General features: G+C 60.4%; 181 protein-coding genes, 25 pseudogenes, 1 riboswitch and 1 other annotated feature (1 of these 208 running past the window's edge). Of the genes and pseudogenes, 80 read left to right on the forward strand and 126 right to left on the reverse strand.

Going from position 1 to position 230,686, the window contains the following annotated elements; translation table 11 throughout:
* A protein-coding gene (locus A7X65_RS25085) for a hypothetical protein (protein WP_063690112.1) crosses the window boundary here: on the forward strand, positions 1–97 show its 3' end. Its footprint begins 290 nt before the window's first position; only the last 97 of its 387 coding nucleotides appear in the window; its start codon lies off the left edge, out of view; the stop codon is at positions 95–97.
* Here A7X65_RS25085 and A7X65_RS25090 read toward each other — a convergent pair whose 3' ends face one another.
* The gene (locus A7X65_RS25090; RefSeq protein ID WP_063690114.1) at positions 98–1,543 is read right to left on the reverse strand and encodes an MATE family efflux transporter; all 1,446 of its coding nucleotides are present in this window, start codon (positions 1,541–1,543) and stop codon (positions 98–100) included. It lies immediately after the preceding gene.
* Between the two features lie 148 nt (positions 1,544–1,691).
* Here A7X65_RS25090 and A7X65_RS25095 point away from each other — a divergent pair, with 148 nt between their 5' ends.
* Positions 1,692–2,270: a TetR family transcriptional regulator gene (locus A7X65_RS25095; protein WP_063690801.1), complete on the forward strand. Its 579-nt coding sequence runs from the start codon at positions 1,692–1,694 to the stop codon at positions 2,268–2,270.
* 240 nt (positions 2,271–2,510) lie between these two features.
* Here A7X65_RS25095 and A7X65_RS25100 read toward each other — a convergent pair whose 3' ends face one another.
* Positions 2,511–3,698, reverse strand: a complete 1,188-nt coding sequence (locus A7X65_RS25100; RefSeq protein ID WP_063690116.1) for a CaiB/BaiF CoA transferase family protein — start codon at positions 3,696–3,698, stop codon at positions 2,511–2,513.
* 170 nt (positions 3,699–3,868) lie between these two features.
* Between A7X65_RS25100 and A7X65_RS25105 the strand changes: the two genes are divergently transcribed.
* Complete coding sequence (locus A7X65_RS25105; protein WP_063690119.1) at positions 3,869–4,753, forward strand: hypothetical protein; 885 nt, start codon at positions 3,869–3,871, stop codon at positions 4,751–4,753.
* A 34-nt stretch (positions 4,754–4,787) separates the two neighbouring features.
* On the opposite strand, the gene A7X65_RS25110 is transcribed toward A7X65_RS25105, so the two are convergent.
* From A7X65_RS25110 to A7X65_RS25120, 3 genes are all read right to left on the reverse strand, one after another.
* Positions 4,788–5,858, reverse strand: coding sequence for a HoxN/HupN/NixA family nickel/cobalt transporter (locus tag A7X65_RS25110; protein WP_063690121.1), 1,071 nt, complete (start codon positions 5,856–5,858; stop codon positions 4,788–4,790).
* 211 nt (positions 5,859–6,069) lie between these two features.
* Complete coding sequence (locus A7X65_RS25115; protein ID WP_063690123.1) at positions 6,070–7,140, reverse strand: Gfo/Idh/MocA family protein; 1,071 nt, start codon at positions 7,138–7,140, stop codon at positions 6,070–6,072.
* 1 nt (position 7,141) lies between these two features.
* On the reverse strand, positions 7,142–8,002 hold the full coding sequence (locus A7X65_RS25120) for a sugar phosphate isomerase/epimerase family protein (RefSeq protein WP_063690125.1): 861 nt from the start codon (positions 8,000–8,002) through the stop codon (positions 7,142–7,144).
* Between the two features lie 123 nt (positions 8,003–8,125).
* On the opposite strand from A7X65_RS25120, the gene A7X65_RS25125 reads away from it, so the two are divergent.
* Both A7X65_RS25125 and A7X65_RS25130 read left to right on the forward strand, forming a co-directional pair.
* Positions 8,126–8,827 (forward strand): TetR/AcrR family transcriptional regulator, encoded by a 702-nt coding sequence (locus A7X65_RS25125; RefSeq protein ID WP_063690127.1) that lies wholly within the window; start codon positions 8,126–8,128, stop codon positions 8,825–8,827.
* A gap of 149 nt (positions 8,828–8,976) precedes the next feature.
* Positions 8,977–10,764: a peptide ABC transporter substrate-binding protein gene (locus tag A7X65_RS25130; RefSeq protein ID WP_063690803.1), complete on the forward strand. Its 1,788-nt coding sequence runs from the start codon at positions 8,977–8,979 to the stop codon at positions 10,762–10,764.
* Positions 10,765–10,831: 67 nt separating this feature from the next.
* Here A7X65_RS25130 and A7X65_RS25135 read toward each other — a convergent pair whose 3' ends face one another.
* Positions 10,832–11,086: a hypothetical protein gene (locus A7X65_RS25135; RefSeq protein ID WP_063690131.1), complete on the reverse strand. Its 255-nt coding sequence runs from the start codon at positions 11,084–11,086 to the stop codon at positions 10,832–10,834.
* On the reverse strand, positions 11,083–11,937 hold the full coding sequence (locus A7X65_RS25140; RefSeq protein WP_063690134.1) for a helix-turn-helix domain-containing protein: 855 nt from the start codon (positions 11,935–11,937) through the stop codon (positions 11,083–11,085). Before A7X65_RS25140 ends, A7X65_RS25135 begins: the two co-directional genes overlap by 4 nt.
* A 439-nt stretch (positions 11,938–12,376) precedes the next feature.
* On the opposite strand from A7X65_RS25140, the gene A7X65_RS25145 reads away from it, so the two are divergent.
* The 7 genes from A7X65_RS25145 (at position 12,377) to A7X65_RS25175 (ending at position 20,250) form a co-directional block, all read left to right on the forward strand.
* Positions 12,377–14,284, forward strand: coding sequence for a PAS domain-containing sensor histidine kinase (locus A7X65_RS25145; protein ID WP_063690137.1), 1,908 nt, complete (start codon positions 12,377–12,379; stop codon positions 14,282–14,284).
* A complete protein-coding gene (locus A7X65_RS25150; RefSeq protein WP_063690140.1) occupies positions 14,281–14,952 on the forward strand; it encodes a response regulator transcription factor in 672 nt (223 codons plus the stop codon). Before A7X65_RS25145 ends, A7X65_RS25150 begins: the two co-directional genes overlap by 4 nt.
* Before the next feature lie 107 nt (positions 14,953–15,059).
* Positions 15,060–15,440 (forward strand): response regulator transcription factor, encoded by a 381-nt coding sequence (locus tag A7X65_RS25155; protein WP_063690143.1) that lies wholly within the window; start codon positions 15,060–15,062, stop codon positions 15,438–15,440.
* Between the two features lie 167 nt (positions 15,441–15,607).
* Positions 15,608–17,464 (forward strand): FUSC family protein, encoded by a 1,857-nt coding sequence (locus A7X65_RS25160; RefSeq protein WP_063690146.1) that lies wholly within the window; start codon positions 15,608–15,610, stop codon positions 17,462–17,464.
* Entirely contained in the window at positions 17,461–17,664 is a 204-nt protein-coding gene (locus A7X65_RS25165) for a DUF1656 domain-containing protein (protein WP_063690149.1), read from the forward strand. Before A7X65_RS25160 ends, A7X65_RS25165 begins: the two co-directional genes overlap by 4 nt.
* Positions 17,665–17,677: 13 nt before the next feature.
* Entirely contained in the window at positions 17,678–18,970 is a 1,293-nt protein-coding gene (locus tag A7X65_RS25170) for an HlyD family secretion protein (RefSeq protein ID WP_063690152.1), read from the forward strand.
* 263 nt (positions 18,971–19,233) lie between these two features.
* Positions 19,234–20,250, forward strand: a complete 1,017-nt coding sequence (locus A7X65_RS25175) for a helix-turn-helix domain-containing protein (protein ID WP_063690154.1) — start codon at positions 19,234–19,236, stop codon at positions 20,248–20,250.
* Between the two features lie 221 nt (positions 20,251–20,471).
* Here A7X65_RS25175 and A7X65_RS25180 read toward each other — a convergent pair whose 3' ends face one another.
* From A7X65_RS25180 to A7X65_RS25225, 10 genes are all read right to left on the reverse strand, one after another.
* Positions 20,472–21,407: an acyltransferase domain-containing protein gene (locus A7X65_RS25180; protein ID WP_063690158.1), complete on the reverse strand. Its 936-nt coding sequence runs from the start codon at positions 21,405–21,407 to the stop codon at positions 20,472–20,474.
* Between the two features lie 9 nt (positions 21,408–21,416).
* Positions 21,417–22,367, reverse strand: a complete 951-nt coding sequence (locus A7X65_RS25185) for an AEC family transporter (protein ID WP_063690161.1) — start codon at positions 22,365–22,367, stop codon at positions 21,417–21,419.
* Complete coding sequence (gene mdcB, locus A7X65_RS25190) at positions 22,364–23,245, reverse strand: triphosphoribosyl-dephospho-CoA synthase MdcB (RefSeq protein ID WP_063690164.1); 882 nt, start codon at positions 23,243–23,245, stop codon at positions 22,364–22,366. The genes A7X65_RS25185 and mdcB overlap by 4 nt, the downstream gene beginning before the upstream one ends.
* Positions 23,242–23,922: a malonate decarboxylase holo-[acyl-carrier-protein] synthase gene (mdcG, locus tag A7X65_RS25195; protein ID WP_063690167.1), complete on the reverse strand. Its 681-nt coding sequence runs from the start codon at positions 23,920–23,922 to the stop codon at positions 23,242–23,244. Before mdcG ends, mdcB begins: the two co-directional genes overlap by 4 nt.
* Complete coding sequence (gene mdcE / locus A7X65_RS25200; RefSeq protein ID WP_063690169.1) at positions 23,897–24,619, reverse strand: biotin-independent malonate decarboxylase subunit gamma; 723 nt, start codon at positions 24,617–24,619, stop codon at positions 23,897–23,899. The genes mdcG and mdcE overlap by 26 nt, the downstream gene beginning before the upstream one ends.
* Positions 24,606–25,544, reverse strand: a complete 939-nt coding sequence (locus A7X65_RS25205) for a biotin-independent malonate decarboxylase subunit beta (protein ID WP_063690171.1) — start codon at positions 25,542–25,544, stop codon at positions 24,606–24,608. The genes mdcE and A7X65_RS25205 overlap by 14 nt, the downstream gene beginning before the upstream one ends.
* Positions 25,541–25,858: a malonate decarboxylase acyl carrier protein gene (gene mdcC, locus A7X65_RS25210; protein ID WP_063690174.1), complete on the reverse strand. Its 318-nt coding sequence runs from the start codon at positions 25,856–25,858 to the stop codon at positions 25,541–25,543. The genes A7X65_RS25205 and mdcC overlap by 4 nt, the downstream gene beginning before the upstream one ends.
* A gap of 9 nt (positions 25,859–25,867) precedes the next feature.
* Positions 25,868–27,514 carry a malonate decarboxylase subunit alpha gene (mdcA, locus tag A7X65_RS25215; RefSeq protein WP_063690177.1) on the reverse strand — a complete coding sequence of 549 codons (1,647 nt, stop codon included), beginning with the start codon at positions 27,512–27,514 and terminating at the stop codon, positions 25,868–25,870.
* Positions 27,511–28,377 carry an MBL fold metallo-hydrolase gene (locus A7X65_RS25220; protein ID WP_063690181.1) on the reverse strand — a complete coding sequence of 289 codons (867 nt, stop codon included), beginning with the start codon at positions 28,375–28,377 and terminating at the stop codon, positions 27,511–27,513. The genes mdcA and A7X65_RS25220 overlap by 4 nt, the downstream gene beginning before the upstream one ends.
* A gap of 97 nt (positions 28,378–28,474) precedes the next feature.
* Positions 28,475–29,260 carry an alpha/beta hydrolase gene (locus tag A7X65_RS25225; RefSeq protein WP_063690184.1) on the reverse strand — a complete coding sequence of 262 codons (786 nt, stop codon included), beginning with the start codon at positions 29,258–29,260 and terminating at the stop codon, positions 28,475–28,477.
* 50 nt (positions 29,261–29,310) lie between these two features.
* Between A7X65_RS25225 and A7X65_RS43195 the strand changes: the two genes are divergently transcribed.
* The 6 genes from A7X65_RS43195 (at position 29,311) to A7X65_RS25255 (ending at position 36,849) form a co-directional block, all read left to right on the forward strand.
* Positions 29,311–29,877: a hypothetical protein gene (locus A7X65_RS43195; protein ID WP_245323804.1), complete on the forward strand. Its 567-nt coding sequence runs from the start codon at positions 29,311–29,313 to the stop codon at positions 29,875–29,877.
* A 110-nt stretch (positions 29,878–29,987) separates the two neighbouring features.
* The gene (locus tag A7X65_RS25235) at positions 29,988–30,527 is read left to right on the forward strand and encodes a hypothetical protein (protein ID WP_156528050.1); all 540 of its coding nucleotides are present in this window, start codon (positions 29,988–29,990) and stop codon (positions 30,525–30,527) included.
* Between the two features lie 20 nt (positions 30,528–30,547).
* Entirely contained in the window at positions 30,548–31,720 is a 1,173-nt protein-coding gene (locus A7X65_RS25240) for an efflux RND transporter periplasmic adaptor subunit (protein ID WP_063690189.1), read from the forward strand.
* Positions 31,717–34,857, forward strand: coding sequence for an efflux RND transporter permease subunit (locus tag A7X65_RS25245; protein WP_063690192.1), 3,141 nt, complete (start codon positions 31,717–31,719; stop codon positions 34,855–34,857). The genes A7X65_RS25240 and A7X65_RS25245 overlap by 4 nt, the downstream gene beginning before the upstream one ends.
* Positions 34,844–35,260, forward strand: a complete 417-nt coding sequence (locus A7X65_RS25250; RefSeq protein WP_063690195.1) for a thioesterase family protein — start codon at positions 34,844–34,846, stop codon at positions 35,258–35,260. The genes A7X65_RS25245 and A7X65_RS25250 overlap by 14 nt, the downstream gene beginning before the upstream one ends.
* 95 nt (positions 35,261–35,355) lie before the next feature.
* Positions 35,356–36,849 (forward strand): sensor histidine kinase, encoded by a 1,494-nt coding sequence (locus A7X65_RS25255; protein WP_063690198.1) that lies wholly within the window; start codon positions 35,356–35,358, stop codon positions 36,847–36,849.
* Positions 36,850–36,866: 17 nt separating this feature from the next.
* Here A7X65_RS25255 and A7X65_RS25260 read toward each other — a convergent pair whose 3' ends face one another.
* Positions 36,867–39,164: an FdhF/YdeP family oxidoreductase gene (locus A7X65_RS25260; protein ID WP_063690201.1), complete on the reverse strand. Its 2,298-nt coding sequence runs from the start codon at positions 39,162–39,164 to the stop codon at positions 36,867–36,869.
* 242 nt (positions 39,165–39,406) lie between these two features.
* On the opposite strand from A7X65_RS25260, the gene A7X65_RS25265 reads away from it, so the two are divergent.
* Entirely contained in the window at positions 39,407–40,654 is a 1,248-nt protein-coding gene (locus A7X65_RS25265) for an oxalate decarboxylase family bicupin (protein WP_063690204.1), read from the forward strand.
* A 92-nt stretch (positions 40,655–40,746) separates the two neighbouring features.
* Here the strand turns inward: A7X65_RS25265 and cydB are convergent, their stop codons facing one another.
* The 14 genes and pseudogenes from cydB to A7X65_RS25335 form a co-directional block, all read right to left on the reverse strand.
* A complete protein-coding gene (cydB, locus tag A7X65_RS25270; RefSeq protein WP_063690208.1) occupies positions 40,747–41,733 on the reverse strand; it encodes a cytochrome d ubiquinol oxidase subunit II in 987 nt (328 codons plus the stop codon).
* Between the two features lie 2 nt (positions 41,734–41,735).
* On the reverse strand, positions 41,736–43,136 hold the full coding sequence (locus A7X65_RS25275; RefSeq protein WP_063690211.1) for a cytochrome ubiquinol oxidase subunit I: 1,401 nt from the start codon (positions 43,134–43,136) through the stop codon (positions 41,736–41,738).
* 18 nt (positions 43,137–43,154) lie between these two features.
* Positions 43,155–44,693, reverse strand: a pseudogene (gene mqo, locus A7X65_RS25280) (malate dehydrogenase (quinone)); the annotation flags it as partial.
* Between the two features lie 48 nt (positions 44,694–44,741).
* Complete coding sequence (locus A7X65_RS25285; protein WP_063690215.1) at positions 44,742–45,146, reverse strand: cupin domain-containing protein; 405 nt, start codon at positions 45,144–45,146, stop codon at positions 44,742–44,744.
* 40 nt (positions 45,147–45,186) lie between these two features.
* Positions 45,187–46,623, reverse strand: coding sequence for a class II fumarate hydratase (gene fumC, locus A7X65_RS25290; RefSeq protein ID WP_063690218.1), 1,437 nt, complete (start codon positions 46,621–46,623; stop codon positions 45,187–45,189).
* A 147-nt stretch (positions 46,624–46,770) separates the two neighbouring features.
* Positions 46,771–47,445 (reverse strand): YoaK family protein, encoded by a 675-nt coding sequence (locus A7X65_RS25295; RefSeq protein WP_245323807.1) that lies wholly within the window; start codon positions 47,443–47,445, stop codon positions 46,771–46,773.
* 20 nt (positions 47,446–47,465) lie between these two features.
* Positions 47,466–48,302: a formate dehydrogenase accessory sulfurtransferase FdhD gene (gene fdhD / locus A7X65_RS25300; RefSeq protein WP_063690224.1), complete on the reverse strand. Its 837-nt coding sequence runs from the start codon at positions 48,300–48,302 to the stop codon at positions 47,466–47,468.
* 3 nt (positions 48,303–48,305) lie between these two features.
* Positions 48,306–48,905: an HdeD family acid-resistance protein gene (locus A7X65_RS25305; protein WP_063690807.1), complete on the reverse strand. Its 600-nt coding sequence runs from the start codon at positions 48,903–48,905 to the stop codon at positions 48,306–48,308.
* A 192-nt stretch (positions 48,906–49,097) separates the two neighbouring features.
* Entirely contained in the window at positions 49,098–49,721 is a 624-nt protein-coding gene (locus A7X65_RS25310; RefSeq protein ID WP_063690227.1) for a sensor histidine kinase family protein, read from the reverse strand.
* Positions 49,722–49,758: 37 nt separating this feature from the next.
* Positions 49,759–50,259 (reverse strand): Dps family protein, encoded by a 501-nt coding sequence (locus A7X65_RS25315; protein WP_063690230.1) that lies wholly within the window; start codon positions 50,257–50,259, stop codon positions 49,759–49,761.
* 105 nt (positions 50,260–50,364) lie between these two features.
* The gene (locus A7X65_RS25320) at positions 50,365–50,928 is read right to left on the reverse strand and encodes a cytochrome b (protein WP_063690233.1); all 564 of its coding nucleotides are present in this window, start codon (positions 50,926–50,928) and stop codon (positions 50,365–50,367) included.
* Positions 50,925–51,977, reverse strand: coding sequence for a catalase family peroxidase (locus tag A7X65_RS25325; RefSeq protein WP_063690236.1), 1,053 nt, complete (start codon positions 51,975–51,977; stop codon positions 50,925–50,927). The genes A7X65_RS25320 and A7X65_RS25325 overlap by 4 nt, the downstream gene beginning before the upstream one ends.
* 381 nt (positions 51,978–52,358) lie before the next feature.
* A complete protein-coding gene (locus tag A7X65_RS25330) occupies positions 52,359–55,115 on the reverse strand; it encodes an ATP-binding protein (protein WP_245323811.1) in 2,757 nt (918 codons plus the stop codon).
* 223 nt (positions 55,116–55,338) lie between these two features.
* A complete protein-coding gene (locus tag A7X65_RS25335; protein WP_063690242.1) occupies positions 55,339–55,620 on the reverse strand; it encodes a hypothetical protein in 282 nt (93 codons plus the stop codon).
* A gap of 315 nt (positions 55,621–55,935) precedes the next feature.
* On the opposite strand from A7X65_RS25335, the gene A7X65_RS25340 reads away from it, so the two are divergent.
* A complete protein-coding gene (locus tag A7X65_RS25340) occupies positions 55,936–56,178 on the forward strand; it encodes a hypothetical protein (protein WP_063690245.1) in 243 nt (80 codons plus the stop codon).
* 225 nt (positions 56,179–56,403) lie between these two features.
* Complete coding sequence (locus A7X65_RS25345; protein WP_063690249.1) at positions 56,404–56,637, forward strand: hypothetical protein; 234 nt, start codon at positions 56,404–56,406, stop codon at positions 56,635–56,637.
* A 200-nt stretch (positions 56,638–56,837) separates the two neighbouring features.
* On the opposite strand, the gene A7X65_RS25350 is transcribed toward A7X65_RS25345, so the two are convergent.
* Entirely contained in the window at positions 56,838–57,758 is a 921-nt protein-coding gene (locus tag A7X65_RS25350) for a helix-turn-helix transcriptional regulator (protein ID WP_245323813.1), read from the reverse strand.
* Positions 57,759–58,049: 291 nt separating this feature from the next.
* Positions 58,050–58,775: an IclR family transcriptional regulator gene (locus tag A7X65_RS25355; protein ID WP_430643467.1), complete on the reverse strand. Its 726-nt coding sequence runs from the start codon at positions 58,773–58,775 to the stop codon at positions 58,050–58,052.
* Here A7X65_RS25355 and A7X65_RS43200 point away from each other — a divergent pair.
* The 5 genes from A7X65_RS43200 to A7X65_RS25375 all read left to right on the forward strand — a co-directional run bounded on the left by A7X65_RS43200 (position 58,671) and on the right by A7X65_RS25375 (position 64,681).
* Positions 58,671–58,943, forward strand: a complete 273-nt coding sequence (locus A7X65_RS43200) for a hypothetical protein (RefSeq protein WP_245323816.1) — start codon at positions 58,671–58,673, stop codon at positions 58,941–58,943. The genes A7X65_RS25355 and A7X65_RS43200 overlap by 105 nt on opposite strands.
* Before the next feature lie 165 nt (positions 58,944–59,108).
* Complete coding sequence (locus A7X65_RS25360; protein ID WP_063690258.1) at positions 59,109–62,009, forward strand: ATP-binding protein; 2,901 nt, start codon at positions 59,109–59,111, stop codon at positions 62,007–62,009.
* Between the two features lie 106 nt (positions 62,010–62,115).
* Entirely contained in the window at positions 62,116–63,324 is a 1,209-nt protein-coding gene (locus tag A7X65_RS25365; protein WP_063690261.1) for an ABC transporter substrate-binding protein, read from the forward strand.
* Positions 63,325–63,442: 118 nt separating this feature from the next.
* A complete protein-coding gene (locus A7X65_RS25370) occupies positions 63,443–63,913 on the forward strand; it encodes a helix-turn-helix transcriptional regulator (protein WP_063690265.1) in 471 nt (156 codons plus the stop codon).
* 84 nt (positions 63,914–63,997) lie between these two features.
* Complete coding sequence (locus A7X65_RS25375; RefSeq protein ID WP_063690268.1) at positions 63,998–64,681, forward strand: hypothetical protein; 684 nt, start codon at positions 63,998–64,000, stop codon at positions 64,679–64,681.
* Here the strand turns inward: A7X65_RS25375 and A7X65_RS25380 are convergent.
* The 6 genes from A7X65_RS25380 to A7X65_RS42000 form a co-directional block, all read right to left on the reverse strand.
* Positions 64,638–65,924, reverse strand: a complete 1,287-nt coding sequence (locus A7X65_RS25380; protein WP_063690271.1) for an efflux RND transporter periplasmic adaptor subunit — start codon at positions 65,922–65,924, stop codon at positions 64,638–64,640. The genes A7X65_RS25375 and A7X65_RS25380 overlap by 44 nt on opposite strands.
* Positions 65,921–69,103, reverse strand: coding sequence for an efflux RND transporter permease subunit (locus A7X65_RS25385; RefSeq protein WP_063690274.1), 3,183 nt, complete (start codon positions 69,101–69,103; stop codon positions 65,921–65,923). Before A7X65_RS25385 ends, A7X65_RS25380 begins: the two co-directional genes overlap by 4 nt.
* 64 nt (positions 69,104–69,167) lie before the next feature.
* Positions 69,168–70,154 (reverse strand): RNA polymerase sigma factor RpoH, encoded by a 987-nt coding sequence (gene rpoH / locus A7X65_RS25390; RefSeq protein ID WP_082885036.1) that lies wholly within the window; start codon positions 70,152–70,154, stop codon positions 69,168–69,170.
* A 147-nt stretch (positions 70,155–70,301) separates the two neighbouring features.
* Positions 70,302–71,726: a sensor histidine kinase gene (locus tag A7X65_RS25395; RefSeq protein ID WP_063690277.1), complete on the reverse strand. Its 1,425-nt coding sequence runs from the start codon at positions 71,724–71,726 to the stop codon at positions 70,302–70,304.
* Between the two features lie 18 nt (positions 71,727–71,744).
* Entirely contained in the window at positions 71,745–72,422 is a 678-nt protein-coding gene (locus A7X65_RS25400) for a response regulator transcription factor (RefSeq protein WP_063690280.1), read from the reverse strand.
* A gap of 74 nt (positions 72,423–72,496) precedes the next feature.
* The gene (locus A7X65_RS42000; protein WP_156528052.1) at positions 72,497–72,676 is read right to left on the reverse strand and encodes a hypothetical protein; all 180 of its coding nucleotides are present in this window, start codon (positions 72,674–72,676) and stop codon (positions 72,497–72,499) included.
* 231 nt (positions 72,677–72,907) lie between these two features.
* On the opposite strand from A7X65_RS42000, the gene A7X65_RS25405 reads away from it, so the two are divergent.
* Positions 72,908–73,153, forward strand: a complete 246-nt coding sequence (locus A7X65_RS25405) for a hypothetical protein (RefSeq protein ID WP_063690283.1) — start codon at positions 72,908–72,910, stop codon at positions 73,151–73,153.
* Between the two features lie 271 nt (positions 73,154–73,424).
* A complete protein-coding gene (locus A7X65_RS25410) occupies positions 73,425–73,814 on the forward strand; it encodes a hypothetical protein (protein WP_063690286.1) in 390 nt (129 codons plus the stop codon).
* A gap of 821 nt (positions 73,815–74,635) precedes the next feature.
* Here the strand turns inward: A7X65_RS25410 and A7X65_RS25415 are convergent.
* Positions 74,636–75,805, reverse strand: coding sequence for a M14 family metallopeptidase (locus A7X65_RS25415; RefSeq protein ID WP_063690289.1), 1,170 nt, complete (start codon positions 75,803–75,805; stop codon positions 74,636–74,638).
* A gap of 617 nt (positions 75,806–76,422) precedes the next feature.
* Entirely contained in the window at positions 76,423–77,310 is an 888-nt protein-coding gene (locus A7X65_RS25420; RefSeq protein WP_063690292.1) for a LysR family transcriptional regulator, read from the reverse strand.
* A 148-nt stretch (positions 77,311–77,458) separates the two neighbouring features.
* Here A7X65_RS25420 and A7X65_RS25425 point away from each other — a divergent pair, with 148 nt between their 5' ends.
* The 6 genes from A7X65_RS25425 to A7X65_RS25450 all read left to right on the forward strand — a co-directional run bounded on the left by A7X65_RS25425 (position 77,459) and on the right by A7X65_RS25450 (position 86,611).
* Complete coding sequence (locus A7X65_RS25425) at positions 77,459–77,851, forward strand: tautomerase family protein (protein WP_063690296.1); 393 nt, start codon at positions 77,459–77,461, stop codon at positions 77,849–77,851.
* 958 nt (positions 77,852–78,809) lie between these two features.
* The gene (locus A7X65_RS25435) at positions 78,810–79,169 is read left to right on the forward strand and encodes a hypothetical protein (RefSeq protein WP_063690301.1); all 360 of its coding nucleotides are present in this window, start codon (positions 78,810–78,812) and stop codon (positions 79,167–79,169) included.
* A gap of 1,068 nt (positions 79,170–80,237) precedes the next feature.
* Positions 80,238–80,906 carry a hypothetical protein gene (locus A7X65_RS42005; RefSeq protein WP_156528054.1) on the forward strand — a complete coding sequence of 223 codons (669 nt, stop codon included), beginning with the start codon at positions 80,238–80,240 and terminating at the stop codon, positions 80,904–80,906.
* Positions 80,907–80,924: 18 nt separating this feature from the next.
* Positions 80,925–81,138, forward strand: a riboswitch (cobalamin riboswitch).
* A gap of 122 nt (positions 81,139–81,260) precedes the next feature.
* Positions 81,261–84,164: a ribonucleoside-diphosphate reductase subunit alpha gene (locus A7X65_RS25440; protein ID WP_063690304.1), complete on the forward strand. Its 2,904-nt coding sequence runs from the start codon at positions 81,261–81,263 to the stop codon at positions 84,162–84,164.
* 10 nt (positions 84,165–84,174) lie between these two features.
* Entirely contained in the window at positions 84,175–85,329 is a 1,155-nt protein-coding gene (locus A7X65_RS25445; RefSeq protein WP_082885075.1) for a ribonucleotide-diphosphate reductase subunit beta, read from the forward strand.
* A 775-nt stretch (positions 85,330–86,104) separates the two neighbouring features.
* Complete coding sequence (locus tag A7X65_RS25450) at positions 86,105–86,611, forward strand: avidin/streptavidin family protein (protein ID WP_245323818.1); 507 nt, start codon at positions 86,105–86,107, stop codon at positions 86,609–86,611.
* A gap of 621 nt (positions 86,612–87,232) precedes the next feature.
* Here the strand turns inward: A7X65_RS25450 and A7X65_RS43205 are convergent.
* The 4 genes and pseudogenes from A7X65_RS43205 to A7X65_RS25470 form a co-directional block, all read right to left on the reverse strand.
* Positions 87,233–87,913, reverse strand: coding sequence for an MFS transporter (locus A7X65_RS43205; RefSeq protein WP_347336395.1), 681 nt, complete (start codon positions 87,911–87,913; stop codon positions 87,233–87,235).
* 429 nt (positions 87,914–88,342) lie between these two features.
* A pseudogene (locus A7X65_RS43210) lies at positions 88,343–88,994 on the reverse strand (beta-keto acid cleavage family enzyme).
* 358 nt (positions 88,995–89,352) lie between these two features.
* On the reverse strand, positions 89,353–89,961 hold the full coding sequence (locus A7X65_RS42010) for a hypothetical protein (RefSeq protein ID WP_145665404.1): 609 nt from the start codon (positions 89,959–89,961) through the stop codon (positions 89,353–89,355).
* A 463-nt stretch (positions 89,962–90,424) separates the two neighbouring features.
* A pseudogene (locus tag A7X65_RS25470) lies at positions 90,425–91,225 on the reverse strand (outer membrane protein).
* 1,448 nt (positions 91,226–92,673) lie between these two features.
* On the opposite strand from A7X65_RS25470, the gene A7X65_RS25475 reads away from it, so the two are divergent.
* Positions 92,674–93,138 (forward strand): hypothetical protein, encoded by a 465-nt coding sequence (locus A7X65_RS25475; RefSeq protein ID WP_063690314.1) that lies wholly within the window; start codon positions 92,674–92,676, stop codon positions 93,136–93,138.
* A gap of 520 nt (positions 93,139–93,658) precedes the next feature.
* Here A7X65_RS25475 and A7X65_RS40765 read toward each other — a convergent pair.
* The 13 genes and pseudogenes from A7X65_RS40765 to A7X65_RS25545 all read right to left on the reverse strand — a co-directional run.
* Positions 93,659–94,638: pseudogene (locus tag A7X65_RS40765) on the reverse strand (IS110 family RNA-guided transposase); the annotation flags it as partial.
* A gap of 630 nt (positions 94,639–95,268) precedes the next feature.
* A pseudogene (locus A7X65_RS43715) lies at positions 95,269–96,593 on the reverse strand (DUF3422 family protein).
* 71 nt (positions 96,594–96,664) lie between these two features.
* A complete protein-coding gene (locus tag A7X65_RS42025) occupies positions 96,665–96,877 on the reverse strand; it encodes a hypothetical protein (protein WP_145665408.1) in 213 nt (70 codons plus the stop codon).
* Positions 96,878–97,907: 1,030 nt separating this feature from the next.
* Positions 97,908–98,459, reverse strand: a complete 552-nt coding sequence (locus tag A7X65_RS25495) for a hypothetical protein (RefSeq protein ID WP_145665411.1) — start codon at positions 98,457–98,459, stop codon at positions 97,908–97,910.
* 273 nt (positions 98,460–98,732) lie between these two features.
* On the reverse strand, positions 98,733–98,972 hold the full coding sequence (locus A7X65_RS40780; RefSeq protein WP_082885040.1) for a hypothetical protein: 240 nt from the start codon (positions 98,970–98,972) through the stop codon (positions 98,733–98,735).
* A gap of 755 nt (positions 98,973–99,727) precedes the next feature.
* Entirely contained in the window at positions 99,728–99,910 is a 183-nt protein-coding gene (locus A7X65_RS42750) for a methyltransferase domain-containing protein (RefSeq protein WP_063690327.1), read from the reverse strand.
* 168 nt (positions 99,911–100,078) lie between these two features.
* A complete protein-coding gene (locus A7X65_RS25510) occupies positions 100,079–100,375 on the reverse strand; it encodes a ferredoxin family protein (protein WP_063690329.1) in 297 nt (98 codons plus the stop codon).
* 35 nt (positions 100,376–100,410) lie between these two features.
* Positions 100,411–101,718 (reverse strand): FAD-dependent oxidoreductase, encoded by a 1,308-nt coding sequence (locus tag A7X65_RS25515; protein WP_063690331.1) that lies wholly within the window; start codon positions 101,716–101,718, stop codon positions 100,411–100,413.
* A gap of 12 nt (positions 101,719–101,730) precedes the next feature.
* Entirely contained in the window at positions 101,731–102,843 is a 1,113-nt protein-coding gene (locus A7X65_RS25520; RefSeq protein WP_063690333.1) for an electron transfer flavoprotein subunit alpha/FixB family protein, read from the reverse strand.
* Positions 102,844–104,730: 1,887 nt separating this feature from the next.
* Entirely contained in the window at positions 104,731–105,060 is a 330-nt protein-coding gene (gene nifW / locus A7X65_RS25530) for a nitrogenase stabilizing/protective protein NifW (protein ID WP_063690810.1), read from the reverse strand.
* A gap of 135 nt (positions 105,061–105,195) precedes the next feature.
* On the reverse strand, positions 105,196–106,371 hold the full coding sequence (gene nifV, locus A7X65_RS25535; protein ID WP_063690339.1) for a homocitrate synthase: 1,176 nt from the start codon (positions 106,369–106,371) through the stop codon (positions 105,196–105,198).
* A gap of 137 nt (positions 106,372–106,508) precedes the next feature.
* Positions 106,509–107,003 (reverse strand): iron response transcriptional regulator IrrA, encoded by a 495-nt coding sequence (gene irrA / locus A7X65_RS25540; RefSeq protein ID WP_063690342.1) that lies wholly within the window; start codon positions 107,001–107,003, stop codon positions 106,509–106,511.
* A 5-nt stretch (positions 107,004–107,008) separates the two neighbouring features.
* Positions 107,009–107,704, reverse strand: a complete 696-nt coding sequence (locus A7X65_RS25545; protein WP_245323880.1) for a nitrogen fixation protein NifQ — start codon at positions 107,702–107,704, stop codon at positions 107,009–107,011.
* A gap of 709 nt (positions 107,705–108,413) precedes the next feature.
* Here A7X65_RS25545 and A7X65_RS25550 point away from each other — a divergent pair.
* A complete protein-coding gene (locus A7X65_RS25550) occupies positions 108,414–108,827 on the forward strand; it encodes a thioredoxin domain-containing protein (protein ID WP_063690348.1) in 414 nt (137 codons plus the stop codon).
* A 139-nt stretch (positions 108,828–108,966) separates the two neighbouring features.
* Here the strand turns inward: A7X65_RS25550 and A7X65_RS25555 are convergent, their stop codons facing one another.
* The 13 genes and pseudogenes from A7X65_RS25555 to A7X65_RS25620 form a co-directional block, all read right to left on the reverse strand.
* Positions 108,967–109,305, reverse strand: a complete 339-nt coding sequence (locus A7X65_RS25555; protein WP_145665422.1) for a (2Fe-2S) ferredoxin domain-containing protein — start codon at positions 109,303–109,305, stop codon at positions 108,967–108,969.
* Between the two features lie 202 nt (positions 109,306–109,507).
* The gene (locus A7X65_RS25565) at positions 109,508–109,765 is read right to left on the reverse strand and encodes a BolA/IbaG family iron-sulfur metabolism protein (RefSeq protein WP_063690354.1); all 258 of its coding nucleotides are present in this window, start codon (positions 109,763–109,765) and stop codon (positions 109,508–109,510) included.
* A 561-nt stretch (positions 109,766–110,326) separates the two neighbouring features.
* A pseudogene (locus tag A7X65_RS43220) lies at positions 110,327–110,678 on the reverse strand (DUF3024 domain-containing protein).
* Positions 110,679–110,863: 185 nt separating this feature from the next.
* Entirely contained in the window at positions 110,864–111,232 is a 369-nt protein-coding gene (locus A7X65_RS25570) for a nitrogen fixation protein NifZ (protein WP_082885042.1), read from the reverse strand.
* Positions 111,229–112,002, reverse strand: a complete 774-nt coding sequence (locus A7X65_RS25575; protein WP_063690356.1) for a 4Fe4S-binding leucine-rich repeat protein — start codon at positions 112,000–112,002, stop codon at positions 111,229–111,231. Before A7X65_RS25575 ends, A7X65_RS25570 begins: the two co-directional genes overlap by 4 nt.
* Positions 111,992–112,525 carry a tetratricopeptide repeat protein gene (locus A7X65_RS25580; RefSeq protein WP_186467576.1) on the reverse strand — a complete coding sequence of 178 codons (534 nt, stop codon included), beginning with the start codon at positions 112,523–112,525 and terminating at the stop codon, positions 111,992–111,994. The genes A7X65_RS25575 and A7X65_RS25580 overlap by 11 nt, the downstream gene beginning before the upstream one ends.
* A gap of 339 nt (positions 112,526–112,864) precedes the next feature.
* The gene (locus A7X65_RS25590) at positions 112,865–113,089 is read right to left on the reverse strand and encodes a 4Fe-4S binding protein (RefSeq protein ID WP_063690364.1); all 225 of its coding nucleotides are present in this window, start codon (positions 113,087–113,089) and stop codon (positions 112,865–112,867) included.
* A gap of 40 nt (positions 113,090–113,129) precedes the next feature.
* On the reverse strand, positions 113,130–114,659 hold the full coding sequence (nifB, locus tag A7X65_RS25595; protein ID WP_063690367.1) for a nitrogenase cofactor biosynthesis protein NifB: 1,530 nt from the start codon (positions 114,657–114,659) through the stop codon (positions 113,130–113,132).
* Positions 114,660–114,976: 317 nt separating this feature from the next.
* A complete protein-coding gene (locus tag A7X65_RS25600) occupies positions 114,977–115,843 on the reverse strand; it encodes an SIR2 family NAD-dependent protein deacylase (protein WP_063690370.1) in 867 nt (288 codons plus the stop codon).
* Positions 115,840–116,064 (reverse strand): putative nitrogen fixation protein NifT, encoded by a 225-nt coding sequence (nifT, locus tag A7X65_RS25605; RefSeq protein ID WP_063690373.1) that lies wholly within the window; start codon positions 116,062–116,064, stop codon positions 115,840–115,842. The genes A7X65_RS25600 and nifT overlap by 4 nt, the downstream gene beginning before the upstream one ends.
* Positions 116,036–117,259 carry a cysteine desulfurase NifS gene (nifS, locus tag A7X65_RS25610; RefSeq protein ID WP_063690376.1) on the reverse strand — a complete coding sequence of 408 codons (1,224 nt, stop codon included), beginning with the start codon at positions 117,257–117,259 and terminating at the stop codon, positions 116,036–116,038. Before nifS ends, nifT begins: the two co-directional genes overlap by 29 nt.
* 12 nt (positions 117,260–117,271) lie before the next feature.
* On the reverse strand, positions 117,272–117,565 hold the full coding sequence (locus A7X65_RS25615) for a NifU family protein (RefSeq protein ID WP_063690378.1): 294 nt from the start codon (positions 117,563–117,565) through the stop codon (positions 117,272–117,274).
* Between the two features lie 36 nt (positions 117,566–117,601).
* Entirely contained in the window at positions 117,602–117,922 is a 321-nt protein-coding gene (locus A7X65_RS25620) for a HesB/IscA family protein (protein ID WP_063690381.1), read from the reverse strand.
* 348 nt (positions 117,923–118,270) lie between these two features.
* Here A7X65_RS25620 and A7X65_RS25625 point away from each other — a divergent pair, with 348 nt between their 5' ends.
* On the forward strand, positions 118,271–118,861 hold the full coding sequence (locus tag A7X65_RS25625; RefSeq protein ID WP_063690384.1) for a hypothetical protein: 591 nt from the start codon (positions 118,271–118,273) through the stop codon (positions 118,859–118,861).
* Between the two features lie 436 nt (positions 118,862–119,297).
* A complete protein-coding gene (locus tag A7X65_RS25630; protein WP_063690387.1) occupies positions 119,298–119,612 on the forward strand; it encodes a hypothetical protein in 315 nt (104 codons plus the stop codon).
* Between the two features lie 234 nt (positions 119,613–119,846).
* On the opposite strand, the gene fdxB is transcribed toward A7X65_RS25630, so the two are convergent.
* The 9 genes from fdxB to nifH all read right to left on the reverse strand — a co-directional run bounded on the left by fdxB (position 119,847) and on the right by nifH (position 128,488).
* Positions 119,847–120,131 (reverse strand): ferredoxin III, nif-specific, encoded by a 285-nt coding sequence (fdxB, locus tag A7X65_RS25635; RefSeq protein ID WP_063690390.1) that lies wholly within the window; start codon positions 120,129–120,131, stop codon positions 119,847–119,849.
* A 16-nt stretch (positions 120,132–120,147) separates the two neighbouring features.
* Complete coding sequence (locus A7X65_RS25640; protein WP_063690393.1) at positions 120,148–120,342, reverse strand: CCE_0567 family metalloprotein; 195 nt, start codon at positions 120,340–120,342, stop codon at positions 120,148–120,150.
* Positions 120,343–120,350: 8 nt separating this feature from the next.
* Entirely contained in the window at positions 120,351–120,821 is a 471-nt protein-coding gene (locus A7X65_RS25645; protein WP_063690397.1) for a NifX-associated nitrogen fixation protein, read from the reverse strand.
* A 12-nt stretch (positions 120,822–120,833) separates the two neighbouring features.
* On the reverse strand, positions 120,834–121,229 hold the full coding sequence (nifX, locus tag A7X65_RS25650; protein ID WP_063690400.1) for a nitrogen fixation protein NifX: 396 nt from the start codon (positions 121,227–121,229) through the stop codon (positions 120,834–120,836).
* A 12-nt stretch (positions 121,230–121,241) separates the two neighbouring features.
* Positions 121,242–122,630, reverse strand: a complete 1,389-nt coding sequence (gene nifN / locus A7X65_RS25655) for a nitrogenase iron-molybdenum cofactor biosynthesis protein NifN (protein WP_063690403.1) — start codon at positions 122,628–122,630, stop codon at positions 121,242–121,244.
* A gap of 22 nt (positions 122,631–122,652) precedes the next feature.
* Positions 122,653–124,311, reverse strand: coding sequence for a nitrogenase iron-molybdenum cofactor biosynthesis protein NifE (gene nifE, locus A7X65_RS25660; protein WP_063690812.1), 1,659 nt, complete (start codon positions 124,309–124,311; stop codon positions 122,653–122,655).
* A gap of 108 nt (positions 124,312–124,419) precedes the next feature.
* Positions 124,420–125,979: a nitrogenase molybdenum-iron protein subunit beta gene (gene nifK, locus A7X65_RS25665; RefSeq protein ID WP_063690814.1), complete on the reverse strand. Its 1,560-nt coding sequence runs from the start codon at positions 125,977–125,979 to the stop codon at positions 124,420–124,422.
* A gap of 47 nt (positions 125,980–126,026) precedes the next feature.
* A complete protein-coding gene (gene nifD, locus A7X65_RS25670; protein WP_063690406.1) occupies positions 126,027–127,529 on the reverse strand; it encodes a nitrogenase molybdenum-iron protein alpha chain in 1,503 nt (500 codons plus the stop codon).
* Positions 127,530–127,597: 68 nt separating this feature from the next.
* On the reverse strand, positions 127,598–128,488 hold the full coding sequence (nifH, locus tag A7X65_RS25675) for a nitrogenase iron protein (RefSeq protein WP_063690816.1): 891 nt from the start codon (positions 128,486–128,488) through the stop codon (positions 127,598–127,600).
* Between the two features lie 372 nt (positions 128,489–128,860).
* Between nifH and A7X65_RS43860 the strand changes: the two genes are divergently transcribed.
* Positions 128,861–129,298 (forward strand): response regulator, encoded by a 438-nt coding sequence (locus A7X65_RS43860; RefSeq protein ID WP_167358285.1) that lies wholly within the window; start codon positions 128,861–128,863, stop codon positions 129,296–129,298.
* A 652-nt stretch (positions 129,299–129,950) separates the two neighbouring features.
* Here A7X65_RS43860 and A7X65_RS25685 read toward each other — a convergent pair.
* The 4 genes from A7X65_RS25685 to A7X65_RS43230 form a co-directional block, all read right to left on the reverse strand.
* Positions 129,951–130,145, reverse strand: a complete 195-nt coding sequence (locus A7X65_RS25685) for a 4Fe-4S binding protein (RefSeq protein WP_063690411.1) — start codon at positions 130,143–130,145, stop codon at positions 129,951–129,953.
* A gap of 222 nt (positions 130,146–130,367) precedes the next feature.
* On the reverse strand, positions 130,368–131,159 hold the full coding sequence (locus tag A7X65_RS25690; protein WP_063690413.1) for an SDR family NAD(P)-dependent oxidoreductase: 792 nt from the start codon (positions 131,157–131,159) through the stop codon (positions 130,368–130,370).
* A gap of 1,160 nt (positions 131,160–132,319) precedes the next feature.
* Positions 132,320–132,577 (reverse strand): type 1 periplasmic-binding domain-containing protein, encoded by a 258-nt coding sequence (locus A7X65_RS43225; protein ID WP_245323824.1) that lies wholly within the window; start codon positions 132,575–132,577, stop codon positions 132,320–132,322.
* Between the two features lie 189 nt (positions 132,578–132,766).
* Entirely contained in the window at positions 132,767–132,907 is a 141-nt protein-coding gene (locus tag A7X65_RS43230) for a LacI family DNA-binding transcriptional regulator (protein WP_245323826.1), read from the reverse strand.
* A 152-nt stretch (positions 132,908–133,059) separates the two neighbouring features.
* Between A7X65_RS43230 and tnpA (A7X65_RS43865) the strand changes: the two genes are divergently transcribed.
* From tnpA (A7X65_RS43865) to tnpC, 3 genes and pseudogenes are all read left to right on the forward strand, one after another.
* On the forward strand, positions 133,060–133,470 hold the full coding sequence (gene tnpA / locus A7X65_RS43865; protein ID WP_063690415.1) for an IS66-like element accessory protein TnpA: 411 nt from the start codon (positions 133,060–133,062) through the stop codon (positions 133,468–133,470).
* On the forward strand, positions 133,467–133,793 hold the full coding sequence (gene tnpB, locus A7X65_RS25705; RefSeq protein ID WP_063690417.1) for an IS66 family insertion sequence element accessory protein TnpB: 327 nt from the start codon (positions 133,467–133,469) through the stop codon (positions 133,791–133,793). The genes tnpA (A7X65_RS43865) and tnpB overlap by 4 nt, the downstream gene beginning before the upstream one ends.
* A gap of 99 nt (positions 133,794–133,892) precedes the next feature.
* Positions 133,893–135,462: pseudogene (tnpC, locus tag A7X65_RS25710) on the forward strand (IS66 family transposase).
* A gap of 951 nt (positions 135,463–136,413) precedes the next feature.
* Here the strand turns inward: tnpC and A7X65_RS43240 are convergent.
* A pseudogene (locus A7X65_RS43240) lies at positions 136,414–136,767 on the reverse strand (6-pyruvoyl trahydropterin synthase family protein).
* A gap of 85 nt (positions 136,768–136,852) precedes the next feature.
* Entirely contained in the window at positions 136,853–138,166 is a 1,314-nt protein-coding gene (locus A7X65_RS25715) for an LLM class flavin-dependent oxidoreductase (RefSeq protein ID WP_063690419.1), read from the reverse strand.
* A 629-nt stretch (positions 138,167–138,795) separates the two neighbouring features.
* Here A7X65_RS25715 and A7X65_RS25720 point away from each other — a divergent pair.
* The gene (locus tag A7X65_RS25720; RefSeq protein WP_063690819.1) at positions 138,796–139,779 is read left to right on the forward strand and encodes a pectinesterase family protein; all 984 of its coding nucleotides are present in this window, start codon (positions 138,796–138,798) and stop codon (positions 139,777–139,779) included.
* A 222-nt stretch (positions 139,780–140,001) separates the two neighbouring features.
* On the opposite strand, the gene A7X65_RS25725 is transcribed toward A7X65_RS25720, so the two are convergent.
* Positions 140,002–141,312 carry a glycoside hydrolase family 28 protein gene (locus A7X65_RS25725; protein WP_063690421.1) on the reverse strand — a complete coding sequence of 437 codons (1,311 nt, stop codon included), beginning with the start codon at positions 141,310–141,312 and terminating at the stop codon, positions 140,002–140,004.
* Between the two features lie 145 nt (positions 141,313–141,457).
* Positions 141,458–143,284, reverse strand: coding sequence for a glutamine--fructose-6-phosphate transaminase (isomerizing) (gene glmS / locus A7X65_RS25730; protein ID WP_063690423.1), 1,827 nt, complete (start codon positions 143,282–143,284; stop codon positions 141,458–141,460).
* Positions 143,285–144,803: 1,519 nt separating this feature from the next.
* Here glmS and nolL point away from each other — a divergent pair.
* The 3 genes and pseudogenes from nolL to A7X65_RS42030 all read left to right on the forward strand — a co-directional run bounded on the left by nolL (position 144,804) and on the right by A7X65_RS42030 (position 148,830).
* The gene (nolL, locus tag A7X65_RS25735) at positions 144,804–145,943 is read left to right on the forward strand and encodes a nodulation factor fucose acetyltransferase NolL (RefSeq protein ID WP_063690820.1); all 1,140 of its coding nucleotides are present in this window, start codon (positions 144,804–144,806) and stop codon (positions 145,941–145,943) included.
* Positions 145,944–146,096: 153 nt separating this feature from the next.
* Positions 146,097–147,186: pseudogene (locus A7X65_RS25745) on the forward strand (IS3 family transposase).
* A 1,002-nt stretch (positions 147,187–148,188) separates the two neighbouring features.
* Positions 148,189–148,830 (forward strand): hypothetical protein, encoded by a 642-nt coding sequence (locus A7X65_RS42030; RefSeq protein ID WP_145665426.1) that lies wholly within the window; start codon positions 148,189–148,191, stop codon positions 148,828–148,830.
* 371 nt (positions 148,831–149,201) lie between these two features.
* On the opposite strand, the gene A7X65_RS25755 is transcribed toward A7X65_RS42030, so the two are convergent.
* Complete coding sequence (locus A7X65_RS25755) at positions 149,202–149,570, reverse strand: hypothetical protein (RefSeq protein ID WP_063690425.1); 369 nt, start codon at positions 149,568–149,570, stop codon at positions 149,202–149,204.
* 1,447 nt (positions 149,571–151,017) lie between these two features.
* On the opposite strand from A7X65_RS25755, the gene A7X65_RS25760 reads away from it, so the two are divergent.
* Genes A7X65_RS25760 through A7X65_RS25770 form a run of 3 tightly spaced genes read left to right on the forward strand, consistent with a single transcriptional unit; the run spans position 151,018 to position 154,607 of the window.
* Complete coding sequence (locus A7X65_RS25760; RefSeq protein ID WP_063690427.1) at positions 151,018–152,493, forward strand: acetyl-CoA carboxylase biotin carboxylase subunit; 1,476 nt, start codon at positions 151,018–151,020, stop codon at positions 152,491–152,493.
* Position 152,494: 1 nt separating this feature from the next.
* The gene (locus A7X65_RS25765) at positions 152,495–152,998 is read left to right on the forward strand and encodes an acyl-CoA carboxylase biotin carboxyl carrier protein subunit (RefSeq protein WP_063690429.1); all 504 of its coding nucleotides are present in this window, start codon (positions 152,495–152,497) and stop codon (positions 152,996–152,998) included.
* A 1-nt stretch (position 152,999) separates the two neighbouring features.
* Positions 153,000–154,607 (forward strand): acyl-CoA carboxylase subunit beta, encoded by a 1,608-nt coding sequence (locus A7X65_RS25770; protein WP_063690431.1) that lies wholly within the window; start codon positions 153,000–153,002, stop codon positions 154,605–154,607.
* 236 nt (positions 154,608–154,843) lie between these two features.
* On the opposite strand, the gene A7X65_RS25775 is transcribed toward A7X65_RS25770, so the two are convergent.
* The gene (locus A7X65_RS25775) at positions 154,844–155,125 is read right to left on the reverse strand and encodes a hypothetical protein (RefSeq protein WP_063690433.1); all 282 of its coding nucleotides are present in this window, start codon (positions 155,123–155,125) and stop codon (positions 154,844–154,846) included.
* A 259-nt stretch (positions 155,126–155,384) separates the two neighbouring features.
* Between A7X65_RS25775 and A7X65_RS25780 the strand changes: the two genes are divergently transcribed.
* From A7X65_RS25780 to A7X65_RS42035, 6 genes are all read left to right on the forward strand, one after another.
* Entirely contained in the window at positions 155,385–156,134 is a 750-nt protein-coding gene (locus A7X65_RS25780) for a P-loop NTPase family protein (protein ID WP_063690435.1), read from the forward strand.
* Positions 156,135–156,148: 14 nt separating this feature from the next.
* Entirely contained in the window at positions 156,149–156,838 is a 690-nt protein-coding gene (locus A7X65_RS25785; protein ID WP_430643442.1) for a hypothetical protein, read from the forward strand.
* 275 nt (positions 156,839–157,113) lie between these two features.
* A complete protein-coding gene (locus A7X65_RS25790) occupies positions 157,114–158,649 on the forward strand; it encodes a class I adenylate-forming enzyme family protein (RefSeq protein WP_063690437.1) in 1,536 nt (511 codons plus the stop codon).
* Between the two features lie 1,227 nt (positions 158,650–159,876).
* The gene (locus tag A7X65_RS43870) at positions 159,877–160,140 is read left to right on the forward strand and encodes a transglycosylase domain-containing protein (protein ID WP_430643468.1); all 264 of its coding nucleotides are present in this window, start codon (positions 159,877–159,879) and stop codon (positions 160,138–160,140) included.
* Positions 160,141–160,962: 822 nt separating this feature from the next.
* Positions 160,963–161,085 (forward strand): hypothetical protein, encoded by a 123-nt coding sequence (locus tag A7X65_RS43615; RefSeq protein WP_283806173.1) that lies wholly within the window; start codon positions 160,963–160,965, stop codon positions 161,083–161,085.
* Positions 161,086–161,398: 313 nt separating this feature from the next.
* Positions 161,399–161,938, forward strand: a complete 540-nt coding sequence (locus A7X65_RS42035; RefSeq protein WP_145665429.1) for a DEAD/DEAH box helicase family protein — start codon at positions 161,399–161,401, stop codon at positions 161,936–161,938.
* 888 nt (positions 161,939–162,826) lie between these two features.
* On the opposite strand, the gene A7X65_RS43250 is transcribed toward A7X65_RS42035, so the two are convergent.
* The 3 genes and pseudogenes from A7X65_RS43250 to A7X65_RS40815 all read right to left on the reverse strand — a co-directional run.
* On the reverse strand, positions 162,827–163,036 hold the full coding sequence (locus A7X65_RS43250; RefSeq protein WP_245323828.1) for a ParA family protein: 210 nt from the start codon (positions 163,034–163,036) through the stop codon (positions 162,827–162,829).
* A gap of 85 nt (positions 163,037–163,121) precedes the next feature.
* Positions 163,122–163,745, reverse strand: coding sequence for a hypothetical protein (locus A7X65_RS25805; protein ID WP_145665432.1), 624 nt, complete (start codon positions 163,743–163,745; stop codon positions 163,122–163,124).
* A 337-nt stretch (positions 163,746–164,082) separates the two neighbouring features.
* Positions 164,083–164,253, reverse strand: a pseudogene (locus A7X65_RS40815) (transposase); the annotation flags it as partial.
* Positions 164,254–164,296: 43 nt separating this feature from the next.
* Here A7X65_RS40815 and A7X65_RS43255 point away from each other — a divergent pair.
* A pseudogene (locus A7X65_RS43255) lies at positions 164,297–164,694 on the forward strand (IS481 family transposase); the annotation flags it as partial.
* Between the two features lie 1,204 nt (positions 164,695–165,898).
* On the opposite strand, the gene A7X65_RS43260 reads toward A7X65_RS43255, so the two are convergent.
* Entirely contained in the window at positions 165,899–166,093 is a 195-nt protein-coding gene (locus A7X65_RS43260; protein WP_245323831.1) for a hypothetical protein, read from the reverse strand.
* Between the two features lie 1,301 nt (positions 166,094–167,394).
* Between A7X65_RS43260 and A7X65_RS25820 the strand changes: the two genes are divergently transcribed.
* Positions 167,395–168,408, forward strand: a complete 1,014-nt coding sequence (locus A7X65_RS25820; RefSeq protein ID WP_145665435.1) for a glycoside hydrolase family 12 protein — start codon at positions 167,395–167,397, stop codon at positions 168,406–168,408.
* A gap of 1,109 nt (positions 168,409–169,517) precedes the next feature.
* Here the strand turns inward: A7X65_RS25820 and A7X65_RS25825 are convergent.
* The 5 genes from A7X65_RS25825 to A7X65_RS42040 all read right to left on the reverse strand — a co-directional run bounded on the left by A7X65_RS25825 (position 169,518) and on the right by A7X65_RS42040 (position 174,821).
* The gene (locus tag A7X65_RS25825) at positions 169,518–171,281 is read right to left on the reverse strand and encodes an oleate hydratase (RefSeq protein WP_063690447.1); all 1,764 of its coding nucleotides are present in this window, start codon (positions 171,279–171,281) and stop codon (positions 169,518–169,520) included.
* Between the two features lie 36 nt (positions 171,282–171,317).
* Positions 171,318–172,079: a glucose 1-dehydrogenase gene (locus tag A7X65_RS25830; protein ID WP_063690450.1), complete on the reverse strand. Its 762-nt coding sequence runs from the start codon at positions 172,077–172,079 to the stop codon at positions 171,318–171,320.
* A gap of 735 nt (positions 172,080–172,814) precedes the next feature.
* A complete protein-coding gene (locus A7X65_RS25835) occupies positions 172,815–173,573 on the reverse strand; it encodes an acetoacetate decarboxylase family protein (RefSeq protein WP_063690452.1) in 759 nt (252 codons plus the stop codon).
* A 133-nt stretch (positions 173,574–173,706) separates the two neighbouring features.
* The gene (locus A7X65_RS40820) at positions 173,707–174,009 is read right to left on the reverse strand and encodes a cold-shock protein (RefSeq protein WP_082885047.1); all 303 of its coding nucleotides are present in this window, start codon (positions 174,007–174,009) and stop codon (positions 173,707–173,709) included.
* A gap of 548 nt (positions 174,010–174,557) precedes the next feature.
* A complete protein-coding gene (locus tag A7X65_RS42040; RefSeq protein ID WP_145665439.1) occupies positions 174,558–174,821 on the reverse strand; it encodes a hypothetical protein in 264 nt (87 codons plus the stop codon).
* 436 nt (positions 174,822–175,257) lie between these two features.
* On the opposite strand from A7X65_RS42040, the gene A7X65_RS25845 reads away from it, so the two are divergent.
* Both A7X65_RS25845 and A7X65_RS25850 read left to right on the forward strand, forming a co-directional pair.
* A complete protein-coding gene (locus A7X65_RS25845; RefSeq protein WP_063690825.1) occupies positions 175,258–176,661 on the forward strand; it encodes a GGDEF domain-containing protein in 1,404 nt (467 codons plus the stop codon).
* Positions 176,662–177,681: 1,020 nt separating this feature from the next.
* Entirely contained in the window at positions 177,682–179,283 is a 1,602-nt protein-coding gene (locus A7X65_RS25850) for a putative bifunctional diguanylate cyclase/phosphodiesterase (protein WP_063690456.1), read from the forward strand.
* Between the two features lie 1,003 nt (positions 179,284–180,286).
* Here A7X65_RS25850 and A7X65_RS25855 read toward each other — a convergent pair.
* Positions 180,287–180,745, reverse strand: coding sequence for a hypothetical protein (locus A7X65_RS25855; RefSeq protein ID WP_063690458.1), 459 nt, complete (start codon positions 180,743–180,745; stop codon positions 180,287–180,289).
* Between the two features lie 41 nt (positions 180,746–180,786).
* On the opposite strand from A7X65_RS25855, the gene A7X65_RS42045 reads away from it, so the two are divergent.
* From A7X65_RS42045 to A7X65_RS43265, 5 genes are all read left to right on the forward strand, one after another.
* Positions 180,787–181,224 (forward strand): hypothetical protein, encoded by a 438-nt coding sequence (locus tag A7X65_RS42045; protein ID WP_145665441.1) that lies wholly within the window; start codon positions 180,787–180,789, stop codon positions 181,222–181,224.
* A 73-nt stretch (positions 181,225–181,297) separates the two neighbouring features.
* Complete coding sequence (locus A7X65_RS25860; protein WP_063690460.1) at positions 181,298–182,503, forward strand: HlyD family secretion protein; 1,206 nt, start codon at positions 181,298–181,300, stop codon at positions 182,501–182,503.
* Positions 182,503–184,473 carry a glycosyltransferase gene (locus tag A7X65_RS25865; RefSeq protein ID WP_063690461.1) on the forward strand — a complete coding sequence of 657 codons (1,971 nt, stop codon included), beginning with the start codon at positions 182,503–182,505 and terminating at the stop codon, positions 184,471–184,473. The genes A7X65_RS25860 and A7X65_RS25865 overlap by 1 nt, the downstream gene beginning before the upstream one ends.
* Positions 184,474–184,482: 9 nt before the next feature.
* Positions 184,483–185,568 (forward strand): cache domain-containing protein, encoded by a 1,086-nt coding sequence (locus A7X65_RS25870; protein WP_063690462.1) that lies wholly within the window; start codon positions 184,483–184,485, stop codon positions 185,566–185,568.
* Between the two features lie 1,879 nt (positions 185,569–187,447).
* On the forward strand, positions 187,448–187,771 hold the full coding sequence (locus tag A7X65_RS43265; protein ID WP_245323833.1) for a hypothetical protein: 324 nt from the start codon (positions 187,448–187,450) through the stop codon (positions 187,769–187,771).
* Positions 187,772–189,041: 1,270 nt separating this feature from the next.
* Here A7X65_RS43265 and A7X65_RS25880 read toward each other — a convergent pair.
* The 7 genes from A7X65_RS25880 to A7X65_RS25905 all read right to left on the reverse strand — a co-directional run bounded on the left by A7X65_RS25880 (position 189,042) and on the right by A7X65_RS25905 (position 195,227).
* A complete protein-coding gene (locus A7X65_RS25880; RefSeq protein WP_063690463.1) occupies positions 189,042–189,590 on the reverse strand; it encodes a cysteine hydrolase family protein in 549 nt (182 codons plus the stop codon).
* 207 nt (positions 189,591–189,797) lie between these two features.
* A complete protein-coding gene (locus A7X65_RS25885; protein ID WP_145665444.1) occupies positions 189,798–190,379 on the reverse strand; it encodes a hypothetical protein in 582 nt (193 codons plus the stop codon).
* 17 nt (positions 190,380–190,396) lie between these two features.
* A complete protein-coding gene (locus A7X65_RS25890) occupies positions 190,397–190,816 on the reverse strand; it encodes a hypothetical protein (protein WP_145665447.1) in 420 nt (139 codons plus the stop codon).
* Positions 190,813–191,610 carry a hypothetical protein gene (locus tag A7X65_RS25895; protein ID WP_063690468.1) on the reverse strand — a complete coding sequence of 266 codons (798 nt, stop codon included), beginning with the start codon at positions 191,608–191,610 and terminating at the stop codon, positions 190,813–190,815. The genes A7X65_RS25890 and A7X65_RS25895 overlap by 4 nt, the downstream gene beginning before the upstream one ends.
* Positions 191,611–191,614: 4 nt before the next feature.
* A complete protein-coding gene (locus A7X65_RS42050; protein WP_145665450.1) occupies positions 191,615–192,094 on the reverse strand; it encodes a hypothetical protein in 480 nt (159 codons plus the stop codon).
* Positions 192,095–192,129: 35 nt separating this feature from the next.
* Complete coding sequence (locus A7X65_RS25900; protein ID WP_063690470.1) at positions 192,130–193,662, reverse strand: phenylacetate--CoA ligase family protein; 1,533 nt, start codon at positions 193,660–193,662, stop codon at positions 192,130–192,132.
* 2 nt (positions 193,663–193,664) lie between these two features.
* Positions 193,665–195,227: a pyridoxal phosphate-dependent decarboxylase family protein gene (locus tag A7X65_RS25905; protein ID WP_063690472.1), complete on the reverse strand. Its 1,563-nt coding sequence runs from the start codon at positions 195,225–195,227 to the stop codon at positions 193,665–193,667.
* Positions 195,228–195,840: 613 nt separating this feature from the next.
* On the opposite strand from A7X65_RS25905, the gene A7X65_RS25910 reads away from it, so the two are divergent.
* Positions 195,841–196,455: a sll1863 family stress response protein gene (locus A7X65_RS25910; RefSeq protein WP_063690474.1), complete on the forward strand. Its 615-nt coding sequence runs from the start codon at positions 195,841–195,843 to the stop codon at positions 196,453–196,455.
* A 202-nt stretch (positions 196,456–196,657) separates the two neighbouring features.
* Here the strand turns inward: A7X65_RS25910 and trbD are convergent.
* Both trbD and A7X65_RS43275 read right to left on the reverse strand, forming a co-directional pair.
* Positions 196,658–196,919, reverse strand: a pseudogene (gene trbD, locus A7X65_RS43270) (conjugal transfer protein TrbD).
* Positions 196,920–197,331: 412 nt separating this feature from the next.
* Positions 197,332–197,582 (reverse strand): annotated as a pseudogene (locus tag A7X65_RS43275) (IS110 family transposase); the annotation flags it as partial.
* A gap of 107 nt (positions 197,583–197,689) precedes the next feature.
* Here A7X65_RS43275 and A7X65_RS25925 point away from each other — a divergent pair.
* From A7X65_RS25925 to A7X65_RS25930, 3 genes and pseudogenes are all read left to right on the forward strand, one after another.
* On the forward strand, positions 197,690–197,974 hold the full coding sequence (locus A7X65_RS25925; protein ID WP_063690478.1) for a DUF3892 domain-containing protein: 285 nt from the start codon (positions 197,690–197,692) through the stop codon (positions 197,972–197,974).
* 1,794 nt (positions 197,975–199,768) lie between these two features.
* Positions 199,769–199,906: pseudogene (locus A7X65_RS43280) on the forward strand (IS5/IS1182 family transposase); the annotation flags it as partial.
* Between the two features lie 467 nt (positions 199,907–200,373).
* Positions 200,374–200,949: a hypothetical protein gene (locus tag A7X65_RS25930; protein ID WP_245323835.1), complete on the forward strand. Its 576-nt coding sequence runs from the start codon at positions 200,374–200,376 to the stop codon at positions 200,947–200,949.
* 956 nt (positions 200,950–201,905) lie between these two features.
* Here A7X65_RS25930 and A7X65_RS25935 read toward each other — a convergent pair.
* Together A7X65_RS25935 and A7X65_RS25945 are read right to left on the reverse strand one after the other, a co-directional pair.
* Positions 201,906–203,341, reverse strand: a pseudogene (locus A7X65_RS25935) (ISNCY family transposase).
* A 2,264-nt stretch (positions 203,342–205,605) separates the two neighbouring features.
* Positions 205,606–206,985, reverse strand: a complete 1,380-nt coding sequence (locus A7X65_RS25945) for an aspartate aminotransferase family protein (RefSeq protein ID WP_063690482.1) — start codon at positions 206,983–206,985, stop codon at positions 205,606–205,608.
* 596 nt (positions 206,986–207,581) lie between these two features.
* Between A7X65_RS25945 and A7X65_RS42775 the strand changes: the two genes are divergently transcribed.
* Positions 207,582–207,734, forward strand: a complete 153-nt coding sequence (locus A7X65_RS42775) for a hypothetical protein (protein ID WP_167358273.1) — start codon at positions 207,582–207,584, stop codon at positions 207,732–207,734.
* Here A7X65_RS42775 and A7X65_RS43875 read toward each other — a convergent pair.
* The gene (locus tag A7X65_RS43875) at positions 207,671–208,084 is read right to left on the reverse strand and encodes a transposase (protein WP_145665455.1); all 414 of its coding nucleotides are present in this window, start codon (positions 208,082–208,084) and stop codon (positions 207,671–207,673) included. The two genes, A7X65_RS42775 and A7X65_RS43875, sit on opposite strands and share 64 nt — an antisense overlap.
* Between A7X65_RS43875 and A7X65_RS43295 the strand changes: the two are divergent.
* From A7X65_RS43295 to A7X65_RS25955, 3 pseudogenes are all read left to right on the forward strand, one after another.
* Positions 208,074–208,225, forward strand: a pseudogene (locus tag A7X65_RS43295) (IS3 family transposase); the annotation flags it as partial. The gene A7X65_RS43875 and the pseudogene A7X65_RS43295 overlap by 11 nt on opposite strands.
* A gap of 161 nt (positions 208,226–208,386) precedes the next feature.
* Positions 208,387–208,600 (forward strand): annotated as a pseudogene (locus A7X65_RS42785) (transposase); the annotation flags it as partial.
* Positions 208,601–209,020: pseudogene (locus tag A7X65_RS25955) on the forward strand (transposase); the annotation flags it as partial. It lies immediately after the preceding pseudogene.
* A gap of 588 nt (positions 209,021–209,608) precedes the next feature.
* Here the strand turns inward: A7X65_RS25955 and A7X65_RS40830 are convergent.
* The 10 genes and pseudogenes from A7X65_RS40830 to istA all read right to left on the reverse strand — a co-directional run.
* Positions 209,609–210,648 (reverse strand): annotated as a pseudogene (locus tag A7X65_RS40830) (IS3 family transposase); the annotation flags it as partial.
* Positions 210,252–210,364: a sequence feature (AL1L pseudoknot), on the reverse strand. (Overlaps the previous pseudogene by 113 nt.)
* 790 nt (positions 210,649–211,438) lie before the next feature.
* Positions 211,439–211,691, reverse strand: a pseudogene (locus A7X65_RS40835) (IS3 family transposase); the annotation flags it as partial.
* On the reverse strand, positions 211,673–212,587 hold the full coding sequence (locus A7X65_RS25970; RefSeq protein WP_063690490.1) for a class I SAM-dependent methyltransferase: 915 nt from the start codon (positions 212,585–212,587) through the stop codon (positions 211,673–211,675). The pseudogene A7X65_RS40835 and the gene A7X65_RS25970, both read right to left, overlap by 19 nt.
* Before the next feature lie 671 nt (positions 212,588–213,258).
* Positions 213,259–213,564 (reverse strand): hypothetical protein, encoded by a 306-nt coding sequence (locus A7X65_RS25975; RefSeq protein ID WP_063690492.1) that lies wholly within the window; start codon positions 213,562–213,564, stop codon positions 213,259–213,261.
* A 151-nt stretch (positions 213,565–213,715) separates the two neighbouring features.
* The gene (locus A7X65_RS25980) at positions 213,716–214,138 is read right to left on the reverse strand and encodes a hypothetical protein (protein WP_145665458.1); all 423 of its coding nucleotides are present in this window, start codon (positions 214,136–214,138) and stop codon (positions 213,716–213,718) included.
* Positions 214,139–214,274: 136 nt separating this feature from the next.
* Positions 214,275–214,910, reverse strand: coding sequence for a NodA family N-acyltransferase (locus A7X65_RS40840; RefSeq protein ID WP_082885049.1), 636 nt, complete (start codon positions 214,908–214,910; stop codon positions 214,275–214,277).
* 963 nt (positions 214,911–215,873) lie between these two features.
* Positions 215,874–216,942: pseudogene (locus tag A7X65_RS25990) on the reverse strand (IS5 family transposase).
* 311 nt (positions 216,943–217,253) lie between these two features.
* Positions 217,254–217,457 carry a cold-shock protein gene (locus A7X65_RS25995; protein ID WP_063690500.1) on the reverse strand — a complete coding sequence of 68 codons (204 nt, stop codon included), beginning with the start codon at positions 217,455–217,457 and terminating at the stop codon, positions 217,254–217,256.
* A gap of 90 nt (positions 217,458–217,547) precedes the next feature.
* Positions 217,548–217,754, reverse strand: coding sequence for a hypothetical protein (locus A7X65_RS42060; RefSeq protein WP_245323838.1), 207 nt, complete (start codon positions 217,752–217,754; stop codon positions 217,548–217,550).
* Positions 217,754–219,057: pseudogene (gene istA, locus A7X65_RS43880) on the reverse strand (IS21 family transposase). Before istA ends, A7X65_RS42060 begins: the two are co-directional and overlap by 1 nt.
* A gap of 40 nt (positions 219,058–219,097) precedes the next feature.
* On the opposite strand from istA, the gene A7X65_RS43885 reads away from it, so the two are divergent.
* The 4 genes from A7X65_RS43885 to A7X65_RS43900 all read left to right on the forward strand — a co-directional run bounded on the left by A7X65_RS43885 (position 219,098) and on the right by A7X65_RS43900 (position 220,607).
* Positions 219,098–219,331, forward strand: a complete 234-nt coding sequence (locus A7X65_RS43885; RefSeq protein ID WP_145665464.1) for a hypothetical protein — start codon at positions 219,098–219,100, stop codon at positions 219,329–219,331.
* A 325-nt stretch (positions 219,332–219,656) separates the two neighbouring features.
* Positions 219,657–219,830 carry a hypothetical protein gene (locus A7X65_RS43890; RefSeq protein WP_430643452.1) on the forward strand — a complete coding sequence of 58 codons (174 nt, stop codon included), beginning with the start codon at positions 219,657–219,659 and terminating at the stop codon, positions 219,828–219,830.
* Positions 219,831–220,005: 175 nt separating this feature from the next.
* On the forward strand, positions 220,006–220,320 hold the full coding sequence (locus tag A7X65_RS43895; RefSeq protein WP_430643453.1) for a DDE-type integrase/transposase/recombinase: 315 nt from the start codon (positions 220,006–220,008) through the stop codon (positions 220,318–220,320).
* Positions 220,302–220,607 (forward strand): integrase core domain-containing protein, encoded by a 306-nt coding sequence (locus A7X65_RS43900; protein ID WP_063690502.1) that lies wholly within the window; start codon positions 220,302–220,304, stop codon positions 220,605–220,607. Before A7X65_RS43895 ends, A7X65_RS43900 begins: the two co-directional genes overlap by 19 nt.
* Before the next feature lie 271 nt (positions 220,608–220,878).
* Here A7X65_RS43900 and tnpA (A7X65_RS26025) read toward each other — a convergent pair.
* Positions 220,879–221,353, reverse strand: a pseudogene (gene tnpA / locus A7X65_RS26025) (IS66-like element accessory protein TnpA).
* Positions 221,354–221,434: 81 nt separating this feature from the next.
* Here tnpA (A7X65_RS26025) and A7X65_RS43045 point away from each other — a divergent pair.
* Positions 221,435–221,955 (forward strand): annotated as a pseudogene (locus A7X65_RS43045) (integrase core domain-containing protein); the annotation flags it as partial.
* Between the two features lie 83 nt (positions 221,956–222,038).
* On the opposite strand, the gene A7X65_RS26035 reads toward A7X65_RS43045, so the two are convergent.
* Positions 222,039–223,781 carry an ABC transporter ATP-binding protein gene (locus A7X65_RS26035; protein ID WP_082885050.1) on the reverse strand — a complete coding sequence of 581 codons (1,743 nt, stop codon included), beginning with the start codon at positions 223,779–223,781 and terminating at the stop codon, positions 222,039–222,041.
* Positions 223,782–224,198: 417 nt separating this feature from the next.
* Here A7X65_RS26035 and A7X65_RS43315 point away from each other — a divergent pair, with 417 nt between their 5' ends.
* The 3 genes and pseudogenes from A7X65_RS43315 to A7X65_RS26050 all read left to right on the forward strand — a co-directional run bounded on the left by A7X65_RS43315 (position 224,199) and on the right by A7X65_RS26050 (position 227,331).
* Entirely contained in the window at positions 224,199–225,785 is a 1,587-nt protein-coding gene (locus tag A7X65_RS43315; protein ID WP_245323846.1) for an asparagine synthetase B family protein, read from the forward strand.
* 559 nt (positions 225,786–226,344) lie between these two features.
* A pseudogene (locus A7X65_RS26045) lies at positions 226,345–226,700 on the forward strand (transposase); the annotation flags it as partial.
* 385 nt (positions 226,701–227,085) lie between these two features.
* Positions 227,086–227,331: a hypothetical protein gene (locus A7X65_RS26050; protein WP_063690827.1), complete on the forward strand. Its 246-nt coding sequence runs from the start codon at positions 227,086–227,088 to the stop codon at positions 227,329–227,331.
* 341 nt (positions 227,332–227,672) lie between these two features.
* Here the strand turns inward: A7X65_RS26050 and nifA are convergent, their stop codons facing one another.
* Entirely contained in the window at positions 227,673–229,490 is a 1,818-nt protein-coding gene (nifA, locus tag A7X65_RS26055) for a nif-specific transcriptional activator NifA (protein ID WP_082885051.1), read from the reverse strand.
* Between the last annotated feature and the right edge of the window lie 1,196 nt (positions 229,491–230,686).

The following is a 230,686-nucleotide window of genomic DNA, read 5'->3' on the forward strand; positions in this document are numbered from 1 at the left end:
CTCGCGCTGGCTGGCTGAGCCGAAGACGGCGGTGGAGCTGCTGACGAATGTGATGCTGATGTCGGTGCTGGCGATCGGCGTCGCCAGCATCAGGTGATCACTCGGTCCGCCAGGTCGACGGCGACAGCATGATCAGGACGCAGATCGCGGCATAGGCGGCCAGGGACAGCGTGACCATCGTGGCGAGCCCCGCCATGCCCGCGCCGAAGCTCGCCACCGCGATCCAGCCACCGCCGGCCGCGATCAGGATGCGTACGAAGGAGGACGCGAGCGGGCCCATGGCGCGGCCGGTGCCTTGCACGGCGAAAGAAGAGACAAAACCGAAGCCGAGCGCAGCGTAGGCCGGCGCGACGATGCGCAAATAGGTCATGCCCTCGCCCACCACCTCGACATCGTGGCTGAACAGATTGAGCCAGGCGGTCGGAAAGATCGCGACGAAGAGCCCGATCGCCCCGGTCATGACCATGCCGGCGACACCGCTGATCCAGCCGATTTTCCGCGCCCGCGCCGTCTGCCCGGCGCCCATGTTGACGCCGACCATGGTCAGCGTCGCCGTGCTGATGCCGAACAGCAAGGGGATCATGATGTAGTCGAGCCGTGAGGCGATGCCGTAGCCGGCAAGCGCGGCGGTGCCGAACAGGCCGACCGCGCCGGTGACGAGGATGACGGTGAGATTGGTGAGGACCGCGTTGAGCGCGGTGGGAATGCCGACCTTGAGCATGTCTGCGAAGATCTTGGCGCGGAGCGGCACGAGATGCAGCTTCAGCCCGGTCGCGCCCGACGCCATGTAGCGCAGCAGGAACAGCATCGCCGCGCCGTAATAGAGGCCGAAGGCGACACCGGCGCCGCCGATGCCAAGCCGCGGGATCGGCCCGAACCCGAAGATCAGCGCGGGCGAGACCGGGATGGTCACGATCGCGCCGACCAGCGTCACCAGCGCGGGCACCCTGACATTGCCGGAGCCGCGCAGCGCCGCGGCCTGGAGGTTGACGATCCACACCGGAATGGCGCCGGCGAACAAATAGTTCGAATAGGTGGTCGCGGCCGCGAGCGCGCCGTCGGTGCCGCCGAGGGCGCGATAGAGATGCGGGCCGCCGAAAATCACGCCCAGGGTAAAGACGCCGCCGGCGATGATCGCCAGCACCACGGCGTGAAGCAGCGCCGCCTCGGCATCGTCCCGGCGGCCGGCCCCCACCGCGCGCGCCACCGAGGATGCAACGCCGGAGCCGAACCCGCCATTCGACATCATCGTCATCAGCATGAAGATCGGGAAGACCAGCGCGGCGCCCGCCAGAGCATCGGTGCCGAGAAAGCCGACGTAATAGGCCTCGGCGATGTTGACCGCGGTTTGCGCCACCAGGACCGTGACCGTCGGGGCCGCGAGCCGAAGCAATGTCGGCAGGATCGGTGCGGTCAGCAGCGCAGCCCGCCTCTGTTCGGCCGCGCTCGGGGCCGCCGGCGCCGCCGGGCGGTGTGGCGCGGCCGGGCGGGCCATGATCGGCGCGGCGGACGGAGCCGGTGCGGTAGCATCTTCGACTGACATGGGTGCGGTCCTGTGGTTCCCCGAAGGCATTGCCCAAAGACCGCCCTCTTTGTATTATGACCATAATGTATTATTATGATCGTAATGCAATAGGCCCCTGCTCACGATTTTGTTGGGGGGCCGCGGACCGAGCGGCACGGAGGCGGAATTGGCGCGCTACGACAAGGGACACCGGGACACGACGCGGCGGCAGATTCTCGACGTCGCCTCCGCGCAGTTCCGCGAGAGCGGCATCGCCGCCGTCGGCCTTGCCGGCATCATGTCGGCGGCCGGCCTGACCAACGGCGCCTTCTACACGCATTTCGAATCCAAGGAGGATCTGGTGCGCGCGGTGCTGCTGGATGCGCTGGAACGGCGCGAGCAGCGGCACAAGGACAATCTCAAGAACGGCGTCGCGCTGGAGACCACGATCCGCGACTATCTCTCGCCGCGTCATCGCGACCATGCGGCGACCGGCTGCCCGACCGCAGCGCTGGCGTCCGAGATCGCGCGGCATCCCAAATGGACGCGCGAGGCCTTCACCGGAAAGATGTCCGACATTCTCGCGCTGATGGCGGCGCAGATGCCGAACGGATCGGCTGCGGAACGCCGGCGGCGCGCGCTGTCCGCCTATGCGACCATGGTCGGCGCGCTGCAATTGTCGCGCGCGGTGAGCGACAGGCAATTGTCGGAGGAGATTCTGGAGAACGCGGTCGAGGCCGCGCTCACGCTTGCGAAGGGGGCGTGATGCGTGCGGGCTCAACGGCCCCAAACATCTCGAGGCTACCCAGGCCGCGGCCATTTCAAGTGTGGCCATTTCCAGGCCACGGCAACGAAACTGTCGTCGGAGCAACACCAGGAAACTTGAAGCGTTCGCGCCGGCCGGGCTAGCGTTGCGTCGCGGCCTTACAACTTCCCCAAGTTCGTCTAGATCGCACTGGACCGCCGTCTGAAGATCTCGGCCGGCGGTCCAGTCCAGCCGTCTCCGCTACACAATGCCGTTCTGCCGAAGCGCTGCGATCGCGGCGCCGTCATAGCCGAGTTCGGCGAGGACGCGATCGGTATGCTCGCCGAGCGTCGGCGGGCGCGATGCGATTTCACCCGGCGTTTCCGACAGCCGCACGGCGGCGCGCGTCACCGGCGCAGGCTTGGGCAGGCCCGGATAGTCGATGTCCTGCATGAAGCCGGCGGAGCGGATATGCGGATGATCGAGCGCCTGTTGCGGGCTCAGCACGGGCCCGGTCGGGATCATCGCCTTGCCCAGCGTATCGACGGCCTCCTGCGTGGTGCGCTCGGCACACCAGCGCGCCATCCGTTCGCTGATGACGGGGCCGTTGTTGCCGCGACTGATGTCGTCGGCAAAGCGCGGATCGTTCAGCCACTTGTCTTCTTCACCCATCAGCCTGGCCCAGCGCTTGAACAGCGGATGGCCAGTGACCTGGCACAGCACCCAGCCGTCCTTGGTGCGGTAGATGTCGGCGGGCGCCGCCGTCTGGCCGAGATTGCCGGTCGGCACGCGGTTGACGTTGATGACGGCCTGCTCGATCAGCGTGGCATTGGTGAAGGACAAAGCGGTTGCAAGCAGCGCGCCCTCGACGATCTGTCCGCGGCCGGACTTGCCACGCTCGATCAGCGCGGCGAGCGTTCCGAACGCGCAGTGCAGCGCCGTTCCGAAGTCGACCCAGTTCACGGCGGCGCGGTAAGGCGGGTCGCCGGCGCCGGTCATGTAGACCGAGCCCGACATGACCTGGCCGACGCCGTCGAAGCCGACGCGGTCGGACCAGGGCCCGGGCCCGCCGAATGCGGTTGCCGTCGTCAGGATGATGTCCGGCTTGATCGCCTTCAGGGAGTCATAGTCGAGCTTCATCGCCCGAAGGGTCTGCGGCGGCAGATTGGCGACGACGACGTCCGCGGTCGCGATCAGCCGGCGCATCACTTCCTGGCCTTCCGGTGTCATCGGATCGAGCGTGATGCACTTCTTGTTGCGGTTGACCTGGAGGAACAGCGCGCCTTCGCCGCCCTCACCCACCGGCGCCACGAACCGGTCCTCGCTGCCGTCGCGCTTCTCCACGCGAATGACCTCGGCGCCGAATTCGGCCAGCAGGGTCGCGCAATAGGGCCCCGCGATGTAGCGCCCGAAATCGAGGACGCGCACGCCTTCCAGAACTCCCCCCATAGGTCCTTCCCTTGATGTCTTTGGCCCAGATTACAGGGACTGGTTGCCGCGGCAAGGTGGCGATAAGGCGTCATGCCCGCCCTCAAGATGTGATTGCGAACTTGTTTCGGCGGACGGAAATTCTGCTCTAGTATGGCTCGTCCGTCCCCCCAAGCGAGAAGCGCACAGCCATGCCGCAACAATTCGATCGATCCGCAGAAGATCTCGGCAACGCGATTCATTTCGAGCACGTCAACATCCAGGTCCCGGACCAGCGCCTGGCGACGTTATTCTACGTCACGGGACTTGGGCTCACCCGCGATCCCTACCTGATGGTGTCCGACACCAACATGTGGATCAACGCCGGACGGAGCCAGTTTCACCTGCCGAGCGGCAGGCCGCAGGTGCTGCGCGGCCATACCGGCCTCGTCATCGAAGGGCGCGAGGCGCTGCTGACGCGGCTGGCATCGGTCGCGAAGAAGCTCGAAGGCACGGCCTTCACCTTCGCCGAGCACAACGACCATGTCGAAGCCGTCTGCCCGTGGGGCAACCGCATGCGCGTCTACGAGCCGGACGCGGCGCGCTTCGGCCGCATCACGCTCGGCATTCCCTATGTCGAGTTCGACGTGCCCATGGGAACGGCACCCGCGATCTGCGCCTTCTATCCGGAGATCATGGGCATGCCTTCAGGCATGCAGAACGGCGACGGCACCGTCGCGGCGGTGCAGACGGGCCGCGACCAGCACCTGCTGTTCCGCGAAACCGACCGGCCGCCGGGCGACTATGACGGGCACCACGTGCAGATGTACATCACCGATTTCTCCGGCCCGTACCGCAAGCTGCTCGCGCGCAATCTGGTCTCGCGCGAGGACAATCAATATCAGTACCGGTTCTGCGACATCGTCGATCTCGACAGCGGCAAACCGCTGTTCACGGTCGAGCACGAGGTGCGCAGCGCGACCCATCCGATGTTCATGCGGCCGATGATCAACCGCAATCCCGTCGTCAACAACCGCAACTATGCGTATGGCCACGATCAGACATCGTGGGCGATGGGGCCGGATCAGTACGACTGATAGCGCGCCTGCGGAATTCCGCCCCGGCCGCAGCTCACGGAACATCACCGGTTGCTTGCAGCGCACCCGGCACGCGCCGCGCCTCGCGGGGCGCCATGCGGCGATGGACCACGACCGAGACCAGCCACGCGATCACGAACAGCGCGATCACGGCGAAGCCGACATGGGCGAGCGAGTCGTTGAGGGCCTCGACCAGCGACCACGGCCCGCCCGTCAGGCCGAGCCGGTCCGCGATCAGGCCGAGCGCCTCGATACCGCCGATCAGCAGCGCGACCGCGACGGAGGCGCCGGTGATGGTGAGGTTGTACCAGAGCTTGCGATAGGGATCGACGAAGGCCCAGCGATAGGCGCTGACCATCAGCGCGGAATCGGCGGTGTCGACCAGCGCCATGCCGGCGGCGAACAGCGCGGGGAAGACCAGCACATGCAGAAGCGAGACGCCGCGCGCGGCTTCGGTGGCGGAAATGCCGAGCAGGCCGATCTCGGTCGCGGTGTCGAAGCCGAGCCCGAACAGCAGCCCGAGCGGATACATGTGCCAGGGTTTTGTGACCAGGCGAAACATCGGACCTAGCAGGCGCGCCATGAATCCACGCGAAGCGAGCAGCGCCTCGAGCTGCGCGGCATCATGGATGCCTTGCTCGCGCACCTCGCGCAGGATCCGCCACAGGCCGACGAAGATGGCGAGGTTGATGGCCGCGATCACCAGTAGGAACAGCGCCGACACCGAGGTGCCGATCAGGGAGCCGATCTCCTTGAGCAGGCTGTCGCCGCCGAGGGTGACGACACCGAGCGCGAGCAGCATGGTCGCGACCAGCACGACGGTGGAATGTCCCAGCGCGAAATAGAGGCCGACGCTGCGCGGCGTATCGCCCGCCTGCATCAGCTTGCGCACGACATTGTCGATTGCGGCGATGTGGTCGGCATCGACGGCGTGGCGCAGGCCGAACACCCAGGCCAGCAGCGCCGTCGCCATCACGGTCGGCCGATCGCCGAACGCTGCGAAGGCGAAGGCCCATGCCGCGACGTTGGCGGCGATCAGCCCCCCGAACAGCACGACCGAGCCGGGCTCGAACGCCTGCCCTTCGACTTCACCTGACCGAACCACGCCACCTCTCCAAGTATGAGGATCATAACAATCCATCATACTGGCGGGCAAGAGCCGGGCCATGTTCGCCGGACGCAGCCGGTGGGGCGGAAACGCGCATCTCGTGGAACGGGACGTCCATTGCGTAAAGTCGCGCCGTGGCTCCATTCCTGTCCGCCGGGCAGCGGCGAATTGTCTGCGCTCAGGAAGCTCCTTGCTTCTGTTGCGCCGTCTACTTGACCGGACTTGCGAGCGTGTCGTAGCGATCGCGCAGCTCGACGCGCCGGTTGCCGGAAGCGGCCTCGGCGACGGCGAGGGTCGCGATCAGGCTGCGTGCGCCGTCCTCGACCGGCTGCAGGGACTGCGCCTTGCCGCGGATGATGTCGCGGAAATGATCGAGCTGGGCGAAATAGGGATCGAGCGAATTGGCATGAATGCGCTGCGCCTGGATCGGCTCGTTCCAGCTCTGCGCATCGCCGGATTGCGACCATTGCACGAGCGCCGGAAACTCGATCGAACCGCGGCGGCCGAGGAAGCGGTAATTGCTCTCGCCGCTGAACGGAAATTCGGGGGCTTCGCCGAGCCCCTGCTCGGACGTCCAGGGCGAGACGGCGCTGTCGCTGATGAAGAAGGTGCCGAGCGCGCCGCTGTCGAACTCGATCAGCGCCGCGGCGGTGTCCTCGACCGCAAAGCCGCGCTGACGGTTCGACGCGATCGCTTCCACCGCGACGATCTCGCCCACGGTGAAGCGCAGGAAATCGATCTCATGGATCAGGTTGATCAGGATCGGACCGCCGCCGGCCTGCGAGCGCCATGGCGCAATCTCGAAATAGGCGGCCGGCTTGTGCGTGGCCCAGATCGCCGACACCCCCACGATATCGCCGATCCGCCGTTCTCCCAGCACCGCGCGGAGCGTCCTGACCTGCTGATGGTGGCGGCGGTGATGGCCGACCAGCGACTGGATGCCCGCCTTGCACACTTCGCCGATCAGGTCTGCCGCGGTGTCGAGCGTATCGGTGACCGGCTTCTCGATCAGGATGTGAATGCCGCGCCTGGCGCAGGCGATGCCCTGTTCGGCATGAAGCTGGTTGGGCGAGGCGATGATCACCGCTTCCGGCCGCGCCTCGTCGAGCAGCTTCCGGTAGTCGGCGACGACAGGGGTCTTGGGATAATCGGCGGCCGCCCGCTCGACGTTCACGTCCGCGATGCCCACGAGGTCATAGTCGGTTCGCCCGGCCAGCTTGGCGAGATGCTTTCGCCCGATCAGTCCCGCGCCGATGACGCCGATGGTGATGTTCTTCATCTCAGGCATTCCGTGTCTGGATTGCGCCGCCGCCCTGGCGGCCATGATGTGACCTTGACGAACCTCGCGGCCGATCATCGAGCAGCCGTCTTGCTGCATCGAACGCCGTGGCGAGCCGGGTTCGCACCGGCAATGCCGGTCGCGGCATCTCGACGCTGATCGTCGCGTCCGCCGGCAGCGCGTCCAGGAACGCGCCGAGCGGCAAAGCACCCTCGCCCGGCGGCAACCGGCCTTCGCGCGCCTCGGCGATGATTGCCGCATCGTCCACGGGCGCCCGCGCAACTGCGTCGCAGATCTGCGCGGCCCGCAGGTGATGCGCGGGGATCCGGATCAGATCGTCCGGTTGGCCGCCGGAGCGATGGAGATGCAGCGCATCGACGAGAATGGCGCCATTGGCCCTTCCGGCGTCGCTCACGATCGCTTCGGCACGCTGCAGCGAGCCGATCGCGCGCCAGCGCATGAATTCCAGATCGACACGCAGACCGAATTGCCGTGCGAGGTCACAGAGCTCGGCGAAATTCGCAGTCAAACGGCCGGAATCATCGTCGTCTCCCGATGCCGTGACCGCCACCGCGCCGAGATCGGCCGCGGCCCCGAAGATCCCCGCGAGCGCCGGAATATCCACGCCGGGCGTAAGCTGGACGAACTCGATCTCGTTCAGTCGCATCCCCTCGTCGGCGAGCAGTCGCTTGAGAGAGCGGTGCGCATCGGTTCCCACCCGCGTCGGATAGGCCGGCCCGCCGACGATCGCCGGAATCACGCGCAGGCCGATGAAGCTGAAGCCAGCGCGCGCCGCCTCGGGCACGAGCGTTTCGGGCGCAAGGTCCAATGCCGTCAGATGAGCAAGGCCGAGGTCAATCACGATATAATTATCCCGTTGGATAATTATAATTAACCTATGGGATAATTGCTGTCAAGCGCCGCCGATTGCGCTATGGATGAGGGACCAGCAGGCCTGGCCGGACGCAGAGGACCGAACCGCCGGATGACAACCAAGGAAAAGCGAGCCGCCGAGGATACGAAGCAGCCGCCGGTGCGGCGACGCGACAAGGAGCGCACCAGGCGGGAGATCCTGGAGATCGCATTCGCGGAATTCGCCGAGAACGGCCTCGCTGGCGGCAATACCGATGCCATCGCCGCGCGTGCCAACGTCACCAAGCGGCTGATCTTCTATTACTTCAATACCAAGGAGGAGCTGTTCACGGCCGTGCTCGAAATGGCCTATGCGAAGATGCGCATCGCCGAGCAGGACCTCCACCTCGAAGCGCTCGAGCCGGAGGCCGCGATCCGCAGGCTGGCCGAGTTCACCTTCGATTTCGACCAGGCCAACCCGGAATATGTCCGGCTGGTCACGATCGAGAACATCCATCGCGGACGGCATATCCGCGCCAGCAAGAAGCTCAAGGAGATGACGCGGCCGATCGTCAGCCAGATCGCCGCGGTGTTGGACAGGGGCGTTGGCGCCGGTGTGATCAGGCCCGGCATCGATCCGGTCGAGCTGCACATGTCGCTGAACGCACTATGTTTCTTCTCGGTCGCGAACCGGCATACGTTCGAAGCTCAATTCGCGGCTGACATGTCCTCGCAGAAGGCCAAGGCACAGCGGCGGGTCGAGATCGCGGACCTGCTCTGGCGCTACGTGCGGAACGACCAGGGGGCGGCAAAGAGCGCCGCCTCGAAGTCTTGACCGGCGGCGGCGGCCGGCATCGTGAACCGCGGCCTTCGCCATTTCGCCGCAGGCTTCCTCCTTGACACCACGACATCAGACGTCCTGAGCTAGGGTGCACGCAACTTGCATGCTGGTGACGACGTTTTCGTGTGAAGGTGGAGGTCCCGATGAACGAGCACGACATCCGCAACCTGGTGGCGGAGGTGAAGGACGGCACGCTGTCGCGGCGCGCGTTCATCCGAACCATGGCCGCGGTCGGGATCGCTGGCCCGGTCGCGAGCCAGATTCTGCTCTGGAACGACGTGGCCATGGCGGACGCCACGCTTGCCTACAAGCCGACCAAGGCCGGTGGCGGCGGCACGCTCAAGATGCTGCTCTGGCAGGCGCCCACGCTGCTCAATCCGCATTTCGCACTCGGTACCAAGGACCAGATCGCCTCGCGCATGTTCTTCGAGCCGCTCGCCGGCTGGGACAAGGAGGGCAACCTCATCCCGTGCCTTGCCGCAGAGGTTCCAACCAAGGCGAACGGCGGCCTCGCGGCCGACGGCATGAGCGTGATCTGGAAGCTGAAGCAGGGTGTCAGGTGGCACGACGGCAAGCCCTTCACCGCCGACGACGTCGTCTTCACCTGGCAGTACGCCGCGGATCTCGCAACGGCGGCCTACACAACAGGCTCCTACAAGGACCTCCAGGTCGAGAAGATCGACGATCACGCCGTCAAGGTGATCTTCAAGGCGCCGACGCCGTTCTGGGCCGACCCGTTCGTCGGCTCGGTCGGCCAGATCCTGCCGAAGCATCATTTCGGCGACTATGTCGGCGCAAAGTCACGCGAAGCTCCCGGCAACCTGAAGCCGGTCGGCACCGGCCCCTACAAATTCGTCGAGTTCAAGCCGGGCGATTTGATCAAGGCCGAACGCAACATTGACTACCACATCAAGAACCAGCCGCATTTCGACATGATCGAGGTCAAGGGCGGCGGCGACGCGGTCTCTGCGGCGCGCGCCGTGCTGCAGACCGGCGAATACGACTTCGCCTGGAACATGCAGGTGGAAGAAGAGGTCCTCAAGCGCATGGAGGCGGGCGGCAAAGGCAAGCTCGACATCACGCCTTCGGGAAATGTCGAGTTCATCATCCTCAACACGACGGACCCCTGGACCGAGGTCGACGGCGAGCGTTCGAGCGTCAAGACCAAGCACCCGACGCTGTCCGATCCCGCCGTTCGCCGCGCGATCAATCTCCTGATCGACCGCGATTCGATCCAGAAGTTCATCTACGGACGCGGCGCCATCGCAACCGCGAGCTTCGTCAACGCGCCGAAACAGTTCAAGTCCCCCAAGCTGAAATACGAGTTCGACATCGACAAGGCCAACAAGATCCTCGACGAGGCCGGCTGGACCAGGAATGGGGAGGGCTTCCGCGAGAAGGACGGCAAGAAGCTCAAATACGTGTTCCAGACCTCGACCAACGCCCCGCGGCAGAAGACGCAGGCGATCATCAAGCAGGCCTGCCAGAAGGCCGGCATCGACATCGAGATCAAGGCGGTCACCGCATCGGTGTTCTTCTCCTCCGACGTCGGCAATCCCGACACCTATTCGAAGTTCTACGCCGACATGGAGATGTACAACACGACGCAGCCGCAGCCCGATCCGGAGCGTCTATTGAACCAGTGCGTGTCCTGGGAGATCGCGACCAAGGACAACAAATGGCTCGGCCGCAACAATTCGCGCTATTCCGATCCCGAGGCCGACAAGGCCTACAAGGCCGCCCAGAACGAGCTCGACCCGGTCAAGCGCGCCGCGCTGCTGATCAAGGTCGACGAAACCTTCTGCGGGGCCAACGTGTTCCTGCCGCTGCTCTCGCGCCACATCGTCAACGCGAGCGTCAACAACCTGATGATCGATATCTCGGGCTGGGACACCATCACGTGGAATCTGGCGAGCTGGTATCGGGTCTGAGGAGCGGCGCGATCAACGCTTGCTCATCATTGATCCCGAAGGGCGGACGGCGGCCGTCCGGTCCCTTTCAAGTCTGCGAGACCGTTTCCCCTGGGAAGCGGTCAATCGATGCATAATGCGCTGCGCCTGCGGCGACGATCCGGCAGAAATTCAGGGTGAAGCGGCCGTAGAGGGCGCCTGACCCGGGTTCCGAGGATGCGAAGCGGTAGGAGGTGCCGAGACCGCGGGCGATCTCGAACACGCCCATGACCTCGTAGTGCGTCAGTGCCGAGTGTATGCCGAGCAGCGACAGCAGCAGGGCTGGAATTCCGACGCTGGTCACGACGCCCTCGCCTCGGGGCGCGGCAGCGGCAGGAACTGCGCGAGATGGGCGCTCCTCCACTGATAGGGAGTGTCGCCGGCGAAGCGCTTGAACACCGTCGTGAAGTGAGCCTGGGTCTGGAATCCGACGGTCAGGGCGACGTCGACGAGCGAGGCGTCGGCCCGCTGCAGCAGTTCCTGCGCACGCTCGATCCGCCGCTTCAGCAGATAGTCGTGCGGCCGCATGCCGACGGCGGCCCGGAACTGGGCTGCGAAGTGCATCCGGCTGAGGCCGGCGACGGCGGCCAGATGCTGCAGGGTGACCTTAGCGTCGAGATTGTCGTCGATGTACTGCATGACGCGCTTGAGGCGCCATTTCTGCAGCGACCGCACCGTCCGGCCGGTCTGCCCTTCGCGATCGCCATCGACCGGCTCAAACTCATCCGGGCCGGCCACCGCCCGCCGGCTGGCCTTGCGGGTCAGCATGGCCAGACGCAGCGCGTCGACAAGGATGGCGGAATGGGGATGGTGCATGGCCTTGGTGGCCGCGAGCGCATCCGAGAGGCGCCGCATCACGGGGTCCGTGACCTCCTCGGCATCCGACGCCTGGTCGGACTTGGCGGACGCGCAGGCAAGACGCTTCGCGGACACCCTGAAGCTCGGCTCGATATCGGCAGATCCGCGCACGTCCCGCGCGGGCGGCTCGATCGCCAGCGCGACATCCAGATGCACCAGGGAGACCGTGACGGCCTCCTCGCCGGAGCGCGGCGATCGTCGCGATGACCGCAGCTGCGGGCCGTCGATCGACGAGGCGTCGATTGCGGCGGCGACATGATCGTTGACGTTTTGCGGGTATGACATCAGCAGCGACATCGTCGAACCTCCTTGTCCCAGTTCGCACCGGCTGTGCCTGATCGGCTTGTCCGAATGCGATGGGATCAGAGTAATTCGGCGGTCCGTACGCTCCATTCTACGCGCGGGTGCGCGCATAAGGTCTCGGGTTAACCGCGTCATACCTAGGTATTATCGCAGCGCCGCCGCCGGTCCGGAGCGTGAGCGGGACGCCTTGCCCGCGCGCACGAAGGCGTGAGTACGACGTCACGGCAGCCTGCGGTAAGTTGACGCGCCCGAGAGCGGCGAAATCACCGAATTGCCCCGTTCGGCCGGAGAATCCAGTGGTCGGCCTCGCGCCGAATTCAACTTCCCACGAGTTCTTCCACGAGAGCACGAAAATCACCGGGGCGCATATTGTGGACGCGATGAAATCGCGGCATCAACGCCGCTGCGATGAGACGAAACACCGCCTGCGACGATGACTAATCTTGATCGGCCCACGGGCTCATCCATGGGCCGCGCCGGCTTGCGGTTCTGGTCCGCCGTCCTCGCCCTCGCGGTCTTCATGGTCGACGTGCTGACGCCGCTCGAGGGCGCGGTCGCGGTGCTCTATGTCGTCGCGATCCTGCTTGCGGCGAGGACGAACCGGCGCAACGACATCGTGGTTGCCGCAACCGGCTGCATCGTCCTGACCGTCGTCGCCTATCTGACGTCGCACGATCTGCAGACGATCGCCTCGCCTGCCCTTCGCGCACTGGTGAGCCTTGCGGCCATCGGAATCACGACGCTGCTGGTACTGCAGAACCACGCGGCGACGACGCGTCTTGCGGCGCAGGCGCGCCTGCTCAACCTCTCGCATGACATGATCTTCGTCAGGGATCGCGGCGGCGTGATCACGTTCTGGAACAAGACCGCGGAACAGACCTATGGCTGGTCGGCCGACGAGGCCGTCGGGCAACTCGCCGACAAGCTGCTGCGAACCAGCTATGCCGCACGGCGCGAGACCATCGAAGCCGGCCTGCTCGAAACCGGGCGATGGGAAGGCAGGGTCGAGCAGCGGACGAAGGCCGGCGCCATGCTCACCGTGGATGCCCGGTGGGCCCTGCAGCACAACCATCTCGGCAAGCCGGTCGGGGTGCTCGAAACGCACACCGACGTCACCGATCGCGTCGCGGCACACAACGCGCTAGTGCAGAGCGAGCAGCGATACCGCCGCATGTTCGACGCCAGCCGGATCGGCGTCGTCGAGGAAGACTGGAGCGGACTGCGGGCGGCGCTGGATGCGCTACCGGCACAAGGGGCGGAGCTGCGCGATTACATGGCGCGGAATCCCGATTTCGTCCGCCAGGCCCGCGGCCTCGCCAGGATCACCGACGTCAACCCGGCGCTGCAGAAGATGGCGGGAGCAGCAAGCGCTGCGGCCTTCATCGAGAACGTGGACAAGCTGCTGGGCGAGAACGACCGCAGTTTCGTCGACGCGCTGGTCGCATTCGCGCAAGGCGAGCGCTTCCACGAAGGCGAGACCGAACTCGTGCGCCTCGACGGACGCAAGGTGCCCGTGCTGTTCACGATCACCTTTTCGCCGCGGTCCGACGAAGATCATGATGTGCTCGTCTTCGTCATCGACATCACCGAGCGCCGGCAGGCGCAGGACGCGCTGCTCGCGGCGCAGGCCGAACTCGCCCATGCGGCGCGCGTGGCGACCCTCGGCGAGCTCAGCGCGTCCATCGCGCACGAGGTGAACCAGCCGCTGGCCGCGATCGTCACCAGCGGCGAAGCCGGCCTGCGCTGGCTGCGGCGCGACATCCCAGATCTCAAGGAGGTTGCGACGACGATCGGCCATGTCGTTGCCCAGGGCCGCCGCGCCAGCGAGATCGTGACCCGCATCCGCACCTTCCTGAAGAAGGCCCCGCCCGAGCAGGGTGTGCTGCATGTCGGCGAGATCATCGAGGAGGCAACCGAACTGGTGGCGCGCGAGCTCGCCAGGGACGACGTCGCCCTCGTCGTCGAGACGGCGCCCGACCTGCCGCCGGTTCGCGGCGACCGGGTTCAGCTGCAGCAGGTGCTGGTCAATCTTCTGATCAATGCCGGCCAGGCCATGTCGGGCCGGCCCGGCTCCCGCACCATCACGCTGCGCGCCACCGTGGACGGCGAAATGCTTGGGATCACGGTGCAGGACAGCGGCCCGGGTATCCAGGCGGATGACCTGCCGCGCCTGTTCGACCCCTTCTTCACGACGAAGGATGGCGGAATGGGCATGGGACTTGCGATCTGCCGAACGACGGTGGAAGCTCACGGCGGCCGGTTGTCGGTGGCGAGCACCCCGGGCTCGGGAGCGACATTCCACCTGACACTGCCACACAGCCAAGAACACGCTTTGCCATGACACGACCAAACCAGGCCCAACCGCCGGCCCAATCCTCCAGCGCGACCGTCATCATCGTCGATGACGATGCCGGCATCCGCACCTCGCTCGACAGCCTGTTCCGGTCCGTCGGCCTCGAGACGCGGCTGTTCGGCTCGCCGGCCGAGCTGCTCGGCGGCCCGCTGCCCGACGGCCCCGGCTGCATCGTGCTGGACGTCCGCCTTCCGGGCGTGAGCGGGCTCGATCTGCAGGGCCAGCTCGTCCGGCAGGGCATCAGCTATCCGATCATCTTCATGACCGGCCACGGCGACATTCCGATGTCGGTGCGCGCCATGAAGGCCGGCGCCGTCGATTTCCTCTCCAAGCCGTTCCGCGACCAAGACATGCTCGATGCCGTCACCGCGGCGCTCGAGCGCGATACGCTGCACCGCGCCGAAGCCGCGACCAAGGACGACATCCGTGCCCAGTACGAGACCCTGACCGCGCGCGAGCGCGAGGTGATGGGCCATGTCACCGCCGGGCTGATGAACAAGCAGGTCGCCGCCCTGATCGGCCTTAGCGAAATCACGGTCAAGATCCACCGGGGGAACGTCATGCGCAAGATGGGGGTCCGGTCGCTGGCCGACCTCGTTCGCAAGGCCGAGGCGCTCGGGGTCTCCCAAACCCGAAGGACTACGGACCAAACCTGAGTATAATTTCGGCGGGCCCACCCCCGGGTGCATATGGCATCATCGGCCGCGCAAACGGGAGATGTCCTCCCTGCCTTGCGGAACACCGCGGTCAGGATTGTGCGCGAATGGCCCAGAACCCCGTGATTGCGATCGTGGACGACGACGAAGGCGTTCGCACCTCGCTTGCGAGCCTGGTCCGCTCCCTCGGCTACGAGGCCCAGGCCTACGAGTCCGGCGTCGACTTCCTGCAGCATGCGCCGGGCGACGATCCGGCATGCATGATCGCCGACATCCAGATGCCCGTAATCACCGGCGATGAATTGCAGGCACAGCTGATCGCCTCCGGCCGCCGCTTCCCGATCATCTTCATGACCGCATTTCCAAGCGAAATCGTGCGCCAGCGCGTGATGGCGGCCGGTGCACAGTGCTATCTCGGCAAGCCCTCCAGCGGCGACGAGATCATCCGCTATCTCGAGGCCGCGCTGGCCGGCCACGGCCCATCCTGATCCCTCCTCCCCGCCGCTCGCGCGGCGACTTCGTGCCCAACCAGCCGTGCATTCCGGCAACGGGGTTGGTGGACCGGAAATACCGGCACCCCAGGCCAACCTCATAGTCGGCGTCGATTTTATCGACATCGGGGGCGGCACGCCCTGCCGAAACGGATGAGGCACGATTGCCAGTGAACGCCGCCAGTACCGCCGCGCCGCGCCCGCTGGTCTTTGCCGGATTCCCCGCGAGCTCCTGGGCCTTCGCGTTGCGCATATGGCTGGCGATGCTTCTCGCGCTCTATGTCAGCTTCTGGCTCGAGCTGGATTCACCGTCGTCGTCCGCCCTCACCGTGGGTGTCCTTGCACTCCCGACACGCGCCCAGGGCATGGAGAAGGCCGGCTACCGGCTGCTGGCGACCGTCATCGGCGTTATGGCATCCATCGCGATCGCGGGCACGTTTTCCCAGACCGACGGTCTCCTGCTCGCCGTGCTCGGCATCTGTGTCGGGCTTTGCACCTATGTCGCCGGGATGCTGGACGGCAACCGCGCCTATGCGGCGGCACTGTGCTGCATCACCGTCGCCCTGGTCGCCATCGAGCAGATCGACACGCCGCTGCAGGTGTTCCAGACCGGCGTCGCGCGCGGCGCGGCTATCGGCATCGGCGTCATTGCCGTGGCGCTCGTGAACGAGGTTCTGGCCGCGCCGAACTACCATCCGGTGCTCGCAAATCGCATCGAGACGCTGCACCGCCGGGTCACGGACCTCGCACAAGGTGCCGAGCCTGCCTCGGCGCCGGCTGCCGCGAGCCTTTTGCACGATATCGCGGCACTGCGTCCGGAGATTCGCACCCTGGCGACGGAAGCGAGCATCGGGGCGGCAAGAACCGAGGCTGCGCGCTCCGCGCTGGTCGAGATCGTCAATGCACTCTCACTCGGCCGCATGCTTGCCGCACTCCCCGCCGTCTCCCCGGCTACAGCCGGGCTGGTCGCGACGGCTCGATCCTGGCTTCGTACTGAAATCGGCCGAACGAACGCGGCGGTCCGCGACAGCCTCGATGCGCTCCACGAAGGGACGCGGCCGTCTCATGCGTGGCATGCGCCGCTCTATCGTTCGCGCCGCATCGCGACGGAAGCCGCCGTACGGGCCGCGATCTCGTTCACGCTGATCGCGCTCTTCTTCGTGCTGACGGGCTGGCCGGCCACCGACCTATGCCTGTCGCTGGTCGCGGTGATCCTCGCCCTGGGCTCGACGACGCCCGCGCCACGCAGCTTCACGCTGGTGGCAGTGATGGCATTGCCGATCGCCTCCGTGTTGGCGGGCATCCTGAAATATGTCGTGTTCAACGGTGTGTCCGAGTTCCAGCTGCTGGCGATCGGCCTTGCGCCCGTCGTCATCGGCCTCGCGCTGCTGATCACGCTGCCGAACCCGATGCTGTCGTCGCTCGGCCGCCTCGTCCTGGTGTTCACGATCGCCGTCCTCGCACCGACCAATCCGCAGAGCTACGACCCCGAGGTCTTTCTGGTGACGAGCTTCTTCGCCTGCCTGTCGGCGGTGCTGTCCTTCGCAGCGCAGATGCTGCTGCCGCCGCTCCCGGGCGACCGAAAGATTCGGTTCCTGCTGGGGGAGGCTCGGCGCGAGCTGGACCACCTCGGGCGCGGACGAACCCGACACCTCGCGCCGGAAGAAGCTGCGTTTCGCGACGCGGCGCGGATCGAGCAGGTCCTGACCGCAAATGGCGCCGCGCCTCTCGATGGCAAGATCTCGGCCGAAGCGATGCGTTATTTCGACCAGGCTGAAGCCTTGCGGCGTTGCCACGCCGAGCTGGACCGGCTGCAACGCGGTCCGCTCGCCGGAGCAGCGCAGCAGGCTGAAAACGCTCTCGCGCAGCGGAACGGCGGCGCCATCCTGGCGGCCGCCGAGGCGCTGCGCCTGGCGGCCGCGCGAAGCAGATTGTCCGCCGATGCGGCGATCGCCATGCTGATTCCGGCGAGCAGCGCATTCGCACCGTCACAGGCGTCGGGCCGGGGCGAACGGCCATGACGAACACCTATCGGGAGCTCGTCATTGGCGGCGTGCTCATCGCTCCCATCGTCGCCTACGCGGCAATTGCGCTGCTTGCATTCCTGCTGCTCCGCCCGCTGCTGCGCTTCATCGGATTCGCAAGATTGTTCAGCAACCCGTCGCTGGCCGAGCTCAGTCTCTACGTCGCGATGTTCGGCCTGCTCGCATTGTTGGTCTAGGGAGAAAAAAATCATGGACGCCGCCCTGCCCCGGGACGCCGCCCTCCGCAGCGAACCGTCGACCGAAGTCCAGGCCGATACCGCCGATGGCGAGAACGGCCAGGGCATGCCCGAGTCCGTGGCGCGCGACACCGASAATCGCGTGACGGACAACGCCAGGCCCCAGGGACCGGCCACATATTCCTCAAGGCCGCGGCGCGAGGTGCTCACCCATTTCATCGGCGCGGCCGGCAAGCATCTTGCGACCCTCGGCATCGCCCTGATCGCGGTACTGATCGCGGTTGCGACCTGGCAACATTACGTCACCGCGCCCTGGACGCGGAACGGCAGCGTACGTGTGCAGGTCGCCAACGTCGCGCCGCAGGTTGCGGGCAAGATCGTGGAGCTGCGCGTGGCCGACAACCAGTTCGTCCACAAGGGCGACGTCCTCTACGTGATCGATCCGTTCGACTTCGAGGTCGCCGTCCGCGTCGACAAGGCGCAGGTCGAGCAGCGGGCCGCAGACGTCGTGGTGAAGCAGGCCGAGTTCGACCGGCGCCAGCACCTGTCCGATCTTGCGACGACACCCGAAGAGCAGCAGATCTTTGCGGGCAATGCGGCGCAGGCGAAGGCCGCCTATGAGGCGGCGACGCATCAGCTCGCGCAGGCGGAACTCAACCTGAAGCGCACCAGCGTGGTCAGTCCGGTGGACGGCTACGTCACCAACCTGCTGCTGCGCGCGGGCGACTATGCCGTCACCGGCGTCAGCAACCTCTCCGTCATCGACTCCAACAGCTTCTGGATCGACGGCTATTTCGAGGAGACCAAGATGGCACGGGTCTGCGTCGGCGATCGTGCCGAAGCGCAGCTGGTCGGTTATCCCAGGCCGATCCTCGGACACGTGAAGACCGTGACGCGCGGCATCAGCGTATCGAACGCTGCGGCCGGCACGCAGGGCCTGCCCAATGTCGATCCGATCTACACCTGGGTGCGGCTGGCGCAGCGCGTGCCGGTGCGCCTCGCCATCGACACCGTGCCGCCCGATGTGCCGCTCGTCTCCGGCATGACCGCGACGGTGACGATCCGGCAGCCGTCCGTGGTGGGTGGCCAGACCTTGTTCGACCGGTTCCGCGCCATCTTCGTCGATCCCGTCTCCGATCTGTTCGGTGTGGGACGTCCGCCCCGTCCGGATTGCCTGCAGGCGTCGTCGCAACAGCGCCCGGAAGTTGAAACGCTTCCCTATACACGCGAGCCCACGGTTCCGCCGGCAGAGAAGATCGCACCCGGCATCACGCCCGGCATCGATGCCTCGCCGCGTCTTCCCTGAAGCGGGCCGATCCACCTGACCGGGGCGAGACGCATCTCGCGTCTCGCCACACTGCGTCGCCCGCTTGCTCCAAGTGCTTGATCGCCTTGGTCCAATCGAAGATTTTGCGACACCCGGTCGCACCATGTTGCGCTTGCAACATCTAACACCCTTTAAGCATCCGTAACGAGCCTTGCGGCGGCTTCAGACTTATCGTTCGAGCATCAGCCAATTGCATTCTGCACGCCAATGACGGCAGCAGAATCCAGGATACGGGACGAACGATGTTCACTGATCTGCAAGCGGCCGGCGCCTGGTCGCCCTCTCAACCCACCCGTCACGAAGTCGACGCCCCGAGGGAAGCGCGCGTACTCCCCTGCGAGCGGAGATGGCGCCAGCCCGGCCAGATTGCCGGCACTGCCGCCGAGGACATCACGATGTCGCGCTGGATCTGCACGCAAACGGGCATACGGCAGGACGAAGCGACGACACCTGCCGACCGGTACTTCCTCGCCATCGCCTTGACCACGACCCGCCTCAAGCTGAGCAGAGGCCGGCGTATCATCTTCGACGGCATCATGCCGGCAGGAACGCTGTATGTCGGTGCGCCGTCGCAGCAGCTCAGTGCGCGGTTCTGCGCGCCTTACGATTTCCTGCACTTCCACCCCTCCGCAAGCATCTATTTTCCATGCGCGCGGCCCGAAGCTGATCCTGCCGCGTCCGAGTTCCTCAACGACCTCATCCTGCTCCGCGATCCCTTCGCCGAGCAGCTCGCGAAAGCGCTCACCGAGCACGGCCAACTCGCCGATCGGGAATTTGCCCACTGCATCGGCCGGACGCTGGCGATGCACGTCGCCCGGCACGAGCGTCCGCACACGAAGGTCAACGCCCTGGCGAAATGGCGACTGCGGCGCGTCGAGGACTATGTCGAGTCACATTTCGAGCGCTGCATCAGCCTGTCCCAACTGGCCAAGGTCGCGGGACTGTCGCGGATGCACTTCGCAGCGCAGTTTCGCGTCGCGACGGGCTACCGGCCGCGCGAGTACCTGCTGCATGAGCGTGTCGAGCGCGCGAAATCGCTGCTGGCGGGCTCGGACACGCCGCTGGCCGAGGTGGCGCTGGCCGTCGGCTTCTGCACGCAGGCGCATTTCTCGACCGTCTTCAAGCGGGTGACCGGCGAAACGCCCGCGCGCTGGCGGAGCGCCATGCGGAACGCGTCAGCTTCGTCCGGCGTCGCCGACGGCGATCCCCACGTCGAGACGCAAGGCCTGTCCCGCGTGTTGGGCGCGGACCTCTCGTGAATCATGCGAAATGAGAAACAGCAGGGCTTCGTGAAATACTCCTGCTGCGGGATCGGCGATGGTGTGCGTGTTACGTGACTGAGTCCCCCAAGTCACGGCTCGAGCCTTCCTCCTCCCTGGGCATACGAGCATTTCAGGGGCCGTCCTTCCCCAAGGGACGGCCCCTTTTTTTCGCCACCACAAACGCAATCGACTGTATCGTCCGTCGAGGCCCGTCGATGCTAGGAGCTGAGGTGCCCCCTGAGCCAGGCGCGGACGCCCTGAAGACTTCTGAAATCGTCCAGGGAGTGCGCCGGAAGCTTGGGCGCGACGTGGGCGGCCATGCCGCTCAGTGCAGGGCCCGGACCAAGCTCGAGAAACCCGGTTGCATCCGCTTCGACACAGGCTTGCAGGCAATCGGCCCATTGCACGGTCTGTGAGATCTGTGCGGCAAGCTTGTCGAGACCGGTCTCGCGCGAGAGGACAGGAGCCGCATCGATTCCACTCAGAATGCGCGCGCCGGTCCGCGGCGGGAGCGACACCGGCACCTGGTTCAAGACTTCGCGAAATGCGACAGACGCTGCAGCGAGCCGCGGCGTGTGCGAGGCAACCTCGACCGGCAGGGCGACGATCCTTGCCGCGTGCATCGCGCGCACGTCTGCTGCGATCCTGTCCAGCGCCTCACGGCCACCACCGACGACGAAGGCATCGCCGGGATTGACGATGGCGATCGCAGCACCGTAGCGCTCGCAAAGGCGCGTCACCTGTTCCCGCACAAGGCCGCGGACGAAGATCAGCCCGTCGCCGGCATGCGTGGCCGCGTCCATGATCTCCGCGCGGCGCGCCACGAGGTCGAGCGCGGCGATTGCGTCGAACAGGCCGCCGACGCCCCAGGCCGCGACCTCGCCAACGCTGTAGCCGGCAACGATGACACCGCGCGGAATAACATCGCCGAGCGCGGCCGCAGCAGTGAGCGCCTGAAGCGTGCACAGGATCTGGCCGGCGCGGTTACGATGCAGGTCCTCGTCCGGTTCTGTGCGGACGAACTCGCGCGGATCCTTGCCGAGCAATGTCGCAGCATGCGCAAACAGGGGCGCGGCTTCCGGGGCATCGCCGGTGAGCGCGAACATCTCCCGGTGCTGCCTGCCCTGCCCCGAGCACAGAATCGCAAGCGTCATGGTCGCGGCCTAATGGGGAAAGAGCGTCGCGATCGCAATCGCGAGCGGCACGATGCTGAAGCCGGTGCTGGCGATGACCATGGAGCCGATCGTCGCCGAGTCCAGCCGGTAGTTGACGGCAAACAGGATGCCGAAGAAGCCCGAGGGCAAGGCCGCGAGGAGGATAGCCGTCCTCGCGACATCGGGCGTGAGGTGCAAGGCGTAGACGATCGCGACGGCGAGCAGCGGACGAATGACGTCGGCGGCTGCCGTTGCGGCAACCACCCGCCAATCGAGGCGAAGCGACTGGGCCGACAGGACGAGACCGGTCAGGAACAGCGCGACGCCCGCAGCCGCGTTCCCGATCAGGGTGAGACAGGCATGGACAAGCGCATTGAGGTGCAGGTCGAACAGCGAGAAGGCGACGCCGAGCGCGGGCGCCCACACCACCGGCTTGACGAGCGCGCGCCGCACCGCCGTCAGAACCGGCTGCGACGGCGCATCGGCGCCGCTGAGCTTGGCGATGCTCATCTCCACAATCACGAGGGTCAGGGGGCTGACCAGGATCGAGCCGGTGGCGAGCGCGACGGCGACCGGGACGACGCCGGCCGGCCCGAGCACGGTCGACAGGATCGGCAGCCCGACGCCGGCAAGATTTGGGAAACCGACCGTCAGCGCCTGCACCGACGCGTCGGACCGCGTCACCGCAAAGAAGCTGCGCTCGAACCAGTACCAGCCCAGATAGATGACCAGCATCGTCACGCCGAACACCAGGAACACGGGCGCCTGCCCGGTGATCCCCTCGCGCGGGGCCGATGCAGTCGCGGCGAACAGCGAGGCCGGCAGCGCGAAATCCATCACGAGGGCATTGAGACCTTCGACGTGATTGTTGTCGACGATGCGGGCCTTGCCCGCCACGAATCCCAGCAGCAGCACGAAGAACACCGGCACCAGCGCCATCAGGATCACGCCGGACGTCATGGGCCCGGACTTTCACAGGCATCGACGAAGAGCGTCATCGCCAGCAAATCGGCCGATCCGCCCGGACTGAGACGACGGGCGACGAAGCCGTCATGGATCGCCTGCGCGCGGGCGCGCCAGCCGGATGCGCGGACACCGCCCGCAGCGATGAAGCCGCGCGCCGCATCACGCGCAAAGCAAAGTCCGWCGAGCCCACCGCGATGCAGGAGGTTGGTGTCTTCGACGGAGGCGATCAGGGCGAAGCACGCCTCGACCCGTGCGGCTTCCGCATCTTCCGGCACCACGGACGCCGCTCGCTGCAAGGCCGGCAGACCGATCCGGTAGACGCTGGGAAATCCGCTCGCGGCCTCGAGGCGCGCGCCGCCGGCACGAAACCGCCGACGGGCCGCGCTGCCATGGCTGTGCAGCAGCACCGGACCGTCGAGGATGCTCTCGCCCCACAGGCGCATCACGACACCGCCGAGGGAAAGTCTGGGATCGGCGAGCCCGCCGGCTCTCGCCCCCGCCGCCGCACACAGCAGGCCGAGCCCGAAGATCGCGCCGCGATGCGTGTTGACGCCCGAGGTCGCCGCGAGCATCGCGCGCTCCGCCTCGAGGCCAATGATCCGCAGCCGCCCCATGCCGCAGCCGAGCGCGCCCGCATCCGCGAGACCTTGGAGATAAGGGGCGATGGAAGCGGCGCTGCGGCGAAACGTGCCGGCATCCATGTCGTCGTGACTGCCATTGTCGATATGGCTTACGAGCCCCGGCTTGGGCCAGGTTTCCAGCTCCTCGACGAGGCAGCCGGCGGCGACGGCGCCGATCGCGGAGACGTCTCGCGCAATGCCCGGCCGGCGCTGAACGGGCCGTTCGAACCTTCGTGCAACCGCGGCGGTCATGATCCCTTCGCTCCCGCAATGAATCGATCCCGGTCGAGCAGGACCACGCACTCGATGCTCTTGACCAGCAGCTCGCTCGCGCCGCCGTGGAATTCGCGCCAGTTCACCGCGGCACCGTCGGCACCCATCAGCTCGCCATCGAGCCGCATCGGCGCATCGCTCTCGATCGCGGCAAGGTCGATGACGAGACGATCCAGATCGGTTTCGGGGCGGGTCTCGAACAGCAGGTCGAGATCCGAGCCCGCAGTGACGTAGCCAAGCCCGGTCAGCGCCTCCCATGCGAGGCTGCCGAACACGCGCACATGCACCGAGTGGCGAAGCGCGAGCTCGTCGATCCGGTCGAGCGTCGGCCGCCAGGACGGCGGAGCAGACGCACGCGCCTGTCTCAACGACGGCGGCCGCGCAACCCTGACGATGTCGTCGAGGCCGGCGAGAAGCGAGAGCCGCTTCTTGCCGGCAGAGGGAGGCAACGGCAGGCCCAGCGCGAGGCCGGTTGCCTCGGATGGCAGTGCGCGCCGCCTGACCGTCGGCCAACCCAGCTCCGCCCAGTGCAGCACGAGGGGATCGCAGGCAAGATCGCCATGCGGATCGAGCATCGCGCGCCATCCTTCCGGACGGACAAAGACGAGATCGTGACGGCCGGCGAGCCGCTCAGCGTGCTTGCAGGGCGAGGTCACGAACGCGCTCCGCGATATCGGCGGCCTTCAGCCGGCCACCACGCGCCTTGCCGAGCGCATCCCGCCCGTCACGCACGGCCGGCATGTCGGCCAATAGCGCCTCGAGCTGATCGGCGAGTGAGCCGTCCTGGCTCCATGTCATGTGGACCGCGCCCATCTGCGCGAGATTGGACAGGCCCGGCGCGAACACCGGCGTCGACTTCGCCTTCTCTTCCAGAGCTTCCATCGACAGCTTGGTGACCTTCGCCATCGACGGCAGGTCCATCACCGCGGGATCGGCGCCGGGCAGTCCGACCAGGACGCGGGTCGCAAGCCCCGTCGCCAGCAGCGCGCCCGCGGCCGAGTGACCGTAGAGCAGGCCGATGGTCGGACGACCGTTCGTGTCCGCGTGGATCAGCACCTTGGCCAGATGCGCGAGGAATTCGTTGAGCCCGAGCAGCTCGTCGCGCTTGCTCATGCGCTGGCTGTCGCTGTCGACCAGCACCAGGATCGGGCCGCTGTCGCGGCCGATCGACCTCAGGACATGGCCGGACAACCGGATCGCCTCGTCGACGCCCAGCGCAGTGCGGCCCGCGACACCGAGGACGAGCATGTTGGCACCGGATCGCAGCGTCGTCGAGCCGAGCAGGACGCCCTTGTCGTTCCTGACCTCATGCCCGTCGGGGAAGAGCGAAGAAAGAATCTCATCGAGCGTCACGGCTGGTCCTCCCGATCCTGTCGGCGAGCGCAATGAACTGATCGGCCGGCAGTTCCGGAACCGTCTCGGCATGCGCGATGCCTTCCGCCGTCCAGATGTCGACGGCATCCTGACAGGCGCCGTAACGGCGCAACCGGTCGGCAAGCCGCTCCTGCTCGGCCGTGAGCTTGTCGAGGCCGAAAGTTCCGACCAGACCGATCAGCTCCAGCGCGGCTTCGCGGAAATCCTGCACATTGTCATCGGCAAAGACGTCGGCGGCGCCGAGCAGCCGGCGATGCTTGCCGCCCATGGTGCGCCAGACCAGCGCGCGGTCGCGGGAGTCGAACTCCTCGACACCGCGATTGGTCTCGATCACTTCGGGGCCCGACACTGCGATGCGCCCGGGCTCGGAAACGGCGAGTGCCGAGCAGCAGCCTGCAATCAGGCCGCCGCCGCCATAACATCCGGACCGGCCGCCGATCAGGCCGATCACCTTGACGCCGGCGGCGCGTGCTTCCATCACCGCCCGCATGATCTCGGCGATGGCGAGCTCGCCGGCATTGGCTTCCTGCAGCCGGACGCCGCCGGTGTCGAACAGGATCAGGACGGGGATCGTGCCAATCTCGCGCGCGGCGCGGAGCAGCCCGGTCAGCTTGGCGCCGTGCACCTCGCCGAAGGCGCCGCCCATGAAGCGGCCCTCCTGCGCGGCGACGAACACCGGCGATTCGTCGAGACGGCCGTGACCGACGACGATGCCGTCGTCGAACTGCTCGGGCAGATCGAAAATCTTCAGATGAGGACTGACCTCGCGCTGCTCCGGGCCGATGAACTCGACGAAGCTGCCGGCATCGAGCAGCAGTTCCAGCCGCGTGCGGGCCGACGCCTCGTAGAAGCTGGTGCTGCGGGCGCGCTCGGCCGGTGTGATGTCCTTGAGCGGCGCGGTCATTGGCCGTTCTCCGCGATCAATCGCACCGCCTGCGCCAGCCGCAGCGAAACCGTATCCGGGCGCGCGCCGCCGTCATTGATCGAGAATCTCAGCCCGCCCGGCGAATGGCGCTCGACGAAATCGCCGATCACCGCGGTCCACACCTCTCCGAAGCCGATCGCCGCGGTCTTGATGTCGATGGCGCATTCGGTATCCGGCAGGACGCGCTCGACCAGGACTTCCAGATTGCCCGAGGCGACCACGCCGACGATCGCGCTCGTCCTGCTGCCGCCAGCCCGCGCGCTGACGCTGTGCTCAAACCTGAGATCTTCCATGGCCCGTCCTCACCAGTTCCTGAATTTCGACGGCGGCGAATAGAGTCCGCCCGACCAGCGCACCAGATCCTTGATCGAGCGCGCCGCCAGCATGCTGCGGTCCGCATCGAGCGGATTGATGCCGAGATCCTCGGGGCGACGGATCACGCCGCGCTCACGCAGTCGCGCGACCATGCCGTGGTCCCGCCGGCGGCCGACATCGGTGTAGCCGGCGACGCCGCGGATGGCCTGCTCGCGCTCCTGCGCCGTGCGGCACAGCAGCAGGTTGGCCACGCCCTCCTCGGTGACGATGTGCGTGACGTCGTCGCCATAGATCATGATCGGCGCGAGATCGAGGTTCAGCTTCTCCGCAAGCTCGATGGCGTCGAGCTTCTCGACGAACAGCGGCACGTTCTTGTCCCCGAACGTCTCGCCGATCTGCACGACCAGCTTGCGGCCGCGGCGCATCAAGGCAGAGCCGTCGGGATCGGCCTCGGCTCCCGCCTTCAGCCAGGGCTCGCTCGGATGACGCCGCCCGCGGGCATCCGCTCCCATGTTCGGCGCGCCGCCAAACCCGGCGATACGGGACGCCGTGACGGTGGACGAATTCCCCTGCAGATCGATCTGCAAGGTGGAGCCGATGAACATGTCGCAGGCATAGAGACCGGCGGTCTGGCAGAACGCGCGATTGGAGCGCAGCGAGCCGTCGGGGCCTGTGAAATACACGTCGGATCTGGCGCGGATGTAGTCATCCATGCCGACCTCCGAGCCGAACGAATGGATCTGCCGCACCCAGCCGGACTCGATCGCCGGGATCAGCGCCGGATGCGGGTTCAATGCGAAATGGGTCGCGATCTGGCCCTTCAGCCCCAACCGCTCGCCGAAGGTCGGCAGCAGAAGCTCGATCGCGGCCGTGCTGAAGCCGATGCCGTGATTGAGCCGCTGCACGGCGTAGGGCGCATAGATCCCCTTGATCGCGAGCATCGCGGTCAGGATCTGGCCCTCGGTGATCGCGGCCGGATCGCGCGTGAACAGCGGCTCGACGAAGAAGGGCTTGTCGGACTTGACGATGAAATGGACGCGGTCCGCCGGGATATCGACGCGCGGCACCGCGTCGACGATCTCGTTGACCTGGGCGATCACGACGCCGTCCTTGAACGCCGTCGCCTCCACCACGGTCGGCGTGTCCTCGGTGTTCGGGCCGGTGTAGAGATTGCCTTCACGGTCGGCGCTGACGGCGGCGATCAAGGCGACGTGCGGCGTCAGGTCGATGAAGTAGCGGGCGAACAGTTCGAGATAGGTGTGGACCGCGCCGAGCTCGATCTTGCCGCCGAACAGCATGCGGGCGATGCGCGCCGATTGCGGCCCGGAATAGGCATAGTCGAGGCGCTTGGCAACGCCGCGGTCGAACAGGTCCAGGTGCTCGGGAAGCACGACGCCCGACTGCACCATGTGGAGATCGCTGACCTTCGCGAGATCGACGGCGAGAAGCGCGCGGCTGAGCAGATCGGCCTGCTTCTGGTTATCGCCCTCGAGGCAAACCCGGTCGCCCGGCCTGATAACGGCCTCCAGCAGATGCGTGGCGTCCTGCGCCTCCACGAGCTTGCCGCGCGCGAAGCCGGCGCCGGCCGCGATCCGCGCATCGCGCGCGGCACGGTTGTTCTGCCAGCCGGTCATGGCTTCCGCTCCTTCGCGGCGTTGGCTCCGCTCCAGAGCGACCCGGGATTGGCACGATCGGGATAGAGCGCCAGCATGGCCTCATAGAGCTCGCGCGGCGATGCGGTGGCCTGGTCGAGGCGGTTGAAGTCGAGCAGATATTGCCGGGTTTCCGCAATGTTGCGCGGATCGTCGTCGTTGTCCGGCTTCTTGTGCCCGGCGATCACGAAGCGCGGCTTCAGCGCCTCGAGCCGGTCGAGCGCGGCGATCCACTCCAGCCGGCTCGCGGTATCGGTCTCGGCAAGATAGGGATGAATGCCGTTGTAGACGGTATCGCCGGCAACGATCAGGTCGAGAGACGGAACGTGCAGCGCTGTGGACCTGGCCGTATCGGTCCGGCCCATGTCGATGACGGCGAGCTTGTGTCCTTCCAGCGTGAGCTCTCCGGCCAGTGGCTCGGCCGCGACCAGACGCTCTGCGATCTCGCCCGGGAAACGCTTGCGCCAGAAGCCATCGAGCGAGGCCGGCGAAAGCTGGGCCTTCATCTCGCGGACGACGTCGGGAGCGGCTACCGCCCTGGCATTCGGAAAGCGGTCGAGCAGCGGCACGAGACCGAAGAAATGATCGCCGTGGCCATGCGTGACATAGATCGTCGTGAGATTACGCCCGTGCGAAACGACCCAGTCCAGCAGCGTCTTCGACTGGCTTGCGGTGAGGAACGTGTCGACGAGGATCGCATCCCGCTCGCCGTAGATCAGCGTCGACGAATTGGCGACCCACATCAGGTCCGGATTGCCGGACGGCAGCTCGCGGCTCAGTCCGGCCCGCTTCACCGTCATCACCTTCCAGGTCAGGACGGCACTGGTGGTCTCGATCACGCTCATGGAATGCTCCGGGGTGGGCGGTCAGGTCGGCGGGAGTGCTGTCTCTCCCGCCGACCGTCCTTCTGCCGGCCGTGCGTCAGGACCGGCAGAAGGGATTTCAGCGCGTGGCCGGCTGCTGGATGCTGCGGGCGGCGCGGGTGATCACGGCCGCCACTTCCTTCGGATGCGACTCGTAGACGGAATGGCTGGCGCCCGGGATTACGGTCGTCTGGCTCTTGGCGCGCTCGTAGTACCAGCGCTCGAGATCGGGATTGATGATCTGGTCGCTGCCGGCAACGACGCCCCAGCTCGGCTTGGTCTTCCACGCCGCCGCGGTGAGCGGCGTGCTGAACACCTGCGTCGCGGCCAGGACCTGGGAGCGCGCAACGAACTCGGCCCGCTCGCGCGGCAGATCGGGCGCGAACAGTTTCGGGAATTGCACGGGATCGAGATAGGTGAACTTGTCGGGCGTGACCTTGATGACGCCTTCAGTCTTGCCGAGCACGCTCGGGGTTTTCTTGCCCAGCGCCGATTCATCCTCGCCGACGTCGGGGGCGTGTGCGGCGACATAGACGAGGCCGACGACGTTCGGGTGGACGCCGGCTTCGGTGATGATCGAGCCGCCATAGCTGTGACCGACGAGGAGCGTCGGGCCGTCCTGGAGATCGAGGATCCGCTTCGCCGCCGTGACGTCGTCGGCAAACGAGGTCTCGGGCTCCTGCACCATCGTCACGCGGAAGCCTTCCTTGGTCAGGATCTCGTAGACGGGCTTCCAGCCCGACGCATCGACCCAGGCGCCGTGCACGAGGACGATATTCTTCAGCGGTTCGGCGCGCGCCGGGGTGACGGTCGCGAACAGGGAAAGAGCGGCAGCGAAGGCGAGGCCAGCGTTGAGGGGTTTCATGTCGGGATCACTCCGGGTTGGAATGACGCGACACTAGGTTCGACGCTTCATTGCGTATTTCGGCAAACAACGGCCATTGCCACTTCGCACGCCGGCGGGTGCCGGCCCGCAAATTCTACTCCAGCTCGCGCTCGCTTTGTCTGATGGCACGCCTCCGTGCGCATGCCGGGCAGCCGGCGTTCGTAAGCGAAAGACGGCTCGTGCTGGCGCTGTCATGTCGCAACAGACGTTCAATCACCGACAGGAGAGGATCGACAATGACATCGAATTCACTCATCCGGATTGCCGCGGCCACTATAATCCTCGTGAGTGCGGCATCCCCGGTTGATGCAGCGTCCTGCAAGGCTTCGATCTGGCGTGTCCAGGCAAAGCTGGACGCTGCGATCGAAAAGAATGCCGGCGCACATGGCTGGGGCACCGAAAGCCTCGCCGCACTACGCAATCATCAGCCCACGCCGCGATCGCTGGCGCGGGCGGAAGGTGCGAGCGGTGCGCAGTTTCTGCTGGCGCTCGATGCTCTCGATCGCGCGCGCGCCGCGAACCGTTCCAGCGACATCGCCGGATGCCGCCGGGAGCTGTCCGAGGCCACAACGCTGCTTCAGAAGCATCCGCAATGAGGGGATGCCGTTCCGATCGTGCGGCCAGACAGCGGGACGTGCGTTCAGGGAATACCGCCTCGCCGGCCGCTCCCTATCGTCCCGCGCAAATGAAGACTCCGGAGCGAGCCATGCGAGAACAGCTCTCATCGAACAAATCTGGATCCCGCCGGTTCGCACCGGTGCATCTGCGCGCGGCATTCGCGGCCGGCCTGATGTGCCTGATACCGGCCGTGGCACATGCGCAAATGGCGCTACCGACGACCCAGCTCCCCGCGCAGGCCCCCGTCGGCATGACCGCGACTTCGCCGCTCAATCTCGGCTCGACGCGACCTGAAGGCATTCCGCTGGGCTCGACCGAGATCGCAACGCCCGGCGTATCCCCGATCAATCCCGTGCAAGACATGACCAACTGCCCCACATCGGGGAATGCCGGATCATCGGGCGCCCTGTTCGACGGCGGCGGCCTCTCCGGAAGCTCGTCGTCTGGCTGCCCTAACGGCACGACGACGTCCTCGGCCCTGCTTCCCCAGACATCGACGGTCGGGCGCGTCGGCATTCCGCTCGGATCCACCGAAATCGGCGGCGCAGGCATCAGCCCGTCCGTGCCGGTGCCCGGTCCCATGTCCCTGAGCGGCACGACGCCCATCGACGGCTCCGGCAATCCCTGAGATCAACAAGGACCCTCACCGTGAAGCGGAACCTCACCATTGCATGCGCGGCGCTCGCCGCAATCCTGATCGGCGGAAGTCTCTGGTTCTTCGGCACCGACCGCAAGCCGGCCGTCGCGGCCGCGCCGGTGCCGGTCGTCGTGCCTGTGGTCGCCGCCACCGTCACCGGCAAGGACGTCCCGATCTATCTGCGCGGCATCGGCACGGTGATCGCCTACAACACCGACGTCGTGCGCAGCCAGATCCAGGGCCAGATCGTCAAGATCGCCTTCACCGAAGGACAGACCGTCAAGACCGGAGACCTGCTCGCCCAGATCGATCCGCGGCCTTACGAAGCACAGATCGAGCAGCTGACCGCCAATCGCGACCGCGACCAGGCGCAGCTCGCGAATGCCGAGGCCAATCTTGCGCGCTACAATCAGCTGGGCGACAAGGGTTATGCGACCCCGCAACTGATCGAGACGCAGACGGCGCAGGTGGCGCAGCTCAAGGCCGCCGTGAAGGCGGACCAGGCCCAGATCGACGAGGCCAACGTCCAGCTCAGCTACACGCGCCTGACATCGGCGATCCCCGGCATCACCGGCGTGCGCCAGATCGACGTCGGCAACGTGATCCATCCGACCGACCCTAACGGTCTCGTCGTCGTCACCCAGATCGAGCCGATCTCGATGCTGTTCACGCTGCCGCAGACCGACCTGCCGGTGATCCAGGAGCACGCGGCGAAAGGCCCACTGAAGGTCATCGCCTACAGCCAGGACAACAAGGTGAAGCTCGACGAGGGTACGCTGCTGCTGGTCAACAACGAGATCGCGGGCACCACCGGCACCGTCCAGCTCAAGGCGGTGTTCCCGAACCATGAGCACCGGCTGTGGCCGGGCCAGCTGGTGAACGCGCGCCTGCTACTCCAGGTTCAGAAGGGCGCGCTCACCGTCGCCGGCTCGGCCGTGCAGCAGGGGCCGAACGGCAGCTATGTCTATGTCGTGACCGATGGCCAGACGGCGGCCTTGCGTCCCGTGCACGTCGCGCAGATCAGCGACGGCCAGGCCCTGATCGACCAGGGGCTGAAATCCGGTGAGGTCGTCGTGGTGGACGGCCAGTACCGGCTGACGGAAGGCAGCCGTGTCCGCGAGCTGCATGGCAAGGCCGCACAGGAAGCGGATTTGCAGAGCGCCGTGCAGGATGCTATCCCGTGAACCTCTCCGCTCCCTTCATCCTGCGGCCGATCGCAACCGCGCTGCTGATGGCCGGCCTGTTGCTGTGCGGTCTTGCGGCCTATCCGCTGCTGCCGGTCGGCGCGCTGCCGAACGTCAATTACCCGACGATCCAGATCTCGGCGCAATTGCCCGGCGCCGATCCCGGCACCATCGCCTCGTCCCTCGCCACGCCGCTCGAGCAGCAGCTCAGCCAGATTCCAGGCGTCACGCAGCTCACCTCGTCCAGCGCGCTCGGCGTCGCCCAGCTCACGGTGCAGTTCGAGCTGTCGCGCACGGTGGACAGCGCAGCGGTGGACGTGCTGGCCGCGATCAATGCCGCGAGCCCGTTCCTGCCGCCGAACATCCCCTACCCGCCGACGATCAGGAAGGTGAATCCGGCGGAGACGCCGATCATGCTGATCGCGCTGACGTCGGACTCGCTGCCGCTGACCACGGTGGACGCCTATGCCGAGAACATCCTGCTGCCGAAGATCTCGCAGGTGCCCGGCGTCGGCCTCGTCGGCATCGGCGGCCAGCAGAAGCCGGCGATCCGTGTCCGCGTCAATCCACAGGCGCTCGCCGCACGCGGCATCGGCCTCGAGGACGTCCGCAACGTCATCGCAGGCGCCAATGTCGACCTGCCCAAGGGCACGCTCAACAGCCCGCGCGTCACCTACACGCTGAACACCAACGACCAGCTGCTCAAGCCTTCCGCCTATGACGACCTCATCATCGCCTATCGCAACGGCTCGCCGGTGCGGATACGCGACGTCGGCATGGCGATCGAGGGGCCCGAGAACGATCTCCTGGCCGGCTGGTACGGCAAGGATCCCGCCATCATCCTGGCGGTCCAGCGCGTTCCCGGCGCCAACGTGATCGAGACCGTCGACCGCATCAAGACGCTGCTGCCCCAGCTCCAGGCCTCGGTCCCGCCGGCGATCAAGGTGACGATCGCCGCCGATCGCACCGCCACCATCCGCGCCGCGGTCTCCGACGTTCAATTCACGCTGATGCTGACGGTCGCCCTGGTGGTGATGGTCATCTTCCTGTTCCTGCGAAATTTCTGGGCCACCATCATTCCGGCGATCACAGTTCCGCTGGCGCTGGTCGGCACGTTCGCGGTGCTCTATGTGCTCGGCTACAGCCTGGACAATCTCTCGCTGATGGCGCTGTCGATCGCGGTCGGGTTCGTGGTCGACGATGCCGTCGTCGTGATCGAGAACATCGTGCGCCATCTCGAACAGGGCATGACGCCCATGGAGGCCGCGCTCAAGGGCTCCAGCGAAATCGGCTTCACCATCGTCTCCATCACGCTGTCGCTGATCGCGGTGTTCATCCCGCTGTTCCTGATGGGCGGCTATGTCGGCAAGCTGTTCCAGGAATTCGCCGTCACGATCACCGCCTCGCTGCTGCTGTCGCTGATCATCTCGCTCACGCTGACGCCGATGATGTGCGCGCGGCTGCTGAAGGACGATTCGCACAAGAAGCACGGCCGCCTCTATCTCGCCTTCGAACGCGGCTTCGATGGCCTGCTGGCGGTCTATGCAAAGGGCCTTCACGTCGTGCTGCGCCATCGCTTCGTGACGCTGCTCGTGATGCTCTCGACCGTCGCGCTGACCGGCTATCTCTATGTGATCATTCCCAAGGGCTTCTTCCCGCAGCAGGACACCGGGCAGATCGTCGGCATCACTGAGGCCGCGCAGGACATCTCCTTCCCCGCCATGTCCGAGCGTCAGCAGGCCATCGTTGACATCCTCTCGAAGGACCCGGCGGTGCAGTCGGTGGCGAGCTATATCGGACCCGGCGGCCCGACCGCGACGCTCAATCAGGGACGCATCTTCATCGTTCTGAAGCCGAAGCCCGAGCGCAAGGCCAGCGCCGATCAGGTGATTGAGCGGCTGGGGCCCCGGCTCGCCCATATCCAGGGCATCAGGCTCTATATGCAGGCCGCGCAGGACATCACGATCGGCGCACGCCTGTCGAAGACGCAGTATCAGTACACGCTGACGGATGCCGATTCCAACGAGCTCACGCATTGGTCGGCGATCTTCCTGGAGAAGCTCCGCGCGCTCGACCTCATCACCGACGTCGCCAGCGACCAGGCCAATGCCGGCCCGCGGCTGGAGGTCACGGTCAACCGCGAGGTCGCTTCCAGCTTCGGCATCCTGCCGACGACGATCGACAATGCCCTCGACGACGCGTTCGGCCAGCGCATCGTCTCGACCATGTTCACCTCGCTGAACCAGTACCATGTCGTGATGGAGGTCGACCCGCGCTTCCAGTACGGGCCCGAGGCGCTCAAGGACATCTATCTGAACTCGTCGACCGGCCAGCAGGTCCCTCTCAGCACGCTGGTCCACGCCGTCATCAAGCCTGCGCCCATCCTGATCAATCACCAGAGCCTGTTTCCCTCGGTCACGATCTCGTTCAACCTGCGTCCCGGCGTTGCGCTCGGCAATGCGGTCGAGGCGATCCAGAAGATCGAGAAGGACACCGGCAAGCCCGCCTCGCTCACGGCCTCGTTCCAGGGCAATGCGCAGGCGTTCCAATCCTCCCTGCGCGGCACACCGCTGCTGATCGGGGCGGCGCTGATCGTGATCTACATCATCCTCGGCGTGCTCTATGAGAGCCTGATCCACCCCATCACGATCCTGTCGACGCTGCCGTCGGCCGGCATCGGCGCGCTGCTGCTGCTGCTGGCGGTCCACATGGATCTCAGCGTGATCGCGATCATCGGCATCATCCTGCTGATCGGCATCGTCAAGAAGAACGGCATCATGCTGGTCGACTTCGCCCTCGAGGTGGAGCGCCAGCACGGGCTCAGCCCGGAAGAGGCGATCTACCAGGCCTGTACGCTGCGCTTCCGCCCGATCCTGATGACGACGATGGCCGCGCTGCTCGGCGGCGTGCCGCTGATGATCGGCTCCGGCACCGGCGCCGAGCTGCGCCAGCCGCTCGGCTATACGATCGTCGGCGGCCTGATGCTGTCGCAGGTCCTGACGCTCTACACCACGCCCGTCGTCTATCTCTATCTCGACCGGCTCGGCAACTGGCTCACCGGGCGCAAGCCGCGGGCCGAGACATCCACCCCACCCACGACCGAGGCAGAGACGGGACTGAGCCATGAATCCACTTGAGCAGGTGACCGCGGGCATGACGGCGGAGAAGCTGGTCACCGTCACACCGGAGATGACGGTCGGCCATGTGGTGCCGGGCATGCCCGAAGTCTACGGCACGCCGATGATGATCCTGCACATGGAGATGGCCGCGGGATCGGCGGTTCAGCCGTTCCTGCCGAAGGGCCATGTCAGCGTCGGGATGATGGTCAATATCCGTCATCTGGCGGCAACCCCGGTCGGCCGCACGGTCCGGGCGATCGCCCGGGTCGTCGCAGTCGAGGCCCGGAGCATTCTGTTCGAGGTCGAGGCCTGGGACGGCGGCCGCAAGATCGGCGACGGCACCCATCGGCGCGGCGTGGTCGATGTCGCCGAGTTCGAGCGGCGCTTCGGCGTGACGAGGCCCGTGGCCGAGATGGCCTAAAGTCGCAGGCGGCCCGGCCGCGGCTTCGTGCATTTTGGCAAGACCCCTGCGAAAACGCAAAAGACCGCCTTTCGGCGGTGCGGTAGACCTTCCGCATGACAGTCGAACGCCTGGATGGCTCCAACCCAGTACAGCCCCGGCGATGGTGGCACCGCGTGCGGCCGATCCAGACGATTAGGGATCGCATTCTGCTGTGGGCCTGGGGCAGCCTGGTTTTGACCCTGCTGTCCTTTGGCTGCTCCCTGCTCGGGGACAATTTCACGACAATCGCCTTCGCCGCCTTCCTGGCCTCTTCGCTGACGCTCGTCGGCGCGATCATGGATATCACGGCCCTGAAGAGGGCCCACGTCGAGCTGGAGCGGAGCGAGCAGCGTTACCGCCATCTGTTCACCCGCATGCCGATCGCGCTCCGGCAGCTCGACGCCAGCAGGCTCCTCGTGCTTTTTCGAAAATTGAAAGCCGAGGGCGTCAAGGATCTCGGCCCCTATTTCGACAGCCATCCCGAGTTCCTCCGGACCTGCATGGACGCGCTCTCGTTCGAGGAGGCCAACGAGCGGGCCGTCCAGATGTTCGGAGGCGGGCCAAACGGCTATGTCGGACGTGCCATGGCCGACACCTGGAGGGAGCGGCCCGATACGTTCCGGCGGGCGATGGAGTCCCGCTATCGCGGCGAGACGAATTTCGAGGAAGAGACCAGGATGGTCACCTGGGACGGCCGCATCGTCGACGTCCTGTTCACGACCGCCCGTGTCGGCCCTATCAACGATCTCGAGATCAGCCTGGTCGGAACCATCGACATCTCACCGCGGCTTCGCGCCCAGCAGGAGCTGCAGCGGGTCCAGGCCGAGTTCGCGCATGCCGCACGCGTCTCGATGCTCGGCGAGCTCACCGCCTCGATCGCGCACGAAGTCAACCAGCCCCTCGCCGCCATCGCCACCAACGGCGCCGCCGGGCTGCGCTGGCTGAACAGGCCGGTGCCCGACATCGGTGAGATCCGCAAGACCATCGAAAACATCGTTGTCGATACCCAACGCGCGGCCAGGATCGTGGCGCGTGTTCGCGGCATGGCCTCGCGGAAGGTCCCCGAGCACGCATCCCTATGCTTTGACGAAATCGTTCGCGAAGCGCTCCTGTTCCTGCGGCACGAGCTCGAATCCCGCGGCGTGGCGATCCTGCACCGGCCTTGCCCGGCTACGCCGCAAGTGGTCGGCGACCGCACCCAGCTGCAGCAGATCATCGTCAATCTCGCCATCAACGCCGCGCAGGCGATGACGCAGGCGGCGCACGACGACCGCAGGATCGTCATCAGCACGGTCACGCAGGACGCATCCACGCTGTGCTGCTCCGTCGAGGACAACGGCCCCGGCATCGCCGCCGAACATGCCGGCCGGCTGTTTGAAAGCTTCTTCACGACCAAGGAGAGCGGCATGGGCATGGGTCTCCCCATCTGCCGCTCGATCGTCGAGGCACATGGAGGCCGGATCGGCGCCGAGTGCAGCGCCGCGCATGGCGGCGCCCGCTTCTGGTTCACCTTGCCGAAGTCCGTGGCGGCGGAATCGCCACGGCCGGATCTCGGTGTCGAGGCCTGACCGCGTCCTCTGTGCGGCTACGCCAATGGCTCCGGGCCGGCCGAACGCACCAGGCGGATCGGCACGCCCTTGTATGAGGGCGTGAAGCTGAGGGGATCTCGGGCATAGAGCGGCACCAGCGGATTGGTCTCCGGATAGTATGCCGCACAGCAGCCGGTCGGGAAGGAATAGGCCACCACGCGAAAATTGCGCACGATCCGCTCGGCGCCGTCGGTCGAGGCGGTGACGAGGTCGACGCGATCGCCGTCGGCAAGTCCCCGCCGCTTCAGCTCGTAGTCGTTGAGGAACACCACGTCGCGCTGGCCGAACACGCCGCGATAGCGGTCGGACATCGAGTAGAGCGTGGTGTTGTACTGGTCGTGACTGCGGATCGTGGTGAGCCACAGGAAATCGTCATCGCTCTGCGGCGGATCCTCGCCGCAGCCGGGGAAGACCAGGAAGTTGGCCTTGCCCGACGGCGTCGCCCAGATCCGTTCGCGCGCCGTCGAGGTGAGATGGAAGCCGCCGGGAACGCGGATGCGGGCATTGTAGCCCTGGAAGATCGGGAAGACGGCCTCGATGGCGTCGCGGATGCGGTCGTAATCGGCAACGAAGCCGTTCCAGTCGACCACCGTGCGCGCGCCCAGCGTCGCTTTGGCGACGCCGGCAATGATCGCGACCTCGCTGAGCAGATGCTCCGATGCCGGCTTGTTGCGGCCGCCGGAGGCATGCACCATCGACATCGAGTCCTCCACCGTGACCGACTGCGGCCCCGAGGCCTGCACGTCGATCTCGGTGCGGCCGAGACACGGCAGGATCAGCGCGGCGCGGCCGTGGATCAGGTGGCTGCGGTTGAGCTTGGTCGAGACGTGGACAGTCAGGTCGAGCTTGGCGAGGGCCGCCTGCGTCGCCTGCCAGTCCGGAATGGCGGCGGCGAAATTGCCGCCCATCGCGAAGAAGGCTTTCACCTCGCCGCGGATCATGGCTTCGAGCGCGGTCACCACGTTGTGCCCGGGCGCGGACGGAGGCTTGAAGCCGAAGTGCTGCTCCAGGCGCTCGAGGAAATCCGCCTTGGGAACCTCCGTGATCCCGACGGTGCGATCGCCCTGCACGTTGGAATGACCGCGAACCGGGCAGACGCCGGCGCCTTCGCGCCCGACATTGCCCCGCAACAGCGCGAGGTTGGCGATCTGCTGCACGTTATTGGCGCCGCGCCAGTGCTGGGTGATGCCCATGCCGTAGACGAGGATGGCGCGCTCGGCCTTCATATAGGCACCGGCGGCATATTCCATGTCCTCGCGCGTCAGGCCCGACTGGCGTTCGATATCGGGCCATTGCGTGCGCTTGAGATCGTCGATCAACGCCTCGATGCCGGCCGTGTGTCCGCGAATGAAGTCCCAGTCCAGGATCTCCGGCTGCTCGGCGGCACGGGCGGCCTCGTCGGCCTCCACCAGGACCTTCATGATTCCCTTGAGGACGGCGACGTCGCCGCCGACCCGAACCTGGAAGAGTTTCGAGCTGATCGTCGTCGACGACAGCGTGATCATCTCGACCGGGCTCTGCGGCGCCTGGAAACGCTCCAGCGCGCGCTCGCGGAACGGGTTGAAGGAGAGGATGGAAGCGCCGCGGCGCGCCGCATTGCGCAGGCTCGTCATCATCCGCGGGCTGTTGGTGCCCGGGTTCTGGCCGAAGATGAAGATGCAATCGGCCTTGTCGAAATCCTCCAGCAGCACGGTGCCCTTGCCGACCCCGAGCGACTGCGGCAGGCCGACGCTGGTCGCCTCGTGGCACATGTTCGAGCAGTCGGGGAAATTGTTGGTGCCGTATTCGCGCACGAACAGCTGGTAGAGGAACGCCGCCTCGTTCGACGTGCGTCCGGACGTGTAGAACTCCGCCATATCGGGATTCGGCAGCGCCGCAAGCTCGCGCCCGATCATGTCGAACGCCTCGCTCCATTGCACCGGGAGATAGCGGTCGGATGCGGCATCATAGGCCATCGGGTGCGTGAGCCGCCCGACCATTTCGAGATCGTAGTCGCTCCAGCTCGCAAGCTCGGTGACGGTATGCTGGGCGAAGAATTCGGGCGTGCAGCGCTTCGACGTCGCCTCCCAGGCGATCGCCTTGCCGCCGTTCTCGCAGAACTCGAACGAGGAGGTGTGCTTTGGATCGGGCCAGGCACAGCCGGGGCAATCGAAGCCCTCCGGCTGGTTCATCCGGCGCAGCGTCGCCGCGCCCTTCAGCGGCACCCGCTGCACCAACAGCGCCTCGCTAAGCGCCTTGAGCGCACCCCAGCCGCCGGCCGGCTCACGGTAGGGACGAACCGATTTCGTGGTCATCTGATATCTCTCGATATTGCAACCCTCCCAGTTAAGGATCGCGCCGACGAGCCGTCTTCCCAAAACGAAGCGCGATTTCTCAATTGCACTCGCCCGGTCCCTTTGCCCTGCCCTAGCAGCCAGTGCATTCCGGCAAAAAGAGCGCTGTTCCCGGAAGCTGAAACCCCAGCCGGAAACTAGGTTTGGAGGTTGGAGCCCCATTACAATGGAGGGCTTTCGACCATTTTCAGGAGCGACCCAAGATGTTTTCAAGACGTGATCTGCTGGCCATGTCCGCGGCAGGGGCCGCCATGGTCGGCTCCAGTGCGCAAGCCGCAACCTTCGGCAATCCGGACGAGCCGCCGCAGGGCGCCGTGAATGCCAAAAGCCCAAGCAGCCTGAGCGATCCCGGTCCGCAGAACCCGGCGCTGGCCAAGCAATTCCCCTCCGCGCAAACGCCGCCGGCGACCGATGTCGGCGGACTGCCGATGGATTGGGCCTCGTTCAACAACGCCCCGCGGCGCATCCAGGACGGCGGCTGGGCGCGCCAGGTCACCGTCGAGGACTTCGCCATCTCGAAGGAAATCTCCGGCGTCAACATGCGCCTGTCCGCGGGCGGCATCCGCGAGCTGCATTGGCACCAGGCCGCCGAATGGGCGATCATGACCTACGGAAGCTGCCGCATCACGGTGCTCGACGCGCAGGGACGCCCCTATGTCGGCGACCTCAAGGCCGGCGACCTCTGGTATTTCCCGGCGGGCGCGCCGCACTCGCTGCAGGGCCTCGGTCCCGACGGCTGCGAATTCGTGATCTGCTTCGACGACGGCCACGCCAACGAGTTCAACACGCTGCTGGTGACGGACTGGCTCGCCCATACGCCGCCCGAGGTGCTGGCCAAGAACTTCGGTGTGCCGGTCGACGCCTTCGCCAAGATCCCGCTGCACAATCGCTGGATCTTCCAGGGCACCCTGCCCGGCGATCTCGCCGCCGACCGTGCCGCCGTGGCAAAGCACGCGGAGGCTCCGCCCTATCCGTTCATCCATTCGCTCGGCAGCTCGACCCCGGTCAAGGAGAGCGCCGCCGGCAGCATCCGCGTTGCCGACAGCAGCAACTTCAAGGTCGCCACCACCGTCGCGGCGGCCCTGGTGACGATGCCGCCGGGCGCGGTGCGCGAGATGCACTGGCATCCGAACGCCGACGAGTGGCAGTACTACATCAAGGGCAAGGCGCGGATGACGGTGTTCGACACCGGTCCCAACGCGCTGACGACGGATTTCTCGGCCGGCGACATCGGCTATGTCCGGCGCAATCTCGGCCACTATGTCGAGAATACCGGCGACACCGAGCTGCAGTTCATCGGCGTGTTCCGTGCGCCGCACTACGAGGAGGTCTCGCTCTCCAACTGGCTGACGCACACCCCGCCGAAGCTGGTCGCCCAGCACTTCAACATCGACGAGAAGGTGATCGCGCAATGGCCGGACAACGGTCCCGGGATCATGCCGAAATCCTGACCCAAGCACTCTGAACGAAAAAGGCGCCGGAAACGGCGCCTTTTCTCTTGCTTGTCTGCAGGGCCTGCGGCCCAGGTCGAACCGCGCGGCCTTTAGTAGTGATCGGCAGCCGGCTCCGCCTTGCCACGGAAGACGCGATAGCCGACCGCGACATAGAGCAGCATCAGCGGGAAGACGAACAGGCCGGCGCCCCAGAACATGAAAGCGAGGCTTGCATGCGGCGCCGCGGCCTCGTCGATCGTGACGACGAACGGGATCATGTAGGGCCAGAACGACAGGGCGAGCGTGCAGAACGCCGCGGCGAAGATCAGCGACACCATGTTGAACGGCCAGTAATCGTCGTGGTGCAGGATGCTCGTGGCGAGCCTCGCCGCCGCGCCCGCGCCGATGAGGGGAAACACGAGCAGATAGGGCCGCTCGATCCATCGGCGCAGGATCGGCAGATGCTCGATCAAGGCATGCGCGAAGACGACGACGAGGAAGGCCAGCACGGCAACCGCAAGAAACGGGATCTGCCGCCGCGTGGCGTGGCGGACCGGGTCTTGGCACTTCCTCACGAGCCAGCAGGCGCCGAGCAGCGCGTAGCCGAAGCACAGGCCGATCCCGCACAGGACCGAAAATGTCGTCAGCCAGCCGAAGGTGCCTCCGACATATTCGCCGTTCGAGAACTGAAGTCCCTCGACCAGCGCGCCGACCATGACGCCCTGCATGAAGCTCGCGGCAAACGATCCCGCGGAGAAGCTGACGTCCCAGATCCAGCGCGAGCGCGAGGCCTTGCCGCGAAACTCGAACGCGACGCCGCGCAGGATCAGCCCGAGAAGCATGACCACGACCGGAATGTAGAGCGCGGACAGCAGCATGGAATAGACCACGGGAAACGCGCCCCACATGATCACGCCGGTGACGATCAGCCAGGTCTCGTTGCCGTCCCAGACCGGAGCGATCGTGCGCAACATCGCCTGCCGCCTCGCCTCGCTGCCGGCCAGGCCGAACAGCATGCCGACGCCGAGATCGAACCCGTCCAGAAGGAGATAGATCAGGATGCTGATGGCAAGCAGGGCAACCCAGTACGTCACCATGGCTATTCTCCCGCTTCGGCGATGGCCGGCATTTTGTCGGCGAGCGACATCGGCCGGTTGGGCACGGGAACATGCAGCGGCTTGCCGCCGAGTCCCGCAGGGCCGGCGCGCAGCAGCCGATAGATGTAATAGGTCCCGAACGAGAAGATGAAGGCGTAGACGGCGACGAACAGAATCAGCGATGTCAGCGCGGCGGACGCCGTTAGGAACGGCGTCACGGCGTCGGCGGTCCGCAACACGCCGTAGATGGTCCAGGGCTGGCGGCCGACTTCCGCGGTGTACCAGCCGGTGAGGATCGCGATCCACGGCAGCGGAAAGCTGAGGAAGATTCCCCACAGCAGCAGGCGGCTGCGCTCGAGCCGATGCTTGAGGCCGAGCCAGGACCCGAACCAGGCCAGCCCCAGCATCACGAAGCCGCAGCCGACCATGATGCGGAAGGCAAAGAACGGGATCGCCACCGGCGGCCGGTCCTGCGGCGGAAAGCTGATGAGACCGACCTCTTTCGAGGTCAGGCTCATGCTTCCGATGATACTGCCGAGCACCGGAATCGAGATCGCGTATTTGTTCGACTCCGTGCTCGAATCCGGAATCGCGATCAGCACCTCGGAAGCCGGCTGCTCGTCATGCCAGCGCGCCTCGATCGCGGCGAACTTGGCCGGCTGGAAGTCGTGGACGTAGTCGCCGACGAGATGCCCGATGAAGAGCTGGACCGGAAGCAGCACCGCCGCGAGCGCCAGACCCATGCGCAGCATCACATGCGCCTCGGCCCGATAGGTCCGCCGCAGCAGATACCACGCGCCGGTCGCCGCCACGCAGAAGGCGCCGGTGAGATAGGAAGCGAGCAGCATGTGCGGAAAGCGGACCCAGACCACCCGGTTGAAGATGATCTGCGCCCAGTCGTTCGGCACGAACTGGCCGTTCTCCAGCACGTAGCCGGTCGGCACCTGCATCCAGCTGTTGTTGACCATGATCCAGAACGCCGACAGCGTCGTTCCGAGCGCGACCATTGCCGTGGAGAACAGGTAGAACCAGGGCGGCACCCGCGGCCGGCCGAAGATGAGGATGCCGAAGAAGCCCGCCTCGAGCATGAAGGCGGTGAACGTCTCATAGGACAGCAGCGGCCCCTGGATCGGCCCCGACATCTTCGAGAGCACGCTCCAGTTCGTGCCGAACTGGAACGCCATCACCACGCCGGAGACGACGCCCATGCCGAAGGCGACACCGAAGATCTTCAGCCAGAACTCGAACAGCGTCCGGTAGACGGGCCTGCCGGTGTACTGGTGCATCGCTTCGAGAACGGTGAGCCAGGCGGCAAGCCCGATGGTGAACGCCGGGAAGATGATGTGGAACGAGATGGTGAAGGCGAACTGCAGCCGCGAGAGAAGAAGCGCTGTCGGGTCCATGGCAAGCCCCTTTTCTTCTCACGCCCGTTTCGCGATCGCCGGCGCGCGCGCGGCCGGTTGCGGGATGTTGTCGACCTTGAGCACCTCCGCCGTGGCGGCGCGGATCTGGCGGCAGAAATCCGCATCCTCGATCAGCGAGACGCCATAGGACGGGATGATCTGCTTCAGCTTCGGCAGCCAGGCGCTCGCCGTCAGCTCGCCGGCAAAGCACTTCTCCAGCACGCTGATGGCGATGAACGCCGCGGTCGAGGCGCCCGGCGAAGCGCCGAGAAGCGCGACGAGGGAATGATCGTCGGCGCCGACGAGCTCGGTGCCGAACTCGAGCAATCCGCCGCGCTTGACGTCGGGCTTGATGATCTGGACGCGCTGGCCCGCGACCTGCAATCGCCAATCCTTCGGATCGGCTTTCGGGAAATACTCGTCGAGTGCCGCCAGACGGTGGCTCTCGGACTGCAGCACTTGCTCGACCAGATACTCGGTGAGATCGAAATTGTCGCGTGCCACCGCAAGCAGCGGCTTGACGTTGGCGGGACGAACGGACTCGAACAAATCGAGCAGCGAGCCGTGCTTGAGGAACTTGCTCGAGAAGCCGGCATAGGGGCCGAACAACAGCGAGTGCTTGCCGCCGATCACGCGCGTGTCGAGGTGAGGCACCGACATCGGCGGCGATCCGACCGCGGCCTTGCCGTAGACCTTGGCATGATGGCGTTTGTTGATCTCCGGATCGTCGCAGCGTAGCCAGATCCCGCTGACCGGGAAGCCGCCATAGCCACGTCCTTCGGGAATGCCCGACTTCTCCAGCAACGGCAGCGCACCGCCGCCGGCGCCGATGAACACGAACTTGGCACGGACCGACCGCGTCTCGCCGCTGTCGGTGTCGCGCACCTCGATGCGCCAGCGACCGTCCTGCTCACGGGTGAGAGCGGTGACGCAGCTCTTATAGTGCGTCGCGCAGCCCGGCTGGCCGACGAGATGATGAACCAGGAGATGGGTCAGCGAGCCGTAATCGACATCGGTCCCCGTGATGATCCGCGTGGCGGCAACGGGATCGCCACCGTCGCGGCCTTCCATCACCAGCGGCGCCCACTCGGCGATTTTGGCCGGTTCCTCGGTATATTCCATGCCTTCATAGCAATGATGGGCCGACATCGCCTTGAACCGCTTCCTGAGGAAGTCGACGTTGTCAGTACCGTGCACAAAGCTCATGTGGGGCACGGGATGAATGAAGGACCGGGGATCGGCGATCGCGCCGCGCCCGACGAGATAGGACCAGAACTGCCGCGACAGGTCGAACTCGACATTGACCTGGAGCGCCTTCGAGATATCGACGCTGCCGTCGGGCCGCTGCGGCGTGTAGTTCATCTCGCAATTGGCCGCATGGCCGGTGCCCGCATTGTTCCACGCATCCGAGCTTTCGAGCGCGCAATCCTCGAGAACCTCGAGCATCTGGATCGAGAGCGACGGCTCCAGCTCCTTGAGAAGGACACCGAGGGTGGCGCTCATGATCCCTGCGCCGATGAGGACGACGTCGGATTCGGAAGTTCCTTGCATGGCGGTTCTCTTCGTTTGGCTTGAGGGGGACGAGAGGTGCTTGGGATGGCTCGGTCAGGCCCGCGCCGGCTGGCGTGCCTTGGCGCGGTACGGCACGGCGGCGCCGGGCCGCAGCACCACATAGGCGCGGCGCCAGGACGAATCGTCCGTCAGCTTCCAGCTGTGGCCGGAGCCCGCGGTGTCCTCGGCCAGCAGGATGTTGCCGGGATGAATGAGGAAGTGGTGGCCGTCACGCGTCTGGAAATCGAGCGTTCCGCTGAGCGTGATCACGAGCTGGCGGACCGGCGCGGTGTGCCAGGAGAAGGCGCCGCCGGACTCGGTCTCCTGGAAGGAGACGCTGACGGCATCGATCTTGCCGGTGAGGAAGTCGCCGCGCTGGCCGGGCTCCAGCTCGATGACGCCTTCCTCGAAATGGGAGTTGTTGTCCTCCCCGGTCCACAGACGCACGCAACGGATCATCGTTCTCTCCTTTCAGCCGGGCTGCTTCAGACGGCCTTGTTCAAACGGCTTTGGCGCCGATCGCGAGCGGCACCTTGATCTCGGCGACGTAGGGCTTGACCATCTTGGCGGGATCGACGATGCGGTCGAACTCCGGCTCGGTCACGAAGCCGAGCTTCAGCGCGGCCGATTTCAGCGTGAGATCGTTGTCCATCGCGTAATGCGCGATCCGCGATGCCTTGTCGTAGCCGATCACCGGCGCCAGCGCGGTCACCAGCATCAACGACCTCTCGACATATTCCTGGATCTTCTTGTGGTTCGGCTCGGTACCTTCGACGAGGAAGGTGCGGAAGTTCGTGCAGCCGTCGGAAAGGATCGTGACGGATTGCGCGATGTTGTGGATGATCAGCGGTTTGTAGACATTCATTTCGAGATAGCCGCCGGCGCCGCCGAAGCCGACGGCAACGTCGTACGCCATCACCTGCACGGCGATCATCGTCAGCGCCTCGGCCTGCGTCGGGTTCACCTTGCCCGGCATGATCGACGAGCCCGGCTCGTTCTCCGGGATCAGCAATTCGGCAAAGCCCGCGCGCGGGCCGCAGGACATCAGGCGGATGTCGTTGGCGATCTTGTAGAGCGAGCCGGCAAGCGTGCGCAGCGTGCCCGACAGCTGCACCAGCGCATCATGCGCGCCCTGCACCGCGAACTTGTTGGGCGCGCTGACGAAAGGCAGGCCGGTCAACCGCGCGATCTCGGCCGCGACGGCCTCCGCGAAGCCCGGTGCCGCATTGATCCCGGTGCCGACGGCCGTGCCGCCGAGCGCGAGCCGGTAGACGCCCTTGAGCGCGTCGTCGATGCGCGTCAGATCGTCCGCGAGCATGCCGGCGTAGCCGGACCATTCCTGCCCGAGCGTCAGCGGCGTTGCATCCTGCATGTGGGTGCGGCCGATCTTGACGACGTGATCCCACTTGTCCGACTTCTTGGCGATCGCGTCATGCAGCGCCTCGACGGCGGGAACGAGGCGCTCGGTTACGTTCGTTGCCGCCGCGATGTACATGGCCGACGGGAAGCTGTCGTTCGACGACTGCGACATGTTGACGTGATCGTTCGGATGAACCGGATGCTTGCTGCCGAGCGGCGTGCCCGCGATCTGGCAGCACCGGTTCGAGATCACCTCGTTCACGTTCATGTTGAATTGCGTGCCGCTTCCGGTCATCCAGACGTGAAGCGGGAACATGTCGTGGTGCTGACCGGCAAGGATCTCGTCGCAGACCTGGACGATCAGCTTGTAAGGCCCGTCCTCGAGACGGCCGCCGGCATGGTTCGTGATCGCCGCGGCCTTTTTCAGCACCGCATAGGAGTGGATCATCTCGCGCGGCATGAGGTCCTTGCCGATGCTGAAATGTTCGAGAGAGCGCTGCGTCTGCGCGCCCCAGAGCTTGTCCGCGGGAACGGACACTTCACCGAGGCTGTCTGTCTCTTTGCGGAACTCGTTCATCCTGGCCTCTCGCGGCGGTTGATGTCTGAAAGCGCCATCCCGGCACTCGCGGAGGACGATACGTCGCGCACCGTGCACCTGCTTCCGCGAACGAACGTCGCTTTGCCGAATGGCATGGCGTGACGGCGCGCGGCCGCGAGAGATCGCTCAACCGTGATCGTGGCCGGTCCGGTTCAGACGGCACCACAGCAGCGCGCACGCCGACAACGCGATCGGCACCGCAAGACTGGCCGCGCCGAGCCGCGTCGTCGCAAAGCCGCCGATGGCGGCGCCGCACAGGAACATCAGGCAGAGCACGAGCATGACGACGCCGCCACGCGAGCCATCGCGATCGGTGACCGACACGAACTGATCGATCGCGCGCAGCATGTTGCCGGTGACGGTGACCGAGAGATAGTTCCAGCGCTCGACGCGCCTGAAGCTCGCCGACTGCAGCGCGACACCGAAGGAGATCCCGAGAATGGCGAGCGGCTCAGAGATCCGGTGTACCAGCAGCATCACCACCGCAAGACAGACGATCTGCGCCATGAGACAGCGCAGCGGCGCCTGGATGCGGATCGCCACCCATGCGCCGAGAAGGAAGACGGCGAACGGGAGCAGGTGGTGCGCCGCGCTCTGCCATTGTCCCGAGAAGACGTCGATGCCGAGGAAGACGACATTGCCGGTCTGCGAGCTCGCGAACACACCGCCGAGCGAGAGCCAGGTGAAGGCATCGATGAAGCCGCCCGACAAGGTCAGCAGGGCCGCGACCGGCAGCGACCGTTCCGGTGCAAAGGCGGCGGCTCGCAGCTCGGCTGCGGGCTCCGGGGATGCGGCCTGCATCGCCATGCGATCGGCCGGGGTCAACACCCCGCGCGCGGCGCAGCCTCGTCGGGCAGCAGCACGCGTCGCGGATGCGTGAACACGCCGTATCCGTCATCCCTGGCAATCGCCACCAGCGTGATGCCCGCCTCCTTCGCGGTCTGGATAGCGAGCGCGGTCGGGGCGGACACGGCCACGACGACCGGCACGCCCATCATCGCCGCCTTCTGCACCATCTCGACCGAGACGCGGCTCGTCAGCAGCACGGCGCCGTCACAGGCCGGGCTGCCGTCGCGCATGATCGCACCGGCAAGCTTGTCCAGCGCATTGTGGCGGCCGACATCCTCCCTGACCGGGCCGATGCCGGTGCGGGGACTCCAGAACGCCGCCGCGTGAACGGATCGTGTTTGCTGGTTCAATGTCTGCAGGGGCGACAGCGCCCGCATCGCGCTCAACAGGTCCTCGGCCTGAAAGGCAACGGCACGGCCTTCCACCCGCGAGGGCGTGCGGCGTGCCTGTTCGAGGCTTTCGATGCCGCAGAGCCCGCACCCGACCGGACCGCTGATGGCGCGGCGGCGGGCGGCCATGGACGCCGCGCGGTCACCCTCGAGCCACATCCTCACCTCGATGCCGAGCTCGTTCGGGATCAGATCGATGCTCCTGATCTCGTTCCGCCGTTCGACGATGGCTTCCGTGAGGCTGAAGCCGATGCCGAAATCCTCGAGATCAGCCGGCGTCCCCATCATCACGGCATGGGTCGAGCCGTTATAGGTGAGCGCGATGGCGGTTTCCTCGGCGATCAGCCGTGAGGTGGACCGTGTCTGTCCGCCGCGCCAGGCAATCTCCCAATGCCGCGTGAATGTCGAACCCGTCATCATGGTTCACACCGCCGCCGGCTGGGCCGAATGGCGCGAGGCCCGGCTTCTGAGGGCGAGGCCGAATGCAATGAAGCCCCAGCCCTGGAAGATCAGGTCGACGACCAGCATCGCACCCAGCAGCCACAGGCCGATCGCCGGCCAGGCCGCCACCAGCAGGACGCCGACGCAGAATGTCAGAACGCCGGCAGCGACGATCCAGCGCCAGCCCGGAGCCGGCCGCATATGAAAGCCCGCCCATATCCGGATCGCACCGGCGACGACCAGGAACGCGCACGCGACAAGAGACAGCGTGAACGAGGCCAGGACGGGATCGCGGAGTATGATGATCCCAGCAGCGCCATAGACGATGCCCGCCAGCAGCCAGAACAGGAATCCCCGCATGCCGCGCACCGAGAAGGCATGCACGATCTGGAAGATGCCCGCGGCGGCCATGGTGGCGCCGATCACCAGCACGGAGGCGAGACTGGCGGCCATCAGGTTTGCGGATGCGATGCCGCCGAGGATCAGTTCACCTGCGCCCAGCGCGACGAACCAGCCCCATTTTCCGCTAATCGCATGGATGGCTCTTCCAAGCGACGCCTTCGAGTTCGAGATATCCGTCATGGCTTGACCCTTGCGCGTGTGACCGGTCCTCCGGTCATGGATGGCGCAAGCGTACACGCGGGTGCGCGCCCCATCTTTCGCAGAGGCGACCGTATTCTTGATCTGCACGATGCGGCGCGCCACGCTCGATGAGCTTGGCGGCACGGACGGGAAGCTCTGCGATGGCACACCATCGCCGCGCGCCTGCGCCAGTCAGGCCCGGCGCGGGATCTCCACGACGGTTCTCGTTGCGCCGGGTCCTACGCGGACGTCCATCGACCCGTTCAGACGTGCGACGAGCATCTCGACCGTGGAATGCGCGCCCCGGGTCCGCGCTTCGTCCGGTGGCCCATTGTCAATGGCACAGCACGTCACCGAATTGGCCGTCCCCCGGACCTCGAGCCGGATGCTGCCGGTGCCGGAGCGGACATGACGCGCCGATGCGGTGATCAATTCGAAGACGATCCTCCCGAGCAGCCAGCAGCGCTCGGAGCTCATCGTCAACGGCTGTAGCCGGAGGGACAGCGCGATGCCTTCGGGCTCGAGCCGTGAGCGACTGATCGACCTGCCCAATTGCTGGAGATAGGCCGCCAGATCCACGGTCGTGGCAAATTGCGGCATCTGCAGCGCGTGGTGAAGCCGCATATGGTTTTCCAGCCGGTCCTGCACCGATGCGAGGGCCGCCCTCGCCTCCGTGCCATCGCAGCTGCTCGCGGCTTCCGACACCATGTCGATCACGGACACCAGCTCGTCGTCGATCTGCTGCGCGAGCTCGCGCAGCAGCATCCGCTCGGCGCTGGCGCCGTCATGCGGCAGGAGCTCCGGGAGACCGCTCATCTTTCGCCAGCCTCCGGCCGCACGGCTCGCCCCGCACTTACGAATTCGGGCCGCCGCGCCCGGTTTCGTAGAGGAACCAGATCCGCCGCTCGGTCTCGTCGATCCAGTTTTCCAGCAGGCTCGCGGTGGCGACATCGCCATATTCGTCGCAGAGCTCGTGGACCCGGCGCATTTCACGCGTGAGCTGCTGGTTGTCGCTGCGCAGCTCGGCGAGCATGTCCAGCGGATCGACATAGTCCGCGTCGTTGTCGAGAATGCGCTGCTCGCGCGCGATCTGGCCGATCGAGCGCAACGTCGTGCCGCCGATCTTGCGCGCGCGCTCGGCGATGTCGTCGGTCATGGCGAAGATCTGTTCGGCCTGCTCATCGAGCAGGAGGTGGTAGTCGCGGAAGTGACGACCCGACACATGCCAATGGAAGTTCTTCGTCTTGAGATACAGCGCGAAGACGTCGGCCAGCAATGCGCGGAGCGCGGCGGGAACGTCCCGGTTCGCATTGGCTCCGAGATCCGTCGGGACTTGCAGGTCGGCTTTGGTCATGGTCGGTATCCTTGTTGGAGGTGGGAACATTTCTAGCGAGGTGGCGGACGACCGGTCTTTCCGTCCCGTCAGGATCATTCCCGGATCGCACGCCTGCCTGCGCGCTCATTCGGCGGGGTTCATCCGCTCCTCTTGCGGCAGCGGCGAGATCGTCGCGAACACATCGTCGCGACGGACCAGGGCGTGGAACAGCGCCGCCGCCACATGCAGCAGCACGAGCGCGAAGAACGCGAGGCCCAGATAGACATGGGCGTTCCAGAGCAGCGTATGCGCGCGGTCGCTCTGCGGCAGCAACGCCGGAATTTCGATCCCGCCGAACAGGACGACCGGATAGGCCGCCGCCCAGAGCATGCCGAGACCCAACAACGGCATGACGATCATGAAGCCGTAGAGCAACAGATGCGACAATCTCGCGCCGAGCTTGATCGCCGGCGGAAGATCGGCCGGCAATGGTGGCGCACCGAGGCGAAGCCGCAGCGCCAGCCTCGCAAGGACGAGGATGAGGAGCGCAACGCCGAGCGTCTTGTGGATCAGGATGAGCGGCAAGTATTTCGGCGCCACGGTGGAGACCATGCCGACGCCGATGAAGAGCATGGCGATGATGCAGAATGCCATCAGCCAGTGCAGCAGCCGCTGGATCGGGGCGAAGCGATGGGGAGCACCGGTCATGGCTTGGCGGCCCCGCTTCTCGGATAGTCCGCGGCTTCGGACGCGCGCAGGTCGTAGGATTTGCGGTAGACCGACGAGCGCGCGGCCGGGAAGGGATCGTCGGAGACGCTAACTCCCTGCGGCAGCACGGTCGGATCGAAATTGATGTCGCGGCAAGGTCCATCCCGCTCCGGTTCGATACGCTGCACGACCAGTGTTCCGACCTGCACCTTGCGCCGGCTCTCCGGCCAGGCCCTGCTCGGATCCGCAGTCGGATCGCCGGGATCGGCGACGGTGGTGACCATGGTCCATCGTTGCGGCGCGGACTTCACCCGCTCCGTAATGTCCTGCTCGAGGAAATCCGGGCCGCGCTTGTCCAGCTCCGCCTGCGTGATGGGAACAGGCGTTGCCGCGGGAACGAGCGACCAGCGCACGGCGTGCTCATCGCCCTTCGCATTCGTGAAGACGAAGCTGTTGAGACTGTTGTAGGGCTCCTCCGCGTAGCTCGCGGTCCACGGCGCCGACTTGGCCCAGGCCGCGAAGGCGGCGAACTCCGGGTTGGCGCGGATGAATGCCGCCATCGCCTCCGGATCCTTCTTGCCGGCCGCAACCAGCAGGTCGTGAAACGCATCTGGCGTGGAGACTGCAAAGACCGGCGGATTGATCATCGCCATCCGCCACGTCTCGCCGTCCGCCGCCGATATCTGCAGCCCGAGGCCGCGCACGCGCACGGTCGCATCCACCGCGTTCGGATCGGCGGTGCCGAGATTGAAGCGGCCGAGAGCGGGATAGCGGCCCTGCACGAACACCTTGGCGCGGGACAGCTCCACACCGTTTCCGTTCGCTTCGAAGGTGCCGGTGAAGCAGATCCCCTTGGCATGATTGCGGCGGTGTCCGAGCGGCGGGCCGCTCGGCGGCGTCAACGCTGCGATCATCCGATCCGGAGTAAGACGCCCCGGCGAGAGCCACCCCGCGGTAAAGGCGAAGGCTGCGGCGCTACAGCCAAGGACGGCCGCAATCAGGATGAGCGCTCCGAGGCTGGATCGCTCCGGTCTACCCGGCAGTTTCATCAGGTCTCCTTGCGACGCGAAGGGCGCCTCGCGATCGAACGCGCAGCTTTCCGCTCGAATGACATCTGATGTTTAGCGGGGTCACGCACGCGCGATCTTCCGAAACGCACCGTGAATTTCGCGAAGGCACGCCTGACCGCGTCGTTGCCGGCGGCGGTCGAAGCTGGTCGGGCATTTTGACAAGGTTTTGCGCCGCCGCCGCGGCCGCGTGCAATCCGGATACAAGCGCGCGGAACCGGAAGATCGCCTCGATCCGCCAGGGCATTCTGATCCCGCAACAGGTTGTGGAATGTTCTGGAGCACGGGGGATGCGGCGCTCACCGAGGCTGCAACGCGTCCGATCGATGGATCGGACGGCGCCCCCGGGTGTCCCCTAAGGTTTTAGGTAGCCAGGAGTTCGGCCATCATTGCCTGCGCGAGCTTCATGTCCGAGGTCTCGAAGCCTTCGGTGAATTTGCCGCAGACTTCGGCAAGAACGCCATGCGCATCCGCGGCACGGTTCTGACTCATCCGGAGCCTCGCGACGCTGATCGCCGTTCGCAGCTCCCAGGATAGCGCACCCTGCTCCTGTGCCACCAGGAACGCCTCGTCGAAGGCCTGTTCGGCCGCGGCCACCGAACGGCACTGGCCCGGATGCAGCAATAATTCGCCCTTGATCCGCCAGAGCTCGGCTGCATACCAGCGCTCGTCCCTCGCCTCGCACCTGGCGAGCGCCTGGTCGGCGGTCGCAAGGCCCTCCGACACTTCGCCGGCCGCACCGAGGCATGCCGCCAGCTCGCCGAGCGGAAGCAGGAAGCGCGGCAGGAAGCGCGCCTCGCCCGCCAGCTCGAGCGCTTTCTGAAGCAGCGGCAGTCCGGTGGCGATGTCGCCGTTCTTGGCCATCACCACGCCCCGGAAGGCACGTGCCCATACGTTCCACAGGCGGATCGGATGGCGCTCGGTGTGCTCGATCAGCATCGTGCAATAGCGCTCGGCCGCACCGAGATCGCCGGCGAGGAAGGCGACCGGGCAAGCGCCCTGGCCGAGGATGCTGCAGAACGTCAGGGCGTGGCCGCTCTCGCGCCCCTCCTCGACATTACGCGAGACCACACGCAATGCCTGGTCCGGCAGACCGAGCAGCCACAGAATCCGCGCCTGGAAATACTGCGCCGAGGCTCTGAGGTCGAAGCGGAAGCGGATGACCTGCGGCCTCGCGGCGAGATCCGAGAGGCGGGACAAGGTCCGCTGAATGTGGTCATGCGCCAGTCGCTGGTCACCAAGATAGTGCAGCGAAGTGGCGAGCAGCCGGTCGGCCATCATCCGGTCGACGGTGTTGCTGCAATCGGCCGCGACCTCGGCGAAGCGGTGTGCGAATTCTAGCGCCTTGCGAAACTCGCCGTTGTTGAACTGATCGATGGACAGACCCCAAAGCGCCCGCAGCAGGTAATCCCTGTCGCCGAGCTGTTCGGCAAGCTGCAGGGCCGCGGCCCAGGCAGGCCCGGCCTCCCGTGCTCTTCCGACGCCGTACATCAATGCCCAGCCACGCGCGGCCGACAATTGCATGCGGAGCCGGGGCGCGTTGGCGGCGCTCTCGTCGAGGCTGGCGAGGGCCAGTTCAGTCCGCTCGCGGCATTCTGACAGGAGCGACAATTGCACCCACAGCGGAATCGCTGCCGCGGTCAGCGCCGCGCCGATCTGCGCGTCTCCGCCGGACGAGAAGGCCCAGTCGAGGCACGCTCGCACGTTGTCGATGTGGCGGCCATAGGAGGCGAGCCATTCCGATTGCGGCTTCACCTCGCTGTCGCTCTCCGCACTCGCGAAGAAGCCGCAATAGTATTTCGCCTGGCGGCGGGCCGCGTCGGCGGCTTCTCCGGCGGCATGCAGCTTCTCCATCGCGTAGGCGCGCGTGGTATCCAGCAGGCGATAGTAGGGGCGGTCGCCGCGAATGTCGGCGAGGACGAGCGACTTCGCCACCAGATTGGCGAGATGCGCGGTGACATCACCGATGCTCTTGCAGGCGACCGCGATCACCGCCTCGAGCAGGAACTCTCCGGCGAATATGCCGAGCTGCCGCAGCAGGCGGGCTTCGGTCTCCGGCAGCAGGTCGTAACTCCAGTCGAGCGTCGCGCGCAGCGTCTGCTGCCGCGGCAGCGCCGTACGCCGGCCGGTCGTCAGGAATCGAAACCTGTCATCGAGAAGCGCGGCGATCTTCGGCGGGCTGAGCATCGCCGCCCGCGCCGCCGCGAACTCGATCGCAAGCGGAATGCCATCGAGCCGCCGGCAGATCGCCGCGACGGCGTCGAGGTTCTCGTCGTCGGACGCGAAGCTGGAGCCCAGCGCCCGGGCGCGCGTCGTAAACAGCTCCATGGCGGCATAGGCCGATGCCGCGCCGCGATCGAGCCGGGTTTGCGGCGGCACGCCGAGGGGCGTGACGCGATAGACATGCTCGCCGTCGATGCGCAGCGCTTCACGGCTCGTCGTCATGATCGTGGTGCCGGGACAACGGCTGACGATCGTCTCCGCGACCTGGGCCACGGTGTCGACCACATGCTCGCAATTGTCGAGGACCAGCAGCAATTTCCTGGCGCCGATCGCGCGTGCGATGGACTCAGGCGAAATTTCCTCGCCCTCGAGCTTGATGCCGAGCACGCTCGCTACCGCGGAGCAGACGAGCCTGGGATCGGACAGCGCGGCCAGCTCGACCAGCAATCGATCCGCGGCAAAACCGGCCGGCGGCCGTCTAGCGGCGTCCAGTGCAAGCGCCGTCTTGCCGATGCCGCCGGGTCCGACGAGGCTCACGACACGATAGGCCGAGAGCAGCTCCCACAGATGCGTGGTCGCAGTCGTGCGGCCGATGAGATCGAATGAGGCGTTGGGGATATTGGTCGACGGCAACACCGCAGGTGCGGCCGATCGTAGCGGGGCCTCGGCCTGCCGGATTTGCCAGACGCCGGCCAGGCGATAGCCGCGGCCGACGGTGGTGACGAGCATGTCGCGCTGCGACCCAAGGGCCTTGCGGATCGCCGCGATGTGCACGCGAAGTGCGCTGTCCTCGACGAAGACGCCCTGCCAGACCCGTTCCGTCAGATCGTTCCTGGTAACCAGTTCGCCCTGCGCCTGCGCCAATTCGGCAAGAATCTCAAAGGCGCGTCCTCCCAACGGAACAAGCTCGCCCGTCGAGCGCAACTCGCGTCGGGCAAGATCGACTTCCCATTCCCCGCACACATACACGGGTCGCTGGCCTGGCTCCGCCATCCTCGACAGCCCCGAGCGGTTTCTGGATCTCTTGTTCAGCCTACCACCAACCTTTCCGAAAAACACAGCTCGCCCGGCAGCCAATTCCGGCTTCGGAGCACCCTCATCACACTTCGATCCGGACGTCTCAGCAGCCGCGGCAGACCGATCCCTCGAGCATCTTCTCGAGGCGCGCGTCCTCCTTGGCGATGGCCTGGTCCGTGCCGAGCAATGGTCCGCCCATCGCATGACCGCCGCTCTCCGACGACGGAAGCGCGGTGCCGAGCGAGTTCGTCCCGGGCCTGCCGGCACTCGTGCCGAGCGCACCGCCGCTCGCCATCGACATCGAGGAGCCGGCGCCGCCGCGGGCATACGCTACGCCCGCGAGCGCAAGGCTGGTGACAACGCAGAGAAGCAGGATCGCCTTCATGGCTGCACTCCAAATATACTTTACGACCTGAATCCAGAACTGGGCGCCGCGCGCGATTTGACCATGCACGAACGCGCGATGGTTTCTGACATCGCTGACAGGATTCCCTGCGACACCGCACAAGGTATTCGTCGATAGCCGGGGCTCCATGTCCTGCACTCGGCCATCTTCGCGCGAGCGTGATGCACACGCACGGGCTTTGCGGGCCAAGCGACCTATATATCCCTGCATAGAAGACGATTTCGGAAACGCCACTAGCCGAGCAGCGATCATCGCCAAGCGACTCTCCGCACAAGGCAACAATGGAGATTCGCCATGACTGCATTCAAGATTCTGATCGCCACCGCACTGATCTCAGCAGCGACAGTGTCGTCGGCTTCCGCCGCCTGGTCCTTCGCCGACCAGGAGCCCGCAACCTATGCCTCGATGTATCCCAACCGCGACGTGCTAAACGGCGGCGCGTTGACACCGGCAGGACGCATCGGATTAGAGCGCGCCGGCGGCGCCGCTCCCGTGTTTGGCGCCGGCCACATTCACGGCTATCACTGGCGCCGATGACCGGGTGCAGTGAGCACATGATGCCAGCCGCAGGTACAAACGACCATCGTACGCGAGATCAAACAGAGCGACATGCGCGCGCAATCACCGTGGACATCGCGCGCATGACTCCGTGCAATGACGAAAATGATCGTTCGTTTGGCACTGCAGATCCGGTACGCGCATGCACATGTCTGGCAAGCGAGCCGAGGTGTTCCCGGCGTCGCTTTGTCAAGGAGACGTACGATGACTACACTGAAGCTGTTCTCGGCCGGACTGATCGCCGCGGCGATGGTTGCTTCCCCGGCGATGGCGCGCGAAGCCAATACGAATGCGCGCAAGATGAATGCCGACGCCTACGCATCGGCGCAGCGCGTTCCGGTCACGTCCAAGCGCAGCTGCGCGCGGGCTCCGGACGTCGGTGCTTATGCGACCGCCCCCTGGCGCCGTCCGCCCTGCGAGCCGACCTCCGGCTATTGATCGATCGAGCCGACGAGGCTCCTTCGGCGCGACGTCATTGCGTGCGCCGGGCCGAAGCGGACCGTCACATGGTCTCGAGGCTCTCGTCAGGAAAGAGGAATGGCAGCTTCTCGTGACGCTGTCATTCCTCCGATTCCGATCGGGCAATGACGGACCGGCCGCTCCGTCGCCGTCACCGCGCGGACGACCGAGACCTCCCGTCAGGAAAGAGTGTCGCCGCGAGGCAGGACGATATCGTAGGGCAATGTCCCCGTTCTCTCGAAACCCGCCGCAGCCGCGTTTCGCCATCGGCTCGGCGTGTCGCCGGTGAAGCGGCGGAACGTCGTCGTGAAGTGGGCCTGGCTCTGAAACCCCACCGCGAGCGCAATTTCAACAATCGACATCTCACAGTCGCGCAGCAGGTCCTTGGCCCGTCGTATCCGATGGCGCAGGATGAACTCGTGCGGCCTGCAGCCCGTCGCCGCCCGGAACTGCGCCGCGAAATGCATGCGACTCAAGCCGGCGGCCGCCGCCAGATCGGCAAGCACGATCTTCCGGCCGAAATGATTGTCGATGTAATCGATCACGCGCTTCAGGCGCCATTTCTGCAGTCCCTGGATCGGCTTCTCTCGTTGCTCGCCGGATTTCGACTGCTCCTCGGAGCGCAATGCGAACAGTCTGGCGAGCACCGCGAGCCGCAGCGCATCGGCACAGAGGGCCGTGTGATCTTCCTGCATGCTCTCGACGGCAAGGAGAGCTTCGGACAGGCCTTGAAGCACGGGATCGTCGGAAGCCGTAGCGCGATGACCGACCTCTGCTCCGTGATCCTGGATGAGCGCCAGCTTCGCCGAACTCGATCTGATCCCGGATCCGGACTGCGGCGGAATTTCAACCCGCAGCCGGCCGGCATCTTGGGCGGCCTCGCGCGGCGGCAGCCCGGGATGGCGCTGCGGGCGCGCCTCGATGGCAACGACCAAGGCGAGCTGCTCGAAGGCTATTGCGCTGGCGTCCCGAACCGGCACACCATGATCGCGCTCATGGGCAGCATCACCGACCGCATCCGAAAGCGATGCGAACGCTGCCGGCATGATGGCCGGCGATAGCCCAGCCCCTTCTTCATCCGCGATGGTCGTTGCAGGCACGTATCCATCATTCGATCGTCGCAATAGTTGAGGCATGGTCACGACTCTTGCTGTGATACTGAGGGGCACAGTCTTGCGAGGAAGGTAGCAAGGTAGGCAGCACTCGCCAGTTAAGAGACGCAAAATCAGGAATCTTCAGGTGCTCCAATCCGAGCCACCACCGCGCAAATCGAGGATGGGCGCGGCAAGGCGCGCCGGCTGATCAACTCGCCCAATCGATCCATTGGCAATCCCGATCGTCTCGCGATGCGCGCGAATGCGTGATCGGACAGTGTCGGAGGTGACGGCGCTCTAGAATGCGCCACTATGGAGCTGGGCGGCAAAGGCCCTGAGCTCCTCCTCGGCGATCTCCCATCCTGATCCGGACAGGATCGCCGGGCCCGAGCAGGCCAAGGCGGCCGGACGAACTCCGAAGCAGCCGGCCGGAAGCGGAATCGCGATGCTGCGCAGGCCTTCGGCATATTCGGAGAGAGTGCCGACGAAGCGGCTCTCGCGGGCAGCCGCGATGTCGCGCATCAAGGACGACATCGTCGTGCGGGTGTTTGATGCCAGAGCGACCAGCTTGCCGCGGCACAGCTCCTCCACTTCGCCATCGTCAAGCTGCGACAGGATCGCCTTTCCGCCCGCGGTCGCGTGAAGCGGCACCTTCTCGCCCAGCATGCACCGCGAGGTCAGCGGCGTCGACCCTTGCCTGCTGGCAATGACGACCATCGCGCCGCATTGTAATGCAGCGATATCCGCAGTGAGGCACGTCGCAGCGCTGAGCTCTTCGATCTTCCGGATCACGACACCCCGAAGCCGGCTGCCCGCGACGTAGACCGACGCAAGCTGTACCGCGAGCACACCGATGCGGTAGCGATCATCGCTGGTCCGCTCGAGCATGCCGATTTCGGTCAGGGAGACCAGGAAGCGATGCGTCGTCCCGTCGTCCCAATCGAGATGGCGCGCGATATCCTGCAGCTTGCAGATGCTGCAAGCGCTTTCATCGACGGCGTCCGGAATGAAGAGCTGAAGCAGGCTGCCGAGCTTCTGTACGGTTGGAACACGAAATCCCCTGCCCTGCGCTCCTTTCCGATCGCGCTTTCCGCTTCCTTCCGCCGCCCCACCCACTTTCGTCATCTCCGCTCGCCGTCACGAATTCGTGTAGCAAACGATCAGTACGTCGATGCGTCCATCACGCAATGATGGTTCATCGGCTACTGAGAAGGTCTTCTTGACACGGCAACGAGCTTCCCTGTACGACACCCGAGCAAATTTGCGCTTTCAAATTCTTGCCAGGGTCGGTGATTTCCGGGTCGGTTCATTGCCTCTCCCCGGGTCACGGCAGTGAAGCTGATCCACGGACCCCCTATGTCGCCTTTGCAGGCTGGTCGAACCTACTCTTTCAAAAACTGGCTCATCGATTGCCAGCGCAGGGAACTGAGGTACGACAGCGTCGCCGTACCGATCGGAAGCCGCGCGTTCGAGATCCTCGAGAGGTTGGCAAGTTCCGCCGGACATCTGGTGACGAAGGATGATCTGATCGGATGCGTCTGGTCGGGCCTCTCCGTCGAAGAGAACACGCTGCAGGTTCACATTTCCGCAGTCCGCAAGGCGCTCGGCAAGGATCGCGATCTGCTCAAGACGGTCTCCGGCCGCGGTTACACGCTTGCAGGAGCCTGGCAAAGCGGGCAACCGGAGCGCTTCACGGCCGCGCCGGTGTCCGAGCCGACAGACTCCGCGTTCGCAACCAACCTGCCGAACACGCACGCGCCGCTCATCGGCCGCGAGGATAGTCTGAACGAGCTGGTCGACGTGCTGTCCGCATTCCGGGCAGTGACCCTGGTCGGCCCCGGCGGCATCGGCAAGACGAAGCTTGCTGTCGAACTCGCGCACCGTGTCGCGTCCTCGTTCGACGAGTCCGTTGCGCTGGTCGAGTTCGCGACCTTGCAGGATCCGGCACTTGCAACATCGGCGACGGCCCGCGCCTTGAAGCTCGCCTTGAACGACAAGGAGGTCTCGGCTGCGGGTGTCGCTCAGGCCATCGGCTCGCGCCATCTGCTTCTCGTCCTCGACAATTGCGAACACGTCATCGACGTCGCCGCGCAGATCGCGAGCGCCGCACTTCGTTACTGTCCGAACGTCACCGTTCTCGCAACCAGCCGCGAGGCGCTCCGCATCGAGGGCGAATACGTCGCGGCGATCCCGCCATTGTCGGTCCCCCGTCCGGACGTGTGCGAGCCGGACTTGCTTCTGCAGGAAAGCGCCGTGCAACTGTTCGTCGCTCGCACGCGGGCGCTGCGCACGAGCTTCGCGCCTGACGCGGGGGACCTCGCCAAGATCGCCGCGATCTGCCGCCGGCTCGACGGAATTCCGCTCGCGCTTGAATTTGCGGCCGCCCGGGCCGCCAATCTCGGGGTGGATACCGTACTGCTTCGCCTCGACAAGCGCTTCGAGCTCCTGAGCGGCGGGCGCCGCGACCAGTTGCCACGGCACCAGACGCTGCGCGCGACGCTGGACTGGAGCTACGATCTGTTGCCGCCGGAAGAGCAGAGACTGCTTTGCCGGCTTGCGATGTTCCCCGCCGGCTTCACGCTCGATGCGGCCATCGCAATGATGGATGACGACGCATCGCGGCCGGACGTCATCGAGACCCTGTCCAATCTGGTCGGCAAGTCCCTCGTCTCCCTGGACCTGTCCTTCGACGGGCGATGGCGCCTGCTGGAGAGCACCCGCGCCTACGCACTGGAGAAGCTGGCGGAGGCAGGGCTCGTCGAGCAGGCCGCCCGGCAGCAAGCGGACTTTCTCATACAGCTCATCCAGCGGCCCGGCAGCAGCCCCACGACCTCCGACGATTTCTCCCGGCTCGCCCAGGAGATCGGAAACGTGCATGCGGCGCTGGATTGGGCGTTCTCGCCCAACGGAGATGCCGCGCTCGGGATCGCGTTGACCGCGGGATTCGTCCCGGTATGGATGCAGCTGCTGTCCTTCGCGGAATGCTCGACCCGGATCGAGCACGCCCTTGCACATTTCAGCTCCGAACTGGAATGCGATCCCGGGCTCAAGGCGCAACTCTTCGTCGCCCTGGGCTTTGCGCTTCTCAACACGACGGGCTCGGCGGATCGCATGAAGGCGGCGCTGAGCATCGGGCTCGTGCTCGCCGAGGAACTGCGCGACCTCGAGCTTCAGCTCAAGGCCGTCTGGACGCTGTGGAGCTACAACCTCAATTCCGGCCAGTACGGCACGGCCAAGGACGTCGGCGAGCGATACCTCGAGATCGCGCTGCGCACCGGGAATTCCGCCAGCGAGACCGTAGGCCGGCGCCTGATCGGCGCGGCGACGCACTTCTGCGGAGCGCAGGAGGATGCGCGACGTGAGCTGACCCTGTCTCTGGATCGCTCGGCGCATGGCTTGAAGGACGGCACCAACCAGATGTGGTTCCTGCTGAACCAGAGCGTTCTGGCCAAGGCCATGCTGGCGCGCGTCCTGCTGCTGCAGGGAAAGATCGCCCAGAGCAGATCCCTCGCCGCCGAATGCCTCCAGGAGGCGGAGAGCGAGAACGACAGGCTTGCGATGGCCTACGCCCTGCGCAACGCCGTCTGTCCGATCGCATTGATGACGCACGATCTCGACGCTGCCGACCGCGCGATAGCGTCGCTCTCAAAGCTCGTCACGCGCGAGGGGATCGCATTCTGGGCGAGCTGGACATCGTGCCTGAAGGGGCAGTTGCTTGTCCTGCAGGGCGAGCATCGCGACGGGATCGCGCTGCTTCGCGATGGATTGAAGGCGCGCGCCGAGAACGGATGGCTGATGCGCAATCCCGAGTTTCTCGGATCGCTGGCCGAGGGCCTGTTCGCGATCGGCGAGAACGCAGAGGCCTTGGCCGCCATCGAGGACGCGCTGAGCATGTCCCGGCAAGGCCGGCAGCTGTGGTGCGTGGCGGATCTGCTGAGGATCAAGGGCGAGCTTCTGCTGGCCGACGGCACATCCGACACCTCCCGCGCGGAACTGCTGTTCTCGGAAGGCCTATCCGTTGCCAGAGAGCAGCAATGCCGCTTCTACGAGCTGAAGGTTGCGGCCACCTGGGCAAGGATCATGGCGGGATCGAAGCGCCGCCAGGCCGCACTCGATCTCGTCGGTCCGCTCAGCGCGCTGTTCGATCCGGAAGTCGATCTTCCCGCCCTCGCCTTCGCGCGCGGCCTCGCCGCAAGACCGGGCATCCAGGCCTCGGCTTCGCCCGGCGAGCACCCCGGCTCTCCCACCTGCCACTAGATCTTGCGGCGGCTCGGCCAAGGCGACGTGTCAAGGCGACGTGCCAAGGCAGCCTGCCCCGCAAAATCGGCAGCATCCCTTCGTTCAACTCTCCGGACCACACTTGATGAGCATCTCCAGACGACAGGTTTTGGGCGCCGCCGGCGCGTCATTGTTTTCGCCGGCCATTGTCCGGGCACAGGGCACGCGACCGATCAGGATCGGCGAAATCAACTCCTACAGCAGCGCGCCTGCGTTCACGCTGCCTTACCGGCGCGGCTGGCAGCTGGCGGTCGAGCAGGTGAACGCCAGTGGAGGCCTTCTCGGCCGCGAGCTGCAGGTCATCAGCCGGGACGATGAAGGCAAGCCGAGCGTCGCCATTCGTGCCGCCGAGGAGCTCGTGCGGCGGAATGGCGTCGATCTCCTGGCGGGGACCTATCTGTCGAATGTCGGATTGGCGATCAGCGACTTCGCGCGGCAGAACCGGACCCTGTTCGTGGCGAGCGAGCCGCTCACGGACGCACTCGTATGGGATCGCGGACACCGATATTGTTACCGGCTGCGCCCCTCGACCTACATGCTGGCAGCCATGCTGGTGGAAGAGGCGGCGAAGCTGAAGGCGACACGATGGGTGACGATCGCGCCCAACTACGAGTATGGGCATTCGGCCGTCAAATGGTTCACCGAGCTTCTCAGCCGCCGGCGTCCCGACGTCCAGTTCATCGCCAACCAATGGCCGCCGCTTGGCGCGATCGATGCGGGGGCGGTCGTGAACGCGCTCGCCCAGCAGAACCCCGAGGCGATCCTCAACGCGACCTTCGGACCCGACCTCGCGAGATTCGTCCGTCAGGGCAATGATCGCGGCCTGTTCGAGGGGCGGGACGTGGTGTCCTTCACCACCGGCGAGCCCGAATATCTGCATCCGCTCGGAGCGGACGCGCCGAAGGGATGGATCGTCACCGGCTATCCCGTGACCGAGTCTCTCGGCGAGACCAACAATGACTTCGTTGCAGCCTATTCGACGCGGTATGGCGAGGCTCCGACGATGGGCTCCGTGGTGGGCCACGCCATGATCAGCTCGATGAAGGCGCCGATCGAGAAGCTCGGAAGCGTCGACACCGAAACGATGGCCGACGGCTTTGGCAATGTCGGCTTCGCGACGCCGTTCGGACCCGCAAGCTGGCGTTCCATCGATCACCAGAGCACGATGGGCACGTTCGTTGGCCGCACCGCCGTCAGGGGTGACAAGGGTGTCATGGTCGACTGGACGTACCGGGACGGCGGAACCATGCTCCCATCGGACGCCGAGGTTCGCAAATTGCGTCCGTCGACCTGAAGGAATTGGCGGTCCCCGCACCTTTCGCGCCGCTTCAGGAATCTTCACGACGACGCCAAGGAAATGCGCAGCCGTTTGGATCATAGTGCCGCCCTGACCATGATGGTGGGCAACGCAGATGATTCCCGAGCCGGATTCACATGATCAAGCGCCTGACAAGGCGCGCCACGAGCCAGGCGTGCGCGCCCTGATCCGGCCGGGTCTTGAAGAGTGGCAGATGCGGCGCATCCGGGCGGCGATCGAATCCACCGAGACGTCATGGACGCTGGACGCCCTGGCGGCGCTGGTCGGCATGAGCCCGGATCGCTTCTGCAAGCGCTTTCGCGCCGCAACCGGATGTCCGCCGCACCGCTGGCAGATGCTGCAGCGGATCGAACGGGCCAAGCAGCTATTGGGCGATCGGACTCTCACATTGACCGACATCGCCTATGCCTGCGGCTATGCAAGTTCCGCGCACTTCTCGACCAGCTTCGGACGCGCGACCGGCTCGACCCCGAGCGAATATCGGCGGCTGCACGTATCGTCCCTGCGGAACTCTGGAGCGGCACAGGCCGAAGCGCCGTCTGCGGATATGCCCGCGGCCCGATGAGGCCATTGCGCCGCACGGCTTGCTCCTCAGCAGCCCGGCGGCAAGACCGGCGAGACGCCGGGTGTTGACGCCGCGCCTGTTGCGTTGGCCGGCATCACTGTCGCAGGCGACGCCAGGTTCATCGTCACGCTTTCCGCGCAGGCCGACGTGTTGGGGGTCGGCGCGACCGCGGCGTTCGGATCGATGCCGGTGCCCCCGCCATCGGTGATGACCTGCGGAATCGTACCGAGCGAGGACGCGGCCGGCACGTCCCCGATCGAGAGCGGCAAGGTTGCAGCGCTCGGCGCCAAGCCGCCCGGCGTTGAACTGCACGCCGTGGTCGCCGCCGTTCCGGCCGGCGCAGCTGCGGGAACGGTCCCGATCGAGCTGGTGTTCTGCCCGATCGGCGGCGTGATCGCGGACACACTTCCTGAAGCTGTCGAACCCATGCTCGATACGATCGGGGTCGCCGGCATCGGCGTCGGAGACGTCAATGGCGGCGCGCAGACGACGACCGTACCCGGCGTCGTCGGATTGAGGGCGAGTGGAACAGGCGCCAGTGTGGTATCGGGCGCCCCCGGCACAGTCGTTGCGGAAAACGGTCCCGGGCTGTTGAGCGGTGACGTGACGATCGCGCCCGGCACGGTCGGAAGATCCATCGCTGTGCTGCCCATCGTCGCCACCTGGGCATTGCTCGCAGAGCAGCCGAGCAATAGGGCAGCGAACGCCGCACACGCGATCCGGATCATGTCTGGCTCCCCGGCCCCGCATCCTGCTTGCGGATGGTGACCTTGCTCCCCTCGACCAGATTGACCGGCGGATTGAGCACGACCTGGTCACCGGGCTGCACACCTTCGCGAACCTCGATCGACGTGCCGAAATCCCGCGCGATCGAGACTTGCTGCAAATGAACGACGCCGTTGCGCACGACGTCGACATGAAGGCCATGCTGGTTGAAGACCAGCGCATCCGCCGGAACCGAAACCGACGGCGTCTTGCGCGGGATCGACAGCTCGACCGTGCAGTAGATGCCGGGATTCAGGAGGCCGTCAGGATTGGGGACGTCGATCTCGGTCAGCAGCGTCCGGCTTCCCGGCTGCAGCGCGGTGGCGATGCGCGTGACCTTCCCTGGAAAGGTCCGGCCCGGGATCTCGGGAACGCGGATATCGGCATCCACGCCCGGCGCAACGCCGAAGGCCTCGTCCTGCGGCACGAAGACCTGCGTTCGGATCACGTTCGAATGCATCAGCGTGAACATGAAGGTCGATCCGGCCGAGACCAGGCTGCCATTATCCACGTTTCGTTGCGTGATCACGCCGTCGAACGGCGCCACCACGCGCTGATAGGCCTTCTCCTGCTGCAGCACGCGGATCTGAGCTTCCTGCGCCGTGATGTTCGACTGCGCCACGTTCACGGCCGCCTGCTGGGCACGCAGGGTGAGGCGATCGTTGTCGCCCTGCTGGGCCGTCAACCAGCCCTGCTTGACCAGGTTGCTGTCCCGCGAATTGGTGACGTCGGCAAGCTCCTTGCTCGCCTGTGCCTGCTGCAACGCGGCCTGGTTCTGCGCCAGCGTCGCCTGCGCCTGCGCGATCTGCTGGTCGAGCTCGGGCGCGGTGATGTCCGCAAGCAGATCGCCTTTCTTCACGCGATCGCCGATGTCGACATAACGCTTCTCGATGTAGCCGCTGGCCCGCGCGAAGATGTTCGCCGCTTCGAATGCCGTCGTGGTCGCCGGCAGGGTGACCTTGATGATGTCGCTGCTGGGATGGACCGTCGCCACCCGGACCTCCGGAATGGCGGTCCTGATCTCTTCCGCCGTTGCGGCCAGGTCGCGGGCGGCCTGATAGTGCCGCCAGACGCCGATGCCGAGCCCGCCGGCCAGGATCAGGAGCACAGCGCCGCCGAGCCAGGCGCCGCCATGCCGGCGCCGCGGCCGCGCGTCCTTGCCGGGCAGCTCGACGATGCGGCAGCTTTCCGCATCGGGCGGATCGCTGACGCCGTCGCTGTTGGTCCGCACGCGAACATCGCTCATTCCGGTTGCTCCTCGAATACGCCGTGGTGAGCCTTGCCGTCATTGCCCTTGCGCAGCCAGGCGAACAGATAAGGCACGATCAGCAATGTCGTCGGCGTCGCGAACAGCAGCCCGCCGATGACGGCGCGGGCGAGCGCCGCGTTCTGCTCCTCGCCCGGGCCTCCGATCGCCATCGGGATCATGCCGACGATCATCGCTGCAGCCGTCATCAGCACGGGACGGATGCGCGTGCGGCCTGCGTTCAGCGCAGCCTCGAAGGCGGACTGTCCCTTCAGTTGCGCCTCGCGTGCGAAGGTCACAAGCAGGATGGAATTGGCCGACGCAACGCCCACCGCCATGATCGCGCCCATCAGTGAAGGCACGTTCAGCGTCGTCCCGGTGATGAACAGCATCGTCACGATGCCGCAGAAGGTCGCCGGCAGCGCCATGATGACGACGAAGGGGTCGCCGAAGTTCTGGTAGTTCACGACCATCAGCATGTAGACCAGGATGGCGGCAAACAGCAGCCCGATCCCGAGGTCGCGGAACGATTGATGCATGCTCTGGATCTGTCCCAGGACCTGAATCGAATTACCCGGCTGCAGTTGCTTCTGAAGCGTCGAGGTCACCTTCTCGATATCGGCCGCGACGCTGCCGAGATCGCGCCCCTGAACGCTCGCATAGACGTCATATACCGGCTGGACATTGGCCTGGTTCAGATTGGTCGGCACGGTCCCGCGCTTGAAGGTCGCGACATTGCTGAGCAGGCCGGGCACCGTCTGTCCGCTTGCGGCCAACGAAGCCGACACCGGCGTGTTCCCCAGCGCGTTGAGCGAATTGGCGCGGTACTCCGGCGTCTGCACGGCGAGGTAATAGGGAATGCCCGACGTCGGATCGGTCCAGAAGTTCGGCGAGACCTGGGCGGACGAGCTGAGGCTGACATTGATGTTGGTCGCGACCGTGCTGGCATTGAGTCCGAGTTGCGCGGCCCGGGTCCGGTCGATGTCGGCATAGAAGGCCGGCGCGTCGACCTCCTGCTGGAGATGCGCATCGACCACCCCGGGAATGGCCGCCAGTTTCGTCTGCAGCTCCTTCGCCACCGACAGATTGTTGGTGCCGTAGCCGACGGTCCGGACGTCGATCTGCGCCGGCAGGCCGAAATTCAGGATCTGGGTGACGATATCGGCCGCCTGGAAGTAGAAGGTATCCTCGGGGAATGCCTTCGGCAGGACCTCGCGCAGCTTCTTGACGTAGTCCGCGGTCGGCTTGTGGCCGTCCTTGAGCGAGACGAGGATCGTGCCGTCGTTCACGCCGATCGTCGAACCGTCGGTGAACGCCAGATTGTAGGGGCGCGCGGGCAATCCAATATTGTCGACGATCAGCCCGCGATCGCGGTCCGGAATGACCTCGCGGATCTTGTCCTCGACCGCCTGGAAGATCGCCTCGGTGCGCTCGATGCGGGTGCCGGCGGGCGCGCGGACATGAAGCTGGATCTCACCGCCGTCGATCAGGGGATAGAAGTCCCGGCCCACATAGTGGAACATGACGCCGCCGAGAGCCAGCACCAGCACGGCCACGACCGGCACGATGCTGCGCCGCCGGAGCAGAAGCACCAGGAGCCCGGAATAGCCGTTGCGCAGCCGCTCGAAGGCGCGCTCGAACGCGGCGGAGGCACGCGAAAACACGCCGGTCGGGGCCCCGCCCTCGCCATGGCGCCGCTCGCTCTTCAGCAACAGGCCGATCGTGATCGGCGTAAGGGTTCGCGACAGCACGTAAGAGGCCAGCATCGCGAACACCACGGCGAGGCCAAGCGGCGTGAACAGGTATTTGGCCGGACCTTGCAGGAATACGACGGAAGTGAAGACGCAGCTGATTGCGAGCGTGGAGACCAGCGTCGGCACCGCGATCTCGGCCGCGCCGTGCAGCGTCGCCTCCGACAGCGGCATCCCCTCCTCGGTCCATAGCCGATGCGTGTTCTCGATCGTCACCGTGGAATCGTCGACCAGGATGCCGACCGCGAGCGCGAGCCCGCCCAGCGTCATGGTGTTGAGGGTCTCGCCGAGGAAATGCAGGACGATGAGCGAAGACAGCATCGCGAGCGGGATGGAGATCAGGACCACGAGCGTCGAGCGCCACGATCCCAGGAAGACCAGGATCATCAGCGCCGTGAGGCCCGCCGCGATCGCGCCCTCGCGCAGCACGCCGTCGACCGAATGGGTGACGAAGACCGACTGGTCGAACAGCTCGCTGATCTTCAAGCCCGCCGGGGCCGACGCCCGGATCGACGCCAGGGCATGCTTGACGCCGTTGACGACGGCGAGCGTCGAGGCGTTGCCGTTCTTGATCACGCTGAGCAGGACCGCGCGGTGGCCGTCCTCGCGCACGATGTTCTGCTGGACCTGCGATCCGTCGCGCACCTGGGCGACATCCTTCAGCTGGATGGTCGCGCCGTTGGCGAACTTGACCGGGATATCGTTGAGATCCTTGATCGTGGCCGGCGTCGCGTTGGTCCGGATGGTGTACTGGGTGTCGCCGATTTTCGCCGTGCCGGTCGGCAGCGTCAGGTTCTGGGTGTTCACGGCATTGACGATGTCGAGCGGCGTCAATCCGCGCGACAGCAGCTTGTTGGGATCGATGTCCACCATGATCTGCCGGTACTTGCCGCCCGCGGGCGTCGGCAACGTCACGCCCGGAACGGGGGCCAGCTGCTGCCGGATCCGGTAGATGCCGAAATCGTACAATTGCTGCTCGTTCAGCTTGTTGGACTCGAGGCTGAGCTGCAGCACCGGCACGCTCGAGGCATTGAACTGCACGATGACGGGCGGCTGGATGCCCGGCGGCATCAGTGCGCGGATGGCATTCGTTGCCGAGACGATCTGCGAGATCGCGAGATCGAGATTGACGTCCGGCTGGAAGTAGATCTTCTGCACCGACAGGCCGTTGAGCGTCTGCGCCTCGATGTTCTTGATGCCGCTGACATTGGCGCTGATCGAGTACTGGCTGTACGTGCTGACGCGCTGCTCCATCTCCGGCGTCGACAGGCCGGTATAGCTCCAGATCACCGTGACGACGGGGATGCGGATCTCGGGAAAGATGTCCGTGGGCATCGACCAGACCGCGATGCCGCCGAGAAACATGACCAGCGCCGCGAGCACATAGAACGTGTGCGGAAAGCGGAGCGCGAAACGGACAATTCCCATGATGACGACTGCCTGAAGCAGGTTGCGCGAGATCTGTGGTCAGGTGGCGGTGCTGCGCGAGCGTTCAACTGAAAACGAGTTCAGCATCGCTGCGAGCCGGCCGCTCGCCTCGCAACGGCGGCGAGAGGCGCCGCTGTTCATCGGAAGCTATTGCGCGCTCCTGCGTGGCCCGGATGGCGGCCCGGCGGACCTTCGCGAAGGCGCGGATCTCGATCTGCCGGACGCGCTCGCTCGAGATCGACAGTTCGCGGGCGAGCTGGTCGAGTGTCGGCGGGTGCTCCGCGAGCCGCCTTGCCTCCAGCACGCGCCGCTCGCGCCCCGTGAGGACCTCGAGTGCGGCGCGCAGGGCGCCGCTCCGGCGTTCCGTCTGGTCCTGATCCGCAAGGACGGTTTCGGCGTCGCTGGACTCGTCCACGAGCAGCGCCTCCCACTCGGCGCCCTGCTCGTCGCCGCCAACCCGCGCATTCAGCGACAGGTCGCCGCGCAGGCGGCAATCCATCTCGAGCACGTCGCGTGTGGAGACTTCGAGCCTGACGGCAATCGCCTCGGCAGTCTCGGGCGTCAGCGCCGCCGCCGCGCCGCCGGCAGTCTTTCTCATCTCGCCGCGGAGGCGGAAAAACAGCTTCTTCTGGGCTGCGGTCGTACCGATCCGGACCAGCGACCAGGAGCGCAGGATGTATTCGTGAATGGCGGCCTTGATCCACCAGGTCGCATAGGTGGAGAACCGCGAATTGTGGCCGGGCTCGAACCGCGAGGCGGCGATCACGAGCCCGAGATTGGCCTCGGCCATGAGATCGGCGAACGGCAGGCCGTATCCCCGGTAGCTGCGCGCGACCTTGGCGGCGAGGCGGAGATGGCTCGTGACCAGCGTGTTCGCGGCCTCGCCGTCGCGCGTCTCCTGCCAGCGGCGCGCCAGCTGCTGCTCCTGCTCGCGCTCGAGCATGTCGTAGCGGCCGATGATCGAGGAATATGCACTCACTGCACCGACAGCCGTCCGGCTGGCCGGCACGGCGATATCGGTCCTGGTCACACTTGCGTGGCGCGTTGACATCTCTTGCTCCCACATTCGAACCGGCGAACGGAGCGTAAGAGGCCTCCGACTGACGGCGCCAGTAAATTGCACTTAACAAGCCTGAAATAGCTTTCAGAGATCGCGGCCTTATTTCCGCTTCGCACGCAGCGCGCACGCCGCTCGCGGTCACAGCGGCGCGAGGGATTCGTGACGCTCGCGCGCGGGATCGGATGGCGCGGCGTTGCACGCGACCGCTCGCGCGGGGGCGAGGATCTCCACGCGCCCGCCGGGCCCGGGGCAAATGGTCAGGCGGAAGCCATGCAGCTTGACGATGGCGGCGACGAGGCTCAGCCCCAGTCCCACGCCCGGCGTATTGCGCATCTTGTCGGAGCGATAGAAGCGCCGCAGCACTGCCTCGCGCTCGCTCTCGCCGATGCCGGGCCCGGTATCGCTCACGCGCACGCGGACAGCCTTGCCGTCCGACATCAGCTCGAGCGTCACCCGTCCGCCGCGCGGGGTGAACTTGACGGCGTTGTCGACGAGATTGGCGATCGCCTCGAACAGCAGGTCGCGGTCGCCCCGTACCTCCGCCTTGCGGTCGATGGCGACGCGAAGCGCGACGTCCTTGTCCTCGGCGATCGGCTCATAGACGTCGCACACCTGCCGCAGGATCTCGTCGAGCGCGACGTCGCCGAAACCGGCGGTGCGGCTGTTGCTCTCGATTTCGGCGAGGCGCAGCAGCGCGGTGATGATCGCGAGCGCCTGGTCGATGCCGCCGATGGCCTTGTCCGCGACCTCCTGAAGGTCCTCCAGCGTGGCCGCGTGCGTGCGCCCGCGCTCCAGCGCCAGGCGAACCCGCGTCAGCGGCGTCCTGAGATCATGGGCGATGTCGTTGCCGACACCGGCGAGCGCATTGATCGTGGTCTCCATCTCGTCGAGCATGCCGTTGACGATGCCGGCCAGCCGCGCGAACGGATCGTCCGCATCGCTCTGCGGCAATCGCTCGCGCAGATCCCCGGCCACGATGCGCTGAACGCGCTGGTTCACCTGCTCGACGCGCCGCTCCGCGCGGATGCTGAGCCAGGCTCCGGCCAGCAGGCAGAGGCAGAATGCCGGCAGCAGGCCGAGCAGCAGCGCCTGCCCGACGACCGTGGATATCTCGCGCGTCTCGTCGACGTGCCTGCCCATCACGAGGATATGGCCGTCGCCGAGGCGCCTCGCCGCGGCCTTGACGGTCGCCTCGTGAACCGTGGGCGCCGCGACCCGGGCGAGCCGCACGCTCCGCACCGGCCCGCCCGGATCGAGCTGCGGCGGCAACCGCGCGATGTTGCCGGCGAGCCGGGAGCCTGCGGCATCGAACAGGCCGGCATATTGCACGCCTCGGGAATCCTGCTTGAGATGATCGGAGATCGCGTCATTGAGGCGCCCGGGCGGCAGCTCGGCCAGGAAGTTGAGCTGCGTTGCGATCATGCGGTCGGACCGCATGATCAGATAGTCGTCGATCTTCCAGTAGATGAAGGCGAACAGGCCGGCGACGAACAACGCCAGCGTGGCCGCCACCGCGGCGGTCCACAGGAACGTGTTCGAACGAATGAACTCGATCTGGCGCATCGGTCCGCCGGGCTTTGTTCAGCGCACGCGCAGGATGAATCCCGAGCCGCGAACGTTGTGGATGAGCTGGGTCTCGCCGGGACCGTCGACCTTGTGCCGGAGGCGGCCCATGTGCACGTCGATGAGATTGGTGGTCGCCGGCACGAATTTGTAGTTCCAGACCTCCTCGAGCAGCATCGCGCGCGTCAGCAGCTGGTCGCTCCGGCGCATCATGTATTCGAGCAGGCGGAATTCGCGCGGCAAGAGGTCGATCTCGCGCTCGCCGCGCCGCGCGGTACGCTCGATCAGGTCGAGCTCCAGCGGGCCGGCCTGCAGCGTGGTCTCGCGGCTGTCGAACGGACGGCGCAGCAGCGCCTCCACCCGCGCGACGAGCTCGACCAGCGCGAACGGTTTTGTGAGATAGTCGTCGCCGCCGACGCGCAAGCCGCGCACCCGGTCATCGACCGCGCCGAGCGCACTCAGCACCAGCACCGGCGTTCTGACCTGGTCCTTGCGCAGGGCCTCGATGACGGTGAGCCCGTCCATGCCGGGCAGCATGCGATCGACGATCAGGGCATCGGGCGAAGACTCGCGCGCGCGGTCGAGGCCGCCGATGCCGTCGGGCGCCCATCGCACCTCGAAGCCGCGCTCGGTGAGCTCGGACACGATCGCGTCCGCGGTCTCGGTATCGTCCTCGATCAGGAGAATGCGCGTCATGGTGCTGGTCCCACGTGCTGCGAGACGTTGGGGCCGACGGCGCGACATGGGGTCACTGGTCCGCGACGACATGTTCAATGCCCGTCCGGACCGAACATGCGGGGCAGCACCGCCATACGACGCGCCGCCGGCTCTCCACGGAGATAATCCCGCGGCGAACCGATCACCATTAAATAGCGTGTCAGGGAATCCATGCGCACGGCCACGGCCGGCGACGGCGCGCGGGAAATCGAATGGGCTGTCGCCGGGGTCATCTCTCATCTCCATGCAGCAGGACGCTCCCGCATATATGCCCCGGGACACGCTGTCGTTACGCGCCGGCCTCGCATGCGTTGCCTGATTGCACGATCGTGCTTGCCGGCAACGCCGGCATCACGCGCCGTTGAAGGCGGGTGAGCGTTTCGTGCGTTTTGTTCCTGCAGGGTCGTCCGCACTTGTCGCGCAGGCCGGCCTGGACTGGCTGCTGTCACACAAGGAGACTTCCAATGACCACTCTCAAGGTGTTGTCGACCGGACTGATCGCTGTCGCCATGCTCGGGGGACCCGTCATGGCGCGCACCAGCCATGCCGTTACGCATTCGTCCACCATGCAGGCCGAACCGGCCGCATCCGAGGGCTTCGGCTATCAGGGCGAGCGCGCCTGCGTTCCGGCCCCGCGTGTCGGCGCGTTCGCGACGGCACCGTGGACCGGCAACAACGTTCCCTGCGAGCCGGGCACCGGCAGCTTCTGATCCCGATGACGTCGCGGCCGGTGCCTCACCCGGTCGCTGCCATTCAATGATGCAGGCGGGCCCGTTTGTTCGGGCCCGCTTGCGTTTGGGGACGTGCATCGGCGCGCGGCCGGATCATGTCGCCGATGCGCCGGGCCCTCGCGCCTGACATCGAATTCAGTGGGAGCGATGCGCGCGCTTCCTATCTGTTTTCACGATAGGGCTTGCCGGCAGCACGAGACGCAAGCGAACGCATCGGCCGCCGCGCATCCGGACACGAAAGGAGTCCCTCATGAAACGAGCATTGATCATTCTGGCGACAGCGGCGCTGGCTTCCACACTGGCTGTCGGAACGGCCGAAGCACATGGCGGCGGTGGCGGCGGCCACGGCGGCGGCTTCGGCGGTGGCGGCCATATGGGCTTTGGCGGCGGCGGGCATTTCGGCGGCATGGGCCATGCCGGCGGGTTCGGCGGCGGGCACTTCGGTGGCGGGCATTTTGGCGGCGAGCACTTCGGCGGCGAGCATCTCGGGTTCGGCGGTCATGTCGGCGGCCTGCGCCAGCACGCGTTTCACAGCTTCGGCCACCACCACGCCGGATATGGACTCTACGGCGCCTATCCGGATTGCTACGACTGGTACGCCTATCATCCCTACCAGCCGCTGCCGCTGAGCTGCAGCTAGACGAGCATGCACGGTGTCGATCGGTCCGGGCCACACCTCCAGGGTCGGCCGATCGCACCGCGCTGGTTCGCATGCGCGGCTTTCGCGATACATTGCGTGGCAACACGGCTTCGCATTCTCGCGGCCCAATTCGCCCGAGCTTTGCCTCGTCACTCCACCCTCAAAGCCAAGAGGGCGCAGGGAAGGCCGGGTGCCGACCTCGCACCCACGGTCCGCTGCGCGAAAGGTAGCGCAAAAGAACCGCACAGCAGCATACAGGTGGTGCCAATCACTCGGCCTTCCCTGCGCGATGGTCGGACGGCTTATGCCGCGCTCTCCCGGGAGCCGAGTTCCCTCTGGCCTCCCTCGCCCCCACGGAATTCACCGGCGCCGCGCCGGTTGACGCGATCACCGCCTCCGCAAGAGCTTGACCGTAGCAACGACGGCCAGGACCACACGGTTTTGCCGCACGCGCGGCCCGCCTTTTTCGCCGCGGGATTCGACGACGTTGTGCACGTTGCCGCCGCTCCCTTGGCGAGACGAGCCTGTCAGCGTCGTTCGTCCGCGCGATACCGAGGGCTCACGGAGAGCAATCCGCCCTGCCCCAGACCACTCGCGCCCGACACTGCCGCGTCCACCGCAAGCCCGGCTCGCGAAAACGACGACCTCATGATCGCCCCTCAAGGATGAGCCGGGATGGGCGACACATACGACAAATCCGAATTTCGGTAAAGTGGAATATTTTTGTGGGGAGGGGTTGACGGGCGCGCGGGTGTTTTGCCCGACGGGAAAGACGGCCCGGTCATAGGCGTTACATTCGTTCTGAAACGTATTCGAGCGAACTACTCGGGATAAGACTCCATGCCCTCCCGCGTCGGCTTCTCGAAAAGAATAAACAGCAGAGGATTGCCGGGCTCGGATGTCACGTCAGTACGCAGTGCAAAGACCTCCCCCGTGACGCTGCTCGTGTATTCGGCAACAATCTCGCCAAAGCTGTTGCGCTGTACAGCGACCTTCTGCCCAGGGCTGACCCTGTCGTGAAGCTTAACCAGAGGTTCGACGAAGCCGGCTTCGGTCGCAATAATCGGGAAGCCGCTGTTGCCAATGAAAACCGTCACGTCCTTGCCGGTTTTGCCCATCGGGCCGGATACGATACCGTGGTGTTTGAGTACGTTCATCGTACCCTCAACGAACAGATCGATCATATCAGGAGAGAGTACCCGAGCGGGGCCAATCTCTGTGCAGATCGCAGGAATTCCCACGTCGATCAGAGCATTATGGAGAACAACCGGATACACCGGATTATTGAAGATCTGGGCAACGGGAAAGAGTTCCAGCATCGCCTTGACCTCCGGAATATTCATATCGCCGAGATTGAAGGCACTGGCACTAAAGCCGGTTGCTCCGGTGTGGAAATCGATGGCGAAGTCGGCGTTCGGCCGCAACAGACGATTGAACAGCAACCCCGCATGTCGGCTGGTCGGGGTGGGGCCGTTTTCGTCTCCCGGCCATACTCGGTTGATGTCTACGAGGTCGGCACCCAACCCCACGTTGGGCCATCGCCGCTGCATGCTTTCCAGGGCGGGGCGAGACACATCGGTGACCGCCATCACCGTACCCGACATACTTTTGGGGTCGAGCTGGTTCATCACGGTCATGACCGTATGGATCGAGCTCATCTCGTCGCCGTGCACACCACTGGTCAGAAGGGCACGCTTGCCTGGCCTTACCCCCTTCGCGACCACCACCGACACATTCCAGTGTTTGCCCGTAGGCATCTGCACGCCCTGAAAATAGAAGAGATGCTTCTGCCCGGGCTCAAGGTCGTTGACGTCCAGCGCGCTGATGACCTTCTTCCCCTGGATCACATCGCCGGTATAGACGGTCCTCCCCGGCGTAGCCGGCGCAGCAGCGTTAGCGTTGACAGCGAAGGCGGCCGAGGCGCCAGCGGTGGCGATAGATGCAATCAAGAAGTTGCGGCGATCGGGACCTTTTTCGGAATTGTCCGGCATGTGTCGATTCTCCTATGACCGTCCGATCAGAGAATGAGACGCATAATGGTCGCGACATCCCGCGACTGCAGCGCACCGAGTCTGCTACTGATCTCATCAGGGTGCAAGATTGTTGCGCGAGCTATGTTGGAATTGGCTCGGACCAGGGACTTTGCAGCGCTGTTCGCCAAGCTCCAGGATGCGCGATTTCTGTGACAGCGGCGGGACATCGGTCCGCAGGAGGGTAGAGCGCGAGCGAAACCCGCCGGAAGACATCATTTTCCACTGTGTGTTTCAGATCACAGCAGAATCATATGCCCTCGCCTACAAAGACCAGGCATGGCCGCAAACAAGGTAACGGCGGTACGCACGAGGCTGCGGAGACCATCAACAGCTACGGACTCTTTCGGAGCCGCTGGGGTGAAGAACCCGGCGGCTTTTTTCTGTATTGCGGGGAAGCGAACGGGCGATGCCATCGATGCCCTTGCGCCGGTTGCGTTTGCCGCACCACATCGCTCTCCCCGAACGACGGTGCCCTCGTAGGATGGGTAGAGCGAAGCGAAACCCATCAATACTACCCGACGTGAAGCATGATGGGTTTCGCAAGTGCTCTACCCATCCTACGGAACCCCAAACCCTCACCCCAGCTCGAACGCGCCGCGCGCCGCCTTCACCGACGACGCGATGAACCGGTGCACTTCCTGCACTCTTCGCGTTCCGTGCGTGTCGGGGTGTGACGTCAGCCAGTAGCTCCGCACGAAACGCACCTCGGGCAGCAGGCGGCGGAGTTCGGGGTAACGGCTGGCGGCGTAGTCATGCAGGATGCCGATGCCGTGTCCGGCGCGGACCGCCTCGATCTGCGCGACGATGCTGCCGCATTCGTAGCGGCGGGACATCAGGCGGCCGAGGGCGGCCGCATAATCGAGCGCGCGGCTGTAGGCGAAGTCCTCGATGTGGGTGACGAACAGGCGGCCGGCGAGATCGGCCTGCGCCTCGATTCCGCCCTCGCGCTCCAGATAATCCTGCGAGGCGTAGACGCTGAGGCTGTAGTCGGTGAGCTTGGACAGGATGAGCCGGCCCTGCTTCGGCCGGTCCAAGGTGATCGCGATATCCGCCTCGCGGCGCGACAGCGAGAAGGTGCGCGGCAGCGGGATGAGCTGGATGATCAGGCCCGGATGGCGCGCGGCCAAGGCGCCGAGATGCTCGGCGAGAAAGAAATTGCCAAGGCCGTCAGGCGCGCCGACGCGCACCGTGCCGCTGATGGTGTCCGCGCTGCCGCCGATGCTGGCGCCGACTTTCAGAAACTCGCTTTCCGCGCGCTCGGCCGCCTGGACCAGGGACTCGCCGGCGGCGGTCAGCGTGCAGCCGGCGGTGTGCCGCTCGAGCAGCTTGGCCTTCAGGCTCTTCTCCAGCGCGGTCACCTGACGCGCAACCGTGGTGTGGTTCAGGCGGAGGTTCTTCGACGCCTTGAGGATCTGCCCGGCGCGCGCGACCTCCAGAAATATCCTGACCCGCTCCCAATCCATCGACGGCACCCTTTCGGACCACGTTTTCCAGAGCGACACTTCATGCACAATGGAGGCTAATTGTCGTTCATTGATGTGCAATTTTATGAGCCATAGATGATGCGGGTCAAGCCTGCAGATCGCGCGCAACCAGAGAAAGGACAACCAGATGCCGCTGCTCCGATTCAACATGTTCGAAGGCCGCACCGATGCCGAGATCAAGACACTGCTCGACGCGGCGCATGAAGCGGTGGTCGCCGCGTTCCACGTGCCCGAGGGCGACCGCTACCAGCTCGTCTCGGAATATCGTCCGGGCCGGATGATCGCCCTCGATACCGGCCTCGGCATCGCGCGCACCGGCAAGGTCGTGCTGGTCGAGGTCCGCTCACGGACCAGGCGCGAGGACGACAAGCTGCGGTTCTACGAGCTGCTGTGCCGGAAGCTGAAGGACGCCTGCGGTCTCGACAGCTCGGACATCATCGTGTCGTTCGTCGAGAACGGCGATGCCGACTGGTCGTTCGGCCTTGGCCGCGCGCAATTCGTGACGGGCGAGCTCGCGTGAGGCTGCGCGCAAATTGGACCGCTCGGCGCAATTAAGCGTGCGGTTGGCGATGGCGACACCGTTGTCGCTCGCCGAAATCAACCGCCGCCCAGCCTCGAAGGGTCATTGGGCGACGGCGGGTCGTCGTGATCGGTCCGAAAGCCCCCTGGAGCGGATGGGTCGCGATAGATCCTTTCCCCTCCCGGCGCGATGTAGACTGGGCTCGCCGCCGCGTTGGGCGAGCCCGCAAGGGCGCGCGGATCGAAATGGCGTCCTCTTTGGGCCGCGTTCGCCGAAGCCCCGAGAGCGAGCAAGAGCGATAGTGCAACAATGGAGCGCATTGGTTCTTCTCCAATCACAAGCGACCGGTCAGGTTTGCGCGGCCCGGGTCCCGGCAGCGCCGATTGGCGGTCGCGTTCCCGGTCGAGCTATGAACGGGCCTCGCGCTCCGCGATCCCCTGGGTTTCGTGTTCGCACGACCGCTTGGCCGGACGGTCTTCCATTTCGGCAAGCGCATTCAAATCTAGGCAGTACCACTCACGAGCGTATTCGGCGGGGACGCTCATCGTCGTGCCAACGTCCACGCCACCAGGGAGCCAGCACGATGCCAAGACCAGCGCTTCTCCTCGCATCGCTCGCGATCAATGCGATATCGCTTCCGGCTCTCGCCTCGGATTGCGTCTCGACATCGGACATCGCAGCATCGCGCGCGCACTGGGCAACCGTCCGCAATCACCCGGCAGGCGCCTCCGAAAACGAGAAAGCCTGCCGCGCATTCGCCGCTTCTTTCTATGAATCCGTGACGACGCGCCAGGCAGCCGCGGGCTGCATTCGCAGCAACGACCGCCAGCGCGACCTTGCCGCGCTCGATTCCGAAATTGAGGCGTTCAATACCGCTATCGCCAGCAGATGCGGCGGCTGAGAGCGGCGGCAATGGCTGGTCAAATATCGACCCCGCTCGAGCTTTGAGGAGATGAGCATGAAGATCGTCAGCCTGAGTGCCATCGCCATCGGCAGCATGATCGCTCTGGCGCCGCCGGCGCAAGCCCGATCGCCCTACGATGGCTGGTGGGATCTCGTCTTCGTCACGCAGGCTGGAGGATGCGACGCATCCTATAATTTTACGGTCAACGTCGCGAATGGCGTCGTGACCCACCCGAACCTCGTCAGGTTCAGGGGCTACGTTGCGAAGTCCGGAGCAGTTCGCGCCTCCGTCACCGTCCAGGACAAATACGCATCCGGCTCCGGCCGATTGTTCGGCACGAAAGGCCGGGGAAAGTGGAGCGGCTATTCCGGCTCGTCGCGTTGCTCCGGGTATTGGACTGCCCAGCGAAACTGATCGTCTACGCCCAGGCCTTCACTCCGTCAGGCCGCCGCACGGGCGACGAAGCAGATGAGCGATCATCCCGCAACGACACCCCAAGCTCGCCTTTGACTGCAAAAGCGGGAGTTGCCGCCGCGAGCTTCCGCGCGAATTTGCTCCACCGAGAACATCACATAGAGAGCTCGTTCGCGCGCAGGGGCGAACAGGCGAGACGAGTATTTTCATGGATTTATCGGGAATTTGGTAGCGGGAGAGCGCTACCGCCTTTCCCCACACGACCCAATCCTACTTTATTTCCTTCGATCTTTCGCATGAGGCAGGTCACTCGCCTCGCGACAAACGTCACCCAGACACGCTTATCCAAAAACGCAGTCTCCCAACAAGCACCGAAGCCAACCGAAGAACCTAATCTCAATTTAGGCGCCAACAGTTGGCGCCGGAGACATTGGGAACAGCGGAATCAAAATCAGCTTGAATATCCAACGATTTCAAAGCGCATTGGGAAAAAATAGCCGAATTCACCTCTAGCAATATCAATTACTTAGCTAGCATTTCCAAAGACTGAGGCGCCTGGTCTCCAGTAGAGAACGTACGACAATACAGGGTAGCGTCGAGGGTTCGCCGCCTGACGATCGCTTTGCAGAGCTCAACCAGAAGCGACCGTCCCACAGGGTAGCGCTCCTCACATGTTCCTATCGCCTTAGCGCCCAGCCGGTACATGTGGAGCCTGACGGCCGCAGTAAGGAATGGTTTTAACTGTCTAATACTTCGCGCTATAGTTGCACTACAGTTGGTTTTTGAGCCAATCTGAAATCGCCCGAACTTAGGGTGATCGGGAAGCGTTTTTGGCCAATGGGTTCGAATTCTGCCACGCACCAGTCAAACGGCTCGCTCTAGCATTAGCGGGGGACACGAGATCCGCCGCGCTGTGCTTGCCGTATCTTGTGCCCTGTTGATTGCCGTCTGTAGCACAACGCCATTGCTCGCCCGATCGGGCGTACCCGATGTGACCGAAGACCGGTTCGTTGCCGGCATAGTAAGGCTGTTGTCCGCTCCGATCTGTCTCCCAACGTACTCGGGGTATTGGCAACCAAGCGCGCCGAAATCTTAGAGCCGGGAGACGATTTCTGCCCGAAAACCATCGATGCGATCATGTCGAGGAAAGAAGTGCAAGATGCGCTCGAGAAGCGCGTCCGATCGAATTTTTCCGACAATCGCGATCTATATACCCGACTACCCAACAGTTGCCGGCGCTCGCCGATACGCTGGCGAAGTCTCCGCTTCGACGTGGTCGATGGCAAGCCCATCGACGAAGTTCTGCGCCGAATGCGCGTTGCGCCAGCGACCGCGCGGCGTGCTCTGATCGCAACGGCGATCGAACCTGCGAACGGCTCGAGCGACGAATTGGTCGAGCGTATTGCATCGCCTCCCGAAATCACCGCGGACCTGTACGTGAACACATCGTCTGACGATCTTAAGCAAGCGTCGTACCACTGCATAAACAAAGTGACTCGTCCCATCTCACCGGTCATCACCGGAAAAACACGACAGTCTTGTGAAGCGGCATTGCTCACAACTCGTCGAAGTCGCAACACATTGTCTGGATTGCGACATCTAACGCGGCTGCGCAAGCCTGGCCGCTCTCTCGGTGTCGATGACAACGAGCGGAATCAAGAGAGGTCAGAAGCAGAAGCCAATGAAATTTCAGCACTCCACATGCAAATCCGCGCCGGTACGTTCATCAGCTGTTGACAGCCCGTCCCGAACGTCACTACATATTGGCATCGCGGTCCACTTGATTGCAAGATCCAGTGGCTAAGAGGGAAGCCGGTGAACTGCGCCTTGCGCGCGGAATTCCGGCGCTGCCCCCGCAACTGTCAGCAGCGAGCTGCTTCCGAACGACGTCACTGGGGCGACTGCACCGGGAAGACAGGAAGTGCAACGACCTGCGAGCCAGGAGACCTGCCGTGATGATCAGAACGTCCACGGGCGGGGTGTCCCGGCGGTCGCTTGCATGCACTGTTCGGCACCTCCAGTGCCGGCGTTTTTTGCAGCGCCCTTGCCTACAGCCCCGTTCAAACACAACACGCATCACGGGGCCTATTGATGTCACTGAACCTACATGACGCGGACACCGCATCCGCACCCATCATCCACTTCCGTCCACAGTCACTTGCGGCTGCTTCCAGCGAGCCGTCCATGCAGATCATCCGCCGCAACGGCAAGGTCTCGCCATTCGATTCCGCAAAGATCGCGGTGGCCATGACCAAGGCCTTCCTGGCCGTGGAAGGCACCAGCGCGGTCGCCTCGCGCCGCGTCCATGAGAGCGTCGAGCAGCTCACGTCCGAAGTCGTCACCGCGCTGATGCGCCGGGCAGGCGAGGGACGCACCTTCCATATCGAGGATGTGCAGGACCAGGTCGAGCTCGCTTTGATGCGCAGCGAGCACCACAAGGTCGCGCGCGCCTACGTGCTCTACCGCGAGGAACGCTCGCGCCAGCGTGCGGAGGAGGTCGCTGCGGAAGCCAAGACGGCCACCGCACCCGAGCTCCACGTCACGCTCGCCGACGGCTCCCGCGTCGGCCTCGACAACAAGCGTCTCGCCTTGATCATCGGCGAAGCTTGTGCCGGCCTCGACGGTGTCTCCGCCGCGCCCGTGCTGACTGAGACCACCCGCAATCTCTACGACGGCATCAGCCAGGACGAACTGGCGCTGGCCTCGATCATGGCCGCGCGCACGCTGGTCGAGCAGGAGCCGAACTACGCCTATGTCAGCGCACGCCTGCTGCTCGACAAGCTCCGCGGCGAAGTGCTGTCGCATGTCCACGGCGTTCCAACCTCGGCCTCGCAGGCCGACATGGCAACCCGCTATGCCGAATATTTTCCGGCCTACGTGAAGGTGGGCATCGCCGCCGAGCTGCTCGATCCCGAGCTGTCCCGTTTCGATCTGTCGCGCATCGCTGCCGCGCTGAAGCCCGAGCGCGATTTGAACTTCCAGTTCCTCGGGCTCCAGACGCTCTACGACCGCTACTTCCTGCACGAGCACGGCAAGCGCATCGAGCTGCCGCAGGCGTTCTTCATGCGCGTTGCGATGGGTCTCGCCGTCCGCGAGATCGACCGCGAAGCCAAGGCGATCGAGTTCTACGATTTGCTGTCGTCGTTCGACTTCATGGCCTCGACGCCGACCCTGTTCAATTCGGGCACGCTGCGCCCGCAGCTCTCGTCCTGCTTCCTCACCACGGTGTCGGACGATCTCGACGGCATCTTCAAGTCGGTCAAGGACAACGCGCTGCTCGCCAAATATTCCGGCGGCCTCGGCAACGATTGGACCCCTGTGCGCGGCCTCGGCGCCCACATCAAGGGCACCAATGGCGAGAGCCAGGGCATCATCCCGTTCCTGAAAGTCGCCAACGACACCGCGATCGCCGTTAACCAGGGCGGCAAGCGCAAGGGCGCGGTTTGCGCTTACCTTGAGACTTGGCACGTCGACATCGAGGAGTTCCTCGATCTGCGCAAGAACACCGGCGACGACCGCCGCCGCACACATGACATGAACACCGCCAACTGGGTTCCCGACCTGTTTATGCAGCGCGTCGACGCCGACGGCGAATGGACGCTGTTCTCGCCGGACGAGACGCCCGATCTGCACGATCTTTACGGCACGGCCTTCAAGACCGCCTACGAGGCGTATGAGGCCAAAGCGAAGGCCGGCACCATCCGCGTGTTCAAGACCGTGCGTGCGACCGACCTCTGGCGCCGCATGCTGACTATGCTGTTCGAGACCGGCCATCCCTGGATCACCTTCAAGGATCCCTGCAATCTGCGCTCGCCGCAGCGGCACATGGGCGTGATCCATTCCTCGAACCTCTGCACCGAGATCACGCTGAACACCTCGGCCGACGAGGTCGCGGTCTGCAATCTCGGCTCGATCAACATGCTCGCGCATGTCGGTGCCAATGGCATCGATCAGGCCAAGCTGAAGCGGACGGTCAAGACCGCCGTGCGGATGCTCGACAACGTCATCGACATCAATTTCTACACCATCCCGGAGGCGCGCCGTTCCAACATGCGCCACCGCCCCGTCGGCCTTGGCCTGATGGGCTTCCAGGAGGCGCTTCAGGTCCAGCGCATTCAGATCGCCTCGGATGCCGCCGTCACCTTCGCCGACGTCAGCATGGAGGCGATCTCCTATCACGCCATCGAGGCGTCTTCGGATCTCGCAACCGAACGCGGACGCTATCTGAGCTTCGAGGGCTCGCTCTGGTCGAAAGGTATTTTGCCGCTCGACTCCATCCAACTTCTTAAGGATGCCCGCGGCGGACTCGATGTCGATCGCTCCTCGACCCTGGACTGGGATCGCCTGCGCAAGAAGGTCGTCGCTGGCGGCATGCGCAACTCCAATGTGATAGCAATTGCGCCAACGGCAACGATCTCCAACATCTGCGGCGTGTCGCAGTCGATCGAGCCACACTATCAAAACCTCTTCGTCAAATCGAACATGTCGGGGGACTTCACGGTCGTGAACGAGATGCTGGTCCGCGATCTCAAGGCTCGCGGTCTGTGGGATGACGTGATGATCTCCGACCTAAAATATTTCGACGGCAGCGTCGGCCAGATCGATCGGGTGCCCAATGATCTCAAGCATCTCTATGCGACAGCCTTCGAGGTCGACAGTTCCTGGCTGATTGAAGCGGCTGCGCGGCGGCAAAAATGGATCGACCAGTCGCAGTCGCTCAACCTCTACATCGCCAATCCATCTGGCAAGTCACTAGACGCACTTTACCGCTTGGCGTGGCGCCGTGGATTGAAAACCACGTACTATCTGCGATCCCACAGTGCCACCCATGTCGAGAAATCGACCCTGAAGGGCACTGATGGCAAGCTCAACGCCGTGTCCGCCTCGGCTGCGATTTCGTACGCGCCGGTTGTCGTCCCCGCCATTGCGGCGCCGGACTTGGACGGCATGAACGCCTGCCATATCAACGATCCCGAATGCGACGCCTGCCAGTAAGGAGATGACGATGCTCGATTGGTCCAATAGCGAAACGATCGTTGCGGCGCCTCCCGCCGTCCCAAGCCTCACCACCCTACCTCCGAAGTCCCGGCTCACGCTTGAGGCGGCCGATCCAACTGGCCTCGGTGCGATCGATCGTGCTGGCGGCCGCGTCTCGGTCGATGAGAAGCAGATGATCAACTGCCGCGCCGACGTCAACCAGCTCCTGCCGCTGAAGTACAAATGGGCTTGGGAGAAGTATCTCTCTGCTTGTAACAATCACTGGATGCCGACCGAAGTCTCGATGCAGTCTGATATCGCTTTGTGGAAGGCGCGCAACGGGCTGACGGAGGACGAGCGGCACACGATAAAGCGCAATCTCGGCTTCTTCGCCGCTTCGGAATCGCTTGTCGCCAACAACATCGTGATGGCGATCTATCGCCACCTCACCAACCCTGAGTGCCGGCAGTACCTCTTGCGGCAGGCGTTCGAGGAGGCAGTCCACACCCATACCTTCCAGTACATCGTCGAAAGCCTTGGGCTGGATGAGGGTGAGCTGTTCAACATGTACCGCGAGGTGCCCTCGATCACCGACAAGGCGGCTTGGGCGCTCAAACACACGCAGCACCTCGCCAATCCGTCGTTCGAGACCGGCACGCCGGACGATGGCCGCGCCTTCCTGCGCGATCTCGTTGCCTTCTACGTCGTTTTCGAAGGCATGTGGTTCTACACCGGGTTCGCTCAGATACTATCGCTCGGCCGCCGCAACAAGATGGTCGGCATCGCCGAACAGTATCAGTACATCCTGCGCGATGAGAGCATTCACCTGAATTTCGGCATCGATGTCATCAACCAGATCAAGATCGAAAACCCGCACCTGTGGACATCCGCGTTACAGGATGAGGTTCGCGGCATGCTTCGTGACGCAACAGAGCTCGAAGCCGCTTACGGCCGCGATACCATGCCGCGGGGGTTCCTCGGCCTGAATGCGGTTCTGTGCGAGCAGTACATGCACTTCATCGCTAACCGGCGCTGCGCGCAGATCGGACTCGCGCCTGTATTCGCCGAGGTCGATAACCCGTTCCCCTGGATGTCGGAGACGATGGACCTGAAGAAGGAGAAAAACTTCTTCGAAACCCGCGTCATCGAATATCAGAACGGAGGCGCACTGACTTGGGAATAACCTGATGCAGAGCGATCGCCAGATGACCTCGCAACAGTTTGCGAGGTCGTTCGGCACTTGATACGCGCCATTGCGAAGCGAAAGCTTGCAAACGAACGTCATCTAAACGATCCCTGCTATGAGACTTCGTGACTTGTCGCTCGGCCGATATGTCTCACTCCGCCGTGCTGGTTGATACATCGGCAGCACGGCACATGAGTGAGTGCACGCCTTTCTGCCCCAGCAATTCGCGATCGATAGCGACCTCGAGACACGGTCGATGCTCATGATTCGCTGCCCGCACGATTGCGACCACCTTTAGGCATTGGCCAAGTAATTACAAGAAAATTGAAAGTCGGCTCGAATTGACGTTGGCCAGTACATTGGCACCTATGCCGTTTACAAGGCGTCGTCTAGATCCCGCATTGCACGAGCAACTGCGGTGCGTTGGTTCCCCGCTGGAAGTCGATCACGCGATCAGCCTCTTATTTTTCTCATCCGCAGATCGCGACCGGGCCGATGACGGAGCACGGGTTGGTTTCATGCTCCCGCGCGTTACCTTAGCGGATGCCCTACAATTCGCACGTTCCCGAGAGCTAACAACGGCTCAAGCAATACCGGTGCGAATCGCCTGCTCGCGTCTGAATGACCGCACCACCCTGCCGTACGGAGCTGAAATTTAGCATCGATCACATTCAATCTGATAGCGCTATCAGCCAAAATAACTCGTTTAAATTGCTTAGATGAGTCCTATAACGAAGTCCCTCTCAGCTACTGGAGTGATATGGAGTCGTAAATGTCCGAAGCAAAGTGGAAGTTGGCGAGGTGTATGGGTTCGGCCTGCCTAGGCCTACTCCTCACGGCGCCGGCAAAGGCGCAAGCGATCTGGACCTGGACCAACCAATACGGATCAAGCCTAGCGGTAGACAATTATAATCCAAACACAGGCGCAATTTCCGGCGCGTATACGAACAATGCGAGCAATAGCTGCGATGAAGGTACTCCTCGAGCGTTGACGGGCTGGCTCGCGCAGACCAGTAGCGGCGCGGCGATCAGCTTTTCGGTGAATTTTGTAGGCTGCGGATCGACGACGGTGTGGACTGGGCAGCTGAACGCTGCATCGGGATTTCAGGGACTCTGGCTACTTTCGCTCGCCGAACCGGTGGCATGGAATGGCATCAGCGCCGGCGCGGACACTTTCACCTTTGCAAGCGGCGACAAAGCGAAACTGCCTTCCGCTAGCGGAGAGGTGGCCAAGAGCGGTGCAGGCGAGAAGCTCTCGAATACAAAGAACCGCAAATGACATGGCCTGCCTGCGGCAAGAGAAAGAACGTCATCATGCTAATTTCTGATCCCGCCTTTATCAAGCGCCGACGCTCGCTCTAAAGCTGATTTGATATCGAACTCGAGATCGATCCCTGCCGAGCCTGAATCGCCCACCTGTTCAGGCTCGGTCTTGTCGTTGGACTTCTAGGGAGGCTGACGTATCCATTGGCCAAGGTTCGAACGCGCGCGCCTGGCCCTTTTGCGCACACCGTCGGGATCAAGTTACGCCTTAAGCCGATTTGGCGCGATGTCCATTAGCAGGTCCGCTCCGAGAGTCGCCCACGCTGCGGACAGACCTTAAAGCCGAACGTTCTCTACTTCGGCGCTCAGACAGGAATGTCATCATTATGCATAGCCAGGAGTTTGAGATTACCGGCGGTGCACGTTGCAACAACTAGAATGATTGCCATTCCGATCAGGCCAGCTTCAAACGATCCTGTTCTGTCCTTAAGAAAGCCGACCATGTAAGGGCCGACGAAGGCGCCAAAGGCACCGATGGAATTGATAAATGCGATGCCTCCGGCGGCAGCGGGACCGGTAATGCGCCGATCAGATTAGAGATCTTTTGCCTCTTGCAATCAACAAGGCGCGCCCAGAGCTACATGCCTATTGTCACGAAGAAATAGGCCATGGCTGAGAGCCAGCCAACCTGCATGTTGTTCAAGTTGCGGCTCTTTAAAATCAGAGGGAGCCAGATACCGATCCCATAGGAGCTGATCGTGAAGGCGAAAGTGATGCCCGTCAACATTACCACGCGAACGTCCTCCATCGCAGCCCAGAAATCCTTTCTGAGTCTATCGTGCTTTTCTCCAGCGAGCTCGTCCAGCAGCGCTTCCCGCTCGCGGGGCGTCAGCCGCGCTGCTTTGTCTGGTGTGTCGGCTAGCAGAACGAGACATAGGAGGCCGAGCAGGCAGGCCGGAAGATCTTCGATGAGAAACCTCCATTGCCAGCCGGCCAGCCGCCACCCTCCATCCATCCCTAACAACGAAGCCGATAGCGGATTGCCGATCAAAGAAGACATCGGTGTTGTAGCCATGAACCAGGCGAGGACGCCGGCTCGCGATCGCGCCGGAAACCAGATCGAGATGTACCAGATGCCCCCGGGAACACGCCTGATTCGAAAACACCCAAAGGAAAACGGATCGCGTAGAAGCTGTATGGTCCGACGGCGAACGCCGTCGCCGCGGCCGCAAGGCCCCAGGTTATCATGACAAGAGCCAGCCAGCGGCGCGCACCGAAGCGATACATCATCATATTGCTGGGCACTTCCAGCAGGCAGTAACTAAAGAAGAGGCTCCCGGCGCCCAGCCGAATTGTTCGGCTCTTAGGCCAATGTCGTCGTTCATCTGTAACGCGGCGATGCCGACACTAGTACGGTCGAGGTTGTTGAAGAAACAAGCGAGGCCCAAAAGCGGCACGAGCCGCCGCGTATTCTTGGCGACAGCGCTCCCGACCAATCCAGATATCACTTTGTCCTCGGCATGACACTGGTCACCAACCAACTCCAACAATTCGTTACGCTCCTAAAACAAGTCGCGGCTCACCACACATTTCGCCCAAGTTTTGGGGCTGCACTGCGACACCGGGCTGATATTATCGAACCCATGGCCGGAGTGTCCGATCGAAGATCGACAACACTTCCACGGGCGGCGCCCGCGCTCAGGATTTAACCTAGCGACGCACCGAATGGATGGGCGGCGACTATCCCTCATATGCGAGGCGTCAGCCCGAGCGTCGCCCGAGCCTCTACTGCGGTGGCGGCCTCGTACCTAAGTTCACGGATAATCCTTACCGTCTTTTCGACCAGTCGCACGTTAGTGGCTAGTGTACCCTGCTCGAGGTAGAGATTGTCCTCTAGCCCGACACGAACATGGCCACCGGCGAGCACCGGTTCAGTCGTTGCGGGTAGCTGCGGGCGGCTTATCGAAACCTTTATTGATGAGGCGTATCGGATCTTGGACGAGGTGGGAAAGTGAGAAACATTGCCATTCAAGTTTGATGCCCGCCTTTTGGAACCGTTTCGCCATAATGTCGCAGCGGGTCGGCGAGGTGTTAACGACAATCTCGCGTCCGCCAAAGCTGGCCAGAACAGTGTGAGCGTCAAACGTCGCCATGTCGGCGCCGGCCTCGAGTCCTTTTAAGCGCTCTTCGAATATAACCTCGTCAAGCCCGGGCTCTAGGGATCGCACCATGTCTCCATCAACGCCCCCTCCGGTGCTGTTGTTGATGATGATGCAGCACTTTTTCAGGATCCGAGAATTGATGACTTGGTAGATTTTCGGATTACAGGTTGCGCCGTCGTTTGTCCTGCGCGCATGCAGCGCCACGATAGAGGCACCTGTATCGTAGCACCGGTACACATCCTCGGCGATCTCGCTGGGCTAGGTCGGTAGGTGTGGGTTTTGCGGTTTTTTCACCACACCTCCCGTCGGAGCAATCGTGACAATCACTTTGCTCTCAAACTTCATGCTACGTCTCCTGTCATCGACCGCTTAGCTCATTCAAGAGCGGATTTAGTCTGCTCCGGACGAGTCGTTTGGCATGGGCGCCGCCGCATACTGCCTCAACGCATGTTTTTGGCTTCTGCAGGGCGTCATCCGCGACGATCTGCGCTCTGCTGCTCGCAAACGGAGCTGTCCAGCTCGTGCGATAAGTGGGCGGCGAAGACGCCACTTCGTCGCAACCGGCGTGTTCCGGTCATTTCATTCCTTCGGCGGGTCAGATTTCTGCATACGCAATGTCCGTGAAGTTGCCCTGGGACCAGAGGAGATTGTGCTTGTTCTTTCCACCAAGGTCGGTGGAATAGATCGAACCGGCGAGTTCCGTAACGAACATCTGATTGCCGGGAACGTCGAGTGCGATGCCGATTCCCTCCATCAGGTGCGTGATGAGAATTTCCGGCTCCGTCTTTAGATCGACGCGCGCGCGATTGACCGTGTTGCCGCGCGGAGGGTCACCGCGGTCGGTCCGATAGAGGACGCGGTTAGCGAGGTCTAACTCAGGGTGAATCGGCTCCGGCAAGCCATCGAATAGCACCTCGATGTCGAAGCGATTTGCCGGGCGTCGCCGTCCGGAATGTCGATGTTGGCGCGAAAGATTTGGCCTAGACCGGCATTGTCCGGACCTTTTTGCGTCCAGTAGAGCTGGTGGCGCATGGGGTCCGGTGTCGCCGTCAACGATGGCTCGATCGAGCGCGACGATATCGATGGAACAGCTCGAAGAGTCATCGTTACCTGCGGTGCCACTTTCACGTCGAAGCAGATCCAGCCCGATCGCAGATGCGGCAAGCTGTACTGGTCTGACCGCGAAGGGATGCGGGTTATGCATGCAATCTCGACGGCTCGAAGATTGAGACGCTCATCGAGGCAGGCCTCGATGAGGTGGACCGCCGTGACCCGACAAGGTGGTGCATTGGCGTCACCATCGACATTGATTATGACTAGCGTGGACATCGATTGCGACTCCGTCTGGAGCTGACAATCCGTAACAATAACTATTTCGATCGGAACCATCTGGATTCATGGCTTGAATGCGGTTGGTGCTCACCTCGAGAAACAACAGCCGACGAACTGGGACTTCTCCGGCGGGCGACACTTCCGATTCGACGGCGCTAGCGTCCGTCATGTTCTCCCCTCACGATTGGGCGGATGTGCTAAACGCAGGATGGCGTTCCAGCCTGTATGATTCTTGCCGAACCGAAGCTTGCTCGTGCACGGGTGCGGACAGTCGTTTTCACACACCACCTTCTATCCCAGCTGCCCAGCGATGGAACGCATTCTAAAGACGAAGATCAATACTTCGCGACCGCGTCACCCAAGCGGTAATTTACACGGACTAAACCGATGTCGATATCCTGACTGATGCGGGCGGTCCCTGCACGATCGCCCGCCGGAATGCCTGACTTCCTGTCAAAAACAGGAAGTCTACGTCCCTACGGCCCATGAACAAGTGATCGCACTCAATACCGACGGACCATTCGGAGCGAAGCCGAATTCAAGGCCCGCGCCTACCGCACGGCCCCAACGGGTTTCCCTGCCATTATCGATTGTCAGCCCAGTTGCAAACTCTGAGACTCGATATTTCTCGCGGACGCCCGCAGCGCCCCCCTTCACATAGAGCAGCACATTATTCCAGACGTAACCGACCTGACCCGTGAACAACCCAAATGCATCAATTTTGGATTCATCCTGGACGCCTGCGAAAGCAAGATTGACGTTGGAGCCCGCGAAATGCCCTGCGCCTCAAGGCCGAACACCGAGTTCGCTATCTGCCAGCGGTAGCCGACTTGACCGCCGGCGGTGCCTCCTGTCGCGTTATGGCATCCGATGGCGAGCGGCGGAGCAAAGATCAAGCTGCCGGCGTTGACGACGTCCCAGCACTGATGTGCGGAGCCACCGCCACCGTCAATGCCGATGTAGAAGCCCCTGCAATCGTAGATCCGAGCGACCATTGGGAGGGCTTTGATGGAGGGCTGCTCCGCCAAATCAGCGGCGGAGACCGGCCCGGCCAGCGCGATTAGCGCTATCGTGCCCAGCAGCAGGACTGCTTTCTTTTTTTGGCCCGTTCCCTTGATGGTTGATTGACCACACATAGCCATGTGTCGGCCCTCTCCATTAATTGCCAAAGCTGGTAGTTGACTACACCGCAAGCGTTCCCTGAGCATTCGACTGAGGGACAAAAGCTGATGTCGGTGGCCAGGCATGCGCGATCGATTGGCACGCCAATTGCTAGAAAACGTCACCGCCTCGATGGTCGAGAGGATATCGATGTCAAACCCGAATTGGTTCTCATGGTACTCTTTCCATTCTTTACGCCACTCAGCGGGGCAGTTAATAAGACATTGAAACAAATGTTGGCGCGCGACTCGACCTGGATGTAGCCAAAAAGACTAGCGTAACCGAACGGTTCGACACCCTCTTCCGACGCCGTGGAAGAACTTGATGAGAAGCTCGGGACGCTCGCGAAGGCATTCGGGCAGACTCCTTCACTGGAGACCTTCTGGGAGAAACCCAGGCAGACAACGCCGATGCAGCGTCTAAAAGACATGGTATTGCGGTAAACAAGATCAAAGACCGTCATCGCCGAGACGCCGATCTGGAAATCAAGCGCGCTGGCCAACTGAAGACCGTTGATCCTGCGCGATACAGCGAATTCATTCGTGAGTACGAGGACGGCGTCTCTCGGAGAGACACTGGTCGGCCGAACGGCTGATGAGCCCAGCTGGGCAAACCATAACCCCTGCTCTGACCCGCATTCGATCCTGATCTGCCGGCACTCACTTGCCGGCGTCCCCGACATCAGAGGCTAGCGTGTTCGCGGCTGACATTTGATCGCTCGATGAGCGTATCTTCCGCTGAACAGCATCAATGCCGCCCTCGCGATGCTTCATCAGCAGGTCGATCAGCCTGGATGCGAAGTTCTCCCGAACAACAGCGGCCTACAAAAGCAGCGCGTCATCTCAAACAGCGTGTCACTCATTCGGAACTTTCGAGGCGCTCTGGCAAGATTGCGTCTTCAGCGGCTGCTACTCGGCACGAATCTTCTTATCCAGGTGATCACTCTCCGCGTGGAATCTTCTGCACTGTCTGCCTTAAGACACCGCTGGCCGAACTTCTACACGAAAGCCGACGCATTCCGGGGGCGCGGCACAAAGCACACGCTTTCCTCTTCGTAAATGAGGCTCGAACACATCATTCGTGGCATGGCAATTGCTGGGACAGATTTGAGAGCGGACGACGATGCGCTCTTGTCTCCGGCCCAGGGGTTCAGATGAGGCCTTCTCAATCGATCAATCGAGGCCATGCTGATGCTCCCATCCGTCAGATGCGGAGTCGCCCTTGGTCTCGCGGCGCCGAGCTGAGCAAAGCGGCAGAGTTCGTTCCTACCGCATGTTGCTGCATAAAAGTCCTGAAAACGCGCCAGCGGCGATTTGCTGGTGTGTTTCCACAAACTGCATTTTCCATCGATGCCTTCCCACACCAGGCGATTCCAGCGCACTAGCGCTGTTGCTAGCAATCACACCGAGACAAGGAGATAAGGATGATGAAGGAAGCCGGGATCAACGCTGACGTAGACGGGGCAGCAGGCGCATTTCAGGACTTTGCCAAGCAAACCATCGGAACGCAGACGGAGTTCTCGAGAAGATTTTTCGACATCTATTCGCATTGGCATGAGCGGATTCAAACCGAATCTACGCAGGCGATAGAGCTCTTGGCGAAGCTTACTTCCACGACCTCCGCAAACGATCAAATCGGTTATCTTCAGAGCTGGATGAAAGGTGCCACGCAGCGGGCCTCGCGGGATGTGATCTACTCGATTGAAACCACCAAAGCTCTCGCAAACGCCGACCTTCCGCCGTTCGCCAGCCCGGAGCTCTTCAAGCCGACAACTCTCTTCCCCCATTTGGCATCGTTCAACTTGCCAGCCGGGGCTGGGGTCAACTTCCATTACGGTTCTTGGCAGCTGCCGACGCTCCGGATCGAAGGGTGTCGACCAGAGCGTTGAAAGTTGGGCTTTTCTTACCAGGAGTTCACAGGAAGACGGGTCCTTCGGAAGGAGCGTCGCCAGCACATTTCATTGGCGCTCGTTGGTCGCAATGACGTTTACTTCCGCTGCTAGCAACGCCACCAACATCATTTCGGACGGGCTATGATTGTCAGCCGAGCCGGGCATGACCGCATTAGATAGGTTCGGCGAGTCCGGCGGTGCCGTTACGGGCGCCCCTTGTGCCGCTATCTCGGAGCAGGGGATGCCGGCAACTATCGGCATCACGATGTTTTTGTCTCGGCTGTTAGGTTTACGACGGGTTGTTTGCCTTTCGCTAGCTCCCTTCGGAGAGCATCGACGTCCCAATGATGCCCTCCGAGGCCAATTGTGCGATCTCGGCGCAGGAGAGCCCGAGAAGACCTGATAATACCTCGCCGTTATGCTCTCCGAGCGCTGGCGCGGCTGTGCGGACGGCAAACGGCCCCGCACCATCGCGGATCGGCATTGACGGCTGTGGATGCAAACCAATGAACGCGCCCCAGATCCGATGCAGGATCACTGCGAGCTTGCCTGCCAGGACAACCTTTGCGCGCTTCGCGCCTCTTCCCTTGGCGACGTCCATCCCGCAGCGCTTGAGTTTGAGAACCGCGTGATGCGCGATAGTATAACGTTAGCGGCTTCATACAACACCCTCCGCACCGTCTCATCTCAGGCCAACGTGATCCCGCCTGTGACGTCTTTTTCTCCCGATTGGTATTTTTTGGCGTAACCCCGAACAGTGCGCCTGCGGCCTTCGTTTTAACGATGCGATGAGGGTCATCAATCGCCGATTTGTAGGTGATCGCTACCAGAGGACCAACGCCAGGCACTGTCATAAGCCGGCGACAGACCGCATCGTCGCGCACAAGTGCCAGCACAGCCTTGTGTAGCCTTCCGTACTCCGCCTTCAAGGTCGATCGCGCCGAAAGCACCGCAGTGGCAATGCGCTCCAACGTCGCGTGACCCGCAACCAACTCTCGGATCCGCACTTCGAAATTCCTCCGCATCACCGGGCCAACCTTCAGCCCGAAGCCACGCAAAATCTCGCGGATACTCAACTACACGTCGATCAGCCGCCCAAGAAGCTGTTTACGCGCGATCAGGAGTGCCCGGATCTCCTACGCACCGACTGACTTTGCGTGTACCGGCTGGAACCAGCCCATCCGGATCAACCGGGCGATCCCGCGCGCATCCTTGCGAATGTCTTCAGCGTCATCGCAGAAAATGCGGCCTTCACATGCGGTGTTTCCAGCAGAACCGTCTCGAATCCTGCTCCTTTAAGGGCCGCATATAGCCATTGCGACAGGGGCCCTGCTTCCAGCCCGATCCGCTCAATTGCAAAGCGAAGTTTCTCGAAAAACTCGACCAAGGCGTCGGGTTCGCTCGCAACCTTCGCCTCCTTCAGGATCTTACCCTGGGCGTCCACAACGCATACGCTCGACAGTTCCAGGAGACGTCAATTCCGGCATAGTTCTGCACGGCTGTCCGCCGTCTCCAGATGCTTGGGGCCGACTCACGTCGTGACCCCGCTTCATCATCTGACGGGGGACAGCCACCATCATGACCGCTTGCTCGGAGCCGGTTCCATCACGGCATCTAGATCGCCGGGATCCAATACAGCGCTGCGAAGCGCACTTCCCTGCGCGACGTTGCAGGACTTGTATCTCCGCCTATACCGGGGCGCAGCGGGGCGGCCCCGACGCCTGGACCTGGGATGCGTCGAGTCCGCCCCAACACCACCATGGGGGGGGGGCGCCCGGTGATGTTTTGTTTGGCAGAGCAAGCGATGTGCCAGACGGAAGCAGCTTTAGGCAAGTCCGCCCTTACGGGATGAAGCTCGGGAAGAGAGAGAAATTGCATGCATGAGTGCTAATGCCCAGGACGATCCCTTTCATCAAACCGTTGCGACCGCAAATTCGGTTCGTTGTCGCAGTTCTGTTTGGCGTTATGGTTTGAGGAGTACGGGCCACGCGCTCAGCTCGACGAACGCAGCGCGCCTGTTGTGTTCAGGACAATACAGCCCGCATCCCGCGAATGGGCACCCAACCCAGTCGATGTTGCCGCCTTTTGTTCGCGACGGAGCCCCCAGCGATATTGTCTCAGGAAGACCTAATCACCAGCCCTGGACGACGCATCGTCAGGCTTGAGATGCCGTTTCCGAACATTATAACTGACCAGCTAAATCACGCCGACGGCGATCGGCACGAAAGCCGCGGTTACGGACGCTGGCTCTACGTGCAGTCCAACATCCTGCGCGCCTTTGGCAAGATAGGCAAATAGGCTGACCACATAATATCCGATAGCCCCGACTGACAATCCCTCGACCGTGGACTGCAGGCGAAGCTGTTGCCTCGTCCGTTCATTAATCGAGCGCAAAAGGTCGCGATTCTGTTGCTCGATTTCAACGTCCACGCGTGTTCGCAACAGGTCCGCGGCGCGGGCCAGCTTGTCCGATAGATTCGCCTGACGCTCCTCCATCGTTGCGCAGGTCCGTATAGCAGGCGCCATACGGCGCGCGAGGAAGGCCGACCAAGTCGGATAATCCGCGACGCCCTCGCCTTCAACGATAGATAATCGCGATTGAACCAGCTCGTTGTATGCTCTGCTCGCACCGAAACGGAACAAACTGCCTGCCACATCTCTTTCAAAGGAGACTGCCAGCGCCGTTAGTTCTTGAAGGAGATGGTTGTTGACCTTTAGCCCTTCCGCGCCTGCATCTCCTCAAGCACCTCGACGAGACGGCGATCTATTCGATCTACCGATGGGCCAAGCTCCAGCGCGGTCGATAGACCAAGCAGGGCCAGGGACCTGTATGTCTCGATTTCTAACAAGCGTTGCACCAGCGCGCCGAGATCGTGTGGCGTCAATCCGCGATCGTGGACCAGAATTCTGGTGAAACCCTTATCGTCAGCGCGAAAGTCCGAGGCCACAACGCTCGCCCCGCCTTTGACGTTGACCATCGCCAGGCTACTTCTCTCAAAAATCTGCTCGGTGCGCTCGGTCGGACAAGTGCCCCGTTCTGCCTCTAACTTGATCGCGGCAAGCAGTTCTCCAGCCTGCGATAGTGCACGGATTAGTGACTGCGCGGAGTTATGGACGTCGCCGAATTGACGAGCGGCTAGACTGTTCGTGGTGCTCCAGATCCAAGTGAAGGTCGCAAATTTCGAGTGCTGCTCCTAGCGTAGCGCCACCGGTCCGAACTCGATCTGATGGTGTTTCGCGGACGGCTCGGGCGGAGTTACCTTGTGCTACCGACAGAATTCAATGAACCGGCCGCGATCATTTGCCGCATCGTCGCCCTTCGCGAGAAATACAAAACGTACCATTCCGAACGACGAAACTAGACTGGCAAACGGCCACGCATGCACTTCGCCGAGGACAGCCTTCCGCTCAGGATGCAGTTTGCATGATGCCAAATCCAATTCATTGCCCATCGAGGCCTCCCGAGTCAGCAGCATTCGCATCACCGCGAGCGGCATGGTCGCCCACCGAGTCGGTGCGCCCGCTAGCATGAGATCAAGCTCGGATCGACGGCCTTGAGCTTGCAAATGAGACCCTGCGCGAGCCAGATCGCCAGGCAATCGATCTCGAACGCGGTCATCGAGGCGTTTCTTGAAGTTGTCGGAGCCATCAGCTCTACGTCCTGCAGGCTTTTAGACAAATTGCCGCCATTTTGCGCCAGCAGTGGAGCTACATCCGCATCGTCGCTTTGATACATTAAGTTTCAAATGCGCCTCCGTTTCATAAGCCTCGGCGTTGCGTTTTTGTGCAGTGCAGGATTTGGGCCAGTGGGCACGCGAACACGCGCGTTGCCTTCAGGCACCATGTCAGTCTCGCGACAACTTGGTCACTCCTGGCATGGGCACTTATGGTCGGAATCGGACGCACGACACCGAACAAAACGGCCTGTACGATACTTGCCTAGCTACGCATGCTCGAACCGGCTCACCGCTCTGACATAGCCATCCTTTGCCGGATGATTAGGGCTGAGACTCGATCAGAGCCAGCAGGCGACGGCGGTTGCGAGCGCCACGGCAGGCAGGAATTGGCGGCGATCGCCGCCCATGCCGCATCCGACGACCAGAACAACGGCATACGTCGCGTCCCGTTATCACCCCCTCTGTGAATCAGGAAAACCGCACCTACTCAACACGCTGATCGGGTTTTGACCCTAATCACGTCGCGACCCAGAGGGCTTGCTCGATGCGCGGAGCGAGTAAATTACACAGCACACCGAGACAAGCGCCTCGGACTGCAGAATTTCTTCCCTTTGAGCGAATTGAGCCCGATCGGTCGCGCCCACGCCACCTGTTCGTGGCTCGCGCATTGCGAGCTGAACTCGACGAGTTGGTTGAATGCGATCGTCGAAGACCGACACACGGTCATCCCCACTTTAATGTCTAAGGGGCGCACGCAAATCGGCGCCCTGCAGCGAGGCCGGTCTTACATTCGCTTTTCACATGACGCGCACAGAATGACCTGTGGGTCGGTCGCCTAAACTGCTACAAATTAGCGGAGTCGCGGAGCCTTTTGACAAACCTCGCCTCAGCACCGGGTATGCATAACTCAGCAGATCAATGCCAGGAACATGGATGTCGCATATACCACTAAACCGCTGCGGCTCTCTTTTAACGTGACAGCATGTCCTACAGCGATTCTCTGCCCTTCGGCAGTGGGGCTACAGCTCCAGCTGGTCAAGAGTTTGCTACCTAAACAGCCGTTTACGCTGAGGGCTTATTGAGGAACTATCAGTCTGTAAACTCAAGCTTGAATTTGCCAAACCCAGCTGGCTTTGCTTTGAAGTTGACCGTCTTATCTGTGAGACACTCCAAGGTACCCGATGCGAACTTAAACGACGTCTTACCGTACGCTTCGACTCCAACGGCTTGGTCGTCCTCTAGGACAATGTCCCCCGCGCCTTCCAAAAGCTGCTCGTTTGCAAAACCATCGGGGGAGCGGTGAAGGCTAAGCGAAGCCCAAAAGTTTCCCTTCTCGTTATCAAGCTCGACGACAGAAATTGCTGTCACTACGGCTTCTTGGAATACCCCATCAACGCCTGTGCACGCATATTGGAAGCTGATGACGTCGTGTTCATTGCGATCACCCACTGGATATCGAGTTGAAGCGACTATGGTGCAGTCGTAGCGTCCGATTGTGCCAGCGAGCGTGACTCCGCCCATCCCGATCAAGCCGAATGCGGAACATAGTATAGTAGCAAGAAAGGCTCGTGCCATTTTGATTACGTCTTCTGAAGCGGATTCGTGCACCCCATATACAACTTGACGCAACGTCAGATTCAACCCCCTTCAGAAGGGGACGTAACGTCCATCTGTTCGACTACAACGGCGGCTCCGTCTGACCGTCGATGCCAGCATATCTGATTTCAATAGACGCGAGCGAGGCCCCGCAGGAGATAAGCTCAGTATCGGTAAGGTGGTAAGCTAGCTGGCGCGGGCACTCGGCTAGCAAAGACGAACAGTCTTGTGGACATTACAGCATATCGATGTCGACAAACTACAATCGTCGCCGGAGAAGAAAGTGGCATTGAGGCGGCCGCGGTCTGGCGACTTTGGTCACAGGATAGCGCCCACCGTCGCTGCTGAAACATACGTCTCTCGGTCAGCCACATGCGGAATTTCGAAAACTAGCGGTAAGCTACAGGTCATCAAGGCATCGAAAGCACAACGCTCCTCGCGCAAACGTCGCTCGATATATTGGCGCTCGGGCCCATTTGGCTTGGCTTTCAGTAAACGGCGATATCGATGGATGCGGTTACGGTGAGTGCGCATGGCTGCAAAATCCTCGTTCATCATCCTCTTCACTCACTTGCCCGTGCTTCAATTCGTGCCAATGCGCTGATTGGCGAGAGAACCCTGACGTGCTTTTCGCAGCACCTGTTTTCGCCGCTAATTGCTGTTCGTGCGGTCGGCGGCGGACGGTCAAGCAGCACTCCCAACGTCATTGCATTGACGAACCATCGTAATGCGTTCTCAAACGTTGACGAAGCTAGCTCGTAATGCCAAGCGACAGACTGAACCTTCACTGTCTGCGTCCCCAAGCTTGGAAGATACGCGGCAGGCCGACAGTCGTGCTAGACCGGTGGAGGAAGGCCCCGAGCTCGGCCGTAATTGACCCAACCTCCTGGATGCTGGTAAGTCCTAGCTGCATTAGCGCATCCCTAATTGCGACGAAAGTCAGCATTGGAACCCGTTTGACGTCACCGTTGCGCCCGTATGGCTGAACCATTGAGGAATGGACGTCAGAGAAGCCTGCTGCCTCAAGGAGCTCGACGAGTCTGCGACCAATCAAGGGATCTCCACCGCGCCGGCACAGAGCTGCAATGAAGAGCTCGCCTTTGCGACGAAAATGCAGGTAACGGCGGATCGCAGAACTCGCCGTCTCAGTCGATACCCTGCACGATGGCCATCCCCCCAGGTCGGAGTGCCTCGTATGCTTGCTCAAGCGCATGGGCAGGATTGGCGAGATAGGTAAGCACGAACTCACGCTTACCAGTGATTCCCCGCGTACCGGCCAACGATGAGCGATGTTTGCGCGACAGAATACCACATTAGATACCAAGCTGCTTAGCTTCCGTCCGCGCCAGGAGGATTTTGTCTTCGTCGAGATCCAGACCGACGACTCGACCGGCACTGCCAACCCTCTTTGCCAAATCGTACGTAACATCGCCACCGCCGCAACCTGCATCGACGGCCGCGCACCCCTCAAGCGATTCAGATCGATCGAGCAGCATGCGTGTCGCGCTTCTGCCAGCACGCGGGCAAGCACTGCAACACGTGCGCGCCCCTCTTCCACACCCCTTTAGAACGTAGGAGGCGAGATCTTCGGTCCTCATCGAAATCCTCTGCGAATCGGATCTTGATATGGAAAATATCGCATCCTCGAAACCTCTCATTTTGCCTCAGCCGAATTTGAACAGCACGCCGTAACCGCCTCGAGGATAGCTCCATTCAATGTCGCCGGTCTCCTCGCAAATTATTCGGCAAGTACCGCATTCGATGCAGCCATCGACGGTGGCCTCAACTTGGCCATCTTCGCTGAGTTCGTAGCATCGCGCCGGGCAAGCCTTCAGCATCGACAAAAGCTGCGTCGATGGCTTGGCATGGGGGCGCACCTTGATATGGGGGCGGCCGGTATCGACGAGGTAGCGGTTGTTGAATAGCTTGTCCTCGACACGCGTGGATAGCTCGATCGACATAATTTGGTCCCCGTTATGACATCCAGTTCTTCCATTTACCGCCATGCGCGCACGAGGCGAAAGGCGTCGCCAAACAGGCCGCTCCGTGAGCGCGCGTTCGTGAACGACTTGAGTGCGAGCTTTTCCTTGTCGATCTTAGGCGTGCCATCGACACGCACAAAATTCTGCATAGCCTTGGAAACGAGCTGCGGATAAGTCAGGAAGAAGTTTTGCGAGCGAGTGTGCATCAGCGCCGGCATATCCTTGTACTTCCTTAGATCCTTGATCACGAAAGATTCATCGAGCATCTTCTTATACAGCACTAGGTTGTGTGGGATCATCGGTTGATTCCTCGACTTGATCTTAAGAATCGCTTCCGCCGCAATTTGACCCGAGGTCATCGCGAGGTTTGATCCTTCACGATGTATTGTGTTGTTAAGCTGAGCGGCGTCGCCGATCACTACCCATCCGTTGCCGTAGAGTTGGGGTATCGCCTTGAATCCTCCCTCCGGGATTAGATGCGCGGAGTATTCCTTCACCTCGGAGCCTTCTATCAGTGGGGCGACCGAAGGATGACGCCTGAAACGATCGAGCAAGCCATAAGGCGTCTCGCCGGTGCGCTGGAAATCGGCGACCAGGCAGCCGATACCCAGCGAGATGCATTCCTTGTTGGCGTAGATGAAGCCCATGCCGGTCATGCCGCGAGAAATGGTGCCTACGGCCTCAATCACTACCCCTTCGTCACCCCTGAGATTGAAACGCGCCTCAATGGTCTCGCGCGGCAGGAAGTGCATTTCCTTAACTGCAAGCGCAACCTTCTCGGGCTTTGGCCGCTCACGCAGGCCAGCCCGCGTACCAAGCATGCCGTTAACGCCCTCCGCCAACACGACGATATCACCGTGGATCTCCCCATCGCGGCGATCGGCCTTCACGCCAATGACCTTGCCAGAGTCGTCTCGTACGAGTTCGGTGACCGTGGTCTCGCATAATACTGTGGCCCCGGCTTCGCGAACCTTTTGCGAAAACCACTTGTCGAATTGGGCTCGGATGATGGTGTAACGGTTCGGCTTCTCCTCGTTAAAATCTTCGGATCGGTAGTGCAAGCCGGTGTGCGAGCGATCGTCCATCATCCAGAAGCGCTGCTCGACCAAGTGCCGCTCAAGCGGAGCATCCTCACGGAAATCAGGGACCAGCTTCTCAAGCATGTCGGCATAGAGGATCGCGCCCTGCACATTCTTCGAGCCCGAATACTCACCGCGTTCGAGCTGCAGCACCTTCATGCCGCCCTCGGCCATGGTGAGCGCGGCCGCATTGCCGGCCATGCCTGCGCCAACCACGATGGCATCGAATTTTTCCTCAATCATGGTCGTACTCCTTTAACCTGCTATCCGATCGCGGCAATGCGGCGACAGCCGCTCGCGGAACGCAGCGATGAGCGGCGGTAAGAAGTGGATGGCATCGGTAATGATGCCTATATGAGCGAAGTCGAAGATTGGCGCGTTCTTATCAGTGTTGATAGCGACGATAAGATCGGCCCCCTCGACACCAACTCGGTGCTGGATCGCTCCCGAAATGCCGGCAGCGATATAGAGCTTTGGTCGGATCGTCTTGCCCGTCTGGCCGATCTGGCGATCGGAGGTGACCCAGCCCTTCTGCACCAGCGGCCGCGAACTGCCATATTCGGCACCAAGCGTGCTCGCCAGTTGGTGTACCAGCTGAAAATTCTCGGCTGATCCGAGCCCGAGGCCGCCCGCGACGACGGCGTCGGCATAAGCCAGGTTGGATTTTGCTGAGTTGCGGTCGGGCAAGAAATCGAGAACTTTTGTGACGATGTCGTGTTCGACCAGACCGAGTGAGTGCGTGATAATGCGACCGACCGGGCGCGCGATGCGCTTTGGCATCGGCATCACACGTGGGCGGACAGTTGCCATCTGCGGACGGAAATTCAGCGTATAGATCGTGCACAGTAAAGAGCCGCCGAAGGTGGGGCGCGTCGCAGCGAGCGATCCGTCGGCGTCTACGTCGAGCTCGGTGCAATCCGCAGTTAGCCCCGTGAGCAGCGTGGTTGCGACGGAGCCTGCGAGATCCCGGCCGAGCGTAGTGGCGCCCAACAGCAGGATCTCCGGCTTGTAGCCGTTGACGAGGTCGGTCAGAGCCTTCGTGTATGACTCGTTGCGATAGTCGGCCAAAAGATCATTGGAAACGATGTAAACGAGGTCAGCGCCATAACAGAACGACTCGGCAACCGCCTGCTGTGTCGCCTCGCCTTCTGGTCCGATGATAACTGCCGCGAGATCCACATTGAGCTTGTCTGCAAGCCTACGGCCGGCCCCCATGAGCTCCCACGATACGGGGTGCACAATACCGCGTTCCTGCTCTATGAAGACCCAAACGTGCTTGTAGGCCTTAAAGCGCTCAGGCAACTCCTTCTTGGTCGCGGCGCGGCCAGAAGCTGCGGCCGGAGCGCGGCTTTTGGAGGTGGTGCTCATAGTATCGGTTTTCCTTGCTGTACTAGCCACGCGCCGACGCCGCGAGATCGGTTTTCGAGTTCGTCTGGCCAGCGAGGATCACCCCTCTAATATGCGCCGCGGCCGGGTTGCTTGCCGAACTTCGATTACAAAAGTCTTGCTGTGTGACCGAGGCCCAAATAGGCGTTCGGCAAAAACGCCGTGCGACGCGCAAACGGCTCTTGCACGTTGGGCCTTCCCGCCTGTGACACGACGATCTTGTTCACAGGGTGCACTCGCATCTGCGCGGAAGCAGGAACTTGTTTAGTGCAGACTACGATGTGCATGCGCTTCTCCAAGGCTTTGCTGCGATATAGCAAGTGTCGTACCAACTGGGTACGCAGTCGAATTACGGTATAGAGACAGGGCGTACCAAGCCCGCGGCGCGCCCTTCGTCCGAGGAGGGCCGGAGGCCCGACAAAGATGCGGGGACCACCCGTCGGAAATCGAACAGGGCCATTTTTATCAAGACACAGCGATATTGGTTGGTGCCCAGGGCCATTCAGCTCGCGACTGTCGAAGTCTGCCAAGCCACGGCCGCAAGGTTGGTCAGACGAACTGAGAGAGCCTGTGTCAGAAGGAGCCGAAAATCAGGTATCGTTGGGTCAAGTGGCCCTATTTCGTAGGGTATCTTTTTTTCGAAAGGCATTTCTTGCGCAAGAGATGTGTCTGCACCCGGAAGACACAGTTCGCTTCGAACACGTAGGCAAGCACGCCGTGTCCGTCGATTTTGCGTATGTTGGAAAGGTGGAGGGATATTGAGGGTTGCCTTCACCGTCAGCTCGGCGCATCGGAGGCGCGCATTGACATATATCTCGGCGGGCCTACGCTTTCTACGAGGGGCTCTCGGCGGGGATGGTCCCACAGGAGATTAATCCCAAAGATCTGTCACCCTCTGAAGATATGTAGAACAGATCAAACGACCCGGTTTTCCGCTATACGGCCCCCCTTTCTGAAGGATGCCATCACTCCAGTAGGGGCAGAGATCGAGCAAGCAGTACCGAGAGTCGTGGCGCTTGCTCGGTGGCGATGCAACCGTCCTGGCCCAGTTGACTTGCCAAGGTAGGATCCCACGAGTGGTTTATCGATGGCGAAGTGTGGAGACCCGACGTCTGTCGGCCGGCGACGCCTGTGGGCCCGACCTGGTGGTATTCGACGCCCGGCGCGCCGATATCTTACGACTGCTTGAGGCCAATGAAGATGACCGCTCCATCAGAACTTGCTGCGCGAGGCCGAAAGTCTGTTGGAGAACAATTCTCGGAGCGCCCTCGCCATTGGCGCGGCTGCTGTCGAAGTAGCCGTCAAAGCTCTCGTCTCGAAGCTCGCACCCAAGACGTCCTGGCTCGTCCAGAACATTCCTCCACCGCCGATCTTCAGAAAATCGATGAGCATATACCGCTGCTCCTGCCCCAGGGGCACCGCGCTTTTGACGTGGCACTGATCAAGGATCTAAGGTGGCTGTATCGCAGCGCAACGAGCTGATCCATGGGGCAAAGGTTGAGTCTGCGGAAGTTAACTCAGCATTGACCACCTTTCGGGATATCGCGGGGCTCTGCGACTACATTTCAGGGGGGCTTGGACAGCGAATAGGATGAGCCAGCGATTTCGCGCGGCGATGGATCTCCCAACAACAGTCGATAGCATCGGGTGGTTCGTGGACTGACATTGCCGCAGGCGCTGTCGCAGCACCCGATCCATCCTGATGGATGTTTCCATGCGAACGTAGCCATGACAAGGAATGTTAGCATGACGTCGCAAACCGCAACCACAACAGCCTTCGAGTAAATCGTGGTTCCCGCCTCGGCAGCCCTTGCCCCACCCGAGACGATGGGGAAGAAGCAGCGAACGAAAGCAAGTGAGGTGATGCCGTCACTTTAGCCTGCCCAGTTGCACGAGGGACTCTTTCTTCGGCCGTGGAGCGACAGCTTCCTTAAGAACTTTGAAAACGCGTTGGTCGATTGGAGAGGAAGCCACGAAGTCGGCGTAGGCCCGTTCCAGCACGGCTTTACACCGTTCTGCGACCTCCGAATCAGTTGCAGCAGTCAACTCTTCAGCTGCGAGATACTGCCCCATGCGCCGCAGGATGTGCAGCCGCGCCACGTTGATGATCTTAGGATCGTACTTGACACCCAGCAATTCAAAAAACTCTTCGGCCGCAGCGGCCTTGCTCAATCGAAACAAAATTCCGCTAGCCATCATTTTCCTCCGCAACTCTAGCATGGCGCGATGCTAGGTATGCCCAGAATGCGCGTCATAAAGACGCCAAGACCCAGACGTGCTGGCTTAACCACCCGTTCAAGGACTGAGATGGCGGCTAATCGGGACATGCCGGCCCTACATTCCGTTGAGCAGCGAGCGATCGTGGACCTCGCGCCAGATTGTCATCACGGTCTCGGGCGGAACCCCGCCCTTGTGCTCGACGGCATGCTTTCGGATACGCGCAAGGATCGCTCTGCTTTCTTCGTCGCTGACTGAAAGCTGCAATTCGGACAGCAACGCCGTGATCGCAGAGAGCCCTGAGTGTTTACCGATCACAAAGCGGTTTGAGCGACCGAGCAGTTGAGGATCGAGCGCCTGATAGCTGCGCCGATCCTTCCGCAGACCATCGACATGGATGCCGGATTCATGGGTAAAGACATGCTCGCCGACGATCGCCTTGTTGAGTGGAATAGTGCGTGCGGCGGCCCCTGCGACGAGGGCCGCAACATTCTCGAGCTCCGACAGCACGACGCCTGTATCACATCCATACAGCTGTTTGAGCGCGACAGCGACCTCTTCTAGCGGCGCATTGCCAGCACGCTCGCCGAGGCCGATCACGGTGACTGAGGCATGCGTTGCGCCGGCCTTGATTGCAGCGAGCGTGTTAGCCGTCGCGAGACCCAGATCGTCATGGCCGTGGAATTCGATCTCGAGATCGGTGTTTGCACACAGCTCCGATACCAACGCAAAGCTCGCATCGGGATCGAGCACGCTGAGCGTATCAGCGATCCGAAAGCGCCGGGCGCCGACACTTTTTGCCGCAGCGATTAGCTCGACCAGAAAGTCGACATCCGCCCGCGAGGAGTCTTCGCCTCCCACTGCGACATCGAGTCCCCTGTCGCGAGCGTAACCCCCGACCCTCTTCAACTGCTCGAGCGCAGCGCCTCGACCGATGCCGAGCTTGGCAGCTAGTTGCAGGTCAGAAGATGGGACCGAGACATTCACCATGGAGACGCCGGAATCGATTGCCGCATCGACATCTGATTTCTTCAGCCTGCACCAGCCGATGATCGTCGCGGCTACGCCGGCTTCGACAATTGCACGGATCGCGCTGACTTCCTCATAACCCATCGCCGGCGTGCCGGCCTCAATCTCGGTGATTCCGGCCTTTTCCAGGACACGTGCAATGGATACTTTTTCCTCTGTAGTGAAGGCCACGCCAGGAGCCTGCTCACCGTCGCGCAGCGTGGTGTCATTTAGGACAATCCGTCTTGTCTGCAACATGCCAGATACAGTCGTTTGAAAGGTCATGCGCGCATAACGCCTCCCCGCTGAATCGTGAGCAACGGCTGTGCCAGCGGAATTGATGACGGAGAACTCCTGAAATTGAAGTCATTATGGGCAGCAACTGGTCGGTCGCAGATGCTACAATGTAGGGAGCCCGACTGTCAGATGTCGGGGCGCGTACGGCGGATCTGGACGATGATGTCGAGCCGGGAAATCTCGTAGCCCGGCAAGGCCTCCGGCATCTGCTCGAACAGACGCTTTTCGGAGATATCGATCAAGGTGTCTTCGCCGACGAGATAGAAATGCGGATGAATGCGGGTGTCGGTATCAAAACACGATCTTGAGCGGTTGGGCATGACTCGGTGCAACAAGCCAGCTTGCGTGAACTGGCTTAGCGTGTTGTATACGGTCGCAAGCGCGACCTCGATATGGGCTTCGATCGCCTCGTTGAAGAGCATTTCGGCGGTGACGTGGCGGTGGCCCCTTGCGAAGAGCAACTGAGCCAGCAGTACACGCCGGCGCGTCGGCCGCATGCCCGCCTCACGCAGTCGGCGGATACACGACTTCGCCGAATATCCGGTCCAATGCCGCGGCGCGAATTCAGGCTGCGCAGTCTCCCGGGCTCCTGCGACTTTGTTGGCGGAGCGCCCGTCCATAATCTTCACTCGGCCTTGCGAATTGCTGGCGGCTCGGATGTGACTTCGACTCCGCGCAGATAGTCGTTGCGGCGCTGCGCCATCCGGCTCTCGCCGACCTCCTCACCGAAACAGTGATTGAAATCATTGCATTGCGTACACACGGGCGTCGTGCACATGACCAAACCATCCTCCTCGCACAATCTGCGGTAGAAGAAGCGCTTCCAACGCATGTTGTTGGTATTTTGCGCCGCCAACGGCGCAAAATGGCGCGCCAATAGGCGCGATAACTCGGGCCTCTCGCGCAATCCGAGATCTTCCCACAAATGATTCGGCTCCATCGCTCGCCGTGCGATCATGGCTGCCAACCAGCGGCTGATCTCGCCTTCCGTCGATCGCTGTGCAAGCAGAAGGTCACGCACCATGATCTCCTCGTCGCTGGCCGAGCCGGCATTTTCCATCGAAACGACAGTGCGCACGGGCGCCGATGAGAAACATTGCGCTAGCAGTTGGTTGAGGTCCTCTGCGGTCAGGCCCGCTCGCTCGGGGAGCGGCCCGCCATCCATCACAGCGGCACAAAGGACGGAGGCAAGTACATGCCGGTCAAACTCTCGGTCATCACTTACGTCGGCGTCTGCCGGATCGCAGCCAGTTAGGAGATTGTAGAGTTCAATTCCGGCCTGTCGTCTGTCCGCGGGGAAGCCGCCTGACGGAGTTGACATGGCATCGATTGGTCTGTCTTCGACAATCACAAATAACTCCATCGCGTCAGGCTCTCAGTTTCGACGCCGGCCTTGCTCGCGAGGTCTCGGCAGAGACGCCGGTATACCCGGCCCTCACTCGATGCTGCGGCATCCAATTAGCAACTGGCGTGCCATTCGCGCGCGTGCGTTAGGTGCTTGATCGCGCTCAAACGACCGTTGAGGTTCACGGCGGCCAGGCGCCGCCGACCGATCCCGTTAATAGCGCTCCTGTTAGAAGCTGGACAAAGTCGGTTGCGAGGGTGGAATTCTGATGCGAATCTAACCATAAACTTTGCGGAACAAAAATTGCTTGCCAAGCAACCATTGAGCAAATTCGCGGTCTCGAGGCAACCAACGCAGTTGACCGCCGGTGCGTCTCGTCGACGCTGAGCACAAGATCACACGCGCGCTGCATTGCAGTTGGCATCTCAAGCCAAGTTTAGCACCACCAACTCGCTCAGTCCGATATCGTGCCGCTTGGCACTACTGAAGAGGGGCGGACTCCGCAATCGGTCAATTTACTGAATTTCGAAGGTATCTGCATTTTGATTGCCTAGACAAACACGACGAGATGATCGCGGTCCGGTGCACACCACTGCGGTGATCCTCCAAACGCTCGACGCGTCCGCAGAAGGATGGACAGCGGCGCCAGTGATCCAGCTCGGAGCAACGGCATAGGAATTTTGACATGGCTACTGTTCTGTTTTGGGAGAAGCCTGGTTGCGGCACGAACGCGCGCCAGATTCGCGCGCTGGGGTCGGTGGGCCATCAGGTCATTGCGAAGAACTTGATGACCGAGCTCTGGACCACGCCAACTCTGCTTCTTTTCTTTGGTGGCTCGCCGATTCCGTCATGGTTCAATCCCGTCGCGCCGCGGGTGACATCTGGTGCGGTTGACCCCGCGGCGATTAACGCAATGGACGCGATCGCCTTGATGCTTGAGGACCGGCTGCTGATCAGGTGTCCGCTGATAGACGCGATTAGTCTGAAATGTGCCGGATTTGACCGCGAGCCGGTACTGTCGCTCCTAGGCGCAAGCCCGAGGCGGAAGCTTCAGGGCTGCACGTGCACAGCGGCGTTGCCGCCTTATAAGTCCGAATGAAAGCAGCATTTCTAGGCATCGGAACCATGCGCGGCATCGGTCACAACAAGCCGTCGCCGCCGCTGAGGTGCGAGGAGAGGGGTCCGCTCCCCGCGCCAATGCAGCGGCGTCTGCCTTCATACCGCACGAGGCGGGAGTGCTACCTTCGCCTGAGCACGATAACAAGGCGGTCGACGCGGTTGCCATTCTTCAGATGGGAGTCAACAATCTCATCAATGTCTTCCGGGTTGCGCGGACGATACCAGACACCATCAGGATAGACGACCATCAGCGGCCCGGAGCTGCAGAAGCCGAGACACCCGGCTGTAGTGAAGCCGACCTCGGTGAGGCCTCTCGCCTCAATCGCTTTGCCGAGCCGCTCCCACAATGGTCCACCGCCCGCCGCCCCGCAGCTGCCATGTGGATGGTCGGCGGGGCGCTCAGTGTGACAGGCAAAAACGTGATGCCGGTAGAGCTGCGGGATTTCAGGCTCGTTCATATTGCTGCTCATACTGGTGTTACCGTGATTTCGCCATCGTCAGAACTGGTGAGCTGCCCGTCTCTGGACATCTTGAGAGACATCTTGCAGTCGCCGAGGATCCCTGTGTGAACGTGGAGCGGCAGGATAATTGGCCAGTTCGAAATCGTTGTGATGTCGTCTCCAGCACTGACGTACTTAGTGCAAATTTCGGTTAGGTCGCTCATTGAGTCATTCCTTGCAAGTAGCTCTTTGGAACGGCTGTTTCGAGCACGAGCGCCTGGACCGTGTCGGTTGTCTTTCCCTTTAGCGCCTCATAGATCATCTGATGCTGTTCGATGCGACTTTTACCGGCAAAGGCCTGCGACAAGATTCGCGCCCCACAATGGCACCCGGTGCCTGCGAGCTCGGTCACAATCACATCCGCGTCCGGAAACGCTTCGCGGATCAAAGCCTCGATCGCCGGTCCAGCCATCACCATGGTCGTTCACTCCTGCTCTCGCACGGCTGCATGCAAACTCCAAACCAACTATACCACTGCCACCCGACGACGTTAAGGCCAACGGTCCCGCTGGGTAGCGCGACGGCATACTTGAGCCCGAGATAGGCGGCGAATGCCGCCTTGAATGGTTACGAGAGTGCCGTTGGAGAGCAGTTCTAAGCGCAACACGCGATCGACTGCCGCGATTTCGGCCAGGGTGATGAGAACGGAGTTAATCATCCGAGCCCCGGAACCCAACTCTTCGTCGGCCTCTACGACAGCTAAGCGTGATCCGGGGCCACCTTTTTTTGGCCAGAGCGATGCCGGCCGCACGCTTCGGATCATCCGCGATCCACACTCAAAGATCCGCGCTATCGAGTAAATGCAGGTCGAATTGCCTAATGCTACAAGAGGGTGTTTCGGTAGGTCGGACGAGTCGCAGCGGATCCAAGCCAGATGCGGGTATCTCTGTCGCAAAGACTTGAGATACATCATCGAATGACGCGAGTTCCTGCTCGATCTTCGCGATTTTACCTGCCCCCAAAGCCATCGATCGGCTCCTTATTGCCAGAAGGCACGTTCTGGATCCGCCTTCAAGAAATCCGTAACCGCTGCTAAGCGCCGGTGCGTCGAGTGAGCTTCCAGACGCATTGTTTATGATCCTTTCGGAACACCTTCCAGCACGCGCTTGCGCTGTCGTGGTGCAGCAGGGCCACCTCAATAAGGCCTCCTTGGATGTCGATGTTGCGAGAGCACCATGGGCTTTCGACCAAGTAGCCGCCGCCAACTGCAGTGATACTTGCTGAAACATACCGGTATCGATGTCTAGACTTCAGCGCGCGCTCGATTCGCCTGCGATCACCTCATTAGGGTGCGCCGGTCTCGCTGACTTTATGCCTAAGCCGACGATCATGCGCCCTCTTCCTCGATCAGGCCGATTCTCTTTCGAAGCAGCCGACGACCAATTTTCTACCGAACTCGACGAGATGGATCGGCAGGTTCGCCTCAGTGTGCCGGCGAATTCGGGCGATCTCGCCCATCGCCTAAGCCGGACCAGGACGCGTTCGGCTGGAGCATTTGAAAATGACCCGTCATTGACTAGATCGAACTTCGCCTTAACGCGCTGGCCGCCGCTTGCGGTTCGGCCTCGATCGTTGTGCTTAGCTCTTGCGCAACAGCAGGCCTTCTGCCGCCCCTCACGACCCGATCGAGCTCCTCACGCTTCATGCCGACTCTGTTTCCGCTTTCGATGAATTCGACTCCGTAGATGTAGAACTTCTGCAGGAAGGTGCCGATCGATACGACGTAGCCGACCTCGCCCTTCTTGGCCAAGATGTCGCCGATTTCTCTACCGGCATATGTGCCGTCATTGCGGATGATGCGATTGGCCCGCACCTTCTCGCCGAAGTCGAAAGCGGGCGCGCTGGTCAGCTCGACGAGGTCGTTATAAGGAACTCCACTGCTCATGCTGATGCCCGCGGTCCTCGTTCTGCCTCGACGGCAAGCCGCGAGCGCGCGACGTCCCGCACTAGGCTGTATGGGTCATAGATAAGGCCTATGAGCTCAGACGGTGCGATCCGGCTCGCCACCTCGTGCCTGATACGCCAGTCTTGGTCATGGCGCAAAAGCGACAATAACTGCGGAGACAGCCGCTGGGCTATCGTCAACCGCACCGACGCGTCACGGTCATCGACCATGCGAAGCAACCAATCTTCTGGAATACGCCGTGCTACCACACGGCGGACCTCGGCCTCCTCATCGTGGATCAGTCCGCCGAGCAGCGATGGCGCGATCCCCCGCGCTACCACAAGGCGAACGTAATAGTATTTATCCGGAGCCATCAGCAGCAGCTCGTCTCCTTCGAGCCGAGTTGCGACCCTCATCCTGACTTCATCACAGGGATCATTGTGCAAATGCAGGACGTCGCGTCCGGGTAGGCGACGGACAGCGCTTGATCGCACAGTTCCATCCTCATCGGCGAGTAATGGCGGCAAAAGAAAGAGGCTGGCGAATTTCGCCGCTATCGCGCGCACCTCAAAATACGGGTGAGCGAGGTAGCTGTCCGCAAGTTCTGGATTCCAGTCGAAGAAATGAGCAATCCGTTGAGCATAGCGGTCGTTGATACAAGCCTGTTTTGGATGACAGCGGCCGGAGGTCTTCAGATCGACATGCGCGCAGCGCGTACAATCAATCGGGTCGTCTTGCCAATTTCGGGCCTCGTCGATGTCACCACTCATCGTAGCGCCCCATGCGTTTAAGCACTTGCAGGAGACCCTTGGCTCCAATCTTATCACTGGGATCGAGCTCAAGAAGCTTTTGAACAGCTGTCCGCCCCTCCTCGATTTGACCGAGGCGCATTTGCAAATAAGCATATCCTTTCAGCGAAAATAAGAAGAAGCGCGGCAGAATGCTCTCATACCGGCCGAACTCCGCGTCACTGGCTCGCACAAGGCGCCAGTCGGACGAAAAGCTATTCACCTCAGCCGCCTTAGCTATGCAGCGCTGAGCAACCTGCAGCGCCTCGCCAAGTCGCGCCTTGTAGAAATAAAAGCGAAAGAGGCCTATCAGCACTGCCGCGTGCCCTGGCGCGAGCGCCTCCGCCTGGCGCAAGTGGCTTTCGGCAATGTCATCGACGTGATAGGAAAGGCTGGCCTCCCATAGGTGATGCTCAGCTTCGCTAGGCAACGCATGTCCGAGCAAGGTGCTGGTGAGGAGCGCCTCATTAATTTCGGATTGTGGGCTGAACGGAGCGTCTGGCATCGTTGGCAGACTCTTCCAATCAATCGCTGGTGCTGAAGACTTTCTTGCGCTGTGGTAATAGCGACCAAGTCCGTTTCAGCTTATCGGGATCGACCGTCGCACAGCCGAGCAGCGGCAGCTGTCCGTACCGGCGCTTGAGGGGTCTGACGTATTCGCGCCCGGCCCCAGGGTCAAAGATCCGCGGCTTTTGGAGCAAGCTCATTTGACAGGCAAGCCCGGAACATCCGCCAGGGCTAATTGCGAGGCAAGAATCGCAGCAGGCGAGGCCGTCGGACTGGAGAATTATGCGGATGGCACGTACAGCGTTAACAATCCTGCGCTTCATATCCTGTCTCCTGCTCATGCGCGCACCTGGTAGCGCGCAAACGAAGTGTCGATGACACAAGTGTTATCGACTGGACAGACGGCCATGCATTGCGGCTCATCGAAATGGCCGATGCATTCGGTACATTTTTTAGGATCAATCACAAACGTCCCGCCCTTCTCTGTGATCGCGGCGTTCGGACATTCTGATTCGCATGCGGAGCAACCCGTGCACTGCGATGCGATGATCTTGAATGGCATTATTTCTCCCATTTCACGCCGTGGAGATCAGCGCGCTTCGTCAGATCGCTGGATCGCCGTGCTCAATATGTTTGATCGCGCCGCTGTTGACCCGATCGAGATAGGCTTCGAACCAAGCGCTCGTTGACTTATCGATTGGCTCATAAGCGTATAAATCGACCGGCTCGACGCCAGCCCCGATCAATTCGGCCCTGGGACAGCCGCCGATCTTGGCGATGAATACCGCGTGGCAATCGTTGATGCTGCGGATGATGGTCCCGAGGTTTCTTTCCTCGGCATAGCCGCCCTGGCAATACACATCGACGGGGCGATGACCAACGAATTTGACGCCGCCTGTGGAGAGCTCATAGACTTGGAATTCCTTGGCATGACCAAAGTGCTCGTTGATCAGACCTGAACCCTTCGTCGCGACTGCCACCAGCACCTTAATGTCGCTATCATTATCTGCGCATTTCGTAAGATCTGCACGCTCGGCAATGGTCTTTCCGGAGCGCTCCACCGCGATACTGGACTGATAGCTCTTGCGGCTCTCGACATCATATTTGACATCCATCTGGATAATCTTCTCGGTTGTGAACTCCGCGCTGCGGTCTTCCCCGAGAAGGCCGACCGCGTCGGCCCGGCACTGGCGGCAATGGCGCATCATGTGCATCTCACCCTCGCAGCTATCCTGTAGCGCCTTCATTTCCCCTGGGGTCGGGCCACGCTGGCCACTCAGGCCGAACGCGGTTCCGTGTTCGGGCGAGGAAATCAACGGCACGATGTTGTGCAGGAAGGCGCCGCGCCATTTCACGGCCTTGTTGACCTCGATGAGGTGCTGATCATTTATCCCGGGGATCATGACTGAGTTGATTTTGCAGAGGATGCCGTGCTTAGCGAGCATCTCCACTCCCTGGAGCTGTCGATCGTTGAGGATTTTTGCAGCTTGGATGCCGGTGTAGCGTTTGTGCCTGTAGAAAATCCAGGGATAGATCTTTGCGCCGATTTCGGGGTCGACCATGTTGATCGTAATTGTGACGTGGTCGACATTTAGTTTTTTAATGGTGTCGATGTGATCGGGCAACACTAGACCGTTCGTCGACAGACACAGCTTGAGATCGGGCGCTACTTCATGGATGAGCTCGAACGTCTTGAAGGTCTTTTCGGGGTTGGCGAGCGGGTCGCCAGGACCGGCGATGCCGACCACGGTCAGCTGGGGGATGGTAGAAGCAACCGCCATCACTTTCCTAGCGGCCTGCTCGGGTGTCAGCCTCTCGCTCACCACGCCGGGGCGCGATTCATTGGTACAATCATATTTGCGGTTGCAGTAATTGCACTGGATATTGCAGGCTGGCGCGACCCCGACATGCATGCGCGCGTAGTGATGATGCGCTTGTTCACTGTAGCATGGGTGGTTTTTTACCTTCTCCCATGTCTCGGCTGGTATATCACCACGGCCCGCTGGCGAACCGCAGCCAGTCGTGCCGCCTCCGCTACTCCTGCCGCAGACCATTTGCACCGCATTCAATTGCGTGATCTCGCCGATCTCGTTACCGATGCTCGATGCTTCCTGTTGCGTTGGAGCATCCATATGCCCAGTTCTCCCTTCCGGCCTGAACGGCTTGACGTATCCAGGTCTTAGCAACCGGTGTGCCATGGCAAAGCAGGCGATTTTTTCGACCGTCTTCAATGAGTTAGAAGAAACATGGATAGAGTGTTGCCGAGGTATGCTGGAAAGCAGACATGCTTTGTGGCGAACAAGACTTGCGGCCGGCGCGAGCGTAAACGTTGACTGAGCCATCGCCCTCATTCGCCTATATCTTTCGTGAAAGGATGCCTCGCGGCGTGGTTGCGATGCAGGGCGCTTCCTTGCGAACTGCTGAAAAGAATGATTGCGCGATGCGCCCGCTAACTGGCCGAGAGGATCTCCACAGCATGGGTTAGCGGAATTGCGAGTGGCGTCACGCCCTGCTCGAGCAGGAAGCGGCATTCATTCTTGGAGACCGTGTCAGGCTCGATAACTGCGTAGTGTACATCGGATGATCGCTTCGAAACCTGCCGCGCATAGGTCCGCAGAAGCTGGTCATTGAAGCGGCAGCCAAGGAATAGGAAGCTGCGGCCGGTACGGCGAACGATCACCTCCTTAGGAATCGGCGTCTGTATGTCGATTTCGGTTAGCACCTCAACATAGTCGGCATCGGACACCAGAAAATTCTTGGCCGGAGCGACGCTGCCGTGCGGCTTGTAGAGGATGATTCCCCAGCTTCTTGCCGAAGCGGAATCGACTTCGGCGCCCGCGGCATCATAGAAGCGATACCAGCGCTGCTCCCTGAGACCTGCGCGGCTGATTCCTTGAATCTCGCCCCAATTGCTATGCCCAGCAAGGGCATTTCTCATCGCGCCATCGTACCAGCTGTCGACGATAAGCGGCAGCGGCAGCATTGAAAGAAGTCGGTGAAGCTGCGTTGGCTCGACCGGCTTGCTAAAGGCGTCCGCCATCATCGCTGTCAGCGCGGTGCGGTGCCTTGTGTTTTCGATGTACTGCGCGGCCGCCCAAGCGTTCCCTCGCGCGCGCCCTGGCATTGCCACCTTGGCGGCGAAGAATGCCGCTAGGTCCTCCGGGTTCATCGGCACACCCGGGTTCGACAACTCCGCTAAGCCGGTCCCGAGATAGGGAACAACATTGCCGCCACGAAGCCCCTTGCTAACCTTGCGGAGCATGGCCTCGGCAGCCGGGAGATGAACGAACTCGCTGCATGGATCGGGACGATTCATTCTTCCTCCCGGTCCCCGCCACGCTTCTTTGCGTTGACCGTAATCGGCAAAGTTGTGTCGCTCCTTATCTGCGGCAGATCGAGCACCCAGCCATTAGCGAGTCTGATCCACCCGCCCCAGAGCGTCTCGTACTCAAATTCAACAATCGGCTCTTCAAGATCCTTCCTTGGGACGTAAATCGAAAGACCAATTTCAGGAGAACGACGAATAATTACTTTCATCCAATGGACCCATTGCATCGAGAGTTGACTTCTTGCGCGCTCCAGCTAACCCGGAAGATGCCTCTCTCAGTTTCGTCATGATCTTCCGGAGCGCAACAACGACATGATCGACCTCCTCGCTGGTAGTCTCGCGAGACAGTGAGAAGCGGATCGCGCCGCGCAATCGGGCCGACGGTACGTTCATCGCGCGCAGCACATGCGATGGCTCCATAGAGCCGGACCTGCAGGCTGATCCCAGCGACACGGCAACGCCGGCCCGGTTCAAATGATGAGTGATTGCTTCACCTTCCATATATTCAAAGGCAATGTTTGATGTGTTTGGCAGACGGTTCTCCTGGTCGCCAAGCACCACGCAGTTGCCGAGATCAAGGATTCCATGCTCCAATCGGTCGCGCATCGCAGCAATTTCCATCCGCTCCCGCCCGAGATTCACCGCAGCGAGCTCCGCAGCCCTACCCAGCCCAATGATGCCTGGCACATTCTCAGTGCCAGAACGTCGGCGACGCTCCTGCGGTCCACCGAAGATCAGCCGCCTGAATTTTGTATCTTTGCGCACATAGAGCGCGCCAATCCCTTTTGGACCATGAAGCTTGTGACCAGAAAGCGACAGCATGTCCACCTCGGTTGACTTCACATTGATTGGAACTCGACCAATAGCCTGCACCGCATCAGTGTGGAACAGCGCGCCGACGGAGCGCGCCATCTTGGCAAGGACCTCGATCGGAAAGATCGTGCCGGTCTCATTATTGGCCCACATGACCGAAGCAACCGCAGTACGCGGAGACAACGCACGGCGATAAGCATCCATGTCCAGTCGGCCGGCGCGATCGACAGGAATTAGATGACACTTGTGGCCGCGACGTTCGAGCTCGTCTGCAAGCGAGAGGACGGCGGGATGTTCCACAGCCGTGGTGACGATCTCGTCGCGGTGCTCCTGCACAGCAAGCGCCGAGAGGATCGCGGTATTGTCCGATTCGGTACCGCCTGAGGTAAAGACGATCTCGTGATCAGAGGCAGCACCAATCAGCGTCTGCACGCAGCTGCGAGCTGTCCTTATGCTTTCCGCGACTTTCCTGCCCACCCCATGCGCTGAGGAGGCATTGCCGAACTGCTCAGAAAAAAATGGCAGCATGGCCGCTACCACAGACGGATCCGTGCGTGTGGTTGCGTTGTTGTCGAGGTAGATCGGCCGCACGTTTCGTCTTCCTTAGTTTCCATTTCTGGCAGATCCCGCGACCGGGATCAGGCGCACGAACTCGCCCAGCCGTTCGATCAATCGCGCCCGAATGCCTTCGAGGGTCACATTTGCGAGCTTGCAGAACACGCAGGCACCTGTGAGCTTGATCATGATCTTGTTGCCCTCGATCTCGATAAGCTCGCAATCTCCGCCGTCACGCTTCAGGTTGGGCCGGATTTCGTCAAGCACGGCACAGACGATCCGCTCACGCTCCAAATCCTCATTGGCTCTCATTTCTCTGGATTGTTCAGTCTCGACGAGCATTTGTCGCCTCTCCGCAGTCTTCCGCGCAAATCGGCCCTAGCTAAATGACTTTCCACATGAGCAGTTCGATTTTGCATTCGGATTGTCAAAGGTAAAGCCCGAGCTCTCGAGCGACATCACGAAATCGATCGTGGTCCCGGCAAGGTGCTCGCGACTGTCGTTGTCGATAAACAGCTTGATGCCGCCTCGCTCGATCACAGTGTCGTCGGGCTTCGGTGCCTCCGCGAGGCCCATCGAATATTTGAACCCGGCGCAGCCGCCCCCTTCGACTATTATCCGCAGGCCGCTCACTGGCTGAGCTGCTGTAGAGATCGCGCTCTTCACCGCATTTTGCGCGGCTTCTGTCAGATTGATCATCGCTTTCCCTCTGCGCTGATTTGGCCCTCTGCGCTGATTTGGCCCTCTGCGCTGATTTGGTGAAATATTAGCAAGTCCCATGCCAAGGATCGTACTCCTAACAGCCCTTGTCTTTTGCCGCCTGACCGCGGCCGAAGGTGTGTAGAACTTCCGACACCAGGCTTGTCACCTCGGGACGGCTTTGCCGCGAGTGTCGTGTTGAGAACGAAATGTCTGCCTAGGCAAGGACGAAGGGCTGTCATTTTAACGTTCGTTGCCCACGTGGGAGGCGGCAAACAATTTGCATACAGAGCAAGGCGTCTTTATGCGATGCGACATCTGCACCGGCCACATCAAACGAGAAGATTCATGACGTCCATTAACAACACTGCTTTCGGTCGGCTCGACAAGGAAGGCCGTCTACTAAATGCGGTGCTAAAGGGGGAAACCACAAAGCCCGGCCGCTTCGGCTTCCGCGGCGATATCGCCCTGAGGTTCCAGGCTCAGCTTGCCGATGAGAAGCGTCCGCCCGACTATTCGCTTGAGCAAGTATTGACTATCGCAAACGAGGGGGAGACAACGATCCCGGTCTTGGCCGGCTACCTCCATTCTTTTGCTTATCTAGCCGACGTCGCAAAAGTGTTGGATGGCGCATTGAGCCAGAAGGGTAGCTACTTCATTTTCTGCAACAACATCGACTTATTGGCGAAATATCGCACCAAGATCGGTGATATCATATTCAACGTGCTGCCATGTGACGAATCGACGGTCTGGAAGGAGATGATGGATCTCGCCGGTGTCGACAAGAACGACATTAAGAAGCTGGATACTGGAGGCAAGCTCGACTATCTGCTCGATGCCGCCAAGAATGTCGACGCCGGTTATGCCGAGATCTCATACGAGGAAGCTCTCGCGAAGATGAAGCCCATGAAGAATCGCAACGAGAACCGTCCTGTCTAGCGTTTTGCGTCAGATCTCTTCTGCTCTCGTGCGGCCAAGCTTGTTCGCACGGGGAATGGGGTCTTTCAATCGTCGCTGAGGACGGCTGGAGTGGCCCGACAAACGACAAATGCCCGCCAACGCCCAGGCTTTGCCACACCGATACTCCTACCGCGTCGAGGAGCGAGTGCGAAAATGGGTGAGGTGCCAGTACGTTGGGGTTTGACGAGACGGAATTCGAGTTGCTGCCTCATCAAAGCTGCCCGATTCTGTCCTGCGGCCCAAGGCAGCTTCCCATTGTGGATCTGCCCCCAGACACCTCATGATACCGCACGCTTCCAACAGGGTTGTCGCGCGGTCAGACGCACGACGACGCTTTGAACTCTGACCGTGCCTTGACGCCACTTCTGGGATCGCGGGCCTATATCTAGTTCGCCGCGCAGGAGACCGAATAGAAATGGCAACACTGATCAAGACCACTCAAGACGGCCGCAAACTCGAAGTTGTGGGGCTCGCAATCATGCTTGCGGGCAAGCTTGAAGCCAGCGAACTCATCGAAGTCAAGGATCACCCTTACCGCCGAACGATTCTGGCCACGGTACCAGAGGCCACCCACATGGCAGGCCGCGTCCCGCTGACGCGCGCGGAAGCGGAGATCGTTCTCGCCGCCTTCAACAAAGCGGAGGCCGACGTGCTCGGCAATCCCGTCGCTATCCACGAGCGGTTTCGCATTGCTGCGATGACGAAGGCCCGTGAACAGGGGATCGAGTAGCGTGACCTGAGATGCCTCGAAGCTGCATCGGTGCCCCAGCGCCGAACTCCCTGTTGCATACCGAATCCCGCGGACTAACGGCGCCGATCTCCCGCCCCCTCGTTAGATTTATTCCAAGCCGCTGCGGCGGGAGGAGGAAATGTCACTCGTACTCTCGCTCGGAGCCTTACCGCGTTTGACCCATTTCGGAAGCAATTTAAGCTATCATCGCCTCGCCTGGCGCGAGGGCTACATTCAAGAGGCTGAAGCGTGGTTCTGGCAGCTAGCCGCGCACACCCGTGCGCAGGCGCCACAGCCGATGCACGCTCCAGCATCCTTCAGCACCATGACCTTCCTTTCGATCTCGTCATCATCGTCTTCTAGATCGACGATCTCACCGGCCTCGTTGATGCCCTTTAGCATCATAACCTCGCGCCCGCACACTTTGTAGCAACGGCCGCATCCGATGCACCTTTTGGGATCGATGGAAATCAGATACTCGGGCTTCCAATTGCGACCGTCCCGTGTTGCACATGACATGTCACGATCCTTATGCCTATTCCCGCGCCTTGAGATCCTCGCGCTTGCGCTCGAGCTCGTCGAAGGCGTCGTGAACCTGTTGGGCAACACTAAGGATTGACGTCCAGTTGGCGGGCAGTTCCTCAGCAAGGTCGTGGAGATCCATCTTTGCCTGAGTGGCCTTAGCCGAGAGCTTCTTGATCTCGGCTTTCAGTGCTTCTAAGTTGCTCATCCATTACCTCAGTAGTTCGCAACTTCCGGGAACTTTCGGATCATCTCGGTCCCGCTGTCGACATGTTTATCACCTTCCGAAGCGAGCTTTGAGAGATTGTCAAAACCGAAACGATGCACGTCGCGCAGTTGCTTGTTTACGACAATGAGCCGACCACCTATCAGCACAATGCGGCCAAAGCCTTCATGGTGCATTTTCAGCATCGGCGAAACCATCACGCCGGTGGCCTTCTCGATGGATAGCGCAACAGCGTTGAAGAACAATTCCAATCGCCAGATCGTGTCCGGATCGGGATCGCCCACAATCGGCAAGGCCCGGCGCTTCTCGCTGTCGAGAATATAGGGCTCTAGCAGCTCGAGATCGCTCTTGCTCTCCCAAACGCCGTGGCCGTCCTCGGCGCGCCAGATCTTGACGAGCTCCTTCACAAAGGGCGCCTCCTCCGCCTGGCCAGCTCGGATCAATCCACCCGCCTCGTTCATAATCGTTTGCCCTCAGTCCTCGAAATGAAGCGAGCGATTCTGGCCCTTGCCTAGCACTTTGCGCAACCAGGGTGGCGGCGAGCCCTTCAATACACCTTCGAGCTTAATACAGAGATCGTCGATCGCTTCAGGCATACTCACTTTCATCGGATGAATATTATTTGCCACGACACGCGCGGCGCCGGAGCCGCCGATCGCAGCAACGTAGAGGATCGCGCAGTCTTTGATGGCCTCGATCTTCGCCGTGAGCTTGTCTTCATTGCCGTCCTCCTTAAGATCACCGTCGAACTGGATGGACTCGATCAAGTGGTGCCCTTCGGGCCTAACGTCGTAGATGGCGATGTTTTTGGCCCAGCCAAAATGTGCGTCGACGCGCTTTAAATCCTGCGTGGCAAATGCGACCTTCATCGGCTCTGATTCCTATATCAGCAGTTCAGTTGCGGCGGAACGACATCGGCCGGCGTCTCCGGTCCGCCAGGTTGCCGGCGTGGGCTGGCGGTTGTCCTCGCGGTCAGCAATGATGAGGTTTGCGAGGTCAAAGATAAGCTCGCGCGTACCGCGATAGCCCACGCTCATCCGGTGACCTGCGCCCAGGCGATCGAATATCGGAAAACCGGCACGGTAGAAGGGAATGTCCAGCCGGGCGGCCGCCTGCCGGCCGTGCGAATGAGAGATCAGCAGATCACACTGCCGCGCCTTGGCAAGATCCTCCAGATCTCCGAGATCGCCGATGACAACCTCCTTGGCCTTGACGCGTTCGAGCACCGGAGATGCCGTTGTCGTCACCGCCGCAGTCACCTGCGCACCCATCTCGTACAACACGCTCGAGATGTCAAACAAGAGGTCCGGCTCAGCCCCAATCGCGAGCTTTCGACCCGCGATATGGAAATGCGTATCCAGCATGGCGTCCGCGAGCTGGCCACGTTGCCGACGATATCTTTTCGGCACCGACTTGCCGCTGATATCGCTCAAGAAAGTGATGAATTCATCATTGGGAATAAGGCCACAGAGCCGTTCAAATAGCCGGAACGGCACGCCAGTCCTGGCCTGCATCGCCTCAGCCGCGCGCCTCATCTGCGCTCCGATAGCGATCGTCCAGGCGGCCTGCCCCATAGTTGCTATCTCGTCGACCCCAATTCCGCCGATCGTAGTCTGCGTGAATTCGTCGGGGATGTGACCGTCGAGCGAACCTGAAATATCCGGAAGGAAGGACGGCCTGATCCCAAAATCTTCAAAGATCGTTCGTAGCTCGTCAAGGTCGCCAGGGGTTAGGTGGCAACCAGGTAGGACATTAACCCGCAAGGAATCGTGCGGCGCGGCCGCATCAACGGAATCAACAAGCACTTCGACCATTCGCGCCACGGTCTTTTCCCAGCCATCCTGAAAGGCGTCCTTGAAATCGGGCGTCGAGACGTAGACGAGCGGAAACTTCTTGAGATGCGGATGATTTTGCCGAATAAGGCGAATGAACGCCTCGACGTCGTCGCCCTTGGTCTCGGTGACGCCAGTCGAATTGATGCCAATAATCTCCGGCTTGACGCGTTTGTAGATATTGAGAATTGCCTGTTCGACATTCTCATACCCACCGAGCACGGTCGACACCTCGCTCATTGCGGTGGTCTGCAAGGGCACCGCTTCCTTAAAATGGCGGACAAACAGGGTTAATCCGAAAGACGTGCAGCCCTGAGGACCGTGTAAGAGTGGCATCGCCCCCCGCAGTCCCAAGAAGGCGAAGGAGCCGCCGATCGGCTGGCTCATCTTCAGCGGGTTGATCGTACAGGCCTTGTCGGAATAGGTCACTATAGTCATAGCTTGCACCCTGGTTGGGGCCCTACTCCACCGCCTGCAGCGCGGAAGTCGGCTGGGCCGGCGTGTTCTCCTCGGTCCGCCGCATACAGGCCGCGGAAGCCTCGGCGTCATGGGCCATGGCATCGGTGGCAGTGGATCCGTGAGCGGGAATGCGATGGTTGATGATGCTGAAATCGACTGTACTGCACGAGTGCGTTCTGTTGGCGCGCGCGACTTTCTCGGCCCCGACCGAATTCGGCCGGCCTCCGGCGACAGGCACCTCCATTGGCCCAAGCGCTTTGGCATGCCAGGTCACCTCCGTGACATCCCACGGCGCGGGCCTACGGAGCTGATCCCACATCGGATTGTAAAGCGCCTTATCGATCTCTTCCATGAGCCTCACGATGCCCACATAGCCCATGTAGGCGTGGCAACGCTCTTGATTTATGTCGAGCCATGGCACGGCCGCTTTTAGAGCGACGAATTGCGACTTGCCGCCCGAGAGCATGATGTCTGCTTTAGCCTCTCTAAGCATCTTGTACATTTCACGGGGCGTAAGATCCTCGATCATGTGAGCATCATGCCCCATCAATTGCTGAATACGCTGCTTGTCGTCGCTGGTTGATTTCTTGACAGAAGTACCGACAATCTCGAGCCCTGCTTCCTGCAGAGCAGCAACCACGGACCATGACTTCACGCCGCCAGTGACGAGTAGTACCTTCTTGCCGGCAAACCGCGGCCTGAATCGCTCGATTGCAGCCCAAGCCGTTGCTTCCTCGCGTGCGACTACAGCCTCAGTGCACTCCATTAAGTGACGCGGCGCGCCGCGCTCGATCAGCATGCGCGCGATCTTCCGTAGAGCCTCGCTGGTGTCTTGGATGCCGTAGAACGATCCTTCAAAAAATGGAATGCCGTAGCGTTCTTTCATCCTGGTCGCGACGTTGATCATGGCCCTGGAGCACACCATCATGGCGGCTCTCGCCCGATGTGAGCAGGCGGCCTCGTGATATTTGCCATCGCCAGAGATGCAGGACAGGATCCGAATGCCGATTTCGTCCAGCAGCGGCTTGATCTGCCAGAGCTCGCCCGACAAATTGTACTCACCTATGAGATTGATATCGTAGGGCGTTATGTAATCGGGCTCCTGCGTGCCAATCACATACTCGAGCAGCGCTTCACCGGCGAGCTTATTGCCTAGGCTTTTCGAACCGACAAATCCCGGCGAATTGACCGGAATGACGGGCTTGCCGAATTTCGCTGCCGCAATTTTGCAAACCGCATCAATGTCGTCACCGATCATGGCCGGAACGCAGGTCTGATATACGAAGATCGCCGGGGGATCATACTTCTCGATGATTTCCTTGATGGCCTTGTACAGCCGCTTCTCGCCGCCCAATACGACATCAATCTCATTCATATCGGTCGTGAAGCTTGTGCGCCACAGATCAGGTCCTGACGAGGCAGAGCCGCGATTGTCCCAGGAGTTGCCTTCGCACGCGATCGGGCCATGAACGAGATGAGCGACATCTGTAAATGGCTGTAGCGCAATCTTGGCGCCATCAAAGGAGCACCCTCCGGCGGCCCCGCCTGGCTGCAGCTGCTTGGTGCAACCTTTCTTTCGCTCAACCTCCGATTTGTTGGCGTTCTTAGGGCAACCCGCCGCGTTGAAGACGTCCTGAATCGTGGCTGACAGCGAACTCACGTTAGTCTCCTTCCGCAAACGCTTTTTTGTCTACATGATCGATAATAGGTGTGCAGAGCCCCACCCCAAGACCGCGACATGTGGCCATGAGGTGGAGACACGCTCGCATCATCGTATAATATCAAAGCTGTAGTCGGTTTTACCCACCACGTTGCTCTTCTTGTCGATCTCCTCAAATATCTTATCGAGTATCTTCACCAGTACATTCAGGCCGCCCTGATAGCCCCATACTGGGTAGCGGTGGTGGTGGTGCCGGTCGAACACGGGGAAGCCGATGCGAATCAGCGGCGTACCGGTATCGCGCTCCAGGTACTTGCCGTAGGTGTTGCCGATCAGAAGATCGACCGGTTCGGTAAACAGCAGCGAACGCATGTGCCAAAGGTCTTTGCCCGGATAGACATGGCAGTCCTTGGCGTACTGCGAACTGGCAAACAACGCCTGCATCTTTTCTTCCCAGGCCTTGTTGCCGTTGGTAGACAAGACGTGGGTCGGTTCGGCGCCGAGCTCGAGCAGGAAGGCCGCTAAGCCATAGCAAAGGTCGGGATCGCCATAGATTGCGAACCTCTTACCGTGAATATGTGCACTGGAGTCCGCCATGGCATCGACGAGACGGCCGCGCTCCTGTTCTAGGATCTTCGGGATTGCTTTGCCCGTAATGTGTGACAGAGTCATCAGGAAGTCGTCGGTCGCGCTGACGCCGACCGGATGATTAAACGAAACGACCTTTTGACCATGGCTCTCGATGAACGACAGCGTTTTCTCTGTACAATACTGCTGCATTGAGATGGTCGCCTTGGCGTGGATGGCATTTGCAGCGTCCGCCAGAGTGGTCCCTCCATCATACATACGGAACTCGCCCTCCGTCGGCGTGTCGAACACGTCACTATTATCGGCGAGAATTGTGTAATCGACGCCCATTACCTCGAAAATGCGCTTTATCTCGCGGATATTGCCTACGGTGTAGCCGTCGAAGCCGCCAATGAAGTTGATCCTTTCGTTCGGTTTACGCTCGAGCTTGGGCTCAGAACCGGCCTTACCGTCCCAGAAATGCTCGAGGATGCCTTTTAAAGCGTTGTCATAGCCCGTGACATGGCTGCCGACGAAGGCGGGCGTGTGAGCGAAGGGAACATCGAATTCCGCCGGCACCGAGCCTTTTTCCTTCGACGTCTTGATGAAGGCGTTGAGGTCATCGCCGATGACTTCCGCCATGCAGGTGGTCGAAACCGCGATCATCTTCGGTTTGTACATATTGTAGCTGTTGGCGAGCCCGTCGACCATATTGTTGAGACCGCCGAATACAGCTGCATCTTCGGTCATCGACGAGGAAACACAGGAGGTCGGCTCCTTGAAGTGCCGAGATAGGTGACTTCGATAGTAGGCGACGCAGCCCTGTGAGCCGTGCACGAAAGGCAACGTACCCTCGAAACCGACCGACGCAAATACGGCGCCCAACGGCTGGCAGGCCTTGGCCGGGTTGATGGTCAGTTCTTCGCGCGCGAAGTTCTTCTCGCGATATTCGGGTGTCTTGGCCCATTCGCGGATACGTTCGACCTCCGCAGGATCATGCGCATTCTCGAAGAGCGCGCGTTTATTCGCCAGCATTTGCTGGTATTCCGGACCTCGAAACAGCTCGAGATGATCGAGGACGTTTTCGGCATTCTGAGTCATCATGGCGTCCTTGTTGGATTCGTGTTCGATCGTCTGGCCCGGCCGCCTTATTCCGCCGCCATCAGGCTCGGCCGCGGGACCTCCTTCCACGGTGGCCTGGTCTTCTTCCAGATCGGCGAATTGATTGCCATATCCATGTCGCGAGCAAAGATTGCGAACCCATCATAGCCGTGATAGGGGCCCGAATAGTCCCAGGAGTGCATTTGCCGGAAAGGCACGCCCATCTTCTGGAAGACGTATTTCTCCTTAATGCCAGAACCAACGAGATCGGGCTGGATCTTCTCGACGAAGCGCTCGAACTCGTATCCCGTGACGTCGTCGTAAATTAATGTCCCATCCTTGACGTAATGCTGGGCCGTACGCTGATAATCGTCGTTGTGACCGAACTCGTAGCCGGTCCCGATAACCTCCATACCGAGGTCTTCATAGGCGCCAATTACGTGCCGAGGGCGCAAGCCGCCCACAAAGAGCATCACGGACTTACCTTCTAGACGCGGTCGGTATTTGGCGATGACGGCATCCACCAACGGCTGGTATTTAGCTATGACGCGCTCGGCCCCCTCCCTAATCTTGTCGTCGAAGAAGCTTGCGATCTTACGCAGCGACTCCGCGATCTTCGACGGGCCGAAGAAGTTATACTCGCACCATGGAATCCCAAACTTTTCCTCCATATGGCGCGAGATGTAATTCATTGAGCGATAGCAGTGCAGGATATTCAGCTTAGCTTTCGGCGTTGCCTCAAGCTCAGCGAGGCTGCCATCGCCAGACCACTGCGCAATCACGCGCAGGCCCATCTCCTCCAGCAGGATGCGAGATGACCAGGCGTCGCCACCGATGTTGTAGTCACCGATGATGGCAACGTCATATGGCGTGGATTCGAACCGCCGTTCGGTTTCCGGGGTAAGCTTGTCGAAAATCCAGTCGCGTACAGCGTCGTTGGCGATGTGATGGCCAAGGGACTGCGATACGCCGCGAAACCCTTCGCAGCGCACCGGCACGATTGTCTTACCATCATATTCCTTCGACTTTGCCCTCGACACTGCTTCTATGTCGTCGCCTATGAGACCGACCGGACATTCCGACTGGATGGTGATTCCGTGGTTGAGCGGAAACAGGCCTTGGATCTCGTCGATCACTTGGGCGAGCTTTTTATCGCCGCCGAAGACGATGTCTTTCTCCTGGAAGTCGGAAGTGAACTGCATGGTCCCGAAAGCATCGATTCCGGTGGTGCCGACATAATAGTTGCGTCGCGACCCCCAGGAATATTGGCCACAACCGACAGGGCCGTGACTAATGTGGATCATGTCCTTGATCGGACCCCATACGACGCCCTTAGAGCCGGCGTAGGCGCAGCCTCGAATGGTCATTACACCAGGGATCGATTTAAGATTCGACTTAACACCGCAATCAGACTTGCCAGCCTCGTGCACGCTAAGGTGCTTGGCACGCCGTTTGGCTGTCTTCTCGGGGTAGACTTTCAAGACCTCGTTGATCAATTCCTTGTTGCGGGCCTTGATCTCTGCGACACTCTGGGTGGATGCCAGACTCATGCTAATGTCCTTATTGCTCTCAGCGTGTTCGGGCCGACACTTTTTTGTGCTGAATGTAAGGTATCCGCTCAAGCCGAAACGGCGGCGAGCTCGGAAGCGGTCTTGCCGACCTGGTTTTCGTCGATCGGCTTCATGATACCGTGCTCCATCAGCATGTCCTCAAGTTCATCCATGCTGATCGGCGTCGGGATGATGCCCTTGCCGCCGTTATTGTGAATTTTGGTCGCGAGATTGCGATAGTGTTCCGCCTGCTTGGACTCCGGCGCATATTCCAGCACCGTCATTCGGCGTAGCTCTGCGTGCTGGACGACGTTGTCGCGGGGGACAAAGTAGATCAGCTGGGTGCCGAGCTTCTTGGCGAGCGCCTCCGCCAGCTCCAGCTCCTTGTCCGTCTGCCGCTCGTTGCAAACCAAGCCGCCCAGCCGTACGCCGCCGGAATTGGCATACTTCAGAATGCCTTTAGAGATGTTATTGGCGGCGTACATCGCCATCATCTCGCCGGACATGACGATGTAGATCTCTTGCGCCTTGTTCTCGCGTATCGGCATCGCAAAGCCGCCGCAGACGACGTCACCGAGCACGTCGTAAGATACGTAATCAATGTCCTCGTAGGCGCCGTTCTCTTCCAAGAAGTTGATCGATGTAATGACGCCGCGGCCAGCGCAGCCTACGCCCGGTTCCGGACCACCGGATTCAACGCATCGAATATCTTTATAACCCACTTTCAAGACATCCTCGATCTCGAGGTCCTCGACGCTGCCGGCGCTCGCCGCGAGACTCAAGATCGTGTCCTGTGCCTTGGCATGCAGGATCAGGCGGGTCGAGTCGGCCTTCGGATCACAACCGACGATCAATATTTTTTGGCCCATCTCGGCAAGAGCTGCCAGCGTATTCTGTGAAGTCGTGGATTTGCCGATACCACCCTTGCCGTAAAACGCGATTTGTCTCAGCGAAGCCATGTTGTTCTCCATCAATCGATTGACGATCTGCGCCTGCGTCGCAATCCATCACTCGGCTCGCAGCATTCGCAGCTCGATGACCTACAAAGGCAGACAATCGCGCCCCTGCAGAACGACTTTTGCAACGAGCGTGCCAGCGCTCGCTCAAAACAAATAACTATGCGAGCGTAGATAGATACGGGTGCACAGGGTGGTGCTGTCGCAAGTCCGACATCGGCACTTCTCGACATGAGCGGTCGCACGCGTTTGTCTGAAACAAGGCAACGCCTTGCTTTACTTCCTTCCGGAAACGACAGCTCTAGTTCGCACACAGGTGAACAGCTACGGCACGGCGCGTGCTTGCTGCGTATGGATCAATGCACAGAGGCTATCATGCTGTTCGACACCGAGGCTTATACGAGTAGCAAGCGTCCAACCATTTTCCTGATCGAGCCTGAGCAGGTTGTACGTTCCGCACTCGATTACATCCTACGTGAACGTTACCAGACACATCCTTTTGCGACCGTGGATGAGGCCGTGAGGTCGCTAATTAAGACCCCCGACGTAGTCCTGGTCGGCGTTGCCATTCTGCACGGCCGAGGAGAGGCAGTCCTGGGAGAAGTCGCGAGGGCATTCGCGCGCACCAAGATCCTGCTCGTAGCTGAGCGGAAATCCGACCCTCTAGTGCAGACGGGGCTTAAACGAGGTGCACACGGGTACATCAGCAATCCAATCTCCACCGATTCTGTCCGCGGAGCCGTCAGGATAGCTTTGGGCGCACCAGTCTTTCCCAACCGGCCGCCCGTTCTCATTCCTCCGAGGTCCGGTTAGGAATTCCTTGCGCAATTTCGGATGGTGTAGTTTCAGCTCGACATACTCTCGGGTTGTCTCGCAATTGGCGCAAAACTCACGCCGTTTCAGCCTTGAGGTCCGCGGCATAGCACACCGGTTTAAAGACCGCTTCGACCGTGACTTAGCGGGGCAGATCTCCAGGCGACCTCGCGGAGAGTAATAGCAATTTTCTGGTGGGCCTTCCGAATATCAACTCGGGTGCCGAGGCGAGGCGACCGAGACCTTCGATCTCGGTGCACGTAGTAATGGGATGTCCGAAACTCCATTACTGGACTAAACGCGCGACGATAGGCTCCATCATGATCAACGAGCGGCAATACCCCCTGGCATTGAACGCATCCAAGCGAGCTTGCTTTTTCTTTGGTCGCTATAAATCGTTTAGGACCTTGTTGTATTGCATCCGCCTCGCAGAATAACGCTCGCTCGGCGTCGAAACCGCCTACTCGCTAGACCGTTCTGAGACGTCGCCACTCCATTTGCCAACCAATGCATCGCCCGGCTGCTTCCGATAATGCCCGCTATATTGCCCGTAGGCGATCACACCACTGACGCCTAACTTCCGCGGATTCGATGAGCGCGCGCCGACGATCGTTCGATTGAACGCTTCGGCGAAACTTTTCGCTCAGCGTTGTCAGGCGGGAACACACGTGCCCTCCATCGGACAGACCACCGCGCATCGCGGCGTATCGCAATGCCCGTCGCACTCTGTGCACTTTTTCGGATCAACCACATAGACATCGCCCTTTAGGCTAATCGCGCCGTTCGGACACTCAAATTCACATGCACCACAAACCGAGCATTGCGAGGCGACGATCTTATAGGCCATGGATTGCAACTCCCTCCTAGGGTGAAAGGTGATAATTCCCTTCAAGCCTCGTGCCACATGCGTGCCTTAGTAGTCACGTTGGAAGTCAACCTGTTCTGTCTGGTTTAAGAAACCTTTTGTCGCCTTCGCTCTTAGCCGATTCGCGACATCAACTTGCGCTGCCACATCCGACATCTCGCTTTAATTAGCGCACCAACTCCGCGATCAGCCACTTCGACAGTATCACACGTGTTGTCCCCCATTGATTGGCACTTCCGCACCTGTGACATAGCTCGCGGCGCTTGAGCAGAGGAAGAAAATGACCTTCGCAACCTCGTCGGGCGTGCCAACACGGTGTAGCGGTATAATCGGCGCCAACTTTTCTTCAGTTTCCGGTGACAAAATGTCGGTCTTGATCTCGCCCGGTGCGATCGCGTTGACCCGAATTCCGAATGGCGCGTAGTCGTGTGCCATCTCGCGCGTGAGGCAGGCGAGCGCCGCCTTAGAGGTCGCATAGGCAGTACCCGCAAAAGGATGCACACGGGTGCCTACGATGGAGGTGACATTGACGATCGACCCGGATGCCATTTTCAATTCTTCGAACAGGCCTTGAGCAAGTAGAATCGGCGCGACAAAATTCACGTGAAACACGCTCATCCATGTGGTGATGGACGTCGTTAAAGAATTCAGCCTACCACCGCCTGGTGCCTTTGGAGAAATGGCGGCATTGTTGATCAGGGCGTGAAGCGGCTCTCCATCGAGCCGCTCCTTGATCTTGGCAATCGCGTTCGGCAACGCGCTGCGATCGCTCAGTTCCACTTGCACATGATTGTTGATTCCCGATTCCCATGGGCATCGACCGCTATCAAAGGGCTGTCGGGAGCAGGAGATGATTTGCCAACCAGCTTCGGAGAACAACTTGCCCGTGGCGTGACCAATGCCGCGCGAGGCGCCGGTCAATACAAGTGTCTTCCTTTGGCCGAGTCGCCGCTGCGACGTATCTTCTTGAAGCGGACAGCGCGCCAGACCAGGCACAGAGCTCGGACCGGCAACACTGTGCGCATCTAGTTTATCGAGAGACAAGCGAGCTCCTTAAGGCATGATCTTTGGTGGGAGTTAGCAACAATTGGGCCAGCCAGATAAATGGCGATGGGTGCTCTCTGCCCAATGTCAGCTAAGAGACATCAGCGTCGATTCGAACAGGAGCTCGATGCTTTCATTGGCGTGCTTCACGAGACGGCTGACAAGACGTCTCTCCGGCGCGGCCCATAATTCATAGCGCGCCGGCTTGAGGCTCCCACCTCAAAGCGCTGCCTAGACAACGCCGTTGTGTTTTGTGCAATCGACAGGACTCCCATTGCTGCTCGCGGAGTCATCCGAGGCGCCCGGCGCACTTTTTGCCAGTCATAAAATGCGCCGGGTCCCGCCTCTGCACCATCAGTACATCCGTGATGATGCTGCCCTGACTGACGCGAGCAGCGTGGCGAAACTGAGGCCCTTAGATGGGCTCTACAGCGCCGACACAAAATTATCTGCCAAGCTTGAATCGCACGCAGCGTCAACTTGTATGATCTCCCTTTTGGCATTTGCTCTCCAACGAGACTGGTAAGTCCTAGTGAACGGAGGTGATCGAGGACCTGACCTATTGAGGTGGCGACACGATGGACCATATACATGATCGGTAGACTGCAGACAGATCATGGGCTCCCACAGCGGCAACTTTGCATGGATACCTACTTGTCTAAGTCCATAGGCTTTCCGGCGTGAGACTCTCGAATGGAGTAATTCGCCGCTCGATCGAGCGCCGTATCGCGACGTTCAACCGAGCGCAACAGCATATGTATCAGCTCCTGAGGCGTCTTCTCCAGTTGATGGCAAATGGGCTCGGTAATCATTCCTTCCCAGACCTTTGCGGGTCTCATGGTCCAACGTCGCGGCAGACGAAACCGGTTTTCCGCCGTCGGTCAGCAAGTAGTTCGCGCATCGCGCATAAGACGTCGAAAATTCCGCCGTCATTGACGAAGATGCCCCTAAGGTCCGGATTCCGGTGAATCAATTTGCGGATGGTTCCGTGAGCGTTTGCGAGCTCTCTCTGAATGAGCGTGTGGCATGCTTCACACTCCCGGGCATGCTCGCGCATGTAGGAGCGGAAACTCGCGGCTGAAATATCATCGCACTGATAGCGGTGACTGCGATCAAGGGACATACCTTGCCTGGCCCCGGACCATCTGCCTGATGAGCCTACCCGCTGTTCGACCGGCTTTCCAGTTGTCGGTTCCCACAAAGCCTGCGCGGCTCGCGGCGGGCAGGTCAGCGACATAGGCAACGATCGGAACACTTGTGGTCTGGTCGATTGCCTGACTGACCAGCGGACGGTCGGCGCAGATAATAGCGACGGCGTCGCTTTGCTTGACGAAGGTCAAGAGATTGCTGGCAACGGCTTCCGCGGTCATGTCGTCCTCAAAGTGCACATTCGCCTTGATAACAGTATCGACGCGCCGAGATGCGGCAGCGACGATTCCAGTGCCCTACAACTGGTGAAGCGGCCGGTACGACTGCTGCATGAGAAAGCCAGGATTTCGGTGGAGTTTCTTGCGTTGGCGCGGCGTACCCAACTCGCGAAAGCCGATCTTTTCCACTGTTTACACGATGCGCTCGGCGGTTTCGGAGCGCACTGTGGCGCAACCACAAAGGGCCCGATTTACTGTCGACACACTCACGCCAGCTGCCTGCGCGAACTGGGCAATCGTCGGCCGTTCATCGCTATCCCCAGAATGCGTCATCCGTGACGGTTCTCAACGGAAAACTCATCCTGACGCAACGTATCCTTCCTCGGATGTGTACTCGTCGCGCTTTAACGATGATGCAGAGACCGCGGTATCCGTCCGGTGAAGGCCGCCTTGCCTAATGAGGCGTGTTGTTGAGAACTGTCCTTATGGACAGTGATAAGCGCAGTGCCCAAGTCGAACAGCTTGCGGTGGTGGACACGGGTCGGCGGCGGCGCTGGTCCGAGGCTGAGAAGCTGAAGATCGTCCTGGAGAGCTTACAGGCGCCGCGCCAAGTCGCGGCAACAGCGCGGCGGTATGGCGTTTCGCGCTCATTGCTGCTGCGATGGCGACGCTCGCTTCGGCCTGAGCCGAAGAATACCGCCCGTCAACCTGGCTTCGTACCGGCGATGGTGGTCGCGGAATCTGGGCCGTCGTCTTGTCCAGTCGCGCCGGCCAACAGCGGCGGGCCGATCGAGATCGAGTTTGCTGCCGGGGCTCGGATGCGGATCACAGGTACGGCCGACGCGGCGACGCTGAAGGCCGTCGTGGCGGCGCTGGCAGATGGACGGCTGCGGTGATCCCGATTGCGTCGGGCGTTCGGGTGTGGATTGCGACCGGTCACGCTGATATGCGTCGCGGCATGAACTCGCTGGCCTTGCTGGTGCAGGAAGCGTTCACGCGAGACCCGCACGGCGGCGACCTCTATGTGTTCCGTGACAAAAGCGGCAAGCTGATCAAGATCCTTTGGCACGATGGACTGGGCATGTCGCTTTATGCCAAGCGGCTGGAGCGCGACCGCTTCCTGTGGCCGTCGTCGGCTGATGGCGTGGTGACGATCACCCCCGCCCAGCTTGGCTACCTGCTGGAGGGCATCGACTGGCGGATGCCGCAACATACCTGACATGGCGACCGCAGGCGGCCGGCTGATCGTTGGGATTTGAATCGGTGGCACGATCAGCGGTTCGGACAGCAACCGCGTCTTGTGATTCTCTGGTCGGCGATGGGCGCTGATGATTCTCTTTCCGACGACGTGACCACGCTGCAGGCGATGCTGCGCGCCGAGCGAGCGGCCCGGTTGGCCGCGGACGCCGAGGCCCAGGCGGGGACCTTGCTGATCGAGAAGCTCAAACTCACGATCAAGAAGCTCCGGCACGAGCAGTTCGGACAGTCCTCCGAGCGAGGCGCGTTGCTGGACCAGCTCGAGCTACAGCTCGCCGACCTGGAGGAGAACGCGGCGCAAGCTGTTACCGCGGCGCAGATGGCAGCCGAGAAGATTGCGGTGCCATCGTTCGAGCGCCGCAAGCCAGCCCGCCGGCCGCTGCCGGAGCATTTGCCGCGGGAGCGCATTGTCTATCCGGTGCCTGCCACCTGCCCATGCTGCGGCGACAGCCGATTGCGCAAGACTGGCGAGGACGTGACCGAGACGCTGGGGCTCGTTCCGCGCCAGTGGAAGGTGGCCAGCACGTGCGCGAGAAGCTCGTCTGCCGGACCTGCGAAGCGGTCACCCAGCCGCCGGCCCCTTCGCATCCGATTGCGCGCGGGCGTGCAGGGCCCAAACTGTTGGCCCATGTTCTGTTTGCCAAGTACGGCCTGCACCTGCCGCTCAATCGCCAGAGCGACGTCTACCAGCATGAAGGCATCGACCTCGACGTATAGATGCCTGCGGACTGGGTAGGTGCCTCCGCGGCAACCCTGATGCCTTTGGTAGATGCGATCCGGAGCCACGTCTTCGCAGCCGAGCGCATCCACGCGGATGACACTACGGTGCCGATCCTGGCCAAGGGCAAGACCCGGACCGGCCGGCTCTGGACCTACGTGCGCGACGACCGTCCGTTTGCCGGCCCAGATCCGCCAGCGGCCGTGTTCTTCTACTCGCCCGATCGTGGCGGTGCGCATCCGGAGGAGCATCTGGCGGGCTATGCTGGACTGATACAGGCCGACGCCTACGCCGGCTTTGGCAGACTCTACGAGGCCAATCGCAAGGGCGGCCCGATCATCGAGGCCGCTTGCTGGGCGCACGGCAGGCGCAAGTTCTTTGATCTCGCGCGGCTCAGCAAGGCGCCGATCGCGGCCGAGGCGGTCAGGCGCGTCGATGTTCTGTTCGCCATCGAGCGCGAGATCAACGGTCTTACTGCGCAGGAGCGTTTGCGTCTGCGCCAGGAGCGTAGCCGCCCTCTGATCGTCGAGTTGGAGGCGTCGTTACGCGAGCAGCGCGCCAAGATCTCCAGGAACAACGACACGACCAAGGCGATCAATTACTGCCTCAGCCGCTGGGATGCATTTAGCCGCGTCCTTGATGACGGACGGTTTTGCATGTCGAACAATGCTGCTGAGCGTGAGCTACGGGCGGTCGCCGTGGGGCGAGAAAATTGGACCTTCGCCGGGCCCGATGAGGGCGCCGGCGTGCGGCCGCCATCTACAGCCTCATCGCCACCGCCAAGCTCAATGACATCGACCCACAGGCTTGGCTTGCCGACGTGCTGGCGCGCCTGCCGGATCACCCTGCCAGGCGCATTGACGAACTGCCGCCTTGGAATTGGCAGCCTCAGAGCGTCGCTCACGCCGCTTAAGCGCGATCAACCTTCCACCAAAAACGGCCTAGCCAGGGGCCGTCGCCGGATGCGTACAGACCGCGTCGCGCATTCGCGTACTCGGCAAGGCCGGCTGCGCCGCCTTTGAGTGTCGTTGCGGACAACGGCTGGCAATCAAGGACCTGGCGAGCAGACATGCCCTATTGTTGAATACCGAGACAGGAGGGAGGGAGATTTGCGAGCTGGGCGGAAGGGCGAGCGCACGTAAACGCGTACATGCTGGACTTGCTGCTCCTTACCTCACGAGCCCCTCCGCGACCAATTGGGTGTGCGCCCCCAATCTACCCTGAGCGCTTCGCTGACCGACAGAAGAGACATCCGCTGCTCGGATCTATCATTTGGCTTGGCGATCGCGCACATGGCTCCGCCAAAGCAGGAGCATATGCACGTACGGTACTATTCGATTTAGCATGGCAGAGGCACCCACGAAGCTCGTCCAGAAAGAAAAGCAGAACGAGATTGAAGCGAACCGCTTCTTTCTTCCCATGCACACGGCGAGAACATCATGCGCTGCGTCACCCTTCGCCCGGCGCGATGGAATCTACGATAGCTGCCACAACTCGACCTTACGTCAGGTTCAAGCTCCATAGGCATTTGTGTGCACAATTGCAGAGGCAATGATTGGACATGCTGCTTGAGTCATTGGAAATGACGTTGTCATGAATGCTTTGGCAATGTCTCACGGACCGGCGCACATCAGCCTGACGAAGCGCGCCGGGACGCCTCAGCAAACTTCCTGCAGCAGCGTCTTCTCGCATAAAGACGAATGGGCTCGCCGCGTTGGCTCCGTGTCGACGACATTGTCATGATCGGGTTGGCGCGACAAGTCAGCTTGGCGGTCGTCGCCTTCGACCACTCAGCACGACCATTCGCATGTCACGATCGCTGGAAACGATCCTGGCATAGAAGCCAAGAAGAGACTGACTTATGTCATCGTCCATCGTATTCGGCCCAGGCATCGGAGGTTTCATAGACTCGAACGGACGAGATTTGCGTAAATAAGCGATGCAGTCTTTTTCAGATCCACGCAGCGATTTTTTCTGCAATTGAATTATTCAGTCCCTCAACTTCATTCAGATATCGATGATCAAGAGATTCACCAGTTCGATAAAGGACTCCTCCGGGTAAGGACAATCGATGACGACTCTGGTGACCGGGTCCACGTATCCATCAAGCTGCACCCCGACTCGATAGGAGCCCGTGGGTGCGGCTGCACCTATGTGTGGCCGGCACATTGGGAAGGCAGTGGGCTGCCTCGAACCTGAACGCCTGTGGTATCGTCATCGTTTCTCAGATGGTTGCAGTTTGGAGCCTCAGCCGTTGCGAATATGGCGACGACCGAACATGACCTCAGGCAAGTTCTGCTCCATCATTCGACCTTGGCTGCCTTGGCAAATATTTCGCGCGAAACCATCGCGATCGCGCCTCCGCGGGTCGGATCCGCGAACGTACCGCCCGCCGTAGCATAGTCCTTACCTGTGCGCCGCTCGAGTAGGATACCCATAGCTTCAACGTTTGGGATGTCCTTCTCGTTCAGCTCCGGCATCAAGGCCTTACGGGCTAGCGCCGCCTCGATGTAGGGCGCCAGCTCCTCGTCTTTTTGTCGAACGCGCTCGTCTTCCCGTTCTTTTAGTGCGGGCATGACCTCTCTGGCAAACAGCTCGAGCGCATCGCAGATATGTTCGTGCTTATTCAGTCCGCATTGTTGGATAAAGATCATCTGGTCGATACCGACGTCGGCATAGCCCATGAGATGGTCTCGCACGTCTTGGGGCCGGCCGATGCTTCCCGAGCCTGGTATCTCTTTCACGTCATCTTTAATCGCTTGGAAGCGCCGCCATAAATTCGTGCGCCCAGGACGATGTTCGCCATAGATCGCGTAATGCGCGATCGAATATCCGAAGAACTTGAAGCCGTCGATACCACGATGCATCGCTTCTTCGGCATTCTCGTGAACCATCATGCCGTTAAGTGTTGCGATATTGGCGTTCACCGAATGACCGATTGGCACGCATTCGTCGGACTTTATCGTCTCATAGTATTCGTCGCGCCAGACTTTCGCTTGGAACGGTTCGACGAACCCAAAAACCAGTGCTCCTACCCCGTGACGCGCGGCGCGCAAAATGCTCTCGCGCCGCGAACACGCCATCCAGAGCGGTGGGTGCGGCTTCTGTATCGGCTTTGGGACGATGTTGCGGGGCGGCATTTTGAAGAATTGCCCGTCGTATCCAGGATACGGCCGCATCGCCATCATGTTGGCCGTCTGCTCGACGCCCTCGCACCACATGGCAGTCTTCTGGTCGGGGTCTATACCAAACCCATGCATCTCAATTAACGAGGCAGATGCTCCAGTCCCCCACTCGACGCGTCCTCCGGAGATCAGATCAAGCGTGGCGAGGTGCTCAGCTACCCGCGCTGGATGATTGTAGTGCGGCGGGGAAAGACAAATTCCGTGCCCAATTCGGATATTCTTTGTACGCTGCGAAACGGCGCCTAGAAAGACTTCCGGTGCGGACGAGTGGGAGTATTCCTCCAGGAAGTGATGCTCAACTTGCCAGATGAAATCGTATCCGAGCCGATCAGCGAGCTCGATCTGCTCCAAAGCATTTACGAACAAATGTTCCTCGCCGCCGTTTTCCCAAGGTTGCGGCAATTGGTGCTCATAGAACACTCCAAGCTTCATCTGTTTCCCTCCGTGGCGGAACGGGCGTAAATCGGTTGATATTTCTCAGATGTGATACGTGTTCTCGCGCCGTCGATCACCACGGTTGGCACCACGTAACCCGAATGTTCGGATCTACTTCACAATTCTCGTCCCCACGAAGCGTTGCTGCCATTGTTCAAGCTAACGAGAAGTCGGACTTGGCAGAGCGTCGTCCGGACGGCGTTTTTTCGTCTGAACTCCCGCCAGCGAGTGCAACAAGGCTATTGTCGTGACGGCTCTTACTGTCTACGAGCAATGGGCGTGCCATGTCCTACATGGCCCTAATTGAGGAAAAGAAGGCAACGATTTGCGTCGACCGGCGACGAAGTTTCACGCTAATGTCGTGTTTCCGACATGAAGTTCTTTGAGAGAGATAGTTCGAAGCGTCCGATGCGAGCATCGAAGTCTCATGATATTTTCTGTCGCCCTCGAGCCGACGCGGACGCGGTCGATCATCATTCACGACTGAATTGCCGACGGTGCGTTTCAAAGTAGAATGGGGAAGCCGCTAAGGTGCAGGTTCATAAGGCTTGAATGAGCAGCGCATCCAGGTGAGTCCAGCGCCCGGATTAGACAGCCTGACGCTAGCCTTACGAAGAGAGAGCATTGTGCGACTGTTCTTGATGTACGTGGTTCTGGCCGGGTGCTTCCACCTCTCGGAGGCAAATGCTGAGAGACTTTTGGTTTCGCAATCCGGCCATATGGGGTATCGCTCCGTCCAGGAGGCGGTAGACGCATTGCCCCCTCGAGGCGGAGACATTTTAGTCGCGCCGGGCATCTATCGCGAGAAGGTCAAGGTTGCCAAGCTTGGCGTTCACATCAGAGGCGGCGGCGAGAAGCCGCAGGACACGGTGGTCGTCTACGGTGACGGCGCCATCAAAGTGGGCGGAACCGTTCATTCCGCCACGATGGAAGCATCAGGCGATGACTTCCGGCTCGACAATGTCACAATACAAAACGACTATTCTTTAAATCCGGCCAATCCGCCGTCGCAGGCCGTTGCGCTGTCTGTTACCGGAGACAAGGACGTTATCACTCGCGTCCGCCTGCTCGGCGCACAGGACACACTATTCGCCAGCAAAGCGCCGAACGGCCGAACAACACGGCAATATTTTTCGGACTGCTACATTGAGGGACATGTCGACTACATATTTGGCAACGCCAAAGCCTATTTCCAGCGTTGTGAGCTGCACGGCATCGCCAACCAGGCTGTGGTCTATACAGCACAAAGCAAAGACGCGCCGGACGAAGAAAGCGCCTACGTTTTCGACCATTGCACCCTGACCGCTGATCGCGCCGCGCATGGCATCGCCCTTGGCCGACCTTGGCGCTCTTACGCTACCGTAATCTTTTTATCCACCCGGATGAATGCGCCGGTGATCGCCGAGGGCTGGAGCGAGTGGGATCGCGCCAAGACTAACAGGCTGAAGACCGCTTACTATGCCGAATACCAATCAACCGGTATCGGCGCCAATCCCAAAGGACGAGAACCTTATTCCCATCAGCTGACCGACCAGGAGGCGAAGCAATGGTCGCTCAAAGCGTTCTTTGCTGATGACACGAATTGGCTGCCGAACCCTCCATCAAGATAGGGAAACTATGAGGCGGTCGCGGAATTTGGTCTATCTGCACCTGCACCGCTCTGGATCGGGCGCGCACACCTGTGCACCGCTCCACTATTTATTACGGTTGCCCCCGCGCGCTTCGTCAGCTTTTCGGAACAGTCGATCGTAACCGGTGAGGTGATCGGTGCCATATAGGCGAGAACCCTGTTCCTCTGGTTCGTCCCGTGCCGTAGCACGATGCAATAGATTCTATTGGGGCACGCTGCCGATCGTGCGTTTGCTGGGCGTTTTGAAGAATGCCTTTGCACAACCTTCCCATACGCTGGATGACACTGGCCCTTGGCCATCCCGCAAAGGCGGCCACACGCCTGAACCTACCACATTCGCATTTTCCACCTGCCAAGTCGCACTTTCGGCAAATCGCACATCCTCCAGCTCAATCTCAAGCGGATGGGCTAGATCGAGTCCGTGCATCACCAGTGCACCATCACCGCCACGCACGTGGCGCAGAGCGATTTGTCGGTAGACCGGAATTTCGTCACCGTGCGCCTGGGGATCATAGCGTGTATCGAAATAAATAGGCCATCGGTTGTTCCGCAGGCATACGTTCTCATAGGTGACCCTCTCCACCAGTCCACCCCGGCTGACGTCACTCTTAATGCGCAGGCCGGACGTCGTGCCCTCCAGGGTCAGGCCGTGCACCAGTATGTCGCTGACACCTGAGCTAATCTCACTACCGATCGACATGCCGTGCCCCCAGCCGAAGTAGTTGTCGATAATGGAAATATAGCGAACGGGACCATTGGTTCCGGCTTTGATGGCCACATTGTCGTCTCCAGTACGGATATTACAGTGAGTAATTGTCACATCCTGGCTGGCGCCAGGATCGATGCCGTCTGTATTGCGAGCATCCGCCGGTGTATCGATTGTGACGCCCCAAAACGTCGCACCTTCGACCCGGTTCATCGCCACGTGGAAATTCGGCGCATTGCGCAGTGTGATGCCATGGAAAGTAATGTCCTGGGCACGGTCGACCTGGATGAGGCGCGGGACGTTCTGATTACCACCTTCTGTTTGCGCGCGCCGTGCCAGTTGCCACCAACTCTCGCCGGCGCCGACCATGAGCGCGCCGCCCTGGCCGTCGATTATGCCATCGCCATAGATGCCGCCTCCCCGTGTTTTGAAGAAGCTAATGAATGGCCGGCAGCCGTCGCCCTTGCCTCCGATGCGACCACAATTTCCAGAGCCTTTGTCATAGGCCTTCGGCTGCGCGAGAGCGATAAGCGTGGCGTCACGCTCGATCCATAGCATCACTCCAGATTTCATCTCGAGAGGGCCTGAGAGGAAGATACCGCCCGCCAAGTAAACCGTCGATCCGGCGGGGCAGTGAGCCAGGGCATCTTGCAGCCTATCAGTGACGCTTTCGCTCGATGGCGCCAGCCGGGCACAGATACGGCTAGGTACGACGGGCTCGGCGACCGCGCGGCGATCCCTGGCTTGTGAAAGGCCCATGACGGCTATCATCGACAGCAAGGCGCAACAGTGCAAACGGACCAACATACCAACTCTCGTCTGGCGGACTCCCTCGGTCGCTCACCGGCGCCCGTCAGCAACTTAAACTTCTGTGGTCTCCAATCGACGTGAGATGCGCAGTTATGATGGTCCACATTTGATGGCCAGAAACGATCGGCGCGTTCTGTCGGGCTTATTCGACGGTCACGGATTTGGCGAGGTTGCGCGGCTGGTCGACATCGGTGCCCATCACAATGGCCGTGTGGTAAGCGAGTAGTTGCACCGGGATTGCATAGATCATCGGCGTGAAAGCGTCCGCCATGTCAGGCATGATGATGGTGGCGAGCGAATCGACCGTCGCCTCAGCCGCGCCCTTGGCATCCGTCATCAGGATGATGTTGCCGCCGCGGGCCGCGACCTCCTGCATGTTGGAGACCGTCTTCTCGAACACGCTATCATGGGGCGCAATCACCACGATCGGCATGGTCTCGTCGATCAGCGCGATCGGCCCATGCTTGAGCTCGCCGGCTGCATAGCCCTCGGCGTGAATGTAGGAGATCTCCTTCAGCTTCAGCGCGCCTTCGAGCGCGAGCGGGAAGCTGGTGCCGCGGCCGAGATAGAGCACGTCGCGCGACTTGGCGATCCTGTGCGCCAGTTTCTCGATCTGCAATTCGGTGGTCAGCGCGTCTGCCATCAGGCGCGGGACCTCGACCAGGCCGTGCACAAGCTTGGTCTCCTCCTCATCGGACAATTCGCCGCGCGCCTTGCCGGCCACGACCGCGAGCGAGGCGAGCACCATGAGCTGGCAGGTAAAGGCTTTTGTCGACGCGACGCCGATCTCGGGACCGGCGAGCGTCTGGAGCACCGTCTCACTTTCGCGCGCGATCGTCGAGGTCGGCACGTTGACGACGGCGAGTGTGTGCGCGCCTTCGGCATTGGCGTAGCGGAGCGCGGCGAGCGTGTCGGCGGTCTCGCCCGATTGCGAAATGAAGATCGCCAGATCGCCCTTGCGCAAGGGAGCTTCGCGGTAGCGGAACTCGGAGGCGACATCGACCTCGACCGGCAGGCGCGCCATTCGCTCGAACCAGTATTTTGCGACATAGCCGGCGTAGCTCGCCGTGCCGCAGGCCGTGATCGTGATGCGTTGGATTTCGCGGAACTCGAACGGCAGCTTCACCGGCAATGACACCCGCTCGGAAGCCATGTCGACATAGCGAGCCAGCGTGTGGCCGACGACCTCGGGCTGCTCGTGAATCTCCTTCGCCATGAAGTGGCGATAATTGGCCTTGTCGACCTGCGAGGTCGATGCGGCATGCTTGATCTTGTCACGCTGGGCGGCACGGCCGTCTTTGTCGAAGATCGCAACGCTGTTGCGGGTCAGCACGACCCAATCGCCGTCCTCGAGATAGCTGATCGTATCGGAGAACGGGCCAAGCGCGATCGCGTCCGAGCCCAGGAACATCTCACCGTCGCCGTAGCCGACCGCCAGCGGCGGACCGTTACAGGCGCCGATCATCAGATCGTCCTCGCCGGCGAAAATGAAGCCGAGCGCGAACGCGCCGCGCAGCCGGCTCAAGGCGAGCTTCACCGCCTCGACCGGCTTGTTGCCGCGCGCCAGCAGTTCGTCGACAAGGTGCAGCACGATCTCGGTGTCGGTCTCGGTACGGAACACCGTACCCTTCGCTTCGAGCTCCTCACGCAACTCACGGAAGTTCTCGATGATTCCGTTGTGGACGACCGCGACGCGCTCGGTGGTGTGCGGATGGGCATTGTGCTCGGTCGGCTTGCCGTGGGTGGCCCAACGGGTGTGGCCGATGCCGCTGCTCCCCTTCAGCGGCCTGTCACGCAGCCGCGCCTCGAGGTTCTTCAGCTTGCCTTCGGCGCGGCGGCGCTCCAGATGATCGCCTTCCAGCGTAGCCACACCCGCGGAATCGTAACCGCGATATTCAAGCCGCTTGAGCGACTCCACCAATTGCTCTGCAACCGGCCGGCGCCCGAGAATGCCGACAATCCCGCACATGCGGATCAATACCCCCAGATCTTTGAAACGTTGATTCTCAATTCCGCGTCACTGTTTTGCGACACTCGAGTGCCTGCGCTAACATTTATATTAGCCGCGCCCGCTGTCGGACCAGTTACTCTCATGTGTTTCTACGCGTGAGGTCTATTCATCAATTTCGGCTCGCCGAACCGCAGCGAGGCCCTAGCGAGCATGACCGAATACCAGCAACAAATGCCGCAAATGACACGACAGTTTCGAGGTAAATCAGATAGCCATGTCGGAGCCCATCGATGCTCCATTTGGTCGCGAGCCGATACACACTTGGTCTGTTCTCCTGGCAACGACGATAGCAATTGTAGTCGCAATAGACTTACCGCGTGGACATATCTCGTCGCGAATCGCCGAATGCGCCGAGGATCATTCATGATGCAACAGCCCGGCTCTCAAGAGGTGCACCGCTGCTGCCGGAATGAAGCGAACCCTGATTCAGGCTTCCGCCTTCATGCTCTCGCTCATATTCCGCCAGCAAAAGAAGCCCGGCCACTTTTGGTGGCCGGACAGAAGTCAGTCTCGGAGGAGCGACGCTGCTATACATCGCACCAACTTCCGCCGGCAGAGAGAGGGATGCTACCGGCGGTCCATTTGCGGCGATGGCATTCGCCGCTAACCTTAGCCACAGAAGGCCGATGTCCGCTTCCAACGTAAATTTCTCTCTTCTGTTCCATTAGACCATTCAACGAACTCAACTTCGTGCTCGTATCTAAATTTGTGACAACGTGCAGTTCTTCCGCCACGCCCCCGTGGTTTTGAAAGTCAGACATACCGAATAAGGCAGACCGAACGAGCACTGACCTTATGCGCGCTGGATACCGAACGTTTGCTCGCACAGCCGAAGATCGATGACCATTCAGATTAGACCGAAGGCTCTTCTCCAAACCGAGGCCTCCGTTATGCAAGATCCTACGTGACTAGTAAAATCGATTGTGTAAATGGGCAGCATCTACACTATGGATAATGCAGCTACTCTTATTCGACCTCGAGATCGCACGGCTGCAGCATCTTAATAATCTGGAAAGGCCGGCGATCTGGCCGGCATGCCCTCTGACCCAAGCTCGATTCTAATCGTGCAGCTGCGCCGACAGCAATGACACGCACCAACTAAACGTAAGCCGCTCGACGAGACGAATCCCGTTTTCTGGACTCGGAAAGAGCAGGATCACAAGTTTCTAAAGCCCTGCTAGTGCAGTCTGGGGGAACACCTAACGTGCTCTTGCAGGGCAAGCCGGACCAGAGATCCGTGCGATAAATATCCGATGAGCCGCCCACCCGTATACGTTCCGGATTGACAAAGGACCCATTGCTATGAGAGCCCCTCTGGGCTTATCCGGAGAACCCTAAATGTTATGAAAGCGTTCTGCGGCCTCTGTCGCCCCTCGCAAGAGCCGCGATCCTCTTCCTTGATGAATGGAAATCATAAATCATAAAGATCGGAACGCGCCGCGCACGACGCCGGCACGTACAAATGGTTAGAGCTTTGATGACTGATCAAACAGCAACAGCCGCGACAGAACGCAGGTCGACCTCACCCGACAGAGACCTGAGTTTTGATTTCGCTAAAGGAATTCTCATTATTTTGGTCATGATTGGCCATCTTTTACAATATATCATGTACCGAGATAATCAGTATTGGTATTCGCCGTACTTCAAATCAATTTACATGTTTCACATGCCTCTCTTTATGGGAATAAGCGGATATCTTTCCTCGGGCGCGCTCTTGCGAAAAACGTTCACTCGGGGCGTCCAGGAGCGCGCGATTCAGTTACTGTTGCCCGTGCTTTTCTGGTCCACGCTCATGGAAGCAGTTAAGTTGGCTGTATTTTCGCCCGCTCTGCCAAGCGGTCTGCTGGGCTTTCCAAGCGAATTGGCAGGCGCATACTGGTTCGTTTGGGCAAACTTTGCTTCTTTTCTTCTCGTTGGGCTTCTCAGCGCCGCCGGTCTGGGCTCGACAAGGATCATATCCATATCTGCAGTCCTAGTCGCGTTCGCACCCGTTACATTTTCGATTGCTCCGTTGATTAGGTACACCTATCCGTTTTTTTGCCTCGGGCTCCTACTCGCCAGGTCTGACTGGCGGACGAGCGCTCTTTTACGTCACAGATTGATTTTATTCTTTTTACTCTCTGGTCTGGCTCTCGTATGCTTCCTTGCCTGGGGCATGGAGACTTATGTCTACAACAATCTCGTTCTGGTCTACGATGTGCAGTCGGCGAGGCAAGTATTGCTGATGTTCATTGGCTCTGCAGCTGCCTCTGCCGTTGCCTTTGAGGTGGTGCTGCGATGCTGGCAATTTTCCCATTCAAGTCGGATTGCTCGCTTTATCGCCGTGGAGCTGGGTCAGAGCACGTTGGTTCTCTACCTTATCCAAGCAAGCCTCTTTCGACTCATGGACCTCGTCCACTTTAGAGAACTTTGGAATTTTCCGGCTAGAATAGCTGCCGCAATTGCGCTTGGCGTCACGATCGTTGTGATCGGGATAAGCGTTCGCCGGAGTGTGAGCGGCTTTGGATTCATGTCGCGACTTGTCCTCGGAGCGAAGCCACGCTCAACTCTGCCAAACACTCAGTTTGCTGTGCCAAACTGTGGTGAAAGCTATACTGCGCAACCTACCAAGCGATAGCTGGCACAAGCGAACTTTGAAGGCTCGGCGTCGTCGCGCAACCGCCCGGCCTCGACTTTGCTCGGCGTCGGTGATCTGAGACCGGAAAACTGGCCCATTTTTGGTTAGAGTCTTGCGCTGCCGAATCCACTCGGCTGGGAGGAGCGGAAGACGATGAAGGCCTCGAAGCTTTCGGACGTCCAGAAGCCGTTTATCCTGAAGCAGGGCAATGACGGGGTCCCGGTTGCGGACATCTGCCGCAAGGCCGGGATCAGCCAGGCGACCTATTTCAATTGGAAGAAGAAGTACGACGGACTGCTGCCGACCGAATGCGCCGGTTGAATCAGCTTGAGGACGAGAACGCCAAGCTGAAGAAGCTGGTGGCGGATCTGTCGCTCGACAAGGAGATGCTGCAGGACCTGATCCGCCGAAAGCTGCGAAGCCTGGTCGGAAGCGCAAGCTCGTCGACGAGGTTTGTGGTGAGTGGCAGGTGTCGATCCGCAAGGCCTGCGCGACCCTCGAGTTCGATCGATCGACCTACCGTCGCTCCGGCCAGGCGGCTCTGGAAAATCGGATCAAGGAGATCTGCCATTTCCGTGTACGCTACGGCTATCGCCGCGTTCACGTGATGCTGCGCCGTGAGGGGTGGCGTCACGGCCAGAACAATATCCGTCGCATCTATCGCGAATTGGGCCTGCAATTGCGCAACAAGTCTCGCAAGCGTCGGGACAAGGCCAAACTACGCGATGACCGTCGGCCGGCGACGCGGGCCAATGAGACCTGGGCGACGGACTTTGTCCATGACCAATTGGCAACCGGCGGCAAGCTCCGGGTGCTTACGATCATCGACATCTTCTCCCGCTTCTCGCCTGCGCTGGAGCCGCGGTTCACCTTCCGCGGCACCGATGTCGTGGCAATACTGGAAAGGGTTTGTAATGAAGTGGGATTCCCGGCGACGATCCGCGTCGATCAAGGCAGCGAGTTTGTGTCGCGCGACCTTGACCTGTAGGCCTACCAGCGCGGCGTCACGCTGGACTTCTCACGGCCGGGCAAGCCGACCGACAACGCCTTCATCGAAGCCTTCAACGGGCGCTTCCGAGCTGAATGCCTCAACGCCCACTGGTTCCTGTCCCTTGCGGACGCCCAGGGAAAAGTGGAGACTTGGCGCAGATACTACAATGAGGAACGGCCCCACGGGGCGATCGGCAATCAGCCGCCGATTTTGCTGCAAAACCACGTCGGCGCCACCAGCCCGCCGGCGTGATCAGAGGCGCAAAACTCTGGTTCTCGGTGGCCCAAAGTCGGTCTCACTGCAACACCCCCGAGACTTTAATTGCCGCTGATGAAACTTCAGTGGCAGGCAATCGGCTGTAGCGGTTCGGCCTCTTGTGAGGCTTGTCTCTACACTTAAGCTGAACGTGAGATAAGCGAATTGCGTGATCACCGACGAGTCCTTGAGAAGCGCGCTGTAGGCTTACGATAGCGATTGCACCTAGGCAGCTGCAATGAATAGGTTCAGTTGTCCTCTTCTCTAATCCTCTCCGTTTTCCGCAACACTTTTCAAATGGGCAACTACTGTTGAAAAGATCTGCCGGATTTGATGGGCAGCGCGGCAAAGTTGGTCGCGTTGCGGGCAATTCCGATCAACATCTCGCCTTTGTGCCATGCCGCGAAGACGCCGCCTCAGCTCACCCTCAAGATGCAAATGCGCTCATGGCAGATTAAGATGACTTATGCGAGCCCGCAGAAAGGGGTTGAAACGCACGCTGCGTCAGCTTGTAGGATCAAGAATGGCAAAGGAGACCCACGTCGCCGCGTCGACGGTCGGGTGGATAGAGCGAATGATTTGATGAATCGGTCGTTCTCGCAGCCCCTCCTCGTCGCGGCCGGAATTTGGCAGGCAAGCGAGCAGTACGCGTCTACTGGAGTCATCAGGTCGGAGAGAGGCCGGAAGACTCAATGGGCCGCTCAGTTCTATCCACGAGATGAATGGCCTCCATCATAACAATCAATTTTACCAACCCTGCTGAAGGCTGCTAGTCAAAACGGCGATTGATCTGGGGGATGGTGCAGGTCGTGAGGATTAACCGTCGACTGTTAAGGTCAGTTGCTCTCGGCAGCCTAGTTGGCCCCTACGCAACGGTAAGGCTCAAGAATGGTCTTTTGAACGGTTGCCAGCAGTGTCTTGTCAAGCCGCAACTACGCCGCGCTGGAGGTCAGCACGGTGAAGGTAGATTCCTGTGCCAGAATGATGCATGAGGCAGCCATGACTATGAGTGTATACGGGTCCAGTAAATCCACGACGGCGGCGCCCCTAAATCAAGCCTATCGGGAGATGACGTTTGGTTTTTTTACGCAACTCATTCGATCTTTCGCTCTTCCTCTCCGAGTTTTCACCAACTCAATTTCCGTTCGACTGAAGGCTGACGTTCCCACACATATCGTCACTGCGTCACCCTCAGGAGAATGTGCTCATCACCCTCCCTTCCGGGATTCGCACGTTAAATATCTAAAACAAACCATTGAGTCGCAAATTGAAGAGGTTGCCAGACTGATCTGTGAGGACGAGAGCGCGCTCGAAGCGACCCGATTGCTCAATGCGCTTACAAGCGAGCTGGTAAAGGCGAAGCTCGGCATGTGTTCGCACCTCGACGAGCAAGCCGGTGGTGCGCTCAACGGAGGCGATGCAAACCGTCTCGAAGAGAAACACGGAACACTGTACGAGCCGGAACAGCTTTCCACTCTGGGACAGCTTTTTGATGGGGCCGTCTTGGCATTACCTCCAAGCATGCGAACTCCAATTAACCGGATCGAGATCGCCAAACTCATTCTAGAACGCGCATCTATTGATCAAGTCGAGCCGGAACTTCTTATTAAGTTGATTACCGCCCTTGTCACTGCCGCTTGATATAGCCGATCCACCTCCTCCGCCGCGCCATAGCGCGATCCAGGCAGAGAACTGATTCTACAAAAGGAGACGTCGAGCCGCATTCGCCTCCGTGTGGACGGCTCGACACTTCCACGATCTCGAGCACATCGTAAATGTCTGATCCGTTCACCCGCGCGACAATTCACGGCTAGGCGACCCAACGCCAGCTATGGCTGGATCTTCATCGAAGCCTCTGCTTCGCCTAACCGCTGCCTAAGCCCAATGATCCATAGAGATCAGCCTGATCATTGTTGGCAGCGATCGTTTCGGTTTCGCAAGCTTTCTCGCGCTCTGGATCCGAGCCCATTAACTAAAGTCCGTTTGCTCGCAGCTTCCCTGCCCGCGACCGTTCAACTCAGCGCGCGAATCACGGCAAGGACAATAGCTATCCACGTGGCGACGCAGAACAATAAAGCGAAGCGCCACGCACTTACCCTGACTTGACGGCGCCAGTTGACCAGATCTGATGCGCACCCGGTAAAGCAGCGGCCCCGAACGACGTCAATCATCTGACGGTAGTCGTGAAATTCAAACTGCTGTCGATTTTTGCGGATGTACTTGATTCGATCCTGAGGTGAGAAGCAGTAGGCCCATATGTTTTGTGCTCTCTCCTGCCCATTCTCAGAGCGGCCGCATTTGTCGGCTACGGTATCATGAGCTCCGGGCAAGATGATGCTGTGCTCTGTACCGAGCGTGTAAATTGGTAGCATGTGGGTCATGGCGCGCACCTTTCGTGTTCCGCTATCCACGCCTACAATGTGACGTTACGTGAGTTTCAAGCTATTCTTCTCGTCTTGACCAGATCTAGTAGTCCCGGCTGCAACCTTGCTCACATTTCGAACCTGAGCGCCTTCAACTAGCGACGCAGCAATCGCTAGCCGAATAGGCCAACAGCAGTTCGTACACTTCCTATTGGCCGCGTTTGCGGCGGAGCAATCCCTAGCTCTGAGCGATTTCGCATGATCTGCACGGTGCGCCGCCATCGGGCGAGCCGCTTCGAATGTCTCTTCCGTCTACCGTGAAGCAAATTTGTAGACAGTCGCGCGTGAGCGGCTGTCACCGGCATAGTAATTCACAAATTTCATCGGACCACCGGCTCGGAGGGGTTGAACCGCACGTAACGTCAAATTGTATGATCTCGAACAAGTAGCGATGGTCTCCGGCGGACCGACGCCTCTGACGAGTACAAGGATGGCCGATGTCTCAGCCTGTTCAGATCTACACCGCACGACACTATGACGGTCCAAACCTCCTACATGCGTGGAATTTCCTGCCGTTTTTGGTCCATCTTGGCCGAACCACAGGGACGCCGGAGTTGAGTACATCTCCTTTCGCCTATTGCGAGAGAGTTCGGGTCCGTTTAGACGCTCAAGGCCGCATTGGACCGTCTACTCTTCCTCACAAACTGACTTGGTATGATGCAGCACACTCCCATGGGCCACGAGGCTGTCCGACGCAGAACATTTTTGGTGGCGATAGTCGGGCGCAGTTGACTCGCATCCATGACGAGTAGCGATTGTCCCTTATTAGCCACCTTCGGATGCATTCTCCGTCACGCTTGATCCTGCGGTGAACCGACTGATGGATCAAACCCGAGTTCTGGCGGCGCGTTCAGCCGTCCTCCCGGAAGTGCGGCCAATCCGAGCCTAGCCTACTTTCTCAGACACGCACCATTGAACCTCACAAGAAGGCTAGTGGGGCGCCGGGCACTCTCAAGAGGATATCGTGAATCGAAGGCGGCAACTTTTTTTTCCGCGAAGCTATAGAGCCGGTCGGCATGTGACCGCTTTCATTGCCTTTTTGGCAATGAGTTCTCTAGGTGCTGTGGCCCGAGATCGAGGGGCTACGGAGGAGGAGAAACGAGCTTGCACCCCGGATGTGTTTCGGTTGTGTAGCGGCGCCATACCGGATGTCGCTGCAATCGCTGCTTGTCTCAAAACAAAGCTCAGCAGCTTAAGTGTCCAGTGTCGGTACGTGATGTCGGCGCATGACGGCACAAAAGTGAAGACGGACTCTAAGTGACGATCGCACCAATGTGTCGCAATCGCGCCACGTGCCCCGATCCACAGGATCGTCGCTAGCGCGTCGTGACTAGAAATAGCCTCGAAGGTCTCGTGCAGACCTGACAGCTCTCCAAAACCTAAGAGCCGATTTGTGTTAGCGCGAATGCAGAAATTTCCATTTGATACAGTTCTGATCGCTAACAGAGGCGAGATCGCCGTCCGTATCCTAAAGACCTTGCGACAGTTGGGCTTACGTTCAGCCATCGTCTACCACGGTGTGGATGCAGCCACACCAGCCGTTTCCATGGCGGATATAGCAATCGCGATCGAGGGCTCTTCCCCAATTGCTGCCTATCTTGACGCCGAGCAAATCATCGCCTCCGCCCGCAGAGCTAATGTCGGCGCGTTGCATCCTGGCTATGGGTTCTTGTCGGAGAACGCCGATTTTGCGAGAGCCGTCGCAGGGGCCGACATTGCATTCGTCGGGCCTGCCCCCGAATGCATCGAGCTGATGGGTGATAAGATCCGCGCCCGGAGATTTGCTCAGCAGATCGGATTTCCGGTCGCGCCCTCAGTTATTGAAGAAGACGAACCAGAAACCTTCACATCCAGAGCTCGGGCCCTTGGCTTACCTTTGCTGGTGAAACCTTCGGCAGGCGGTGGTGGCAAGGGCATGCGGATCGTGCGCGATCTCGACACCCTCGACGATGCAATTGCTCAAGCTGGACGCGAGGGGCTGCGCTACTTCGGAGATAACCGTCTCTACGTGGAGCGCTATGTTGAGAAACCACGCCACATCGAAGTGCAGGTGTTAGGCGATTTCTTCGGAAATGTCGTCCACCTGTTCGAACGCGAGTGCTCGGTGCAGCGCCGCTTTCAGAAGATCATCGAGGAGACGCCTTCGCCTGCCCTATCCGTAGAATTGCGGGAACGGGTCTGTGAAATGGCGGTCGGCATCGCTCGTAGCGCCAACTATCGAAATGCAGGGACCGTCGAATTTATCTTTGATGGACAAGAGTTCTACTTCCTTGAGATGAATACTCGGCTTCAAGTCGAGCATCCTGTGACTGAAATGGTCACTGGCGTCGATCTCGTTGCCCAACAACTCCATATCGCAGCAGGGCACGAGCTCACATTTTCGCAATCCGACATCGTCTCCAAAGGTCATGCAATTGAAGCGAGGCTATACGCTGAAGCCCCTGAACGCGAATACGCGCCGACCACCGGAAAGATTCTCATGTTGGAGTACCCAGAGTGCGACGGCGTGCGCATCGATAGCGGTATCGTCCAAGGTCAGGAGATCACGCCCGCATTTGATTCGATACTCGCAAAAGTCGTCGCACATTCAACTACACGCCGTGAAGCCGCGTTAAAGGCGGCACATGCGATGCGACAGCTAGTTCTTCTTGGCTGCGAGACGAACGCCGACTTTCTGGCCCGGCTGCTCATGGACGACACATTCTTGAGCGGCTGGATCCATACCGGTTATCTCGATGAACATCCGCACCTGGCCATAGGCCCATGTGGAAGCGACTTGCCCGCCATTTTGGCAGCCGGGGCACTCCTGACGAGGAGCGTTCGGAATTCGGCAGACGCCGTGCCCAGGCTTCACGCGGAGCTCGGCAAGTGGAGAAACTGACGTGAAGCACTGTTTTGGGCTCAATGTCGAGAACTATGAATTGTGGCTTTCACCCGGCCAACACGACTATCGCCTTCACTTGGGCGATGAGGTAATTGCGCCGGTGGCACTCTCAGATCATTCAGACGGAAGCGCTCTCCTTTTCATTGCAAACGAGGCCGTGCCGGTCAGATTTGCAATCGACGGTGACACACTTCACCTGCATATGCGTGGCAGGACACACATCCTGCGATACCGCGATCCATTGCGAGAACTTGCGAGCTTGGACGAGCAGGCAAGTCTTCTTGTGGTCCGCGCGCCCATGCCCGGCGTCGTGATTGCGACCGCGGTTTGCCAAGGTGATGTGGTCTGCGCAGGCGCGACGCTCATGGTGGTCGAGAGTATGAAGTTGGAAGTTGTCGTACGTGCCCCTCGCGGCGGTGCAATCGAGCGCATTCACTTTGGTGTAGGCGAGAGCTTTGAGCGAGGCGTGGCTTTGGTTACGTTTTCCGAGGAAGGACGCTGACATGCAGCGGATCGTCTCTCGGGTGGACACCACGTCGCAAGAATTTCGTCTCAACGAGCTCCATAACCGACGACTTGCGGCCGAACTGAAGGAACGACAGCGTTCCGCTCGCTTCGATCGACCCGCGAGAGACCTTAAGCGTCTGCGGCAGCAAAACAAGCTCTTCGTTCGCGATCGGATCGATGCGCTGCTTGATCCAGAAACTCCATTTCTCGAGCTATCAACGCTCGCGGGCAACAAGGCCTACGATGGTGAGGTGCCAGGCGCAGGGCAGATTGTCGGCCTTGGCATTGTTGCTGGTCGCGAGGTCATCGTTCACGCGGATGATGCAAGCGTGAAGGGCGGCGCTTGGTATCCGTTATCCGTCAAGAAGATTGTGCGGGCGCTGGACATTGCAATCGAGAACCGTCTTATGGTGGTGCATCTTTGCGACTGCGCCGGCGGCTTCTTGCCTCTGCAAGCGGAATTCTTCGCAGATCGCTACCACGCAGGCCGAATCCTGCGCAATCAATCGATTCTCTCTAAGATGGAAGTGCCGCAGGTCGCCATCGTCATGGGCCACTGTACTGCAGGGGGGGCCTACGTTCCGGCGCTGAGCGATTACAACATCATTGTGCGGGGGAATGGAGCCGTCTTTCTCGGCGGACCTCCGGTCGTAAAGGCCGCCACCGGAGAAGTGGTATCAGCCGAAGAGCTCGGTGGCGCTCAAATCCATACGAGCGTGTCGGGAACGAGTGACTACCTCGCTACGAGCGAAATGCATGCGATTGCCCTCGCGCGGGACATTATCGCTCACATGAGGCATCCAACGAAAGAAGCCGTTGATCGGGCCGCTCCGGAGCTTCCCGTCTACGGCGCATCCGAGCTATACGGCATCATTCCAAAAGATCCCCGCGTTCAATTTGACATTCTGGAGATCATCGCTCGCCTAGTGGATGGTAGCCGGTTCCATGAGTATCAGCCTAGCTATGACCAAACCCTGATATGCGGTTTCGCGCGTCTTCAAGGTTATCAAATCGGGATTGTTGCAAATAATGGCGTGCTGCAGAACCACAGTGTTCTGAAGGGCGCTCACTTCATCCAACTCTGCGATAGGAACCGAACGCCATTGCTCTTCCTGCAGAATACCACTGGCTTTATGGTCGGACGAGAATACGAACATGATGGCATCACCAAGAATGGCGCCAACCTCATCATGGCCGTTTCCGCAGCGTCGGTCCCCAAACTTACGGTGATCTGCAACGCCTCTCACGGAGCAGGAACATTCGCTATGGCGGGTCGCGCGTTCGATCCCCGCTTTATGTTTACCTGGCCGCAATCGCAGATTTCGGCCATGGGCGCGGAGCAAGCGGCAGGCGTACTCACCCATGTCAAAGCAAAGCAATTGGCTCGTGAAGGAGGGCGCTTGTCGGACCAAGAACTGGCAGCCATTCGAGAACCAATTATGAAGGAGTATCGGGCGCGATCAAGTGCCTATTATGCGACTTCGGAGCTTTGGGATGACGGCATTCTTGATCCCGTAGATACCCGAAACGCGCTCTCAATCGCCTTAAGCGCGTCGCTTAATGCTCCAATTGGAGCGCCCCACTACGGTGTCTTTCGAATGTAGCCTTGCGGTTCGCGCGCAGCGAGTTGGGCACAGTTTGCCTACGATCCGTCGCGCTGACGCTCACTTCACACGTCGGAGAGTTCCAAATCTAGTCGAGCTTTCCACTCCACCCGACGCGCTACTCCCCTTCGGCGGAACGCACTTGTTTCCACCGACCCGAAACCAGTAACAAGCTGACACCTGCCGAAGTCCCGCCCATGCAATGCCCGAAATGTCATGCCAATGATCAAAACATGTCACATGATCCCTGGAGCGGTCGCCCTGTGATCGCCTGTAAAGCCTGCGGCGACTTTGTTGAGAACGAGTTGATCGAGCGCGAAAGAGCATACGCCATCATCACCGGAGTCGTGGCATCTCACTTGATTGGCGAGCGCAAGGGTGGCGCTCAGCGCGTCGCATGCGAGATCCTCGAAGCTCTTAAGAGTGCCGGCTTGACGATTCATCGCGCCTGACTTGCTGAGGCTCGCCGTAGACGACCATTGATTGATCAACTTAGCCGCGGCAAGGCCATCTACCATGATGGCTTCCGTAATCCCCAGCCGAAGAGAACGTTCTGATGGCAATCAAAACATACAAACTCCAACATGAACCGAGCTACACGCGCTTCCATGACCGTAATGGATCGCACCATCGGCGACTATAGCGTCTGTCGATGTTTCGAAAATCGGACGATCTCCTCCTTTGGCCATCGTAGTGTCGAAGGCAGGACTGGAAACACACAGACGACGCGCTTCGCGGTCGCGTGGATTGAAGAACAAGCATCTTGAGAGGACTTGTATGGGCAAGCCAGTTGTAATTGTGGTCGGCGCGGACAAAGGCGGGGTGGGAAAAACGACCGTATCTCGCACGCTTTTGGATTATTTTAGCGCGAATAATGTGCAAACCCGCGCATTCGATACCGAGTCGCCTCGCGGGACACTGAAGCGCTTTCACCCTGCGATTACCGAAATCGTCGACATGACGAGAACCGCGGACCAGATGAAGATCTTCGATACGCTGAACTCGGGCCTGTCCGTCACGGTCATCGACGTTCGAGCCGGACTGATGTCACCAGCCCTGGCGTCCCTACGAGACATCGGCTTTTTGGACGCCGCCCGATCAGGCCAACTCACCTTCGCCGTGTTTCATGTGTTGGGATCGTCCATCGCCTCGCTAGACGAGATCGCCGAAACAAGCGATTTCATGGGGGGCGCAAAATACTTCCTGGTCAAGAACTTCATCAACGACACCCAGTTCTTTCAGTGGGATCAGTCGACCTACAATTCCTACTTCAACCGAATCAAAGACGCCACTGATCTGACCATCCCGAAACTTAACGAGATGGCCTATGAACAGGTCGAGGTCGCCTCTGTTCCGTTCGCCAATTTCGTTGCGAACAAGGGACAACACGAGGACGCCGCGAACTTCTCGTTTGTGTTGCGCGGTTACGTACGGCACTGGCTTGCCAATGTCTGGAGCGAGTATGACCGGATTAACCTAACAGACCTCGCGGGCGCGAAGTCGGTGACCCGTGCGGGCGAAAGATAGCCGCTTGCGGACCTATGCGCACTGGTTTGGCGATTTTGCCCACCCCCGTCTACATCATCTGCTCTGCAAGCCCGCAGGTCGGAAAGACACTGATTGCTCGGCTCTTGAGCGAATTCTTGCTGCTGAAGAACGGTGCGGTGCTCTCCTTCGACATCAACCTAAGGGAGCCGTCCTTGCTCGACTATCTCCCTTCCATCACAGAGACAGCGGATGTCACGGATACCTATGGCAAGATGCAGCTAGTTGACCGACTTGTTCTAAACGACGGAGTGGCCAAGGTGATCGACCTTGGCTTCCACGCATTCGACGAGTTCTTCAAGATGTGTGGCGAGATCGGCTTCCTGAGCGAGGCGATACAACAAAGGGTCGTACCAATCGTGCTATTCGTAGCGGATACTGACCGTGTCTCGGCACGTGCGCATGAAATGCTGCGGCGGCTGATTCCGACGCAGATTCTGATCACCGTCCATAACGAATTCTTCGTCCGCGGCGACTTGTTCGAGGCCATGAACCAGGGCCGCGTCATCCGTTTGGCGGCACTGCCGGTATTTCTACATAACTACATCTGCCGACTAGGCCTGTCTTTCACCGGCTATCTACGCCATGAGAGGGACTCTACGTCGGAACTTCATCAGTGGATTCGGCAGAATTACACGATTTTTCGCGATATCGAAATGAGCGTGATCCCCCAATGGTCGTCGTGACACAGAACACAGGTGGTCCGAAGGCGGGAATTGGAGTCGATCTGTTGCGGCGAGGATGTAGAAATTGTCGGTGTGCCGAATACCTCTGATCCCAAACGCGGGTATAGCCAAATTCACTCGCACGATTGCGTCTCAGCTCGAACACTTTGGCATGCAGTTTAGGTGCATTCGCCTGAGCGGCGTAACCCGGTCACGTCCTTTAACGGGTGCTGACACGCATCGGCCCCGCCAATGAGGGCGAGCCGTCTCGGGACCTACGACACAGGGAATGACAAGTGAATCTCTCCACATTGATTGAGCGCAATGCAGCGTTCGCTCCTAGCAAAGCTGCGGTCAATTTTGAGGGCGGCACCTTAAGTTACGCCGACCTTAATGGACGCATCGGCCGGGCGGCACAAGCTCTACAAAGTGCGTTTGGCGTCAAGAGAGGCGACCGCGTCGCCATCCTGAGCCTCAACCGCCCCGAATATCTAGTTCTCCTCTACGCTTGTGCCCGGCTCGGGGCGATATTGGTTCCGTTGAATTGGCGATTGGCGGTGTCCGAGCAGCTTTTCATCCTGTCCAACGTTGGCGCCAAGGTTCTGGTCCTTGAGCAGGCCTTTGAAGCAGTTCTGCCGATTTTGTCGGATACGCTGCCCGATATTGCAACCGTAGGCTTCGGCTTTGCGTCTTGCAGAGCGTGCACGTGGGAGGGCTTGTTGGATCAAACAGAGGGAGACAGCCGCGATTCCTGCGCAGGCTTGGCCGACCCACTTCTGATCGTCTACACTTCAGGCACCACCGGCCGGCCGAAGGGAGCGGTGCTGCGCCAGGAGGCCTTGCTCTGGAATGGCGTGATGAGTCAACACATGCACGCCTTGACACCCGACGATCATGTGCTGACCGTCTTGCCGTTATTCCACGTCGGTGGGCTCAACATTCAGACGACGCCTGCATTACATCTCGGCGCGACTGTCACGATCCATCCACGCTTCACGACTGAGGCTACCCTTGCCGCCCTCAAAGATGATCGCCCCACTTTGACCGTGCTGGTGCCTGCGACCATCCAGGCCTTGACCGACAATCTCACGTGGTCCAGTACCGATCTTTCATCACTGAAGGCGATCTCCGTCGGCGCAACGACGGTGCCGCAGTATCTGGTTGATCGCCTGGTTGCCCGCCGCGTGCCAGTCCTCCAGGTGTACGGCGCCACGGAGACGAGCCCCATTGCGATTTATACAAGGCTTGGCGGAGACCTTTCGCGAAAGGGCTCGACCGGCCTGCCCGGACTATGCTGTGAAGCGGTTGTCATGGATGATGCCGGCAATGAGTCGCCCGCAGGGACTCCTGGTGAGATCGTTGTACGCGGGCCCAACGTTTTGCAGGACTATTGGGGCAATCTTCCCGCCACGCGCGAGGCTATGCATGACGGGTGGTACCGTACGGGCGACATCGCCCGTCGCGACGCCGACGGATACTTTTGGGTCCATGACCGTAAGAAAAACCTGATCATTTCCGGTGGAGAGAACATCTATCCGGCGGAGGTCGAGCGGGTACTTTTGGAGCATCCTGATGTTGCGGAATGCGCTGTGATTGGCCGACCCGATCCCCAATGGAATGAGGTGCCGATAGCCTATGTGATCAGGCGGCCCGGATCCTTTGTAGACGCGGGAACACTCATAACGCATGTGCGATCGCATCTTGCGCGCTTCAAGGCTCCGCGCGAAATTCTCTTTCCGGAGGAATTGCCTAGAACGGCACTGGGCAAGGTTCAGCACGCTATACTCAAAAGACTGGATTCTCGATTAGATAAAAAGGATTTCGGCGACTGATGACCCCACTCTTGGAGTGGTCGCAATGCTGCCTGCGCCCTCGCCCTCGTGCGCTTCATCCGCGCGTGGTGGTCGCCCGCATGCGTCAAAAGAACCAGCGGGGCATCTCAGTTTGCAGCGATCGCGTTTTGGCGCGGGGAAGAGCAATATTCCGGGCAGCCGTTGCCTCGGGCATTTTGGATAGTCGGCGAATCAACCATCGTTGAGCCAAGGATCAGATCGACTGCAGCTGTGTGTCACGAGTCATCACCGAGTTTTCGGGACGGAAGTTGACACAAGCGCGAAAGATATCAGGCGTTGTCGATTTGTCGCTTCAACAAGCGCGCGAAGGCGCCACACATGCTCGGTATGAAGTCGGCCGAGGTTACTTGAAGAATTGCAGAGCAGAATGCACATAGACGGCCGGAGACTACTAGATACCCGTTCAAAACATCAGCTGCTTCGATATAGCTCGCGGATTACGGCAAGCAAAGAAAGCGAGCGCTCAGCAGCTTTCCAGGGAGGCGGCGACAGACCGTCATTGCGACCGACAATTTGACTTTCGAAAGGTGTGTCGATCTGAAGTAAGACCTACGTGCACGACCCGATTCCCTCTCATCCTGGGGCCGCTTGAAATATCATTGCCGCTGGCTGGCGTGACATTGATAGAATCGGGCCGTGTGTTGATGAGTTCGCACTCGCGCAGCAAAGGTCAATCGCCGCGACAGACGGCGGCCCGCTTACTGAACAACGCAGTGGCCTCTGCCCTCCGTGCCAAAAGGGAGTAGCGAGCAGCTGAGACATGCAAATGTCTTGAGTTTTTCCGCAGCACTTCCGAAAGTCGCCTTGGTCGCCATCCCCCGAGGCCCATTTACCCAAACCTGAAAGATCCACGTGATTCAGATTCCACCACCTAAGGGGCCCACCATCCGACATTGCTTGTCCGATCGGAAACCGCCTTCCGACTCGGCTATACTGTCCTGCGCAAGGGAGTTGCGGGAATTCTACCACCGATACTCGAGGCTAGTTGACGGCATCTCGTTCGGCCGGTGGCAGCGCTGGCTCCTTCTCGAACCTGCTTCCGAAGTCCTGACGCTCGCTTTCGGCGGACTGCTCCTGTTGCTGGCGCTTGCCATTTCGACTGCTCGCTCCCGCTCCCAAGAGGAGTGTTTGAAGGCTTCCGATGTCACGGCTTGTCTTCTCGGCCAGTTGACCGATGCGACGGTTGGCGGGGGGATTGGCCGTGGCGTGCCGATCCTTCTTCAAGATTTGCCCGACGCGCAAATCAAGGCTACGCTCGCAACCGAGGATCGCCATCTTTATGACTACGTCGGGATCGATATCCCACGAGCTCTCCACGCACTGCTGGTAGCGACGCAGAACGGCGCCCGTGATCAGGATGATTTCTCGATAAGCCAGCAAATCGCCCGAACTTTTCTTTTGAATCCCGGGCCGGCATTGGACACCCCATCAAGCAGGCGTTGCTTGCGGTTTGGCTTGAATGGAATCTGACAATGATGAAATTCTGAGACTCTATCTAAACTTGCGGCCGAGATAGCTGTCGAGCATCTGAGCAGCCGTCAAAAATAGAACCAGGCGGTAGATCGCTAGACCGAGCATTGGAACCGATTCACGAAAACTGGTCAGATCGGCTTCCTCAACGCCTGCCGCACGATCGGTAACGATCGAAATCGCGGCCCCTGCTTTGGACGTCTCCGGAGAAAACTCGACCAGAACATCGCGTAGTCGGTACCACCTTCGAAGCGAAGATCCCGCCGACTCGGGGGAACGTCGCATCCTTCGCCGAATTTGACTCCTTTTGATTGCAGCGCGAAAATCGGGCTCTGCTAAAACAATTCATCGGTCTCGGCGCCGTGAGGAGCCGCCTCGAGTTGGATCCCCCTGTCTCGCCGCCAATGCAGAGTCGCGCCACGAAATTGCAGACCGAGCGTCGGAATTGCGACGCTGACGCGCCACAAGGGGACTTCACCACGAACCAATGTACTGCGGACCCCGTCAAGCAAGTCTTCTGCTGAGTCGCTCGTCGTAGCGCATACACGAACCACCCAGGAAGGTCGACGATCTGATCTGGAGTCGCAGGCTTCGTCAAAAATCCTCGTGGATTGTACCGGTCTCGGAACGTAGCGGGCCATTATGCCCAATTGCAGCGCCCAAAGAAGCGAGAAGACGTGAGGCCGAAGCAAACGCAACATGCGTTCGTCTCATCGAGTAGTGATCGTGACATTCTCGACGTGCCGCCCCCCTGCGGATCGCAGTCCTACTTTAGAGGGCGGCTGCCGTGCGGCATTCTCGTTCTACGCAGAAAATGCTGAAATGAATCCTGACTTCCGCAAGATCTACGATGAATGGTCGAAGTTTCGCGAGGATATCGTGACCTGGTTCAGAGTAGCGGAGGCGAGCTTCGACTCCAATCTATATAACCTCCAAAAGACCTAATCAAAGTCTCAGGCTCGTCGCCAGCTTACTAAGTGGAGGTGTGAGACTGAGCACTGTCCTTTAATCAATCCTCATTTGTGGAGCCGAAGTTCGGCCAACTTCGGCAGCAACGCCGGTTATGATCTTGCGCAATCACATCGGTGCGGCATCCGTATGAAACGACGCCGGCCATTACAACGATTTCCGAAATGCCAGGAAGCGGACTGCTGCGTCTCACGCGATAGATCGCTTTGTGAAATTGCTGTTGTCGACCTAGTATTGCTCGCTGTCCCTGTAGTGCGCGGCTACGAGCAAGAGCCAGACAATCGCGCATATGATCACCAATTGCCTTGCCCACCAGAAGACAGCGCTGTTCGTGTCGCAGAAGACGGCGGCGCTGGAGGTCGTGAGGCATCGCATGCACGCGATCGGGCTCGGCAACTACAGCCTCGAAGTCCATTCGACCAAGGCCCAGAAGTCGAGGGTGCTCGAGCAGCTTGCCGCCGCCCGGCGCGAGCGCAATCTTGTCACCGAAGAGCATTGGTCGACTGCCGCCAGCGAACCGAAGCGGCGGCGCGACCAGCTGAACACGCTTGTCTCTGCGCTGCATCGGCGCCGCCGTACCCCGATTGGAACGGTGTATTTGCCACTGCTCGATATTGGCGGGCAGAACGCCCTGACCACCTCAAGCGCCAGTTCGGCGACTCAAATCTGCTCGCGACGATTAGGAACAACTTCGCATGTCACCATCCAAAGAGTGACGACGTCCAGGACGCGTCTTGCACCGCTGCGGATGATCAGCGATTCGACGAGCCGTGGTGCTTTTACTTCTCCCAACATGGTTACAACACCATGTTTATACAGTCCGACTTGATCATCAGCCAGGGATTTTTCGAGCGGTACGAATCCAAGATTCTGTGGACGGTCAGCGAAGACTGATTAAAGAAGTGACGGACGCTGCAAACAATCTGTTGGAGTTTGCTAAATCGTTCACCAAAGCCGTATGGCTCAAGCATTTCGGCGACGAAATCATTTGCGACAGATTGTTCGACGTTGTCCACGCTCCCATTGTCGACGATGTCATTCTCCTCTTTTTCGTGACCTTACCGTAGGCGCCGCCGCTTGGCCCGAAGACTGGCATTTAGGAGCCAACGGGATTAGGAACCGTCGCTTGCGCTGCCAGGGTCAGCCAATCGTCAACCTCTCGGCTCGCCGCCGCGGTAAGCTCCACCAAAGAGCGCCTGCAGCGTGTAGGCTAGCACGCCGCATTTTTTGCGTGTAGCTCATGAGTTAATGACTCCTCCACAGAGCTTCTTCAAGATCCAGCGCCACAACTCATGAACTTCCGCCGAGGCTCTTCCCTCTTGCGCAAGCTCGGTCACGCCTAATGCTCCCCCAAGCGCGTCCTGGTGATCATTGCGTTGCCCAACATCGGGAAGCGCAAGCACACCAAGCGAATTTAGCGACGTTGCAGCTTCACTCAAGCGGCAGCCCCGCGGTCAAAAGCAAATCGGCGGTTGTGCCTACGAATAGCAATCAGCGTCGGTATCGCAGCTTCGATATCGGCGGGACTCGGACGCACCGGGATCAGGCAAAGATCGGCCCTCGCGATGGCGTGTATAGCTAGTGCATTGCTAGTGGCGGCCGTATCGATGACCGTAGGCCTGATCCTCTCAGCTTCGAGGCTAGCGAGCGCCCCTTCCATTTCGGCAGGATCGCAGACCTCAACGATACGCGGATAGGGATGGCCACGTCGCTCTTTCTATTTAGCGATCGTGCCTTGTGGATCCGCCTCGACAATTGCGACGCGCTCGCCGTTCGGCATGGCGGCGACTGCAATTACGACCGCCAGCGTGCTCTTGCCGCTTCCGCCTTTTTGGGTGACCAGAGCGAGAACATACATCTCCTGCGCTTCCTGGTTGACCATGACATGAAACGACGAATCGTCAAAAGCCCCGCTCAAGATGGACATAACGCACAACCACAGCGAGGGCGTTTTCCGCGGTCGAAGGGAGATTGATGCCATGTGCAAGCTCATTCTCGCGCCTCATACATCCTCAACGTTCTGGAAAATGGCATGCATTGTTAATGCTAGCTTGAGACAGGAGCAACGCGCAAAGGCTTTCGGGGTCTCTATGTGAAATAGACGCAAAATCGAAAACCCGGCATTTGTCTCTTACGACCGCAGCTCCACCTTTCAAGTAGAGCAGCACGCTATTCCACACACGGACGACTTGGCCCGTGACCAGGTCGAATGCATCAAACTTGGATTCATTCAGGACGCCTGCGAAAGCGAGATTCGCGTCGGCCATTGAAATCAGACCAACTGCCCTGAGCTTCCAGGCAAACAGCGAGTTCGCTATTAGGCGGCGATATCCGATTTGACCGCCGACCGTGCCGCCGGTCGCATTATGGTACCCCATGTCAACGGGCGGAGCGACGACCACGCCGTCGGCGTTGACCGTTTCCCAACATTGATGAGCGGAGAAGCCGCCGCCATTGATGCCGATGTAGAAGCCGCTCCAATCATGACTTGGAATGACCGGCGGGGAGGCTTTGACGTGGGGCTTCGCGGCAAGAACAGCGGCAGAGGCGGCCAGCGCGATGAAAGCTATCGCACCCAGCAAGACTCTATTCATTCTTAATCCAGCTTCACATCTGTTGCCGCTGACGATTGCCATTTGACCATCTTCTCCATCAACTCCCAAGGTTGATAGGTTGATAGTTGACTGAGCTTCAGCAAGGGCACGTCACGCCGTCGGTGCATGCTGTCTGCCAACTAGTTTCGCCCACCTTGTGTCCTTCAGAGCCCGCTGAGCGTGGGGTTGCGTATTGTTGTAGTCAGCGCCTCTAATCACAAGCCGAGCCGGTCACAAAGCTCCCCATTGCGGAGTCTCGCCCGCCTCGCGCCAAGATGCACGCGCCCACCCTCGCATGACGAAAGCGGCTGGCTATCCCCTAGCAAGACGGCCTCCGCTCGATGAATCGTACCTGTACATCTCAGTTTGCAACCCTTGCGCCCCGATCGCTCCAGCGGATGAAGCGATTGTAAAGCGTCTTGTGCGGACCGTAGCCCTTCGGTGCGTCCTTCCACTGCAGACCGTTGTGAATAACATAGACGATACCACTGACAACGCGGCGGTCGTCGACCCTCGGCACGCCATGCGCCAACGTAAAACACGGCGATATGCGCGCGCGCCAGCCTCGACTTTCTCGGAGCTCTGATCGCGGCGTTCCCTACAAGATCCACACGGTGCTCACCGACAATGGAATCCAGTTCACCTTCCGTGCCACACCATGCGGACAGCCCGGCGGCAAGATACGTGACACATATGTCGACATGCGATGCCAGGACAACGGGTTATAAGATTGGCTGACCAAGATTAAGCATCCGTGGATTAATGGCCAGGTCGAGCGAAACTGCACGAAGGAAGCGACCGTCCAACGCGACCATTACGATCGACACGATCAGCTCAAATCTCACCCTGCCGACTTCATCACCGCCTACAACTACGCTCGGCGGCTGAAGAGCCTGAAGGGCCTCACATCCTACGAATGCATGTGCAAATGCTGGACTTCCCAGCCCGAACGGTTCAAACTCAACCCGCTCCAGCAAATGCCGGAACTAAGCAGCACCGCCACACCTCCGCTGTAAGCCAAGCCTGCTTGATGAGGTTGAGGAGCGCCAAAAGCGCATTTGCAAATAAGGCATGAGTATCGATTCTTGAAGCCATGCCCGGGCAAGGTGGAAGCAGCACGAATCAACATTGCCCCATCATCTCCCGCTTCCGCTAGCCTCCCGCCCCCAACATCCTCCCCGTCTTAGCGCGCCTGACTGTGTCGATCACTTTGCCTTGGCAACGCAGCATCGTGCTGCGCAAGCGCCCCCCCCTGATAAGGGCCACCCCTTTTTCACTGGCGTCGCCTTGGATAACGACCGGGCTGCCGGCGTGAACTATCATGGCGCCAGCTGATGGATCAATCAAGGAGCGCCACGAGCACCTCAGACAAATCATTCAGTAGTGGTCAAAGTTAAGCGTGACGAACGTTGAGCGGTTTCTCGCGTTCGGGGAGCGGCGCTATGCGAAAGTGGATCCGCCTGTCGGCTTCTCGTCAGGTGAATGCGGCACACGTGGCGAACTGAAGCTCGCGTAAAGGCAACCTCTTCCGGCGATGGAGTTGCCGGCGCAACGGCGCGAGCTTGGGTAGCACGCGGTGTTGTTTCCCCCGAAGCGCGCCGCGTGCCGATACAACGTTAGCGCCCGGCAAGCCCCCCATTCGTCGTACCGCATTGGCTCCCCTAAGCAGGGCCTGTGAAAAGTAGACGGCTAGCAGCCCCCGTAGCCTTCGTCTCTTCAGAGATAAGCTCAGCACAATTGCAGCAGCGCGAGCGGCTTTCGCCCCTTCGGTCGAGTTGTCTATCGTTTGAGCGCTGAAGCCACGCGCTAACTCCGCGCTTGGAGGAAATACGCAGGACAGGTCAGCAGCATTAATGGCTGTGGCCGACGCTCTCGTCACCGATGTTTTGAAAAATGAACCGTTGGAGATGGCGCGCCGCACTTAGTCAGCAGAATAACCAAGGTCGCGCGCAATGTAGCGAACAGGTACTGCTGGTTTTCGTTTTGGCTTGTTAGCACAAACTTGTTGAGGTAAGCGGCGACCTTATGCGCCATTGCATTGTATTCGTACTTCTTGAACAGGAGCTTTACGCTGCAACGACGATACTGCTTTAGCTTTGGCATTACAGGAAAATGAGACATAAACCTCGCCCATAATGGCTATCTTGGCGACGGAAGCAACGCGAGCGCGGGAGCGCTTTCACCGAACACCGCACCTACCTGGATTGGCAGCCGCCGAATCCACCCATTACAGCGCGTCGACACCGAACGAGGCGCAGTGTGCAAAGAGCGGCCTGCTCATCGCCCGTCAGACCGGTGAGCGCGTCCCAGAGATCGGCTTTGTCCTTGGGCAGACGCTCCGCCCAGATCTTGTGGCGCGCCTCGGTCGCCTTGGCCACCAGCGTGCCCATCAGCCCCTGCGCCTGCACCGAAAGCTGACGCTGCGCACGGAGACCTCCATCGCCGCCCCCTGGGACAAATAGCGGGAGAGACATCGAGGCAGCATTTGTGCAGCACGGCCTGGAAGGCCCCCGAAGGCGTGTTCGCAAGCTGGTCGCGCATCGCCATATCTAGACTGTCGAATCGCGTGTTTCGCGCGATTGAGGATTAGATTGCGCTTCGGGGCCGGGATCTAATCCACCGGGGCGCAGCATGCGCACGCGACCAACCGTGGACATCAAATTTTTTTCGGCCAGAAGGTCCGACCCCACCGAAGAAGTCGGTCTCGATGATCCGCCTTGCTCTTCCGCGCCAATGGAAGGGATTCGCCAATTTAGTGATGCGGCAACCCAACAAGCGCGGTCAGTAGCGAGAGATAGACTTGGTCATCGTGGATGCCGGACAGGCTGATCTTGGTCGACCTCAAACATCCCCGTGGCCGAATCACCGCGATTGTTTTTCCAAGCCATGCCGCACTTCATGTAAGCCAGCTTATGGCCCTCCGCGCCCAAAGCATAACCGGCGCGGCCGGTCCCGGTGGCAAAGACGTTGGGACCTGCCTTGCAGTTTGTGCTCACAACAAAGCCGGAGGCGGCGAGGCAGGTATTTGTGCCTTCGGAGACGGCAGCACTTGCATCGAGTTCGACGCTACGCACCCAGCTGTTGGTCTGCCAGTTGTAACCGATCTGCCACCTGCGAGGAATATGGGGTATCGACGGCACCCCGTAGATTGATGGACCGTACGATTGCTGAAGACGGCTCGACCGTACCCACCGCCGAGTGCCCGCCCATATGGCCTCCGGACCAGTTCCATACCGTCGGTCGCAGCTTCACTTCTTGCTCAGGGAGCGCCACGTTGGCTATAACCGCTTGCGACAATCGCAATTGTAGGGCTACCGAAAGCAGATCTCCAGATCGCATCAAAGATTGCCCTACACTCTTGTTCGCAGCCGGCGCCCTAAATTATCGCAGGACAGCACACCGTCGGGGCAGGCCAGACGCTAGCGCGCGACGAGTTCGCCCCGAAGATCACCGCACCGTTATCGATGAGTGTTGTGAACGGAGCAAGCCGCGTGCCGAACTGAATTCGCAGCCTCTGAAAGCATTTTTTCGTGGCGCGCCGTGTCGAGGTGCCGACATTTCAACTCAGACAATCTGTTAGTCGACAGGAGATCGACGCGGCACTGAAGGTAAAGAACGCGCCGGAAGCCGTGCCCGAGCAGGCGTCAACGCAGCCTTTCAAAGTTATAGCAGCTACAACGACCTTACTCTGATGCGGCGGATCGACGAGTTGTTCACCGGCTGGTCGTTCCTCGGCCCGCGACGAACGACTGCGATGCTGAAAGCTGAGGCGCTTCAGGTCAATCGCAAGCGCGTGCAGCGGTCGATACGCCACGGTCGCAGCGCTGGACGTCCTAGCCTTGGCAAAGGCTCCACTTATCGACGCGGAAAATCTGCTCAGACCACCAGGACCACCTCACTGGGATTGGCCTCACTTTTGCTTACTTTTGGTTCGCTGGCGGGCAGGTCTCAGGTGGAGATTAGAATGCTTGAGTTGTCGAAGATAAAAGTACTTGCGCTGCCTTTTGCGGCAATGATTGCGTTATTTCCAGCATCTGCGAAAGCTCCGATCTGGAGTTCAAGCGATCAATACGGCAATTTTTCCCTTAATGGCTATTCCTGGAACAACGACGTGTATGGTCAAGGTGCTGGGCCTCAAACCATCTCGGTCCATTCGGTCACTCAATGGAGCGTGTGGTCGAACCAACCTGATACCGGCGGCATCAAGAGCTATCCCCACGAGGCTTTCAATGTTGGGAAACCGCTGAGCGCGATCAACAACCTGAGTTCAAGCTTCAATCAGAGCGTCCCGACCAGCGGCAGCTGGAACTTCGCCTACGATATCTGGGACAGCTCAAATGCCTACGAAATAATGCTTTGGACCAATTACACCGGGAATCCCGACGGAAGCGGCGATGTTAAACCCATTTCTTACAAGTATAATTCGTCAGGGACTGCCGCGATCCCAGTCTACACAAGCGTCAATGTGGGCGGCGCGACTTGGAACGTGTTTGAAGGCTGGAACAAACACAAGGTTATCTCGTTCCTGCGTACCTCCAAGACCAACAGCGAGACCGTGGATATCAAGAGTATCCTGCAATGGATAGAGTCGAAAGGATATTTCGGGGACATAGCCGTCGGCAGCGTCCAATACGGCGTTGAGATCACCTCGTCCCCCGGCGGCCAAAGCTTTGACGTCAACCATTGGTCCGTGATCTCAAAGTGACTACTTGGGTCGTTTGCAACAAGGCGGCCCCCTTGGTTGCCTACCATCTTAATTCGGCTCGGCGTTGGCGTACGGAGTTCAGATTGTCCTTGAGCGCGGCGGCTTTCAGTCTCCGCCTGAGACATTAGAAGTCAGCTCTGCCACACGCAGAGATGATCGAGAGCCGTTGATTGCGGAGGCGGTGGTCAGAATCACTGAGTCAAGCGAAGACGGTTTGGGGCCGCTCTGTACCCGATTACATAGACGCCAACTCTGACCTCCACGATTAGGTGTACGACCTACAAGTCTGCACAGCAAGCGTCGTGCCACACAGCTTGAGGTCAAACGGGCCAGAGGTTCACTAAGTTGCGTCCCGCGCCCGCGCCCGCGCAACATGGCGATGCGCAGATGTCGTGTTGCAACATTTGCGCATCAAAGCGAACAAAAACTCGACAAGATTACGACAGCCGGAGGAGGTGCAGAAGCCTAGGGACGCAGTTTGCTTCGCTAGAGTGAGCATCGCCGGGCTTGCAGGGGCGGCGATGCTAAGGGCGGGCTCGGGCTTTTTACACGGCCATTTCGGGTCCGGCCAGTCAACGCGAGGCAACATGGAGCAACAATGCTCGAGCGGCTTGCGCGGCGATTGTGTTCGCGCATGCGCTCGATCACGAAGATCTCAGCGTGTACGAACATGACGGCCGTGGGTACAAAAGGATGAGTGTTCGCGTAACCGGGAGCTTAGCAGTTACGACTTCGACAGTGAGTTCCACATCGCCGGTTCACTTCCGAGTATATACCGCTCATTTCATCTGGCGCATTGAATCGATTTACCGTTGACCTCCGACCACGATTGCCATGTGTGCGCCCTGCCATCAATTGCCAAGGGTTGGCTAGTTGGGCTCTTGATCCTGCATACGGCTTCCTTGGCGTGATCTTCCGCAGGGGTTAGGAGAATGAAACAGACATTGCCGGCGTTCTGCGGAGCAGCGAGGATGTTTGGCAACAATTCGCCAGACGTTGTCCAGTCCTAAGCCTAATCGTGAAGTCCTCCTTCGTCGGGACACATCGCTACTCACGTTGGGTCGGACAAGAGGATCTACAATCGACCGTTCCTTTCCTCACTTCTCTCGTCAATCGGAGATCACCTGATGGCCCCCAAGCAGTCCTCCAAGTCCGGGAGACTCAACCGCCTCCAGCAATAGCTGGCGGAGGAACGCTGGTTCAATCTGCATTTCCTTGCTGTCACGCAGTCGAGCGATAGCGGCAAGTATTCGGCGAACATCGTAGGTCGAGTTGAAGACCTGTGGCACCCCGCGTTCAATGTTGAGAAGGGTGTAGGCGGCCTCCATCGCGGTGCGAACCGAATACTCAGTTGTGAATACACAATCTCGCTCGGCTGACTCGGCAAATTGTCCGATGAACGCGAAATTGGCAGCTCCTTTTGGCACGACATCTGGCCGGTCGCCCGCTTGCCTGGGCATAAAAAGGGAGGTGACATAGGGCATCATGACGGGAACGGTTCTTGCGCCGGTCTCGGCGAGTTGCGGTATCTCGGCAACGGGCACACCAAGGTGATATAGCCATTCCTGCGTAACTTCCGCACCTGTGCAGTCTTGCATCGGCTTCTTTACGAAATCGCCGAGCTTGTTGACAAAGAGAGAATAGAGCCAGACGATGATTTGGTCTTTTGGCTGATTCTTGAAGTGCGGCTGGCGGTTCACCGTCCAACTGAGCAGCCAACTCGAATCCTTTACCGTAACGATACCGCCAGTGACGACCTTGCCGCTGAATGGATCGCGTTTGGCGATCTTACGAATATACTCTGGGATGCGCGTATCCAAGGTCGTAATGGTCGCAGATTCCCACTTGGTCGCATGGATGCTGCCGCCGAAAACGTCAGGCCGGCCGAACGCCGCGCTCTTTGCCGCGATACGTCGCCAGAGGTCCCATGCTGGAGCAGGACCTTCAATGAGCGTGGCGGGCGTGTGATGGTCGCCGATGTCGGAGTTCTCCGTCAAAGAGCCGATTGTCACGAAGACGAGATCGTCGGTGCAAACATCAATTCCGCCGCTGTCACCGTCTCTTTTGTAGTTGATGCGCGTGGCCTGCTTGTATCCAGGCCGGATCTCGAAATCGACGTCGGTGACTTCGACGCCGAATTTAAAGATGACACCCTGCCTGGTTAGCCAATTGCACAGAGGCAGAACAAGTGATTCAAACTGATTGTACTTGGTAAACTTCAGTGCGCTGAAATCCGGGAGCCCACCAATGTGATGGATGAATCGATGGAGGTAAAGCTTCATTTCTAGCGCAGAATGCCATTCTTCAAAGGCGAACATTGTGCGCCAGTAAAGCCAGAAGCTGCTGTTCAGAAGGTCCTGCCCGAAGACTTCATCGACGCGCTTCTTCTCCAGGTCTCGAGGGTTAGCAAGAAAGATGGCGATCAACTCTCTTTGCGCATTGCCGGTCAGGCCGAAAAGGCCATCGGTATGGGCATCTTGCCCTCGATTTACTGTCGCTCGTTGTAACGAGTAGTTCGGATCATCCTTGTTCAGCCAATAGAACTCATCGAGCACGCTGGCGTCTTCCACTTCCAGGGATGGGATCGACCTGAACAGATCCCATAAACACTCAAAATGGTCCTCCATTTCCCGGCCACCCCGAATGACGTATCCCTTCTCGCGCTGCTTGGCCCCGTCGAGCGCACCGCCCGGCAGCATCAGCCGTTCGAGAATTGTGATCCGCTTACCGGCCATATGTCCATCGCGAATGAGGAAGGCCGCTCCGGCAAGCGCCGCCAGGCCCGCACCGATGAACCAAGCGGTCTTCTTGTTTGCAGTATCGGGCTTACGGGGACGGGCAAAGGCTTCGTAGTTTCCGCTGCTATAATACATGACATGTTCTCCGATTGGCCGGCACGTCGGTTAATGTCACGAAAACATGTTCTCCAGCGCCGCGCCTTTATGCGGGACCCCGATAGTCAAGCCGCCATCGAGCACAATCTCGGTACCGGTCATGTAACTGGACGCGTCGCTAAGTAGAAACACGATCGCCTGAGACACTTCCACCGGATAGGCGGCCCGGCCCAATGGAATTGGAAAAAGCGCAGGATCCAAGTTCTCACTCATCGCCGTGCTGACGAGCCCAGGATGAACCGAGTTAACGCGCACGCCGGAGGCCGCGCACTCCAGCGCGGCAGACTTGGTGACACCCCGGACACCGAACTTGGAGGCGACATAAGCATGAAGGCCAGGGCTGCCTCGCAGCCCCTCGACCGATGAGACGTTGACGATAGAACCTCCGCCCGCACGTCGAATTGCTGGTAGAGCGGCCTGGATACCGAGAAATACGCCGGTCAAATTAACTGCCAGAGTCCTATTCCATTGATCGAGTGAGAACTGCTCGATAGGAGCCACGCTGGCGATACCGGCATTGTTGACGAGCCCATGTAATACCCCAAAGGTGCTTACTGCAGCCCCGATCGCCGTTGCCCAGGATTTCGGCTCGCTGACATCCTGGTGCACATAGATCGCGGCATTTCCCAATTCTGACGCGAGAGCCTCTCCGTGTGCATCAAGGACATCGGTGACTACGACGCGAGCGCCTTCCGAAACCAGCAAGCGGGCATGGGCCGCTCCCATCCCTCGCGCTGCGCCAGTCACCAGAATGACTTTTTCGTTCACACGTCCCATGACATAGTCCTCGCCCGAGGCTGGGGATCGGCGTCAATGAAATACCTTGTCGCACGGAAAGAGGCGCCGCGCTTCCCTTGAACAGTCGCCAAATGCGGCTCTTTGGACCGAAGGACAATCATTGTAAATTCTCGAGAGTGACAGATGATGGCGATCGCCGCTGCCCAGCCAGCGCGACCGGTGACATCAAGACGCAGTTGGCTCTGCTCGTCGCAAGACGAGTTTTCAAACGCACATGACGCTCTCCGACGAAGTAGTTGAAGATGAGCGCTCGCTTCAGCCCGCCATTAGTCGGCTATTGAGCCGACCAATTCGGATGCCTCTCGATGCTTCCGGTAGAGCCAGTACAGGCTCGAACATCTTCGGAGTTCTGCCGCCATGTGAGATGTCTTCTCATCGCCACTGCTCTCCAATTGGTACGGCGCTGCCGGCGCTCGTCGGACAAACCAATACGAGCAATGCGCATGCCAGGAGAAGGCAGCTTTTATTATGCGAACTTTGGCCACTACGGCCGACGTCCGACAGCGGTCAAGTCGGCCGTCGCGTCAGATTTCCAACATTATGGGCTGAACCAGCCATTAGTTGAGACGGGGGCAACAAGCCAAACGCAGCTCAAGCTGGGTCGCCGGATTGCAAGCTGCCTTCCGAACGGAAAGAGGCGATCCCAGCTCCCATCCTCTCAAACTACCATCATCGGCTTATCAATGGTCCAAGCGTCCTCTCAGCAGCGGCGATTCACGCGCTCGAAAGAAGATCGACAACCTGCAGCCTGGAATCGTACTCCTCGTACGTTCCAAGCATGATCTCGCGAACGGCCACATTGTGCACGGGATCGATGACTGAGGGCGAGTCGTAAGTTAGCGAAATAGGACCCGTGAATAGGACTTCTTCGCCCGACTCATCTCGGCGGAACGTTCGGTCTGTGCACCACTTGACGAGCTGTGTCGCAGCTCCTTTCCCGGATTGGGTTATCGGAGGCAAATGCCGAATCGAATAGAAGTTGGTGTGTGCCGAACAAATCTGCCGTGCGGCCGTTCTCAGGCGCGAATCAGGTTGAGCAGTGATGGTCAACAGACGCTTGCCTGCCGGACGTTCAAGCGTCCCTTGAACTAAGCCGCCCTCCCGGGTCAATGCGATGTGTGCAAACTTTTTGGGAGCTCCGAGCCCCTCGCGGCCAGAGGCGAGGGCAGCGTCGTTCGCCGTCACATAGATATAAGGAATATAGAAGCCGGTCTGCCCGCCAGGATCACGGACTTCGATTCCAGAATATTGCTCCAGATATGGTCCGACGATGCTTGAGCCGTAGCTTGCGATACCTACAACCCCGATTGGGGGATTTGCGGCAGGAATTAGCTGCTTTGGTAATAGGCGTCCCACGTCGCTCGCAATTGTAAAGATGGCTTGAACGGCTTGGCAATTAAGAAACGCGCTGTCATGCTCTTCGTCCCCGTGATAAAGGGGCGCATCGAACGGAATACCTCTGATTTCTGTCATTATTTACCCTCCGGTTGAGCGCCTGCGGGGCGCCTGGTGAAGTTCGCGCGCAGGTCACCGATCACGCGCGATAGTGGTTCACGACTGCAGACCCGGATCCCACGTGTTGGAGTCGTCTTGCAGCGAGGTCAATCTATGTACCACCCAGAACTAGAATTTTATGTCCTTTGGCGCGTGCGATGCGACAAAAGCACTGTCTTTCGCGCCCCCGACTGGGGTGGCCGGAAGCGGACTCGTCTGTACTGACGTTCACGGCGCGTTCGCGATGGCGATGTCTGTCGCGAGCGATTTCAAACAGAACAGTATCACCGACGTAGACCGTATTGGCATCCCTTAACGCACTGCCGCGAACAAAGTGATCCGCGCGACCGTCGTCACATCGAATGAAACCGTAATGGCGCTCCCGATTCCAGTAGGTGACTTTGCCCGTCTTCATTCCTGCTCTCCGTTAGTCAAGACCACAAAGTGAACGTAAAGTGGGATCCTTCCCGGCAATCGAATAGGCAGGCACGACCGCAGCTGATCTTCGCTGTAAAGTAGGATTCGGTGTCGTGATCGAAGCCGATGTACACTCCGAGGCGCTTCGGAGCGAGCTGCAAGCGCGCCCCCGTTCCATAGTGCTGCACGCTAGGTAACGAGCCGCTGAAGTGACAGTTGTGCTCGTAGTCGAATCCGTTCGCGTTATTCCCGCGTACAGAGACGCTAGTTCGACTGTAGCCACGAGTTTCATGCTCGTAGACGCTCACAACATCGCGGCGAAGGCCGTGCGCAAATGCGGTTCCTGCCGCAGCAGCTCGAACATGTGGTTTCATTACGCAACACACCAGCATGCATTTTTGAGCGAGCGGACCCGCCTGAGGCGAGCCCGCCCTACATCACCGGTGGTGGTTGGAACGGAACTCGGCGATGTCATCATAGCGCAGCAAGTTGCGTGCCAGCGTCGCAGTTAAAGCGCTTGCCGGCCGACCTCGTTGCGCCAGAAACCTACAAGGTTTGGCAGGCGGCTAAATCAACAGGGTCAGATATGCGAACGGCTTCGGTCGTGCAATTCCACACGAACGAAGGAGGCCTAAAGAAACATCCAAGAAACTCGTCAATCAAAGCGAGCTGACGCTTACGGTGTTGCTCATAGGCGTGTTGGCTAAGAAGCCGAACCAGTAACGAACCGATTGTCGCGGCGGCGCTACCGGCGGGCGGCAGGCGGATGAGTACGGAAATATGCAGAATCCTTCCCTCAGAACGGCTCATGATTTTCTCGTCTTCCGATGGGGCGTTTTCGAACACCCCGCAGACCGTAACAACTCGCCGCAGCAGCTGCGGCCTCTGCTGCACACAACACGCTGACCGTCAGCGGAACTGGAAGGACGTGATGAGCTCGAGCACATGAATGTAGCCCAGAGCCTGCTGATCCCAGTCGCGGGACCTGGGCCGCTTCTGGACGACAAGGCGGATCCTATCGGCCCCGCCGACAGTTCGACAGGTTCCGCAGACGGAAGAAAAGCACCGGTGCAGCGGTGGTCGCGCGGGCCCCTGGTTGAGTGGCGTGTCGACCGCGACGCAGCGTGGCTCCTTCATCTGAGTAGATGCAGCAGGGACCGAAGGTACTCTAGGCCAGCGTATCCCTCGGAGACGCCCGAGAGTCTATGAAGCGACCTCAGGTCATGATGGGAGGCGGTATATGCACATGAGCACCAATCTTACGGTACACGAGCCGACCAACGCACTCCGGCTGGTCACACAGGCGTATATGAGACTTCTCCTCATCGCCTTCGCCCTGATGCCCGCCCACTTCATCGCCTACCTGTATTTCCAGCAGGATCCCGGGCTAAAATTCGAAAATCACCTATTCCACGAATTCGCGATTGCCGTCGCCACTCTCGAAGGGTTGTTCGTCACCTATGTCACGTGGCGATGCTACCAGTCTTCAGGCGAACCTCTGTTGCGTTGGTTGACGCTGGGTTTTCTCGGCTTCGCGCTGATCTATTCGCCGCACGGCGCCTTCACCGGGATGGCACATCGCAATATTTGGCTGTTTCTGCTCTATGGTCCGGCGTCGCGTCTCGCGATGTCGATCCTGCTCTTCGTTGGGCTGCTCAGCTACAACCAGCCGTCAGACGAGGTCGAGAAGCGTTCGGATCCGCGCGCATGGCTGATCTGGATCGGCCTGTTCCTGACGATGGACCTAGCCGTCGCCCTGATCGCCTACTCCCCCTATGCGGGACACCCCGCGGTACGCTTGTCCATGGAGGGCGGCGCACTTGTATTCAGCGCGCTGAACGTCGCGGCCATGCTTATGCGACGGATTCACTCGCCGCTCATGCTTATTTTCGGCATTTCGGTCGCGTGGTTTGCGCTATCGTCGCTCGCATTCATTCTGGCGGCGCCCTGGAATCATATGTGGTGGCTCGCCCACGCGATCTTTGCTGGCGGGTTCTTCCTGCTAAGCTATGGCGTTGTCCGGGCTTTCCGAACGACGCAATCATTCTCGACCATCTATAGCCAGGAAGAAATGACGGCCCGCCTGGCCGAATCGATGGCTGACACCCAAAGGGCGCTGCAGCAATTGCAACTGAGCAATCAAAGGTTGGAACGCCTTGCCGCCACCGACCCACTGACTGGTGTCGGAAATCGTCGCCACTTCATCGAGCATATCGGCGACGAGATCGCGCGGGCCAAACGAAGCGGTGCCCCATTATCTCTGCTGTCAATCGACCTCGATCATTTCAAAGATATCAATGACTCACGTGGCCACAGTGTCGGCGATGAGGTCCTCCGCGCATTCGTGCGAAGATGCCTCGAGGCGATCCGCCCTTACGACTCCGTCGCGCGCGTGGGCGGTGAAGAATTTATGGTGTTGCTGCCGGGTGCGACGCTCGATACGGCTTGCGCGGTAGCCGAGCGTCTTCGATCGACCATAGAAGGGGCTGCATTCGACGTCGGAGCCCAACCGTCGATCGGCATCACGATCAGTGTTGGGGTATCGGAGTTCGGGCGCGATGGAGACACCCTTGACGGATTCCTGAACGTCGCCGATCAGCGGCTCTATCGCGCAAAATATGAAGGCCGCAATCGTGTGATTGTCGCGTAAGCCGCTTCCCGAGAATTGCCATGTCGTTGATTGGTACGGCGTTGTGAAACAACTTTCGTTCCGTCGCGCGTTGACGCGTAAGATCTTCATGTCGACGACCAGTGGCGACGGCGTAGGCAACATGGCCTTTCCGATTCTGCCAGTTCTTGTCACGATCGTAGGCAGCCTCCTTTGGCGGGGCGAAGCGACGGAGGTCGACAAGTCGACGCCGTCAAGGCCCGGATCGGAGAGCCCCTGGGACAAGGCCCTAGTGGACTGGTCGCGGATGTCGCCCCTGGGCTTGGTGTTAGCGAGCTGGCGGTGGCCGACTTCTAAGCTTCTCGTACACGACACCGGTAGCCTGTTAGTCGACCATCGCGATACCGAGAAAGGTTCCTGGGTCGCGACCATGGCCCCGGCGCTGCCCTCGCACCATCGTGGCTGCGAACAAAACGTAGATCTTGTCTTGCTGTGCCCGGTCTGCGAACCGCTTTATCGATCAACGTCGCAAGCAGGACAGCGACTTCGCAGTCGGCACGGTTCGTTAAAGCTGCTCGAGCAGGCGCGCAACATTCTTCGTTGTTCAAAACAGCAACATGTAGCTGCTCCAGGTCGTCGAGGCCGCGCTGTCACAGATAAGCGGACGCAGGCGCCTTCTCGGTGGCTCGTCGGCTGCGGGAGCGCGGCTAAAGCGGGACCATCTTGGGCCCCATTCGTTCGCTCTTGCGACGCACAAGCGCAGACCAGAGCCCTCAAAGTCTTGAAGCGGCACCTTGAGGGCGTAAATCGTGACTTTGGCCTCGTTAGCGATGGGCGAAGTTGCCGGGTCGTTCGAAAACACTCTGCGGGGAAGAACTATCGCGATCCGACGGCGCGTTTACCGTCGTGGCTTGCGAAGCGTTGCTCGAACTCCGATGTTCGACACACGGCATCTGGTGGCACGCCAATCTTTATACTACCTGCAAGAACACTCAATCCGGAACAACCGGCCTCAGCGAAGGTTTGACTGTCATGAGTTGTCCAACTCCACGATCACGCGTATTGCACGCCGATTGGTTTGATTGGCGTAGTTCTGCCACAAGGGATTTCGTTGCTCTTTTTGGGGCCGTCGTTCTCGCCTCGATTTTGCTGCATGTTTATGAGGTTGGCCCTCTTTTGTTTCAACTGGGGCGGAGCTATGCGGATTCAGCACTCGACGATATCATGTTCACTATATTCGTCGCGTTATTCCTGTGCGTTGCGCTGACAATTTTTAGTGTCCGTCGCTATCGAGATCTCGCCCGCGAAACCAAAGCGCGAGCCATTTTGGAAGGAGAGACGCGCGACCTAGCGCGACACGATCCAATGACCGGCTTGCCAAACCGTCGCCTGTTTGACGAGAATCTTACTGCGTGCCTTGGCCTCGCCCGCGACACACACCAGGTGGCCGTTCTGCTGCTTGGCCTTGATGGCTTTAAGAGGATCAAGGATACGCATGGCCACGCAGCGGAGGACAAGGCGCTATGCGAGTTTGCCAACAGGGTCGCCAACATCTTGCGCAAGGATGGCATCTTGGCGAGGATTGGGGGCGACGAATTCGGGATTGTCCTACCAGACATTAGCTCCCTTGAGGTTCCCACCAATCTGGCGCGCCGTATTGTGGCGTCCGCCACCGATACTTTCGCGGTCGAGACGGGGGCAGCCGAGCTTGGGGTTGGAATTGGCATCGCCATCGCTCCGATTGACGGCGACAATCTCCAAGAACTGGTCAGGCGCGCAGAACGTGCACTTTATCGCGCACAACGCGATGGCAGGTCGTGCGTCCGCTTTTTCGAACCAGAGATGGACATACATGTCGAGCGACGCATCCAGATCGAGCGAGAGCTTCGCAGTGCGATCACGGCCGATATTATCGAGCCGCACTACCAACCGCTAGTTTCACTCCAAAGTAATTGCATTATCGGGTTCGAGGCACTAGCGCGTTGGGAAAACAGGACATTGGGGCGGATTCCGCCCGACGTGTTTATTCCGATTGCAGAAGAAACAGGTCTCATCAGCGCACTTGGAGATCAGCTTTTTCGTCGCGCTTGTTCCGACGCCATTGCGTGGCCGGAGACTTTTACGCTGGCCTTTAATATTTCACCGATTCAGTTGCGTGATCCCGCGCTTGGTCAGCGCATTCTATCGATCCTTGGGCAAACCGGGTTCAGTCCGCGCCGCCTGGAGATTGAAATTACCGAGAGCGCCTTTGTGGAAAGGACCGGGGTTGCGAAGACCGTGATTGACGTGCTCCGTCAAGCGGGCGTCCGCATCGCGCTAGATGATTTCGGAACAGGTTATGCGACGCTGAGCCAGCTGCTTTCGTTTCGTCTCGACAAGATCAAGATAGACCGCAGCTTCGTGTCGCAACTTGACGACAGTACCGAAAGCCGGGTGATCGTTCATGCTATCCTTGGCCTTGCCAAGGGACTCGGCTTGACGACTACCGCCGAGGGCGTCGAAGACGCCTGCCAGCTGGGCTTTCTGGTGGCCAATGGTTGCACAGAAGGACAAGGCTACCTATTCAGTGATGCCGTCCCGACCGCCGGTATCCGTGCGCTGCTTAATCGCGAATCCGGCAGCACGACGGTCGCTGAAGATGGAACACCAATCCTGCATGCGTGAGCCGAAGCGCTCGTTTGTTCGGAGCGGATCGGCAATAGGACGTCATCTATGATGGCTTTTCGAGCATGATCCGGAGAAGTGAATGTGTTCCTATAAAATTACCCTCAAACAAGAAGTTAGAGCGGGACGAGGGTTCGAAGGTCAGCCATCACGCTCCAAACCCGTCGATAGGGATGGGCTGTCGTCCAGACGAATTCCGGGCCATTGCGGACCGGGGAGAGGAACGGGGCGAGCGTCGTTCGAGGTCGCAGCGCAGGTAGTAATAGTTATCAAGCAGAATGCGGTTCTTGAGGCCTGGTGCCAACGCACGATCAATCTGGATGAAAGCCAGAGGACAAGGTCTCAGTGCTATTGTATTTGCCCGGTTGGGCGATGGAAGCGAAAGGAACTGGCCAGAGCCTTTGGCGTAGTGCAGCGCAAGATATCGGCGTCGAATTGGCGATAGCGAACTCGGATGGATATTACATCCGAGCTACAGTGCGGTCGTGTGTTATTGTACAATGACGTTTGAGAATGCCCACAGGACCGTTCATCGCGAGGTCCCTGGTTTGGTCGCCGAGTTGGCGGGATGGTCGACCGGACCGCCTCCCTGAGCCCGAGCTTCAGACAGCTGAGCCGTTAGTTGGCATCTATGCACTTGTGGCGCTTTCTGCGCATCTCGATCTGGCGTTGAGCGATCGGGCGTATCAACTGCACCGCTTTTTTGAAGTGCGAATCCGTTTGAGTAAGAGGAACCCAACCGAAATCGGCAATCGCGACATTGCCGAAGGACCAGCCGCCCCCATCTGTGCACCACTCCCGATGGCCTAGGCATGAATGCCGCGCGGACCACGAATAAGAATGCGGTTGATCCGCATATCTGTCCATTCTGGCGTCGAACAGCAGGCGGGCGATGGAGGCATCACCGTCAGGGGAATGGAAGCCGGAAACGCCGTGTACATGTCAGCGCCGACATCGTGTCGGAATTTGACGCGACGAGATCGTTGAAAGATATTTGGAAATACTACGCAGGCCCTCTCGCGCAGGCTGTCGTGCTGATGAGACATTCCCGATCGCTGGTCCTGGCGAGACCGCTCTCCTTGGCATCGAAAGCCAATCCCTTAAGATAATCGATTGGCGCTTTACGGAAGGCAACAAGAGCCGCTTTGTCCGCTTCCGCGAGTGGAAAACCAGCGATGAAGGCTTTTAGCCTGCACGCGTTCAGCCGATTGGGAAGCTGGTCGTCACCCTGGATACAGAACGGATCGCCGGTCGCAGGCTTGTCTTCGCCCGAGTTTTCCTTGTTGAGGACACCGCGGCTCAGATTTCTGCATGCGTATAAGGTGCGGTCGAATGCCTCGGTGAACCGGTCGAGATCGATGCTAGCGATTTCACAAGCGCTACCAAAGAAGGTAGGCGTGGAGATGTTGGAGGTTGTGCTACCTTCTGAAGAGTCGATGATCGGAACTGAGTAGAGAAGCACGAAGCACGTTGTCAATCTTTATTCAGATTGGGGAGATATCGATGCCCACGATTGCAGCGGAGATGAGAAGCGCGAAAGGCGGACACGCTCAGTACCCGCGCCGGCTATGCTCTGCGCTTCCGCAGCATATAGCGTTTCAGAAACGGCGGAGCTGCATCGCGCAATTCAATTGCGTTTCTGAAACAATCAACCGAATCTCCTGCTGCCGGCTCAAGGGTCCTTCGGACTTGTTGAAGTGGGAATTCCCGGAGAAATACTGCCCGAAGTCGCGGCCAAAGCTCGACAATATTGGATCAACTCAAAGCGCAGCCATTGATTACAACGCGGCCATCAATCCGCCGAACGTGAACAAGGGACGATTGCGCTCTACGCCCTCCTGGGAGCGAGCCCGCGAGAAACGGCGCCCGATCGATGTTGTGATCTCTAACAGAACGACCTATCGAATCGATTCAACCCCGCTCAACGTCAGGGTGAATTAGATAGTTCGACCGCCTCCACGAGTTCGTCTTTAAGTTGCACAACAAAGGCCTGGAATGCGGTTGGAAGTCTCTCATGAAGCTCGCGCGCGTGGTCATCGGCTTGGTTCTCCTCGCCGGCGGATTGTACGTCATCATCGGCGAGCACTTTGCTGGAACTTCGGCAGATGCCACGGTAAATGCACGACTTTACATCGTGCGTGCGCCGATCGAAGGCCGGGTGACGCTTGCCGTCAAGAGCATTGGGGGCCGCATTAACGCGGGGGAACTCGCGGCCGAAGTGGCCGACGAGCGCTTCGATACCGCTCGGCTTCTTGAGCTTGAGCGCGATCGGGACAATCAGCGCATTGAACTCAAACGCATTGCCGGTCACCGTGACGCGCTATCGCAATCGAGAGCCGGATTTGATGCGCAGTCAACCGACTACCAGCGCGGCAGAATTCGCCAGATCGAGGCGCGGATCGCCGAGACGAGGGCGACGCAGGATGCGGCAGCCGCGCGCCTGCGCGAGGCAGATGCGGAATTCAAACGCGCCAATGAGTTGAACAATCGCGGCGTTCAGACGGCTGCCAACCTTGATCGAGCCCGCGCGAAGTTTGACGTCGCACAACAAGACGTAGAGAGCGTGCAGCAGCGCATCAATTATTTCGAGACGGAGCTCGCCTCAGCCCGCATGGGAGTCTTCATCGGCGAGTCCTATAACGACGCCCCCTTCTCGACGCAGCGCATTCGGGAACTCGATCAGCGCCTGGCGGAACTGCATGTTGATGAGGAGCAGATTAAGGGGCGCATCGCTCAATTCGATCGGCAAATCGACGCCGAGCGTCTGCGGGTCAATCGCCTGACGTCGGCGACGCTCAATGCTCGCGTCCCGGGCCTCGTCTGGGATATCCTGGTGGACGATGGCGCGTACGCGCGGCGGGGGCAAGACCTGGTCAAGCTCGTCGACTGCAATAGCCTTGTGGTCACCGCGGGCGTGTCCGAATCTCTTTACGACAGTCTCTCCGTCGGCGCGACCGTTCAGTTTCGGCTGTTCGGCGACGAACGTATTTTTGATGGAACCGTCACCCGGCTTGGCGGATCCGGCGCATCGACCCTTTACGCAAACCTCGCCGTGGGCCCGAGTCCGCAGCATTTGCAGCGTTTCGACGTCACCGTGACGGTGCCGGGCCTCGCACAGCAGCCGGATCTTGGCTGCGCCGTGGGTCGCACTGGACGTGTTTTGTTTTCGAGCGGCCCAATCGCCCAATTCCGTCGCTTTCTCACGCGTTATGGCTTCTAATGCTTCTGCTCTCGCCACTTCTCGCCGCCTTGGCCGGAGCCGCCGTCATCATCGGGCTCCGCCTGACGATCCTACCGGTGCTCGACCCGAGCCGATGGTACTGGCGTGCCGTTCTGCTCGGCCTGGCAACAATTCTCTCTTGGCGCTACGTGGTATGGCGGTTCACCGAGACACTGGTGCCACTCGACTGGACCGCGGACGCATTGGTCAGTTGGGGCTTCGCCGCACTCGAGGGCATGACGGTCCTGTCCTCGTCCATTGCCTTTGTGATTCTTTCACGCGTCAAGGAACGTACCGCGGAAGCTGACCAGCACGCCAGATGGTGGCTGCCTGGAGAAGCACCGAGCGTAGACATCTTTATCGCGACCTACAATGAGTCCCTTGAAATCCTTGAACGAACGATTATCGGCGCCAAGGCGGTGCACTTTCCGAAGCTTCGCGTCTTTGTGCTTGACGATGGCCGCAGGGACTGGCTCCGGCAGGCCTGCGAGCGGCACTCTGTCGGATACATCGTGCGGTCCGACAACGCACATGCCAAAGCGGGAAACATCAACCACGCGCTTTCCGCGCGTGCCCTGGATCCGGATCGACCGGATTTTGTAGCCATCCTTGATGCGGATTTCGTTCCACATGTCGATTTCATCGACCGCACAGTGGCACTGTTTCACAATTCACGCGTCGGCCTGGTCCAAACGCCGCAACATTTCTTCAACCCGGACCCGATCCAGCACAACCTCGGCATTACCGCCGGGTACCCGGATGAGCAACGACACTTCTTTGATAACGTGGAGCCGGCTCGGGATGCCTGGGGAATTGCGATCTGCTGCGGCACCTCGTCCGTGCTGAGGGTACGAGCAATCCAACAAATAGGATTGCTTCCGACGCAAAGCGTGACCGAGGACTTCCTGCTCACGCTCAAGCTTGCGGAAAACGGATGGCAAACTGTCTATCTCAACGAGCCTCTGACTGAGGGTTTGGCTCCAGAGGGTCTCAAAGAGTACATCGTCCAGCGCGGCCGCTGGTGCCTCGGTCTGATGCAGATTGCCCGCAATTCCTACAATCCATTCGGCTCGAATCGACTGAGTTTGATGCACCGGATCAGTCTGATCGATTCCCAGCTCTATTGGCTAACCACCTTTCCCTTCCGGTTGGCGAGTTTGATTTGCCCACTCCTGTACTGGTGGCTCGGTATTACGATCGTAAATGCCTCGCTCGTCGATATCATCAGGTACTATGTCCCATACTACGTCATGGTCCTAGTGGCCCTGAACTGGCTTTCGAAGGGGCTGTTTATCCCCATCGTCAACGATACCGCCCAGCTGATTGCCGCCTGGCCAATATGTCGGGCCGCGGCGCTCGGCCTCTTGACGAGAGGACCGCATAGATTTTCGGTGACGGCCAAGGGCGGCGACAGAACGAGGGTCGTTGTCCAATGGTCATTGATGCGACCGTTCCTGATCCTGTTTGGATTGACCATTGGCGGCCTGATCGTGCCGCTGAATTCCGATTTCGTCTTCACTACCTCGTCTTCGGCCGATGACGGCGTCGCCATCGTTCTGTTCTGGACGGTATACAACGTCCTCGTCCTAGTGGTGGCGATGGCGGCGTGCATCGAACGCCCCCGATACAATCGACCGCAGCGCCAGGTGCTCGAACCCATCACGTTGACGATCGGAAATGACAGGCACCGTGGCTGGCTCGTGAATCTCGGGCCGGAAGGCGCTCGCATCAGCGGGCCACACGGCCTTTCAGTCGGGGCGAGAGGCAATTTGAAAATCCCAGCTATTGGCGACGTGGAGGCGCAGGTTCTTGCGCCAACTCGTGATGGCTACCGGCTAAAGTTTTCGCCGAGCGTTGAGCAGCGGGCACAAATTGTAAAAAAGCTCCACACCGCCCGAGCCCTTCCGGGATCCGATCGCGGGGATATCGTTCGCATCATCCGCGAATTGGCTCGGGCTCTAACTCACTGAGGAGGCGTGATGGCGAACAGACGACTGAGCTTGCGCACGCTTGTGTTCTTTGGCGGCGCAACGTTGATGCTTGCGCCGGCCATGGTGACAGCGACACTGTACACTGCGGCGTTGGAGCGGCGCGGCGAGAAATTGCAGGTCGAGAAGTTGGCGACCCGCGGCGAACTGAGCGCGAACCTGCTGGCGCGGCGCCTCTATGGGGTTTGGATGGACGTGGCACGTATGGCTGACCTAATCGACCCCACCGATCTGGCAAATGCCCGTGAGCAAATCAAATTCCTGAGCCGCCTGGATGGCCGATACTCCTGGCTCGGCATAGCCGATCTTGAGGGCAAGGTACTGGCGGCCAGGGACGGGATGCTCGAGGGCGCAAGTGTCGCGCAAAGGCCATGGTTTAGGCGCGGCCTGGATGCGCCAACTGCGGTCGATGTCCACGAGGCCCAACTCCTGGCAAGCCTCTTGCCTGTGTCCGCTGAGCCCTATCGCTTCGTCGATCTAGCCGCACCGTTGCGGCATGATGGTTTCGTTGCTGGCGTAATCGGAGCGCACCTCAACTGGAAATGGGTCGAGGAGGGCATGGCCGCGTTGCAGGCGCCTGGAATCGATGTGCTGCTGCTATCGCGGGACCGAACCGTCCTGTTTGGCCCGACCGATGTCGTCAACAAGCGGCTAAGCGTCAGCTCAGCGTTTGCGGCCAGTCGTGTCACCAGCGCGTTCTCGAGCGAGCGATGGTCCGATGGAAAGGACTATTTCACCGTCATGGTTCCGAGCGTCAGTTTTGCAGACCTTCCGAGCTTCGGCTGGTCTCTTCTGGTCCGACAGAACGCCGACGACGCTATGGAATCAACTCGAGAACTAATCCGTGCGTTCTGGTTCATTCTGGGCGCCGGCGCCGTCGTCGCATTGGTCCTGCTCCTGTGCGCGGCTCAATGGCTCAGGACGCCGCTCCGCCGGCTCTCGCAATCCGCCGAGGCCATCGTGGTCGATCCCGACTCGCGCCCGCCGCACCAGGAAACCCGATTCGAAGAAGCAGCAAGGCTGAGTGACGCGCTCGCCCACATGCAGTCGAAGCTTTTGGGCCGTTTCCAACCGTAAGTGGGGGCGCCAGGGAGAGAGTGGAAGAGTGCAATTGGCCGAACCGAGCGGCTTGACCGTACGGACTATTCAACGGATATAGCGTGGACAATCGCACGCGACGGCAGTGGGCGCGGTGTTCGAAGTCGATTGTTCAACTCTCAAGGAGACACGTGAATACCAGTGCGAGCCCGACTGTGAGCCCAGATAGAGCGCTTGCCTTACCAGAGTGCGCAGACTGAAGCCGCTGTGCGTTCTGCGCCGGGCACATGAAGGCCGAAAATCACCTCAGCCACGGCTCAAAGGCCGAGCCAGTTACACGGCCAACGTGTCCTCTCAGCTGTCTGCCACAACTTCTGGGTTAGTCCTAGATTGCTGTGCGCCTCTCCACCACTCTAGCCGGCTTCTTAAAATCGCGTGATCGCGGCCGACGTCAAATTAGCGCCGTCCTCGTTGCAGCCCGGATTTGCATGATATTTTTCGGGCCGTTGCTCTTGGCTCAGCCTTGTTTGATCGAGCAAATTTCGAATATTTTCTCGAGAACTCCTGGTGATGGCGAAGTACGACCGGCGGTTTCCGAATGATGACCCTTCTCGGTGTCGGTCTCACCGCTCTTGTCTTCGTTGTTACCGTCGACAACCAGGCTTGGTTCGACGTTCCGTCGACGTTGGCGCCTATCTCGACCTAACACCAAGACAGGTGAGATCGCGATCGCACCGCCCTCGCGGCAACCGCTAGGTTCGGACTTATCTATTCGAGGCTGCGAGCGTGCTGTTGACCCGTTGTAAAGCGAAGCTCTACCTTCAAGCGTTGGGTAGCAAGCTGACCAAACGGTCAGTGCCAAGAAGGCAAAGGTCGCCGTCGCGCCAAAGCGCGGTCCTCCTCCATCCTATCTGGACCATTGGTACTGAGCTTAAGGTGGGGATACCCGCCGCATGAACAGTCTTAAATTAACCCAGATTTGACTTCGGACGGAACACTTGTCCCGGCCGGGACGAAGGTGTTGGCAATCTCGAAGTCCTCCTTGCAGACTTTACGCACAGCGCCCTTCACATCGAGATGCCCCCTTGAACGCCACCATGCGGCGGTTCTTGTAGAGACGACCGCGAAAAGAACCATGAACCCGGCAGTGTATTCACTCGTCTATCGGGGTTGATAACCACCCGCGAGTAAAGAACGGACGACTGCATAGGCACGAGCACAGTGGGTGAGCTGCTCAAGATGCGGCAGCAGGGCAGAGCACAGATCCTACCAAGTTCAGCAGGCGATCCGCTTCCGAGGCCAGCTACGATGCTAGAGGCGCATTTACATACGCGATAGCCCACCGAAACAAGTCGTGCATCACGCAGCTGGGGAGTAATCGCTATAGCCGAAGCTATCATCAAATCAAGGCACAAAAGAGAGAGCTAAGGATGTTGATTGAGGGACCCGAGGAGCCTCACACAAAGCCGAGCTGATCGTTGCGAAATGATACCGGTTGTCGCCGCCTGATGACGCTGTCGAGTGCCAGCTATCCTTTATCCATTGCCGGAAGTCTCGTCACCGGGAGTTGGATTCAGCGGCCCAATAGTTCCGCCACGGTTGCGCCAGCTTAGGGTCGGGCACGCGACTCAGATTGATTGAGGATACTTCGTCAGATGAGCAACTATGATCCGCTGTTATCCGATTTGGAGTTTGATGCGCCGCTGCATCGCGCTCGCCGAATCCAGCTGATCTAATGGAGAATAACCATTTGCCGCGGTATCGCCGGCCGATATGGTGAGGTCGTTTGCGACGCGTCCGACATGGCGCGACGCGCAGGCGACGTGACGAGCCACGCCAAGATGGTCGCGTTGTCGGACGCCCAGCCGATGCTGCATACTAGGTCGGCACGCTGTATTCAAGGGTCGAGCCGTGCGCCATGTGCGCCTATGCCATTCGCGAAAGCAGGATCGGCAGGGTGATATTCGGCTTGCTGCCGCTCTTGGGAGGCCATTCGCGCTGGGACATCCTGAAAGACACGGCACTGTCGTCGGTAATGCCGGAGGTGTTCGCACCGCCACCTTATGTGCTCGCAGGCTGCTTGTGTCAGGAGAGGAAGTGTGCAGCCTTCTTGGTTTGCAGCATCCACTCGCCTGGCGTGCAGTCGAGGGCCGAAGAATATGCGTTGAGGGGCCATGCTAGCGAAAAGCACGAGGCCAACGCTGTGCCGGAGCTACGACTGAAGCGGCAATTCGCCAACTAGGCCAGAAACCAGATCTTCGACCGTCTTTGGCGCGCATAGCCGCGATAATTTCGATGGCGCATTGCGAGCCGTTTGAGTCAATACAATGTAGGTAAGGGGTGGCCGTGCGTGCGGCGGGTGAGGTGGCGAGGTCGATGACCTCATACAGCAAGAGGCCGTCACTCCTGACGTGCGATGCACCGAACGCGATTCTTCCAGCCGGATGCGAATTCTTTCACGTCGCCTTGCGCGCGACGATAGCGCAGCGATCACGTTCGAGAAAGTCTCGAGCTTCATTTCCAATCCCGGCCTTGGTATACACGCTCGTTTGTTGGCGTGCCTGACGCGACGTGTCCAGAAGCGCAGAGCATTAACAATTTATTGCGGATCCAAAGAGCTATCGCGCCCTCCGGCGAGGAGACGTCCGAAAGACTGATCCTTCCGGTTAGGAGCTGGACGAGTCGCGCAACTGCTAATCGGGCCCTCACAAGCGCTGCCAAGCATTGATTGCAGCAATTCGCTTCAACGCGTAGATGGCAAAAAATACAGCGAGACCCTTGCCGACGCACATCGCGAACGCCGTCCCTCGGTGTTTGAACTCCATCACGAAGTTCGAAGAGCGGCAACTTCAAATTTTGCACGGGAGCACTCAGCGCGCCGCCCTGCCTTCTTGGCTTTCGTATCAAACCTAGTTTTACTTCGATCGGATCTATCTCCTCGACCGAGATGTCGCCAAAGCAACTTAAACCTGTCCGGCTCCTCCTATCACTTGCTCAAATGAGTCGCCGATAACTACCCAGAAGCGTCCCGTGCCGACGATACGACCGCGAGACCGGTAACCCTCGGCGGCTACGCTTCAGCTACGGGAGCCCCCCATAACGAATGGGAAAGCGTGCGTAACAGTCGACGAAGCTAATCTCCATCACTTCTGGGACACCGAGTTCGTCGACCAGCTGGGGCCGGACGCCCCGCACGATCGCTTCGGATCTGAAGGGCATATCACCAACGCGCAACAAGCGTAGTGGCAAACCTGACGGCTCCGGCTTGTGGCCCGGAGGCGTTCGCTAAAGCTGATACCGATGGCGAACTTCCCGCGCGCCCATCCAGCGTGGACGTTATCGGTTGAGCGACGATCGAGACGATGCCGGCGGCCCTTCCACAGAACGGGGGGACCAGGAACGGCAGCGCCACTCGGGATCGCGGACGACGCCGGCCAGTCGCTGCTCCACGCAAGTGCGCAAGGCTGTGTTGGCCAATGCGTAATCGCCGCCACCGCGACCGCCAAATGGCATCAGGCCGCAAGGTAGTCGCTGGTCGTCGTGACCCTGCCATAGGCAAAGCTAAGTGCCGCCATGAAGGCCGCATGCACCTGCGCGGCGGGTACTATCACGCAGCCGAAATTGAGATCGCACGTGGCGCAGGCGTCGTGGACGATGGTGGTCTTGTAGCCGTGATCGACGGCGGCCCGGCTGGTCGAATCGATGCACATGTGGCTCATCGCACCTACGATCACAACTTCCTTAACTTCCCTCGCGTCAAGCTGCTGCTTCAAATCGGTCTCGTGGAAGGCGTTCGGATGATGTTTGACGATGACAGGTTCACGCTCCATCGGCTTGACAATTGGATTGATCTCCACGCCTTTTGTGCTCGGCTTGAAGATAGGAGTGTGAGGGTCCTCGACTTCGTGCTTAATGTGAATAACAGTATCTCCCCTGGCACGGGCGCCTTGAATCACCCTGGCCGCGTTAGCAGCCGCGTACTCGATGCCCACCAGGGGCAGCTTCCCCAACGGGAAGTATTCGTTCTGGATGTCGATGACGATGACGGCGCGTTGGCTCATAGCTTGCTTACAATTGTTGGACGGGCCGCAGATCGGGCTTCGTCAGGGCGCTCCCGACGGGTTACGGTCGAACTGAGCGCGTTGCTGCGATGATGTTGGCGTCCGCAGTATCTGCGAGACTCGAGTGTTCTGCATCTGAGTTCTAAGTAGGTGCTATCGGAACAAAATGGGAGCATCGGCCTGTCCGAGCGACGGCTCCGCCACTTCTTATTGATGCAGGTCTTCTTTCGCGTTGAGTTTGGCATGGCCATCTAGCGGAACCACCTCCAGGATCGGTCCATCCAAGTTAAAATAGCATTTGCGGCTTCGATCGATCGTGTCGCATTCGAGCACAAGGCGATAGGGATAGAGACCCGGCTCCAGATCGGGCACGATTGATCCTGCCCAGTAATAATAGGACGGCGTCCACGGACTGCGAACCTTGTCCGGGCCGCCATAGATCTTTAGATCATTGCATATCTTGCGGTACTGCGGCGTGTTGTCGGACAGAATGAACACGATGTTTACGACGCGTGCGAAAAGGGGCCAACTCCCGTCGGGACGCTTTTCCATGTCGGTACAATAAACCAGCCAGTTCAGGACCTGGCCCTGGCGACAGACGGTGCGCAAGGCGTTCGTACCTTTGCCGGTACTCTCGCCGCCATTATCCATCAGCCCGGTGTTCCCGGTGACGCTGCCGGTCCGTAGTGTGCCTACAACGTCTATGAGTGTGACGATGTTCAACTGCGTGGAAGGCAGAGTGGGGATGCAAGGAGGCTTTTGAGATGCCGGAATGTCGGGTTGCATCATGATGAATTCCCGGTTCGCTAAGCGTTGTGAGAACGTTGGAGAGAGGCATCGATCAGGCGTGCGTGCGCACCGTTGTTAAGCGTCCGCGTTCGGCTGCCGAGTTCTAAGGTCAGGCCATAAGGTAGGTTACCGACCGACTGCTTCACCTTACCGCGCCAGTAGGAGACATCTGAGTCGCGATAGGTTTTACGCTCAAGCTCGCAGATGTCCGGCGACAGTTCGATCGCCCGCACTGCGGCATGGGTCTCGCATTCAATCGGAAGCAACGTCCAGATGATCCAGTCTCCCGGTGCCACTGCAGTTGCGAGCTCGGCAGTCGCCTGATTGCGCGATCCACCAAGACGGTTGTCATCGATCATGTACAGCGAGCCAGCCAGCGTATCCGCCTCCAGCGCGCCAACGACATCCACCACTATTCGAATATTGATTGTGCTCATATCGCCTCTCCCGCAGCGCTCGTCAGACAAGAAGGTAGGATCGGCAGGAGGCCGGGAAAGAAGCCGCCAGTGAAGCCGTTGATTTCCGGGGCGGTGCCAACCTGGATGCTGCATGTCAGGCTGAAGGGCCGCGGTTCCCACACCGACTCGCCGTTCTCCTGAACCTGCTGATAGAGCGTTACGTCCATCTGATATTCGTGGCAGCCCACATTGGCTGTATTAACGGTAGCGCTCCAGTACCAACCATCCGCCAGCAAGTCGGGCGAACCGTAAAGAGCTGGATATAGAATACCGTGCTCTACCGCCGGACCGCGGATGTGGGTGACAACCGGGGGCGCGCTGGCCTCGGCGGCGGGGTCGTCAGGTTCGAGCACCTCGCCAGCACCATTGAGCAGGGGGGCGTCATAAGGCCGGACCGCGCCGTTGCGGCGAACTAGCAGGGGTTTTGGCATACTAACGGCTTCCGGATCAGACAGCAGCTTGGCTCTACCGTCTCGGGTCGCCTTGCGGAGTGCGTCCACCAGCCGGTGTTCGGCATTCGCCTCGTTGTAACGGTGGCGATAGCTGCGGGGCAGCGTCAATGGCAAATCGGCGACTCCGACGGTAATCCAGTTCAGGACCGCCTCCGTCGTCTGCGAACCGTCGGCATTGTATACACCGGGCACATTCGTGACGCGGGAGCCGGCTTGCGGAGCGCATGGGCCCGTATTGTCGATCAGATAGGCATTCCCGTCGAGAGTGCCCTCTTTCAGAGCCGTCACAATATCGATTACGGCAACAATCGAAATCTGCATCTTATCATCCTCCCGTTGGAGCGGATTGTGCGACCGCCCAGATGGGCGGTGAGGCCTGAGGCGGAATCGGTTGCCCTGCCGGTGGAGGCATGAATAGAAGGGACGGCCCGTCGATTGTAATGGTGCGCCCAGTCAGGCCGCCCGTGACAAGCGTCAGCCGGTAGCCATGGCGCGAGCCCGGAGCCAGCCACCAAGGGACGTGTCCGTGCCAGCGCAGCGCCCAGGGAGCCGGAAGGCCTGCGGCCGGCGGCGCGTTCCCGTCGAACGATACGCCCGTCAACCAAGCCATAGTCTGGACGTCGAGCGGCGTCAGGCTCCAGCGGACCAGCTGCCCCGGCCAGACAGGGCTGGTCAACTTAACGGTGCCAGAATCCTGTCCGCCGCAAAGACTATCGTCAAACAAGAAGACGTTGCCGTCGGCCGCATTGCCAAGTAGCAGGGCGACGACATCGACGAAAACTCGAATATTAAGCGGTGTCATCATTTGCCTCCTCCGGCGGCGGTTCCTGGTTACGGTTATCAAACGCGGTCGACGACGAGGGGCACCTTTCCGACTGCCGTCCGGACCAAGTCAGTCCCCGTTGGATCTACAAACCGGATGGCAAAGCTGTAGCCTGAGCTCCGCAGGCTCGCCTCATTCGCTTCGAGCGCGTTAAAGACGGACAGGGAGCGGACCAGCCCGGCGATGATCAACGGCGATGAGCCCTCCGGTGTAAGGCGTGCGGCGACGTGCGCCGAGAGGGACACGGCTTCCAGCGTACCGAGCAACAAGTGGAACTGGCGCTTCGCGCGATCGATCTGAAACTGCATGTCAGTGGCGACACTGTCGATCTCCAGAACTTGTCGCCGGCGGAATTCGGCAATGATGGCCGCTAGGGCCTGGGACGCCGAATATTGCGTGTCGCCTATATGCATGAAATCGCCGCTGCGGCCGACATACTCAAACTGCATGGCATTCAGACTGGCCGACCGCAGATCCGGGCGACGGATGACTCGGTCGCCCATTTTGTAGCGCAGTACCGGGGCCGCGTTACCGAACAGCCGGGTGACCACCAGTTCGCCTTCCTCCCCCACCGCCGCCCATTGTCCATCCGGCCTGACCACCTCCACTAGGTGCAGGCCGGGTACTGCCGTGAGGAGGGGGCTTTCCGGGTCGAGCTGCAGGCCGATGGTTTCCGCTTGGGTGGCCGCGAAGTAGCTCAGCACGATCAGGTTCGGATAGGCCCGCCTTAGATCCGCCCGCGCCTTGGGAGTCAGCACGCCACTGCCATAGAGGGCCACGCGGAAGCTGTGCCGCGCCTCGCGGGATAGGCCGTCAGCGAAGCTCGAGAGCAGTTTGATGCTTTGGGTAATGCCCATGATCGCCTTCGGCCCAGGATAGGACATCATCAGCTGGAAGACTTCACGGCTCATCGGCCCAGCGCCGATAAAGTTGACCCCGGGAATCTTCTGAAGCACGCCGCCCACCATGGTGCCGCTGCTCCACATCTGATAGTCGGCAAGCGTGGTGGCCACCCATTTCGCTCCACCGCCAGCAAGATGGCGCGCCATAATGTGTCGGCCCATGAAATCCCCCGCCCAGCCGTATGTCTCCTGCAGCTCGCCTAGCGGATAGACAGTTTCCGATGGTTTGCCCGAGCTAGTGCCACCGCTCGCCACGACCTCAAAGCCACAGCGCTCGATGGGCACGACCATGCCCGGCCGCCTCCCCGTGAACATCTGATGGAAGTCTTCTTTTTCGGTCAGAGGCAGCGCGCGAAACCGGTCGAAACTGTCCACCGGACCGACGCCTACAGCATCATTGATGCGTCGGCGCCACAAGGGGTTGATGCGGGCGATAGAGACGAGCTGCGACACCCTGCGCTGGACGATGACGGCTTGCGCTTCCAGGCTCATTTCATCGATCCGACAGCCGACATGAGCTTGCGCGGAAAGGAGTGTGGTCAGGAATGAGGGCAGATCTAGCACGTGATCCACAGTGCGCGGATTTAACATCGTGTCCGGCTGCGCCTTGTAGTCGAAGTTGTCTAGCGGGGAGGCGAAGTGGCCCATAGTCATTCCTCAGGTTCGAGCCCAACGGGTAGGTCTTGGCCACCCTTTGTGGATTCGTTCTCAAGAATGTCGCCCGCATGGCGTCGGATTTCCGCCGCCATGCCGGCGATGTCGGACAGGCCGACCCTATCATTCATGAGAACGATGCGGAGCATCGTCTGTCCATTTAGATCGACCTTGGATAGGAGATACCGCCCCGCAGCCCGTACGCGGTTGCGCAGCTCAAGTTGGAGGCTAGAGAGGCTATTACCGCTCAGACCCGGAGGCTGATGAACGAAGCAGAGGATATTGGATTCAGGCTGGTAGGGTACGATGAAGTCCGGCTGATCGATGAAGTAATCGTACGCGGACCTGGTGATCTTCACTAACTGCTCCAACTTATCGGCGAAGGCTCGGCGACCATACAGCGACCAAGCCAGCCACAGGTTGAGGATTGACGGACGCTTTGTGCATTCGAAGTTCTTCACGCCGCTCTGTACGGCAGCCATCTCATCTTCGAACGGGTCGAATACGTAACTGTCCTTCTGGGGGAAGGCGGTTTCCGCCAAGCCCTTCTCGCGATAGAACAGCAAGGTGCAAAGGGCCGGGACAAAAAGAGTTTTATGGGCATCCAGGCAGAAAGAATCCGCGAGCTCCAGTCCCGCAAGGCGTGGCCGCAGTTGGTCGGAAACCAGAAATGCGCCATTGTGAGCCGCATCCACATGGAGCCAAGCGCCGTGTCGCTTGGCTAAGGCAGCAAGCTCCGGCAACGGATCGTTAGCGCCAATCGCGGTCGTCCCGGCCGACGCAATCAGGCAAAAGACGTTCAAGCCCTGGACCATCGCCCCGTCTATGATCGCTCGCGCGCGTTCTGGGCAGATCTGCCGTTGTTTGTTCAGCGGCAGCCGTATCACCTGATCCTGGCCGATCCCAATGATGCCGGCAATACGGGAGACCGAGAAATGCGCATCCTCACCAATGGCAATGGCTGGCCGGCTTGCGCAGCCAACCGCAAGTCCGCCGTTCCAGCTTCCCGAAATGCGCCGATTACGAGCTACTAATGCGGCAGTCATGTTAGCGAGCGAGGCCCCGGACGTCGTCACCATCTCGAAGCTGCCTTGCGGCCAGCCGATGAAACGGCCGAACACCTCTTCGATCAGCCGGTCCGCAATGTTGGCGAGCTGTCCCGCCTCGTAGTAGGAGGCCGGCTGGGGGGCCATGGCGGACACCATCTCAAAAACTGCGGTGACGGGCATCACCGAGCTGAACTGGCGGCCCATATATCCGCGGGAGTTCACCTTGATTCCTGTTTCCAGGTAAAGTTCGAGGATGTCGGCGAAGCGGCGCGCGTCGAAGCCCCCCAAATCAGCCTTCGTCATGAGACTGCGGGCCCTTGCCATCAGGTCGACTGGCCTTTGCAGCCGGACCCCTTCCACCTCGTCACGCGAGAGCATATTAGCGAGCCACTCGATAGCCTGATGAGCGGCTGCGCTGAACTCTCGGACCTTGAAAACCGATTCTGTTTCGGTGGCGAACGTCTCGCGTTGATGCGAAGAACCTTCGTCAAGCACGCAAAGACTGTCCATATCGTCGCGTCCCTCGAGGTTAATGATCGCTGCCGACTCACCCGCGGTACAGGTCAGCCATCTTCTCGGGTCGGCGTGTTAGGCAGTGTGATTGAAAAGCGCTATGTGAGGGTTTCACTGGGGTGCAGCGTTGTCGCACACAGGCAGCAGCGCAAAGCAGAATGACCATCTTAAACATCGCGATTTCTTTCAAGTCGCTGCGTCTCATGTGATATTTCCAAACATCCAACAACGAGTGCAATGTAGGCGACATGGTGCTCGTTTGGTGAGCTCGTTTGGTGACCACTGAGCGTGCGACATTCCTGCCGGTCGAGTCACCTACCAGGAATGGTTGGCATCCTAGGCAACGCCGGAACCGCCCTTGCCTGCGCGACACGAAATTTTTCGTATGTTGGTTCCTGACAGTTTTCACCCGCGACAACTTCGGCCTAGTCGGAGTGTCACTTATACAGGCGAAGGGGGATCAACCACGCCTGAGGTAGAGCGCTATCAAACCTGCTAAAGCACAGGCTCACTGCTCGCAGTTGCTTAAGACGAAGCAATTGACCCAAGTCAACACGGGCAACGCGGAGCTCAGAGATCATTCAGCATCGGATAAACAACGGAGACGATCATGCTAGAACAGAGCGGCTTGCACTTCTACCTGAACTGGGCCAAGGAGCGGATCGACGAGATGGATGCCGCACTAGGTTCGTTCGAGATCAGAGCCGGCAAGGCTAAGGCCGAGGCCGAGGCCGAGATCAAGGCCGACCGGATTGTCGCTGATCTGAGGAAATGCCGCGACAAATTCCAGGCGGAGCTCAAGGCGCAAGCGCAAGCTGGCGAAGCCACTTGGGCGCACACCAAGATGGATCTTGAAAGGCAATGGAACACCTTCGAGACGCAGATGAACGCCTACTTCGAAAACGCCGGCAAGCAGATCGATCAGCAGAAAGCCACGTTCAAGAACATAGCCGGGGCGCAAGCAAGGGCTTGGCACGAGGCCGCTGACAAGTTCCGTGAGGCGGCAGGCAAGGTGGCAGCATCTCACGCCGGCGAGTTCGAGGCCGGACTCGAGCAGATGAAGGCCGATGCGTCCACGGCGAACGCGCGTCTAGCGACGCTGAAGCAGGCGGGCGGCGAGTCTTGGGCGGTGCTGAGCGCCGCCTTGGCCGAATCCCGCAAGGCGTTCGATCAGGCCAACCAGGCGGTCTGGCATGCGTTAAAGGGCTCCGGCGGGAAGAGCTGAAGGTTGTCGGGTCCGTAGCCGCCGCTTCAGCGGAGATCCAGTCTTAGAGTCTGGTCCCGCAAGAATAATAGGCCACCATCAGCGAGCCGTCGTTCAACAGGACGATTCCGTTCGCGATGAGTCCGACGTAAGGCGCGAGATTGGCGAAAGACGGGCCGGAACCACAGAAAGAGCACAGTGCGACCATTGGAGCGGACCTTTGTTAGTGGCGCCAAGGCGTTGAGGTCGACCGGCAGTACGCGGAATGGCAGATGTGGCGGGCAACGACTCGCCGCATCTCAGGTCCGCTTTCGCCATCATCTGTAGCGCCGCCACGACAACGATCCAGATCACGGCGCCCTGGATTGCCGCGTACGCGGCAAGCCCCGGTCAGTACCAGCTCGCGATCGGCGCCGAACAGAAGGTTCGGTTGCGACAGCGCGATGAATGCGGTTGCGTCTGAGATTGGCGCCGACATCAGCCACGACCAAGGTCACTTGTCATGTTCGTGATCGCCGGCGAGTGCCCGCCTCGCCGATCGAGGCACCGCTCGAAACGAACAAAGCCACGAACGATCTGCGTTGCCCCCGAGAAAGATGCCGGCGAAGAGCACGACGTACATGAGCGTCGCGCAAATCGTTGAGCTTGCCCCGGAAGCTCTGCATGCCGCCGGCAACAGCCACGCCACAAGTGTGATGATCCCGGTCACCGGGCGAGGCGGCGCTCAGTCGCGTGCGCGACGAACCAATCTGGGTTGGCGTTTGACATCGATATCCTCTCCACCCATCAAGATGGCGGCATTCTTGAGCCATGTACCAGCAATTGGCGCGCCAATGGGCCGCGGTTTGACGATAACGCAAAACGAAAAGATGGGGAGCTGACGCTGGAGAACGATTCCTAAGAAATGGCAGCACCGACTTTCGGCTCCGGGGGTTGGAGAACAAAGCCGATGCCTTTGCACGCCGATGCAAATTGTTGAATACTCGCGTTCGGTAACGCGTTTCGTGGGACGGGGTCCCCGGGTCAACATAGTCCATTCCGTATCGCAAAGTATTGTAGAACAGAATTGCGATCTTGCGGACCGTGACGGTCACGGCCTTGGCCTTGCGGATGCGCGCCGAGAGCCGTCTAAAAAAGGCGCCGAGCGCCCAGCGAAAGGTCTTCCCACGCACCTACCTGAATTGGTTGGCTGCCTAACCCAAGCATCGTGGACTAGGCTGGTCCTCAACCTTTTGCCAGATTCAGGAAGACGAGAATGGCCAAACTCGCACGCATTCATTGCATCAATAAGACCAACAGGGTGAATCCACACGAGAGGATTGAAAATGTCGGTGGCGTAGATTCAAACGGCAGTCATTGGAAGCAATCTGTCGGTCAAACAATCAAAGACATCGAAAGTGGCGAATGGGAGTTCTATGTCGAAGAAGACGGAATCATAGCCGGCTTGATCGTGGCCACACACGATGGACACAAGTACATCAAGACGACGGCGGACGACATTCAGCCCGACGATCTTCTTTCACTCGCTGAGTGTCCGTAATTTTCGGCAACATCCAGGCCCGGCGCGAATGCGGTTTGCTTAAACGCCGCAGACGAATCGATATCCAATTCACAGGGCGTTATGCTTCGCTGTCACCTCCCCCTTGGACGCGCGCGCTCGCCAAGCGGTTCTGTCCCACGAGATACACGATTTGTGCAGGAGCACTCGACTAAGACATGAACACTGAAGATGAGAAGAAGTCCCCAAGCACGCGAGGCGGCTCACGGCATGCCTCTCTACCCCAGCTAGGCGCAGATCGCTCGCGCGGTGCTGGGCGATCGAGCGAAGGATTGGAAGCGCATCGCCAAGTCCAACCATCCGGAGGGAATGACATGGGGCGAATGGAGCTGACAATCTTGCTGACCGGAATCTTGGCTGGGCCAGCCAACGCACATTGGCAATATACGAAAGGGGAATGAGTCCTGATCATGTTGCCGCCGCGTCTCACGGAGAGATGAAGAAGCGCGATGAGACGTGCGATAAGCAAGGGACCGACACCGAAACCGCCCTAATGTTACGTCAAGTACCACACAGGGGAGTTCTCCTTCACAGCCTTCGCATTTTTTGGCAGTATCTCAAAACGACTGGAATGTGTCGAGCTCCGCCTTGACAATGCTTCGAAAGCGTACCGATTGCTGGCGGAGATGAAAAGCAAGTACGGCGAACCGACTTCCCAGAACAACACGCAGCTTTCAACTATCGTCAGCTGGCGTGGCGCTGGAGATTAATTGCATCTCATGATCCTCGGCGCCCAGTCGCCCAACCACGCAACCATTATCTATCGTCCCCGTTTCACCAACTCGAATAAGGGGCTCTAGCGGAACTTGAGCATGTGACCAGAGCTACCGTTATCCGACTCCTGTTTTCAATCGCCGTGACAGCCCTCGTGGTGATCGGCGCATTCACGGCTATTCGGTCCCTCGCAGGAAACTGATGGGGGAACGCCAAAGTCAGCGTAGAGGCGCCGTAGCCGGGCTCCTCAACGCCAAGAGGTTCTGTCCCGCGCCGACGCCCCCCTCTCGTCCTGGATAATAGCAGGAGCACCGCAAACCGAACCGGGGATAGCAGCCGCGCCACGAATGGTAGTTATCCGAAATTTCTTCAACCTGACGATAGATCTAATATAACTATCGCGGCGATAATTGCATTCCGGAACCGTGGGAAGAGCGGAGAGAGCGTGAGTCTGCAGTGCCAGTGGGAGCTCAAGACTCTGGGAAGAGAGGGTTCACCAATGGGAGGCAAAAGCGTTGTTCCCAGCGGACGATTGAAAGGCGGTCGGTGTGGCGAGATGTTCTTCTCTCAATTCCGCGCCACATCACCTCCGAGCCCTACGCGATCTCTCCGTTAGGGGCGTCGGCATTCAGCTTAATGGGCTCACGATTCTGCCGACCGAGTCTTCGCTTTCCTTCGACGAGTTTCGCACCACCCACCCCTGTCGTCTCATCTGGCGACAAGGCCACTTCATTGGGGTGGAATTCCAACCGGGGATTGCCGAGCACTTCAATGTGGTGCACGCCTCTTGGCGCTTGCTCCCCTACAGCCGCGCGCTAGCGCGTGTACTGGATGAACGCTTGAACATCGGGCACGGCATTAGGGTCGCCGGTAAAGAAGCCATTCTGCGACGCATTGAAGGGGCCAGGATTTATAACGACGTTATGGTTCCATGTGGATGTGTTGGCGGTAGGATAGGACATCTGACGTGGCCGTTACCGTCCCAATGCAAGACAGTAGGGGCAGCGCGCATGGACACGGGAAATATGATCGACCCGTGCCCAGTACTGGCGCTGTCGCTCCGAGCGATTCTTCGCGTGGGGCACACGCTTCCGAAGGCTGATCAAAGACTACGAGCGATGCGCGCAGACCCTCGCCGACCTTAACCTCATCGCCTTCGTATGCATCATGCTCAAAAACGTCGCTAACCTCGCTGCTGGTCCTCAACAGCTTCTATTCCCCCTCGTTCGGCATAGTCGCACGTCATATTTGCTCTCCGCGAATCGATTAGGCATTTCGGTCGCCGGAAACTCCACGTCCGCAATCTGGACCGCGACCTAATCGCGAACTAAAGATCGCGCCGCACGACATAGACGCTGGCGGACCGAGCGTTGCGAGATCCTGCGTCAGGTCCTGGCAACCGAAGCCTCCCCCGACGGCCTTGCGGCTGAGCTTCGGAAACTCAATGTCTCGCCCAAACAGACCAACCTCCGAGGTGCTAATGCACGAAGGCTGGGATGAGAGGGGGGCGATCGACAAATACTGCCGGCGGTCGATTGCCTGGTCAACGATCGTGGTCCTCTGCCCGCCTTCTACGATGTCGGCTGCCACTATTGCAAAAGCGACCTTGTTTGAAATTCGGGGCCGTCGCGGGCGACGTAGGCCCGGAGGCCTACAGATTCTAGTAGGTGACCAGTGCGACGTTCTTCGGGCGGAATCTCTGCGCACGCTGGCACTACCCAGTCAGCGACATTAAGCGCAACAAGGTCTTAAGGAAGGCCAAAGTGATGTCGCCAAGAGAAGCAACAGAAGCAATCGTCAGCTGGCTAGAAGCGCAAGATCTGGACCTGCAGCTCGATATCGCGTCATTCGGCTCATTCTTGATATTCGAGGATGGCGACGATCCATCGCTTAGCGTGCCTGAGCAGCTCGAAGCTCTTCGTCAATGGTTGAACGAACCCGAATTGGAATCCCAAGCCGCCGCAAACCGCGCTCTGACCTTCCGTATCACCATCGATTACTTCGTCGAGAGTAGAACTACCGGCTGCGGATGGAAGACAATCGAAGCGAAGCTGCACAAAACTTTAGAAGAGGCTAAGTGTGTCGGGAATTTCTCGGCTGCACGCAAGGCGCAAAGGATGCTTCAGCTTTTGCCCGCACGACAAGAGAGATGGCATGAGGTGGCGAGATCCTGGAATGAACTGGCTTCGACTCGCCTGACACTTGAGGCTCTCACTGATTGGACGATAAGCGTCCCGACCTGAAAGTTACTCAGCCGAGTATCCTCCATTGGCTGGCATCGGGTCGGACCATCGTCATGTCTGTTAATGAAGGTAGCCCCACAGCAAGGAAAGCAGCACGAGCGGTAGGGACAGCGCCGTTTCGTTAACATCCCCCGAGCCTTTCAGCGCCGAGTCGTCCGCGCTGCTTCTGCTCAGCTTCCTATTCTCGTCAGGCCCACCCTTCTGACAGGTCTTAATTCGCTGCCGAGAACAAGATTCCGAGTGCTTGGGGGGCCGTTTCTCGGCTTCAGGGACCTTTGAGATTGCAGCATTCGGAGGTTGAGGCCCTCCAAAAGGTGAAAATTCGTCTGTGAACTTCGGGAACGATGCAACAAGAAGCACAGGATGACGCGATCGAAGGATCTGTTCCGGGGCACGCTGGACCAAGATCATCATCATGAAGCACGAGCTGGTTCTTGCGCCCGCGCCCCGCCGCCCTACAGCGAGACCGGCGGCAGGGATGGAGACCACTTCATGATTGGGCTGCTCCTATACTCACGATCTGAGTCACCACGAGCGGAAATGCCTCGTCGAGCAGAACCATGGCGCGACCTCCCGCGCCCCATCGGTGCCGCGGACCCCATCGTTACACCGATATCAGCTTGCCGTCACGTGGATGCATCGTTGAGATCATCGCCGGTCATGATGAATACGTTGACAGCTGCCTGTGGGCGGGCATCACGCCGCCTCTACTTTCTACTGCTGGCTGAAATAGACTGGGTCACCGGACAAAGCTTGGCCGGGCGACCTCAGGCATTCGGAGTGGAAGAAGCGTAGAGCGCGACAATCTGGGTGGGGAGCCGTATTGCCGCATATGGCGATGCTCCCGAGTGTAATCGGTTGCCTCATTTCTTTTGCTCCCCGCGTGGATTGAGGAGCAGGCCTGCTGCGGAGATGGCCGGGGTTTAGCCCGACCTCCTCCGCTGGCGTCTGCTACCTCATTGGGTTGTTGTGACCTCATGCCCCAGCAGTGTTTTCTCCGTGGGAGCGGATAGCGACGCGTTCGCTTACTCGCTGCGCCAGGATTTCAGCCGACGTTGAAGCGTTCAGAAGCTTGTTCGGATAGTCTCCAGAGTATTCCGCCTGCAACCGTGAGAAAAATTCGCTACCAGTCCGCCATGGCTCCGCTTCAAACCATTTTCGCAAAACTAGCGTCGCCCGGATGAGCGGGTCAGGACGGCGCGGCCTCTTTTCGCTTTAACGATTGGCCGATCCGTCGGCCAGCAGGATGGGCAATTGACTGGGTATCCGCGAGCCCGCGAGGCGTTCCTGCGCGCCGCGAATGTCGCGCAACAACCGACCGGATCGAGAGCGGCAAAGATTTCTTCGAGATGGTGGCGAACCGCGTCGGGCGTGCGGGCGTCGGCGACTAAGCGCTGGTGTGGCGTTGCCGGCGCGCTGTATGTCTTGCGCACACGAGCACCGTCGCGCTGCTTGGTCATCAGTTTGAATGGGGGTTGGAAGAAGTTCACGAACAACCGCGCCGATCGATAGTGCTTAGCCAGCAGCTTGGCCGCTTCCAGGCCCTCGAACCGACGATAGCCGACCATCCTGCGCACGACGGCGCCGTTCTTCTGCTCGACGAATGCCTGGTCGTTCTTCCGGTAGGGCCCGCAACGCGTGAAGACGATGCTGGCCGCACCGCAGTAGGCTTTCAGCGTCTGATTCATGAACACGGTGTCATTGTCCGTATCGAGGCCGGCCAGCGCAAAGGGCAATTGTTTGCGCAATTCCGACAATACCGTGCTCAACAGCGTTTGTTCGCGCAGGATCAGAGGAACGCACTCCGTCCAGCCAATAGCAATGTCGGTCAGCACGAGGGTCTGGATGAAGCTGCCGCACGCCGATGGACCGTTATGCGCTACGAGGTCCGCCTCGACGCACCCCGGCGCCGGATCGTTCCAATCTGCCGACGTCCGTATTGGAATACTGCGACGCAACGAGTGCGTCGTGTGCCGCCAACGCTTGCGACCTAATGCTTCTCGGACCCGCGCCAATGCGCGGTCGATCGTCGCAGCTCTCATTGCCAGCAGTTTATCGCGGATCTCGGGGGCAAGGCCGAGATGGCCCTGCCGTTCCATTGCCTCAATCAGCGCAGGCATCAACGCCTTCAGCCGCTTCCCGCAAATCCGGTCTGACGCCTCCCAAAGGAGCACGAGCGCGTTGTGTTCTGCCTCATTATAGACCCGGCGTCGCGCTCGCCGGCCTGAGCGCGCTGACCTCGAAGAAGCCGCATCGCATGCTTGCGATGCAGTCCCGTAATGCCGACGAGCTCCTCCAATATCCGAGCCTTCTTCGCGCGATCCGACGCCCGATACCGCGCGCCTGCCGCCGGCGTCAGTTCCTTGCGCGTCGCCATGCTTTGCCACCCAATTTTGCCCCCGCTCGTTCCCAATCCAAGGGAGCAATTTACGTGAGGCAACAGCTCAGCATCCAGTAACAACTAGAGAGACAATGCGGGAGCGCGCAACAATGAGGATGGCGAGTCAGTGTCGCGGCGTGGTGATGATTGCCGCGACGACTGTCACGCGCAAGAGCTTTGTTGGCTCTGATTGTCGCGGAGCGTCGATCCGGAAAGGTTTTGGGTGTCGCGTGCGATGGCGGTCGTCCAAGGCCACGTTTGCGTTCGAGCGCGGTACACCTGCGATAGCTTTCGAAGTTCATCTCGACGGTGGTGGCATGGTGAACGAGGCGATCTGTCAGGAGACAATTTAGTTCTTCTTAGACAATAGAGTGTTCTTCATGGACAAAATAGATCTATCGGCGGTAGATTGGCTCTAAGGCGGCAGCGCCGCCGAAGGCCGATAGGCGACGGCCTTCGACAACTCGAGGGCGGTCGGCGGCACCTCGAGTGCGAGGTCGGAAGCATCAAATCAGCTTGATCCGTTCCCCAGCGCCACCGCTCTCAATCTGCCGGGTCACGGATCGGACGGTAGAATCCGCGCGCGGGTCATCTGCTGTAGAGCCATCGCCAGAGACCTGCCACGCCTGGAATTGCCAGATGACCTGTTCAGCGGTCCGGTCCAGCTGTCGCCGACCATCGCAGGTTAATTGCCGCATGCTCGCCCCGCTCGATCATCGCCGTGACCGCGGTCCGGGTCCGCCGAAAGCCCGCCACGTCCATCTGAAAGCTCCGGCCCTCGCTCCGCTGCCGCCACTGCAACTAGGCATTGCATGAGCGGCCGCCCTCCGCCAACATTGTGCGGCTCCGCAAGTAAAACACCCCTTCCGTCATATCGCGCTGAAATCGCTAGCTTTTTCGGCAACATTATTGTCGACCTCGGTTCAGCCGCCGGAGGAGCCGGATCTCTCGCCTTTGTAACTCGGAAAGCAGCGCATCCTGCGGCTTGTTCACGTCACACCTTCTGTCGGGGCAACCGCCCACCACATCGCAAGGCGCGTGATGAGATCCGAGCGACACTTAAAGCTGGATTTTCGGATTGGCAACGTTTCGCCGATCGTAGTCTGGTTATCGAAGCGACTGCAGTTCGGAAAGGCGCGACCGAACCTCGATTGCGCCCGAAGTTCCGCATGCAGGGTAGTGCTTCACCCGCGTATCGCACCCCTATCGGCTCTTCGCTATATTCTACCAAGGGAGTGGGTGACGGACCGTGTACGTCGGCGCAAAGCCGGAGCCCCCAAGAACATCACCTTCAAGACGAAGGCCGGCGTCCATAGGACCCCGCCGCACGGCAAGCCCACCGCACAGGCCCAGCGCAAATGATCAAGTGCAATTGCCGGCTCATTCCACCATCACAGCAACGCTGTGCATCCCCCTTTATGGATTCCTGGTCTCGGAGCAGAAACGATTTCCCCCTCAGCAACAGCCTCCATAAAAAGTCTCAAGGAAGCTACCGTTCCCTAAACTTATTGGCCGAGGGGATCTGCCATTGCGGTCTGAACGGCACGTTCCAAATTCAATTGTGACCGTCCGACGAAGATTGAGCGCAGCTCTCGTCGCTACACTATCTCGATGTCCTGTTGCATCAGAGCAATCTCAAGTCACAGTAGCCATCGAAATTTACGACGAGTAGACTAAAGGGCCTCACGCCCTCCGAACGCATCTGCAAAGGCTGGACATCCCAGCCAGAACGATTGAAATTTAATCCGCTCCAAAAAATGCCGGGACCAAACACCAGCAACAGTGGAAACACTTGTCCCTGATCATCATGCTCGACGGCGTGTCGACGGACTTCAAGCGCGCTTTCATGAACCGTTGCGCAGCGCGCGAGTCTCTTCGGCGTTGGACCACGACGTCGAGAACGAAAACTTTCTGGTCGAGGGCCGAGAGCCAATGTTGTTCGCCCGCGAGCGGGAGCACGCTGTCGGATCTCGGATCGAAAAACGCTTGCCAAGTTTCCGCCCTCCCACTGGCGGACGCTTTATTTCACGCCAATGGCCACGCGCCGCCAGACTTCCTCACCATGCGCAAGCTTAAGGGAACTGAACACAACCAAACGGCGTCGCCGTCACTTCCAGCGAGGAAGAGGGGCTCCAGACGATCGGCATGCACAGTCATCTGCCTCTCGGCGGTTCCAATTGGTAAACTTGACGGTGCCGTTTTCCTTCTGAAAATTGCGCTGTGTAATCTCTCCAGGCAATCGGGCTTGGGGCGCACTACGCGAAGTTGGGTGAACGCTAGTGAGGCTCGAAAGAATTAACCACAGTCGACTTAAGATCGTGAAGCATGCCCGTGATCCCGTCGATGAGTTCGTCGATTTGCTCCTTGGTGACGATCAGAGGTGGGCACATCGACAATGCATCGTCTACATTCCGCACGATGATGCCTCGCTCGTGCAGCAAGCGGCTTGCGATGCTGCCAACGTCGCCCGGACTAGTAGCGGCGACTTTTTGTTTCTTGCCCAGCACCAGCTCGATTGCCGCAATAAGGCCAACGCCGCGGACCTCCCCAACGAGTGGATGATCAACGAGCGTGCGCAGCCGTTCCTGCATGTAGGTTCCGATGCGGTCAACATTCGCAACCAGGCCCCGCTCCTCGATGAGTTTTAAGTTTTCGAGCGCAACGGCGGCTCCGACCGGGTGACCGCCGCCCGTGAAGCCATGGGCCAGCAGTCCAACCCTATTGCTCTCGTCCGCGATTGGTTCGAACATATAGTCATTCATTATGATTGCGGATAGCGGAAAATAGCTCGACGTAAGCTGCTTCGAAACTACGAGTACATCGGGCGCGATGTTGTAGGTTTCGCAACCGAACATTTTTCCGGTCCGGCCAAAACCGCAAATCACCTCATCGGCCACCAAAAGGATGCTATGCTTTTTTAGTACTCTTTGAATTTTGTCCCAGTAAGTCGGCGGCGGAACGATGACGCCCCCGGCACCCATTACGGGTTCACCGAAGAATGCCGCAATGGTATCCGCGCCTTCGTGCTGAATCAGCGACTCGAGCTCCTCAGCCCGACGTGTCGCAAAGGCCTCCTCCGATTCGCCCGCACGGCTGTCTTTGTAGAAATGAGGGGAGCCCGTGTGCATAATGTTAGGCAGCGGCAGATCGAAAGAGCGATGGTTATCGGGAAATCCGGTCAGGCTTGCCGCTCCGATCGTGACGCCATGATAGCCACGCAACCGGCTGATGACCTTCTTGCGCTGAGGCTGGCCCAATGCATTCGCCCGATAGGCAATCAGCTTCAACACCGTATCGTTCGCTTCCGAGCCGGAGTTTGTGAAGAAGACCTTACTCATCGGAACCGGAGACATCTTCACTAGCTTCTCAGCGAGCGCGATGCAGGGCCCATTCGATCGTGATGCGAAGGTATGATAGAATGGCAGGAGTTGCATCTGGCGATGTGCGGCTTCGATAAGCCGCTTTTCGCTGAAGCCGAGACCAGCACTCCAGAGACCGGCCATCGCATCGAGGTAGCGCTTTCCTTCCGTGTCGAAGACGTACGGGCCCTCGCCGCGTTCAATTACGAGCGGCCCGGCCCGTTGGTGCGACCGCGCGTTGGTATAGGCGTGAAGCTGATAGGCCACATCTCGGGCCTGTTGAGAATTGGGCAGCATGGTCGGTGTCACATCATCGGTTCAGAATTGGATAGAACTGGAGCATCATTTGGAGAAGCGCCGAGCCGTTTCCCGCTTCGCTGGGCCTTGAGCTTTGGTTGACCATCTCTCAAGGGAGGTGGCTTGGGCCTATGCCTGACCACAGGCTAACTGGAGACGCACGGTCTGGAAGTGATTACAGAGAGCGAACGATATCGAAGCACGACAATGCGCCAAATCTCCGGGACGTGGTGGTCGCAGACGGGAGCCTTCAACAAGCTGCCGACGGCGTTCAGGCCGTAGCGACTCGGTCGTCGTAACGTGGATTGTGTATTCGAGCCCGTTATGTTCCGCTGGCCGTCAACGTCGCCGCGATGGTCGTCCCGGACTGGCTGGGCTCCAAGCCAATTCCGTGTGACGAGCAATACTATAGGCATGAGCCGCTCTGATTGGGACTAATTAGGCCATCTGTGATCTCCTTGATCTGGTCGATGTCCCGGCATTACGCGGAATGCGCGCCCGACCTCTTGGCAAGATACCTTAACTCGTTGAGTTCGTCGCCTGCCAAAGCTTGTAGCTTAGTCAACAGCCCTTCAGCAACATGTCCGGTGCGTGAGATGCTGATCTTGCTGTGCGAGGGCGAGATCGTGCGCAGGAATCACCGCCGGTTCGAGTTGGGACGCAGCGAACCGGCCACCTTCCGCCGCTACGCGGTTGCAGCTCCGACATCGTTCTGGGCGAGCGAGGGGGCGATTGAAGGCGGGAGATGACACGCCACCACTCTTGCCGGCAGCCGGCTCACCTGGCTCTCGGGGATGTCGGTCATGCCTATGGCCAGCATCATCCCGTCCACCGAGCGGGTAGAGGCGCCCTGCATATACGTTTCCTGCGCCACCGCGGTGAGCGCTAACTCGGCTATCCGGCGCGGCTCCAGGATTCCTGGAGTAACTGCTTTCTCTGGAGAATGCGAAGTTCGAACGCGCCGACGCGGGTCACCCAGTGAGACAAATTGAAAGATTCTGCGAGGGAGGAATTCTGGTTCATCGTGGCCACCAGGAGCGAAGATGAACCAGAAATCCCGACCGAGCAAAGCGACGGCAGAATAGGTACTGGAAGACATTCGGCGGTGGACCCTCCGGCGCTATTCTGCGCAAGAGAAGATCCGCATCGCGTTGGATACGGATTGCGCGCCGAGGAGAACATCTCTGAGCTGTGCCGCCGCGAGGGCATTGACGGCTGGTCCAAGGAGTTCCTTGAGGCCGTAGAGATGGCCGAGATCATCCAGCTGGTCTAGCAATCGCATCTCTCGGCCAAACAACGCTGGACAAGCTTGGTGTCCCGCGCCCAGTTCCAAACCCAGCAAATTGATTTGTGGACTTCCTTTTGCTGCGCGCCCCGATTTAGTGGCGCATCGGAGAGGCGATGCGGCCGAAGAAGCACAAGACCACGGGATCAAATGACCTGTTCCGGGCACGACTGGACCAGATCATCAACATGAAGCACGAACTGGTTCTGCTCGCCGGCAAGGTCGACTGGCATTGGATGGACTGCGAGATCGCTCCGCTCTACAGCAAGAACGGCAGGCCGGCATCGAGACCCGCTTCATGATCGGGCTATGCTGCTCAAGCACATTTACAAGGGTCGAAAGCGCCACATCGTCACCGACATCCAAGGGCTCCTGGTCGGAGCGATCGTTCACGCTGCCGACGTCCAGGATCGCGACGGCGCGCCAGACGTCCTGTGCAGCATTCGCTACCGCTTCCCCTGGCTGCCACATCTTCGCGATAGCAGCTATGCCGGCGAAAAGCTCGAGGCGGTGCTGGAAAAGATCGGCCGGTGGACTGTCGAGATCATCAAGCGCTCCGATGCCGCACGGGCTCTGAGGTGCTTCCGCGCCGCTGGGTGGTCAAACGAACTTCGTCGGCTCGGCCGCAATCGCGGATTGGCCAAGGACTTCGAGCTAACCATCGAAAGCGCAACTGCCTGGCTCTTCCTCGCCTCTGTCCAAGTCATGACAAGGCGCATCGCAGCGATAAAAACAGCAACGCGATTTTGAGTCAGGCTCTAAGCGGAGCAAAGCGTCAGCGGTCGCGCGTCAATACAGTGGCTGACCGGGGCGGATGGAGCGTTGGCACGACGGCGGACGAGATTTTGATAAGACACAGTGCCGACCCGCACGAGGTATACGTGTGGGTAAGCCTGTCACACGAAGGAATCTGTCTGAGTTTCCGTCACCCCGGAACGGCGAGCGCCCGAAGCGCGGTGGACCGCTATTTCGCGGAAGTCACGACGCTGGCGAACGGGATCAGCGGCGCATTGCCGCGGCCAGTTGTGGCGACTGACTTCGCTACCGGCGGCGACGCCAACTCGCTTCGGTTGAGTGGCTTCCGGCCAATCTGTGAACTCCAGCTCGAACCGACCAAATCCGGCCATGTGTCCTCCATGACAGAGGTGCCCCCTCCAAGAGCTGCCCATTTACAAATCCTTCGAGCGCTCGGTGAGCATCGCGGGAAGCCAAATACCTCCCTTTCTCCCTATCCCACTCGCTGACCGATGTTGCTGGAATATCGGCCTCCTTCGGCGGCCCTTCCGCGGCGCGACAGGTATATTGAACCCGGGATGCGATAGTTTCAGCGGTAGCGGCAATCGCTGTGATGGTTTCGGCGAGGGCGTTGTCATAGGAATCTCCGACACAGCCGACCGAAGGCTCCACGCCGGCTTCGGCCAGGCGTTCGGTGTATTTGACCGAGACGTCTTGGCTGCCCCTGTCGCCGTGGTGCACGAGCGCGCCGCGGTGTACCGGCCGTCGATCATGCAGGGCCTGCTCCAACGCATCGAGCACGAAGCCTGCGTTCGCCGTACGCGAAGGCCGCCAGCCCAAGATCCTGCGGGCTTAGGCGTCGATGACGAAGGCGACGCAAACGAAGCCGGTCCAGGTCGCGACATAGGTGAAGTCGGAGAGCCACAGGACGTTCGGCCTCGTCGCCTTGAACTGGCGGTTGACGTGATCCAGCGGGCATGGCGCGGCCTTGTCGCTGGCCGTGGTTTTGACGGGCCTGCCACGGACGACCCCTTGCAGGCCCAAGTCACGCATCAGCCGGCACTGTGCAACGGGCAACATCGAAGCCTTCGCGCTTGAGCTGGCGCCAGACCTTGCACACGCCATAGACGGAGAAGTTCTGATCGAACACTCGCCGAACCTCGTTCTTCAGGGCTGCATCCTGCCTCGCGCGGGCCGACAGCCTAGCCGGATCGCGCCGCTAGGCGACATGGGCCTGGTAGGTCGAGGGGGCGATCGGCAAGACCTTGCAGGCTCGACCCCATGCGCCCCACGATGATCGTCGATGAAGGCGATCATGGCTTGGACCGGAGGTCGAGCTCTGCCATCGCAAAGTACGCGCTTGCCTTGCGCAGGATCTCGTTGGCCTGCCGAAGCTCGCGGTTCTCCCGTTCGAGGGCCTTCAGCCTCTCGGCCATGTCGGTCGGAGCGCCGGCCCGCTGGCCGCTGTCGATCTCGGCCTTCCTGACCCAGTCATGCAGCGTCTGCGGCGTGTAGCCGATCTTGGCCGCAATAGATGTCACTACCGGCCAGCGCGACGGGTGCTCACTGGCGTGATCCAGAACCATCCGAACCGCACGGGCCCGGACCTCGGGTGAAAACTTGTTCGTCGTCTTGCTTGTCATGGCTCCATCCTCTCAGGAGTCGGAGCCTCCGGCAAACCCGGCGCGGTTCAACTTCCATGACGTTGGGAATCTCCATGATGCTTGAAGAAGAGATCAAGACTCACAGGCTCGCCGGTATCTCGCCAGAACAGTCTTTTACCCATGCTGCCCGCTACCGCGAGGTGATGGTGGCCGCCGATTAGAGTCAGATCATCCGTCTGGCAGGCATCATGGGTGCGCGCGAGAGGTAGAAGCTGCGAATCGAGCCTTTGCCTGGGCTCTCCCGCAACACGCCAAGCCTCAAGCAGCGCGCGTCAATGGAGCTTCGGATCAAGGGTCCGCTGGACATCGCGTGAGCACTGCGCGCTCGAACGTTCCACCCTTACCTGGTGCGAGCACCACACCGAAGGTCTTCAATAGACCAAGTATTTGATTGTAAAGCGTCGTACGAATTGCGAGGAGTTCGCTCCTGGCTGAGAGCAGAGCTCGGATACGACAGCTCTGCAGGCTCTTGATGGCGCCGGGTCGATACCAACCGGAGCGCACCACGTGCGCGATCCTAAATGCATCGTTCACCCGTATTGTTAACTTGTAGCGAGGGAGCTGCCGCGACATGGCGCGCGTGGATGCAGTCGATTGGAACGTCGAGAGCGCGCAGCCCATGCCAAAGCCAGATCGCCAGCGGCCCGGTTTCCATGCCTCGATCACACAATTCTCCGTCTCCTTCTGCGATACGTCTAAAGGCTCATTACATGCTCTTCGTTTGCACTGAGGAGAACATTCTGCCTCAGCCTCGCGCCTGCGATTACGCCTTGTGGTTGATCAGATAGCCCTCCCGCTTGAGCAGAACATGCAGGCGCCGATAGCCGAAGCGACAGCGCACCTCGGCGACCGCCCGCATGCGATGGCGAGGCACGGCGTCATCCGCCCGGGTCGTCTGGTATCTGATGGTCATGCGGCAACAGCCGATGGCTTTACACGCCCGCCGTTCTCATCCCGAGGGGATCCATGAGATGCGCAACAGCTTTCCGCTTGGCCGCGGGCGTCACCACTTCGCTCGCCATGGTCGGCGTCCATTCGTCGGCCTAGCCAGCTTGTTGGATATCTGTGCTTTTTTACGCAGGGATACCTGCAGCAGATCTGCAAGTCCCGAGTTGAAAACGCGCTCTGACGAATCGAAATAACGCTCATAGTGATAGAACAACGACTCGCCATATCGATCGATAACCTTTGCCCGACTCTTGATGAGGCGAGCTTTCCATTCCGAAAGCGTTCTAGAGTAGTCTTTACCGATCCGCCGTAGCTCCATGACCTCGTAAATCCCATTGCTTGCCTCCAAGACGTCATCAATGTACGGAAGCGCCGACCCCCTGAACACATCTTCAAGCAGAAACCGTACATCGCGCACCTCGCTCAAATCGCGCGGAGGCCGCGTGGAGATGATCGTCTGCAGGCCAAGACTGGCCTGGTCCATCGAAATAGCCGAGCACCACTGAAAGAACTTCCTATAGATGTCGCGATGAACATTTTCTGCGCGATCTTCCATCGACGCAAAATGCTCAAACGCGCCTACCGACATCACTGCGTCAAATTTCTCCGTTGGTGCGGGATAGTCGGCCCATGAGCAAAGCTCCACACGGATAGTCTCTCTACTTCGTCCGGAGATATAGGCGAACTGATCGTTGCTTAAAGTAAGCCCGACCGCTGAAGCGGCGCCAAGTTCATCCAATGCGTAGCGAATCAAGCCACCCCATCCACACCCGACATCCATGACCCGGTCCAAAGCTTTCACCCGGGCAAACGAAGCAATTCGAGCCAACTTTTGCTTTTGCGCATGCTCAAGGTCAAGCGCACCATCCCAGACGCCACAGCTATAGGCCATGTGATCCTTGTCTAGGAAGACTGCGTAGAAATCGTTATCTACGTCGTAATGATAGGAGATTTCGGCTTGCGTCGCCATGCGTTATAAAACCTTCCATTTCAGTATACTTAAGCTTTTTGCTGAACCGCTGGAGACTGTTTGACGAACCGAACGCCGAAAGCCGATGAGAGATTCATCAGGATCGCGTCCTTCACCTTCTTTCCGAGCCGGTCGCATTCGGAGCTATTCTGTTGACGGCGCTCAGGCTGCGCCGCGTAGGGAGCATGTCTTGCGGGTCGATTTCGGGTGTGCTACAGTAAAGTGCCGTTAGCGTTTCCGAGCCAGTCGCTTTCTGCTGTGCTACAGGCGGTCTGTGTGTCATTCTGTAATTCGTCTGTTCATTGCTCGTTAAAGTCCGTGCTCCGCGCAGTCCTGCGCAGCACGCAAGCTATCGAATGAACGTGCATTTGCCCAACCATATCGGAGTAGACGCTCTCCATTGAAGGGTATGTAGAGGCTATACGATGGTTTAAAGCCGTGACCTAGCGCGCACCCCGTCTGAGCCAGCAAGGGTATTTCAGAGCGGCATATCGCCATAGCTAACCGCTGATCTACGGCAGAGCTTGGTGGCGTTGACCTCCGCGTTTGGAATCGCTGAAGAATCCTGCGGATCCGAGCTTTCCTCGCACCAAGTTGGTTTTCGTCTCCGAATATCTAGGTGATACCGGTCGCCAAGATCTGGTTGCAAAAGATGTCGAGCTGAGTGCCGCCTACCGGCCCAACAACGTGGTCAGTCCCAGCGCCATCCGCAGAATGGAAATCGGGTACGCGCGCAGCGCCTGAAGAAGCAATTTCAATTCGGCAAGGTCAAGGAACCAGTGCGACACACGAAATTTATCAGCTGCAGCGCTGCCGTCGAGGATGACACGCTCCACGCCGATATCGGCGATACTCGGTAGTTTCTCGAACGCGGTGCGGAATTCGCCATTCACGTCGAGGACTAAGAATGTCGCGCCGGGCGCGTGACGTTCTTCCGACTTCCTGAAGATCGCCTGAAGATGGATTGGACTGCGCAAGACTTTCCGCTGCTCGTGTTGCCGAGCACGGCGACATGATCTCCGAAGAAGTCGCCGATACGAACGTTGACTTCGTAGTCCTCAAAGATGACTGACTGGCCGAACGCGAGAGTCCAAGCGAGTGGCGTCGGGGGGAATGCAATCAGATTCATTATGCCCATGACTGCACCGCATCGGCTTCGGTGTCGTAGATTGCGATCGAGCTCGTTATCGAGAACATACTGCGCGTCTGAAAGGAGCGATGGGACGACTGAGACTCCAAAACGAAACTTGTCACTGGGCGCAGCCGCAGCATGCCGACGGGAACGACGTCCAGGAATTTGGCCAAGTTTGTCTTGTCGATCTGACCATCGCCGCCACCGGGCCGTCCCGGAACTGGCAGGCCAACCACTTCGGCGACGACACACTCGGCTTGCGCGGAGATCATGAGAAACGAGCCGAGCCGCGCGACGAAGTGGATGTCGTCGAAGCCAACAACCGTGGAGTAGCCGGTCCCGCTATGCACTTCGATGACGAAGCAGCGTGCGCGCTGCCATGATAGAGACCAGCGCCAGATCGTCCTGGCTGAAGCCACGCGGGTGGTTTGTGGGGCACTGGAGCGGCCGAGACACCGTCAAGCCCTGCGCAAGCTTCGCCATTGATCAAGGCAAGCGGCTAGGCCGAAGCGCTGGCGCACATAAGGTGCTGCTTCGGAGAGGCAATTGGCGCTTTCACAGCTCTGGCCCGTTACGCTCGATGATTGTGCCCGCAGGCCACTCGCTCATGGATCGCGCAATAGGGAAGACCACGAGCAGCGCATCATCGACGCGAGTTGGCGGCAAGTTGTCATAGAGATCGGGGAGAGTGGACCGCACGCGAACCCCCGAAACAATTGTCGCCAACCCCGGCCGGCCGAGTAGCCTTGAGATATGCTCTTTGAGTTCGTGTCGAACCGTGCCGAACCCGAAGGGAACACCAAGCTCCCGCAGCACCGGATACATCACGCGCATAGCATGACTGATTCCGAGTCCCTCGAGATCTGGACGTACCGCGTACAATCCAAGTTCAGCTACCAACAGATCGATCTCGTCGACCTTGATGAACCGGCGCAGTGCGCCGATATGAGCCGCCACGCCACGATCATCGTAGCCAACTACGCGCAGCTCAGGTCGCGCACCAGCCCAGCTTCGATTACCTTCAAAGGGTATTGCGTTAAAAGCCCCGGTCCGCCCGTAGGCCCTTTGAAAGAACTCAGAGATTTCGACGTGGTCTGATAATTGTAAGTCGTTTTCCCAGCACGTCCTCCATTGGAGCCGAGGGCGCATGAAAGAGTCTCCTGCTTTTTGCTGCGTTCCTGAGGCACGCATCAGGTGAACGACGAGCCCGGTGACGGTGCCGTTCGATGGTGTCGTCAGCGAGTGGGAATAAGGTTGTTTTGTTGACGGCGCTCAGGCTGCGCCCCGTAGGAACGCACGCCTTTGCGGGCGCCCGCGATTTTGGGTGTGTTACAACTAAGTGCCGCTAACGTTTCCGGGCCAGTCGCTTTTGGCCGTGCTACAGACGGTCTGTGTACTGTCCTGCATCCCCGTTTGTTCATTGCTCGTTAAAGTCCATGCTCCGCGCAGGCCCTGCGTAGCACGCAAGCTATCGAATCAATGTGCATTACCCAACCATATCGGTGTAGACGCTCTCCATTGAAAGGTATGTAGCGGCTATACGATGGTTTAAACCGTGATCTAACGTGTCCGTCGTCAAATAATTTGAACTTATCGGGCTTTTCGAGAAGGGAGGCGCTGGCTCATCACGGTTAGAGTTTGGGCGGCCTACAGCTGATGCTGCAAGCGGCGGTTTGCGACCGTGACAAGCTTGATGCGTTTGCGTTCTGCAAGGATCGCTTCGGCCCTGCCGAAGTAGACATCAACAGGTGAGAGGTTGTCGATGCTCCCATGATAGCTGACATGATTGATTTTTGCCGTCAGCTTTGACTACGTGAGCATGCCGCAGCCCGCGATTGCGTCGATAAGCTGCACCACGGCCGGCATGCGCCGCGGAAAGCCGGTTGGGTGGACGACGGGCGCGTTCCAGACCGGCGCGCCATCCTCGTAAGCCTTGACATCCCCCTATAGAGCTTGCTCTCCCGCCGATAGATCGTGGTTGCGACAGCGCCTTGCCGTCGAGCCAGCTCGAACATTTGTAGGCCGGGCACTTTAATATGGCATGCACCCTTGAAATGGAGAGTTTTGGTAATCTCGGCGGTCTTTGTTAGGGCCAGGTGTGGAGTTGAATGTAGTTTTCGGGCCTGGTGTTGGGTGCCCTCTGACGCGTGGTGGCTAGGCGGCAAGCAGTTTGGGAATGCGGATCAGGTTATAGGCGATCAGATTGAGCTGGAAGTCGGCGGCGACGCGAGCGAGGCCCCGGTGTTGGTCTTGCGCATGGTGCCATGCTGTTTGCCCCATCCGAAAATGCATTCGACCATCGCCCGGCGCGACTGCAACATGCCGTACCCGGGATGCCGCGTGGTTCGTTGGTCGATGGCGCTGTTGCGGTTCCTGCCGGTTTTGGTGACGGCCTGGTTCTGTGTCACATGCGGCGTCATGCCGGGTGCGGAGATTGGCGACGTGATCGGCCGTATCGTACGCCTTGTCCTCACCGGCCGTGATGCGGCGGCCTGCGGCTTTGCGTCTCGCCTTCAGCATGGTCTCCTAAGCCCGGCGTTCGGCGGTGCCATTGGCATGCGTGACCTGCCGGCCACCGCCAGCCCATGCCAGGCGTGGCCCATTTAGCAGAGCTTGGCCTCCCGTCCGGCCGCCTTGCGATAAAGCCTGCTGTCCGGGTCGCTGGTGCTCGCATGGGTGTCGTTCTTGCGCTTCTGGCCATGGAAATTGGCGCCGTCATCATCGTCGCCGCTGCCGTCCTTGGGACGAAAGCTCTTCTGTGAAGCCCAGGCTTCGATCAGCGTTCCGTCCACCGAGAAGTGCTCGTCCGACAATAGCGGCTTGACCTGAGGATGGTTCAGAAGCCTGGTCATGAACTTGGTGAACACATCGCCGTTCTGCAGCCGCTCGCGGTTCTTGGTGAAGGTGGTCGGGTCCCAGACCGGATCGTCCGGCGACAGCCCCACGAACCAGCGGTACAAATGATTGTAATCCAACTGCTCCATCAACTGGCGCTCCGAGCGGATGCCGTAGAACACCTGCAGCAGCAAGGCGCTCAGCATTGCTCCGGAGGGATCGAAGGACGTCCCTCGCTGGCGTAAAGCCTCCCAAGGCTGCGGTTCAGATCACTCAAAACATCTCGGACAAGTTCCCGCACCTTCCGCAGCGGATGGTTCGTTGGCACACGCTCATCCGGCGCGATGTACGAAAACAGACCGCCCTGATCCGCATACCTGCCGCGCATGATCGTCTCCGCCGATTCGAGATGATAAAGTGAATTATCAAGCCCTTCCCTGGCGCGGGGTTCTTCAGCAACCGGGATAGGGCGGTGACGCGGCAATCAGTCTTGGTTCGCAGGCAGCGCGGGCGCGAGTCGCCATCGGCAACTTACTACCAAGGAAGGTACAGCGCGACGAACAGTACCAAGAGGATTAGAGCGCACGCCCACGCGAACAACAGCGCCTTATCCATCGGCCGAATTCGATCGATCTGCTCGGCCGGACGCAGCGGCGTACCACTGCGGCCTTTCTGTTGAGCAACACTATGGCTGGCGCATCACTCGATTCGTAGATTTTCCGCCGAGTCTTTTCCGCGATCTTTCACGATGTCGAAGCTGACTTTTGCGCCCTCTGCGAGCGAAGTAAAACCAGCCTTCTCAACCGCGGAGATGTGGACAAAGACGTCATTGCCCCCCGAATCCGGTTGAATGAACCCGTAGCCCTTTGTCGGGTTGAACCACTTCACTGTCCCAATTGCCACCTAACTTCTTCATTTTTCAAAAGTGAAAAGTAGTGCGCGACTCAGACAAAAGAATGGCTTGCAGGCGCCCGCACCAACGCTACATCCTGGCTAGAACGCTGAACGTGCGATCTCGCGCTCGCACAGCAGGATCAGCGTCTCACGCGTCGACAGGTTCGCGCGCCGCCTCGTCGAGCAGGCTGTCGAGCTGATCGCGGATACCGGAGAGCTGCAGTCGCGCCAGCATGGCATAGCGGACGCCAGCATGGCATCGAGCGGATCGGTCGTTGCTTCCATTATCTTCTTTGCCCGCGCCATCAGAAGCTTCCTCCGACCACGGCTTCGTATTCGGCAAGAGGGCGCAACAACGACGGCGGTGAGGACGACGCCCGGCACCGCCGGCGCGATCTAAGCCCGGCGGACCGCGCCATTGCGACCAGCAACACCATCGAGATGAGCGGTGTCGATGATCCGCAGCCGGCGTCCATCCGATTGCTTGTGGATCGCAACTTGGTCAATCCATGGCGGATCCGCACTTCACCAGCCACGATCGTTACCGCCACGCGTTCGCCAATCAGGCGCCACGGCACTGAGTAGCTGTTCGTGTTGATCTCGACGGCGCAAATCATGGCCGACGACGCGGGTCAGTTCACGCAACGATCCGAACGACGGTTGCCCGCTAAGCGGCTTCAACCGGTGTGCCTCGTCACGCGCAAAGCGAGCAATCGGCGCCTCGCCGGTCGTGCCGTGGATACGCACGTTCGCCACCTCACGCTCCCGTTAAGCCAGATGCGCCTCGAATGCTTCCCAGCTCGCGAAGGAATGCCCCGCGATCGCGTTCTTCTTCACGTAACCGACGCCATTCTCCGTCTTGCCCTTCGTCCGCGCCCGATAGGGCGCGCAGGCGCGAGGACGGAAGCCCCAATGCTTCGCGAACGCGATAAGCTTGTCGTTAAATTGGACCGACCGGCTCACGGCGTCGTGGCGCACCACCAGCGCGCGTGGATTGTCCATCACCACTTCCTCCGGCACGCCGACGAAGGTCGTGAACGCGCTCTCAAGCCCCGCAAACCTGTGCTCCTGCTTCTCAGCCCGGAACGCACGCACATGTAGCCGCCGCGAATGTCCGAGCGTCGCCACGAACACGAATGCTTTGATCTTGGCCCCGCCGATCTCGACCAGACGCTCGCCGAAGTCGATCTGCAGCTGCCGGCTCAGCGGCGTCTCGAACCGCGTCGTCGCCAGCGCTTCGGCCTCTAACGCCTGGCGACACGGCTGCACGGCCGTTGTAGGGTTCGCCGGCTGACCGCCACGTCTTTCTCTGCCAACAGGTCCTGGCGCACCACATCCGCATTGCCCCGATGCCGGATGAACCGCTCGCGCAGCCAACCTTCAAGGCCGTCGAGCCGCTTCGCCCGCTCAGGGGACTTGAACGGCTTTACCCCGCCCGCCGCCACGTAGTCTTTCACCGTGTGATGACTGCAGCCCAGCGCGCAATCCGCTTTAGACCCCGCCCGCTCGCACTCAGGCGCAACATCTCCGCCACGTCATCCAGCGTCTTCATCACCTGCCCCCGTGGATCAATCCACGACGAGCTTTCCGCGATTCCTTCCTCTTTCATTCACTCTCTCCTCGACTATCCAAGGAGGGGGCAGTTTTCCATGGCGGGCGACAGCAATCGCCTGCCGAGCGAAGGCATCCTTATTGATCATGAACATCTTATTGATCATAAACATGATATCGCACAATCGAGAGTAGCGAAAAGACCGAGGACGCTGATCAATCCTCCTCCCCGCAACGTGGCCCTCATCACTCCCGAAAGCGCGGTCATACCGTCGGCAGTCTCCGACCCTTCAGAGGTGAAGTGGACCCCGGATTTTGGACCGGCGGCTTAGGTGGTGCGGATGCCGTTCCGTTTTGATAAACGGAGCGAACCATGAAGAAGACGAGACGGACAATCGATGCGGGCGCTGAAGGCAATGATCGCCTTGGAGGCGCGGCGAGAACAATCAACGGTGACGGATCTGGCGCAGCGCTACCAGGTGCATGTGAATCAGAATTATGCCTGGAAGAAATAGCTCCAGGATCAAACGGTTCGGGCGTTCGAACCGGGCGCTGGTCGGGATGGCGAGGCGGCCCACGAATGGAGGTCGAGAAGCTCCACGCCAAGATCGGACAGTTGACGGTCGAGCGGGATTTCTTAACCAAGAGGTCCGGAAGATGAGCGCGCCGGATCGCCGAGGATTGCTTCAGCGCGATCATGCGAGTCTATCGATCCGCCGGCAATGCCAACTGCTGAGCGTTGCGCGATCGAGCGTGTATCGGCCGCCGCGGCCGGCCAATGACAACGACCTTGAGCTGATGCGGCGGATCGACGAGCTGTTCATGGTCTGAACTTTCCTGGGCTCGCGGCGAATGACGGCGATGCTCAATGGCGAAGACTGTCGCATCAATCGCAAGCGCGTGCAGCGGTTGATGCGCAAGATGGGCATCGCAGCGCTGGGACCAAAGCCCAGAACCACAAAGCCGGCGCCGGGACACAAGATCTTTCCCGTATCTCCTGCGCCATATGGTGATCGACCGACCGAATCAAGTGTGGGCGGCCGACATCACCTATGTGCCGATCGGCCAGGGCTTTCTGTATCTGGTGGCGATCATCGATTGGGCGAGCCGTGCGGTGCTGGCCTGGGCGCCTGTCGAACACGATGGACATATCGTTCTGCGTGTCTGCGCTCGAAGAGGTGCGCGCTTCGGCCGGCCTAAGATCTTCAATACCGACCAGGCAGCCAGTTCACCGGCGCTGCCTTCACCGGCACGCTGGCCGCCACCGGCGTCAGGATCTCGATGGATGGTCGTGGGCGCTGGATGGACAACGTGTTCATAGAGCGGCTGTGGCGCTCGCTCAAATACGAGGACATCTATCTCAAGGGTTATTCGGATGGCCACGAGGCCAAAGCCCGAATCGCCCGATCGATCCAATTTTACAATTTCCAGCGCCCTCATCAGGCGATGGGAAACCGCGCGCCGATGGCGGTCTGGCAGGCCGGTGTCACCGGCGCATTCGGCGAACAGGCTGTGGATATGAAGCTTCTCGCAAGCGAGAAGCTTGGACAATGCTACGCGTTGCCCTCATCCCCGCAGCCACAACAGCAGCAGCCAAGGGTAGCGTAAAGCTATTTGTTGGGAAGAACGAACGGCAGCAGCTCCACCTACAACGCCTGGCCCAGTGGTCCTCGGCATAGGGTCCACTTCAGCGGACCACCGCATCGATATCGATGCCGTCAAGAATCCAGTGCAATTGCCCGGTCGTAACTCGGACAACCGCTGCCTCGCGGCGCGGCCATCGGAACTTGTCCTCGGTAGCCGCTTCAGGACCAGGAACGCAAGGCTGTTGATGCCGGCCCGGAAGTCGATCGGCTCACGGTGCAGATAGACCTGCAGGTCACCGCCCAGTCTGAACATCGCGCAGGGCTCCGATGATCGCTGTCAATGCATCCACATCGCCGCATTCCAGCGCTACCTTCACGCTGTTCGGCAAGGAACACGCTCACTTTGGCCGGAGAACCAAAGGCTGGAGATCTCCTGGGTTCCGACCCACGCACTTCATCGCAAGTCGCCGGAAAATCCACCGCCGCAACGCTGCCTTGCCGCGACTGAGCCCGCTCGGAGGTCCCATCAAGCTGAACCGGGATGAACGCCGGGCGTGACGGCGGCGGCAGCGACCTGGCCGCGGTGTGCTTCTTGACCCACTTCCGAAGGACGTTCGCGTTGACCCTGTGTTCGAGTGCAAGTCTCGAGACCGAAACGTCAGGCTCAAGGCAGGCCGCCACAAGACGCTCCTTCGATGTCGTCTCGTAACGCCGGCGCCCGTTTCGGCCAACAAGCCTGACCCGCAGTTTCTGATCGTCGTCTGCCATCACGAGGTGTCCACATATTCAAGTGGACACCACATGCATCAGAGCACTCAAAGGCAAAAGGTGCTACGAAATTCGCGCTTACTCCTGACCGGGGTCGATGATTGCACGCGCGAGTGCCTGGCGCTGGTGGCTGACACCTCGCTCTCGGGCGCCCGGGTAGCACGGGAACTGGACTGGCTGATGACCGAGCGCGGCAAGCCCGAATGGTTGTCAGCGACAACGGCACCGAACTCACCAGCAACGCCATCTTGACATGGGCCGATCAAAGCCGCGTCGGCCGGCATTACATCGCGCCGCGCAAGCCCATGCAGAATGCGTTCATCGAAAGCTTCAATAGACGGCTACGGGACGAACTGCTCAACGAGACGCTGTTTACGTCACTGGCGCAAGCCCGCGTCGCGCTCGGATGCTGACGAGCCGATTACAACGACGCACGACCACACTCTTAGCTCGGATGGAAGACGCCGTCCGAGTTCGGCTTCACCTGCCATCCGCAACGGGATCTGGCGCTGCGCTATTCCGAAGGCTCCGCGCCAGCTCCCTTCGCTCCCACCGCCCAATTGGGCAAATCCGACGACCGGGACGAGCTCAGGACCGGATAAAACTAGGGGGCAAGGTCACATCTCGTCCAGCAGTGCGCCTGCAGTGCAGACAATCAACGCGCTGAGCTGATCATCCCCTTCGCCTATGTCAAGGACAAGCCGCAGTCGGTCAGCTCGACCACGACGTCGGTTGTGGAAATGACCCCTTTGCGATGAGTGATTGCCAGCACGGTCATATCTTCCGCTAGGCTGCGAATATGGTCCAAAATTTCCCGCTCAGTTCGTTCGTCAAGCGCGGAGCTGGCCTCGTCGAGAAGAAGGATCGCCGGCTCGCCATAGAGCGCGCGGGCAATAGCAATACGCTGGCGCTCCCCGCCTGAAAGCTTCAAACCGCGTTCTCCAACGGTTGTTTCAAATCCTTCCGGCAGAGCCTCGATAATGGGGAGAATAGCGGCTTTTTCCGATGCACCGCGAAGGCGGACCTCGTCGCGGGGCCGTCCTAGCAGAATGTTGTCGGCTAGCGACTCATTGAGCAACATCACATCCTGCGGCACAACAGCAACTGCGGTATACCAATCCGTGTGATCGATGGTTGCTATATCGGTTCCATCGACCAGAATACGGCCGCAGTCTGGCTCAATCGATTTCAGGACGAGCTTGAATATTGTCGACTTCCCCGATCCGGTTTCGCCGACAAGGAAGGTAATGGCGCCGCGCCTTGCCATAAACGAGACATTCGCAACGCCACGACCGTTGTCGTAGGCATAACCAATGCCCTCGAAGGATAGCTGGCCAGCGGAGGGCGTGAAATGATGAGCATGAGATGTTCGCCGCTCTTCTGGTGCGATCCACAGTCTGGCGAGAGGAACGATGTCGGCACGCGACCGCGCCGCGTCAGAGATCGCACGCGCGACCATCTCGAAGGGCATGTTGAGTTGGAGTAGAAGTGTGTTGAATAGCACAATATCGCCGATCGTGACCGCGCCGGCCCGGTATTCAGGTATTAGAAGGAGAAGTGTGACGGCAAATTGTAGCGCGATGGCTAAGCCGAGCACGGCTATGTAGGCCAATCGTTGAAACACGTAGGTTCGCCAGTTATCGCGCACTTCGCGCGCCTTCATCGTAAAGCGTTGGCTCATCCAGGAATGACTGCCGAAATGGCGCAACGTGTCCATGGAGTTCATGACGTTGCCGACGAAACGCGCATTCTCCTGTCCGGCTTCGATGGCCCGGTCCAGAAACACGCGCGCCCGACGCGTGGAACTCCACCCCAATGTAATCGCGACAGCCCCATAAGCGACGACGATTGCAGCGATCTGGATATTGACGAGCACACCGAGAATAGCGAGCGTAAGCAGAAGCTGCGCTGCAGCTGGGATGAATATCATAATTCCAAGCTGGACCAACGTCGTCAACGCGCTGCATCCGCGCGCGGCCGCACTCTGTATCTCCACGGGATTGTGCTCAAGAAAAAAGGCTGAGGTTTTTCTCAGGATGCGATCGAAAAAGTGAGTTGCAGCGATGAAGCCCAGGTTCTCGGCTGTCATGAAGGAAAGATACTGCAGCATGCGCTGCAATGCGGAGGCTATGCCGAGCAGGACCGCATAGCCGGCGAATCCCCAGGCAAACGCCGACATGCCTTCCCCCCGCGGGAGGCGATCAATAAGACCCGAAAATACATAGGGGGCCGCGACGCTGCTCGCGCTGGAGATCAGCACCACTGTGGCAACGATGAGAAGCAAGCGCCGATCGGATCGCCAGTACGCATGCAGAATTTCTGAAACCGGCGACAAAGTACTGTCGTTGACCTGATCTGCGGCGGATCCAGGGAATGGGGCTTTGCTTGCACTGAGAGAGCCGACATGGCCTTGCGATCTGGATTCCATAAGATCTCATGTAAAGATGCGGCTCTGCGGAATTTGGTGCCGTTTACCGTTACTAAGCTCTAACCCAATTCTGTCCAGCACCGTCATCCAACCCCGCAAATCTTGGTAGGTTGTCGCCCGGCTTCCCACATGAGAAACGCTATAGAGTGGCTCGACACGCTGCCGCGCCACACGACGAGAAGCCCGATCACGCTATCGATAGGAACACGACATGAAGAGCGCAACGACAGACACGTCTAAGCGGCCATCGCGGTCCGACACAACTGACCTCCCCTTACCGGTGCTCCCGCCTCCCACTACTTCGTATCCGAAGGGCCCCTTCCCTAGCGATAGCGCTAACGAAGGTTACCTTTAAGATCATTCTTCAGTCTGTCACCGCCTCTCACACGAGAGGCGGTAACGTTTAAGGAGGAACAAATGCTCAAGGCCACTCTAAAAATGGCCGACCTGGAAAACTTCGATCCTGTTGTCAAAGGCTGTTCGATAGAGTTTGGTGAAAGCTGCATCTGGCCATTCCAACATAAGAGTCTTGAGAGCTCGTTAGTGAAGAGCACTGAGCAATGGTTCTTCGTCATACGTGAGCGTCAAGGAGCGGCGGACGGGGCTAGCGATCATTCGGTCGTAATAGACCAAGCGTCTACAGATCAGTTTCGTCAGCACTACCAGAAATGCATGCACTGGCCGCTCGATTTTATCGTGATCGAAGCCGCTCGCCGGGGTCCTCGGTTGCGTGTACGAGCAGGCCATATTGGCAGCCTCCCAATTTACTTCCACGTGGCGGAGCGCACTCGCACGGTTAGGCTCTCCTGGGATTTTGTCGAGTTTTTGGATGAATCGCGAGCGATTGATGCAGAGATTATAGCGCATCACCTGTCGATGAGAACGTTCTACTCTGCGCGACAGGCCTGCGTTGGCGTTAACCTGCTCACTGCTGGCTCCACCTTGTACGTCGATAGATCGGAAACGTCATTTGAGTACGGCGCGACAACTTCATCGGCCCCTGAGCTCTCCGGACGAGAGGAGAGCGATCATGTCCTTGAGTTTTCTGATACTCTTCAGGCGGTTGTTCGTTCGCGGCCGACGACCTTCTGCGCAAGCGCTGTGGAGCTGAGCGGAGGAATGGACTCCGCTTCCGTCGCAATTGCTGTTGGCGAGAGCGTAGCATCGCTAGCATGTGGCGGGATACTATTGGGCGACGGGAGTAGCCCCAAGCAGATTGACCGCCGAGCGAGCATCTTGAGCGTACTGAACTGCCGCGATCACAAAGTTGAAATGTGCGCCCACATGCCGGCGATTGATTTAGATCTTGACCTGAAAGGACGCCTGCCACTCAATTCAGAGTATTACCTTGAGGCGTTCGGGTCGCTCTGGGATCGGTTTCGCGGCGATGGCTGCGAAATAATCTGGTCGGGCATGGGAGGAGACGAGCTTTGCGCTCGCTTCAGCAGCGACGAGGGGGAGCCCAGATCTCCCTCTTCACCGCATCTGGATATCGCGCTTGGGGTTGCAGAAGACCTGTTGACGAAACGCGGGCTCGACGCCGCTCGTTCATCCTTCCTTTTTAGCGCCCCCCTCAGCGCCGCTCTATCCACAACTCTGCTCGCAAGTCTTTGTCATGCTCGCCCACTCGCGACGCGAGGTCTTTGGCCCGTCCGCCCATTCGGCGATCCGAGATTGATCAATTTGGGAGCGAAGCTTCCGTTTTCACTTCGCTCGGGCAAGGAACTCCTTCGTTCCTATTTGAGTGAGCGCTTGGGGTCTGACGTATTTCCACACGGATACGCAAAAGAGACTTTCGCGCTTGTACTGCCAAAGGCGATTGCGGCTCGTGCAGACATAATTTCATCACAGCTTGCGTCTTGCGCCTTGGCCGACTTCGGCTTGGTTTCGCAAGAGGCTGTCCTGGCGCTTTTCAATAGGGTGATAACAACACACGAATTTTCCGCAACAAGCACCTTGGCTCGCTTTTTATGGGCGGAACGTTTCGTTCGACAACTCTGTTGATTGCGTTATGACAAACGATCATGCGTCAGAACACCTGCTACAGTGGAGAAGGCTTGCAATTGGGCGTTCTCGCTAGTCGATCCGACCGAACGAGAAACTATGGAGTATCTTTAGCGGTGGGGCACTCTCGGGCAGAGCACGCGAGCTAAAAGCTCCCGCTTACCCAGATCGCTTCATGTCGTTTTAGCCACGTTGCTCTTCACTTCCAACTTACCGGTTCGAGCACGCTCCTGCACAGCAACCTCCGGCTCAAAGCGTTGCCGGAGAAATCTGATATTCCGTTTGCAGATCGCGAATGATTTGTTGCGCCCACTCGGCACGTTTTCCATGAAAACTGTGCTCCCAGCTCGAAATTCATGAAGCTTTCATGACTTAGCAGAGGAAAACGCCGTCAAGAAGGAGGGCGTGAACGTCCGAGTGGACTCGGGAACAGTGCTATCGGCAGACCGAAAACGATGATGATCGCCCAGACCGCTCGTAGCAGGTCTACCGTAACTCCCAGATTCCAAATGAGCACCGCGGCGCCAATGAGTCCATAACCCGGATTGGGGGATAGACGATGAAGACGAGCCGGTTCACCGAAGAGCAGATCATTGGGATCCTGCCCAGCACGAGGCTGGGGCATCGACCGCCGACGTCTGTCGCAAGCACGGGATCAGCAGCGCGACGTTCTACAAGTGGAAAGGTAAGTACGGCGGCCTGGAGGTCTCGGACGCTAGGCGGCTGAAGGCGCTGGAAGCGGAGAACGACAGGCTGAAGAAGCTTTTGGCCGAGGCGATGCTGGACGACGCCATGCTTAAGGACGTGGCTTCAAAACAATGGTGAAGCCCGCCGCGAGGCGAGAGGCCGTTGCTCACCTGCAAAAATTCGTTTGAAGTGAGCGAGCGGCGGGCGTGTGCAGCACTTGGCGTAGATTCGTGAATGTGGTACTCGCCTACGTCGAAGTAAGTGCATTGGAAACCGATCGCGCCATGGTCCAACTCTGAAGTGCGGGCCCAACGGATAAATCCTCTCCGAATTGCTGCCGACGCTTAGCGAAAAGGGGCGCCACGCCTGTCTTGAAGGACGCACCAATTTCACTCTTAGAATACTAAAATACCGAATTACATGAAATCCAAAAGCTTCAACTAGTCATCATGGCTTCAACAATCACATGTATAGGCTCCGATCAACGCATCGACATGCAATAACTTGAGCTGAATGACTGCGGCTCTCTTGAGCATTCAAGCGTCAGCTTTCGACCTTCCAATTCTGCAGCAGCATGCCCTGCTGGAAGAATCTTTTGCTGGAGTTTCCATTCATGGATCAAACTTCTTCACAACAGAAGCAAACATTGGACGCTCTGGTGAGCGTGGCATTTGAGAAATCATGGCGTTTCGTAGAGAAAGACCCATTCCTGGCCCATAATGCCGAGGCATTGCTGCGCGCTCGGCTACGTCTCCACCTTGAACGTTCATCGAAAATTGGCGAGAAAAATGTACTTCATCTAGCAAACAACGCGATCCGGGATTTGCGTACAGAACTTGGACGGCGGCCCGAACTATAATGGACTATAGTGCCGCCTCAATGGAGACAGCGAAGTCGGCCGCAAGTGCCGACTGGCGCCGTACGACGCACTCAACTTGCATTACCTAGAGCGCTTCCCGTCGCAGGTCGCGAATCTGATCAATCGTCGTACAGACTCCGTCTTTGAAGTATTGTGCGCCCGGTTGGCACTTGGGATGCGCCAGCTTGCCGGTGTTTCGCGTACCAAGCCTGCCTTTCTCCTGTCCTGAAGTCCGATCAGATAGTGCCGAGGTTACTCTGCGGCCCGGTGGTCGTCGGTCTACGATGGCCTTTGCAGATACGAGAACCGACAAATTCAAATCGACCAGGTTCAGAAGCCGCTTACAGGCGCTTAATTTCGATGCAATATTTCCTCAGTGCGTATCCGATTTGGCGCGGCGTGAGTCCGAGCAGGCGCGCCGCCTTTGCCTGTACCCAGCCAGCTTTCTCCATGGCAGCAATGAGGCGCTCTCGATCTGTCAGCTTGCCACCGCTCACGATGTTTCCATCGACCGGCTCAGCCGCGACAGGCGGACCCAGGACCGCAACCGGCGTTGCTGCCTCAGGTATTGGCGTAACTGCCGTGGGGGTTAGCTCACCGATCAGCGCGGCCCGAGGCTTCGCTTCATCCAATCCGCTCTTCCACAGCAGCGCGGAAAGGCATTGACCATGGCAGCAGGCAAAATCGTTCCTGACGATGAATGGCCCCGGCGCCAGTGTAGCCGTCCGCTGCACGCAATTCTCGAGTTCACGCACATTGCCGGGAAATCCGCAATTCATAAGCACGTCTAAGGCACTCTGATCGAACGTCAATGTACGACTGTTCTTGCAGTTGAAGTTCTTGAGAAACTCAGCGGCAAGCAGCGGAATATCGCTGCGCCTTTCGCGCAAGGGAGGCAGCATCAACGGAACTACGCTAATACGATAATAGAGATCAGCGCGAAACTCGTTCTTTGTCACCGCCCCTTCGAGGTCCTTGTTGGTTGCAGCAATCACTCGGACGTCAACTTTCATCGTGTGGCCGCTACCCACCCGCTCGAACTCTTGCTCCTGAAGAACCCGCAACAACTTCGCCTGAAAAGCCCCTGAGATCTCGCCAATCTCGTCTAGAAATAGGGTCCCTTTGTCGGCTAGTTCGAAGCGTCCTTTGCGCGAGTTAAGGGCACCGGTAAAGGCTCCTTTTTCATGGCCGAACAATTCGGATTCCAGCACAGTCTCGGGCAGCGCCGCGCAGTTCATTTTGATGAACGGCCGTTTTGCACGCGGGGATAGCTCGTGAATTGCCTTGGCCACCAGCTCCTTGCCGGTGCCTGATTCACCTCGGAGCAGAACCGTGGCATTTGACCTAGCAACCACCGCGATCTTGTCCAGCAACCCGCGCAGTACCGGACTGGTACCGATAATACCATCGATGTGAACCTTTTTACGCTCACGCGCTGGCTGCTTAAATTCGAGTAGCTCCTTCTGCCACCGGTAGCTCTCCGCCATGAGGCGCTTGCGGTCGCGCGCGACCAAGCGATGGAGCTTCACCGCCTGTCCAATCAGGTTTGCGATCATGGTGAGTAGCCTGACATCGCAATCGAGTGGGAACATCGAGTCCAGGTCGGGCACTCGCTCAATGGATAGGGTGCCAACGACCTTTTCGTCAATGCTTATGGGAACCCCAATGAACGATAATCGCATGTGGTCGGACGCACCGAGCACGTCCAGGTCAGCTGCGGTAAATGCGGGATGCTTGGCGATGTCTTCAGCGACAAACGGCATGCCCGTTGTCACAATCTCCTCAATCGCCATTAGGGGTAGGCGCATGCGGTAGCGCTCATCGCTTCCTTCGCTCCAGCCAGCGCCAACCGCAATCTCGGGCTCGTCATCGTCCGCTAGGAGAGACACGACACCGTGCCGCATCTGCAAAGACGACTGTAGCAAATCGATGACGTTTGCCAGCGCGACTTCGAGTCGCGAAGGACTGGCGAGCATGTTCGATATTTCGAACACTCCTCTGAGTGCAATTTCGTTCACCGGCAAGACCACGGGAGCGTTCGAGCCTTCTTCCGGACCGTGCCATTCGCCTTCGGACTCACTCTGCACCTTGACAAGTTCGACGCCACCCTTGCTCTCTTTGCTTGCAGTTAGTTCGCACTTCGAAACATCGTCTTGCATCTCACTCTCGATCTCGCGCCTACTCTAGCGGCGCCAGCACACTTGTTCATGGCACGATGATAAACAAGCTTTCATTTGCTTCACGCTCCTTCAGAAGATTCCGCTGGAACTCCGTTGGAATACGACCGACGTCGAGCCAGCAAAGCAGAGCAGCAATTTCTACCGCGTCTACGCATCCGACCACATCTGTTCTACGTCAGCACAAAGAACTTGCGTGACTTGGTCTTAACTCCAAAACAAGATCAGCTTTTCCATTCGCGCGATCCGCCTTATGTGTGATCTTCTGCAGATGCTCCACGCAAATAGATGTCGGCCTCCATGTTCAACAAATAACGCGAGAGCGCGTCGCGGTCCAACATTCGACAAATGAGCGAATCTCCCCGTTCGCCCTGGTGGCATTCACTCTCGCCAAAGGCGTGCAGGATTTGGACCAATGCGATAGGGAGAAAGCTGACATGATTGCGACGCAGTGTCACGCCGCGCAAACAACTTAGCACCTTCCGGTCATGTGGCGCGTGCCGTTCCGAACAGCAATAGCCGCGGTGTATCAGCTCTTTGCTTGAAAGGTCCCACCGGGGACACGTGCGCCCGCCTCTTTTCGCATGAGCGCTACCTGGACAATCGAGCGCGTTGTCGGAAATGCTTCAAAACATGCAAAGGCAGACAATTTGTTTGCGAGCCGACGAGCATCACGTCCGCTGGAGCATCGATGGCACAGAGCCTCTGATTCGCAGGAAAAGAGGCTGCAAGATTTCGCCGCGGTGATCTGAGAATGAGGCTGCGGCCGGATACCTTTCAATTTTCCCTCTCTCTTGCTCCAAACCGGGCTCTTGACTGCCAGGAGGCTGTGGCCATCGAGAACGGCAGCTTACATGTAAGCGTGCAGATCGGCGCCAAAAGGGTAGATTGTCTTGGCGTCCTTCAGCGGGATCAGGAATCAGACGTGGCAGCCTAATACGTCCGATTTATCCGCTACCCATCCCACATACGACACAATATGAGCAAGCTTCGCTCCGAGGTTTTGCAACCTTTGACTTCATGAAGTGATCTAGAGGCGCACTCGCTCCAGCGCTCCTTGGCCATTCACCAGCAAGCCCGTTTGTCGACGCTAAGTCTCCCCATAGGACAGCCGACCCGGCTCGGCGGGAAAACACTTCATCGACGGAGCCAACAAGCCCATGAGACATCGTCGTAGG

It is taken from the genome of Bradyrhizobium stylosanthis (genome assembly GCF_001641335.1).
Taxonomy (GTDB): Bacteria; Pseudomonadota; Alphaproteobacteria; order Rhizobiales; family Xanthobacteraceae; genus Bradyrhizobium; species Bradyrhizobium stylosanthis.

Excerpts from the sequence above, each read along its gene's own strand:
- A7X65_RS25725 (WP_063690421.1), bottom strand. The coding sequence starts at position 141,312 with ATGTTGGTCCGTTTGCACTGTTGCGCCTTGCTGTCGATGATAGCCGTC.
- A7X65_RS43225 (WP_245323824.1), bottom strand. The coding sequence starts at position 132,577 with ATGACCGCGGAAGCCGTTGCCAGCAATCTCTTGACCTTCGTCAAGCAA.
- A7X65_RS25845 (WP_063690825.1), top strand. The coding sequence starts at position 175,258 with ATGAGCACCAATCTTACGGTACACGAGCCGACCAACGCACTCCGGCTG.
- A7X65_RS25145 (WP_063690137.1), top strand. The coding sequence starts at position 12,377 with ATGACTAATCTTGATCGGCCCACGGGCTCATCCATGGGCCGCGCCGGC.
- A7X65_RS43265 (WP_245323833.1), top strand. The coding sequence starts at position 187,448 with ATGTGCGCCTATGCCATTCGCGAAAGCAGGATCGGCAGGGTGATATTC.
- mdcA (WP_063690177.1), bottom strand. The coding sequence starts at position 27,514 with ATGACCGGCTGGCAGAACAACCGTGCCGCGCGCGATGCGCGGATCGCG.
- nifW (WP_063690810.1), bottom strand. The coding sequence starts at position 105,060 with ATGATGGCTAGCGGAATTTTGTTTCGATTGAGCAAGGCCGCTGCGGCC.
- A7X65_RS42060 (WP_245323838.1), bottom strand. The coding sequence starts at position 217,754 with ATGGCGCGGGCAAAGAAGATAATGGAAGCAACGACCGATCCGCTCGAT.
- A7X65_RS25885 (WP_145665444.1), bottom strand. The coding sequence starts at position 190,379 with ATGATGCAACCCGACATTCCGGCATCTCAAAAGCCTCCTTGCATCCCC.
- A7X65_RS25235 (WP_156528050.1), top strand. The coding sequence starts at position 29,988 with ATGCGAGAACAGCTCTCATCGAACAAATCTGGATCCCGCCGGTTCGCA.
- A7X65_RS25335 (WP_063690242.1), bottom strand. The coding sequence starts at position 55,620 with ATGAAGGCGATCCTGCTTCTCTGCGTTGTCACCAGCCTTGCGCTCGCG.
- A7X65_RS25310 (WP_063690227.1), bottom strand. The coding sequence starts at position 49,721 with ATGAGCGGTCTCCCGGAGCTCCTGCCGCATGACGGCGCCAGCGCCGAG.
- A7X65_RS25130 (WP_063690803.1), top strand. The coding sequence starts at position 8,977 with ATGAACGAGCACGACATCCGCAACCTGGTGGCGGAGGTGAAGGACGGC.
- A7X65_RS25785 (WP_430643442.1), top strand. The coding sequence starts at position 156,149 with ATGCGCACTGGTTTGGCGATTTTGCCCACCCCCGTCTACATCATCTGC.
- A7X65_RS25820 (WP_145665435.1), top strand. The coding sequence starts at position 167,395 with ATGCGGCGGATCGACGAGTTGTTCACCGGCTGGTCGTTCCTCGGCCCG.
- A7X65_RS25630 (WP_063690387.1), top strand. The coding sequence starts at position 119,298 with ATGGCAACACTGATCAAGACCACTCAAGACGGCCGCAAACTCGAAGTT.
- A7X65_RS25250 (WP_063690195.1), top strand. The coding sequence starts at position 34,844 with ATGAATCCACTTGAGCAGGTGACCGCGGGCATGACGGCGGAGAAGCTG.
- A7X65_RS25685 (WP_063690411.1), bottom strand. The coding sequence starts at position 130,145 with ATGGCCTATAAGATCGTCGCCTCGCAATGCTCGGTTTGTGGTGCATGT.
- A7X65_RS25325 (WP_063690236.1), bottom strand. The coding sequence starts at position 51,977 with ATGAAACTGCCGGGTAGACCGGAGCGATCCAGCCTCGGAGCGCTCATC.
- A7X65_RS43885 (WP_145665464.1), top strand. The coding sequence starts at position 219,098 with ATGGCGGGCGACAGCAATCGCCTGCCGAGCGAAGGCATCCTTATTGAT.
- A7X65_RS25755 (WP_063690425.1), bottom strand. The coding sequence starts at position 149,570 with ATGACCCACATGCTACCAATTTACACGCTCGGTACAGAGCACAGCATC.
- A7X65_RS42010 (WP_145665404.1), bottom strand. The coding sequence starts at position 89,961 with ATGCATAACCCGCATCCCTTCGCGGTCAGACCAGTACAGCTTGCCGCA.
- A7X65_RS25415 (WP_063690289.1), bottom strand. The coding sequence starts at position 75,805 with ATGCCGGACAATTCCGAAAAAGGTCCCGATCGCCGCAACTTCTTGATT.
- A7X65_RS25305 (WP_063690807.1), bottom strand. The coding sequence starts at position 48,905 with ATGACGGATATCTCGAACTCGAAGGCGTCGCTTGGAAGAGCCATCCAT.
- A7X65_RS25565 (WP_063690354.1), bottom strand. The coding sequence starts at position 109,765 with ATGGTGATGGCTGGACCGGCGATCGAGGCTTTGATCCGCGAAGCGTTT.
- A7X65_RS40780 (WP_082885040.1), bottom strand. The coding sequence starts at position 98,972 with ATGATGAACGAGGATTTTGCAGCCATGCGCACTCACCGTAACCGCATC.
- A7X65_RS25570 (WP_082885042.1), bottom strand. The coding sequence starts at position 111,232 with ATGAGCAGTGGAGTTCCTTATAACGACCTCGTCGAGCTGACCAGCGCG.
- A7X65_RS26050 (WP_063690827.1), top strand. The coding sequence starts at position 227,086 with ATGGATCAAACTTCTTCACAACAGAAGCAAACATTGGACGCTCTGGTG.
- A7X65_RS25265 (WP_063690204.1), top strand. The coding sequence starts at position 39,407 with ATGTTTTCAAGACGTGATCTGCTGGCCATGTCCGCGGCAGGGGCCGCC.
- A7X65_RS25640 (WP_063690393.1), bottom strand. The coding sequence starts at position 120,342 with ATGAGCAACTTAGAAGCACTGAAAGCCGAGATCAAGAAGCTCTCGGCT.
- A7X65_RS25395 (WP_063690277.1), bottom strand. The coding sequence starts at position 71,726 with ATGCGCCAGATCGAGTTCATTCGTTCGAACACGTTCCTGTGGACCGCC.
- glmS (WP_063690423.1), bottom strand. The coding sequence starts at position 143,284 with ATGTGCGGGATTGTCGGCATTCTCGGGCGCCGGCCGGTTGCAGAGCAA.
- A7X65_RS42030 (WP_145665426.1), top strand. The coding sequence starts at position 148,189 with ATGACTATGAGTGTATACGGGTCCAGTAAATCCACGACGGCGGCGCCC.
- A7X65_RS43895 (WP_430643453.1), top strand. The coding sequence starts at position 220,006 with ATGGTGATCGACCGACCGAATCAAGTGTGGGCGGCCGACATCACCTAT.
- A7X65_RS25445 (WP_082885075.1), top strand. The coding sequence starts at position 84,175 with ATGCTCGATTGGTCCAATAGCGAAACGATCGTTGCGGCGCCTCCCGCC.
- A7X65_RS25295 (WP_245323807.1), bottom strand. The coding sequence starts at position 47,445 with ATGCAGGCCGCATCCCCGGAGCCCGCAGCCGAGCTGCGAGCCGCCGCC.
- tnpA (WP_063690415.1), top strand. The coding sequence starts at position 133,060 with ATGGACAGTGATAAGCGCAGTGCCCAAGTCGAACAGCTTGCGGTGGTG.
- A7X65_RS25510 (WP_063690329.1), bottom strand. The coding sequence starts at position 100,375 with ATGTCGATCGAGCTATCCACGCGTGTCGAGGACAAGCTATTCAACAAC.
- A7X65_RS25895 (WP_063690468.1), bottom strand. The coding sequence starts at position 191,610 with ATGCAGATTTCGATTGTTGCCGTAATCGATATTGTGACGGCTCTGAAA.
- A7X65_RS25125 (WP_063690127.1), top strand. The coding sequence starts at position 8,126 with ATGACAACCAAGGAAAAGCGAGCCGCCGAGGATACGAAGCAGCCGCCG.
- A7X65_RS25580 (WP_186467576.1), bottom strand. The coding sequence starts at position 112,525 with ATGCCAGACGCTCCGTTCAGCCCACAATCCGAAATTAATGAGGCGCTC.
- A7X65_RS42025 (WP_145665408.1), bottom strand. The coding sequence starts at position 96,877 with ATGTATCAAAGCGACGATGCGGATGTAGCTCCACTGCTGGCGCAAAAT.
- A7X65_RS43890 (WP_430643452.1), top strand. The coding sequence starts at position 219,657 with ATGAGCGCGCCGGATCGCCGAGGATTGCTTCAGCGCGATCATGCGAGT.
- A7X65_RS25100 (WP_063690116.1), bottom strand. The coding sequence starts at position 3,698 with ATGGGGGGAGTTCTGGAAGGCGTGCGCGTCCTCGATTTCGGGCGCTAC.
- A7X65_RS25450 (WP_245323818.1), top strand. The coding sequence starts at position 86,105 with ATGTCCGAAGCAAAGTGGAAGTTGGCGAGGTGTATGGGTTCGGCCTGC.
- A7X65_RS25340 (WP_063690245.1), top strand. The coding sequence starts at position 55,936 with ATGACTGCATTCAAGATTCTGATCGCCACCGCACTGATCTCAGCAGCG.
- A7X65_RS25165 (WP_063690149.1), top strand. The coding sequence starts at position 17,461 with ATGACGAACACCTATCGGGAGCTCGTCATTGGCGGCGTGCTCATCGCT.
- nifA (WP_082885051.1), bottom strand. The coding sequence starts at position 229,490 with ATGCAAGACGATGTTTCGAAGTGCGAACTAACTGCAAGCAAAGAGAGC.
- A7X65_RS43230 (WP_245323826.1), bottom strand. The coding sequence starts at position 132,907 with ATGACGCATTCTGGGGATAGCGATGAACGGCCGACGATTGCCCAGTTC.
- A7X65_RS25600 (WP_063690370.1), bottom strand. The coding sequence starts at position 115,843 with ATGAATCGTCCCGATCCATGCAGCGAGTTCGTTCATCTCCCGGCTGCC.
- A7X65_RS25550 (WP_063690348.1), top strand. The coding sequence starts at position 108,414 with ATGGCTACTGTTCTGTTTTGGGAGAAGCCTGGTTGCGGCACGAACGCG.
- A7X65_RS25830 (WP_063690450.1), bottom strand. The coding sequence starts at position 172,079 with ATGGGACGTGTGAACGAAAAAGTCATTCTGGTGACTGGCGCAGCGCGA.
- A7X65_RS25440 (WP_063690304.1), top strand. The coding sequence starts at position 81,261 with ATGTCACTGAACCTACATGACGCGGACACCGCATCCGCACCCATCATC.
- fdhD (WP_063690224.1), bottom strand. The coding sequence starts at position 48,302 with ATGATGACGGGTTCGACATTCACGCGGCATTGGGAGATTGCCTGGCGC.
- A7X65_RS25115 (WP_063690123.1), bottom strand. The coding sequence starts at position 7,140 with ATGAAGAACATCACCATCGGCGTCATCGGCGCGGGACTGATCGGGCGA.
- A7X65_RS25220 (WP_063690181.1), bottom strand. The coding sequence starts at position 28,377 with ATGAGCGTGATCGAGACCACCAGTGCCGTCCTGACCTGGAAGGTGATG.
- A7X65_RS25780 (WP_063690435.1), top strand. The coding sequence starts at position 155,385 with ATGGGCAAGCCAGTTGTAATTGTGGTCGGCGCGGACAAAGGCGGGGTG.
- A7X65_RS25475 (WP_063690314.1), top strand. The coding sequence starts at position 92,674 with ATGATGAAGGAAGCCGGGATCAACGCTGACGTAGACGGGGCAGCAGGC.
- A7X65_RS25905 (WP_063690472.1), bottom strand. The coding sequence starts at position 195,227 with ATGGACAGTCTTTGCGTGCTTGACGAAGGTTCTTCGCATCAACGCGAG.
- A7X65_RS25260 (WP_063690201.1), bottom strand. The coding sequence starts at position 39,164 with ATGACCACGAAATCGGTTCGTCCCTACCGTGAGCCGGCCGGCGGCTGG.
- A7X65_RS25575 (WP_063690356.1), bottom strand. The coding sequence starts at position 112,002 with ATGAGTGGTGACATCGACGAGGCCCGAAATTGGCAAGACGACCCGATT.
- A7X65_RS25555 (WP_145665422.1), bottom strand. The coding sequence starts at position 109,305 with ATGAACGAGCCTGAAATCCCGCAGCTCTACCGGCATCACGTTTTTGCC.
- cydB (WP_063690208.1), bottom strand. The coding sequence starts at position 41,733 with ATGGTGACGTACTGGGTTGCCCTGCTTGCCATCAGCATCCTGATCTAT.
- A7X65_RS43315 (WP_245323846.1), top strand. The coding sequence starts at position 224,199 with ATGCTCAAGGCCACTCTAAAAATGGCCGACCTGGAAAACTTCGATCCT.
- A7X65_RS25880 (WP_063690463.1), bottom strand. The coding sequence starts at position 189,590 with ATGAGCCAACGCGCCGTCATCGTCATCGACATCCAGAACGAATACTTC.
- A7X65_RS25835 (WP_063690452.1), bottom strand. The coding sequence starts at position 173,573 with ATGACAGAAATCAGAGGTATTCCGTTCGATGCGCCCCTTTATCACGGG.
- A7X65_RS25890 (WP_145665447.1), bottom strand. The coding sequence starts at position 190,816 with ATGAGCACAATCAATATTCGAATAGTGGTGGATGTCGTTGGCGCGCTG.
- A7X65_RS25425 (WP_063690296.1), top strand. The coding sequence starts at position 77,459 with ATGCCGCTGCTCCGATTCAACATGTTCGAAGGCCGCACCGATGCCGAG.
- mdcC (WP_063690174.1), bottom strand. The coding sequence starts at position 25,858 with ATGGAAGATCTCAGGTTTGAGCACAGCGTCAGCGCGCGGGCTGGCGGC.
- A7X65_RS25155 (WP_063690143.1), top strand. The coding sequence starts at position 15,060 with ATGGCCCAGAACCCCGTGATTGCGATCGTGGACGACGACGAAGGCGTT.
- A7X65_RS25520 (WP_063690333.1), bottom strand. The coding sequence starts at position 102,843 with ATGAGCACCACCTCCAAAAGCCGCGCTCCGGCCGCAGCTTCTGGCCGC.
- A7X65_RS25870 (WP_063690462.1), top strand. The coding sequence starts at position 184,483 with ATGGCGAACAGACGACTGAGCTTGCGCACGCTTGTGTTCTTTGGCGGC.
- A7X65_RS25410 (WP_063690286.1), top strand. The coding sequence starts at position 73,425 with ATGAAACGAGCATTGATCATTCTGGCGACAGCGGCGCTGGCTTCCACA.
- A7X65_RS40840 (WP_082885049.1), bottom strand. The coding sequence starts at position 214,910 with ATGCGTGCCTCAGGAACGCAGCAAAAAGCAGGAGACTCTTTCATGCGC.
- A7X65_RS43200 (WP_245323816.1), top strand. The coding sequence starts at position 58,671 with ATGCGTCGTCCCGTCGTCCCAATCGAGATGGCGCGCGATATCCTGCAG.
- A7X65_RS25365 (WP_063690261.1), top strand. The coding sequence starts at position 62,116 with ATGAGCATCTCCAGACGACAGGTTTTGGGCGCCGCCGGCGCGTCATTG.
- A7X65_RS25400 (WP_063690280.1), bottom strand. The coding sequence starts at position 72,422 with ATGACGCGCATTCTCCTGATCGAGGACGATACCGAGACCGCGGACGCG.
- A7X65_RS43615 (WP_283806173.1), top strand. The coding sequence starts at position 160,963 with ATGAATCCTGACTTCCGCAAGATCTACGATGAATGGTCGAAGTTTCGC.
- fdxB (WP_063690390.1), bottom strand. The coding sequence starts at position 120,131 with ATGTCATGTGCAACACGGGACGGTCGCAATTGGAAGCCCGAGTATCTG.
- A7X65_RS25645 (WP_063690397.1), bottom strand. The coding sequence starts at position 120,821 with ATGAACGAGGCGGGTGGATTGATCCGAGCTGGCCAGGCGGAGGAGGCG.
- irrA (WP_063690342.1), bottom strand. The coding sequence starts at position 107,003 with ATGGACGGGCGCTCCGCCAACAAAGTCGCAGGAGCCCGGGAGACTGCG.
- fumC (WP_063690218.1), bottom strand. The coding sequence starts at position 46,623 with ATGAACGAGTTCCGCAAAGAGACAGACAGCCTCGGTGAAGTGTCCGTT.
- A7X65_RS25180 (WP_063690158.1), bottom strand. The coding sequence starts at position 21,407 with ATGACGCTTGCGATTCTGTGCTCGGGGCAGGGCAGGCAGCACCGGGAG.
- A7X65_RS25545 (WP_245323880.1), bottom strand. The coding sequence starts at position 107,704 with ATGTCAACTCCGTCAGGCGGCTTCCCCGCGGACAGACGACAGGCCGGA.
- nifN (WP_063690403.1), bottom strand. The coding sequence starts at position 122,630 with ATGACTATAGTGACCTATTCCGACAAGGCCTGTACGATCAACCCGCTG.
- nifV (WP_063690339.1), bottom strand. The coding sequence starts at position 106,371 with ATGACCTTTCAAACGACTGTATCTGGCATGTTGCAGACAAGACGGATT.
- A7X65_RS25900 (WP_063690470.1), bottom strand. The coding sequence starts at position 193,662 with ATGGGCCACTTCGCCTCCCCGCTAGACAACTTCGACTACAAGGCGCAG.
- A7X65_RS25910 (WP_063690474.1), top strand. The coding sequence starts at position 195,841 with ATGCTAGAACAGAGCGGCTTGCACTTCTACCTGAACTGGGCCAAGGAG.
- A7X65_RS42775 (WP_167358273.1), top strand. The coding sequence starts at position 207,582 with ATGCTGATCTTGCTGTGCGAGGGCGAGATCGTGCGCAGGAATCACCGC.
- A7X65_RS25615 (WP_063690378.1), bottom strand. The coding sequence starts at position 117,565 with ATGCTCGTCGAGACTGAACAATCCAGAGAAATGAGAGCCAATGAGGAT.
- A7X65_RS25090 (WP_063690114.1), bottom strand. The coding sequence starts at position 1,543 with ATGTCAGTCGAAGATGCTACCGCACCGGCTCCGTCCGCCGCGCCGATC.
- A7X65_RS25515 (WP_063690331.1), bottom strand. The coding sequence starts at position 101,718 with ATGATTGAGGAAAAATTCGATGCCATCGTGGTTGGCGCAGGCATGGCC.
- A7X65_RS25370 (WP_063690265.1), top strand. The coding sequence starts at position 63,443 with ATGATTCCCGAGCCGGATTCACATGATCAAGCGCCTGACAAGGCGCGC.
- A7X65_RS42040 (WP_145665439.1), bottom strand. The coding sequence starts at position 174,821 with ATGAGCCGTTCTGAGGGAAGGATTCTGCATATTTCCGTACTCATCCGC.
- A7X65_RS25590 (WP_063690364.1), bottom strand. The coding sequence starts at position 113,089 with ATGCCATTCAAGATCATCGCATCGCAGTGCACGGGTTGCTCCGCATGC.
- A7X65_RS25105 (WP_063690119.1), top strand. The coding sequence starts at position 3,869 with ATGCCGCAACAATTCGATCGATCCGCAGAAGATCTCGGCAACGCGATT.
- A7X65_RS42750 (WP_063690327.1), bottom strand. The coding sequence starts at position 99,910 with ATGCTGCTCGATCGATCTGAATCGCTTGAGGGGTGCGCGGCCGTCGAT.
- nifB (WP_063690367.1), bottom strand. The coding sequence starts at position 114,659 with ATGGATGCTCCAACGCAACAGGAAGCATCGAGCATCGGTAACGAGATC.
- A7X65_RS25320 (WP_063690233.1), bottom strand. The coding sequence starts at position 50,928 with ATGACCGGTGCTCCCCATCGCTTCGCCCCGATCCAGCGGCTGCTGCAC.
- A7X65_RS25255 (WP_063690198.1), top strand. The coding sequence starts at position 35,356 with ATGACAGTCGAACGCCTGGATGGCTCCAACCCAGTACAGCCCCGGCGA.
- A7X65_RS25345 (WP_063690249.1), top strand. The coding sequence starts at position 56,404 with ATGACTACACTGAAGCTGTTCTCGGCCGGACTGATCGCCGCGGCGATG.
- A7X65_RS25825 (WP_063690447.1), bottom strand. The coding sequence starts at position 171,281 with ATGTATTATAGCAGCGGAAACTACGAAGCCTTTGCCCGTCCCCGTAAG.
- A7X65_RS25775 (WP_063690433.1), bottom strand. The coding sequence starts at position 155,125 with ATGGTAGATGGCCTTGCCGCGGCTAAGTTGATCAATCAATGGTCGTCT.
- nifH (WP_063690816.1), bottom strand. The coding sequence starts at position 128,488 with ATGGCTTCGCTGAGACAAATCGCGTTTTACGGCAAGGGTGGTATCGGC.
- A7X65_RS25860 (WP_063690460.1), top strand. The coding sequence starts at position 181,298 with ATGAAGCTCGCGCGCGTGGTCATCGGCTTGGTTCTCCTCGCCGGCGGA.
- A7X65_RS25315 (WP_063690230.1), bottom strand. The coding sequence starts at position 50,259 with ATGACCAAAGCCGACCTGCAAGTCCCGACGGATCTCGGAGCCAATGCG.
- A7X65_RS43250 (WP_245323828.1), bottom strand. The coding sequence starts at position 163,036 with ATGTCCATCTTGAGCGGGGCTTTTGACGATTCGTCGTTTCATGTCATG.
- A7X65_RS25805 (WP_145665432.1), bottom strand. The coding sequence starts at position 163,745 with ATGGCAATCGTCAGCGGCAACAGATGTGAAGCTGGATTAAGAATGAAT.
- nifX (WP_063690400.1), bottom strand. The coding sequence starts at position 121,229 with ATGAAGGTCGCATTTGCCACGCAGGATTTAAAGCGCGTCGACGCACAT.
- nifT (WP_063690373.1), bottom strand. The coding sequence starts at position 116,064 with ATGAAAGTAATTATTCGTCGTTCTCCTGAAATTGGTCTTTCGATTTAC.
- A7X65_RS25405 (WP_063690283.1), top strand. The coding sequence starts at position 72,908 with ATGACCACTCTCAAGGTGTTGTCGACCGGACTGATCGCTGTCGCCATG.
- nolL (WP_063690820.1), top strand. The coding sequence starts at position 144,804 with ATGACTGATCAAACAGCAACAGCCGCGACAGAACGCAGGTCGACCTCA.
- A7X65_RS25225 (WP_063690184.1), bottom strand. The coding sequence starts at position 29,260 with ATGAAACCCCTCAACGCTGGCCTCGCCTTCGCTGCCGCTCTTTCCCTG.
- A7X65_RS42000 (WP_156528052.1), bottom strand. The coding sequence starts at position 72,676 with ATGACCCCGGCGACAGCCCATTCGATTTCCCGCGCGCCGTCGCCGGCC.
- A7X65_RS25925 (WP_063690478.1), top strand. The coding sequence starts at position 197,690 with ATGGCCAAACTCGCACGCATTCATTGCATCAATAAGACCAACAGGGTG.
- A7X65_RS25185 (WP_063690161.1), bottom strand. The coding sequence starts at position 22,367 with ATGACGTCCGGCGTGATCCTGATGGCGCTGGTGCCGGTGTTCTTCGTG.
- A7X65_RS43875 (WP_145665455.1), bottom strand. The coding sequence starts at position 208,084 with ATGTCTTCCAGTACCTATTCTGCCGTCGCTTTGCTCGGTCGGGATTTC.
- nifK (WP_063690814.1), bottom strand. The coding sequence starts at position 125,979 with ATGACTCAGAATGCCGAAAACGTCCTCGATCATCTCGAGCTGTTTCGA.
- A7X65_RS25620 (WP_063690381.1), bottom strand. The coding sequence starts at position 117,922 with ATGATCAATCTGACAGAAGCCGCGCAAAATGCGGTGAAGAGCGCGATC.
- A7X65_RS25275 (WP_063690211.1), bottom strand. The coding sequence starts at position 43,136 with ATGGACCCGACAGCGCTTCTTCTCTCGCGGCTGCAGTTCGCCTTCACC.
- A7X65_RS43860 (WP_167358285.1), top strand. The coding sequence starts at position 128,861 with ATGCTGTTCGACACCGAGGCTTATACGAGTAGCAAGCGTCCAACCATT.
- A7X65_RS25945 (WP_063690482.1), bottom strand. The coding sequence starts at position 206,985 with ATGCTGCCCAATTCTCAACAGGCCCGAGATGTGGCCTATCAGCTTCAC.
- A7X65_RS40820 (WP_082885047.1), bottom strand. The coding sequence starts at position 174,009 with ATGAAGACGGGCAAAGTCACCTACTGGAATCGGGAGCGCCATTACGGT.
- A7X65_RS42050 (WP_145665450.1), bottom strand. The coding sequence starts at position 192,094 with ATGATGACACCGCTTAATATTCGAGTTTTCGTCGATGTCGTCGCCCTG.
- A7X65_RS25625 (WP_063690384.1), top strand. The coding sequence starts at position 118,271 with ATGACGTCCATTAACAACACTGCTTTCGGTCGGCTCGACAAGGAAGGC.
- A7X65_RS25435 (WP_063690301.1), top strand. The coding sequence starts at position 78,810 with ATGAAGATCGTCAGCCTGAGTGCCATCGCCATCGGCAGCATGATCGCT.
- A7X65_RS25970 (WP_063690490.1), bottom strand. The coding sequence starts at position 212,587 with ATGGCGACGCAAGCCGAAATCTCCTATCATTACGACGTAGATAACGAT.
- A7X65_RS25205 (WP_063690171.1), bottom strand. The coding sequence starts at position 25,544 with ATGACCGCGCCGCTCAAGGACATCACACCGGCCGAGCGCGCCCGCAGC.
- A7X65_RS25175 (WP_063690154.1), top strand. The coding sequence starts at position 19,234 with ATGTTCACTGATCTGCAAGCGGCCGGCGCCTGGTCGCCCTCTCAACCC.
- A7X65_RS25420 (WP_063690292.1), bottom strand. The coding sequence starts at position 77,310 with ATGGATTGGGAGCGGGTCAGGATATTTCTGGAGGTCGCGCGCGCCGGG.
- nifD (WP_063690406.1), bottom strand. The coding sequence starts at position 127,529 with ATGAGTCTGGCATCCACCCAGAGTGTCGCAGAGATCAAGGCCCGCAAC.
- A7X65_RS25140 (WP_063690134.1), bottom strand. The coding sequence starts at position 11,937 with ATGTCGCTGCTGATGTCATACCCGCAAAACGTCAACGATCATGTCGCC.
- A7X65_RS25865 (WP_063690461.1), top strand. The coding sequence starts at position 182,503 with ATGCTTCTGCTCTCGCCACTTCTCGCCGCCTTGGCCGGAGCCGCCGTC.
- A7X65_RS25360 (WP_063690258.1), top strand. The coding sequence starts at position 59,109 with ATGTCGCCTTTGCAGGCTGGTCGAACCTACTCTTTCAAAAACTGGCTC.
- A7X65_RS25760 (WP_063690427.1), top strand. The coding sequence starts at position 151,018 with ATGCAGAAATTTCCATTTGATACAGTTCTGATCGCTAACAGAGGCGAG.
- A7X65_RS43900 (WP_063690502.1), top strand. The coding sequence starts at position 220,302 with ATGGACAACGTGTTCATAGAGCGGCTGTGGCGCTCGCTCAAATACGAG.
- A7X65_RS26035 (WP_082885050.1), bottom strand. The coding sequence starts at position 223,781 with ATGGAATCCAGATCGCAAGGCCATGTCGGCTCTCTCAGTGCAAGCAAA.
- A7X65_RS25385 (WP_063690274.1), bottom strand. The coding sequence starts at position 69,103 with ATGGGAATTGTCCGTTTCGCGCTCCGCTTTCCGCACACGTTCTATGTG.
- A7X65_RS25150 (WP_063690140.1), top strand. The coding sequence starts at position 14,281 with ATGACACGACCAAACCAGGCCCAACCGCCGGCCCAATCCTCCAGCGCG.
- A7X65_RS25770 (WP_063690431.1), top strand. The coding sequence starts at position 153,000 with ATGCAGCGGATCGTCTCTCGGGTGGACACCACGTCGCAAGAATTTCGT.
- A7X65_RS25285 (WP_063690215.1), bottom strand. The coding sequence starts at position 45,146 with ATGATCCGTTGCGTGCGTCTGTGGACCGGGGAGGACAACAACTCCCAT.
- A7X65_RS25715 (WP_063690419.1), bottom strand. The coding sequence starts at position 138,166 with ATGAAGCTTGGAGTGTTCTATGAGCACCAATTGCCGCAACCTTGGGAA.
- A7X65_RS42045 (WP_145665441.1), top strand. The coding sequence starts at position 180,787 with ATGCCCACGATTGCAGCGGAGATGAGAAGCGCGAAAGGCGGACACGCT.
- A7X65_RS43260 (WP_245323831.1), bottom strand. The coding sequence starts at position 166,093 with ATGGGCACGCTGGTGGCCAAGGCGACCGAGGCGCGCCACAAGATCTGG.
- A7X65_RS25380 (WP_063690271.1), bottom strand. The coding sequence starts at position 65,924 with ATGAGCGATGTTCGCGTGCGGACCAACAGCGACGGCGTCAGCGATCCG.
- rpoH (WP_082885036.1), bottom strand. The coding sequence starts at position 70,154 with ATGTCAACGCGCCACGCAAGTGTGACCAGGACCGATATCGCCGTGCCG.
- A7X65_RS42035 (WP_145665429.1), top strand. The coding sequence starts at position 161,399 with ATGATCACCAATTGCCTTGCCCACCAGAAGACAGCGCTGTTCGTGTCG.